General features: G+C 68.4%; 174 protein-coding genes and 3 pseudogenes (1 of these 177 running past the window's edge). 99 read left to right on the forward strand and 78 right to left on the reverse strand.

Translation table 11 applies throughout. The annotated features are described in order from the left end of the window. From PV766_RS10120 to PV766_RS10190, 15 genes are all read right to left on the reverse strand, one after another. On the reverse strand, positions 1-254 hold the 5' portion of the coding sequence (locus tag PV766_RS10120; protein ID WP_202968355.1) for a 2-keto-4-pentenoate hydratase. It extends 517 nt beyond the left edge of the window; 254 of the gene's 771 nt are visible here — the first part of the coding sequence; its start codon is at positions 252-254; the stop codon falls past the left edge of the window. A 28-nt stretch (positions 255-282) separates the two neighbouring features. Further along, positions 283-1,758: a 2-hydroxymuconic semialdehyde dehydrogenase gene (locus tag PV766_RS10125; RefSeq protein WP_064062266.1), complete on the reverse strand. Its 1,476-nt coding sequence runs from the start codon at positions 1,756-1,758 to the stop codon at positions 283-285. Positions 1,759-2,084: 326 nt separating this feature from the next. Further along, complete coding sequence (locus PV766_RS10130) at positions 2,085-3,029, reverse strand: quinone oxidoreductase family protein (protein WP_064062294.1); 945 nt, start codon at positions 3,027-3,029, stop codon at positions 2,085-2,087. Positions 3,030-3,037: 8 nt separating this feature from the next. Beyond that, on the reverse strand, positions 3,038-3,445 hold the full coding sequence (locus PV766_RS10135; protein ID WP_060651746.1) for an organic hydroperoxide resistance protein: 408 nt from the start codon (positions 3,443-3,445) through the stop codon (positions 3,038-3,040). A gap of 10 nt (positions 3,446-3,455) precedes the next feature. Continuing rightward, positions 3,456-4,250: an aspartate/glutamate racemase family protein gene (locus tag PV766_RS10140; RefSeq protein WP_064062267.1), complete on the reverse strand. Its 795-nt coding sequence runs from the start codon at positions 4,248-4,250 to the stop codon at positions 3,456-3,458. Between the two features lie 62 nt (positions 4,251-4,312). Then, entirely contained in the window at positions 4,313-5,716 is a 1,404-nt protein-coding gene (locus PV766_RS10145) for an aldehyde dehydrogenase family protein (RefSeq protein WP_413767782.1), read from the reverse strand. Between the two features lie 59 nt (positions 5,717-5,775). After that, positions 5,776-7,374 (reverse strand): ATP-dependent acyl-CoA ligase, encoded by a 1,599-nt coding sequence (locus PV766_RS10150; protein ID WP_421096962.1) that lies wholly within the window; start codon positions 7,372-7,374, stop codon positions 5,776-5,778. A gap of 17 nt (positions 7,375-7,391) precedes the next feature. Then, positions 7,392-7,700: a zinc ribbon domain-containing protein gene (locus PV766_RS10155; RefSeq protein ID WP_060651742.1), complete on the reverse strand. Its 309-nt coding sequence runs from the start codon at positions 7,698-7,700 to the stop codon at positions 7,392-7,394. Then, positions 7,697-8,845, reverse strand: a complete 1,149-nt coding sequence (locus PV766_RS10160) for a thiolase family protein (protein ID WP_060651741.1) — start codon at positions 8,843-8,845, stop codon at positions 7,697-7,699. Before PV766_RS10160 ends, PV766_RS10155 begins: the two co-directional genes overlap by 4 nt. A 65-nt stretch (positions 8,846-8,910) precedes the next feature. After that, positions 8,911-9,870, reverse strand: a complete 960-nt coding sequence (locus tag PV766_RS10165; RefSeq protein ID WP_421096963.1) for an ABC transporter substrate-binding protein — start codon at positions 9,868-9,870, stop codon at positions 8,911-8,913. A 54-nt stretch (positions 9,871-9,924) separates the two neighbouring features. After that, on the reverse strand, positions 9,925-10,719 hold the full coding sequence (locus PV766_RS10170; RefSeq protein ID WP_115311553.1) for an ABC transporter ATP-binding protein: 795 nt from the start codon (positions 10,717-10,719) through the stop codon (positions 9,925-9,927). 13 nt (positions 10,720-10,732) lie between these two features. After that, positions 10,733-11,554 carry an ABC transporter permease gene (locus PV766_RS10175; protein ID WP_060651738.1) on the reverse strand — a complete coding sequence of 274 codons (822 nt, stop codon included), beginning with the start codon at positions 11,552-11,554 and terminating at the stop codon, positions 10,733-10,735. After that, on the reverse strand, positions 11,551-12,396 hold the full coding sequence (locus PV766_RS10180; protein WP_060651737.1) for an ABC transporter permease: 846 nt from the start codon (positions 12,394-12,396) through the stop codon (positions 11,551-11,553). Before PV766_RS10180 ends, PV766_RS10175 begins: the two co-directional genes overlap by 4 nt. An 85-nt stretch (positions 12,397-12,481) precedes the next feature. Continuing rightward, entirely contained in the window at positions 12,482-14,125 is a 1,644-nt protein-coding gene (locus PV766_RS10185; RefSeq protein WP_060651736.1) for a thiamine pyrophosphate-binding protein, read from the reverse strand. 2 nt (positions 14,126-14,127) lie between these two features. Next, positions 14,128-14,940 carry a cyclase family protein gene (locus PV766_RS10190; protein WP_081314485.1) on the reverse strand — a complete coding sequence of 271 codons (813 nt, stop codon included), beginning with the start codon at positions 14,938-14,940 and terminating at the stop codon, positions 14,128-14,130. A gap of 117 nt (positions 14,941-15,057) precedes the next feature. Between PV766_RS10190 and PV766_RS10195 the strand changes: the two genes are divergently transcribed. The 4 genes and pseudogenes from PV766_RS10195 (at position 15,058) to PV766_RS10210 (ending at position 19,560) form a co-directional block, all read left to right on the forward strand. Next, entirely contained in the window at positions 15,058-16,020 is a 963-nt protein-coding gene (locus tag PV766_RS10195; protein WP_413767784.1) for a LysR family transcriptional regulator, read from the forward strand. Between the two features lie 321 nt (positions 16,021-16,341). Continuing rightward, a pseudogene (locus PV766_RS10200) lies at positions 16,342-17,760 on the forward strand (uracil-xanthine permease family protein). Beyond that, positions 17,741-18,826, forward strand: a complete 1,086-nt coding sequence (locus PV766_RS10205; protein WP_421096964.1) for an isopenicillin N synthase family dioxygenase — start codon at positions 17,741-17,743, stop codon at positions 18,824-18,826. Before PV766_RS10200 ends, PV766_RS10205 begins: the two are co-directional and overlap by 20 nt. Continuing rightward, positions 18,823-19,560 carry an alpha/beta fold hydrolase gene (locus PV766_RS10210; protein WP_421096965.1) on the forward strand — a complete coding sequence of 246 codons (738 nt, stop codon included), beginning with the start codon at positions 18,823-18,825 and terminating at the stop codon, positions 19,558-19,560. The genes PV766_RS10205 and PV766_RS10210 overlap by 4 nt, the downstream gene beginning before the upstream one ends. 85 nt (positions 19,561-19,645) lie before the next feature. Here the strand turns inward: PV766_RS10210 and PV766_RS10215 are convergent. The 3 genes and pseudogenes from PV766_RS10215 to uraD form a co-directional block, all read right to left on the reverse strand. Next, positions 19,646-21,379 (reverse strand): annotated as a pseudogene (locus tag PV766_RS10215) (molybdopterin cofactor-binding domain-containing protein). 5 nt (positions 21,380-21,384) lie between these two features. After that, positions 21,385-21,657, reverse strand: coding sequence for a hydroxyisourate hydrolase (uraH, locus tag PV766_RS10220; protein ID WP_421096966.1), 273 nt, complete (start codon positions 21,655-21,657; stop codon positions 21,385-21,387). Between the two features lie 36 nt (positions 21,658-21,693). Next, positions 21,694-22,200, reverse strand: a complete 507-nt coding sequence (gene uraD / locus PV766_RS10225; RefSeq protein WP_084421303.1) for a 2-oxo-4-hydroxy-4-carboxy-5-ureidoimidazoline decarboxylase — start codon at positions 22,198-22,200, stop codon at positions 21,694-21,696. A 221-nt stretch (positions 22,201-22,421) separates the two neighbouring features. Here uraD and PV766_RS10230 point away from each other — a divergent pair, with 221 nt between their 5' ends. Then, positions 22,422-22,814: a hypothetical protein gene (locus PV766_RS10230; protein WP_060651732.1), complete on the forward strand. Its 393-nt coding sequence runs from the start codon at positions 22,422-22,424 to the stop codon at positions 22,812-22,814. 68 nt (positions 22,815-22,882) lie between these two features. On the opposite strand, the gene PV766_RS10235 is transcribed toward PV766_RS10230, so the two are convergent. Continuing rightward, positions 22,883-23,773, reverse strand: coding sequence for a sigma-70 family RNA polymerase sigma factor (locus PV766_RS10235; protein ID WP_060651731.1), 891 nt, complete (start codon positions 23,771-23,773; stop codon positions 22,883-22,885). 75 nt (positions 23,774-23,848) lie between these two features. Here PV766_RS10235 and PV766_RS10240 point away from each other — a divergent pair, with 75 nt between their 5' ends. Beyond that, positions 23,849-24,310 carry a carboxymuconolactone decarboxylase family protein gene (locus PV766_RS10240; RefSeq protein WP_060651730.1) on the forward strand — a complete coding sequence of 154 codons (462 nt, stop codon included), beginning with the start codon at positions 23,849-23,851 and terminating at the stop codon, positions 24,308-24,310. Between the two features lie 67 nt (positions 24,311-24,377). Here the strand turns inward: PV766_RS10240 and PV766_RS10245 are convergent, their stop codons facing one another. Further along, positions 24,378-26,075 (reverse strand): fumarate hydratase, encoded by a 1,698-nt coding sequence (locus PV766_RS10245; RefSeq protein WP_421096967.1) that lies wholly within the window; start codon positions 26,073-26,075, stop codon positions 24,378-24,380. A 279-nt stretch (positions 26,076-26,354) separates the two neighbouring features. Between PV766_RS10245 and PV766_RS10250 the strand changes: the two genes are divergently transcribed. After that, complete coding sequence (locus tag PV766_RS10250) at positions 26,355-27,104, forward strand: CPBP family intramembrane glutamic endopeptidase (protein ID WP_232284686.1); 750 nt, start codon at positions 26,355-26,357, stop codon at positions 27,102-27,104. Continuing rightward, a complete protein-coding gene (locus PV766_RS10255) occupies positions 27,104-27,628 on the forward strand; it encodes a 2'-5' RNA ligase family protein (RefSeq protein WP_064062275.1) in 525 nt (174 codons plus the stop codon). The genes PV766_RS10250 and PV766_RS10255 overlap by 1 nt, the downstream gene beginning before the upstream one ends. Positions 27,629-27,635: 7 nt before the next feature. Here PV766_RS10255 and PV766_RS10260 read toward each other — a convergent pair whose 3' ends face one another. Then, positions 27,636-27,851, reverse strand: a complete 216-nt coding sequence (locus tag PV766_RS10260) for a hypothetical protein (protein ID WP_016932581.1) — start codon at positions 27,849-27,851, stop codon at positions 27,636-27,638. A gap of 47 nt (positions 27,852-27,898) precedes the next feature. Further along, on the reverse strand, positions 27,899-28,717 hold the full coding sequence (locus PV766_RS10265) for a helix-turn-helix domain-containing protein (RefSeq protein ID WP_064062296.1): 819 nt from the start codon (positions 28,715-28,717) through the stop codon (positions 27,899-27,901). Positions 28,718-28,804: 87 nt separating this feature from the next. Between PV766_RS10265 and PV766_RS10270 the strand changes: the two genes are divergently transcribed. Next, positions 28,805-29,146: a DUF1330 domain-containing protein gene (locus PV766_RS10270; protein WP_421096968.1), complete on the forward strand. Its 342-nt coding sequence runs from the start codon at positions 28,805-28,807 to the stop codon at positions 29,144-29,146. A gap of 20 nt (positions 29,147-29,166) precedes the next feature. Here the strand turns inward: PV766_RS10270 and mug are convergent, their stop codons facing one another. Both mug and PV766_RS10280 read right to left on the reverse strand, forming a co-directional pair. Next, complete coding sequence (gene mug, locus PV766_RS10275; protein ID WP_064062277.1) at positions 29,167-29,733, reverse strand: G/U mismatch-specific DNA glycosylase; 567 nt, start codon at positions 29,731-29,733, stop codon at positions 29,167-29,169. Positions 29,734-29,752: 19 nt separating this feature from the next. Beyond that, a complete protein-coding gene (locus tag PV766_RS10280) occupies positions 29,753-31,144 on the reverse strand; it encodes a carotenoid oxygenase family protein (protein WP_255162415.1) in 1,392 nt (463 codons plus the stop codon). 185 nt (positions 31,145-31,329) lie between these two features. On the opposite strand from PV766_RS10280, the gene PV766_RS10285 reads away from it, so the two are divergent. Continuing rightward, entirely contained in the window at positions 31,330-32,268 is a 939-nt protein-coding gene (locus tag PV766_RS10285) for a winged helix-turn-helix domain-containing protein (protein WP_421096969.1), read from the forward strand. A gap of 130 nt (positions 32,269-32,398) precedes the next feature. Continuing rightward, positions 32,399-33,157, forward strand: coding sequence for a DUF1906 domain-containing protein (locus tag PV766_RS10290; RefSeq protein ID WP_207213579.1), 759 nt, complete (start codon positions 32,399-32,401; stop codon positions 33,155-33,157). Between the two features lie 9 nt (positions 33,158-33,166). Here the strand turns inward: PV766_RS10290 and PV766_RS10295 are convergent, their stop codons facing one another. The 3 genes from PV766_RS10295 to PV766_RS10305 form a co-directional block, all read right to left on the reverse strand. Beyond that, positions 33,167-34,597 (reverse strand): MFS transporter, encoded by a 1,431-nt coding sequence (locus PV766_RS10295; RefSeq protein WP_421096970.1) that lies wholly within the window; start codon positions 34,595-34,597, stop codon positions 33,167-33,169. 144 nt (positions 34,598-34,741) lie between these two features. Further along, a complete protein-coding gene (locus PV766_RS10300; protein ID WP_421096971.1) occupies positions 34,742-35,074 on the reverse strand; it encodes a hypothetical protein in 333 nt (110 codons plus the stop codon). A gap of 119 nt (positions 35,075-35,193) precedes the next feature. After that, positions 35,194-36,036: a hypothetical protein gene (locus tag PV766_RS10305; RefSeq protein ID WP_016932572.1), complete on the reverse strand. Its 843-nt coding sequence runs from the start codon at positions 36,034-36,036 to the stop codon at positions 35,194-35,196. Positions 36,037-36,414: 378 nt separating this feature from the next. On the opposite strand from PV766_RS10305, the gene PV766_RS10310 reads away from it, so the two are divergent. Then, positions 36,415-37,692, forward strand: a complete 1,278-nt coding sequence (locus PV766_RS10310; RefSeq protein ID WP_421096972.1) for a mannosyltransferase — start codon at positions 36,415-36,417, stop codon at positions 37,690-37,692. Here the strand turns inward: PV766_RS10310 and PV766_RS10315 are convergent. Continuing rightward, a complete protein-coding gene (locus PV766_RS10315; protein WP_016934742.1) occupies positions 37,628-37,924 on the reverse strand; it encodes a 4a-hydroxytetrahydrobiopterin dehydratase in 297 nt (98 codons plus the stop codon). The two genes, PV766_RS10310 and PV766_RS10315, sit on opposite strands and share 65 nt — an antisense overlap. A 25-nt stretch (positions 37,925-37,949) precedes the next feature. On the opposite strand from PV766_RS10315, the gene PV766_RS10320 reads away from it, so the two are divergent. Continuing rightward, complete coding sequence (locus PV766_RS10320; RefSeq protein WP_421096973.1) at positions 37,950-38,372, forward strand: (deoxy)nucleoside triphosphate pyrophosphohydrolase; 423 nt, start codon at positions 37,950-37,952, stop codon at positions 38,370-38,372. Between the two features lies 1 nt (position 38,373). Here PV766_RS10320 and PV766_RS10325 read toward each other — a convergent pair whose 3' ends face one another. Then, on the reverse strand, positions 38,374-38,550 hold the full coding sequence (locus tag PV766_RS10325; protein WP_016934740.1) for a hypothetical protein: 177 nt from the start codon (positions 38,548-38,550) through the stop codon (positions 38,374-38,376). Between the two features lie 361 nt (positions 38,551-38,911). Between PV766_RS10325 and typA the strand changes: the two genes are divergently transcribed. The 5 genes from typA (at position 38,912) to PV766_RS10350 (ending at position 44,516) form a co-directional block, all read left to right on the forward strand. Beyond that, a complete protein-coding gene (gene typA, locus PV766_RS10330; protein ID WP_421096974.1) occupies positions 38,912-40,798 on the forward strand; it encodes a translational GTPase TypA in 1,887 nt (628 codons plus the stop codon). Between the two features lie 78 nt (positions 40,799-40,876). Then, positions 40,877-42,832: an ABC transporter family substrate-binding protein gene (locus tag PV766_RS10335; RefSeq protein WP_421096975.1), complete on the forward strand. Its 1,956-nt coding sequence runs from the start codon at positions 40,877-40,879 to the stop codon at positions 42,830-42,832. After that, entirely contained in the window at positions 42,811-43,734 is a 924-nt protein-coding gene (gene mshB, locus PV766_RS10340) for an N-acetyl-1-D-myo-inositol-2-amino-2-deoxy-alpha-D-glucopyranoside deacetylase (RefSeq protein ID WP_421096976.1), read from the forward strand. The genes PV766_RS10335 and mshB overlap by 22 nt, the downstream gene beginning before the upstream one ends. Positions 43,735-43,821: 87 nt before the next feature. Further along, a complete protein-coding gene (locus tag PV766_RS10345; protein ID WP_016933234.1) occupies positions 43,822-43,980 on the forward strand; it encodes a hypothetical protein in 159 nt (52 codons plus the stop codon). Positions 43,981-44,057: 77 nt separating this feature from the next. Then, the gene (locus PV766_RS10350; RefSeq protein ID WP_064062285.1) at positions 44,058-44,516 is read left to right on the forward strand and encodes a hypothetical protein; all 459 of its coding nucleotides are present in this window, start codon (positions 44,058-44,060) and stop codon (positions 44,514-44,516) included. Here PV766_RS10350 and PV766_RS10355 read toward each other — a convergent pair. Genes PV766_RS10355 through PV766_RS10365 form a run of 3 tightly spaced genes read right to left on the reverse strand, consistent with a single transcriptional unit; the run spans position 44,455 to position 47,287 of the window. Then, a complete protein-coding gene (locus PV766_RS10355; RefSeq protein ID WP_064062286.1) occupies positions 44,455-45,231 on the reverse strand; it encodes a uracil-DNA glycosylase in 777 nt (258 codons plus the stop codon). The genes PV766_RS10350 and PV766_RS10355 overlap by 62 nt on opposite strands. Continuing rightward, a complete protein-coding gene (locus PV766_RS10360) occupies positions 45,228-46,742 on the reverse strand; it encodes a PH domain-containing protein (protein WP_421096977.1) in 1,515 nt (504 codons plus the stop codon). The genes PV766_RS10355 and PV766_RS10360 overlap by 4 nt, the downstream gene beginning before the upstream one ends. Beyond that, positions 46,739-47,287, reverse strand: coding sequence for a PH domain-containing protein (locus tag PV766_RS10365; protein ID WP_421096978.1), 549 nt, complete (start codon positions 47,285-47,287; stop codon positions 46,739-46,741). Before PV766_RS10365 ends, PV766_RS10360 begins: the two co-directional genes overlap by 4 nt. 102 nt (positions 47,288-47,389) lie before the next feature. On the opposite strand from PV766_RS10365, the gene PV766_RS10370 reads away from it, so the two are divergent. The 8 genes from PV766_RS10370 to PV766_RS10405 all read left to right on the forward strand — a co-directional run bounded on the left by PV766_RS10370 (position 47,390) and on the right by PV766_RS10405 (position 57,233). Beyond that, entirely contained in the window at positions 47,390-47,587 is a 198-nt protein-coding gene (locus PV766_RS10370; protein ID WP_026003084.1) for a hypothetical protein, read from the forward strand. Between the two features lie 45 nt (positions 47,588-47,632). Beyond that, positions 47,633-50,230: a bifunctional FO biosynthesis protein CofGH gene (locus tag PV766_RS10375; protein WP_421096979.1), complete on the forward strand. Its 2,598-nt coding sequence runs from the start codon at positions 47,633-47,635 to the stop codon at positions 50,228-50,230. Between the two features lie 151 nt (positions 50,231-50,381). Continuing rightward, a complete protein-coding gene (gene fdxA, locus PV766_RS10380) occupies positions 50,382-50,705 on the forward strand; it encodes a ferredoxin (RefSeq protein WP_064062289.1) in 324 nt (107 codons plus the stop codon). Positions 50,706-50,727: 22 nt separating this feature from the next. Then, positions 50,728-51,837: a succinyldiaminopimelate transaminase gene (dapC, locus tag PV766_RS10385; RefSeq protein WP_421096980.1), complete on the forward strand. Its 1,110-nt coding sequence runs from the start codon at positions 50,728-50,730 to the stop codon at positions 51,835-51,837. 62 nt (positions 51,838-51,899) lie between these two features. Next, positions 51,900-52,604: a rhomboid family intramembrane serine protease gene (locus PV766_RS10390; protein WP_129977664.1), complete on the forward strand. Its 705-nt coding sequence runs from the start codon at positions 51,900-51,902 to the stop codon at positions 52,602-52,604. A 43-nt stretch (positions 52,605-52,647) separates the two neighbouring features. Further along, a complete protein-coding gene (locus PV766_RS10395) occupies positions 52,648-54,078 on the forward strand; it encodes an acyl-CoA synthetase (protein WP_129977663.1) in 1,431 nt (476 codons plus the stop codon). A gap of 172 nt (positions 54,079-54,250) precedes the next feature. Beyond that, positions 54,251-55,504 (forward strand): PucR family transcriptional regulator, encoded by a 1,254-nt coding sequence (locus tag PV766_RS10400; RefSeq protein ID WP_016932053.1) that lies wholly within the window; start codon positions 54,251-54,253, stop codon positions 55,502-55,504. 100 nt (positions 55,505-55,604) lie between these two features. Beyond that, the gene (locus PV766_RS10405) at positions 55,605-57,233 is read left to right on the forward strand and encodes a substrate-binding and VWA domain-containing protein (RefSeq protein ID WP_421096981.1); all 1,629 of its coding nucleotides are present in this window, start codon (positions 55,605-55,607) and stop codon (positions 57,231-57,233) included. Here the strand turns inward: PV766_RS10405 and PV766_RS10410 are convergent. Together PV766_RS10410 and dapD are read right to left on the reverse strand one after the other, a co-directional pair. Beyond that, positions 57,187-58,539: an amino acid permease gene (locus tag PV766_RS10410; protein WP_421097028.1), complete on the reverse strand. Its 1,353-nt coding sequence runs from the start codon at positions 58,537-58,539 to the stop codon at positions 57,187-57,189. The two genes, PV766_RS10405 and PV766_RS10410, sit on opposite strands and share 47 nt — an antisense overlap. Positions 58,540-58,669: 130 nt before the next feature. After that, a complete protein-coding gene (gene dapD, locus PV766_RS10415) occupies positions 58,670-59,623 on the reverse strand; it encodes a 2,3,4,5-tetrahydropyridine-2,6-dicarboxylate N-succinyltransferase (RefSeq protein WP_016932057.1) in 954 nt (317 codons plus the stop codon). Between the two features lie 98 nt (positions 59,624-59,721). Between dapD and dapE the strand changes: the two genes are divergently transcribed. The 10 genes from dapE to PV766_RS10465 all read left to right on the forward strand — a co-directional run bounded on the left by dapE (position 59,722) and on the right by PV766_RS10465 (position 68,268). Further along, entirely contained in the window at positions 59,722-60,798 is a 1,077-nt protein-coding gene (gene dapE, locus PV766_RS10420) for a succinyl-diaminopimelate desuccinylase (RefSeq protein WP_064064433.1), read from the forward strand. A gap of 10 nt (positions 60,799-60,808) precedes the next feature. Then, complete coding sequence (locus PV766_RS10425; RefSeq protein ID WP_026002823.1) at positions 60,809-61,609, forward strand: TIGR00730 family Rossman fold protein; 801 nt, start codon at positions 60,809-60,811, stop codon at positions 61,607-61,609. Continuing rightward, positions 61,603-62,163 carry a TIGR00730 family Rossman fold protein gene (locus PV766_RS10430; protein WP_129977660.1) on the forward strand — a complete coding sequence of 187 codons (561 nt, stop codon included), beginning with the start codon at positions 61,603-61,605 and terminating at the stop codon, positions 62,161-62,163. Before PV766_RS10425 ends, PV766_RS10430 begins: the two co-directional genes overlap by 7 nt. A 111-nt stretch (positions 62,164-62,274) precedes the next feature. Continuing rightward, on the forward strand, positions 62,275-64,062 hold the full coding sequence (locus PV766_RS10435) for a long-chain-acyl-CoA synthetase (protein WP_421096982.1): 1,788 nt from the start codon (positions 62,275-62,277) through the stop codon (positions 64,060-64,062). Positions 64,063-64,080: 18 nt separating this feature from the next. Continuing rightward, positions 64,081-65,001, forward strand: a complete 921-nt coding sequence (folP, locus tag PV766_RS10440) for a dihydropteroate synthase (RefSeq protein WP_064064430.1) — start codon at positions 64,081-64,083, stop codon at positions 64,999-65,001. Continuing rightward, positions 64,998-65,915, forward strand: a complete 918-nt coding sequence (locus tag PV766_RS10445; protein ID WP_421096983.1) for a glucosyl-3-phosphoglycerate synthase — start codon at positions 64,998-65,000, stop codon at positions 65,913-65,915. Before folP ends, PV766_RS10445 begins: the two co-directional genes overlap by 4 nt. 52 nt (positions 65,916-65,967) lie before the next feature. Continuing rightward, positions 65,968-66,405, forward strand: coding sequence for a DivIVA domain-containing protein (locus PV766_RS10450; protein ID WP_064064428.1), 438 nt, complete (start codon positions 65,968-65,970; stop codon positions 66,403-66,405). Continuing rightward, on the forward strand, positions 66,402-67,052 hold the full coding sequence (locus tag PV766_RS10455) for a DNA-3-methyladenine glycosylase I (RefSeq protein ID WP_421096984.1): 651 nt from the start codon (positions 66,402-66,404) through the stop codon (positions 67,050-67,052). The genes PV766_RS10450 and PV766_RS10455 overlap by 4 nt, the downstream gene beginning before the upstream one ends. A gap of 97 nt (positions 67,053-67,149) precedes the next feature. Next, positions 67,150-67,317: a DUF3117 domain-containing protein gene (locus PV766_RS10460; protein WP_006554284.1), complete on the forward strand. Its 168-nt coding sequence runs from the start codon at positions 67,150-67,152 to the stop codon at positions 67,315-67,317. 84 nt (positions 67,318-67,401) lie between these two features. Then, on the forward strand, positions 67,402-68,268 hold the full coding sequence (locus PV766_RS10465) for a putative RNA methyltransferase (protein WP_421096985.1): 867 nt from the start codon (positions 67,402-67,404) through the stop codon (positions 68,266-68,268). Here PV766_RS10465 and glgA read toward each other — a convergent pair. Further along, complete coding sequence (glgA, locus tag PV766_RS10470; RefSeq protein WP_064064426.1) at positions 68,255-69,427, reverse strand: glycogen synthase; 1,173 nt, start codon at positions 69,425-69,427, stop codon at positions 68,255-68,257. The two genes, PV766_RS10465 and glgA, sit on opposite strands and share 14 nt — an antisense overlap. Positions 69,428-69,541: 114 nt before the next feature. Here glgA and glgC point away from each other — a divergent pair, with 114 nt between their 5' ends. Further along, the gene (glgC, locus tag PV766_RS10475) at positions 69,542-70,756 is read left to right on the forward strand and encodes a glucose-1-phosphate adenylyltransferase (RefSeq protein ID WP_037190186.1); all 1,215 of its coding nucleotides are present in this window, start codon (positions 69,542-69,544) and stop codon (positions 70,754-70,756) included. A 47-nt stretch (positions 70,757-70,803) separates the two neighbouring features. Here glgC and PV766_RS10480 read toward each other — a convergent pair whose 3' ends face one another. Then, positions 70,804-71,439, reverse strand: a complete 636-nt coding sequence (locus PV766_RS10480) for an O-methyltransferase (protein ID WP_026002828.1) — start codon at positions 71,437-71,439, stop codon at positions 70,804-70,806. A 316-nt stretch (positions 71,440-71,755) separates the two neighbouring features. Between PV766_RS10480 and sigE the strand changes: the two genes are divergently transcribed. The 4 genes from sigE (at position 71,756) to tatB (ending at position 74,894) form a co-directional block, all read left to right on the forward strand. Next, positions 71,756-72,391, forward strand: a complete 636-nt coding sequence (gene sigE / locus PV766_RS10485) for an RNA polymerase sigma factor SigE (protein ID WP_026002829.1) — start codon at positions 71,756-71,758, stop codon at positions 72,389-72,391. Positions 72,392-72,407: 16 nt separating this feature from the next. Further along, positions 72,408-72,740, forward strand: a complete 333-nt coding sequence (locus PV766_RS10490; protein WP_016932070.1) for an anti-sigma factor family protein — start codon at positions 72,408-72,410, stop codon at positions 72,738-72,740. A gap of 82 nt (positions 72,741-72,822) precedes the next feature. Continuing rightward, positions 72,823-74,418, forward strand: coding sequence for a S1C family serine protease (locus PV766_RS10495; protein ID WP_371053560.1), 1,596 nt, complete (start codon positions 72,823-72,825; stop codon positions 74,416-74,418). A 71-nt stretch (positions 74,419-74,489) separates the two neighbouring features. Beyond that, positions 74,490-74,894: a Sec-independent protein translocase protein TatB gene (gene tatB / locus PV766_RS10500; RefSeq protein WP_016932072.1), complete on the forward strand. Its 405-nt coding sequence runs from the start codon at positions 74,490-74,492 to the stop codon at positions 74,892-74,894. Positions 74,895-74,978: 84 nt separating this feature from the next. On the opposite strand, the gene PV766_RS10505 is transcribed toward tatB, so the two are convergent. The 5 genes from PV766_RS10505 to PV766_RS10525 form a co-directional block, all read right to left on the reverse strand. Continuing rightward, on the reverse strand, positions 74,979-76,112 hold the full coding sequence (locus PV766_RS10505) for an Mrp/NBP35 family ATP-binding protein (RefSeq protein ID WP_255162431.1): 1,134 nt from the start codon (positions 76,110-76,112) through the stop codon (positions 74,979-74,981). Between the two features lie 51 nt (positions 76,113-76,163). Further along, positions 76,164-77,030, reverse strand: coding sequence for a lytic transglycosylase domain-containing protein (locus PV766_RS10510; protein ID WP_207213578.1), 867 nt, complete (start codon positions 77,028-77,030; stop codon positions 76,164-76,166). Positions 77,031-77,269: 239 nt separating this feature from the next. Further along, positions 77,270-78,172 carry a hypothetical protein gene (locus tag PV766_RS10515; protein WP_421096986.1) on the reverse strand — a complete coding sequence of 301 codons (903 nt, stop codon included), beginning with the start codon at positions 78,170-78,172 and terminating at the stop codon, positions 77,270-77,272. 107 nt (positions 78,173-78,279) lie between these two features. Then, on the reverse strand, positions 78,280-78,801 hold the full coding sequence (locus PV766_RS10520) for a DUF1003 domain-containing protein (RefSeq protein ID WP_016933728.1): 522 nt from the start codon (positions 78,799-78,801) through the stop codon (positions 78,280-78,282). After that, a complete protein-coding gene (locus tag PV766_RS10525) occupies positions 78,794-80,068 on the reverse strand; it encodes a magnesium transporter MgtE N-terminal domain-containing protein (RefSeq protein WP_129977653.1) in 1,275 nt (424 codons plus the stop codon). Before PV766_RS10525 ends, PV766_RS10520 begins: the two co-directional genes overlap by 8 nt. Before the next feature lie 58 nt (positions 80,069-80,126). On the opposite strand from PV766_RS10525, the gene PV766_RS10530 reads away from it, so the two are divergent. The 3 genes from PV766_RS10530 to PV766_RS10540 all read left to right on the forward strand — a co-directional run bounded on the left by PV766_RS10530 (position 80,127) and on the right by PV766_RS10540 (position 82,624). Then, a complete protein-coding gene (locus PV766_RS10530; protein ID WP_026003197.1) occupies positions 80,127-81,086 on the forward strand; it encodes an HpcH/HpaI aldolase/citrate lyase family protein in 960 nt (319 codons plus the stop codon). A gap of 125 nt (positions 81,087-81,211) precedes the next feature. Further along, positions 81,212-81,697, forward strand: coding sequence for a general stress protein (locus tag PV766_RS10535; protein WP_129977652.1), 486 nt, complete (start codon positions 81,212-81,214; stop codon positions 81,695-81,697). 72 nt (positions 81,698-81,769) lie between these two features. After that, the gene (locus PV766_RS10540) at positions 81,770-82,624 is read left to right on the forward strand and encodes a hypothetical protein (RefSeq protein ID WP_129977651.1); all 855 of its coding nucleotides are present in this window, start codon (positions 81,770-81,772) and stop codon (positions 82,622-82,624) included. A 4-nt stretch (positions 82,625-82,628) separates the two neighbouring features. Here PV766_RS10540 and PV766_RS10545 read toward each other — a convergent pair whose 3' ends face one another. Further along, entirely contained in the window at positions 82,629-83,060 is a 432-nt protein-coding gene (locus tag PV766_RS10545) for a protein-tyrosine phosphatase family protein (protein WP_129977650.1), read from the reverse strand. 86 nt (positions 83,061-83,146) lie between these two features. On the opposite strand from PV766_RS10545, the gene PV766_RS10550 reads away from it, so the two are divergent. The 5 genes from PV766_RS10550 (at position 83,147) to PV766_RS10570 (ending at position 88,798) form a co-directional block, all read left to right on the forward strand. Further along, on the forward strand, positions 83,147-84,376 hold the full coding sequence (locus PV766_RS10550) for a GNAT family N-acetyltransferase (RefSeq protein WP_421096987.1): 1,230 nt from the start codon (positions 83,147-83,149) through the stop codon (positions 84,374-84,376). Positions 84,377-84,490: 114 nt separating this feature from the next. Continuing rightward, entirely contained in the window at positions 84,491-85,849 is a 1,359-nt protein-coding gene (locus PV766_RS10555) for an ABC transporter substrate-binding protein (protein ID WP_255162433.1), read from the forward strand. A 59-nt stretch (positions 85,850-85,908) separates the two neighbouring features. Next, positions 85,909-86,796 (forward strand): carbohydrate ABC transporter permease, encoded by an 888-nt coding sequence (locus PV766_RS10560; protein ID WP_172506148.1) that lies wholly within the window; start codon positions 85,909-85,911, stop codon positions 86,794-86,796. Further along, positions 86,796-87,626, forward strand: coding sequence for a carbohydrate ABC transporter permease (locus PV766_RS10565; protein ID WP_064064417.1), 831 nt, complete (start codon positions 86,796-86,798; stop codon positions 87,624-87,626). Before PV766_RS10560 ends, PV766_RS10565 begins: the two co-directional genes overlap by 1 nt. Before the next feature lie 5 nt (positions 87,627-87,631). Continuing rightward, complete coding sequence (locus PV766_RS10570; RefSeq protein WP_421096988.1) at positions 87,632-88,798, forward strand: ABC transporter ATP-binding protein; 1,167 nt, start codon at positions 87,632-87,634, stop codon at positions 88,796-88,798. Between the two features lie 61 nt (positions 88,799-88,859). On the opposite strand, the gene PV766_RS10575 is transcribed toward PV766_RS10570, so the two are convergent. Then, a complete protein-coding gene (locus PV766_RS10575) occupies positions 88,860-89,705 on the reverse strand; it encodes a hypothetical protein (RefSeq protein WP_016933704.1) in 846 nt (281 codons plus the stop codon). A 73-nt stretch (positions 89,706-89,778) separates the two neighbouring features. Between PV766_RS10575 and PV766_RS10580 the strand changes: the two genes are divergently transcribed. Then, positions 89,779-90,369 (forward strand): suppressor of fused domain protein, encoded by a 591-nt coding sequence (locus PV766_RS10580; RefSeq protein ID WP_016933703.1) that lies wholly within the window; start codon positions 89,779-89,781, stop codon positions 90,367-90,369. After that, a complete protein-coding gene (locus PV766_RS10585; protein WP_064064414.1) occupies positions 90,366-91,475 on the forward strand; it encodes a winged helix DNA-binding domain-containing protein in 1,110 nt (369 codons plus the stop codon). The genes PV766_RS10580 and PV766_RS10585 overlap by 4 nt, the downstream gene beginning before the upstream one ends. A 12-nt stretch (positions 91,476-91,487) precedes the next feature. Here PV766_RS10585 and PV766_RS10590 read toward each other — a convergent pair whose 3' ends face one another. Together PV766_RS10590 and PV766_RS10595 are read right to left on the reverse strand one after the other, a co-directional pair. Continuing rightward, positions 91,488-93,296: a hypothetical protein gene (locus PV766_RS10590; protein WP_421096989.1), complete on the reverse strand. Its 1,809-nt coding sequence runs from the start codon at positions 93,294-93,296 to the stop codon at positions 91,488-91,490. Next, on the reverse strand, positions 93,293-94,348 hold the full coding sequence (locus PV766_RS10595; protein ID WP_064064444.1) for a magnesium and cobalt transport protein CorA: 1,056 nt from the start codon (positions 94,346-94,348) through the stop codon (positions 93,293-93,295). The genes PV766_RS10590 and PV766_RS10595 overlap by 4 nt, the downstream gene beginning before the upstream one ends. 81 nt (positions 94,349-94,429) lie before the next feature. Here PV766_RS10595 and PV766_RS10600 point away from each other — a divergent pair, with 81 nt between their 5' ends. From PV766_RS10600 to PV766_RS10615, 4 genes are all read left to right on the forward strand, one after another. After that, the gene (locus PV766_RS10600; RefSeq protein ID WP_064064412.1) at positions 94,430-95,284 is read left to right on the forward strand and encodes a PHP domain-containing protein; all 855 of its coding nucleotides are present in this window, start codon (positions 94,430-94,432) and stop codon (positions 95,282-95,284) included. Continuing rightward, entirely contained in the window at positions 95,281-95,703 is a 423-nt protein-coding gene (locus PV766_RS10605) for a hypothetical protein (RefSeq protein ID WP_064064411.1), read from the forward strand. Before PV766_RS10600 ends, PV766_RS10605 begins: the two co-directional genes overlap by 4 nt. A 469-nt stretch (positions 95,704-96,172) precedes the next feature. Beyond that, positions 96,173-97,366, forward strand: a complete 1,194-nt coding sequence (locus PV766_RS10610; RefSeq protein WP_026003143.1) for an NAD(P)-dependent malic enzyme — start codon at positions 96,173-96,175, stop codon at positions 97,364-97,366. 146 nt (positions 97,367-97,512) lie between these two features. Continuing rightward, positions 97,513-98,463 carry a glycine betaine ABC transporter substrate-binding protein gene (locus PV766_RS10615; RefSeq protein WP_129977643.1) on the forward strand — a complete coding sequence of 317 codons (951 nt, stop codon included), beginning with the start codon at positions 97,513-97,515 and terminating at the stop codon, positions 98,461-98,463. Between the two features lie 17 nt (positions 98,464-98,480). Here PV766_RS10615 and PV766_RS10620 read toward each other — a convergent pair whose 3' ends face one another. From PV766_RS10620 to PV766_RS10630, 3 genes are read right to left on the reverse strand one after another with little or no spacing between them, the layout of a single operon-like run. Then, on the reverse strand, positions 98,481-99,392 hold the full coding sequence (locus PV766_RS10620; protein WP_421096990.1) for an alpha/beta hydrolase fold domain-containing protein: 912 nt from the start codon (positions 99,390-99,392) through the stop codon (positions 98,481-98,483). Between the two features lie 8 nt (positions 99,393-99,400). Beyond that, a complete protein-coding gene (locus PV766_RS10625; protein ID WP_064064408.1) occupies positions 99,401-100,228 on the reverse strand; it encodes an SDR family NAD(P)-dependent oxidoreductase in 828 nt (275 codons plus the stop codon). Beyond that, positions 100,225-101,787, reverse strand: a complete 1,563-nt coding sequence (locus PV766_RS10630) for a flavin-containing monooxygenase (RefSeq protein ID WP_421096991.1) — start codon at positions 101,785-101,787, stop codon at positions 100,225-100,227. The genes PV766_RS10625 and PV766_RS10630 overlap by 4 nt, the downstream gene beginning before the upstream one ends. A 70-nt stretch (positions 101,788-101,857) precedes the next feature. Between PV766_RS10630 and PV766_RS10635 the strand changes: the two genes are divergently transcribed. Continuing rightward, positions 101,858-102,535, forward strand: a complete 678-nt coding sequence (locus PV766_RS10635) for a TetR/AcrR family transcriptional regulator (protein ID WP_421096992.1) — start codon at positions 101,858-101,860, stop codon at positions 102,533-102,535. Here the strand turns inward: PV766_RS10635 and PV766_RS10640 are convergent. The 7 genes from PV766_RS10640 to PV766_RS10670 form a co-directional block, all read right to left on the reverse strand. Then, the gene (locus PV766_RS10640) at positions 102,492-104,285 is read right to left on the reverse strand and encodes a thiamine pyrophosphate-requiring protein (RefSeq protein WP_421096993.1); all 1,794 of its coding nucleotides are present in this window, start codon (positions 104,283-104,285) and stop codon (positions 102,492-102,494) included. The two genes, PV766_RS10635 and PV766_RS10640, sit on opposite strands and share 44 nt — an antisense overlap. 170 nt (positions 104,286-104,455) lie before the next feature. Further along, positions 104,456-108,223, reverse strand: a complete 3,768-nt coding sequence (locus tag PV766_RS10645) for a multifunctional oxoglutarate decarboxylase/oxoglutarate dehydrogenase thiamine pyrophosphate-binding subunit/dihydrolipoyllysine-residue succinyltransferase subunit (RefSeq protein WP_421096994.1) — start codon at positions 108,221-108,223, stop codon at positions 104,456-104,458. 203 nt (positions 108,224-108,426) lie between these two features. Further along, a complete protein-coding gene (locus PV766_RS10650) occupies positions 108,427-112,266 on the reverse strand; it encodes an ABC transporter ATP-binding protein (protein ID WP_421096995.1) in 3,840 nt (1,279 codons plus the stop codon). 76 nt (positions 112,267-112,342) lie between these two features. Next, positions 112,343-113,122: an ABC transporter permease gene (locus PV766_RS10655; RefSeq protein WP_421096996.1), complete on the reverse strand. Its 780-nt coding sequence runs from the start codon at positions 113,120-113,122 to the stop codon at positions 112,343-112,345. Then, positions 113,119-114,219, reverse strand: coding sequence for an ABC transporter ATP-binding protein (locus PV766_RS10660; RefSeq protein WP_421096997.1), 1,101 nt, complete (start codon positions 114,217-114,219; stop codon positions 113,119-113,121). Before PV766_RS10660 ends, PV766_RS10655 begins: the two co-directional genes overlap by 4 nt. Before the next feature lie 67 nt (positions 114,220-114,286). Beyond that, entirely contained in the window at positions 114,287-115,093 is an 807-nt protein-coding gene (locus tag PV766_RS10665; RefSeq protein WP_421096998.1) for an alpha/beta fold hydrolase, read from the reverse strand. A gap of 2 nt (positions 115,094-115,095) precedes the next feature. After that, positions 115,096-115,830, reverse strand: a complete 735-nt coding sequence (locus tag PV766_RS10670; RefSeq protein WP_255162443.1) for a hypothetical protein — start codon at positions 115,828-115,830, stop codon at positions 115,096-115,098. A 57-nt stretch (positions 115,831-115,887) separates the two neighbouring features. On the opposite strand from PV766_RS10670, the gene PV766_RS10675 reads away from it, so the two are divergent. Both PV766_RS10675 and PV766_RS10680 read left to right on the forward strand, forming a co-directional pair. After that, complete coding sequence (locus tag PV766_RS10675; protein ID WP_207213576.1) at positions 115,888-116,718, forward strand: AraC family transcriptional regulator; 831 nt, start codon at positions 115,888-115,890, stop codon at positions 116,716-116,718. A 25-nt stretch (positions 116,719-116,743) separates the two neighbouring features. Then, on the forward strand, positions 116,744-117,208 hold the full coding sequence (locus tag PV766_RS10680) for a VOC family protein (protein WP_064064443.1): 465 nt from the start codon (positions 116,744-116,746) through the stop codon (positions 117,206-117,208). Positions 117,209-117,223: 15 nt separating this feature from the next. Here PV766_RS10680 and PV766_RS10685 read toward each other — a convergent pair whose 3' ends face one another. Beyond that, complete coding sequence (locus PV766_RS10685; protein ID WP_255162446.1) at positions 117,224-118,270, reverse strand: glutathione S-transferase family protein; 1,047 nt, start codon at positions 118,268-118,270, stop codon at positions 117,224-117,226. Beyond that, the gene (locus tag PV766_RS10690) at positions 118,267-118,962 is read right to left on the reverse strand and encodes a GNAT family N-acetyltransferase (protein ID WP_064064441.1); all 696 of its coding nucleotides are present in this window, start codon (positions 118,960-118,962) and stop codon (positions 118,267-118,269) included. Before PV766_RS10690 ends, PV766_RS10685 begins: the two co-directional genes overlap by 4 nt. Positions 118,963-119,056: 94 nt before the next feature. On the opposite strand from PV766_RS10690, the gene PV766_RS10695 reads away from it, so the two are divergent. The 4 genes from PV766_RS10695 (at position 119,057) to PV766_RS10710 (ending at position 123,511) form a co-directional block, all read left to right on the forward strand. Next, entirely contained in the window at positions 119,057-120,526 is a 1,470-nt protein-coding gene (locus tag PV766_RS10695; RefSeq protein WP_064064442.1) for a DHA2 family efflux MFS transporter permease subunit, read from the forward strand. A gap of 120 nt (positions 120,527-120,646) precedes the next feature. Then, complete coding sequence (locus PV766_RS10700; protein ID WP_084421807.1) at positions 120,647-121,690, forward strand: class I adenylate-forming enzyme family protein; 1,044 nt, start codon at positions 120,647-120,649, stop codon at positions 121,688-121,690. A 79-nt stretch (positions 121,691-121,769) separates the two neighbouring features. Further along, positions 121,770-122,531: a crotonase/enoyl-CoA hydratase family protein gene (locus tag PV766_RS10705; RefSeq protein ID WP_064064440.1), complete on the forward strand. Its 762-nt coding sequence runs from the start codon at positions 121,770-121,772 to the stop codon at positions 122,529-122,531. A 47-nt stretch (positions 122,532-122,578) separates the two neighbouring features. After that, positions 122,579-123,511 (forward strand): adenosine deaminase, encoded by a 933-nt coding sequence (locus tag PV766_RS10710; protein ID WP_064064396.1) that lies wholly within the window; start codon positions 122,579-122,581, stop codon positions 123,509-123,511. Positions 123,512-123,523: 12 nt separating this feature from the next. Here the strand turns inward: PV766_RS10710 and PV766_RS10715 are convergent, their stop codons facing one another. Further along, on the reverse strand, positions 123,524-124,831 hold the full coding sequence (locus tag PV766_RS10715; protein ID WP_064064395.1) for a D-arabinono-1,4-lactone oxidase: 1,308 nt from the start codon (positions 124,829-124,831) through the stop codon (positions 123,524-123,526). Positions 124,832-124,907: 76 nt separating this feature from the next. On the opposite strand from PV766_RS10715, the gene PV766_RS10720 reads away from it, so the two are divergent. The 3 genes from PV766_RS10720 to PV766_RS10730 are packed head-to-tail and all read left to right on the forward strand — an operon-like array spanning position 124,908 to position 127,486. Further along, entirely contained in the window at positions 124,908-125,552 is a 645-nt protein-coding gene (locus tag PV766_RS10720; RefSeq protein WP_016932700.1) for a TetR/AcrR family transcriptional regulator, read from the forward strand. Between the two features lie 38 nt (positions 125,553-125,590). Then, complete coding sequence (locus tag PV766_RS10725) at positions 125,591-126,784, forward strand: alanine racemase (protein WP_421096999.1); 1,194 nt, start codon at positions 125,591-125,593, stop codon at positions 126,782-126,784. A 27-nt stretch (positions 126,785-126,811) separates the two neighbouring features. After that, complete coding sequence (locus PV766_RS10730; protein WP_064064393.1) at positions 126,812-127,486, forward strand: alpha/beta hydrolase; 675 nt, start codon at positions 126,812-126,814, stop codon at positions 127,484-127,486. 28 nt (positions 127,487-127,514) lie between these two features. Here PV766_RS10730 and PV766_RS10735 read toward each other — a convergent pair whose 3' ends face one another. The 3 genes from PV766_RS10735 to PV766_RS10745 all read right to left on the reverse strand — a co-directional run bounded on the left by PV766_RS10735 (position 127,515) and on the right by PV766_RS10745 (position 131,562). Next, positions 127,515-129,317 (reverse strand): AMP-dependent synthetase/ligase, encoded by a 1,803-nt coding sequence (locus PV766_RS10735; protein WP_421097000.1) that lies wholly within the window; start codon positions 129,315-129,317, stop codon positions 127,515-127,517. A 151-nt stretch (positions 129,318-129,468) separates the two neighbouring features. After that, on the reverse strand, positions 129,469-130,179 hold the full coding sequence (locus PV766_RS10740) for a phosphoribosyltransferase (protein ID WP_421097001.1): 711 nt from the start codon (positions 130,177-130,179) through the stop codon (positions 129,469-129,471). 39 nt (positions 130,180-130,218) lie between these two features. Then, entirely contained in the window at positions 130,219-131,562 is a 1,344-nt protein-coding gene (locus PV766_RS10745) for a TrpB-like pyridoxal phosphate-dependent enzyme (RefSeq protein ID WP_421097002.1), read from the reverse strand. A 159-nt stretch (positions 131,563-131,721) separates the two neighbouring features. Between PV766_RS10745 and PV766_RS10750 the strand changes: the two genes are divergently transcribed. Next, complete coding sequence (locus tag PV766_RS10750) at positions 131,722-133,620, forward strand: DEAD/DEAH box helicase (RefSeq protein WP_064064389.1); 1,899 nt, start codon at positions 131,722-131,724, stop codon at positions 133,618-133,620. A gap of 60 nt (positions 133,621-133,680) precedes the next feature. Here PV766_RS10750 and PV766_RS10755 read toward each other — a convergent pair whose 3' ends face one another. Beyond that, positions 133,681-135,582, reverse strand: a complete 1,902-nt coding sequence (locus tag PV766_RS10755; protein ID WP_421097003.1) for an ABC transporter ATP-binding protein — start codon at positions 135,580-135,582, stop codon at positions 133,681-133,683. 163 nt (positions 135,583-135,745) lie between these two features. Between PV766_RS10755 and PV766_RS10760 the strand changes: the two genes are divergently transcribed. Beyond that, entirely contained in the window at positions 135,746-136,180 is a 435-nt protein-coding gene (locus PV766_RS10760; protein WP_064064439.1) for a nuclear transport factor 2 family protein, read from the forward strand. Between the two features lie 61 nt (positions 136,181-136,241). Here PV766_RS10760 and PV766_RS10765 read toward each other — a convergent pair whose 3' ends face one another. Next, positions 136,242-137,156 (reverse strand): NAD-dependent epimerase/dehydratase family protein, encoded by a 915-nt coding sequence (locus PV766_RS10765; RefSeq protein ID WP_064064387.1) that lies wholly within the window; start codon positions 137,154-137,156, stop codon positions 136,242-136,244. 30 nt (positions 137,157-137,186) lie between these two features. After that, a pseudogene (locus PV766_RS10770) lies at positions 137,187-137,642 on the reverse strand (SDR family oxidoreductase); the annotation flags it as partial. Between the two features lie 148 nt (positions 137,643-137,790). Between PV766_RS10770 and PV766_RS10775 the strand changes: the two are divergent. Next, a complete protein-coding gene (locus PV766_RS10775; RefSeq protein ID WP_051017539.1) occupies positions 137,791-138,534 on the forward strand; it encodes an IclR family transcriptional regulator in 744 nt (247 codons plus the stop codon). Positions 138,535-138,591: 57 nt separating this feature from the next. Here the strand turns inward: PV766_RS10775 and PV766_RS10780 are convergent, their stop codons facing one another. Then, positions 138,592-139,182 (reverse strand): AMIN-like domain-containing (lipo)protein, encoded by a 591-nt coding sequence (locus PV766_RS10780; RefSeq protein ID WP_064064386.1) that lies wholly within the window; start codon positions 139,180-139,182, stop codon positions 138,592-138,594. A 124-nt stretch (positions 139,183-139,306) separates the two neighbouring features. Between PV766_RS10780 and PV766_RS10785 the strand changes: the two genes are divergently transcribed. The 3 genes from PV766_RS10785 to PV766_RS10795 are packed head-to-tail and all read left to right on the forward strand — an operon-like array spanning position 139,307 to position 141,404. Beyond that, on the forward strand, positions 139,307-140,044 hold the full coding sequence (locus PV766_RS10785; protein WP_421097004.1) for an ABC transporter ATP-binding protein: 738 nt from the start codon (positions 139,307-139,309) through the stop codon (positions 140,042-140,044). Further along, the gene (locus tag PV766_RS10790) at positions 140,041-140,796 is read left to right on the forward strand and encodes an ABC transporter permease (protein WP_129977622.1); all 756 of its coding nucleotides are present in this window, start codon (positions 140,041-140,043) and stop codon (positions 140,794-140,796) included. Before PV766_RS10785 ends, PV766_RS10790 begins: the two co-directional genes overlap by 4 nt. Then, positions 140,793-141,404 (forward strand): TetR family transcriptional regulator, encoded by a 612-nt coding sequence (locus PV766_RS10795; protein WP_064064383.1) that lies wholly within the window; start codon positions 140,793-140,795, stop codon positions 141,402-141,404. The genes PV766_RS10790 and PV766_RS10795 overlap by 4 nt, the downstream gene beginning before the upstream one ends. 102 nt (positions 141,405-141,506) lie before the next feature. Here the strand turns inward: PV766_RS10795 and PV766_RS10800 are convergent, their stop codons facing one another. Beyond that, the gene (locus tag PV766_RS10800; RefSeq protein WP_421097005.1) at positions 141,507-142,274 is read right to left on the reverse strand and encodes a deoxyribonuclease IV; all 768 of its coding nucleotides are present in this window, start codon (positions 142,272-142,274) and stop codon (positions 141,507-141,509) included. Positions 142,275-142,389: 115 nt separating this feature from the next. Between PV766_RS10800 and PV766_RS10805 the strand changes: the two genes are divergently transcribed. From PV766_RS10805 to PV766_RS10830, 6 genes are all read left to right on the forward strand, one after another. Further along, the gene (locus PV766_RS10805; RefSeq protein WP_421097006.1) at positions 142,390-143,151 is read left to right on the forward strand and encodes an SDR family NAD(P)-dependent oxidoreductase; all 762 of its coding nucleotides are present in this window, start codon (positions 142,390-142,392) and stop codon (positions 143,149-143,151) included. A gap of 91 nt (positions 143,152-143,242) precedes the next feature. Continuing rightward, positions 143,243-144,004, forward strand: a complete 762-nt coding sequence (locus tag PV766_RS10810; RefSeq protein WP_064064380.1) for an ABC transporter ATP-binding protein — start codon at positions 143,243-143,245, stop codon at positions 144,002-144,004. Between the two features lie 11 nt (positions 144,005-144,015). Next, entirely contained in the window at positions 144,016-146,535 is a 2,520-nt protein-coding gene (locus PV766_RS10815; RefSeq protein WP_421097007.1) for an ABC transporter permease, read from the forward strand. 138 nt (positions 146,536-146,673) lie between these two features. Next, positions 146,674-148,251, forward strand: coding sequence for an alpha/beta hydrolase (locus tag PV766_RS10820; RefSeq protein ID WP_421097008.1), 1,578 nt, complete (start codon positions 146,674-146,676; stop codon positions 148,249-148,251). Next, positions 148,248-148,742, forward strand: coding sequence for an LppA family lipoprotein (locus PV766_RS10825; RefSeq protein WP_421097009.1), 495 nt, complete (start codon positions 148,248-148,250; stop codon positions 148,740-148,742). Before PV766_RS10820 ends, PV766_RS10825 begins: the two co-directional genes overlap by 4 nt. 83 nt (positions 148,743-148,825) lie before the next feature. Continuing rightward, entirely contained in the window at positions 148,826-149,833 is a 1,008-nt protein-coding gene (locus tag PV766_RS10830) for a hypothetical protein (protein WP_421097010.1), read from the forward strand. A 58-nt stretch (positions 149,834-149,891) separates the two neighbouring features. Here PV766_RS10830 and PV766_RS10835 read toward each other — a convergent pair whose 3' ends face one another. Together PV766_RS10835 and PV766_RS10840 are read right to left on the reverse strand one after the other, a co-directional pair. Next, positions 149,892-150,851, reverse strand: a complete 960-nt coding sequence (locus PV766_RS10835) for a glycerate kinase (RefSeq protein WP_172506090.1) — start codon at positions 150,849-150,851, stop codon at positions 149,892-149,894. Then, positions 150,848-151,753, reverse strand: a complete 906-nt coding sequence (locus tag PV766_RS10840; protein ID WP_255162463.1) for a hydroxymethylglutaryl-CoA lyase — start codon at positions 151,751-151,753, stop codon at positions 150,848-150,850. The genes PV766_RS10835 and PV766_RS10840 overlap by 4 nt, the downstream gene beginning before the upstream one ends. Positions 151,754-151,962: 209 nt before the next feature. On the opposite strand from PV766_RS10840, the gene PV766_RS10845 reads away from it, so the two are divergent. From PV766_RS10845 to PV766_RS10880, 8 genes are all read left to right on the forward strand, one after another. Beyond that, positions 151,963-152,160, forward strand: coding sequence for a hypothetical protein (locus PV766_RS10845; protein WP_016934832.1), 198 nt, complete (start codon positions 151,963-151,965; stop codon positions 152,158-152,160). 169 nt (positions 152,161-152,329) lie between these two features. Then, positions 152,330-154,405, forward strand: a complete 2,076-nt coding sequence (locus PV766_RS10850; RefSeq protein ID WP_129977617.1) for a hypothetical protein — start codon at positions 152,330-152,332, stop codon at positions 154,403-154,405. Between the two features lie 47 nt (positions 154,406-154,452). Continuing rightward, entirely contained in the window at positions 154,453-155,346 is an 894-nt protein-coding gene (locus PV766_RS10855; RefSeq protein WP_421097011.1) for a hypothetical protein, read from the forward strand. Positions 155,347-155,444: 98 nt separating this feature from the next. Further along, positions 155,445-155,807, forward strand: coding sequence for a PadR family transcriptional regulator (locus PV766_RS10860; protein WP_247848720.1), 363 nt, complete (start codon positions 155,445-155,447; stop codon positions 155,805-155,807). Continuing rightward, positions 155,807-157,159 carry a permease prefix domain 1-containing protein gene (locus PV766_RS10865; protein WP_421097012.1) on the forward strand — a complete coding sequence of 451 codons (1,353 nt, stop codon included), beginning with the start codon at positions 155,807-155,809 and terminating at the stop codon, positions 157,157-157,159. Before PV766_RS10860 ends, PV766_RS10865 begins: the two co-directional genes overlap by 1 nt. A 49-nt stretch (positions 157,160-157,208) precedes the next feature. Further along, the gene (locus tag PV766_RS10870; protein WP_060651644.1) at positions 157,209-158,141 is read left to right on the forward strand and encodes a LysR family transcriptional regulator; all 933 of its coding nucleotides are present in this window, start codon (positions 157,209-157,211) and stop codon (positions 158,139-158,141) included. Between the two features lie 153 nt (positions 158,142-158,294). After that, entirely contained in the window at positions 158,295-159,632 is a 1,338-nt protein-coding gene (locus PV766_RS10875; RefSeq protein WP_421097013.1) for an MFS transporter, read from the forward strand. Positions 159,633-159,634: 2 nt separating this feature from the next. Continuing rightward, positions 159,635-161,533, forward strand: a complete 1,899-nt coding sequence (locus PV766_RS10880) for an FAD-dependent monooxygenase (protein ID WP_060651642.1) — start codon at positions 159,635-159,637, stop codon at positions 161,531-161,533. 70 nt (positions 161,534-161,603) lie between these two features. Here the strand turns inward: PV766_RS10880 and PV766_RS10885 are convergent, their stop codons facing one another. Together PV766_RS10885 and lhgO are read right to left on the reverse strand one after the other, a co-directional pair. Continuing rightward, entirely contained in the window at positions 161,604-162,263 is a 660-nt protein-coding gene (locus PV766_RS10885; protein WP_421097014.1) for an SDR family oxidoreductase, read from the reverse strand. An 88-nt stretch (positions 162,264-162,351) separates the two neighbouring features. After that, the gene (lhgO, locus tag PV766_RS10890) at positions 162,352-163,548 is read right to left on the reverse strand and encodes an L-2-hydroxyglutarate oxidase (protein ID WP_421097015.1); all 1,197 of its coding nucleotides are present in this window, start codon (positions 163,546-163,548) and stop codon (positions 162,352-162,354) included. 246 nt (positions 163,549-163,794) lie between these two features. On the opposite strand from lhgO, the gene PV766_RS10895 reads away from it, so the two are divergent. Then, the gene (locus tag PV766_RS10895; protein WP_129977610.1) at positions 163,795-164,595 is read left to right on the forward strand and encodes a DUF5602 domain-containing protein; all 801 of its coding nucleotides are present in this window, start codon (positions 163,795-163,797) and stop codon (positions 164,593-164,595) included. A 72-nt stretch (positions 164,596-164,667) separates the two neighbouring features. Then, entirely contained in the window at positions 164,668-165,123 is a 456-nt protein-coding gene (locus PV766_RS10900) for an SRPBCC family protein (RefSeq protein ID WP_421097016.1), read from the forward strand. Positions 165,124-165,193: 70 nt separating this feature from the next. On the opposite strand, the gene PV766_RS10905 is transcribed toward PV766_RS10900, so the two are convergent. The 4 genes from PV766_RS10905 to PV766_RS10920 form a co-directional block, all read right to left on the reverse strand. Continuing rightward, positions 165,194-166,297 carry a glycosyltransferase gene (locus PV766_RS10905; protein ID WP_064065114.1) on the reverse strand — a complete coding sequence of 368 codons (1,104 nt, stop codon included), beginning with the start codon at positions 166,295-166,297 and terminating at the stop codon, positions 165,194-165,196. Positions 166,298-166,300: 3 nt separating this feature from the next. Further along, on the reverse strand, positions 166,301-167,458 hold the full coding sequence (locus PV766_RS10910) for a LuxR C-terminal-related transcriptional regulator (RefSeq protein WP_421097017.1): 1,158 nt from the start codon (positions 167,456-167,458) through the stop codon (positions 166,301-166,303). 171 nt (positions 167,459-167,629) lie between these two features. Further along, positions 167,630-168,826, reverse strand: coding sequence for an FAD-dependent monooxygenase (locus PV766_RS10915; RefSeq protein WP_421097018.1), 1,197 nt, complete (start codon positions 168,824-168,826; stop codon positions 167,630-167,632). Positions 168,827-168,871: 45 nt separating this feature from the next. Further along, a complete protein-coding gene (locus PV766_RS10920; protein ID WP_421097019.1) occupies positions 168,872-170,128 on the reverse strand; it encodes an MFS transporter in 1,257 nt (418 codons plus the stop codon). Positions 170,129-170,176: 48 nt separating this feature from the next. Between PV766_RS10920 and PV766_RS10925 the strand changes: the two genes are divergently transcribed. Genes PV766_RS10925 through PV766_RS10940 form a run of 4 tightly spaced genes read left to right on the forward strand, consistent with a single transcriptional unit; the run spans position 170,177 to position 173,716 of the window. Further along, the gene (locus tag PV766_RS10925) at positions 170,177-171,034 is read left to right on the forward strand and encodes an IclR family transcriptional regulator (protein ID WP_421097020.1); all 858 of its coding nucleotides are present in this window, start codon (positions 170,177-170,179) and stop codon (positions 171,032-171,034) included. A gap of 58 nt (positions 171,035-171,092) precedes the next feature. Beyond that, on the forward strand, positions 171,093-172,163 hold the full coding sequence (locus PV766_RS10930; protein ID WP_064065118.1) for a cupin domain-containing protein: 1,071 nt from the start codon (positions 171,093-171,095) through the stop codon (positions 172,161-172,163). 5 nt (positions 172,164-172,168) lie between these two features. Next, positions 172,169-172,990: a fumarylacetoacetate hydrolase family protein gene (locus tag PV766_RS10935; protein ID WP_421097021.1), complete on the forward strand. Its 822-nt coding sequence runs from the start codon at positions 172,169-172,171 to the stop codon at positions 172,988-172,990. A 12-nt stretch (positions 172,991-173,002) separates the two neighbouring features. Next, complete coding sequence (locus PV766_RS10940; protein ID WP_064065120.1) at positions 173,003-173,716, forward strand: maleylpyruvate isomerase family mycothiol-dependent enzyme; 714 nt, start codon at positions 173,003-173,005, stop codon at positions 173,714-173,716. Between the two features lie 80 nt (positions 173,717-173,796). Here PV766_RS10940 and PV766_RS10945 read toward each other — a convergent pair whose 3' ends face one another. The 3 genes from PV766_RS10945 to PV766_RS10955 form a co-directional block, all read right to left on the reverse strand. Next, positions 173,797-174,180, reverse strand: coding sequence for an excalibur calcium-binding domain-containing protein (locus PV766_RS10945; RefSeq protein WP_115311422.1), 384 nt, complete (start codon positions 174,178-174,180; stop codon positions 173,797-173,799). Positions 174,181-174,370: 190 nt separating this feature from the next. Beyond that, positions 174,371-176,254, reverse strand: coding sequence for a ketoacyl-ACP synthase III (locus PV766_RS10950; RefSeq protein WP_255162475.1), 1,884 nt, complete (start codon positions 176,252-176,254; stop codon positions 174,371-174,373). A 46-nt stretch (positions 176,255-176,300) separates the two neighbouring features. Beyond that, complete coding sequence (locus PV766_RS10955) at positions 176,301-177,134, reverse strand: 3-oxoacyl-ACP reductase family protein (protein WP_129977602.1); 834 nt, start codon at positions 177,132-177,134, stop codon at positions 176,301-176,303. Positions 177,135-177,809: 675 nt separating this feature from the next. On the opposite strand from PV766_RS10955, the gene PV766_RS10960 reads away from it, so the two are divergent. Then, entirely contained in the window at positions 177,810-178,589 is a 780-nt protein-coding gene (locus PV766_RS10960) for an alpha/beta fold hydrolase (protein WP_421097022.1), read from the forward strand. 84 nt (positions 178,590-178,673) lie between these two features. Here PV766_RS10960 and PV766_RS10965 read toward each other — a convergent pair whose 3' ends face one another. Next, positions 178,674-184,151 (reverse strand): carboxyl transferase domain-containing protein, encoded by a 5,478-nt coding sequence (locus PV766_RS10965; protein WP_421097029.1) that lies wholly within the window; start codon positions 184,149-184,151, stop codon positions 178,674-178,676. An 836-nt stretch (positions 184,152-184,987) separates the two neighbouring features. Between PV766_RS10965 and PV766_RS10970 the strand changes: the two genes are divergently transcribed. The 7 genes from PV766_RS10970 to PV766_RS11000 all read left to right on the forward strand — a co-directional run. Next, a complete protein-coding gene (locus tag PV766_RS10970) occupies positions 184,988-186,166 on the forward strand; it encodes a hypothetical protein (protein WP_064063239.1) in 1,179 nt (392 codons plus the stop codon). 185 nt (positions 186,167-186,351) lie between these two features. Then, positions 186,352-186,777, forward strand: coding sequence for a hypothetical protein (locus PV766_RS10975; RefSeq protein ID WP_255162478.1), 426 nt, complete (start codon positions 186,352-186,354; stop codon positions 186,775-186,777). 96 nt (positions 186,778-186,873) lie between these two features. Continuing rightward, positions 186,874-187,731, forward strand: a complete 858-nt coding sequence (locus PV766_RS10980; protein ID WP_064063152.1) for a ParA family protein — start codon at positions 186,874-186,876, stop codon at positions 187,729-187,731. Continuing rightward, positions 187,728-188,240: a hypothetical protein gene (locus tag PV766_RS10985; protein ID WP_064063153.1), complete on the forward strand. Its 513-nt coding sequence runs from the start codon at positions 187,728-187,730 to the stop codon at positions 188,238-188,240. The genes PV766_RS10980 and PV766_RS10985 overlap by 4 nt, the downstream gene beginning before the upstream one ends. Before the next feature lie 145 nt (positions 188,241-188,385). Beyond that, entirely contained in the window at positions 188,386-189,111 is a 726-nt protein-coding gene (locus tag PV766_RS10990; RefSeq protein ID WP_421097023.1) for a hypothetical protein, read from the forward strand. Positions 189,112-189,247: 136 nt separating this feature from the next. Further along, complete coding sequence (locus PV766_RS10995; protein ID WP_421097024.1) at positions 189,248-190,231, forward strand: TauD/TfdA dioxygenase family protein; 984 nt, start codon at positions 189,248-189,250, stop codon at positions 190,229-190,231. Positions 190,232-190,653: 422 nt separating this feature from the next. Next, positions 190,654-191,729, forward strand: a 1,076-nt coding sequence (locus PV766_RS11000; RefSeq protein ID WP_421097025.1) for a cbb3-type cytochrome c oxidase subunit I, incomplete at its 3' end; no start/stop codon positions are given.

Raw genomic sequence — 191,729 nt, forward strand, 5'->3', positions numbered from 1 at the left:
TCCGTGAGTCGCCCGACGATGATTTCCGATACGCCCATCTGGGCCATTTTCGCTCGGCTGGTGAAGCCGAGTTTGACGCCGACCAGATTCTCTCCCCGTGCACATCGACGGGCGACGAGTTCTTCCTGGATTGCGTAGGCGGCGTCGACGTCGATGTCGATGTCGTCTGCCAAGCTGTTCGTTTCGATGCGGTCCTGCTCAGCCGAGTCCAGGCGGGCGGCCAGCTCTGTGACAGTGTCCGTGGCCATGTTCATGTGGTTGTCCTTCATCGGTGATTCTCGGTCACAGTTGCACGCAAACGTTGGTCGGTTCGGAATAGAAGTGGAGTGAGGACTCCCCCCCTTCTCGTCCGATCCCCGAGAGTCCCATCCCGCCGAACGGAGATCGAAGTTCGCGGGTGAACCAGGTGTTGACCCACGAGATGCCCACGTGCATCTTCTGGGCGACGCGGTGGCCTCGACGGAGGTCGTTCGTCCACACGGCTGATGCGAGCCCGTATTCCGTGTCGTTCGCGAGTGCGATCGCTTCGTCTTCGGTGTCGAACGGTACGAGTGCTGCCACGGGACCGAAAACCTCTTCTCGGAGTATGCGGTCGGTGTTCGTCAGCCCGGTCCACAGTGTCGGTTCGATCCAGGATCCGCCGTCGAGGTCCGGTCCGAGCTCGGGAATGCTGCCCCCGGTCAGTACCTTCGCTCCGGATTCCTCGGCGAGCCGGAGATACCCGAGGACCTTGTCCCGGTGCCCCTGGGAGATCAGCGGACCGGTCGTCGTGTTCGGATCGTTGGGGTCGCCGAGTCGAAGGCTCTCGGCGCGCTCGGCGAGTCCGGCCGCGATGTCGTCGAAGATCGCCCGGTGGACGTACACCCTCTCGGTGCACAGACACACCTGACCGGTATTGGTGAAGATCGACTTTGCCAGCCCGGTCACTGCTTCGTCGATGTTCACATCGTCGAATACGATTGCGGCGTTCTTTCCGCCGAGTTCGAACGAGACCGGACGAACTCGGGGTGCGACCGTTTTCATCACGTGGGCACCGGTCGCTGACGATCCGGTGAAGGTGACACCGTCGATACCCGGATGGGTGGTCAGATATTCACCCGCCGAGTCGGCGCCGAAGCCGTGCACGACGTTGTAGGCACCGGCGGGCAGGCCGGCTTCGGCAAGTACCTCGGCGAGAAGCGTTGCTGTCGAGGGGGTCTCCTCGCTCGGTTTGACCACGATCGCATTGCCGCATGCGAGTGCGGGTGCGACCTTCCACGTCAGCAGGAGCAGTGGGAGATTCCACGGCACGATTACGGCCACGACGCCGAGCGGCTTGCGGACAGCGTAATTGAGGGCTTGTCTTCCGCCTGCAAGATCGGTGAGGAAGGACTCCTGTCCGGCGGCTGCGACGATGTCGGCGAAGGTGCGGAAATTCACGATCGCCCGAGTGACGTCCAGTTCTCGGGCCTGGGTGAGAGGCTTTCCGGTATCGGTCATTTCGGCGGCGACGAACTCGTCGAACCGTTCTTCGATCCGATCGGCGACTCGACGTAGCAGCGCGGTGCGCTCTCGTACGGGAGTGTCGGCCCAGCCGCTGTCCAGTGCGTGGCGCGCCGCGGTGACCGCACGGTCGACGAGAGGGCGGTCTGCTTCGTGGACTCGGGCGACGATCCGGCCCGTCGAGGGGTCGATCTGATCGAACCCGCGTCGGGAATCGGGTTCGACGAATTCGCCGTCGACGAAATTGCGAATCCAACCGTCCTGGATGGGTTTCATGTTTCAATCCTCAGTTCTCGAACGATTACGGGCAAATGCCAATCACGTGATTGCTATGCCCATCTTGTAATAGCAATGGAGAGGGGCCGCAGCCTTTGCTCTTGTCGACGACTCGGCCGATCCGTTCTCCGAACACAGAAGGCGCCCCGAACGAGGGCATCTCGGGTCCGACCGATGTCATCGACCGGGCACTCCGACACGGTGAGGAGGCGTCGTCACTGCAAATCGGTCCCGAGGACTCGGATGCGCTTGTGTCGGCGGCCCGGTTCATCTCGAAATCGGTTCCGGGACAGGGTGAACCTGTCACCGGAAGAAAGTTGCGTGCTTCAGAGGACTACGGCAGCGCGGCCGTTGACGTGCCCGCTCCTCAGGGCATCGAGAGCAGAGGGTAGTTCGTGCAGAGCGAACTCGTGCACGGGAAGCGCCAGTCGGCCCGAGGTGATCAGGTCACACATCATCGGGACGAGCGACGCTTGTTCCTCTCGTCGGCGCATCATGTTCAAGGGTAGTAGCGCCACGTCGTGCAGGAGGAAGTTGGGCAGGTCGAGGCTGACGGCTTCACCGCGTGTGTAGCCGATCAGGACTGCCCGACCTCCCGGCACGACGCCCCCGAGCAGGCTCGCCAGTTGTTGTCCGCCCACAGTATCGATGAGTACGTCGAACATCGGTTTCGATGCAAGACGATCCAGGACATCCGGAGACGACACGAGCGGCTCGACTCCCTGGGGGAGAGTTGCGGCCTTGGCGTGCGTCGAGACGAGTCCGGTGACACTCGCCGCGCCGGCATGGAGGGCGAACTGGCCGGATGCGGCGCCCACGGCACCCGACGCTCCGGTGACGAGCACCCGTTCGCCGGGTGTTATCCGAGCGACACCCGTGACCGCGAGGTAGCCGGAGGTGGAGGGGGAGAGGAAAGTGGCTGCTGCGGCTGGAGGTAGAGACCGGGGCAACTCCATGAGTGCGGTATCAGGGGCTGCCACGTACTCGGCCCAGCATCCGGGCCGGTCGACGCCCACCCCCCCGCCACGGACCAACACGCGTACTCCCGGTTCGAATCGATCGGATTCGACGATGGTCCCGACTGCGTCGGTCCCCCCGATGTGGGGGAGGCGGGGCGGAACCGAGAATCGGCCCGACGCGATGGTCACGTCCAGGTGGCCGACCGCGGCGGCCGCCACTTCGACCAGAGATTCGTTCGCTCCAGGGTGAGGGACTTCGGTCTGCTCGATCCGTGGGGACTGCCCGTAGCGGTGGAGTAGGGCGGCTCGCATGGAGTGCACTATTTCAGCGTCAGTGCGACATCGACGTTGTTCCGGACTGCCTTGGAATACGGGCACTTCTGATGTGCGCCCTCGACCACGGTGCGTGCAACGTCCTCGTCGACTCCGGGCATGTTCACCACGAGCTCGACCGAGAGACCGAACCCCTCACCGTGATCCGCGATCGTGACTCGCGCGGTCACCGTGGGGTCGGTGAGCCGCACCTTGTGCACGCGCGCAACGGACGACAATGCCGACAGGAAACAACCGGCGTATCCGGCAGCGAAGAGTTGTTCCGGATTGGATCCGCCGCCGGCGCCCCCCAGTTCGACAGGGATGCCGAGAGCGACGTCGACCAGTCCGTCGTTCGAAGCGACACGGCCGTTTCGGCCGTTGCCGTCTGCGGTTGCCTCTGCGGTGTATTCCATCACAGTCACTTCAGTTCCTTCCGATCAGAGTGAGAAGTTCTTCCACTGCACGTGGAGTGGCTCGGGCGAATGTGCCTCCGCGCGAGACGGGTGTGCCGGTTGCCCGCGCAACGCTGACCGCGAGCTCTGCCTGTCGCACGGCGAGGTAGGTGGGATTGGCAACCATGGCGCCGTCCAACTGCAGGTCGGTGTCGGTGGCGCTCAGCAATGCGAACAATCCTCCTGCGGACATCACTACTTCGACGCCGCTCTCACGGACCATGGCCTGTGCCGCGTCGAGGAACATCTTTTTGATTGCGTCGTATCCGGCCGGATCATCGTATGCAGCTACTGCCTCGTCGGGGGTGATCTGCATGCATCGGACGTCGACAACTCTCGATTCGAGTCCGTACCGACGAATCTGTTCGTGATGCCACGGGAGGTAGACGGGGTCGATGGAGACGATCCCGACCCGTCCACCGAGCATGCATGCTTGATGCATGCTGGCTTCGCCGTGTCCGATGACCGGGATGTCGACGGCGGTCCGTGCCTCGAACAGGCCCGCGTCCTGGAAGTGCCCGACGAGTACCGCGTCGAACCCCTCCCGTTCCGCTTCGACGATGCCGGCGATGGACTGGACACTGCACCGTAGCTCACTCAGACGTCCCAGCTGAGTGTCTGCGGGGCTGATTCCGCGGACCTCGAACGAGACACCCGGTGCGGCGATCCCGGCAAGGTAGTCGGCCAGCCGAGAGAGATACGGCTGGTGGAGGGCCGGGTCCGTGTAGCTCTGATACAGAATACGTACGGGGGCGTGTGCTGACATGGTGACTTCCTTTCTCTTTTGCCGAATCGGGAAGAGACCCTGGTGTTCCGGCGATCGGACGGTCAGTCCGGTGGTAAGGAGAAGATTCTGGTGAGGTGGGTGTGCGAGTTCATTCGCGTCGCCGGATCTCCGGCGTCATACATGTCGTGTGTCTTTCCCGGAGGTTCTGCAAGATAGGGGTGGTCGACGAACCACGAGTCGACCCAGACGGTGTCGGCGTCGATCGTTCGAGCGAGGTCGTGACCCCGCTCGGGAGCCCTTGTCCATATCGAGGTCCAGAGACGGCCCTCTCCGCAGAAGGCGCGCCGATTCAATTCACGCTCGTCGTCGAACGGTACGAGGATCGCGGTAGGCCCGTCGATGCGCTGGAACGCTCGGGCTCGGGGCAGATCGTCCGCCGCCCAGAGAGTCGGCCGAATCCAGAAGCCGTCACGCAGGTCGCGGGGTACGTCGGTCGGGTCGTGTTCCGTGATGCGTTTCGATCCGGATGTTGCTGCGCGATCGAAAGCGTGGACTACCGCTTCGTAGTGTGGTCGCGAGATGAGCGGTCCGAAGTCCGCGCCGGCATGTTGGCTGTCGAGGATCTCCGTCAGGCGACTGCACATCTCGTCGTACACGGACCGGTCGATATACACACGATCGACGCTTGCATCGGACTGGCCGGACTTGAACGCAATCGATCTCGCGATGCTCCCGGCCGCGGCAGCGATGTCGGCATCCGCGCATACGATCGCGACGCAGGTGACCCGCTCCGGTGTCCCTGACGCCGACCGGTGTCGCAGCCGTCGTCCTTCCTCCTGCAGGATGCTGCGTACTCTGTGATGTTTGGACAACCGTTCCGATGCCGCCCCTGTATCGAACCCGTGCACGACGTTGTAGACGCCGGCCGGCAGACCGGCTTCGGTGGCAATTCCGGCCAGCAACGTCGCGGTCCCCGGTGTATCGACCGCCGGTTTCACGACAGCGGTGTTTCCCGCGGCGAGAACGGGAGCGAGGCCGGAGGCCAGGGACAGGAGTGGTAGACGCCACGAGGGAAACACCCCGACCACACCCAGCGGTTTGCGGATCTGGTAGGTCGCAGGACGGCGGCCGGGCGTAACGTGCGAAATCGCAGTGGCGAGTGCGTCGGCACAGGCACGAAACTGTGCGGCGGCGTGGACGATGTCGAACTCGGCTACATGGCTCGACGGTTGTCCGGTATCCGTGACCTCCGCAGCGACCAGGGCATCGGAATGATCTTCGATAGCTGCGGCGACAGCGTAGAGGATTCCGCACCTCTCGACGCTGTCGATTCGACCCCATGCTCGGTCGAATATGTCGTGCGCCTCGTCCACAGCACGGTCGGCGAGGCGTACATCGGCCTCGTGTACCCAGGCTGCGGGTTGTCCGGTGGCCGGGTCGATAGCAGCGAATGCCCCTGTCCCATCCACGAATCGACCGCCGATGTAGTTCTTGTACTCGAGCACTCGATTACCTCCTGCGAATGATGTGGACCTGGTGAGTCGCTGATGTGGACGAGTGACCGTCAGGGTGCGCTGACACGAATACGGGCGGATTCTCGGTCCCAGACGGCGGCGTCGGATCCGAGTTTGCGAAGAACGTTCTTGTTCACCTTCCCGTTCTCCGTGAGGGGGAGCGCCTGGTGCACCGAGAAGAATCGAGGGATGGCAAAGTAGGCCAGGCGGGGCTCGCAGAATGCAGTGACTTCCTCGAAGTCGAGTCTCACGCCCGGTTCGACCACCACGGCGGCCATCACCTCGTCCTCGCCGAGTTCCGACTCGACGGCGAAGACGGCAGCGTCGTCGATGTTCGGATGTAGGCGCAGTACCTGCTCCACCTCGACCGACGAAATATTCTCGCCTCGTCGACGAATGACGTCCTTGATCCGATCGACGAAGCGAACCCAGCCGTCGGCGTCGATCGCCACGCGATCACCGGTGTGGAACCACAGGTCTTGCCAGGCTTCCACCGTAGCTTCGGGCATTCGGAAGTACCCCGATGCGAAGGCGAACGGTTGTTCGCTGCGAAGAAGCAGTTCCCCGGGAGTTCCGGGTTCGACTTCCAGACCGTGCTCGTCGACGACTCGGGCGACGAAGCCGGGCTGGATCCGTCCCATGTATCCGGCCCTCTGCTCGGTGCGGGACGAGGAGATGATCGCGTTGGTTTCAGTAGAGCCGTATCCGTCGATCAGGGTCACTCCGAAACGCTCTCGGAAAGGGGTGAGCAGCTTTGCCGGTGTGGCGGGAGAGAGGGCAGCGCGGACATTGTGTGCTCGATCGGCGGAGCTTTCGGGCTTGCTGCAGAGAATGCTCACCATCGCACCCAACAGGTAGGTGAACGTGGCGTTGTTCTGCGCTGCATCGACCCAGAACCGGGAGGCCGAGAAGCGGGGGCCCACGGCGTAGCATGCGCCTGCCACCAGCGCCTGGCTGAACGCATTGAGTGCGTTGGTGTGGAAGAGGGGGAGACAGGTGTAGAGAGTGTCCTCGGATGTGATGCCGAGCTGAGCGGTGACATTGCAGCCCCACCAGTAGAACTGGGCATGAGGGCAGACGACGCCCTTGGAAACGCCCGTGGTGCCGGAGGTGTACAGAATCACCGCCGGATCGCCGAGTTCGGGGCGAATCGGATCAATCTGTTCCGTAGCTGTGGGCAACGATACGGTCCGCCACGGGAGATCGTCGTGACCTGGGCGGGAGTCGATCAGCCAGACGTCGGTCACATCCTCCAGCGGCGCGATGGCCTGCACATGCTCGATGAGCGCGGATTCGATGACCAGCAGACGTGCCTGGGAGTTGCTGAGGACCTGATGGAGTTGGGTGCCGCGCGCCGCCGTATTGATGGGGACGGCCACGGCCCCGATCCATGCGCAGCCGAGAATGAGGTCGAGCAACTCGATTCGGTTCGAGGACATCAGCGCCACTCGATCCCCTCGGTGCACGCCGTGACTGTGCAGCATGTGCCCGGTTCGGGCCACTGCTTCGCGCATCTCCGCTGCAGTACGGCGGGTCTCACCGAAGATGAGGGTGGGAGCGTGTGGGGTCAATCGTGCTCGAAGGCTCAACATGCCCGGCAACGTCATGTCGGTCGGGCTCAGATCGTCGGGAAATCGATTGCTGTTCACTGGATGTAGGTTTCCTTTCACTGCAGACCGGGGGTACGGGCCGGCACGAAACCGGCCGGATCGGCACCGTCGGTGATCGTGTGGTTCAGTGCCACCACCGCGCCGGGACGCAGGTCGGTCGGCGTCAATCGGGCGATGACGCACAGGCGCGGCCCGCACCGTACGGTGCCGATGGCCACGTCGGCGGCGGTCCGGACCACATCCTCGACGGTGCCGGAATCGATCTCGACGTCGGCGAAACTCGCTTCCCCGCATGCGGGACAGACGAGGCGATACGGGAAATAGTGTTCGCCGCAGTTCCGGCAGGACTGAACGATGATGCTCATGCCGCCTCCAGAATCGCCACATTGGCACAGGATCCGTGCCTGTAGAGCACCATGCCGTAGCCGCTGACGACACCGATTCGGGCGTCGACCTGCCGACCCGGTGCCCGCCCGTGAAGTTGGCGCGCGACTTCGACGAGCCCGTGCATGCCTCCGGCGGACCCGGCCTGGCCGGCGGAGAGCTGACCGCCGGAGGTGTTCACGGGAAGATCGCGGGTCGCAATTCGCTCGGCGATGAACTTGCTCGTGTCCTCGTCCGGGGTCAGGAACCCCAGATCTGCGAGTTGGGCGACGACCATGGAGGGATAGTCGTCATAGACGCTCACCACATCCGCATCGTTCGGCTCCACGCCGGCGAGGTCCCACGCTCGTGGTCCGACAGCGGCGAGACCTGTAACCAGTCCGTCGCCGAGCTGGTCATCGCTGTTGTACGACGTGGTGACGGCCAGGACACGAGCGCGGGGCCCACCCTTCGCGGCGCGATGTTCGGCAACGACCACGACCGCATCTGCGCCCGTCACCGGAGGTACGCAGTCGTATCGTCCGAGGGGGCCGGCGACCATCGGGGCGTTCAGGTACTCGTCGAGAGTCAACGGGTCACGATATACAGCACCAGGATTGGCGCTCGCCCAGGTCCGTTGTGTTGTGGCGATCCTTCCGTAGTCCACTCGCTCGAGACCCAAGGTCTGCATCTGACGTGTCGTCTGCAGCGCGAACAGTGCGTTGGGTCCCGACATCGGCAGCGGTGCCAGATGTTCTTCGGTCGCCCGGTTGTACGTGGCAACGAGCCGTTCGTGCGCTGCTTTGTCCATCACGTCACCGGCAGCAAGAACGACGACGGAGGCGTCACCCGCTTCGATCGCACGTACGGCGTGTTGGAGCATTCCGCCTGCGCTCGCACCCCCATTGGTGTCCTGCATCAACCACGTCAGGCGAAGACCCATTCGCCAAGCGAGGTCGACAGCATGATCGGGCCCGAGGGTGAAGCTCGAGACTCCGAAACCGTCTACGTCACGGATGGACAGACCTGCGTCCGCGAGTGCGCGCAGGACAGCGTCGGCGATGACCGATCCGGTGGTGGTCCCTGGCGGGGCGTGCCGTGTGTAGGGGGACTCTCCAGTTCCCACTACGAGTGCTGTGCCGCTCAAAATGATGTCCTTGCTTGTGGATCGACGTGATGCGGTGACGTGATGAAGTGAGGAAGCCGGCGCAGTTACAGCGATCGATACATTTTGTCGGCGCTGAACGATTCCTTGACGATGCCCACTTCCACCATGAGGTCGATCACGGATTGGACGTCCTCGGCGTCGTACTCGGTGACGTACTCCGGCAGATTCATGTTTCGCGCGGTGTCCTCGTCCATGTCCGAGAACCGAGGCAGCGTTTCTGCAGCTACTGCGTGAGGATCGAGCTCGATGTCTTCGACGGCCCTTGCAAGCGCCGCGCGGAAGGCACGAATGGCGTCGGGATTGGTTTCGATCACTTTCTCCGACGTGGCGAAGAGACCCTGCGGGCCGTTCTGGTATGCGATGGAGCGCAGATCGACGGTCTCGAGGGCGGAACTCAGTGTCGGCTCGGTGATGAATGCCGCGTCGACGTCGCCGGCTGCAAGGGCGGTAGCCATGTTCGCCTGAGGAAGCTCGACGAAGTCGACCTGGTTGTAATCCAAACCTTCGGAGAGGAGAACGCCTCGGAGGAAGATGTCGCCCACGGATCCGAGGGAGGGGGTAGCGACCTTCTTGCCCAGCAGGTCTGCTGCCGTGGCGGCGGAGGAATCACTCCGTACGTAGATGCCGCCCTTGTAATCGTCTGTTCCATCGATGCCTGTTGCAGCGATCGTGACGGGCAGACCGGAGTCGACTGCTTTGATGATCGACGGGTAGGACACCAGCGCGAGGTCGGTGCTGCCGGAGATCAACGCATTGATCGTAGTCGCCCCGTTGGCTGCCGGGGTCAGTTCGATCTCGAGATCGTTGTCTGCAAAGTAGCCCTTCATCTGGGCGACGTACACCGGCAGAGAATCTCCGACGGGAGGGATGGACACCGTCATGCGGGTGATGCCGTCTTCGGAGGGGGCCCCGGAGGAGGAGGTCTCGCCCCCGCAGGCGGCGACGGTGCCGGCCAGTGCGAGGGTGGCCACGGCCGCGCACACTCGTGCGAATCGTGTCTTCATGTGTTCTCCAGGTTCCGGTCGAGGGGGGAACTTCGGGGGGGTGGTGTGACGGGCTCAGACTTCGACGTGCAGGCCGCCGGGACACGCTTGCCGGATGAGGCGGGCGACTTCGCCGCGGGTGGTGACGAACAGTTCCTCTTCGCGAGTGCGGATCTGGTCGCGGGGGAAATCGAGCGGGATACGCAGGTCCGCGGTCTTGACTGTCGGTGCTTTGCTCAGCGAGACGACCCGAGTGCTCAGGTAGACGCTCTCGTCGACGTCATGCGTGACGAACAGGATCGTCATGTCGTATCGATCGCGTACCCGTAGGAGAAGGTCTTCGAGGTCCGATCGTGTCTGGGCGTCGACGGATGCGAACGGTTCGTCCATCAGTAGCAGTTTCGGCTGCATCGCAAGAGCCCGGGCGATTGCGACACGTTGCTGCATACCGCCGGACAGTTGCCACGGGTAGCGTTCCTCCATTCCCTCGAGTCCGACGGCGGCGAGGGATTCGGCTGTGCGGGCGCGTCGTTCGGATTTTCCGACGATTCCGAGCAGGGGGAATTCGACGTTGGCTCCAACTCTTCGCCAGGGAAACAGTGAAGCGCGGTAGTCCTGGAAGACCATCGCGAGTCCTTCGGGAACGCCGTCGATCACCCGTCCTCCGAGTGAGATGGTGCCGCCTGTCGGTTTGAGGAGGCCGGAGAGGGTGCGCAGGAGAGTGGTCTTGCCGCAGCCCGACGGTCCGACGATCGAGACGAACTCGCCGTCGTCGACCGAGAACGACAGCCCGTTCAGGACACGCTGTTCACCGCGGTCGGTGTGGTAGGTGTGGCTGAGGTTATCGACCTCGAGCAATGCGTTAGCCATGTTTGTGTTCCGATCAGTTGTCGATGGCCATGCGAAGGCGGTGCCAGTCCAGGAGGGAATGCTCGATACGTACGAGCAGGAGGTTGGACAGATAGCCGAGGAGCGAGAGGGCGACGATGTAGGACCACATCGTCAAGAACTCGAACGAGCGCTGTGCTTGGGACAGACCGAAACCGATGCCGTCCGACGCAGCGTAGAGTTCCGATGCGATCAGCAGGATGATACCGAGTGATGTCGACACTTTGATGCCGGCGAAGATGCCCGTGCTCGCCGAGGGCAGGATCACCCGGAACAGCATTCCTGTCCGGCTGATGCGGGTCGATCGTGCGGCGTCCTCGAATCCTTCGGGTACCTGGCGTACGGCGCTGTACGTGTTGAACAGGACGGGCCAGATCGCGCCGAAGGTGATCAGGCCGATCCTCATCGCGGAACCGGTTCCTATCAGCACCAGGGCCAGGGGTAGGAGAACCGGGCCGGGCAGGCCGCGCATGAAATGTAGAAGGGGTTCGATGGTCATCGCCAGCACGGGAATCCGGCCGAGAAGTACTCCCAAGGTGATGCCCACTACCCATGCGATCGCCAATCCGACCAGGAGCCGTCCGATGCTGGGAAGGATGTCGGAGTAGAACGAGTCGGTGAGGATGCCGTGTGACAATCCCGCGGAGAACCAACGGTCGTAGACGTTGCCGAAGATGTCGATCGGCGTGGGGAAGTACGGGGATCGGGCACTGGCAGCCCCCAGTTGCCAGACGAGAAGAAGTACGGCGGCCGCAGTCCATCCGAGTGCCGCATTCGACCATCGGGAGACAGTGGTCGAACTCAGTGTGGTCGTCATCCTTCATCCCTTCGTGCCCAGGACGCGTACTTCGTTTCGAGGACGCTCACGATTGCATTGATGACCAGGCCCAAGAGGCCGGCGATGATGACACCGGCGCAGACGGAGTCGATGCCCTGAGGCAGCATGCTCTGTAGTAGGAGCCACGAGCCCAGACCGGTGGTGCTTCCGCCGATGAACTCGGCGCCGATGCAGAGGATCAGGGCGATGGATACTGTTACGCGCACACCCGTGAGTACGGACGGGACGGCCGATGGCCATACCACTCGATATGCCACGAGCGCGGGGGACCACCCGAAGGATCGGGCGGTGGCTCGTGCGACACCATTGGTCGAGTGAACACCGTGGATGGTATTCACTAGCAACGGAAATACGCAGCCGAGAGCCACGACTGCGGACTTCATCTCCAAGCCTTGTCCCGCCACCAGGACGAGGAGAGGTACCAGACCGATAGGGGGCAAAGGTCGTACCAGCTCGACGATGGTCGAGGTAGCAGCGTAGACGCGATTTGAAAGGCCGAGGAGCAGTCCGAGAGGCACCGCGATGAACAGTGCGATGGCGTATCCGACGAGCGCCGCCCAGAGGGTGTAACCGATCTGCGTCAGAAAGGCGGGGTCGGTGAGCAGTTCGGCGGCCCGCGCCAAGGTCGTCGATGCGGGGGGGAGTGCGTCACGGGGGAGCAGGTGCAGGCGGGCGACGAGTTCCCAGAGTGTGAGGAAACCGAGCACTCCGATCGTGCCCCAGAACAGATGGGTGAGGTTCGTCCTGCGGAGGAAGCGGTCCTGCGAGGACGTACTGAGTGTCACCGGCAGAGTAGGGGTGATCTCCGTCGTGCTGGTCACTGGGTGCCCCCTGAATATCGTGGTGAAATGGGTGGGAGGGCGTGCTGTCCCTCCTCGATGACGCGTCTCATCGCATCGGTTCCGCTCAGTGACCGAATGCTTCTTGGAGCCACCATGAGCCCTCCCGAGAGACGATCTTGGCGTCGATTACGAGCGGGCGGTCGGGATCTGCTGCAAGCCAGGATTCGACGGGGTGCAGGTCGGTCACATTCCGGACGGTGGCCGCCTCGCAGCCGTAGCCGCGTGCGATCGCAGCGATGTCGGTGTCGGGGAATGTCACCGAGTCGAGAGGCGGTCCGTCCGTTCCGAAGTGGTGAACCTCAGCGCCGTACATGGAGTCGTTGTATACGACGACGAGCAGCGGAAGCTTCAGTCGAACTGCAGTTTCCAACTCGGAGATGCCCATGAGGAATCCGCCGTCTCCGCACGCCACGACGGGCAGACGATGAGGTTGTGCCAGTGCCGCACCCAACCCGGTTGCAAGGCCGAGTCCGACCGACTGGAATGCCTGGGTGAAGCAGAATCCGTACTCGTCGGGCACATCGAGGTACATGCTCGGGTAGCCGAGGAAGTTCCCGGAGTCCACGGACACGATCCGCTCGGTCGGGAGCATGGTGTTCAACGTGGCCGACAGGGTTCGAGGATCGATGAGTCCATCACCGGATTCGTCGTCGAACGCAACCTGGTTCCACCGCAGCCCTGTTTCGATGCGGCTCTTGACCTCGGCGGTGCGGTAGCCCTCACGATGAGTCATACCCTTCGCCTCGAGCCATGCCGACGTGGCCTCGGCGGTTTCGGCAACCCCGCCGAACAATCCGAGCGTGACGTCGCGGTGCCGGCCGATCGCGGTGGGGTTCGTGTCGACCTGTACGACGGAAGCGTCTTCTGCGATCAGCTTGCCGTGTCGCATCGTCCACATGTTGAGGGCGCAACCGAACCCGACAATGAGGTCGGCACCTGCGATCAGCTCGGCGGTGAGGGGGGAGCTGAAGCCACCCGAGACGTCGATGCTCCACGGGTCGTCATTGAACATCCCTCGGGCGACTGCTGAAGTGGCTACCAGGGCGCCGGCCTGCTCGGCCAGCACCTGGACGGCTTCCTTGGACCCGCGAGATCGGCTGCCGCGACCGGCCACGAAGACCGGCCTTTCGGCAGAGAGGATGAGCTCAGCGAACCGTGCAACCTCGTCCGATGCGGGCTGGGGCGCGGCGGCACGAACGTAGGTGCGCTTTGCGGTGTTGCCCTGAAAGAGCATGTCCTGCACGTCCAGCGGAACGTTGAGCACGACGGTGCGCTGACCGTCCCGGCACAGATTGAAAGCGCGTGTGACGTCGTCCAATGCGGTCAACGGGGACCGGACACGCATCGACACTGCGCCGACACCGTTGCCGATTCCTTCCTGATCGATGAAGAAGTTCGAGGTCGGTTCGGTGGCCTCGGCCGTCAGGACCAGCAGGGGAGTGTTGCTCTTCGCCGCCTCTGCGATCCCGGTGATCGCGTTGGTGTAACCGCAGCCCTGGTGCAGGGACAGCACTCCGACCTCACCCGACATGCGCGCGTACGCATCGGCCATCGTGGCGGCACCGCCTTCGTGGCGGGCTGCGACGAAGCGGGCGCCCCGTTCGATCATGGCATTGGTGAAGTGGAAGTTTCCGCTACCCACGACTCCGAAGACCGTGGACACGCCCATGTCTGCGAGGGCGTACCCGATTGCGTCTCTTACCAGCATTGTTATTCGGTCTCCTTCGATGTTTCGCCTTCGATCAGTGCGAGGATGCGCGCTGGGCTCCCAGAGCCTCCGACGATGCGCAGCGGGGCGACAACGAGGAGGGTGCCGACCGGTGGCAGTCGGTCGAGGTTCTGCAACTGGGTGATTCCGTACTTACCGGCTCCCAACAGGAACGAATGCACGGGGAACTCCGGCTCGAACCGGAAGGCCTGACCCGCATCGGTGCCGACCGTCTCGACCCCCAGTCCGATGATCGGGGCTTCGTTGGCAAGCCATTCCGCGCAAGCGGGCGTCACGCCCGGTGTGTGGGGGCCGTTGTCATCGGCATTGATGAAGCGTTCCTGGTGTTGGGATCGAGCAGACCAGCCGGTTCGGAAAAGTAGCCAGCCTGCGGGCAGGGGGCCGAACTCTTCCTGCCACTGCATCACATCATCGATATCGAGAAGGAAGTCCGGATTCTCGGCAACTTCGGCAGTCTTGTCTATCACCACCGCCGGCGCAACAAGCCTGTCGACCGGTACGGAGGCGACGTCACCGTGGGCCACACCCGTGATCCAGTGGCAGGGCGCGTCGAAATGGGTCCCTACGTGCTCACCGGTGTGAATACCGTTCTGATAGGAAGTCGGACCCCTGTCGTCGTATCTGGCCAACTCCTCCAGTTCGAAACGGGGGATCGGAGCCATGCCCTCGGGCAGTGGGAGAACCGGCGTCGACGACGACAACGGTGCGGTCAAGTCGAGTACCCGAATGTCGGAGCGAGCCAACGAAAGCGCTACAGCGGCCAGTGCGCTCGGGGAAGTGGACGAGAAGCTCATGGACTGATCATGCGAGAGGAGCCAGAGCAAAACCAATGCTAAAGTGCGTTCCGGTATATCCAGGGTGTAATACCGATCACATAATGTTTCGTCAATGTTTCAGAGGAATGACAAGGGATGAATCCACAACGCATGTTCGACGGGCGCCTCAAGATTCGGCACTTGATTCTCCTGACGACGCTGGCCGACGAGGGCAGTATGGTTCGTGCGGCGGAGGTCCTCCGCGTCACTCAACCCGCCATCACCCGTGCCGTACGTGAGGCCGAAGATGTACTGTCGGCGACGCTCTTCGAACGAAAGCCGCGAGGGGTGGCGCCGACAGAACTCGGCGAGATATTCCTCGAGAGCGCGCGGACGGCTTTGAACTCGCTGCGCGCCGCCGCCGAGAGCATCGACGAGATGCAACGGGTCGGTGTGCGCCCGGTACGGGTGGGCACCAATCTGGCCGGTGCGTACTCGTTGTTGCCGCAGGCCCTTGTGGCACTCAAACGTGATCACCCCAAGTTGTCGGTTTCGGTCATCGAAGAATTGCCGGAAGATCTGGCTACCTGTCTCGCGCGGGACGAGATCGACCTGGTCGTGGGTCGGCTCGACCCGCAGGGGTACAGCACTGCCACCCACAGCATTCGCCTGTACGACGAACCCGTTCGCGCAGTGGTGAGGCGAGGGCACCCCGCCGCCGATCTCGAGAACCCCGATATTCGCGACTTGCTGGATTATCCGTGGATCCTGCCGGCTCGGCCGACCCAACTACGGCATGAACTGGACGAACTGTTCGCACGCGAAGGGCTGGGCTTGCCTCAGAACATCATCGAGTGCTCGACGATTCTCACCCTCCGGCCGATTCTGATCAGCACCGATGCGATCGCACCGCTACCGATGTTGATCGGGGCGCGCGACGAGCACCTCACGCTACTGCCGACCTCTCTCGCGACTGTTCCGCGCTCGATCGGTATCACGATGCCTTCGGATCGCTCATTGAGTGCCAGCGCGCGGAGCTTGATCGATGTATTGATCAGCACAGCAAGGACTATCGCCCGGGACAACGTTCTCGATGTCAACCGAGTGCTCTCGGCCTGAGGGCATGATCGAGGGTCTCTGCTTGTACCGACCCTGTCGTGACTTCCGGTGGTGCAACTCGCGGAGGCCTCTGGATGCCCGCGATACCGGATCGGTGAGGTGCTGGTGCGTGGCGCTCACCGAACACGGTGATCCGATTCATGACGAGGTCGGAACCATCACCCGCACGGTAGAGGGACGTGACCGCAAGGATGACGTCGGCTTCAGGCGTTCGTAGCGACGGCATGCCGGTGTGATGAGCGGTTCCTTACCCGCACGAAACACGATGACTCGAGCCCGAAAACTTCGGCCCCCAAGCTGTATCCGGCACCGTATACAGCACTGCATCCGAAATGGGAGCGATCACATGACCTCACCGCACCCGTCGACGCGCGACTGCCGTTCCTCCGGCAGTTCGGGTTCGGCCTCCAGCATGTCCTGATCATGTACACCGGATGCATCACCGTCCCGTTGGTCTTCGGCGCAGCCGTCGGACTCGACCGCGACACCATCGCGATGCTCATCAGCACCGACCTGCTGATCGCCGTCTGATCACCATCGTCCAGAGCCTTGGCGTCGGCAAACTCGTCGGCGTCCGCCTGCCCATCGTCTGCGGTGCGACCTTCGCCGGCCTGACGCCGATGATCCTCATCGCGAAGGAATACGGTCTGCAGGCCGTCTACGGTTCCATGCTGATCGGCGGCATCGTCGGTCTCGCCCTGGCCTGGCCGTTGGCCAGGATCATCCGGTTCTTCCCGCCGCTCGTCACCGGTGCCGTTCTCACCGTCGTCGGTATCTCGCTCATCGGCGTGGCAGGAGGACTGATCGTCGGCACCGACCCGTCGTCGCCCACCTTCGCCTCGCCCACCAACATCGCCCTGGCCGTGCTGGTGATCGTCGTCGCCGTCGCCTTCCTGTGCCTCGGGCGTGGCATCTGGGCGCAGCTCGGGGTGTTGATCGCCCTTGCCGTCGGCACGGTCGTCGCGGTCCCGCTCGGCTTGATCGATCTCGGCGGCGTGACCGGCTCCTCGTGGGTGGGGCCTGCCCGCGCCCTTCCACTTCGGCGCACCGGAATTCCCGATCACCGCGGTCGTCGACATGAGCATCGTCATGGCCGTAGTCTTCGCCGAATCCACCGCGAGCATGCTCGCCGTCGCCGAGATCACCGGCAAGCGCGTCAGCAAAGGCGACATCGCCCGCGGACTCGCCGGTGACGGGGCGTCCGCTGTGCTCGCCGGTGTCTTCAACGCCTTCGTCGACACCGTCTTCACCCAGAACGTCGGTGCGGTGATCACCACCCGCGTCTACAGCCGCTACGTCACCGCCACGTCGGGTGCGATCCTTGTGGTCCTCGGCGCGCTGCCGAAGGTGAGCTCGGTGGTCGCGGCGTTGCCGAAGCCGGTGGTCGGCGGTGTCGGCCTGATCCTGTTCGCCACCGTCGCCCTGGTGGGCATCAACACGCTGCGCTCGGTGGACCTCTCCGACCGCATTAACTCCACGATCGCCGCCGTCGCGGTGGGTGTGGGTCTGCTGCCCGAACTCGCCGAGGGCATGTTCGAGCGCTTCCCGTCCGCCGCGCAGATCCTGCTCGGCAGCAGCATCACGCTCGCCGCGATCGCGGCGTTCTCGTTGAATCTGCTGTTCAACCACACTCGTCTCGGGACACTGGCTCGCGCGTCCCGGTCCGGCACACCGGCCCCCGTCACCTCGGCCGGCACCCCTTCTCCCCACGGAGTTGCCCATGAACCAGTCGCCGTCTGACGCCTTCGTCGTTTCCGCCGTCGACATCGGCCCGTACCTGCGGGCCGGCGGCGACATCGGCCCGGACGTCCGGGCCGGCGAGGACGCCGAACGCGCTCGTGTCGCCCGTGAGATCGACGAAGCCTGCAGCCGCGTGGGATTCGTCCAGATCCTCGGACACGGCATACCCGATCCGGTGGTCGACGGCCTCGCCGACGCCCTCGACGACTTCTTCGGCCTGCCGATGGACGACAAGCAGCAGTACCGGGTGGTCGGCGCGAACCGCGGATACAGCCCGCCGAAGAGCGAGTCGCTGAGCCTGAGCCTCGGCGTCGAATCCGCCAGCCGCATGAACGACTTCTTCGAGGCGTACAACGTCGGTGTGGAGGCCCGGTCGTTCCCCCACCTGGATCTGTCGGAGGACGACTACGGACTCAATGTCTGGCCCGAGGTCCCCGGCTTCGAGGACCGCGTGCAGACCTATTTCACCGAGGCCTCGCGGGTCGCGCGGACCCTCACCCGGATCTTCGTCGACGCGCTCGGGCAGGCCCCCGACTACTTCGAGCGGCTCACCGACCACTCGATCGACGTGCTGCGCATGAACAACTACGCGCTGCCCGAGGGCACCGTCGACCTCGACGGCGATCTCACCGGCATGGGTGAGCACACCGACTTCGGGATCGTCACCGTGTTGTGGGCCGACCGGGTCGCGGGCCTGCAGGTGCTCGGCTCCGACGGCATCTGGCACGACGTCGAACCGCTGCCCGGTGCCCTGCTGGTCAACCTCGGCGATCTCACTGCCCGCATCACCGACGACCGGTGGATGTCGACGCTGCACCGCGTCAAGCCGCCGATCGTCGACGGCAGGATCCGGCGCCGTCGTTCGGCGGCGTTCTTCCACGACGGCAACGTCGACGCGGTGGTCTCCACCCTGCCCGAGTATGCGGGCCCGGAGCCCTACGAACCCATCCTGATCCGCGATCACGTCAAGGCGAAGCTCGCCGGGTCGCGGCACGGCAAGGCCAACACCGCTGCAGTGCGCGAAGCCGCCCGTGTGCTGGCGGCGACGGGGGAGAACCGCGCGTGAGTCATGTCGTGCTCGTGCACGGCGCGTGGGCCGGAAGCTGGGTGTGGGACACGCTGCTCGAACCGCTCCGTCGGGCCGGGTACGTCCCGCACCCGCTCGCGCTTCCCGGTGTCGGATCGTGGGGCGCCGACGACGTGACGCTCGACGACGTCGCCACGGTCGTGGCCGACCGCGTTGCCGGACTCGACGGCCCGGTGATCCTCGTCGGCCATTCCGGTGGCGGCATCGTCGTCACGCAGGTCGCGGAGATGCTGCCCGAGCGTATCGCCGGGGTCGCCTACGTGGCGGGGATGATGCTCCCGTCCGGGGTCGATTTCGGGATGCTCTGCGACGGAATCGGTCTCGAACCGCCGGTGGGTATCTCACGCTGGCTCGAACCCACCGGCGACGGCCGCGGCACGATCGTGCCCCCGGAGGCCGGCGCGGCGGTGTTCTTCCACGAGGCGCATGCGGCCGACGCGATCGGTGCCGCACGCCGACTCGTGCCGCAACTCGAAACCGCCCGGCTCATGGCGCCCACCTGGACACCGGAACGGTTCGGGCGTCTGCCGCGCCTGTACATCGAAGCGACACTAGATCATTCGGTCCCCGTCGTCACCCAACGGGAGATGCAACACCTCACGCCGGGTGCGCAGGTCGTGTCGCTCGAGTCCGACCATGCACCACCGCTGTCCGCCCGCGACGACCTCGCGGTGGCGCTGGTGGATTGGTGCACCGAGCGCGTCCGAACATAGTCCGGATCTACGCAACGAGACCGATGTTGTGTGCGAAATCCGGCCGCCGGAAATCGCACACAACACCGGTCTCGACGGGTAGGGGTCACTGCATGAGGCGCCAGATGCGGTCGCGGGAGAGCGGCAGCTCGTGCGGTCGTACTCCGATGGCGTTGCGCACGGCGTTCGCCAATGCCGGGGCGATCGGGTTGAACGGGGCCTCGGTCATCGACTTGGCGCCCATCGGCCCGAGTTCGTAGGTGTCAGCGAAGTAGACCTCGGTACGCGGGACGTCCGCGAATTACGGAATGTGGTAGTTGCGCAACACATCCGTCGTCACGCGACCCGCGTCGTCGGTGATGATCTCCTCGTACATCGACGCACCGAGTGCCTGCGCCGCGCCACCTTCGATCTGCCCACGGCACTGCTCGGGGTTGAGGACGGTGCCGGCATCGGCGGCCTGGACCGAGCGGAGGATCCGCACCTCACCGGTGCGGATGTCGACGGCGACGCGGAAAGCCTGCACGTTGAACGAGAGCGACCGCGGCAGACCGCCGTGCCTGCCCTCGGCGCGCAACCGGCCACCCGCGACCTCCAGTAACCCTCCCGGTGTGACGAGACGATCGCCGCACCGCACGCCGTCGGCCTGCAGTTCGGCCTGCTCCGGGTCGGTGACGGTCAGCTCCGCGGCGGCCTTGGCCATCCGGCGTCGCAGTTCGTGGGAGGCTGCCAGCAGGGCCTTCGACGCGACGACCGTGCCCGACGATCCGAACGCACCGGTATCGTGGGTGGTGACGTCGGTGTCGGACTGGTGGACGACGATCCGGTCGGGGGTGGTGCCGAGCGCGGTGGCCGCGATCTGGGTGTGGACGGTGGTGGTGCCGTTGCCGAACTCCGCCGTGCCCACCCGGGCGAGATACCTGCCGTCGGGCAGAAGTTCGATCGAGGCTTCGGAGATGTGCCCGTTGGGCGGGTTGGTCGCGATCATGGCCAGCGCCATACCCTCGCCGATCCGCCAGTGATCACCGGTCGGCGCGGGCCGGCCGCCGGTGCGCGCCATCGCCCGTTCGGCAAGATCGAGACACTGGTCGAGTCCGTAGCTGCCGTACGTCAGGTCGGCGCCCTCGGGATGCGCCGCGGCCAGCGGATCTCCCGGCACGATGATGTTGCGGCGCCGGAACTCGTACGGATCGATGCCGAGCTTGCCGGCGAGTTCGTCCATGGCCGACTCCACGGCGAAGATCACCTGACCGAGTCCGTAACCGCGGAAGGCGCCCGACGGCCGGTTGTTCGTGTACACGGATTCGGCGTCGACCCGCTTGTTCGGGCACCAGTACACCGCGATCGACTCCGTGCAGCCGTGGAACATCACCCCGGGGCTGTGGTTGCCGTAGGCGCCCGCGTCGGCGAGCACGTCGATCGCGAGAGCGGTGAGGACACCGTCGGCGTCGGCGGCGAGGGTGACGTCGACCCGCATGGGATGCCGGCACGGAGCGACGGTGAGCTGATCGGAGCGGGTGAACTCCCACTGCACCGGGCGTCCCGTCCTCAGGACCGCCGCCGCGACGACGTCCTCGACCAGCATCTCCTGCTTGGCGCCGAAACCGCCGCCCTTCTCCTTGGCGTAGGAGTAGATGGTCTGCTTCTGGCTGTCGGTGGGCAACACCGTGCCCTGATCTCCCTCGAGATGTGCGGCGTCGAAATCGCCGTGCAGGCAGGACGAGACGTTCAGGTCGCGGATCTCGTGGCGGTCGGTGTCGCGCACGATGCGCACCACCCGGTTCTCTGCCTTGCCGTAGCGGTGCGGTCCGAGGACGATCCTGCCGGTCAATTCGGTCATGGTGGTCAGCTCCCGCGGTAGGTGGAATACGAATAGGGCGACAGGAGGAGCGGCACGTGGAAGTGGCTGCTGCCTTTCGGGATACGGAAGGTGACGGTCACCTCCGGATAGAAGGACGCGACTTCGCGGCGCGAGAACCAGTCGCCGGTGGCGAAGGTCAGGTGGTAGGTGCCTTCGGGCAGCGCGCCGGTGAAACCGGTGAGGCGACCGTCGTCGTCGGTGACGCCGGCGCCCAACGAGGTTCCGTGCGTATCGGTGAGGGTGACATGCAGTCCCACCGCGGGTGCACCGGCCGTCGTGGGTACTCAGGGTGTTCATGCGCGGCTCCGTGCGGTCTCGGTGACGATCCGTTCGAGGCGAAGTCGGGTGATCTCGGCGAGCGCCGCTCGCATCTCGGCCTTCTCGGTCTCCGGGTCGTTGTCGAGGCGACGTTCGAGGATCTCCAGCAGTTCCGGCGCCGTGCGGCCTGCCGCGCGGACGAGATAGACGTGCCCGAACCGTTCCTCGTACTCGCGGTTGCCGGCGGCGAGCCGGTCGAGGATGTCGGCGTCGGCCGTGGCGACGGCGGACTGCTCGCGACGGGAAGCAGCGTGTTCACTGCGTTCGCCGATGCGCGGGTGGCCGGCGAGAGCGTCGGCGAGGTCGTCACCGTCGAGGTTCTCGGCCGCGGCAGCTGCGGTGGTGAGCAGCACGGTGCGCGAACCGAACGGGCGCGCTGCGACGACGGAGTGTGCCCATGTCCGGCTCGAACAGCAGTCGAGCAACAGAGCGACGGCCTCGTCCTCGGGCATCGCATCGAACCGGGCCGTTGTGAGCTGCACGGACCCTCCTTCCGTCGGTGCATTCGATACTGTCCGGTGGGCGTGCGGCGGGGGAGGTACAAGCGCTACAGAGTTCGGTCCGCCGCGGGTGCGCCGGTTGGATGATCGGCCAACGAGGTGGTTGCGCCGTGAACGTTTTTCTGGAATAGTTCCATTTATTGGATTTATTCCAGAAAAAAGTGGGCGACCCGGATGGGTCGCAGGGTTGAAGGAGTGATCACATGTTCACCGCCGACCGTCCTCGAGCAGTGACGCTTCCGCCGGTCGTGCTCGGCGGACTGCGGCCTCTCTACCGGCAGATGGTCCGCAACAACGTTCCGGCCGCATCGTTCGAGCACACCGCAGGACGGGCCGTCTTCGAGATCTGCCTGATCGCGGGGGAGCACGGTCCGCAACTGCAGGTCCGCGCCCGCGACTTCGGGATCGACTTCACGCTCGCGATGACCACGCATTTCCGTATCGCGCCGGTGATGAGCGACGACCAGTACCGGGTGCTGTGCTCGGTACTCGCACCCGGCGCCGATCCGGCACCGGGCATCGTCCTCGACTTCCTGCAGCAGGTGGTCGTGCAGTCGCCCGCGGTGCTCGCGCGGACGCACACCTGCGCCGCCTGACGGGCAACCGAGGATTCGAGCCCGGTGGGATCATTCCCGCCGGGCTCGACCTGTATCGGGGCGGGGCGTCAGAGCAGGGTCGTGTCGAGCGCGGCGATCGCCGCGGGATCCGCGATCACCTCGAGCGCCACGATGCGACCGTCCTCGACGGTGAAACGGAACACCGACCGCACGATCCCGCCCGGCGCCCATGCCGCCCCGGGCAGGCCGTCGATCGTCGCGGGCACCGCGCCGCGTGCGCGGCCGTGGAAGGCGTGTGCCACCGTGTCGGCGCCGCGCAGTTCCGGCTCGAGTGCGGGGCCACCGTGCAACCGGCCCGTCTCGGCATTCGCTGCCGCCACGGTGTCGGCGCGGAGCACCACGTCGGGATCGAGCACCGCGAGCAGGTCCTCGAAACGGCCCTCGCGGGCCGCGACGAGGAAGGCGTCGAGCACCCGACGCGGATCCCCGGCACCCGGTGACGCCGTGCGAGCGCCGCGCACCCGCCGCCGGGCACGGCTGGCGAGCTGACGCGTCGCGGCGGGGGATCGGCCGACGACGGGCGCGATCTCGTCGAACGGCATGCCGAACATGTCGTGCAGCACGAAGGCGAGACGTTCGGCGGGACCGAGTGCGTCGAGGACCACCATCATCGCGATACCGATCGAATCCGCAAGCACTGCTTCGTCTTCCGGATCCTCGGAGCTGTCGTTCCGTCGAGGCGATTCGACGGGTTCGCCGACGACTACCTCGTGACGCGCCGAACGCGCACGCAGCATGTCGAGGCACACGCGGCTCATCACGGTGGTGAGCCAGCCGCCGAGATTGTCCACGGACTCGGTGTCGGCGCGAGCGACCTTCAACCAGGTCTCCTGCACCGCATCGTCCGCCTCCGCCGCCGACCCCAGCATCCTGAAGCCGACCGCGCGCAAGCGCTCACGGTGTGCGTCGAACTCCCTCGCCAGAAATTCCTCGTCCATCGTCGTCACATTCTTCCGTCGGGATCCGTCAAGGAAGTGACGGATCCCGAAGAACCGATGTGACAGGAGCGGACGATGGAAGCACGAATGAACAATCCCGTGATGGTGCTGCCCGGCACCCTCGACGCATTGCAGGCTGCGGGCCGGACCTACGAGAACACCGGACTCCCGGCCCGCACGGTCCACCTGGTGCACCTGCGGGCCAGCCAGATCAACGGCTGCAGCTTCTGCGTGGAGATGCACACGCGTGAAGCACTGGACGACGGGGAAAGCGTCGAGCGGCTCACGGCGGTCGCGGCCTGGCGCGAATCGCGACGATTCACCGAGGCCGAGCGCGCCGCACTCGCGCTCACCGAGGCCGTCACGCGGATCGCCGACCGACCCGAGTCCGTCTCCGACGAGGTGTGGGACGCCGCAGCCGACATCTACGACGAGAAGCAACTGGCCGCGCTGGTCATGCAGATCGCGACGATCAACATGTGGAACCGGGTCAACGCCACGATCCGGCAACCGGCCGGAGACCCGCCCCGGAGCTGAGACGACGAACGGTCCGGCAGGAATCCTGCCGGACCGTTCGGGGTGGTGCGTCTACAGCGAGCCGGGTCTACAGACCAGGGCGCTTGCCGACCGTGAGCGTGACCTCTCCGGTGTGCGCGAAGAAGTCGTTGCCCTTGTCGTCGACGACGATGAAGGCGGGGAAGTCCTCGACCTCGATCTTCCAGACCGCTTCCATGCCGAGCTCTTCATACTCGACGACCTCGACGTTCTTGATGCAGTCGAGCGCCAGACGCGCGGCCGGGCCGCCGATGGAGCCGAGGTAGAAACCGCCGTACTTGTGGCAGGCGTCGGTGACCTGCTTGGAGCGGTTGCCCTTCGCGAGCATCACCATCGAGCCGCCGGCGGCCTGGAACTGGTCGACGTAGGAGTCCATGCGACCGGCCGTCGTCGGACCGAACGAACCCGACGCGAGGCCTTCGGGGGTCTTCGCCGGACCGGCGTAGTAGACGGGGTGATCCTTCAGGTACTGCGGCATCTCCTCACCACGGTCGAGGCGCTCCTTGATCTTCGCGTGCGCGATGTCGCGGGCGACGACCAGCGGGCCGGTGAGCGACAGGCGGGTCTTGACGGGATGCTTGGACAGCTCCGCGAGGATCTCCGGCATCGGCCGGGTGAGGTCGATCTTGACGGCTGCGCCCTTACCGGTGCCGGAGATGCCGTCGGTCTCGGCGTCGAGCCGGCTGTCGGTGACCTCGGGCAGGAAACGACCGGGCTCGAACTCGAGCTGCTCGAGGAAGACGCCCTCGGGGGTGATCTTGGCCTTGGCCTGCCGGTCGGCCGAGCACGAGACGGCGATCGCGACGGGCAGCGAGGCGCCGTGGCGAGGCAGCCGGATCACGCGGACGTCGTGGCAGAAGTACTTGCCGCCGAACTGCGCGCCGATACCGATCTTCTGGGTCAGCTCGAAGACCTTCTTCTCGAGCTCGTGATCACGGAAGCCGCGGCCGGTCATCGCACCCTCGGTGGGCAGCTCGTCGAGGTAGTGCGCCGATGCGTACTTGGCCGTCTTGAGCGCGAACTCGGCGGAGGTGCCGCCGACGACGATCGCGAGGTGGTAGGGCGGGCACGCCGCGGTGCCGAGCGACCGGATCTTGGCCTCGAGGAACTGCATCATCGAGTCCGGGTTCAGGATGGCCTTCGTCTCCTGGTACAGGTACGACTTGTTGGCCGATCCGCCGCCCTTGGCCATGAACAGGAACTTGTAGGCGTTCTCGTGGCCCTTCGCGGTGTCCGCGTACAGCTCGATCTGCGCCGGCAGGTTGTTGCCCGTGTTCTTCTCGTCCCACATCGTCAGCGGGGCGTTCTGCGAGTACCGCAGGTTCAGCTTCGTGTACGCGTCGTACACGCCGCGCGCGATGGACTCCTCGTCGTCGCCCGGGGTGAGCACGTGCTGGCCACGCTTGCCCATGACGATGGCGGTGCCGGTGTCCTGGCACATCGGCAGTACTCCACCGGCCGCGATGTTCGCGTTCTTCAGGAGATCGAGTGCGACGAACTTGTCGTTGTTCGACGCCTCGGGATCCTCGAGGATGCTCGCCAGCTGCTTCAGATGATCCGTGCGCAGATAGTGGGAGATGTCGTGCAGCGCGGTCTCGGTGAGCAGGCGCATGGCCTCGGGCTCGACCTTCAGGAAGGTGCGGCCGTCGGGTCCTTCGACGGTGGACACCCCCTCGGTGGTCAGGAGCCGATACTCGGTGGGGTCTTCCCCGATCGGCAGCAGGTCCTCGTAGAGGAAGTCGGCCATTGTTTCTCCTGGAAGAGGGCTGGTGATCGCCATACACGTTAGCGGCGCGGACGCAAGGGGTTGACAACGGGGCATGTGACGGACTCGGCCTGCACTCCGAATGTGACCCGGATCTCGCGGTGTTCGGGGGTGTGTCCATGACGTCGAGAGTGGGAATCCTGAAAGGAATCGAGGCCGGAGTGGTCTGCGTCACGGCGCCCGGCCGGCCCCGAACCGTACACTTGACCGGATGTTCGAGAATTGCCGGAGGGATTGCACGTGACCGTAGAAATCGAACGGTTGCCCTCGCCCGAGGCCGGACGCCTGCCGTCGCTGGCATGGCTGCCCCGTTTCCACGCGTGGATCGATCTCGCCGTGGTGATCACGGTGCTCGTCACCACCAATCTCATCGCCCACTTCACGACGACGTGGGCGTCGATCGCGACCGTGCCGATCGCAGCCTGCGTGCTGGTCGCGATGATGCGTCGACGCGGCATGCGCTGGTCCGAACTCGGCCTGTCGCCCCGGCACTGGAAGCGGGGGACGCTGTACTCCGTCGCGGCCGTGGTTCTCGTCCTGACGGTAGTCGCCATCGGTATCGCTCTGCCCTTCACCAGGCAGTTCTTCCTCTCCGAGCGCTACGCCACGATCTCCGGCGCCCTGGTCGCCTCGATGATCATCATCCCGCTCCAGACCGTCATCCCCGAGGAACTCGCCTTCCGCGGAGTGCTCCACGGAACCCTCGAGCGGGTGTGGGGCGCGCGTGGGGTCTTCGCCGCGGGATCCCTGTTGTTCGGCCTGTGGCACGTCGCGTCGTCGTTCGGGCTCACCGCGGGCAACGCGGGCCTCAGCGCGTTCCTCGGCGCCGGCCTGCTCGCGCAGGTCGCCGGCATCGTCGGCGCGGTGATCGCGACTGCCGCGGCGGGCTTCGTCTTCACGTGGCTGCGCCGGCGCAGCGGCAGCATCCTCGCGCCCATCGCCCTGCACTGGTCGCTCAACGGGGCGGGCGCGCTCGCCGCCGCACTCGTCTGGCACGCGACCCTCAACTGATGGCGCTGGCGGTCTGCCTCCTGTTCGACACCGAGACCGATCGCGCGATACGGCGATTGTGGGGCCGGCTCGAGGACGACGGCATCCCCACCCTGCTCACCCACACACACCGCAGACACGTCCCGCATCTCTCCTATGCGGTGCTGCGAAGCTACGACCTGCTCGACGTCGTCGCGGCTCTCGGGGACGTGCCCGACGGGGGACCGGTCCGGGTCTACATCGATGCGCTCGGATTGTTCCGGCGCGGTCGCGCGTCGCTCGTGCCGGCCCCCTCGGCCGAACTCGTGCAGCGGCAGGCCCGCGTCGTGCAGGTCGTGACGGCGACGGGAGCGGACCTGCACCGCTACTACATACCCGGACGTTGGACCCCGCACTGTTCGCTGAGTCCTCGAACCAGACGCGAGGAACTCGACCGTCTCGGTGCCGTCGTATACGACGTGCTCCCGATGGAGGCGACGCTGAACCGCGCGGTGCTGATCGACACCGCCAGCGGCGAGCACACACCGTTACGGGTGATCCCGTGACAGGAATTCAATCCTCGGGATTCTCCACCCACGGCCCGTACGGCGGCGGTCCCTCGCTCTGGATCTGCAGGCCGAAGTGCGGACAGTGCTTCCACACGTAGCCGTGCAGGACGTGTTCCTCCGAGGTCGCGGTGTTCATCAGTACGACGTCGCCGGAAGGGCGATGTTCGAGGGCGAAGCCGGAACCCCGCTCGTCGAGAACCCACCATTTCGCAGTACTCATGTCGGTGTCCTCCGCATGATCCGCTCGGCAGCAGCGCACCTCCCACGTTAGCGCGGAACCTCCACGTACGAGGCGGGATCGAGATGCGAACCCCGCACGAGTGCCTGCGACGTCGCGGCGTCGGCCGGGTAGAACGCCTCGATCGCGAGCTCGGATACCGTCACGTCGAGGGGAGTGCCGAACAGGGTCGTCGTACTCAGGAACGACAACTCGCCGCGCTCGGTGCGCAGACGGAACGGCACGACGAGAGAGTGCGGGACGTCCTCGGGGGCCGGGTCGTCGCAGGGATAACCGACGAGTTCGCCGTGCAGCCGCTTCAGTTCCGGATCGCCGGTCGCCCCGATCTGGTGCTGCAGGCGGGCGAGGAGGTGGGCGCGCCACTGTCCCGCATCGGCGATGCGCGGGGCGAGGCCGCGCGGATGCAGGGTCAGTCGCAGGACGTTCACCGGTGGCTCGAGCAGTTCCGGAGCGCACCCCTCGACGAGTGCGACGACCGCGTCGTTCGCGTCGACCATCGTCCAGTGCCGGTCGACGACGAGCGCAGGAAACGGGTTGTGCAGGGTGAGAATCCGGGTGATCGCATCGGAGACCGCGGACATCGGTACATCGCCGAGGTGATGCTCGGGATAGGCCGGTGCCAGACCCGCCGCCAGGAGGATCGAATTGCGTTCGCGCAACGGAACCTCCAGATGCTCGCACAACGTGAGCACCGTCCTGCGCGACGGACGCGACCTGCCGGTCTCGACGAAACTGAGATGTCGCGGCGAGATGCCGGCGGTGTGCGCCAGGGCGAGCTGGCTCAGCCCGCGTCGTTCCCGCCACGTCCGCAGCAGCGCGCCGGCATGGGGAGCGTCGACCGTGGTCATGCCCCGAACGTAGACGGCAGGGGGAGCGGTCACCATTACTTTTCGGGTAATCGACTCCGTGCACCGAGGGGGAGCACGGTGGTCCCCATGAACGCATACGCAGTGGCTCATCTCCGCAAGGTCGACTTCGGCGACGACATCGTCCGGTACCTCGAGAGGATCGACGATACGCTCGTTCCGTACGGCGGTCGCTTCCTCGTGCACGGCACCGATCCCGAGGTGATGGAGGGGCCGTTCCCCGGCAATCTCGTCGTGATCGAGTTCCCCGATACGGAACGAGCGCGCGGCTGGTACCACTCGGCGGAGTACCAGGAGATCCTTCCCCTCCGCACCGAGAACTCCGATGGATCGGCGATCCTGGTGCAGGGCACCCCACCCGGCTACCGCGCGACACACTTCCTCGACAAGGTGCTCGGCGCCGAGCGGTGACCGGTACGGGCGGCGGGAGTTCAGGGCACGATGCCGGCGGCCCGTGCGGGTTCGGCGTAGGCCCGCGCCAACGAGTCGACGGTGTCGTGGGCGTTCAGTCCACTCGGATTGGGCACCACCCACAGCGGGACGTCGCCGATCGTGTCGTCCTGCCGCCCGGCCTTCGCCTTGCGCCGCCCGAAGGCCGCGCGGTAGGCGGTGATGCCCGCGACCGCCACGGCGCGGGGCCGGAACTCCGCTACCACCTTCGCCAGATGACGTCCGCCCTCGCGGAGTTCCTCGTCGGTGAGTTCGTCGGCGCGGGCCGTCGCGCGCGGCGCCAGATTCGTGATTCCCACACCCCGCTCGAGCAGGTGGTCGCGGTCGGCGTCGCTCATGCCGGACGACGCGTCGATGAGCCGGTCGACGATGCCGGCGCGGAACAGGGCGGGATAGAAGCGATTTCCCGGCCGCGCGAAGTGGGCTCCCGTCGCCGCGGTCCACAGACCCGGATTGATCCCGACGAACAGCAGGCGGCAGCCGGGTGCGACGAGATCGGGGATCACCGCGTCGCGGAAGGACTCGAGTTCGGCTCGTGTGAAACCCATCCTCCCAAACTAGCCGGAGTCACACTCCGTCCGACGGGAGCCAGGCCCCGTGCAGGCCGGCCGGAACGCGGATCGGCAGACGCACCCGCGCGATCGGACCCGCCGCCGGGTCGGTCTCGGGGAAGACGAGGAACCAGCTCGTCATATCCGCCCGGTCGGTCGCGATCGCGCCCCAGTAGCCGCCCGATCCGCCGCTCAGACAGGCGGGTTCGCCGGGGGAGAGCGTCTCGTGCGCCCAGACCGATTCCGTGCCGGACGCGACGTCGAACCAGAAGAGTGAATCTGCTGCTCCTGCAGGGAGTTTCTGTGATCCGCTGCGTCCGATGGTCGCGACGACGGAGTGTTCGAGGGTGGTCGACCGGTCGTCGATGCGGGGGAACTCGATGTCGCGTTCGTACAGGGTCGTGCGGGTCACGCCGTTGCGGCCGATCACGGCGCGACGCAGCACGGAGCGGTTCGGGCCCGACTTCTCGGTCAGCGCGCCCGGATAACTCCACTCCACGTAGTCGAGCGCGACATCCCCGTCGGGCAGGTCGAACGCGTTGGCGGTGTGCCACATCCAGAAGGTGTCGGTCGAGAACCAGCGCACCGTGCTGCCGTCGCGGGGCACGAGCGCGACCCGCACCCCCAGGTCGGGCTTCCAGTCGAGCGGCGACCCGCCGGAGAAGATCTGCGAGAGATCGAACACGAGCGGAGCCAGGATCAGGACGATATAGGTCGGCGTGAGCGCCATGTCGTGGATCATCAACGGCCGGTCGGCACCGTCGACCGGGGTCGCCGCCCGCGTCACCGTCCCATCCGGTGCGACGGCCGACCAGGTCAGATACGGCGGGTCGAGCATGTAGCAGAATGCGATCATCTCCCCGGTGCGCGGATCGATCTTGGGGTGCGCCGTCAGCCCGACCGGCAGGGTTCCGTCGAAGGTCTCGCGTCCGAGCGTCTCGAGTTCGGATCCCAGGGCGTAGGGGGGCGCGGCCTCGGCCATCGCCATGAGCCGTCCGCCGTGCCGGACGATGTTGATGTCGGGCAGTTCACGCATGGTGTTCGCCAGATCCGGGCCGACTTCCTCCGCCGGAGGAAAATAGGGATCGGTGATACCGGCCCACAGGGCACGGCCCGCCTTCTCCTCCGCGACGACCTGCGGGGTTCGCACGAACCGGTTCGTGTAGCGGGCGGTGCCGTCGGAGATCTGCACGCGGTGGACCATGCCGTCGCCGTCGATCGGGTGGACGTAGTGACCGATCGGGTCGAAGCGCGGATTGGGACCGTTGCGGAGATAGCTTCCGTGCAGGTCGGCGGGAAGTTCCCCGCGAACCTCCAGATCGCGGACGTCCACTTCCTCGCGTTGAGGTGCGAACAGACCACTGAGATGCGGATGGTGTGCCAGGTCGACAGGCGCCGGACGATGCATGGCGGCTCGCTTCGGTGGAGGCGAAAGGTTCCGTGGGGAAATCCTAGAACCGTGGGTGGGGGTTCGGTTCGTGATTCGACTCGCCAGGTCCTTCACCCGCGGGTGGGGGCCGTGCATCGGATAAGGTTGTTGCCTACGTGCAGGACCGATAGTGCGGCCGCACGGCCGCGACGTTAGGGGAAGGTGTGCAGCGCCGGAACGCGATCGGACACTCCGTCCGGAACACCGGGGGTGGCGAGGCCACGGTGCCGCCGTACACGGATCTTCTCTGGCCGACCGTGCAGGCGGTGATCGAGCTCGGCGGGTCCGGTGTCATCGAGGAGATCGATTCCGCCGTGATCACCCGGACGGGACTGTCCGAGGCCGCGCAGGCGGTGCTCCACGGCGACGGCCCCGGGACCGAGATCGAATACCGGCTGGCCTGGGCCCGGACCTACCTCAAGGGCATGGGCCTGCTGTCGAACACGCGCCGCGGCGTGTGGAGCGTGACCGAGCGCGGTCGCGCCGTGCGCGAGTCGGAGATCAAGCCCATGCAGGTCGCGTACACCGCCGAGAAGCGGCGCAAGCGGCTGGTACGCAACGTCTCGCAGGGCGCGCAGGTCGTGCCGCTCGCGGCTGCCCCCGAGGATCCCGAACTGTGGCGTGAACCGGTCCTCGCTGCCGTCGCCGACCTCTCGGAGGACGGTTTCGAACGACTCGCCACCGCGGTTCTGCGCGCGGCGGGATTCACGACGCTGACGATTCCGGCACCGGGTGGATCCCCCGCCCCGGAGAGCGCCGGCCACGTCGAGGGCACGGGTGTCCTGCGCATCTCGCTGCTGAGCTTCTCCGTCTTCTTCCGTTTCCTGCGCGCACCGGAGAAGGCGGGTGCCGACGTGGTCCGCGAGTTCCGTGCCGCGATGGTCGGGCGCGGAGAGAAGGGCCTGCTCGTCTCCACCGGATCGTTCACCGAGGACGCGCGCGCCGAAGCGCACCGGCACGGTGCTCCGCCCATCGATCTCGTCGACGGCGACGGCTTGTGCGATCTGCTCGAGGAACACGGCCTCGGTGTCCGTTCCACCGTGCGGACGGTGGAGGACGTCGCCCTGATGCCGGCTTTCTTCGCCGAACTGTCCGGTCGCTGAGCACGCCCGCTTCCCCGGGACCGGCGCCGGAGCGGCGACCGGTCGAATTCCCCGGTGTGGCCGGTGGGACGCCCGTGATTGTGATGCAATACGGCGGACGTACACACGGCGATACGAAGGACAGGTTTCGATGACCCTTTCGCGGCGGGACATGTTGCGGTACGCGACGCTCGGATCGGGCGTCGCGTTGATCTCTGCGCTCGGCGCACCGGGACTCGCCCAGGGACGCCAGGTGCTCGGAACCATCGTCGACTATTCGGCTGCCGTGCCGTCGCCTTCCTCAATCCGGGCCGCCGGCCACATCGGCGCCATCCGATACGTGTCCGATGCGCGGCCCGACGCCGCGTGGATGCGGGCCAAGCCGCTCACCGGATCGGAGGCGGACGCGCTGATCGGCAGCGGACTCGAAGTGGTCTCGTGCTACCAGTTCGGCAAGGCCGGGACCGCCGACTGGCTCGGCGGCTACGAGGCGGGTCTGAAGCACGCCCGGCGCGGTCTCGAACTGCACTATGCGGCCGGGGGACCGGCGGGCCGCCCGATCTACGCCTCGATCGACGACAACCCGAACTTGGAGCAGTTCACGACCCGCATCGTGCCGTACCTGCTGGGCTGGCAGGAGGTCGTGGGAGCCGGGAATCTCGGTGTGTACGCCAATTCGCCGACCATCGACCGGGCGTCGGCGGTATCCCTCGGGTCCTTCTACTGGCAGCACGACTGGGGCACGCCCGAGGGCTACATCCATCCGAGGGCGAACCTGCACCAGATCCCTGGCGAGGTCCGGATCGACGGTATCGGCGTCGACATCAACCACGTGCTCACGCCCGACTACGGCCAGTGGTCGCTCGCAGGAAGCGCACCGAGCACCGACCCGGGGCTCCTGGGCAGCTGACGCCCGGAGTCAGATCTCGTCGGCGGCTCGCAGCGTCCGGCCCGCCGACGGAATCAGCGCCGTGAACACGAGTGCCAGCACGGCCGCTGCCACCGCGACGAGGAAGGTGGCGCGGAAAGCGTCGAGGGCGGGGACGACGGCGTCTCCGATCTGCTGGGTCATCGCCGCGAGGATCACGCCGATCACGGCCGCGGCGCTCGTCGTGCCGATCGAGCGCATCAGGGTATTGAGACTGTTGGCCGCGGCGGACTCGCGCAGCGGAACGGCACCCATGATGAGCGCCGGCATCGCGGCGTAGGCGAGGCCCACACCGGCGCCGATGAGCATCGACGCGCCCACGATGTGCCAGACCTCCCGGTACAGCACATACGCCATGAGGTAGCCCAGGCCCACGAACACCGCGCCGCAGCCGAGGGTGACGCGGGCCCCGAACCGCGTCGTGATGCGGGCGGAGACGGGAGACAGCGCCATCATGACGATCCCGGCGGGGGCGAGCGCGATCCCGGCGGTGACCATCGTCTGCCCGAAGCCGTAGCCGGTCTCCACGGGTGCCATCAGGAGCTGTGGGAACGCCAGGATGTTCGAGTACATCGAGAACCCGAGTGCCACCGACGCGAGGTTCGTCATCAGGATCGGCCGGCGTGCGGACAGCCGCAGGTCCACGAGCGGTCGCGGCACCCGCAGTTCGTACAGGCCCCAGCCGAGGAACACCACGAGCGCCCCGGTGAGCATCCCGACGGTGGCCGGGGAGGTCCACCCCCAGTCGTTGCCCTTGGTGACGGGCAGCAGCAACAGCACGAGAGCGACGGAGAGTGCCAGCGCCCCGGCGATGTCGAAGCGTCCCGGATTGCGGCGCGACGACTCGGGTACGACGAGCAGGATCGCGGCGATGCCGACGAGTCCGAGTACCAGGGACGCGACGAACAGCATGTGCCAGTCCGTCGCCTGGGCGACGAAGGCGGCGAGAGGCAACCCGATCGCGCCGCCGACACCCATCGTCGCGCTGATCGTCGCCATCGCGCCGGGCAGGCGGCGCGGGGGCAGTTCGTCGCGGAGGATCGCGATACCGAGCGGGATGGCGCCCACCGCGGCGCCCTGGAGGGTACGGCCCACGACGAGCGGGATCAGCGTGGACGACAGTGCGCACACGGCCGAACCGAGGACCATCGTCGCCAGCGAGGCGAGGAGCATTCGGCGCTTGCCGAACATGTCGCCGAGGCGACCGCTGATCGGAGTGACCACCGCGCCGGCGAGCAGAGTCGCCGTCACGGCCCAGGATGTGTTCTGAGGAGTCGCGCCGACGAGCACCGGAAGCCGGGGGAGGATCGGGACGATCAGGGTCTGCATGAGCGCGACGCTGATACCGACGGTCGCGAGGACCGGCACGATGCCCCGCGGAGCGGGAACCTCCCTGGTGGGGATCGGTGTCTCTACGGCCATGCGGCTCCTCGGTCCGGGGCCGGGTGACGCGGCCGACGACAATTCGTGCGCGATACGAATGATGATCACATCGTGTCTAACACGGCGGAACCGACGATCCCTAGCATCTTCCCGCAGTCCGGTCCGGTGCAGACCCTCCTGTCGTCAGGCCTGACAGTGCCGGTCGGGCTCGGATTCGACGACGGTGACGGAGAACGGCGGATGGTCGTCGGGTACGGAATGGTCGCCGCGCCACGACAGCAGCGACCAGCGCGACAGGCCCGACAGCGCCGAACCGAGGCTCGCGAACGACAGCGAGGACAACACCGAACCGAACGATCCCACGGAACCGACGGACAGGACCGACCCGCAACTACCGATCGACAGGATCGAATACGAGGAACCGATCGACAGGATCGACCGTTCGGACGCGATCGAGAGGACCGAGCGGCGGGAGTTCACGGACTTCGACGGGCTGCGCGACGCGGTGAAGGCCATGCTCCGGTCTATCACGCACGGCGGCCGCGAGGGAAGGGACGGAGGTCGAGGAGAAACGACGAAGACCGCCGGAAAGTGTTTCCGGCGGCCTTCGATGCGTCGAAGTGTTCTTCGTTCGATCAGGGAACCGCGACGAGACCCACGGTGGGCAGGAAGGTGCACGAACGCGGGTCGGCGCCTTCGGCCTGCGTGGTGATTCCACCGGAGATCACGGCGAGGACCTGACCCGAACCGGTGTCGGCGATCGTGCTCAGCGTGGTCGGGCCGTCGGGGTTGATCCGCGCGTCGTTGGTGAGCGGCTGCGTTCCTGTGCGGCCGTTGGAGACATTGACCCAGCTCAGCGTGAGCGGCTGCTCCTGCACGTCGGCCGCGGGAGCGGTGCCCAGAGCCGTGAAGACGAAACCGGTCTGGCCTGCGGCCGGTCCGGGCGGGGGCAGCTGGGACGGACCTGCAACCGCGAGGGCTGTGCCCACGGAGTCCCGGCCGTCGCCGATGCAGCCCTTGCCGATGGTCGGGTACAGGAACTGCGAGATCACCACGGCGCCGGGCTCGGGAAGGTCGGGTCCGCCGCCGCCGCTACCGTCGAGGAACTTGATGACGCGTTGGAGCGTGCTCTTCACCGACTCGGGGAGCTGGGAGTTCTCGAGCAGTTCCTTGGCCTGTGCCAGCAGATCGTTCTTGCCGTCGGCAGCGTCGGCGACATCCGCGGGGCCCGCGGCGGCGCCGATGATCGCGGGTGCGAGGGATGCCAGTGCCTCGACCTCTTCGGGATTCGCCCGGACTCCGGCCAGAAGGTCGGTCAACGACTCGACGGACAGATCGGCGGGAATCTCGAACCGGGGCAGCTCGACGAGCCTTGCCAGATCCGGCAATGCGGGTGGAGCCGGTTGCGCGACGGCCTGCGTAGGCACGGCCAATCCCGCGGTGGCAGCGAGCGCGCACAGCGTGAGCGCCCGTCGCATTCCTCGAGTACGAAGCACTGTTCCCCATCCTTGTCGTTGAAGCATCCGGACGTTCGGTACGAACGGTCGGATGCTGACGGCTCGAGGAGACACTCTATGGACCCCCCGCACACGGGACAAGCCTTCCGTTTCGGAACGGCACGCCCATCGCTGGTTCGGGATTGTAACCACGGGCTGTTCCGTTCCTCGGATCCTGTCGAACATAACCCGCCCGACCTGAGAAGATTGTGACTGTAGATGAAATCGTTACGGGAGTGAAGTCCGGTTCGTTCGCATGCCGATCGGAACGGTAATCTCCTTCGCCGGGTCCGGTTCACCGGACGGACGTTCGACGGGAGAGGCCGCACCGCAGTGCCACGAGGGTTTGCTTCGCACCGGATGCGGTGGTGCGCGGCGTTACTGGCGCTGTCGGTCGTCGTCCGTCTGGCCTGGGCATTCATCACGCCCAACGGGATGAACCTCGTCGACCTGCACGTCTACGTCGACGGATCGGCCGCCTTGCTGCAGGGGAACCTCTACGGATTCACCTATTCGGAGGACACCCCCGACTTCCCGCTGCCGTTCACCTATCCGCCCTTCGCCGCGCTCGTCTTCCTGCCCCTGCACCTGATCCCGTTCGGTGTCCTGGGCGTGGCATGGCAGTTGCTGACGGTCGCTGCGCTCTTCGCCGTCGTGCGGATCGCTCTCGAACTCGTCGTGAGCGACGGTGATGTCGACGAGGACGGCGCTGCCGCGACGGCGCGGAACCGGTCGTGGACCGGTACCGCGATGGTGTGGACGGCCGCGGGGATCTGGACCGAACCGGTTCGCACCACACTCGACTACGGGCAGATCAACGTCTTCCTCGTCCTCGGCGTGATGCTCGCGGTGCGCAGTTCGCGGTGGTGGCTGTCGGGGGGTCTCGTCGGTGTGCTCGCCGGCATCAAGCTCACGCCCGCGATCACCGGGTTGTACTTCCTCGCGCAACGGCGCCGGCGTGAGGCGGTGTTCTCCGCCGTCGTCTTTGCGGGGACGGTCCTGGTGAGCCTGCTCGTGCTCGGCTCCCAGGCCGCCACCTACTTCGGCTCCCTCCTGGGCGACGCGGACCGGATCGGGCCGGTCGTCTCGGTGTGGAACCAGTCGCTGCGCGGAGCCCTGAGCCGCGTCGCCGGTGAGGACGTGGGTCTCGGCCCGGCGTGGCTGCTCGCCGTCGTCGTCTGCGCCGTCCTCGCGTTCGCGGCGTGGCGGTCGCTGCGGCCGTTGCCCGACGGAACCCACGATCGCCTCGGCACGCTGCTGGTCGTGCAGCTGTTCGGTCTGCTCGTCTCACCCATCTCGTGGGTCCACCACTGGGTATGGGTGGTTCCGCTGCTGCTGTGGCTGGTCTACGGACCTGCGGCACGCACGCTCGGCGCCCGCGTCGTCGCCGTGTGCTGGGCGGCGGTCACGCTGATCGGCGTCCCGTGGGTGCTCAGCACGGCGCAGGACTCGATCTGGGACGTCGAACGCCCCGCTCCGCTCGCCTGGCTGGGCGCGGTCAACGTGGTGGGTGTCCTTGCCGTCTACGTCGTCATGATCCTCGCCGGGCGCACGGGACGGGACGAGCAGGCGACTACGGACCCGAGTGTCGGGCCTCCTCGTCGATCCGGCGCGCAAGAGCCGGATCCGACTCCGTGATGCCACCGGCGGAGTGCGTGCTCAACGCGAAGGTCACCTTCCGCCACCTGATGTCGATGTCCGGATGATGGTTCGCCTCCTCGGCGACGACGGCCACCCGGTCGACGAGCGCGATCGCGTCGGGAAAGGTCGGTGCCTCGATGGTGCGGACGAGCGACCGTCCCGCGCGGTGCCAGTGCGGCAGCTCGGCCAGCGCGGCGTCGATCTCTCCGTCCGTCAGCAGCTGGGACATGACTCATTCTGGGACGATGCGGGTCATGTCTGCAAGCACATCGTCTGCGAGTACACCGGCGCCCGAGGGGCACGTAGTGGCCGGCGCCGTCATCCGGGACGGACGCGTGCTGCTCGCCCAGCGTCTCCGGCCCGCCGACCTCGCGGGACTGTGGGAGTTGCCCGGCGGCAAGGCCGAACCGGGGGAGAGTGCGGAAGCGGCGCTCGGGCGGGAGCTGAGGGAAGAACTCGGTGTCGAGGTGCGCGGCGCGGAACGTCTGGGCGTGGCGGTGCCGTTGGCGGGGGGCCGGGAGTTGTGTGCCTACCGTGTCGAACTCGTCTCCGGTGATCCCGAGCCGCTCGACCACGCGGCGTTGCGGTGGGTCGACGCGGACGAACTCGGGCGGATCGATCTCGTTCCGGCCGACCGCGCGTGGATCCCGGACCTGCGGGAGCATCTGCAGCGCTGAGTCAGGCGGCACGGGCCCGGTCGAGATATTTGCGCAGTTCCTTCTTGCTCAGGCCGTCGTTCTCGACCTTCCTCATGCGCATGACGACGACGGGGCATTCGAGGCACCGCGTCTTCTTGCGGCAGCACTTCTTCTTCGGCTTCAGGCCTGCGACCTTGCTCGCCTTCACCTTCCCCATACGTCCCGCCTGCCTTCCACGGACCAGCGCGCGGCGAATCCACCGGCGGGCGAAGGTTAGCATCCCCTTACTCATGGGCCAAGGGGTGGATGAGGTGCCGGATTCGGTCCTCGCGTCTCCCGCGGAAGTGTCGAACGTCACCCCGATCATTGCCGACCTGCGGATATCGGCTGAGGTAGACGCAGCGACCTACGAGCGGCCTGTAAAGTGTATTGACGGCCGCAGTACTTGCACGCCGAGTTTCGGGCGGAGCAGGTAGCTCGCAATCTCGCGTCGCGGCCATCGAGACGAACGCCGTACGGGCGAGGTGCCGACCGGGTCCAGTGCCGTGTGGCCGGACTACAGCCAGGAGAGCTATCGCGTGAGCACCGCTGATTTTCGGAACGTCGCCATCGTGGCGCACGTCGACCATGGAAAGACCACTCTCGTCGACGCCATGTTGCGCCAGTCGGGCGCGTTCGCCGAACGTGCGGAACTCGTCGACCGGGTCATGGACTCGGGCGACCTCGAGCGCGAGAAGGGCATCACCATTCTCGCGAAGAACACCGCTGTGCACCGGCACAACCCCGACGGCACCGTCACGGTCATCAACGTCATCGACACTCCCGGCCACGCCGACTTCGGTGGTGAGGTCGAGCGCGGCCTGTCCATGGTCGACGGTGTCGTCCTGCTCGTGGACTCCTCCGAGGGGCCGCTGCCGCAGACCCGTTTCGTGCTGCGCAAGGCTCTCGCCGCGTCGCTGCCGGTGATCCTCGTGGTCAACAAGACCGACCGGCCCGACGCCCGCATCGCCGAGGTCGTCGAGGAGAGCCAGACCCTGCTGCTCGACCTCGCGTCCGACCTCGACGACGAAGCCGCCGAAGCCGCCGAGCTCGCCCTCGGCCTGCCCGTCCTCTACGCCTCCGGCCGTGAAGGCAAGGCATCGAAGAAGCAGCCCGAGAACGGCCAGGTCCCCGACGCCGAGAACCTCGACGAGCTCTTCGAGGTCCTCATGGAGTGCATCCCCGCACCCAAGGGTGATCCGGCGGCCCCGCTGCAGGCCCACGTCACCAACCTCGACGCCTCCGAGTTCCTCGGTCGTCTCGCGCTGCTGCGCATCCACCACGGCGAGCTGCGCAAGGGCCAGACCGTCGCGTGGATGCACGCCGACGGCGTCAAGAACGTCAAGATCACCGAGCTGCTCAAGACCGTCGGTGTCGAGCGCCAGCCGGGCGAGGTCGCGGTCGCCGGCGACATCGTCGCCGTGGCCGGCATCCCGGAGATCATGATCGGCGACACGCTCGCCGATCCGGAGACCCCGGTGGCACTCCCGCGCATCACCGTCGACGAGCCGGCCATCTCGATGGTCATCGGCACCAACACCTCGCCGCTCGTCGGCCGGGTCAAGGGCCACAAGCTCACCGCGCGCATGGTCAAGACGCGGCTCGATTCCGAACTCGTCGGCAACGTGTCGCTGCGCGTGCTCGACATCGGACGTCCGGACGCATGGGAGGTGCAGGGCCGTGGCGAACTCGCCCTGGCCATCCTCGTCGAGCAGATGCGCCGCGAAGGCTTCGAGCTGACCGTCGGCAAGCCGCAGGTGGTCACCCGGACCATCGACGGCAAACTGCACGAGCCCTACGAAGAGCTGACCATCGACAGCCCCGAGGAGCACCTCGGCGCCATCACCCAGCTCCTCGCCAACCGCAAGGGCAAGATGGTCCAGATGACCAACCAGGGCACCGGCTGGGTCCGCATGGAGTTCATCATCCCGTCGCGCGGCCTGATCGGTTTCCGCACCGACTTCCTCACCGAGACCCGCGGCACCGGCATCTCCAACGCGATCTTCCACGGCTACGCGCCGTGGGCCGGCGAGATCCGGGCACGCCACACCGGTTCGCTCGTCTCCGACCGTGCCGGTGCGGTCACCCCGTTCGCGATGATCCAGCTCGCCGATCGCGGCACCTTCTTCGTCGAACCGGGCAGCGACACCTACGAGGGTCACGTCGTGGGCATCAACCCGCGCGCCGAGGACCTCGACATCAACGTCACCCGCGAGAAGAAGCTCACCAACATGCGCTCTTCGACGGCCGACGTGATGGAGACCCTCGCCAAGCCGATCGAGCTGACCCTCGAGGCCGCGCTCGAATTCTGTGCCGCAGACGAGTGCGTCGAGGTCACCCCGGAGGACGTGCGCGTGCGGAAGCTGCACCTGTCGCAGACCGACCGTGCGCGTGCGCGGTCGCGGGAGAAGGCCCGTAACAAGTAGTCCAGGTGTGGGTGGCCCCGGCGAGCGCATGCTGGCCGGGGCCACCCATGTACCACCTGCCTCACGGAAGGAGCCCGAGTGTCGCGTACGCGCGCTCGTCGCCGACTGATCGGGGCGACGGCCGGCACGGCCGTGGCTGTGCTGGTCCTGACCGCCTGCACCGCCGACCCGCCCCCGCCGATCGAACAGGCGGAGCCGACCACGACTCCCGCTCCCGCGCCGCAGCGCAGCACGGTGGTGGTCGCGATCGACGAGGTCGGCTCGGGCTTCAATCCGCATCTGCTCGCCGATCAGTCGCCGGTCGCCAACGCGGTCGCCGAACTCGTGCTCCCCAGCGCCTTCCGGGCCGTTCCCGACTCGCAGAACCCCGCGGTCACGCTGCTGGTTCCCGACGACTCGCTGCTCCTGTCCGCCGAGGTCACCGACGAGGCCCCGTTCACGATCACCTACCGCCTGCGCGACGAGGCCCAGTGGTCGGACGGTGCACCGATCGCCGCCGAGGACTTCCGGTATCTGTGGCGGCAGATGGTCACCCAGCCCGGCGTGGTCGATCCCGCCGGTTACCGGCTCATCGACGACATCCGGTCGTCGGGTGGAGGCAAGACGGTCACCGTCACGCTGCGCGAGCCGTATCCCGCCTGGCGCGAACTGTTCACCGATCTGCTGCCCGCACACCTGGTGAAGGACACGCCGGGTGGTTTCTCCACGGGGCTGTCCGAGACCATCCCCGTGTCCGGTGGGCGGTTCCACGTCGACAACGTCGATCGCGGGCGCGCCGAGGTCCTGCTCGAACGCAACGACCGGTTCTGGGGCACCCCGGCCGGACCGGACGAGCTGCTGATGCGCCGCGCCGGCACCGATGCCCAGGTGACCGAATCCGTGCGCAGCGACGACGCGCAGGTGGTCCAGAGTGCGGGCGGAGTCGCCCTGGAAGCGCAGCTCGCCGCCGTGCCGGGCGTGCGCACCGGCGTCCAGTTGCAGCCGCGCACACTCGACCTGATCCTCAACACCCGCACCGCCGAACTCGCCGATCCGCGGGTCCGGCGAGGCGTGCTCGGCCTGCTCGATCCGGACCTGCTCGGGCTCGTCGCCACCGGTGACAGCACCGAGATCGTGCGCGCCCGTGCCCAGGTGCTCGCGCCGTCCGATCCGGGATACGCCGACACGATGCCGCCGCGACCGTCCCGGGAGGAGGCCCTCGGCCGTCTCGCCGAGGCCGGATATCTGCCGATCCCACCCGCCGATCCGCCGGCACCCGCAGACCCGGCCGCGCCCGAGACCAGGACGTCCGCATCACCGGCGAGCGGGGCTCCCGAGCCGGGGAGTGCGGGCGCTGCGACGTTGCCCGAGGGCACCCTGGCCCGGGACGGAGAACCGTTGACGCTGGTGCTGGGCGTGCCGGAGGGAGACGAGACCGCGCGGGCCGTCGCACGCACCGCCGTCGACCTGTGGCGCGGTGCCGGGATCGACGCGTCGGTCGACGAACTGTCTCCGGACGAGCTGTACGGCGAGGCCCTCGTCGAGGGCGGCGTGCACGCGATCGTCGGCTGGATGCGTGCCGGAGGCGATCCCGCCACGGCCGCGCTGTCCCGGTTCGGATGCGTACCGGTGGCCGCGGCGCCCACCGCGGCGGGGGAGGATCTCCCGCCCACGCCCGTACCCGCCGCCCAGGAGACGACACGGCCGTCGGACGGAACACCGCCGGACCCCGCGACCACCACACTCGACGAGGACGACGTGGAGGAACGCGAGGACGCCGTCGCAGCGCAGCTCGAGGCGCCGAGCAACCTCTCGGGTGCCTGCGACCCCGGGCTCGAACCGGACCTGCTGGCGGCTCTGAACGGCGCCGCCGATCCGGCGGACGTCGTCGCCGCCGCACAGCCGAGGCTGTGGGATCTCGCGGTGAACCTGCCGATCCTGCAGGACAGGACCGTCGTCGCAGCCGGTCCGGGTGTCGAGAACGTCTCGCTGACAGCCGCTGTCGCCACCGGTATTCTCGGCGACGCCCATCTGTGGGGAAGGACCACACCGTGATCGACACTCCGGGGGCCGTCCCCAATGCTGCGGATCGCCGGCTTCTGCTCGTCCACGCCCATCCCGACGACGAAACGCTCACCACCGGCGGCACCATCGCCCGGTACGTCGCCGAAGGCGCCGAGGTCACCGTCGTGACCTGCACGCTCGGTGAGGAAGGTGAAGTGATCGGCGACGAGTGGGCCCAGCTCACCGCGGATCGTGCCGATCAGCTCGGCGGCTATCGCATCCTCGAACTCACCCGGGCGTTCGACGCGCTCGGCGTCGACCGACCGCGTTTTCTCGGCGGTGCCGGGCACTGGCGCGACTCCGGGATGGCGGGCACCCCCTCCGCCGACAATCCTCGCGCCTGGGTCAATGCCGACCGCGACGAGGCGGTCGAGGCGCTCGTCGCCGTGATCCGGGAAACGCGTCCCCATGTGGTCGTCACCTACGACCCCTACGGCGGCTACGGCCATCCCGACCACATCGCGGTGCACGAGCGGGTGACCGCGGCCGTCGAGGCGGCGGGAACCGAGGACTACCCGTCCGCCGGCGCGGCCTGGACTCCCGCGAAGGTGTACTGGACCGTCACCGAACGGTCCGCACTCGAACGTGGCGTCGCGGCCATGGGATCGCTGCCCGAAGGGTGGCGCAGACCCGAGCCGGGCGAACTGCCGAGCGTGCCCGACGAGGAGGTCACCACCGTCGTCGACGTCCGGTCGGTTCTCGACGCGAAGCGAACCGCGATGGCGGCGCACGCGACCCAGGTGCTGGTCGCGCCGGACGGTGAGCAGTTCGTGCTCTCCAACCTCGTCGCCCAGCCCGTCCTCGACCACGAGCACTTCGTGCTCGTTCGCGGTCGGCTCGGTCTCACCGACCCGACGGGACGAGAAGACGATCTCTTCTCCGGCATCGGCTAGTGTGATCCGAGTCGTCAGTGGGATCGACAGTGGCGCGGGTCACTCGTCCTCGCGTCGCGCAGACACACACCGTGCAGGGGGTTGTCGATGTACAACTGGTCCGTCCAGAACCAGATCGTCGCGTTCGTGGACTCGCTGAGGCCCTACGCCGACGAGATCCGAGCCGACTACTGGCACGCGTTGTACGCCTTCGCCGACCAGCAGAGCGCCCTGCTCACCATGCTCGGATACCCGCCGGTTCCCTGACGTCCCGTGGGTGAGCGGCGGACGGTTCCGCAGACCCCGGTTGCGTCGGCGCCCGTCCGGTAGCGCACCATCGAAGCATGACGGTCGATCCAGCAACCGCTGCCCCCCTCGAGTCACCGGCGGACGTCCGGCCACGCCGGGGCCTCGTCGCGTTGCTCGTGCTCGACGGTGCGCTGTGCGCCCTGTTGTCGGTCTTCTACCTGGGCCTGTACATCGCCGGGATGCCCTTCCCGATCACCATCCTGCTGGCCGGACTCGCGAACCTGCTCCTGGTGGTGGCCGTCCGCGCCGAGACCGGCTCCCTGCGCAGCGCGACCCTGCCGCTGGTCGCGTGGGCCGTCGTCTTCCTCGTCTGTCTGGCGGGAGGGCCGGGCGGCGATCAACTCGCGCTCGGCGATTGGCGGACCCTGCTGCTGCCGGTGGCGGCGCTCGTCCCGGCCGGCGGCTACCTGTTCTCGGCGCGTATCAAGGAGATCACTCGGGCGGTGGGAGCGGCTCGCGCGGTAGGAGCGACGCAGCCCGAGCCGCGTCCCTGAGCACGTCGGTCACCATCTCCTGCGTCAGCCGGCCGGTGAAGGTGTTCTGCTGGCTGACGTGATAGCAGCCGAACAGATGCAACGGGTGCTCGCGCGCCTCGGTCGGAGACAGCAGCGCGTGCGCGCCGTGCCCGAACTTCGGGCGGGGAACGGGAATCGTCCACCCCGCGGCCGACAGGACGGGCAGTAGCGCCTGCCATCCGAAACCGCCGAGGACGACGACCGCGCGCAGCGTGGGGGAGAGCAGGTCGAGCTCCTGTTCCAGCCAGTGCCGGCAGGTGTCGCGTTCGACGACGGTGGGGCGATTCGCCGGCGGTGCGCAGTGCACCGGGGACGTGATGCGCGTGCCGAACAGTTCGAGGCCGTCGCCGATGTGCGTCGCGGTCGGTTGCGACGCCAGACCCGCGTCGTACAGGGCCGCGTACAGCACGTCGCCCGACCGGTCGCCGGTGAACATCCGTCCCGTGCGGTTCCCGCCGTGCGCGGCGGGCGCAAGCCCGACGATCAGCAGGGACGCATCGGCAGGACCGAAACCCGGGACGGGCCGGCCCCAGTACTCCTCGTCGCGGAAGGCTGCTCGTTTCTCCCGCGCGACCTGCTCGCGCCATGCGACCAGCCGCGGACACGCGCGGCAGTCGACGAGCACATCGTCGAGTTCGGCCAGCGTCGCAGGAGGGGCGCCGTGCAGGGGTCCCCGTCCCGAGGGAGGGATCATGTCTTCATCCATGCTTCTCCCATACCCGGTGTGACCTCCTGAACCAGAGCCCACGCCTCGTCCATCGGGATGTCGATCACCTCGTAACGGCCCGCGCCCGCCGGGGTCGCCGCGACGACGGTCGCGAGGCCGGCCCGTCGCTGGAAGAATGTCTGCCTCACCGTCCATCCGATCACACCCTCCGCATCGAGGCAGATGCGTTGCCGGTCGATCGAGCCGCTGCGGGCCACGAGATGTCCGTCGACGACGGTGTGACCGAGACCCCGGTACCGGTCCTGCGCCAGCGCGCACGCCCCCGCGACCAGCAGCACGATCACCGTGACGATCACCGGCAGGGGCACGTGCCGCCCGGTGACGGTGAGGGCGACGAGTCCCGCGACCACCACGACACCCACCGGCCACAACGTCCGCGTGTAGCGGCGACGACGGGCACGGGGACCGTGGCTGCGCAGCGGCGCATCGAGCGGTAACCGCTCGGTGAGCACCTCGGCCGCGACCCGCCGGACCTCCCCGTCGGGCGCCGGCGGCAGGACCAGCGACGAGCCACACTGCTGCGCCGTCCTGCCCGTCATGACGGCGTCGAGCCGCGCGGCGCCGACCAGTCGCAGTGCCAGCGGTTCGTGCAGTGCGACACCGCGCAGCCGCGCCCGGTCGAGAGTGGTGTGACGGGTCGTGAGCAGGCCGTGCGCGATGCGCAGGACCCGGTCGTCGTCGGTCACCCGCAAATCGCCGTAGACCATCAGGTAACGCACGCACGCCGCCGGACTGGCGACGAGCACGACCACCAGGACGAGGATCACCAGTGCGACCAGCAGTCCCAGATCCTCCGCGGCCTCGACCGCGCGGCGGACGACCTGCGACTCTGCGATCCACCGGCCGAGCCCGAACTGGAAGGCGGCACCGGCGATCGCCGCGACGGCGAGCAATCCCGTCGTGGAGAAGGGGGCGTAGCGCACCCAACCCGGATCGAAGCGCGCCAGCTGCCGCTCGGTGGGGGGCGCGGACGTCGGTGCCGGCTCGGACGGTTCGGCGTCCCGCTCCCCGCCGGTCAGGAGAACGGCACGCAGCTCGGGGACGGCGGCGATCGGGAGGCCGTCGAGTTCGAACCGGGTGCGGTCGGCTCCTCCGCCCTGCCCGGTACCGATCTTCACGACGGCCAGGCCGAGGACGCGGTGCAGGAGACGTTGTTCGACGTCCACCGAGCGGATGCGGCTGCGGGGGATCGACAACTCGCGTCGCTGCAGCAGTCCGCGTCGGAGCTCGATGTGAACGGGCCCGACGCGGTAGGTGGTGGTGAACCAGCGCAACAGCCCGACCAGCACCAGCACGCCTGTCGCTACGAGTCCCCACCCGGGATTCCCGCTGGTGGTGCCGATGACGAACGATCCGGCGAGGACGGGCAGCAGGCGCAGGATCTCCTCGATCGGATGGATCAGCAACATCCTGCGGTCCAGGCGCGACCACGGCACCTGCTCGTCCGTCTCGGCCGCGGGCACGGCGGTGTCGTTCATGTCGCGTCCGTCCGGTAGCGGGCCGCGAGCGCGGTCAGGTGGGCGACGGTCTCGTCGGCGACACGGCTGTCCAGCCCGACGATCTCCACCGCACCCGCCGCGGACGCGGTGGTGACGGTGACGGTGGTCAGATCGAGCCAGCGGTCGAGCGGGCCCCGTTCGGTGTCGACGGTCTGGATCCGGGAGATCGGCGCGATGCGGTGTTCCTGCGTCCACCAGCCCGACCGCGTGTAGACCGCCGTGTCGTCCATCTCCCAGCGATGGACACGGAAACGCCACGCCGGCACCACCGCGACGTGCAGTCCGCCGAGGACGATCGTCGCTGCTGCCGCGGCGATGTGCCATCCGGCGCCTCCGGGTGCGACGATCACCCACACGACCTGCGCGACGACGAGCGGAATCCACATCAGTGACGCGCTCACGGCCCAGAGCACACGCGCCTTCGGGCTCGGCCGCCACGAGGGTTCCCGCATGACCACACTCGCCTCCGGCCGCGCCCCGCCGACCGCCACCTCGTCGTCCTCCACCCATGCCTCCTGCTCCACCGGGACCGGTGTCCGGTTCCACGCTAGGCTGGGATCCGTAGAACCGGCCGGACTCGCCCGATCCGACGAGTGCGGATCGCCCGTTCAGAAGAGGAGATCGTCATGACAGAGTCGAATGCGCTCGGCATCGAGATCCAGTCCGACAACGATTCCGAGGCCGACCGGCTCGAGCAGGCCACTCCCGTCTACGACGATCCTGCCGACGATCTGCCCTCGGACGTGCCGCTGGAGGCCGACCCCGCCGACACCTACGAGCAGAACCGCGAAGTCCCCGCGGACGACGACTACCCGCACGAATAGACCCCGAGGTGGCATAGGGGTGCACGCAGGCGCATGATCGGGCGCATGACCGATTCCGCAGACGACATCCCGCAGTCCGCGATGCTCCCGACCCCCACCGTGCGCCCCGGTGCCGCGTCCCGCTCCACGGTGACACCGTCGGGAATGCGTCGTGCGCTGCGCCGGGCACGTGACGGGGTCGCTCTGAACGTCGACGAAGCGGCGGTCCTGCTGCAGGCGCGGGGCGCCGATCTCGAGGATCTCTGCGCGTCGGCGGCGCGGGTGCGCGACGCCGGGCTGCTCGCCCAGGGACGTCCCGGCACGGTCACCTATTCGCGGAAGGTGTTCGTGCCCATCACCCGCTTGTGCCGGGATCGATGCCACTACTGCACCTTCGTCACGGTCCCCGGCAAGCTCCGCGCCGAGGGGCGCGGCATGTACCTCGAACCCGACGAGATCCTCGAGATCGCCCGTCAGGGGGCCGAACTGGGGTGCAAGGAGGCCTTGTTCACGCTCGGCGACCGGCCCGAGGACCGGTGGCCCGAAGCGAAGCAGTGGCTCGACGAGCGTGGATACGACTCCACCCTCGACTACGTCCGGGCGATGGCGATCCGAGTCCTCGAGGAGACCGGCCTGCTGCCGCACCTCAACCCCGGGGTGATGAGCTGGGCCGAGATCTCCCGGTTGAAGCCGGTCGCCCCCTCGATGGGCATGATGCTCGAGACCACCTCCGAACGGTTGTTCGCCGAGAAGGGGCAGTGCCACTACGGCAGCCCCGACAAGGAGCCGGCGGTGCGGCTGCGCGTGCTCACCGATGCGGGACGTCTCGCGGTGCCGTTCACCACGGGGATCCTCGTCGGGATCGGTGAGGACTTCACCGAGCGCGCCGAATCGATCCACGCGATCCGCAAGTCGCACAAAGCTTTCGGTCATATCCAGGAAGTGATCGTCCAGAACTTTCGTGCCAAGGACGACACCGCGATGCGCGAGCACGACGACGCGGAGCTCGACGAGTTCCTCGCCGCGATCGCCGTCGCGCGGCTCGTCCTCGGGCCGGGCATGCGTATCCAGGCACCGCCGAACCTCGTGTCGCCGGACGAGTGCCGCGCGCTGCTCGGGGCGGGCGTCGACGACTGGGGCGGTGTCTCGCCGTTGACCCCCGATCACGTCAACCCCGAGCGGCCCTGGCCCGGTCTCGACACCCTCGCGCGCCTGAGCGCCGAGGCCGGCTTCGAACTCACCGAACGGATCGCCGCCCAGCCGCAGTACGTGCTCGCCGGCCAGCCGTGGATCGATCCACGCATCACCGCCCACGTACACGCCCTCGCCGACCCGGCCACGGGCCTGGCGCGCGAGGTGGTCCCGTCCGGACTGCCCTGGCAGGAACCCGACGTCGACTGGGAGTCGTCGGGGCGGGTCGACCTCAACTCCGAGATCGACGTGACCGGACGCAACACCGAGCACCGGTCGGATCTGGGGAGTGCCTTCGGCGACTGGGAGACCGTCCGTGAACAGGTGCTCGAGCTCGGTGCCTCCGCGCCGGTGCGGCTCGACAGCGACGTGCTCTCGGCGCTGCGCTCGGCGGAGCGCGATCCGGGCGGCTGCTCCGACGCGGAGTACACGGCCCTCGCCGACGCCGACGGGGCCGGTCTCGAAGCGCTCGTGGCACTCGCCGACCAGTTGCGGCGCGATACCGTCGGCGACGACGTCACCTACGTCGTCAACCGGAACATCAACTTCACCAACATCTGCTACACCGGCTGCCGGTTCTGTGCGTTCGCGCAGCGCAAGGGCGACGCCGACGCGTTCACCCTCTCGGCGAGCGAAGTCGCCGACCGGGCGTGGGAGGCCCACGTCGCCGGTGCCACCGAGGTGTGCATGCAGGGCGGTATCGATCCGGAACTTCCGGTGACCGGCTACGCCGATCTGGTCCGCGCAGTCAAGGCGCGGGTGCCGTCGATGCACGTCCACGCGTTCTCGCCGATGGAGATCGTCAACGGTGTCGCGCGCAGCGGCACCTCGATCCGCGAGTGGCTCACCGAACTGCGTGCGGCCGGACTCGACACCATCCCGGGCACCGCCGCCGAGATCCTCGACGACGAGGTTCGGTGGGTGCTCACCAAGGGCAAACTCCCGACGGCCGAGTGGATCGAGGTGGTGACCACCGCACACGAAGTGGGTCTGCGCTCGAGTTCGACGATGATGTACGGGCACGTCGACCGGCCGCACCACTGGGTGGGTCATCTGAACGTGATCCGCGGAATCCAGGACCGCACAGGTGGATTCACCGAGTTCGTGTTGCTGCCCTTCGTCCACCAGTCGTCGCCGCTGTATCTGGCCGGCGCGTCGCGCCCCGGCCCGACCATGCGCGACAACCGTGCCGCGCACGCGCTCGCCCGGGTCATGCTGCACGGCCGGATCGACAACATCCAGACCAGCTGGGTCAAGCTGGGTGTCGCGGGCACGCGGGCCATGCTCGAAGGCGGGGCCAACGACCTCGGTGGCACCCTGATGGAGGAGACCATCTCGCGCATGGCCGGATCGCAGCACGGTTCGGAGAAGACCGTCGCCGAACTCGTCGCGATCGCCGAGGGTATCGGGCGGCCCGCCCGTCAGCGGACCACGGCGTACATGCCCGCGGAGATCCCGTCGACCTCGCGCTGACCTCGGGTCACGACTCCGGGCGTGGTAGGGGACCCTTACTCCGAAGCGTTGCGGAGGGTCGGGGGATACTGGAGGACCGTGGGCGTCGAGAACGCCCCTTCGGCGAGGCCGCGCAGGTCGGCGGGCTGACAGAGAGGCAGGGAGAACAGCAGTGACGTACACGATTGCGGAACCGTGCGTGGACGTGTTGGACAAGGCATGCATCGAGGAATGCCCCGTCGACTGCATCTACGAGGGCGGTCGCATGCTGTACATCCACCCCGACGAGTGCGTCGACTGCGGTGCGTGCGAGCCCGTGTGCCCCGTCGAAGCGATCTTCTACGAGGACGACGTTCCGGACGAGTGGTCCGATTACGTCAAGGCCAACGTCGACTTCTTCGACGATCTCGGCTCGCCCGGTGGCGCCGCGAAGCTCGGCAAGGTCGACTACGACCCGCCGTTCGTCAAGAACCTCCCTCCCATGGGCGAAGAGTGACGAACGGACCGGTGGAACTGTCGTGAGCACGCGTGTCCGCCGTTCGGTGGCGAAGAACCTGCCGGACTTCCCCTGGGATTCCCTGACCGACGCGAAGGCGAAGGCCGCGGCGCATCCCGAGGGCATCGTCAACCTGTCGGTGGGCACACCGGTCGACCCGGTCGCTCCCGTGATCCGGGAGGCGCTCGTCTCCGTCGCCGAGGAGCCCGGCTACCCGACCACGCACGGCACCGCCGAACTGCGGCGAGCGGCCGTGGGTGCGCTCGAGCGCCGCTACGGCATCACCGGTCTGGACGACGCCGCGATCCTGCCGGCGATCGGTACCAAGGAGATGATCGCCTGGCTGCCGTCGCTGTTCGGTCTCGGCGCCGGCGATCTCGTCGTCATCCCCGAACTGGCGTACCCGACCTACGAGGTGGGCGGCCTGCTCGCCGGCACCCGCATCATCCGCGCCGACGGACTGACCCGCCTCGGACCCGAAGTGGCGTCGCTGGTCTTCGTGAACTCGCCGTCGAACCCCACCGGCAAGGTGCTCGGTCCCGACCACCTGCGCAAGGTCGTCGACTGGGCGCGCAGCCGCGACGCGATCGTCGTCTCCGACGAGTGCTATCTCGGTCTCACCTGGGAGGGTGAGGCCCTGTCGATCCTGCACCCGAGCGTGTGCGGGGGCGACCACACCAACCTCCTCGCGGTGCACTCGCTGTCGAAGACCTCGAATCTCGCGAGTTACCGGGCCGGTTTCGTCACCGGCGACGCCGACCTCGTCGCCGACCTGCTCGAGGTCCGCAAGCACGCCGGCATGATGCTGCCGCTGCCGATCCAGGCGGCGATGACCGCGGCACTGAACGACGACGAGCACGAGAACGCGCAGCGTGAGAAGTACCGCACGCGTCGCGAGGTGCTCCTCGCCGCCGTGCGCGGCGCCGGCTTCACCGTCGACCATTCGGAGGCGGGCCTGTACCTGTGGGCGACGCGCGGGGAGGAATGCCGCGCGACCGTCGACTGGTTCGCCGAACGAGGAATCCTCGTGGCGCCCGGCGAGTTCTACGGTCCCGGCGGTGTCCTGCACGTGCGGATCGCGCTGACCGCCACCGACGACGACATCGCCGCGGCCGCTGCCCGGTTGCGCTGATCGAGCGCGGTCACCCCTCTCGACCCGACGCCCGGCGGGCGGGTCGCCGGTAGATTGGCCCCGTGAGTTCGTCCGGTGAGGATCCGCTGCTGTGGGTGCTCTACGTCGCCGTCGTGGCGATCACCGCGGTGAGTGCGTCGCGTTCCTGGTCCGGGAGTGCCGCGCACGCGAGGGCCCGATCGTTCTGGTGGCCGCCGCCGGTCGCGGCCACGATCCTGTGGTCGGTGGTCGCGGTGATGTCGCTGGCCCGGCTGATCTTCCCGGAACTGCTCGACCTCTTCAGGCGGCAACCCGTCCGCACCCGCGATGCGGGGGAGTGGTGGCGCGTCCTCGCCGCCGGTCTGGTCGAGGACGGCGGAGTGCTCCTCACCGTGGTGAACCTCGTGCTGCTCGCGGTGGTCTCCGTCGCGATCGTGCGGGTGTGGGGGTGGTACCGGGCGATCGGGTTGTTCGTGGTCGGTCAGCTGCTGTGGGGATTGTTCACCACCTTCGTCTTCCCGTCCGACGGCGCGGGAACGACCGGCGCGACGCTCGCGTCGGCCGCGACCCTCGCGGGACTCTGGCCGGTCGTCGGGGCGACGCGCCCGCTGCTCGTCGCCTCCGCGGCGACCTTCGTTCTCGGCGTGGTGCTCGTGGTCGCGGGCGACGCGCACGGCGTGGCGATCCTGATCGGGATGCTGCTGGGCGCGGTCCTGGCCACTGTGCTTCCCCCGCCGCGCCTCACGCGGGCATCGGTGTCGGCGACGCGCGGCGACGTCCGCACCTGACCGCCCCGATGGGAGTGCGGCGCGATATGGGATCGTGGCTGCTGTGTCTGCACTGCTTCGTTCGCTGAACCCGCTGGCCGTCGCGCGCGGCGACGATCTCCCGGACGCCGTTCGTATCGACGGTCACACCTTCTCCCGCAGCGATCTGCTCGGCGCGGCGACCGCGGTCGCCGCGCGGGTGGCACGGGCCGATCGGGTGGCCGTGCTCGCCACTCCCGGCGCGGCCACCGTCGTCGCCGTGACGGGCGCTCTGCTCGCCGGGACGACCGTGGTGCCGGTGCCTCCGGATTCGGGGCCGGCCGAACTCGCACACATCCTGACCGATTCGGGCGCACAGGCCTGGCTCGGTCCGGCCCCCGAGGTGCAGCATCCCGACGTCCCGGAACTGCCGGTACTGCCGGTCCGGTTGCACGCCCGCGACTGGCATCATCTGCCGGAGCCGAACCCGTCGCGAATCGCCTTCGTGCTCTACACCTCCGGTACCACCGGTGCCCCGAAGGGCGTGCTCCTGAGCCGGCGTGCGATCGCCGCCGGCATCGACGCGCTCGCCGAGGCGTGGGCCTGGACCGAGCGCGACACGCTCGTGCACGGACTTCCGCTGTTCCACGTGCACGGACTCGTGCTCGGAGTGGTGGGTGCGCTGCGCGTCGGCAGCCGACTGATCCATACCGGCCGGCCGACGCCGAAGGCCTACGCGGAAGCGCGGGGTTCCCTGTACTTCGGGGTGCCGACAGTGTGGACGCGCGTCGTCGAGGACGAGGAATCCGCCCGCGCGCTGAGCGGTGCGCGACTGCTCGTCTCGGGCAGCGCACCGCTGCCGGTGCCGGTCTTCGAACGACTGCGTGAGCTCACGGGCCTCGTCCCGATCGAGCGGTACGGTATGAGCGAGACGATGCTGACCCTCAGCACGCGGGTCGACGGCGAGCGCCGCCCCGGCTGGGTCGGTACGCCCGTGGCCGGTGTGGAGACACGGTTGCGCGACGAGCAGGGCCGCGACGTGCCCCACGACGGGGAGAGCATCGGTGTCCTGCAGGTACGCGGGCCGATGCTGTTCGACGGTTACCTGAACCGACCCGAGGCCACCGCGGCGGCGTGGACCGAGGACGGATGGTTCGTCACCGGTGATGTGGCGGTCGTCGACGAGGACGGATTCCACCGCATCGTGGGCCGGGAGTCGACCGATCTGATCAAGACGGGCGGGTTCCGGGTGGGCGCGGGAGAGATCGAGACGGTCCTGCTCGGGCACCCTGCCGTGCGGGAGGCGGCCGTGGTGGGGCTGCCCGACGAGGATCTCGGTCAGCGGATCGTCGCGTTCGTGGTGCCCGCGGCCGGCGGTCCGGAGGCCGACGAGGAAGAGCTGATAAACCTTGTCGCGCAACAACTGTCCGTCCACAAGCGGCCCCGGGAGGTGCGCCTGGTGAGCGACCTTCCGCGCAATGCGATGGGCAAGGTGCAGAAGAAGAAACTGGGCTGAGAAATCCGGCGGGTGATCGTCGGCAGGTAGGTTCCTGTAACCGGGATGGCGTGGAAAATCGGCCACAGGGGTTGCATGTGTCACACTCCGAGGCGGATTCTCTACTGCACCGTATGTAGATCTACTCACTTCGATGGGGGTTCGAGGGATGTCTGTAACGGATCAGGTCCGGGTGCCCGGGCGCGATCGTCGGGGGGACGGTGATCACGCCCCGCTGTTCCTGGTGGACGGCAAACCCGCGTCCGTTCCGCTGCGCGATCTGCCGGCGGTGGCTCGCAAACTCGTGGCGCATTTCGCCGACAACGTGGCTCCGTGTTCGCTCCGGCCGGGGGAATCGCTGCGCGGCGACGTCACCGAGGTCACCGTGCGCTGCCTGCGCATCGCGATCCATCTCCTCGATTCGGGAGAACTGCCGTCCGACGCCGAACTCGCCGACCTGCGCAGCAGCGCCGCCCAATGGGCCCGCGCAGGATTCCGGCTCGAATACATGCTCCGGATCTATCACGAAGGCATCAGGCTCGGCTGGGAACTGGTCACCGATCGGGCTCGGGAGGGCGATGTCTCCTCCGTTGCCGATGCGTCCCGCCTGTGGATGGCCCTGCTCGAGAAGGTCACCGTCGCCGCCACCACCGGTTTCGTCGCCGAACTCGACGCGATCCGGCGCGAACGCGACGTCGCCGCGCAAGAGCTGGTCACTGCCCTGCTCAGCGGGCAGGACGCCGCGACGGTCGCGCAACGCTCGGGTCTCGTGCTCGCCGACACCTACACCGTGCTGGCGGTCTCGCTCACCCGTCATCCCGACGAGCGCAATCCGCATGTGCGGCCCGAGGTCGTCGCGCGTCGGACCCTGCGCCGGGTCGAGACCGAACTCGAAGCGATCTGCGAGGGCCGCCACCTCGCGATGCTCGGCCCCGAGGGCGGCACCGTCCTGTTGCCCGAGTCGCCCTCGACCGAGGCGATCGAGGAGTTCCGGCAACGCATCGAGACCGTCGCGGGTGTGTCCGTCACGATCGCTCTCGTCCACGCGCCCGTCCGGGAAGTACCCATCGCGGCGAAGCAGGCCCACGAACTGCTCGATCTCGCGCGACGGCTCGGGCGCCCCGTCGGTGCCTACGGCATGCAGGATCTCGCCCTCGAATACCAGCTCACCCGCCCCGGACCGGCGCGCCGGCATCTCGCGCGCGTGCTCGATCCGCTCGACGAATCACCTGAACTCGTCGAGACGCTGGAAACACACATCGCACACGACCTCAGCCGGCAGCTCACGGCCAAGACCCTGCACGTCCATGCGAACACGGTCGACTACCGGCTCAAGCGGGTCGCGCAGCTCACCGGTTTCGATCCCACCCGGCCCTCGGGGCTGCGGCAACTGCAGGCGGCACTGACCGCTCGGCGACTCGAACAGGAGAGCTCCGAACGGGGCTGACATCGCGCCGGATTCGGCTTCCCGCGGCGTCTCGGTCGATATCATCGGTCTCGGGCGACCGAGGGGGCGTCACCCGGAGTGAGCGCGAGGGGGCCGGCGCATGGCGAGGGAGTCCGAACCGTCCGATCCGGATCCGCCGGTCCGTCGTGGCGGGAAGCGCGAAGGTGCACGGCCGGGCAGGCGCCGGATGCGCCGGCTCGTCGTCCCCGCGATCCTCGTCCTCGCAGCAGGCTCGATCGCCTTCCTCGTCGTGGAGGAAGGACGCGACTGCGACGTGGTCGAGCGGTACACGGTGGCGGTGTCCTCCGATCTCGCCCCGGTGATCGGGGAGATCGCGCCCCCGGCGTGTGCCGAGTTCGAGGTCGTGGAACAGGAGCCGGGCGAGGTATCGGCGCGGATCGCGGCGGACGATGCCCCGGACCTGTGGATTCCGGCGGGTGGCTGGTGGGCGTCGTGGGCGGGAACGAACGCCTCGGGGCCGGTGCGCACGGTGTCGACACCCCTCGCCACGACGCCGCTCGTGCTCGCAGGTGAACCGGGCGGCGTCGAACCGGTGCCCGACTGGCAGAGCGCTCTGTCCTCACCCGATCTCGTCTTCGGCAATCCGCTGCGGTCCGGTCCCGCCGCGGGGGCCATCCGCGCCGTGCTGGCCGAAGCCGCCGGTGATCCCGTCGCGATCGGAACGGTCCGTCCGGTCATGGCACCGCTGGCCGAACGTGAGCTGGCCCGCGACGAGGAGGCGCCCGCCGGTTCGGAACTGCTCGAAAACGTCGTCTCGGACGGTGGGAAGGTCGTGAGCACCGAACAGCAGGTGGACACCTATCGCCGTGTCCACGAGCGGGATCTCGGTACCGCGGTACCCGGAACGGGCACCCCACTCGTCGACTATCCATTGGTCGTGACGGCGCGCGGTGAGCGATACGACAGGGTGGCCTACGCCGCGACCGTGCTGATCGACGCGTTGCACACACCCGAAGGGCTCGACAGGCTGGCTCGGTACGGGTTCCGGGACGGGAACGGTCGGGTGCTCCCCGGCGACCGTGGTGTGGGACCCGTTCCCGTGCTGGAGCTCCAGGACGAGAGCGTCGCGGAAGAGGCGATGAACGTGTGGGCCCTGCAGGCGCTTCCCGTACGCACCGTCTTCGCGGTGGACGTGTCCGCATCGATGAACCGGAATCTCGGCGACGAGAGCCGGATCGAACTGGTACGGCGCGCCGCGCTGGCTGCCAACGACGTCCTCCCGGGGAGTGTCTCGGCCGGCCTGTGGTTGTTCGGCGGGGGAACAGGTGGCGCCGACTACGTCGAGGCGGCACCGATACGACGCTTCGATTCGGTCGTCGAGGGCCGGACACACCGCGATCGACTCACCGCACTCGTGGCACAGATGGCCGGAACGGCCGACGAGAGCACAGCGCTCTACGACACGATCCTCGCGGCCTTCCGGTACGTGCAGGACAGTTACGACCTGCGAGCAGCCAACAGTGTCGTCGTGGTGACCGACGGGGCCGACGAGGGGTCGCGGATCTCGAAGGGCGAACTGCTCGCCACCCTCGCCGGTGAGAACGAGCCGCCGGTCCGGGTCGTGACGATCGGACTCGGCGAGGACGTCGATTCCGTGGCGCTCGAACAGATCGCGGAGGCGACCGGAGGAACGAGTTACCGGACGAGCGACCCGCTCGACATCACCGATCTCGTGGTCGCGGCGCTGGCCGATCGGACGGGTGGCTGAGGGCCGCCCGGTCGTGGGTGCGGTGCCAGATCAGTCCGAGCACAGTGATGATCAGGAACAGCACGAAGGTCGAGGCGAGCTGAACCCTCGCTGCACTGTCGGACAACATCAGCGCGATGAAACCGATGAGCATCGCCAGGGTGAACCAGCTGAGATAGGGGAACAGCCACATACGCAGGCGCAGGGTGCCCTCCTGTTCGAACCTGCGACGCAAGCGCAGATGCGAGACGACGATGAACAGCCAGATTGCGATCAGCGCCGATCCGACCGCGTTGAGGAGGATCCCGAGGATCGTGTCGGGCAGCAGCCAGTTGAGCCACACGCTGACGAATCCGAAGAAGACCGAGACCAGCACGGCGTTGCGGGGCACCCCGTGGTGGGTGAGCTTGCTCAGCCATGCCGGGCCGTCGCCTCCGCGCGCCAGCGAGTACGCCATCCGCGAGGTGCCGTAGACGTTGGCGTTGAACGCCGACAGCAACGCGATCACCACGACGAGTTCCATGAGCCCGGACACGTAGGGGATACCGGCGATGTCGAGCACCGACACGAACGGGGACGTCTCGCCGCTCGCCGCGGTCCACGGCAGCACGAGCACCATGATCGAGATCGAGCCGAGGTAGAAGACCGAGATCCGCCAGACCACGCTGCGCACGGCGGTGGCGATGGACCGTTCGGGGTCCTTCGATTCGGCCGCGGCGATCGTGACGATCTCGATGCCGCCGAAGGCGAAGGCCACCGCGAGCAGGCCGGCGGCGACACCGGCGATGCCGTTGGGTGCGAAGCCGTCGCCGTCGCCGAGCAGGTGGGTGGTGCCCACGGGTTCGGTTCCCGGGAGCAGGCCGAAGACGAGCAGGATGCCGATGATCAGGAAGCCGACGATGACCGCGACCTTCAGCGCCGCGAACCAGAACTCGAACTCACCGAAGTTGGCGACCTGCGCCAGGTTCACGACCGCGAAGAAGGTGACGAACCCCAGCGCGACCACCCATTGGGGTACGCCCGGTAGCCATGATTGGACGATCGCCGAGGCGCCGGTGATCTCGACACCCAGCACCATGATCAGCATGAACCAGTAGAGCCAGCCCATGCTGAATCCGGCCCACCGGCCGATGCCGATCCGCGCGTAGTGCGAGAACGATCCGCTCACCGGCAGTGCGGCACCCATCTCGCCGAGCATGCGCATCACGAAGATGATCATCACGCCGGCGAGCAGGTACGACACGATGATCGCCGGACCGGCGGCAGCGATACCCACACCGGAACCGAGGAACAGGCCCGCACCGATGGCGGACCCGAGTCCCATCATGGTCAGATGACGGACCTTCAGGCCGCTCCCGAGATGTTCGACCTCGGAAGCGGGCCGCTGGGTTTCACTCACGGTTTCTCGGTTCCGAATCTGTTGTCGCGTGCAGAGAGCTGGTCGTTGGCGCGCAGAGCTAGTCGTTGGCGTGCAGAGCCGCATTCAGTTCGACGCCGCTGCCCTTGTTCGGCACGACCTCGACCGCGCCGCTCACCGAGTTGCGCCGCAGCAGCAGGTTGGACGCGCCGCTGAGGGTCGCGGCCTTGACCACCGTGCCGTCCGGGCCGGTGACCTTGGTGCCGGCGGTGACGTACAGGCCGGCCTCGACGATGCAGTCGTCGCCGAGCGAGATGCCCACACCCGCGTTCGCGCCGAGCAGGCAGCGCTTGCCGACGGAGATGACCTCCTTGCCGCCACCGGACAGGGTGCCCATGATCGAGGCGCCACCACCGATGTCGGAGCCGTCGTCGACGACGACCCCCGCGGAGATACGGCCCTCGACCATGGAGCTGCCGAGCGTGCCGGCGTTGAAGTTGACGAAACCCTCGTGCATGACGGTGGTGCCGGAGGCGAGATGCGCGCCGAGGCGGACCCGGTCGGCGTCGGCGATGCGGACGCCGGAGGGAACGACGTAGTCGACCAGGCGGGGGAACTTGTCCACGCCGAAGACGGTGACCGGTCCGCGGATGCGGAGGCGCGAACGCACGGTCTCGAAGTTGTCGAGCGCGCACGGGCCGTAGTTGGTCCACACGACATTCGCGAGCAGACCGAAGATGCCGTCGAGAGCGAGACCGTGCGGGCGGACGAGGCGGTGCGACAGCAGGTGCAGGCGCAGGTAGGCGTCGTGGGTGTCGACGGGAGGCTTCGACAGGTCGGCGATGTCGGTGCGCACCACGACCTGCTGGACCTCGCGCGCCTCGTCGTGACCGGCGAGGAGGGCCAGGTCGGACGGGATGTCCGTGCCCTCGAGGCGTGTCGTTCCGGTTTCGCTCGGCTCGCCGAGGGCGGGTGCCGGGTACCACGTGTCGAGGACGGTCCCGTCCTCCGTGATGTTCGCGATGCCTACTGCTGATGCTCCGTGTGCACTCACGGGTGAGAAGCGTACGCGAGCCGGTCCTGGGCCTGTGTCCCCCCTGAGAAAATCGTGTGCGGGGTCTGAGGGGCATACGCGTTTCGTATCGTGCAGGTATGCCCGTACCGCAGCTGGACCTGCACGCCGACCCCGTCGAACTGACCGCCGCGCTCGTCGACATCCCGAGTGTGTCCCGGGACGAGACGCTCATCGCCGACGCCGTGGAGGCGGCCCTGCGGGAGCAGACCGACGGCTTCGAGATCGTGCGCAACGGCAACTGTGTCCTGGCGCGGACGAACCGGGGACTCGGCAGCCGCGTGATGCTCGCCGGGCACCTCGACACCGTCCCGATCGCCGACAACGTGCCGTCGCGACGCGACGGCGACCTGCTGTGGGGATGCGGCACCTCCGACATGAAGGCCGGCGACGCCGTCTTCCTGCACCTCGCCGCGACCGTCACCGATCCCGCCCACGACCTGACGATCGTGATGTACGACTGCGAGGAGATCGCGGCGTCGTTCAACGGGCTCGGGCGGATCGAGACCGAACTGCGCGACTGGCTCGACGCGGACGTCGCGATCCTGGGCGAGCCCACTTCCGGTGAGATCGAGGCCGGTTGCCAGGGCACGCTGCGGGTGCGGATCACCACCGATGGCGTGCGGGCGCATTCGGCGCGCTCCTGGCTCGGCGACAACGCGATCCACAAGCTCGCTCCCGTGCTCGACCGTCTGTCCCGGTACGAGGCGCGGTCGGTCGACATCGACGGCTGTGTGTACCGGGAAGGACTGTCGGCCGTGCGCATCGAGGGCGGTGTCGCGGGGAACGTGGTGCCCGACGCGGCCGCGCTCGACGTGAACTTCCGGTTCGCGCCGGATCGCAGCCCCGACGACGCTCTCGCGCACGTCCGCGAGGTGTTCGACGGTCTCGCGATCTCGATGGAACTCACCGACATGTCGCCGGGCGCGTTGCCCGGACTGTCGAATCCGGCGGCGGCCGCGCTCGTCGAGGCGGCGGGTGGGAAGTTCCGGGCCAAGTACGGCTGGACCGACGTCTCGCGGTTCGCGGCGCTGGGCATTCCGGCCGTCAACTACGGCCCGGGCGATCCCAACCTGGCACACAAGCGCGACGAGCACGTCGAGATCGGACGGATCACCGAGGTGACCTCCGTTCTGCGCTCCTATCTCACGCGATAGCGTGACCGTCATGTCCGGCGACAACTCTTTCGAAGGCGGTTCCCGTCGCGAGATCGTGCAGCGGGGGCCGGTGCAGTTGCGCGGCGAGCGGGCCCGTGAGGCGACCACGATGGATCAGCGGTTGCTCGATCGCCGGGGTCCGTCCGACTGGGTGCACACCGACCCGTGGCGTGTCCTGCGGATCCAGAGCGAGTTCGTCGAGGGTTTCGGCGCCCTCGCCGAGGTGCCCCGTGCCGTGGCCGTCTTCGGTTCCGCGCGTACCCCTGCCGACCATCCGGAATACGAGATGGGCCGCAAGCTGGGAGCCGCGCTCGTCGACGCCGGGTACGCCGTCGTCACCGGTGGCGGACCGGGTGCGATGGAGGCGGCCAACCGGGGCGCGAGCGAAGCCCGGGGATTCTCGATCGGGCTCGGTATCGAGCTGCCGTTCGAGCAGAGCCTCAACGAATGGGTCGATCTCGGGCTCAACTTCCGGTACTTCTTCGCACGTAAGACGATGTTCGTGAAGTACTCGCAGGCGTTCGTGTGTCTGCCCGGGGGCTTCGGCACTCTCGACGAACTGTTCGAGGCGCTCACCCTCGTGCAGACCCACAAGATCACCCGGTTCCCGATCGTGCTGGTCGGCTCGGAGTACTGGAGCGGCCTGGTGGACTGGCTGCGCGAGACCCTGGTCCGCGACGGCAAGATCGCAGCGGGTGATCTGGATCTGCTGTTCGTCACCGACAGCGTCGAGGAGACCGTGAGCATCATCCGCGAAGCGCATCGCGGCGAGGACGAGGGCGAACTGCACGGACAGGAGAGTGGATGGTGACCGAGCCGTTGTCGGTCTGCGTGTACTGCGCGTCGGGGCCTGTCGACCCGCAGTTCCTCGAACTCGCGGCCGCGGTGGGGACCGAGATCGGCCGACGGGGCTGGCAGCTGGTCTCCGGCGGCGGCAACGTGTCGATGATGGGCGCGGTCGCCGAGGCGGCCCGCGCGGCCGGGGGGCGCACGATCGGCGTGATCCCCAAGGCGCTCGTGCACCGCGAGGTCGCGGACGTCGAGGCCGACGAGCTGATCGTCACCGAGACGATGCGCGAGCGTAAACGCATCATGGAGGACCGCGCCGATGCCTTCCTGACCCTGCCCGGCGGCATCGGAACCCTCGAGGAACTGTTCGAGACGTGGACCGCGGGGTATCTCGGTATGCACGACAAGCCGGTCGTGCTGTTCGATCCGGTGGGGCACTTCGACGGTCTGCTCACCTGGCTCGGTTCGATGGTCGACACCGGCTTCGTCGCGCGACGCGCACTCGACGGTCTCGGGGTCGCCACCGACCTCGCCGATGCGCTCGACCGATGCGCAGCGCCGTACGCAGCGGTCTGAGTTGTTCCACTTCGCCGCGCGCCTATCTACTCTTCGGTAAGTTCGGGGGACGCCGTGGGTGTCGCCCGAGCGAACCCACCCGCCCCCGACGCCGCCGTGAGGAAACCTGTCGTGACCACTCGATCCGATCGAGACAACGCCCCCGTCGTATCCCTGCCCGGACTCGTCTCGAAACTGCCCCGGATGGCTACCGATCTCCCCATCGTGCTGCGCGGAGCGGCCGGGATGACCCGGAAGCCGAGCGCCCGCGAGACGATCGGCTCGGTCTTCCAGAAACTCGCCGAGCGCCACCCCGAGCGGCCCTTCCTGCGGTTCGAGGGCGGTTCGATCGGCTACGGCGAGGCCAACGCGCAGGTCAATCGGTATGCCTCGGTGCTCGCCGATCGTGGTGTCGGCAAGGGCGACGTCGTCGGCATCCTCATGGGAAACCGGCCCGAGACACTGCTGGTCGCGCTGGCCGCGGTCAAACTCGGCGCCGCCGCCGGGATGCTCAACATCAACCAGCGCGGCGAGGTGCTCGAGCACAGCCTGTCGCTGCTCGACAGCGCCGTCCTGGTGATCGGGGAGGAGTGCGAGGAGGCCGTCGACTCCCTCGGGGACGAACCGCAGGCCCGCACCGCGCTGCGCTTCGGTGAACTGGACACCGCCGCCCGCGACGCCGACGCGTCGAATCCTGCCGTCACCGAGAGTCTCCGGGCTTCCGAGACCGCTTACTACATCTTCACCTCCGGCACGACAGGCCTGCCGAAGGCCAGCCGCATGACGCACTTCCGGTGGTTGAAGTCGATGTCGGGACTCGGCAGCCTCGGGGTGCGCCTGCGCAGCACCGACGTCCTGTACTCGTGCCTGCCGCTCTACCACAACAACGCGCTCACCGTCGCGTTGTCCTCGGTGCTCGCCGCCGGCGCCGGTTTCGCGCTCGGCCGGAAGTTCTCGGCCTCCAACTTCTGGGACGACGCGGAGCGCAACGGCGCCACCGCCTTCATCTACATCGGCGAGATCTGCCGCTACCTGCTCAACCAGCCGCAGCGGGAGGACGACGCGGACCACGGGATCCGTCTGGCCGTCGGCAACGGTCTGCGCGCCGAACTGTGGGACGAGTTCACCGAACGCTTCGGCATCGACCGCATCGCGGAGTTCTACGGGGCCAGCGAGTGCAACATCGCCTTCATCAATGCGCTCGACCAGAAGCGCACCGCCGGAATCTGCCCGCTGCCGTACGCCGTCGTCGAGTTCGACCCGGACTCCGGGCAGGCGCGGCGCGGTGACGACGGCCGGTTGACGAAGGTCGGCAAGGGCGAGGTCGGGCTGCTGCTCGCGAAGGTCACCTCCCGCGCACCCTTCGACGGATACACCGATCCGGAAGCCACCGAGAAGAAGCTGCTGCGCGACGCGTTCTCCGACGGTGACGTGTGGTTCGACACCGGCGACCTCGTCCGTAACCAGGGCTGGATGCACGTCGCCTTCGTGGACCGGCTCGGCGACACCTTCCGCTGGAAGGGCGAGAACGTCGCGACGACGCAGGTCGAGGCCGCGGTGTCGTCGCACGAGACGGTCGCCGAGGCCGTCGTCTACGGCGTGGAGGTCGAGGGAGCCGACGGTCGCGCCGGGATGGCCGCGATCACCTTGAAGGAGGGTGTCGAGCTCGATGGGGCGGCACTTGCGAAGTCACTGCACGACGCGCTGCCGGACTACGCGGTTCCGCTCTTCGTCCGCGTCGTCGACGAGCTCGAGTACACGACGACCTTCAAGAGCCGGAAGGTCGATCTGCGCAAACAGGGCCACACCGAGACCGGCGAGGACGCCGTGTACGTGCTCGCGAGTCGCAGCGAGGGGTACCGGCCGATCTTCGACGGCTTCGTCGACGGCGTCGCGAAGGGTGAATTGCCCGGTCGCTGAGCATGTCAGGATGGGATCATGAGCGGCCCCGCGACCGATGTCGACGAGCAGACCCCCGTGACCCGCCCCGGTCCGGCACCGTCCACCCTGTGCGGGCGCCCGGTCGCCACCGACCGTGCGCTCGTCATGGCGATCGTCAACCGCACGCCCGACTCGTTCTACGACCGGGGAGCGACCTTCGAGGACGACGCGGCGCTCGCAGCCGTCGACCGCGCGGTAACCGAGGGTGCCGATCTCGTGGACATCGGTGGGGTGAAGGCCGGGCCGGGCGAGGTCGTCGACAGCGACGAGGAGATCCGGCGCGTCGTGCCGTTCGTCGCCGCGATCCGTGAGCGGTACCCGGATGTGCTCATCAGCGTCGACACCTGGCGCAGCGAGGTCGCGCGTCGCGCCCTGGGTGAGGGTGCCGATCTGATCAACGACACGTGGGCGGGCGCCGATCCGGAGCTCGTCGCGGTCGCCGCCGAACTCGGGGCCGGCATCGTCTGCTCCCATACCGGTGGTGCCGTGCCGCGCACCCGGCCGCACCGCGTGAGGTACGCCGACGTCGTGGACGAGGTGGCGGCGGAGGTCGCCGCGGCCGCGGATGCCGCCGCCCGCGCCGGCGTGGCGAGCGACTCGATCCTCATCGATCCGACCCACGACTTCGGAAAGAACACCCATCACGGACTCGCTCTGTTGCGGCACGTGGACGTTCTTGTAAAAACCGGGTGGCCTGTGCTTATGGCGCTGAGCAACAAGGACTTCGTGGGGGAGACTCTGGGAGTCGAACTCGCAGACCGGTTGGAGGGCACATTGGCAGCGACAGCTTTGGCCGCAGCGGCCGGCGCACGGATGTTCCGGGTACACGAGGTGGCAGCCACACGTCGGGTGGTCGACATGGTCGCGGCAATCGCGGGCACGCGTCCGCCGGTGCGCACGGTGAGGGGGCTGGCATGAGTGCACCTGCACGCACGTGGGGCGAGGCCAACAGCTGGGACCGGCCCACCTGGGCGATCGATGAACTGCTCGAGGCCAAGGCGGGCCGCACGGTGACCGTGGTGCTGCCCGCCCTCGACGAGGAGGACACCGTCGCGGGAGTGATCGACACGATCCACCCGCTGCTCGGTGGTCTCGTGGACGAACTGGTGGTTCTCGATTCGGGTTCCACCGACGAGACCGCGTCGCGGGCACGGGCGGCGGGCGCCTGCGTCCTGTCCCGGGAGGAGGCGGTACCGGGCATCGAGCCCGTCCCGGGCAAGGGCGAGGTGCTGTGGCGGTCGCTTGCCGCGACCTCCGGCGACATCATTGCCTTCGTCGACTCCGATCTGATCGATCCCGACCCGGCTTTCGTGCCGAAACTGCTCGGGCCGCTGTTGCTCGGCGACGGCGTCCACCTCGTCAAGGGTTACTACCGGCGGCCGTTGCGCACAGGGGGAGGCGAGGACGCACACGGCGGTGGCCGGGTCACCGAACTCGTCGCACGGCCGTTGCTCGCGGCGCTGCGGCCGGAGCTGACCTGTGTGCTGCAACCGCTCGGCGGTGAGTACGCCGGCACGCGGGAACTGCTCGAGTCGGTCCCGTTCGCACCCGGTTACGGAGTGGAGATCGGGTTGCTGCTCGACACCTACGACCGGTTCGGTCTCCACGCGATCGCACAGGTCAATCTCGGAGTCCGCAAGCACCGCAACCGCCCGCTGTCCGAGCTCGGGGCGATGAGCCGGCAGATCGTGGGCACGATGCTCGCGCGGTGCGGAATCGCCGACTCGGGTGCGCCGCTCACCCAGTTCCTGGTGGAGGGCGACGCGTTCGTGCCGTTCGAGACCATCGTCGATCTCACCGACCGGCCCCCGATGGTGACGGTCACCGGCTGAACCGACGGCCGGTACCCCGGCCGGTGTCGGCCGCTCGTGCCAAGATCGGAGCATGCTCACGGTTCTGCTGTACGTGCTCGTGATGGCGGGCGTCGCCGCGGTGCTGTTCTTCGTCGCGAGCGCCGTCTTCGGCCGGGGCGAGACGCTGGCACCGCTGCCTCCGGGCACCACCGTCACGGTGCTGCCCGCCACCGACGTCACCGGCACCGACATCCGCGACCTGCGGTTCCAGCAGACCGTGCGGGGTTACAAGATGAGCGAGGTCGACTGGGCGCTCGATCGTCTCGCCCGCGAGGTCGACGATCTGCGGGTCCGGCTCGCCGATGCGGAGGCGCGTGCGGCGGGAGAGTCGTCGGTCGACGGCGCCGAGGAGGACGTCGAGGCAGAGGATGTCGAGACAGAGGATGTCGCCGGGGCCGGGGCCGGAGACGTCGATGGGGAGAGCGTCACCGAACGCGCGTCGTCGGAGTCGCCGGGGGAGTCACGGTGAGGCCCGACGAGCAGGGGGCCGTGATCGACACCGACGACCGCGTGCGGTGCCCGTGGGCCGTCGACGGTCCCGGTTCGTCGCTCTACCGCGACTACCACGATTGCGAGTGGGGCCGGCCGCTGCACGGGCGCGACGAGATGTTCGAGCGGCTCTCGCTCGAGGCGTTCCAGTCGGGCCTGTCGTGGCTGACGATCCTGCGCAAGCGCGAGGCCTTCCGCGCGGCGTTCCGGGGGTTCGACGTCGATGCGGTCGCCTGTTTCACGGAGGCCGACGTCGAACGACTGCTCGCCGACGCGGGCATCGTGCGCAACCGCCGCAAGATCGAGGCGGTGATCGCCAACGCGCGGGCCGTGCTCGAATTACCCACCGCCCTCGACGACCTGTTGTGGTCGTTCGCACCGCCGCGACGCGCGCGACGGTTGCGCACGATCGAGTCGGTTCCGGCGGTGACACCGGAGTCCACGGCGATGGCCCGTGAGCTGAAGCGTCGCGGCTTTCGATTTGTGGGCCCTACCACTGCATATGCGCTGATGCAGGCCACCGGGATGGTCGACGATCACCTGGAATCGTGCTGGGTGTCACTCGGTCCGCAGAACCCGGAAGGGTCTCTTACCCAGGAGTCAGCTACGCGCACGTATTCCCGATAGGGAAGAATGAGAGGGTGCGCGTCGCCGCGATCGGCGATGCAACCACACGGTAACCCACGCGCCCGGCGGTCGGGTGCAGATTTGGAGGGAGCAGAGGATGGCGGCCATGAAGCCCCGGACCGGGGACGGTCCCCTCGAAGCAACCAAAGAGGGACGAGGAATCGTCATGAGGGTTCCACTCGAGGGCGGCGGACGTCTGGTCGTCGAGCTCACGCCGGAAGAGGCTGCGGCACTCGGCGACGAACTCAAGAGTGTCACCAGCTGATCGGCCCCTCTCAGGGCACTCCGGGCCCCGCGCTCCTCGGCGCGCGGGGCCCGGTGTCGTCCTGAGAAGACGATCGGAGGCGCGATGCTCGCCGATGTGATCGACCTTCTCGCGTGCCCACACTGCGAGTCCGCGCTCGACCTCGACGACAACGTCGTGGTGTGCGATCGCGGGCACAGCTTCGACGTCGCGCGCCAGGGTTACGTGTCGCTGCTCGCCGGGGGTTCGACACCCTTCACCGGCGACACCGCCGAGATGATCGCCGCCCGCGCCGATTTCCTCGGGGCCGGGCACTACGACCCGATCCGGGATGCGGTGGCCGACGTGTGCGCCGAATCGACGGACGACACGGTTGCGGCAATCCTCGAGGTGGGTGCCGGAACAGGTCGGTACCTCGCGAGCGTGCTCGACGCGATACCGGCGGCGCGCGGCATCGGACTCGACGTCTCCAAGCCCGCGGTGCGACGCATCGCCCGCAGTCATCCGCGGGCCGGTGCGATCCTGGCCGACGCGTGGCAGCGGCTGCCCGTACGGTCGGCCTCGCTCACACACGTGCTGTCGATCTTCGCGCCCCGCAACGCGGCCGAGAGCCACCGCGTGCTCGAGCCCGGAGGGACGCTCGTCGTCGCCACGCCCACCTCGGAGCATCTGCGTGAGCTGGTCGCGCTGCCCGGCATGGTGAGCGTGGACGACAAGAAGACCGAACGGCTGTCCTCCGCGCTGTCGGGACACTTCGAGCGGGTGGGACGAACGGACGTGCGCTTCACGGCCGCCCTCCCGCGCGACGTACTCGGTCTCGTCGCGGGGATGGGCCCGTCGGCGCACCACGTCACGTCCGAGCGGCGCGAGCAGCTGCTGGCCTCGCTGCCCGACCCGTTCGGGGTGACGGTGTCGGTCACCGTCACCGCGTGGCGACGGATCGGCACGGCCGGCGAACTCAGCGCGCCGTGAGCACCTGCTGGTAGACGGCAACGGTCTGGCGGGCGATCTGTGCCCACGAGAATTCGCTGACGGCGCGGTTGCGACCGGCCCGGCCCCATTCCGCGGCGCGATGGCGGTCGCTCGCCACCTCGTCGACGGCCGCGGCGAGTGCGCGCTCGTAGGTCTCGGTGTCGAAGGCGTCGTAGTGCACCAGGCGTCCGGTGACTCCGTCCTGCACGACCTCCGGGATACCGCCCACATCGGAGGCGACCACGGCGGTCTCGCAGGCCATGGCCTCGAGGTTGACGATTCCCAGCGGTTCGTACACCGAGGGGCAGACGAAAACGGTCGCCGCCGAGAGCAGTTCGCGGACCGACTCGGTGGGCAGCATCTCGCGTACCCAGTGCACCCCGTTGCGGGCGTCCTGCAGGGCCGCCACCGCGCGTTCGGTCTCCGCAGCGATCTCGGGGGTGTCGGGGGCGCCGGCGCACAGGACGAGCTGGATGTCCGGATCGAGGTGGTGTGCCGCGGCGATCAGATGCCCGACGCCCTTCTGCCGGGTGATGCGGCCGACGAACACGGCGATCGGGCGGTCCGGGTCGAGACCGAGCCGGGCGACCGCGGATTCGTGACCGGGGGCGGCCGGACCCGGATGCCAGACGGTGGTGTCGATCCCGTTACGCACCACGTGGACCCGTGCGGGGTCGACGAAGGGGTACGCGTCGAGCACGTCGAGGCGCATCCCGTCGCTGACGGCGATGACGGCGTCGGCGTACCGGACGGCGTTGCGTTCGGACCAGGAGGAGATGCGGTAGCCGCCTCCGAGCTGCTCGGCCTTCCACGGCCGTCGCGGCTCGAGGGAGTGCGCGGTGAGGATGTGCGGAACGTCGTGGAGTTCGGCGGCGAGATGTCCGGCCAGGCCCGTGTACCAGGTGTGGGAGTGCACCACGTCGACGCCGGAGGCAGCATGCGCCATGCGCAACCCGGCGGACAGGGTCGTCAGAGCGGGATTGGCGTCGCGGAGCGCCGGGTCGGGGGAATGCACGAACGCGGTGTCGCGCGGTGCGCCCGTGCAGTGCACGTCGACCTCGACCAGTCGGCGCAGTCGGTCGACGAGTTCGGTGACGTGGACCCCGGCCCCGCCGTACACCTCAGGCGGATATTCCCGCGTCATCATTGCCACCCTCACCGCCTCAAACTAGCGGGCGGCGCGGGTTCCGGCCACCCGGCCCGGACTGTGTGATCCGACGCCGAGATCCCGCTTCGCTGGCGGCGGCCTGGGTCGGGGGATAGGTTGAAGCGTGTGAGGAGCCAGCCCCATGTGCTTGGAATCGTTCTCGCCGGCGGCGAGGGCAAACGTCTGTATCCGCTGACCGCGGACAGAGCCAAGCCAGCAGTGCCGTTCGGGGGCGCGTACCGCCTCATCGACTTCGTGCTCAGCAATCTCGTGAACGCCGGCTATCTGCGCATCTGCGTTCTCACGCAGTACAAGTCGCACTCCCTGGACCGGCACATCTCGCAGACCTGGCGCCTGTCGGGCTTCACGGGTGAGTACATCACCCCGGTGCCGGCCCAGCAGCGTCTCGGTCCACGCTGGTACACCGGCAGCGCCGACGCGATCCTGCAGTCGCTCAACCTGGTCTACGACGAGGATCCCGAGTACATCGTGGTCTTCGGTGCCGACCACGTCTACCGGATGGATCCCGAGCAGATGGTGCGTCAGCACATCGAGTCGGGAGCCGGCGTCACCGTCGCCGGTATCCGCGTGCCGCGCAGCGAGGCGTTCGCGTTCGGATGCATCGACAGCGACGAGAGCGGCAGGATCACCCAGTTCCTCGAGAAGCCCGCGCACCCGCCCGGGACGCCCGACGACCCCAACGTCACGTTCGCGTCGATGGGCAACTACGTCTTCACCACGAAGGTCCTCGTCGAGGCGCTGCGCGCCGACTCGGAGAATCCCGACTCCGACCACGACATGGGCGGCGACATCATTCCCGCGCTCGTCGAGCAGGGTGAGGCCCACGTCTACGATTTCAACGACAACGTGGTCCCCGGCGCGACCGAACGCGACCGTGCCTACTGGCGCGACGTCGGCACGCTCGACGCCTTCTACGACGCCCACATGGACCTCGTGTCGGTCCACCCGATCTTCAACCTCTACAACCGGAGGTGGCCGATCCGTGGGGCGGCCGAGAACCTTCCGCCCGCGAAGTTCGTGCAGGGCGGTCTGGCGCAGGAATCGATCGTCGGTGCCGGCAGCATCCTGTCGGCCGCCACGGTCCGCAACTCGGTGCTCAGCTCGAACGTCATGGTCGACGACGGAGCGACCGTCGAGGGCAGCGTGCTCATGCCCGGTGTGCGCATCGGCAAGGGCGCGGTGGTGCGCCGAGCGATCCTCGACAAGAACGTCGTCGTCGGCGACGGTGAGATCATCGGCGTGGACCTCGAGCGCGACCGGCAGCGGTTCGCGGTCAGCAACGGTGGTGTCGTCGCCATCGGCAAGGGCATCTGGATCTGAGCGCCCGCTCGCCGGGGACGTTCTCGGCCCGGGCGCACCCGCGCAGATCAGCTGAGGCGCACCGCGCAGAGGAGCCCGTCGCCGAGCGGCAGGACCACCGGTGCGAGACGCTCGTCGTCGGACACCGCACGGGTGGCCTCCCGCACCGCGAGCACCGTCGCGTCGCGCGCGGCCGGGTCGGCGACCCGCCCGTCGAGCAGGGCGTTGTGCAGCACGATCACCCCGCCCGGCCGGAGCAGGCGCACCCCTTCGCGCACGAAGTGCGGATGGTCGGCGGGGGTCGCGTCGACGAAGACCATGTCGTAGCCGGAGTCGGCGAGTCGCGGCAGCACGTCCAGCGCCCGGCCGTTGATGAGCCGGGTGCGCGACGCCACGATGCCGGCTTCACGGAAGGCGATCTTCGCCGCGCGTTGATGTTCCGGTTCGCTGTCGATCGTGGTGAGCACGCCGTCCTCGCGGAGACCGTGCAGCAACCACAGCCCGCTCACACCCGCACCGGTGCCGATCTCCACTACAGTCCTGGCGTCGAGCATGCGGGCGAACATCGCAAGGGCGGCTCCGACGGAGGGGGAGACCGGGTCGGCACCCAGATCTTCGGCACGGTCACGCGCCGCGGCGAGTTCCTCGTCCTCGACGACGATGTTCTCGGCGTGGGTCAGAATGCGATCGGCGTTGGTCTGCACCTCACCGAGGCTATCCTCGGCGATTCGCTCGCGCAGGCAGGCGCGCACGGAATGGTGCCGTGAGTTGTGTGATTCCGAGGGGGGATCACGCCCGGGGCGGTTTTCTCAGGGACGTTTCAGGCTACTCATACGGCGACCACATCGCCGCGAGGAAGACTGACGATCGACGAACCAGACGATCGCTCCGGTTCACGACTTCGAGGACACACCGCCGCGGGGGACGTTCCCACGAGGAATATCCCGCGCAGATCGAGTGTTGCAGGCCCTGAAGCCCGTGTCCGTCCGCGGTCCCGACGAGGAGGATCCAGCGATCCACATGACCCGATCCCACACCGTTCCCGAGTACGACGCCTCGGCGCTCGACGCTGCCTTCGAGGCGGACCTGAGCGGCACCGCGGCGTTCGATGCCACCGGGGATCGCACGGCCATGCCGTCGTGGGACGAGCTCGTTCGTGAGCACGGCGACCGTGTCTACCGCCTCGCCTACCGTCTTTCCGGTAATGCCCAGGACGCCGAGGATCTCACGCAGGAGACCTTCATCCGCGTCTTCCGATCGTTGCAGAACTACCAGCCCGGCACGTTCGAGGGCTGGTTGCACCGCATCACCACGAATCTCTTCCTGGACATGGTGCGCCGCCGGAACCGCATCCGGATGGAAGCGCTCCCGGACGACTACGATCGGGTACCGGCCGCAGGGCCGAACCCCGAGGAGATCTATCACGACGCGCGTCTCGGCGCCGATCTGCAGTCCGCACTGGACTCGCTCGGACCCGAGTACCGTGCCGCGGTGGTGCTCTGTGACATCGAAGGTCTGTCCTACGAGGAGATCGGTGCCACACTGGGGGTGAAACTCGGTACGGTACGAAGTCGTATCCACCGAGGCCGCCAGGCACTCCGCGAGTACCTGCGCGAGCACGGAAAGGCCGAAAACGGTCGCGTCGATGCGGGGTAGCCGCCGGGAGGTAGTGATGACGATGGTGCAACCACCTCGCAGGTTCGGCTCCACGGAACATCTCGCCAGCGAGGCAGTTGCCGCATTCGTCGACGGCGAACTGCGCATGGCGGCCTACATGCGGGCCGCCCAGCACCTGTCGATGTGTCCCGAGTGCGCCGCCGAGGTCGAAGCCCAGCAGCAGGCCCGTCACGCACTCCGGTCCGCCGCCGATCACGTACCCCGTATGCCGAGTTCGCTGCTGGGAACGCTGAGCAGCATTCCTTCACACCTGTGCGATCCGTCCCCGCATCCGCAGGCGGACGACCGGTTCGCCGCGCGCCGGTGGTCGATTCTCCGGCGCCGGTGACCGGACGGTCGGTAACAGGTGATCCGATGCCATCGGTGATACTGGGCTGCGTGACGGACCTATACGGGGGAGACGGGCACGCGTGACGGCCGAATCTGCGCAGCACACCGAACGACCGGCCGGCGACGGCCCTCGTCGTGGCGACGAGCTGCCCCATGCCTCGTCGGGGAGAGGCTCGTCCGGCAACGCCTCGTCGGCCGGGTCCGACCTGCCGGACGGCGCGATCCCCCGTCCTGCCGACGCGCCTCGCCTCGACCCCCGGCCCGTCTACCGCCCGGCCGTCGATCCCGCTTCGGCACGTGTCTTCGGACGCCCGGCCGGCGCCGACGGATCGTTCGACTCCTCGGCTCATCCCCGCGTCGCCGACCCGCGTGTCCGTCAGGCGCCTCCGCCCGACGCGATCTTCGCCGAGGCCTACGGACGGCCGTCCGATGCCGACGAGACACTTCAGCGTCCCCCCTCGGAACCGGCGGGCGAGGCCGAGGACGAGGCAGAGACCGATCCCTGGCGCGACCCCGACTCGGCGGTGCGGCTGGGTCCGCCCATGGCCGGTGAGACCGAGGCGCGGGAGCTTCCTCCGGCACCCGGACTCACCCTGCGCGAGGTGTTGTTCGACCGTCGTGTCCACCCCCGCGCTCTCGCGACACTGGCCGCGGTGGCCGTCGTCATCGGCATGGTCGGCGGGCTCGTCGTCGCGCTGGCGACCGCCGACAACGGTTCGCTGACCAGTCGTGGAGTGACACTGAGCCAGTCGGGCTCCGACGAGGAACGGCCGACCGGCGCGGTCGCGCGGGTCGCCGACACCGTGCTGCCCGCGGTCGTCTCCATCCAGACCACCGTCGGCGGCGACGCCGGCACCGGATCGGGCGTGGTGATCGACGGTGCCGGCTATATCGTCACCAACAACCACGTGATCTCGATGGCCGCCGGCAATCCCGACGCGAAGGTGCAGGTCACCTTCGACGACGGCACCAAGATTCCCGCCTCGATCGTCGGACGCGACATCAAGACCGACCTCGCGGTGCTCGCCGTCGAGAACGTCGACAACCTGGTCGTCGCCGAACTGGGCCGCTCCGACGACGTCCAGGTGGGCGAGGACGTCGTCGCGGTCGGGTCACCGCTCGGCCTGAGCAAGACCGTCACCCGCGGCATCGTCAGCGCGCTGCACCGGCCCATGCGGCTCAGCGGGCAGGGCACCGACACCGATGCGGTGATCGACGCCGTGCAGACCGACGCCTCGATCAACCCCGGCAATTCCGGTGGCCCCCTCATCGACATGGAGGGTCGCGTGATCGGGATCAACTCCGCGATCAAGTCGGAGACCGGTGGCTCGGTGGGGCTGGGCTTCGCGATCCCCATCGACGACGTCACCGAGGTGGCGCAGGAGCTGATCCGCAACGGGGAGATGCGGCATCCGGACATCGGCGTGAACGCGCGCTCCGTCGTCAACGACGTCGCGAGCGGTGCGGAGGTCGCCAACGTACGGCAGGGCAGCCCGGCCCAGCGCGCCGGGATCGTCGAGGGCGATGTGATCGTCAAGGTGGGTGACCGCGAGGTCACCAGCGCCGATGAGCTCGTCGTGGCGGTCCAGCAGCAGGAGATCGACGAGCCGGTCACCGTCCAGCTCGTGCGCAACGGCCGCCTCGTGGACGTCGAGGTCACCCCCGTCTCGGACTGAGCGGTCCCGTCGCGTGATGTGACCTTCCTCGTAGGTGATGCGATTCGGACGCGACCACGTACCCTGGATGCGTGTTCGGCAACATCGGTTGGGGCGAGTTCCTGGTACTCATCGTGGCGGCCCTCGTGGTGCTCGGCCCGGAGCGGCTGCCCGGTGCCGTCTCGTGGGTGGCCAGGTCGCTGCGCCAGGTGCGTGATTACGCTTCGGGTGCGCGCGACCAGCTCCAGCAGGAGCTCGGGCCGGAGTTCGACGACCTGCGGCAACCGCTGTCGGAACTGAACCAGCTGCGCGGCATGACTCCCCGGGCCGTGATCACGAAGCATCTGCTCGACGGCGACGACTCGATCCTCACCGGCAATGTCGACACGCCGTCCGCGACGTCACCGGGAACCCCGACCAACGGTGCGGCCCGGCCGAATCTGTCGAAGCCGCTCGCACGCGACGAGAAGCCACCCATCGACCCCGACGCCACCTGATCGCCGTCGGCCGAGACCGGATCGGCGCTCTACCTACATCGAGCCCCTGCCGTGACAACGGCAGGGGCTCGATCGGTTCTCGTCCTAGAGGTGGCGCGTGGTGTCGATTCCCAGCGACATGCCGGCCAGGCCGCGCTTGCGCACCGCGAGCTTGTCGGAGACCTCTTTCAATGCCACCGCGGGTGCCGAGTCGGGCGCCGCGAGGACGATCGGAGTGCCGGAGTCGCCTGCTTCGCGCACGGCCGGATCGAGCGGGACCTGGCCGAGCAGCGGCACCGTCGCACCCACGGCCCGGGTGAGTCGCTCGGCGACGGCCTGACCGCCACCGCTGCCGAAGACGTCCATGCGGGTGCCGTCGGGCAGTTCGAGCCACGACATGTTCTCCACCACGCCGGCGATGCGCTGGCGGGTCTGCAACGCGATCGAACCCGCACGCTCGGCGACCTCGGCGGCGGCCTGCTGCGGCGTGGTCACGACGAGGATCTCGGCGTTGGGGATCAACTGCGCCACGGAGATCGCGACGTCGCCCGTGCCGGGCGGCAGGTCGAGCAGCAGGACGTCGAGGTCGCCCCAGAAGACGTCGGCGAGGAACTGCTGCAGCGCGCGGTGCAGCATCGGGCCACGCCACACCACGGGGGTGTTGCCCTCGGTGAACTGGGCGATGGAGATCATCTTCACGTCGTGCGCGACCGGCGGGATGATCATCCGCTCGACCTGCGTCGGCTTGGCCGACGTGCCGAGCATCCGGGGGATCGAATGACCGTAGATGTCGGCATCGAGGACACCGACCGACAGACCGCGCGCGGCCATCGCCGCCGCGAGGTTGACCGTGACCGACGACTTGCCGACTCCGCCCTTGCCGGAGGCGACAGCGTAGACGCGGGTCAGCGACCCGGGCTGGGCGAACGGGATGACGGGCTCGGTGGAGTCGCCGCGCAGCGACTTGCGGAGTTCGGTGCGCTGCTCGTCGCTCATGACGTCGAGGGTCACGCGCACCTCGCCCACTCCGGCGACGTCGGCGACGGCCTTGGTGACGCGCTCGGAGATCTCGGTGCGCATCGGGCACCCGGAGGTGGTCAGGTAGATGGCGACATCGACGCTGCTGTCGGCGCCGATCTCGATGCTCTTGACCATCCCGAGATCGGTGATGGGCTTGCGGATCTCCGGGTCCTGGACCCGTGCGAGCGCACTGCGGACGTCGGACTCACTGACTGCCATGACGCCCATGGTAGGCGGCAGAGAGGTCGCGTCCGGACACGGGTGCGGTCGTCAGTGGATGCGGGGGAGATCCGCCGGGCTCGGGTCGATGCCGGTGGAGTAGGCGGTCGACCAGGCGAGCACGTTCGCCACGTACGCCATCGAATTGTTGTAGCGGTGGATCGCCTTCGTCGAGTGCGCGAGGTTGCGCATGTCGAGGCCACCGTCGCACAGGTACTTCGCGGTGGTGAGCGTCGAGTCGTAGAGGTTCTGGGGATCGGCGACACCGTCGCCGTTGCCGTCGCCCGCGTACTGGTTCCACGTGGTGGGGATGAACTGCATCGGCCCGACCGCACGGTCGTAGACCGTGTCGCCGTCGAGTGCCCCGCCGTCGGTGTCGGGGATCGTGGCCTGGCCGGGCAGGCTGCCGTCGAGCGGCAGTCCGATCACGGGTTCGAACAGGTTGCCCTTGGCGTCGGCCTTGCCGCCGTTCGCGTGGCCGGACTCGACGCGGCCGATGCCGGCGAGAAGCGTCCAGTGCATGCCGCACGTGGGATTCTCCTCGGAGAGGATGCGCTCGGCGTTGCGGTAGGCGGCGTAGTTGATGCCGGGGATGCCGAGGGGGCCCTCGCGGAGGACCTCGGGCTCGGGTTCCGGTTCGGGAGCCGCCTTGAAGGTGCGCACGGGTGCCGGTTCGGGCTCGAGCATGATGGTCTGTACCGCTGCCACCGCTTCCGGAACCGCACTCGCGAGGTCGGCGGTGCCGGCGGACGATGCGGTGGGCTCGGTCTCGTGCTGCGCCACTCCCATCAATGCTCGCGGCGACGCACCCGCCGTGGTCGCCGCCGCGGCGACCAGGCCGACCGGAACGAGTCCGGTCATCGCGATCACGGAATTTCGCCGAAGCTTCGAATCCGACGGTTTAACGTGGCGGCCCAATGGATAACCCTCCCTCGGGTGCCTCGGAACGAGACACCTCCGTTACGTGCCGGGCCGAGGCTACAGCATTCGATGCTCTTCTGTTACGCAACTGTGATGTAACGGGAGTGCACGCGTGGGGACGTAGCCGATCCGTGCTGGTCGAACGCACCGCGCGTCGGGAGAGAAAATGATGACGACACGCGCGTCGCGCGTGTCGTCATCACGGGGTGTGCCCGGGAGTCACCCGCAGAAGGCAGTTACTCGCAGAAGGCGGGGACCAGGCAGGGGAGCTCGGGTAACCCGGGCATCGGTGGCGGGGCCGGGGCGGTCTGCCCGGCGGGCGCCTCCTCGGCCGGAGGATCGGACGGCAGGGGCGGTGCGGCCGGAGCAGGTGCGGGTGCTGGTGCCGCTACATCCGCTGCATTCGGAACCGGACGCGCCGGAATCGGCGCGAGGTCGGCAGGTGCCACCTCGGCGGCCTTCGCGTACGCACTCGACCAGGTCCGGACGTTCGCGAGGAAGTCGGGAGACGGATCGAACGACGCCACCGCACGCGCTTCGCCGTCGGGCTCACGCAGGTTTCCGCCCGCCGCGCACATCCGGGCACCCGCGGCCAGGGTCGCGTCGAAGATGTTCTGCGGATCGGCGGTGCCGTCCGCGTTGCCGTCGGCGGAGTACTGCTCCCACACCGAGGGAGCGAGACGCATCGGTCCGAGCAGGCCCTCGGGGGTGACGACCGGCGTGGTCACGGTGCCCAGGATGTCGATGCGACCTCCGTCCGCGTGCCCGGAGTTCAGGCGTCCGACGGCGGCGAGCAGGTTCCACGGCAGGCCGCACTCGGGGGAATCGATGGCCAGCTGCATCTCGGCCGCACGATAGGCGTAGAAGACGAGTTCGGGGATCGCGAGCGGCCCCTCGCCGAGAACCGCCCCTCCTGCGGTCGGTGTCACGGCCTCGGGGGGAAGCTGGGCGAGCGGGTCGCTCGGGCTGCGCAGCGGCTGCGCCTCGCGCGCCTCGCCCGGGACCAGGCCGACCGCGGGAGCCGCGCTGGGCTCCGCCTCGGCGGACGTCGTCTCCGCGACCACAGTCGCCGACGACGCCGTCGCCGCCAGTCCGGCAGCGACGATCACCGGCATCGCCAGCGCGAACTTCCACCGCACGCGATCACCCTCCTCCGGTCGTCCCTCCGAGTGTTGTGACGAAGGTTACAGAAGGATGTCGGGTTGTGTGCAACCGGTCGTGCCGGACAACCGGCGCGACGCGCGTTTCAGCGCCGGGGCGCGCGCATACGCGGGCCGCCGGTGTCGTCCTCGTTCTCGTCGTCGACCAGCAGGGCGCGAAGATCGTCGAGCTCGCGACGCAGGTAGTCGCGGGTCGCGACCTCGCCTACCGCGAGTCGCAGGGCCGCGAGTTCCCGTGCCAGGAACTCGGTGTCGGCTTTGGTCTGCTCGGCGCGGGCGCGGTCCTCCTCCAGCGACACGCGGTCGCGGTTCTCCTGCCGGTTCTGCGCCAGCAGGATCAACGGGGCCGCGTACGCGGCCTGCGTCGAGAAGGCCAGGTTGAGAAGAATGAAGGGATAGGGATCCCACTGGAGTCCGACCGCGGTGATGTTCAGGGCGATCCACACGATGACGACGATCGTCTGGATGGCGAGATAACGGCCGGTTCCGAGGAACCGCGCGATCGACTCGCTGACCCGGCCGACCGCCTCGGCGTCGAAGTTGAACCGGAACCTCGACGACTGGGGGGTCTCGAGGCGCGAGCGGCCCTGCGTGCTGCGGTCACTCATCCTCGATGTCCTCCTCGCGCCAGTCCTCGGGCAGCAGATGGTCGAGCACGTCGTCGACGCTCACCGCGCCGAGCAGATGCCCCTCGTCGTCCACCACCGGACCGCACACCAGGTTGTAGGTCGCGAAATACCGGGTGACGGTGGTCAGAGCGTCGTCGGGGGCCAAGCGCGGCAGGTCGTCGTCGACGACCCCTCCCACGAGGCTCGCAGGCGGTTCCCGCAGCAATCGTTGCAGATGGACGCAGCCGAGGTATTTCCCGGTGGGAGTCGCCGTGGGTGGGCGCACCACGAAGACCATCGACGCCAGGGCCGGACTCAGGTCCGGATTGCGAGCGCGCGCCAGGGCTTCCGCCACCGTGGTCGCCGGGGTCAGGACCACCGGCTCGGGCGTCATCAGACCACCGGCGGTGTCGGGCGAGTGCTCGAGCAGGCGGCGCACCGACTCGGAATCCTCGGGGTCCATGCGCTGCAGGAACGACTCGGCGTCCGTGGCGGGCAGCTCACCGAGGAGGTCGGCGACGTCGTCGGGATCCATCGCCTCGAGCACCGCGACCGCCCGGTCGAGGCCGAGCTGGGTGAGCAGGTCGGTCTGGTCGTCGGCGGGCAGCTCCTGCACGATGTCGGCGAGGCGCTCGTCGTCGAGCGCTGCGGCCACCTCGGTGCGTCTCTTGATCGGCAGGTCGCGCAAGGCATTCGCGACGTCCGCCGGGCGCATGTCCTCGAACTGCAGGAGCAACTGCGCGACACCCTGTCCGGGCATCGACAACGCCTGCTGGGTGAGTCCGTGCACGTGCGGCCATTCCACGATGTGGATGGGGGAGCGGCGCGCGAGCCGGCCGCGATGCCGACGCACCGCGACCCGGGCGACGACCCAGTCGCGGGTGCGCATGAGCTCGAGTCCCAGATCCACCACGACGGCGTCGACACCCATCAGGTCCGGCAATTCCGGGTCGTCGACCCGCACACGGGAATCGAGGACCTGTCCGAGGGCGAGCACCTCCGAGGGGCGCTGGGTGAACCGGCGCAGACTCACGTTGCCGGTGACGAGGGTGACCGCCCCCGGCTCGATCGCGGTCACGCGCAACATCGGTACGAAGATCCGTTTGCGGGTGGGCAGTTCGACGACGAGCCCCAGCGCACGCGGGGGCTGACGTCCGACGCGGATGGTCAGCACGACATCGCGGACGCGGCCGATGGACTCGCCGTCGGGGCCGAGTACGACCAGTCCGGCCAGCCGTGCGACGAAGACCTTGCTCACTGCTGCCATGATTGTCAGGCTAGAGCGTGCCCACGCTGTTCCCGGAACTCGGAGGTCTGGTCAGGTCATGTCGTTTTCGTTCAGGCCCCGGAGGTCGGTGCTCGCGGTTCCGGGCAGCAGCCGGAAGATGATCGACAAGGCCAAGGGCCTTCCCGCCGACGAGATCTTCCTCGATCTCGAGGACGCCGTCTCACCGCTGGCGAAGGAGCAGGCGCGCACGACGATCGTCGAAGCGCTGAACGAGGACGGCTGGGGCGACCAGATCAAGGTCGTGCGGGTCAACGACTGGACCACGGACGCGACCTATCTCGACGTCGCGACGGTCGTCGGTGGTGCCGGGGCGAACCTCGACGCGATCCTGCTGCCGAAGGTGCCCGACGCGAGTCACGTGAAGGCGCTCGACCTGCTGCTCACGCAGGTCGAGAAGGCCCACGGTCTCGAGGTGGGGCGGATCGGCATCGAACCGCAGATCGAAAACGCCCTCGGGCTGACGAACATCGACGAGATCGCGACGGCGAGCCCTCGTGTGCAGACGCTCGTGTTCGGCCCGGCCGACTTCATGGCGAGCATCAACATGCGCACTCTCGTCGTCGGTGAGCAGCCCGAGGGTTACGACGTCGGCGACGCCTATCACCACATCCTCATGACGATCCTCATGGCGGCGCGTGCCCACGGGCTGCAGGCCATCGACGGTCCCTACCTCCAGATCCGCGACGTCGACGCCTTCCGCCGGTCGGCGCAGCGCACCGCCGCGCTGGGCTTCGACGGCAAGTGGGTGCTGCATCCGAGCCAGATCGATGCGGCCAACGAGGTCTTCAGTCCTCGCCAGGAGGACTACGACAAGGCCGAGATGATCCTCGACGCCTACGAATGGCACACCTCCGCCGAGGGCGGCGCCCGCGGTGCCGCGATGCTCGGCGACGAGATGATCGACGAGGCGAGCCGGAAGATGGCTCTCGTGATCTCCGCGAAGGGCCGTGCCGCCGGGCTGCAGCGCACGCAGAAGTTCGAGCCGCCGGCCTCCTGATCGGGACGACCGGTAAAAAGAACATATCGGGCGAACCAGTGCGGCGAGCCGGTCCTCGTCGAGGCAGAATGGGGACCGGCGCCGCGCCGCGACGGTCGGCGCGTATCGCGAAGGAGCCGAACGACATGACGAATCCCCTCGGACCCGGTCGCCAGGTACCCGGTCTGCCGACCCCTCCCACGGGCTGGCCCGTCGGTTCGTACCCGACCTACGTCGAGGCGCAGCGCGCGGTCGACCATCTCGCCGACCAGAACTTCTCGGTCGAGGACGTCACGATCGTCGGTGTCGATCTCATGCAGGTCGAGCGGGTCACCGGGCGGCTCACGTGGCCGAAGGTGATCGGCGGCGGCATCGTCTCGGGCGCGTGGCTCGGCGTCTTCTTCGGTCTGCTGCTCGGCATCTTCTCCACCGACTTCCTCGGCCCGCTGCTCGTCGGTCTGGTCGGCGGCATCGTCTTCGGGCTCATCTCGGCGACCATCCCGTACGCCGCGACCCGCGGCCAGCGCGACTTCTCGTCCACCATGCAGCTCGTCGCCGGCCGTTACGACGTGCTGTGCCAGCCGCCCACCGCCGAGAAGGCGCGCGACATCCTCGCCAAGCTCGCGATCTGATCGTCCGGTGGTCACGAGTCCGCCGAGGACGAGACTCGTCGCGGCCTGCCCCGCGCCACTACTGTCGATTCCATGCCCGATCTCGATTCGGTGGCCGACGCCCTCTACGGCCTCGACCCAGGCGACTTCGTGGCGGCCCGCTCCGAATTCGCGGCGCAGGCACGTGAAGCGGGCGACCGCGAACTGACGGTGGCCATCGGCCGGCTGCGCAAACCGACGGTCGCGGCCTGGATGGTCAACCTGCTCGCGCGCGAACGGGCCGACGAACTCGCCGCGCTGCTCGACATCGGAGCGGCTCTGCGCACCGCGCAGCGCCGACTGTCCGGCAGCGAGATGCGGACACTCTCCGAGCAGCGGCGCCGGGTGGTCGCCGCGCTCGAACGCGATGCCGGACGGCTCGCCGCCGACCGTGGCCGCAGCGCATCGGAGAGCGCCCTGCGGGAGGTCGGACGCACCCTCAACGCGGCGCTCTCGGATCCCGATATCGGTGATCAGGTCCGCCAGGGCCGTCTCGACGCGATCGTCGAGTCGGACGGTTTCGGCGACCTGTCCGCGATGCCGCTCACGGTCGTCCGCGGCGGGTCCGACCGGAAGGACGAGGAAGACCGGACGGCGTCGTCGCGCGAGAAGGCGGGAAAGCACGAGGATGCCGAGCGGGCCGCTCGGGAGGCACAGATCGACGAGGCCGCCGCCGCGCTCGACTCGGCGCGCAGCGCAGCCGAGGAGGCGCGCGAAGGGGCGGCGACAGCGGAGCGGGAACTGGCCCGCCACGAAGACGAGGTCGCCGATCTGCGGGCGAAGCTCGAACACGCCGAGCAGCAGCGCACCTTCGCGCGTCGTGCCGCGGCCGAGGCGAAGAAACGGGTGGTGGCCGCCGAACGCGCCGTCTCGGCCGCGGAAGCGCATCTGGCGCGGACGAAGAACTGAGCGGTCAGGTCTTCGTCCGCGCGACGAACCGGCGCTGCCAGGGCGTCTCGACCGCGCGCGGATGGTAGTGGCGGCGCACGAAGTCGACGGCTTCGTCGGGGGAGAGGCCGTCGAACACGGCGAGGCATGCCAGTGCGGTGCCGGTCCGGCCGCGCCCACGCCCGCACGCGATCTCCACCCGTTGCCGTCCCGCCCGGATCCACGCCTCGTACAGGACGGCGTGGGCGTCCTCCGGGTCGCGCGGCGTGCGGAAGTCGGGCCAGTGGATCCACCGCGACTCCCAGTCGAACGGCGCCGGTGGACGCGCGAGGAGATACACCCCGAAGTCGGGAAACGGCTCGTCGAGCTCCGGACGACGTATCCCGCGTCCGCGCACGAGTCGGCCCGAGGGCAGCTGCAGCACCCCGGTGTCTGCTGGATCCCACTCGCGTCGCACGGTGGAAACCTACCCGCCCGCGCCGGTGTACCGAACGTCACGGCCTTTCGCCCGCGTCCCGGGTTCGCTGTCGATAGTGTCGTTCCATGGGTGAACGAACGGAACCGGAGATCAGAGTTCTGGAGTCGGAAGCCGAACTGCGGGAGGCGTCGGCGCTGTTCCGGACAGCGATGGTGGGACTGCCGTCGTGGCCGGAGGTTCCCGACGGGACGGTGAACGACTATCTCGAGGCCGGTCGCACCTGGGGTGCCTTCCTCGACGGCATGCTCGTCGGCACCGTCGACGCCACGAGTGGGAAGTTGACCCTGCCCGGTGGCGCCCGGGTTCCGCACGCGGCGGTCACCCACATCGGTGTGCTGCCCACGCACACGCGTCGCGGCGTGATCTCCGGACTCGTGCACCGGCAGCTGAGCGACGCGCGGGACCGCGGTGAGGTCCTCGCGACGCTGCGTGCCTCGGAAGCGACCATCTACGGCCGGTTCGGCTACGGGGTCGCGTCGACCTCGGTGTCCGTCGACGTCGACGTGCATCGCGCCACGCTGCGTCCCGGCGTGCCCGACTCCGGGCCGGTGCGCCTGCTCGCCTATCCGGATGCATGGGATGTCTTGGCGCAGATACATTCCCGTCACCTGCCCTCGCGTCCGGGCGCGATCGACCGGTCGGAGTACTGGTGGAACTCGCGCCGGTGGCGCGCCGACTCGCTCACCGATCCGATGTACGTGGCGGTACACGGTGAGCCGGGGCAGGAGGACGGCTTCGTCCGGTACCACCCCGTCGACACGCAGGCGTGGTTCACCAGCCGCAACCGCACCGTCGTGGTCGACGACTTCTTCGCCCCGTCACCCGAGGCGTATGCCGGTCTGCTCCGTTTCCTGCTCGGCCTCGATCTGGTCGACACGCTGCGGTTCACGGCTCTTCCGCAGGACGATCCGATGCCGCTCGTCCTCGGCGACGCGCGTGCGGTGCAGTTCCGTTCGGTCTCGGACGAGACGTGGTTGCGCATCCTCGACCTCGATCGGGCGCTGTCGGCGCGGCGCTACCGGGGCTCGGGGTCGGTGACCGTCGAGGTGTCCGATCCCGTGCTCACCGACAATGCCGGCGTCGTCGAGATCTCCGCCGGCGGCGCGGTGCGTACCACCGGACCGGCCGATCTCGCGGTGGACATCGCCGACCTCGGTGCGCTCCTCCTCGGCCGGCCCGGCTGGAGTCGGATGGCCGCCGCAGGGCGTGTCCGGGTGCGGCGGCCCGAGGCCGTCGACACCGCCGACCTGCTGTTCTCCTGGCCGAACGCGCCCTTCGCGGGCACGTCCTTCTGATCGCTCCGGCGCGCCGAAATCGCTCCGCCAGTACGCCCCGCTCGTTTTGCTACGGCTGGCCGGTACGGGCGTTATCGTCGGATCACGAGGGTCCCCGATGGAGCGGAGTCGCGCATGAGACGAACGCGCACGAGACGGCGGGTGAGCCGGGCGGTCACGGCTTCTGCGGCCGCGGTGCTCCTGGCATCGGGTCTGGCCGCGTGCGGCAGCGACGAGGAGGGCGTGGTCCTGTCCTTCTACACGGCCGCCGACGGTGCCGAGCAGTACGCGCAGGCCGCCGAAGCGTGTACCGCCGCGGCCGGGGGCCGGTATCGGGTGGAGCAGAGGACACTTCCGAAGAACGCCGACGACCAGCGACTGCAGTTGGCGAGGCGGCTGACCGGCAACGATCCGGGTCTGGACCTGATGACCCTCGACGTCGTGTGGACGGCCGAGTTCGCCGAGGCCGGATGGGCGCTGCCGCTGCCCGACGACGTGGCCGCCGCGGTCTCCGAGGGCACCCTCGAGGGCCCGCTCGAATCGGCGACCTGGAAGGACCGGCTGTACGCCGCCCCGCTCAACACCAACACCCAGTTGCTCTGGTACCGAAAGGATCTCATGCCGGACGGGAAACCTCCGGAGACGTGGGACGAGATGATCGGCATCGCGAGCGGACTCGCCGAGGAGGGCCGCCCGTCGTGGATCGGTGTGCAGGGCCGGCAGTACGAGGGACTCATGGTGTGGTTCAACACCCTGCTCTCGAGTGCCGGAGGCTCGGTGGTCGGTGAGGACGGGGTCACCGTCACGCTCACCGACAACGACGCGGCGGTGACCGCGCTCGACATCATGAAGCGCGTCGCGACGGCGCCCGGCGCCGATCCTTCCCTGAACCAGGCCGACGAGGCGGCCGTCCGCCTCGGCATGGAGAGCGGGCGCACGGCGTTCCAGGTGAACTGGCCGTTCGTGCTCCCGGGCATCATCGAGAACAAGGATGCTCTCCCGTTCGTCGACGACAACGGCAACGTCACCTCGCAGGACACCGGGAACACGGTCCTGACCGTCGACGGGGAACAGAATTTCCTTCCCGCACCGTATCCTTCGGTGATCCCCGGTGAGCCCGCCCAGGTCACCATCGGCGGTTTCAACATCGGCGTCGCCCGTACGAGCACCCACCCGGATCTCGCGTTCGAAGCGATGCAGTGCCTGCGCAACGAGGAGAACCAGCGCAACAACGCCATCGGTGGCGGTGTCCCGCCGACACTCGCGGCGCTCTACGACGATCCGGCCTTCCAGGAGGCCTATCCGGCCTGGCGCGAGGTCCGCGCCGGTCTCGAGAACGCCGCGGTGCGTCCCGCTTCACCTGCCTACCAGAGCATTTCGACACTGGTGACCGCCACCCTCAACCCGGTCGACCAGATCGATCCGCCCCGCACCGTCGAGGAACTCGCCGAGCAGGTGCGCAAGGCGGTCAACTCGGAAGGACTGATCCCGTGACCGCCGTCGAATCGAAGCCGACCGACGAGACCCCAGAGGAATCGTCGCCCAGGACGAAAGTGGCGCTGTCCGAGGGGAAGAAAGCCGAACGCCGCCTCGGCCTCATGCTCGTCGCACCCGCGGCGATCGTGATGCTCGCCGTGACGGCCTACCCGGTGGGCTACGCCGTCTGGCTCAGCCTGCAACGCTACGATCTGCGTTTCCCCGACGAACGCCGCTTCGTCGGACTGTCCAACTACGTCGCGGTGCTGAGCGACGGATTCTGGTGGCAGGCCTTCATCGTCACCTCGCTCGTCACCCTCGTCTCCGTCGCGATCGAGTTCGTGCTCGGCCTGGCGATCGCACTGGTCATGCACCGCACCATCGTCGGGAAGGGCGTCGTGCGCACGGTGGTGCTGATCCCGTACGGCATCGTCACCGTCGCCGCCGCGTACAGCTGGTACTACGCGTGGACCCCGGGCACGGGCTATCTCGCGAATCTGCTCCCCGACGGCAGTGCCCCACTCACCGACCAGATCCCGTCCCTGGCGATCATCGTGCTCGCCGAGGTGTGGAAGACCACGCCGTTCATGGCGTTGCTGCTCCTCGCCGGTCTCGCGCTCGTCCCCGACGATCTGCTCAAGGCCGCGCAGGTCGACGGCGCCGGGGCGTGGACGCGCCTGGTGCGCATCATCGTGCCGTTGATGAAACCGGCGATCCTGGTGGCCCTGCTCTTCCGCACACTCGACGCCTTCCGCATCTTCGACAACATCTACGTCCTCACCCGCGGTTCCAACGGCACCGGGTCGGTGTCGATCCTCGGTTACGACAACCTGTTCCGGGCCTTCAACCTCGGGATCGGATCGGCGATCAGCGTCCTGATCTTCCTGTGCGTCGCGATCATCGCGTTCGTGTTCATCACGTTGTTCGGTGCGTCCGCACCCGGCTCGGACGAAGGGGGCCGATGATGGCCGAGACCAGGAAACGGACCCTGTCGTGGTCGGCGGTGAACCTCGTCGTCCTGCTCTACGCACTCGTTCCGGTGCTGTGGATCGCGAGCCTGTCGTTCAAACCGCCCGGCACCATCCAGGACGGTCGCTTCATCCCGCAGCAGTGGACACTCGACAACTACCGCGGGATCTTCCGCACCGACGCGTTCACCAGCGCCCTGATCAACTCCATCGGTATCGGCCTGATCGCCACCGTCATCGCCGTGCTCCTCGGGACGATGGCGGCCTACGCGATCGCCCGGCTCGATTTCCCCGGTAAGAAGCTCCTGGTGGGAGTGGCACTGCTCATCGCGATGTTCCCCCAGATCTCCCTCGTCAGCCCGCTGTTCGAGATCATGCGCGGACTCGGACTGTTCGACACGTGGGCGGCGCTGATCCTGCCGTACATCACCTTCTCGCTGCCGCTCGCGATCTACACCCTGTCGGCCTTCTTCAAGGAGATCCCGTGGGAGCTCGAGAAGGCCGCCAAGATGGACGGCGCGACACCGGGCCAGGCGTTCCGCAAGGTGGTGGCTCCGCTCGCGGCTCCGGGCATCATCACGGCGGCGATCCTGGTGTTCATCTTCTGCTGGAACGACCTGCTGTTCGCGATCTCGCTGACCTCCACCGAGCGGTCCATCACCGCGCCGGCCGCGATCGCGAACTTCACGGGCGCATCGCAGTTCGAGGAACCGACCGGATCGATCGCGGCGGCCGCCGTGGTCATCACGATTCCGATCATCGTGTTCGTCCTGATCTTCCAACGTCGAATCGTGGCCGGACTGACCTCCGGCGCAGTGAAGGGGTGACTACCGTGGCCGAGATCGTGCTCGACAAGGTGACGAAGGAATATCCGGACGGCGCGAAAGCCGTCAGCGACGTGGATCTCGAGATCTCCGACGGCGAGTTCATCATTCTCGTCGGCCCGTCGGGCTGCGGAAAGTCCACCACGCTCAACATGATCGCCGGTCTCGAGGACATCTCCGACGGCGAACTGCGCATCGCGGGGGAGCGGGTGAACGAGCGGGCGCCGAAGGACCGCGACATCGCGATGGTCTTCCAGTCCTACGCGCTGTATCCGCACATGTCGGTGCGCGACAACATCGCGTTCCCGCTCACCCTCGCGAAGGTGCCCAAGGACGAGATCACCAGAAAAGTCGACGAAGCGGCCCGGATCCTCGACCTCACACAGCATCTCGACCGGAAGCCCGCCAACCTGTCGGGCGGTCAGCGGCAACGCGTGGCCATGGGACGTGCGATCGTGCGCAGCCCCAAGGCCTTCCTCATGGACGAACCGCTGTCGAACCTCGACGCCAAACTGCGCGTGCAGATGCGCACCGAGATCGCGCGCCTGCAGAAACGTCTCGGCACCACGACGGTGTACGTCACCCACGACCAGACCGAGGCGATGACGCTCGGCGACCGCGTCGTCGTGATGCGCGGCGGGCTCGTGCAGCAGGTCGGCGCGCCGCAGGACCTGTACGACCACCCGAAGAACCTGTTCGTCGCCGGCTTCATCGGGTCGCCGTCGATGAACTTCGTTCCGGGACAGATCGAGAACGGTTCGGTCCGTACCTCGTTCGGGGAGTTCCGGCTTCCCGACGAGCGGTGGGAGGTCGTGCGCCGCAACAATCCGTCGCGCGAGGTAATCGTCGGTATCCGTCCGGAGCACTTCGAAGATGCCGACCTGCTCGACCCGACCCAGCGGGAAGCGGGCGTGACCTTCTCCGCGGAGGTCGACGTGCTCGAGTCCATGGGATCCGACAAGTTCGCGTACTTCACGGCCGAGGGTCCGGGCGTGCAGTCGAAGGATCTCGACGAACTCGCCGCCGACGCGGGCGCCGACATGTCGGCGGAATCGCTGGTCGCGCGGTTGTCCGTGGAGTCGCAGGCCGCGAAGGGCAGGACCGTGCAGTTGTGGTTCGACCCGGCGAAGATCGCGCTGTTCGATCAGGACACCGGAGCGAACGTCACCCTCTGACAAGACGGACTTCGGTGGCTCCGCCCCCGCGATACGGGGTCGGATCCACCGAACTCGTCGGTCAGCGGGGCGCGCGGGTCCGGAGTTCGTCGACGATCTCCTCGCTCCACACGTGCCGCCGCACCAGGCGGTAGCGTTCGCTCGCGATCCACAGGTACACCTCGGCGTCGGTGCGTGAGCGCAACATCCCCGCTTCCCGGGCCATCGCGACGACGGGGACGAATTCCTCCTCGTACCAGCGCCGCGCGACCTCCTCGCGGGTGAGGTACTCGCCGAGATCCTGCATCAAGCGGAAACCCCACGCCTCGACGGCCTCGGCCAGTTCGGCGTATCCCCACGGGTCGGACACGCGGATCGTGTCCTGGGCCGCGCCGTGCAGGGGAACGCGGCCGAGAAACATCCTGAAGTGGTCCTTGCGCACGAGATCGGGACGGGCGGTGATGCCCTCCGCGGGCACCTTCGTGGTGATCTCGGTGACGTAGGCGTCGATGGTGCGGTCGCCCTGCGCGTAGGCGATGGACACACGGTGGTGCCCGTCCTGCACGAAATGCATCGGTCCCACCCGGTACACGGAGATCGGGGGCATGGCCTCGCCGCGCCGCCGCGCGGCCGCGATGCGTTCCCACCGGGCGCGCAGGCGTGCCGAGGTGGGGCGGAAACGGCGGTCGAAATCGTCTGCGCGGTCGACGCTGCCCACGATCGAGGCGACCTCGATGATCTGCAGCCCGAGTCGTCGTTCGCCGAGGCGTCCGAGTGCGGCGACGACGTCGTCGAAGGGCAGCACGGTGTTGATGTCGGCCGGTTCGCGGCGCAGCCATGCGATCAGCCGGGCGTACTCGGCGCGCCGGCGTTGCCGGGCGAAATCGTCACCGGCGTCGGAGACCGGAAAACCGGTGTCGCGAGCCACGCTTCGACGGTACCGGGCAGTGCGGAGGTGCGGGTGGGAACCGCATGTGCGGGGCGGGGGTTACATTGCAGGAGTGACCGACGCAGTACTCCCCGCAGTTCGCAGCCACCTCGCCGAGCATCTGACCGTGCCGGGGGATCCGGAGCCGGAATCGGCGTCGGTGACCTTCCTCGGTCTCGAACCGATCGAGGTCCTCCGCTTCCGTGGTGCAGAGCTCCTGCGGTACGCCACTCTGGGGTGCTCGCGGCATCCGATGGGCGATCCGACCGACATGGTGGCCGACCCGACGCGCGGACCACGCGCCGAACTGCTGCTGAGCCTGCGCGACAACGAGGGCATCACCGCCGGGGCCCATCGCACGCTCGCGGTGCTCGCTGCGCTGCCCGCCGTGGAGGGCGTGGTCCTCACCGACGACGCGCTGCTCGATCTCGGTGAGCCGCTGTGGCCGGGCGCTCCGTTCACCGCGGTGTTGCTCGAGACGGCCGACGTGCCGTCGCTGGAACTGCCCGAGCCCTCCGACCCGGTCCACTTCTTCGAGGCCCGCCCGATCACCGGTACCGAAGCGGCATGGAAGCGGCTGAAGGGAACCGAGGCGCTGCGCGAGGCGTGGGAGGAAGCAGGCATCGACCTGAGCGACCCGCGCCGGGCGCAAGCACGTCTGTGACCGCCCCGGTTCTCACCGACCGCGCGCTCGGACGCGCCACGCTCGCCCGCCAGCACCTGCTGCGACGGAGCAGCACGGATGCCCTGACGATGATCGAGCACCTGCTGGGACTGCAGGCCCAGGCACCGCTCGCACCGTATTTCGCCCTGTGGACCCGCATACGGAATTTCCGGCCCGAGGCGTTGTCGGACCTGCTGGAGTCGCGTGCGGTGGTCCGGATCGCGTTGATGCGCGGCACGGTGTTCGCGGTCTCCGGCGCCGACGCGCACGCGCTGCGTCCGTGGGTGCAACCGGTGCTCGACCGGGGTGTCGACGCGAACAGGGCCCACCGGGCCGGGCTCGACGGTCTCGACAGGACCGCGCTCGTGTCGGTTGCCCGGGAGCTGCTGGCGGGCACTCCGAGGAGTCAGGCCGAACTGCGCCCGCTGCTCGCCGAACGGTTCCCGGATCAGGATCCGGCCGCGTTGTCCCATGCGGTGCGGTGCCTGCTCCCGCTCGTGCAGGTGCCGCCGCGCGGGCTGTGGGGGCGATCCGGACAGCCGCGCCTGGCGCACCTCGACGAGTACGTGGGCCCGCCGCCCGTGCTTCCCGGTCCCGATCGGCTGATCCTGCGGTATCTGGCCGCCTTCGGTCCCGCGAGTGTCCAGGACGCACAGGCCTGGTGCGGCCTGACCCGGCTCGGCGAGATCGTCGATCGGCTCCGCCCACAGCTCGTGGTGTTCCGGGACGAGCGCGGGGCGGAACTGTTCGACCTTCCCGACGCGCCGCGACCCGACCCGTCGATCCCTGCCCCGGTGCGCATCCTCGCGCCGTTCGACAACGTGCTGCTCTCGCATTCCGATCGCACCCGATTCGTCTCGGATGAGGACCGCACGCGGATCATGACGCGGAACGGGATCATCGCGCCGTTGCTTCTCGTCGGTGGCACGGTCGCGGGCAGTGCCCGCGTGATGAACGGCCGGACCACCGCCACCGTGGAGATGACGCCGTGGCGGACGATCACCGCGTCCGGCCGGTCGGCGCTCGAGGCCGAAGGCATGCGCCTGCTGAACTTCGCGGCTCCGGGGGCCGACACGCACGACGTGCGGATCCTGGACACGGCCTGAGCCGCTCGGCTGTCAGCCCTGCGGGACGACGACCCCGAGCGATCCGCCACCGAGACACACGGTGGTGCCGGGTGTGGACGAGCGCGCCTGCAACGCCGACCCGTCTCCGGAGACGCGGACGTACACCGTGCCGAGCCCTTCGGTGACGGGAACCGTGACGGAGTCGTGGCCGGGGAAACCGAGATCGATCGTGCCGTCGGCGGACGCCCGGTAGTTCACCTGCACCGTCCATTCCCAGTCGCCCGCGGGGGAGTCGAGCGGAAGGGCCGTGACGGCGTCGGCGGTGACGAGACGGCCGCAGTCCGGCTCGGGACCGGGCGGGACGGACCGCAGCGGCAGCAGCTCGGCGGGTGCGCGGTGTCCGCGATCGTCGAGGACCCACAGGTCGGTCGTGTAATCGCGGACGTCGGACCGGTCCGGCAGCGCGGAGAAGACGGATCCCACCAGGTTGTGCGGATAGGTGACCGGCAGCAGGATCCACACCGACACCGGATGGTCGAGCACGGTGTCGTCGGGCCGGGCGGTCAGCGCAGCCTTCGCCGCCCCGAGATAGTCGCCGGTCGGGTTGTCCGACCAGCTGCGCGCGAACGTGACGGTCGACCACAGCGAGCCGGCGGTGAACACGGCCGCGCAGGTCCAGGCGGTCGCACGCACGGCGCGAGGGTGGCTCGTCGTGCCCCGCCGCGGGGCGCGCAGGATCAGCGCCGCGGCGATCGCGACGACCACGGCCGAGTCGGCGAAGTAGCGCAGTGTGCGCGCGAGTTCGTAGGTGGTCTCCGGGCCGAAGCGGGTACTGATCATCGCCGCGAGCGACGCCAGCATGTAGGCGATCACCGCGATCCACACCGGGCCCGTCCGCCGGCGCCGGCGCACACTCCACCCCGCCGCGAGTGCGACGGCGAACCACCCGACGACGACGAGCACGACCGGGGGATCGGCCCACGGCGGGCTCGGGTTCCACCGCTCCCACCCCCACGGACCACCCAGCAGCGACGGCAGCAGCCCGTAGGACAGCCCGTGATGGGTCAACCCGGCCACCATCGACCACGGCGGAACTCCGAACCGGGATTCGACCACCGCCGTGTAACAGAGCGCCCAGCCGACCAGCACGGCCGCCGACGCGAGCCACAGCGGGCGCGCCCGCGCCCAGGTGCGGCGGACCGGTCGCGCGAGTCCGTCGACGTGGGACGCGAGCGCGACCGTCGCGAAGGCGGCGAACGGAACGAGGACGGACTTCTCGAAGAACAGCAGGGCAACCACGGTGACGACGAGTGCGCTCACGAGATGGCGTCGTCGCCCGGTCCTGCTGTACTGCAGCGCATCTCCCGCGACCCAGGCCAGCGCTGCCTGCAGTGGCAGCGCGTTGAGCGCGGCGGCCCACCAGGCGAAGGCCGGCAGGGTCAGCGGGGTGAGGAGGTAGAACAGCAGCGGTCCCCACAGGGCGCGTCGCGGACCGAGCAGCAACCAGAGCACCCGTAGCACCGCCAGCGATGCGAGCAACTGCCCGATCACGAGCGAGGCCGCCGCCGGCCACCATGCCAACGGCGCGACGGCCGTGGCGATCCCCGCTACGAGGAAGGCGGCGGGCATCAGGTGACCGTCGTGGTCGTACCGCAGGAATGCGTCGGACAGCAGCGGATACGACCCCGCCCGGCCGACGAGGATCAGGTCGTCCCAGTAGAACTCGCCGGTCGCGGCCACCACGGTCCGGAGGATCGTCTGCAACAGGATCAGCACGAGGGCGACGACGAGCACGTGGCGCCGCGGCGATCGCGCCGGCCGTGTGGTGGGCGTCGCAGAGCTGTCGAGTTCGGTCGTCACAACCAGTTGTTGCGCCTGAAGGTGACGAACAGTCCCACGGTGATCGTGACGATCGCGGCGAGCACGACGTAGTAGCCGTACTCCCAGTGCAGTTCCGGCATGCGATCGAAGTTCATGCCGTAGATCCCGGCGATCATCGTCGGAACGGCGGCGATCGCGACCCACGCGGAGATCTTGCGCATGTCGGTGTTCTGCTGCACGGTGACCTTCGCGATCGCCGCGTCGAGCAGCGTGCCGAGCGTTTCGTCGAAGGCGGCGATGCGGTCGGACACCGTCGTGTGGTGGTCGGCGACGTCGCGGAAGTATCGTCGGACGTCCTTCGGGATCGGGTTGCCCGGCGCCCGGATGAGCTGTTGCAGCGGTTCGGCGAGCGGAACGACGGCCCGGCGCAACTGCACGATCTCGCGCTTGAGCATGTAGATCTGGTCGACCGCGATCCGCGTGTCGGGGGTGAACACGAGCTCTTCGATGTCGTCGACGTCGGGCTGTACGGCCGTCGTGACGGCGAGATAGGAGTCGACCACGTGGTCGGCGATCGCGTGGAGCACGGCCGCCGGACCGCGGGCCAGACGGTCGGGATCCCGCTCGAGGCGCTTGCGCACCTGCGACAGTTCCGAATGGTCGCCGTGCCGCACGCTCACGATGAAGTCGGGGCCCGTGAACAACATGATCTCGCCGGTCTCGACGATGTCCTTGGTGGTCGCCACCGACTCGTGCTCGATGTAGCTGACGGTGCGCAGCACCAGGAACAGCACGTTGTCGTAACGCTCGAGTTTCGGTCTCTGATGGGCGTGGACGGCGTCCTCGACCATCAGTTCGTGGAGTCCGAAGGTATGTGCGACGCTCGCCATCTGCCGTTCGTCGGGATGGTGCAGCCCGAGCCACACGAATCCGGTGCCGCGCCGGTGCACCTCTGCGACCGCCTCGGTGTGGGTGTAGCGGCCGGGCAGCCGGTGCCCGTCGACATAGACCGCGCAGTCGATCACCGCTCGTTCGGTGAGTGCCGGGGGAGTGGGGCCGCGACGAGGGGCACGAGAAGGCTGGTGCGGCATGTTGTCCTTCCTCACGGCATGCCGCTGCGGCGCGGCCGGTCGCGTCGTCATGCTAGCCCGCCGACCTGACAGACTGGGGGCGTGCGTATCGATCTCCACACCCATTCGACCGCATCGGACGGTACCGACGCTCCCGCCGACCTGGTCCGCGCCGCGGCCCGGGCGGGTCTGGACGTGGTGGCCCTGACCGATCACGACACGACCGCGGGGTGGGACGAGGCCGCGACGGCTCTGCCGGCGGGGTTGCGTCTCGTCCGGGGGATGGAGATGTCCTGCACGGGTCGCGGAGAGGACGGCGCCCCGGTCGCCGTGCACCTGCTGGCCTATCTGTTCGACCCGCACGACCCGGTGTTCGTGGCCGAACTCGAGCGGCTCCGGGGCGAACGGGTGTCGCGGATCCGGGCCATGGGTGTGCGGATGGCTGCCGACGGTCTGCCGATCGACGTCGACGCGGTGCTCGCCGAGGCGGGTCCGGCCGCGGGCCGGCCACATCTGGCGCGGGCGCTCGTCGCCGCCGGTGTGGTGCCCACGGTCGCCGATGCCTTCACCGAGCTGTTGTCCCCGCGCGGTCGCTACTACGTACCGAAGGCCGACACCCCGCTCGTCGACGCGGTGAAGATGGTGACGGCCGCGGGCGGTGTGCCGGTGGTGGCGCACGCCCGGGCGCGTTCTCGCGGGCGGCTCCTCGCGCTCGATCACATCGAGGAACTCGCCGAACTCGGACTCGGCGGTGTCGAGGCCGATCATCCCGACCACAGTGAGCAGGACGTGCGGACGATGCACGATCTCGCACGGTCGCTCGGGGTGGTCGTCACGGGATCGTCCGACTATCACGGCGACAACAAGGACGTGAGGCTCGGCAGTTTCACCACCGCTCCGGCGGCCTACGAGGCGCTGCTCGACCGCGCGACCGGCGTGGAGGTGATCGCGGGATGAGGCGGCGGGGTGCGCGATACCCGGACGAGGGGCACGGGTCGTGGAACGACGAAAACTACTACGCCAGTGAGTACGACGAGCCGTACTACGTGGACGACGGGTACCACTCCTATCCCTACGACGTCGCATCGCCGCGCCGGTCGAGCCTGCCGGTCCGCGCCGCGCGCGCGATCTCGGGTGTGGTGTGTGGTGCGGTGCTGGTCCTGACCGCCGTGGTGTGCGGGGCCCAGTACCTGGCCGGCGACCGCGGTTTTCCCGGTCCGGGGACCACCGCGGTGGCCGCGCACGTCGTTGCCTCGCTCGTGGCCCTGATCGCGCAGGTGACGGCGGATCGCCGGTCCGGTGGCGCGGCTCTCCTGTCGAGTGCTGTGGTGATCTTCACTGCATCGATTCTGTTGCTCACCCAGTGGTGGGGATGACGGCTCCGAGTGCCATCACCGCTACCCGCCGGTAGCCGTCGTGTAACTGCGGAAATTCGTGTCGATGTGCCGTCGGGGCCGTGGTCCCGGCACGTAAACTCACAGGTGAGACGACAAAACCGTGAGACCTTCGCAATCGATGCCGATTTGATTGTTCCTCTGCGAAGGTGGCAAACTTACGGCAATCCGAAAGCCGGAATACCCCGGACTCGGACGAAGGATGGCAGACCCACCCGGGGCTCGATCACCCAGGGCTCGATGCCAGGGCCACCCGCCCCGGCTCCATCACGTTCCGGAAGCCGTACAACCTTGTACAGCGGCAGTCGTGATCGCGCCCGGAAGCTTCAACCAATGTCCTTGGCGAAGCGCTGCAGACTCGATGCATGGATCGATGTGAAATGCATGGGACTGCGGTGTTTTCGCAGCCACCGAGTCCAGAGGTCGACTCGGCACACGCAGGAGTGTCATCGTGTCAATTGTGTCTGATGCACCTACCCCTCAGAAGCTCGAGTTGACGGACGAGGAGATCTTCTCGGGTCACGTCGACGGCAAGCTCTCGGTCGAGTTGACCGCGCCGCTCGAGAACCAGCGCGATCTGTCCATCGCGTACACCCCCGGTGTCGCCCGGGTCTGCCGCGCCATCGCTGCCGACGAGACCCTGGTCGACCGGTACACCTGGACGAACCGCCTGGTCGTCGTCGTGTCCGACGGCACCGCGGTCCTCGGTCTCGGCAACATCGGCGCCCGCGCCTCGCTGCCCGTGATGGAGGGCAAGTCGGCGCTGTTCAAGAAGTTCGCCGGCCTGAACTCCATTCCGCTGGTGCTCGACACCACCGATCCCGACGAGATCGTCGAGACCCTCGTCCGGCTGCGTCCGTCCTTCGGTGCCGTCAACCTCGAGGACATCTCCGCCCCGCGCTGCTTCGAGATCGAGAAGCGCGTCATCGAGGCGCTCGACTGCCCCGTCATGCACGACGACCAGCACGGAACCGCGATCGTCGCCCTGGCCGCACTCAAGGGCGCGCTGAAGGTGCAGGGACGCGACATCGCCGACCTGCGCATCGTGATCTCCGGCGCCGGCGCTGCCGGCGTGGCGTGCACCAACATCCTGCTCGCCGCCGGTGCGCGTGACGTGGTGGTGCTCGATTCGAAGGGCATCATCTCCGCCGACCGCACCGATCTCGGCGAGATCAAGACCGACCTGGCCGCCCGCACCAACCCCGAGGGCCGCAAGGGCGGCATCACCGAGGCGCTCGACGGCGCCGACGTCTACCTCGGCGTGTCGTCGGGCACCGTGCCCGAGGAGATCGTCGCGACGATGGCCGACGACTCCATCATCTTCGCGATGTCGAACCCGGATCCGGAGATCCACCCCGACATCGCCCACAAGCACGCCGCGATCGTCGCGACGGGTCGCAGCGACTTCCCGAACCAGATCAACAACGTGCTGGCTTTCCCCGGTGTGTTCAAGGGGGCGCTCGACGCCGGTGCCCGCCGCATCACCGAGGGCATGAAACTCGCCGCCGCCGAGGCCATCCTCTCGGTCGTCGGTGACGAACTGGCCGCGGACAAGATCGTCCCGAGCCCGCTCGATCCGCGTGTGGCACCCGCCGTCGCCGAGGCCGTCGCGGCCGCGGCGAAGGCCGAAGGTGTCGCCGACTAGGGATTCGCTCCCGGCGAGATCGCACCGAACGCCCCGATCCGAACCGCACAAGGGTTCCGGACCGGGGCGTTCGGCGTCCTGTCGGTTGGGAGTCCGGGGAGGCCGGGGGTGGGCAGGCGCGGGTGGCAGGAGCCCGGTGGGCGACAATGGCCGCCGTGGCGAACGAATCGAGACCGACCCGGCCGGTCGCGGCGACAGTGCTCACCGCATGCGCGGTGGCGGCCGTGCTCCAGGGATGCGCGTCGCCCGTCCTCGACGGGGCGGCGCCGTCGGCGACGGTGATCGTCGGCGCGGGGGAGCGACCCGACGAGGAGCTGCTCGCGCACCTGTACACAGGAGCCCTGCGCGGCAGCGGGATCGACGTACAGGTGCGCTCCGGCGTCGCCGATCCGCCCGCAGCACTCGACGCCGCCGAGCTCACACTGATCCCCGGTTACACGGGACGTCTGCTCGCGTCCTACGACCCGGGTTCCGACTCCACCGACGCAGAGGACGTCTTCGAGGCGCTCGCGCGGGCGCTGCCCGACGAGCTGACCATCTCCGATTACGCGTCGGCGCAGGACCGCGCGGTTCTGCTCGCCGACCGCGAACGGCTCGCGCAGTGGTCGGTGAGCCGGGTGGCCGACCTCGTCGACCGGTGCCCCGAGCTGACGTTCGCGCTGACCGAGGACTTCGGCTCCGCGGGTGGACTCGACGCGCTCGAACGCGCCGGCTGCCGTCCGCGCGAGGTACGGCGGATCGAGGATGCGCAGTCGGTCGCCGTCGCATCCGAACCCGGTACCGTCGTCGGAACCACCACGACGTCACCCGCTCTCGCGGAGATCGATGCGGATTCGCCTGTGAGCACCGTGCCCGACGCACCCGACCGCGCCCCGCAGGACGACACGAAGGCAGACGACGCCCCGGCACCGGTACTGCCCGCCCAGAACGTCGTCCCGGTCTTCCGCAAGGGCACCCTCGACGAGGCGCAGCTCGACGCGTTGCGGACCATCGCCGGAGAGCTGACGACGAGCGATCTCACCGAACTGCGCGCGCGACTCGACGCCGGCGAGGATCCCCGGTCCGTCGCCGAGGAATGGCTCGCCGAACACAGCTGATCGCGGACGCCCGGTGCTCAGCCCGTGCGGGTGCCCATCCGCTGCCGGAGGAACACACCGAAGTCGCTGATCGCCGCGGCGGCCTCGGGAACGAGCGACGCCTGCAACGGCGCGACGTGCCACAATTCGGGCTGCGCGACGAACGTGACGTCGACGCCCGCCGTCCGGAGTTTCTCGGCGTACCGCCGGACCTGCGGGTAGAACATCTCCGCGGTGCCCACCTGGATGAGCGTCGGCGGCAGCCCCGTGGGATCGGCGTGCATGGGCGCGTAATCGGGATCGGTGGGATCGCCCCCGGCCAGATACGCCTCGGCCGAGGAGTACACCCAACCCTTGTTGAGGACGACGTCGTTCACGTCGGGCAGGTCGCGGGCGGCCGGATCGGTCCACGGCGACAGCAACCCGAGCGCGGGCGGGGTGATCGCGTGCCGGTCGATGAGCCGGCGCGCGGTGGCCGCCGCGAGGCCACCGCCGGCGGAGTCGCCGGCGATCGCGGTGCCCGACACCTCGAAGCCGTGCTCGCCGACGAGTTCGAGATAGGCCGCTTCGGCGTCGTTCGGCGCCGCCGGATAGGGATGCTCGGGAGCGAGCCGGTAGTCGAGGACGTACACGGCCGACTCCGCCGCCGCGGCGAGATGCGCCGCGAGTGAGCGGTGCGTGGCGAGCGATCCACCGGTGTACGCGCCGCCGTGCAGGTACAGGATCGCGGTGGTTCGCTCGGTGGCGCCCACGGTGATCCGCTCGGCGGGGCGTCCCGCCAGACGGATCGGGCGCACCACGGTGTCCTTCGGGAGGAACTGCAACGGCGCGGCGAGGTCGAGCAGCCGGCGTTGCGTGGCGAACGACCAGCGCGGTGACAGCAGGGCACGGAAGAGAGGCCGCAGCGCGGTACGCGCCACCCGCGGTGACAACTGGGGTGTCGGAGGCATGCCGCAGCCTATCCCTTCGGCACGACCCGGGAGGTCACGGTGGCGACGACACGCTGATAGGCCGGTCCGGCCACACGGACGAAGGCGTCGAGCAGCTTCGCGTCGGCGCCGACGAGTACGCGGGCCTTGTTCTTCCGCACACCGGCGAGGATGGTCTTCGCCGCGTCCTCGGGGGTCGTGCGCGCGAGCTTGCGGTCGAAGAACTCCGCGAAGGTCGCCTGGTCGTCGCCGTCCGGGACGGCGGCGTTGCGCGCGATCGCGGTCTTGATGCCACCGGGATGCACGCACGTGACCTGCACGGGATGCCGGGCGACGAGCATCTCCTGCCGCACCGCCTCCGTGAAGCCGCGCACCGCGAACTTCGCCGAGTTGTATGCCGCCTGGCCCGGGATGCTCAGCAGGCCGAACAGGCTCGAGACGTTGATCAGGTGGCCGTCACCGGACGCGATGAGGTACGGCAGGAAAGCCTTGGTGCCGTTGACGACTCCCCAGAAGTCGACGTCCATCACGCGCTCGATGTCCTTGAACTCGGTGCGCTCGAGGTCGCCGTGATAGGCGATGCCCGCGTTGTTGTACACCTGGTGGACCGCACCGAAGTGGGCGGCGACCTGCTCGGCGTACTCGAGGACCTTCTCCCGCTGGGTGACGTCGAGATGGTCGGCCTTCACCTCGGCGCCGAGATCCCGTGCGCGACGGGCGGTCTCCTCGAGTCCGGCGGTGTCGACGTCCGAGATCGCCAGTCGGGCGCCCTCGGCGGCGAGGGCGAGCACGAGGGCCCGCCCGATCCCGGAACCCGCTCCCGTGACGACCACGACCCGGCCTGCGACATCACTCATCGAACTGCTGCCTCTCGGGACGTGCGCTCCTGCGCGGGACGGTCGGTGACGACGGGGAGATCCGACCCGGCCACGCTGCGGTACGCGTCGAGGTCGAATCGCCTTGTGATGCGACGGAATTCGAAGGTGAATCCCGGCCACAGCGTGGTGTTGTTGCCGTGCTTGTCGAGATACCAGCTCGCACACCCGCCGTTGTTCCACACACTCGAGCGCATCGCGCGCTGCAGCTCGCGGTTGTACTCGTACTGCACGTCCTCGCGGACCTCGACCGTGCCGATGCGATTGCGGTCGATCGTGCGGATCGCGTCGACGACATAGCCGAGCTGCGACTCGATCATGTACACCATCGAGGTGTGGCCGAGTCCGGTGTTCGGGCCGACGAGGAAGAACAGGTTGGGGAAACCGGCGACCGAGCTGCCCTTGTACCCCTGCATGCCGGTCTCGTCGAAGACCTCGGCCAGTGAACGGCCGTCCTTGCCGAAGATACCGGCGAAGGTCGGGGAATCGGTGACGTGGAAGCCGGTCGCGACGACGATCGCATCGACCTCGCGTTCGGTGCCGTCTTTCGTGACGATGCCGCGCGGGGTGACGCGGGCGATGCCGTCGGTGACGAGGTCGACGTTCGGCCGGTCGAGCGCGGGATAGTAGTTGTTCGAGATCAGCATGCGCTTGCAGCCGATGCCGTAGTTCGGCGTGACCTTCCGTCGCAGTTCCTTGTCGCGGATCTGCCGGCGGACCTGGAGGCGCGCGGCGAGTTCGAGCGGCTTCATGAAGGCCTGTGCCTTGGCCAGGCCCACGACCTGGGTCTCACGGGCGGTGTACTGCAAGGCACGCGAGAGGCGCTGGAAGCCGGGGATGTACCGGAAGGCGAATCGCTCGGGCGCGGTGTACTCGCGGTCGAAGCGGGGAAGGATCCACGGTGCCGTGCGCTGGTAGACGTCGAGGTGTCCGACGGTGCCCGCGATGGCCGGCACGATCTGGATGGCGGAGGCTCCGGTGCCGATGACAGCGACCCGCTTGCCGGCGAGATCGGCGTCGTGGTTCCACCGGGCCGAATGGAAGATCTCGCCTTCGAAGCCGGCGATGCCCTCGATGTCGGGCAGCGACGGCTCGCACAGTGCGCCCACCGCGGAGATCATGACCTTGGCGCTGTACCGCCCGCGTGTGGTGGACACGTCCCAGCGGTGCGTCGCGGTGTTCCAGCGGGCCGACTGCACGTCGCATCCGAAGACGGTGCGGCGCCGGACATCGTACCGGTCGGCGACGGAGCGGATGTACTCCTGGATCTCCGGTTGCGGCGAGAACGAGCGCGTCCAGCCCGGGTTGAGGGCGAAGGAGTAGGAGTAGAGATTCGACGGCACGTCGCACGCGGCGCCGGGGTAGGTGTTGTCGCGCCAGGTGCCGCCGACCTCGGACGCGCGTTCGAGTACGAGGAAGTCCTTGCCTGCCTGCGACAGTCGGATGGCCGCACCGAGCCCGGCGAACCCGCTGCCGATGATCAGCGTGTCGACCTGACGGATCTTCGCGTCGGCGACGGTATCTGTAACCGGAAGACTCATGTACTTGAGGCTAGAGCGTTCCAGTGACCTGGTCAACACTTGTTGACCATAATTCAATAACGGTGTTTGCATGGGGGGCGTGGCAGAAGACAGTCCCCAACCCCGCCGGACCCGCCTCGGTCCCGCGCAACGCCGGGCCCAGCTGATCGGACAGGGGCTCGAGTTGCTCGCCGAGCGGCCGCTCGAGCAGATCTCCGTGGAGGAGGTCGCCGACCGGGCCGGGGTCTCGAAGGGCCTGCTGTTCCACTACTTCGCCTCGAAGCACGACTTTCACGTCGAACTCGTGCGGTGTGTCGGCCGGGACCTCGTCGAGTACACCGCGCCGGACGAGGACCTCGAACCCGTCGAGATGCTGCGGGGCACGCTCGTCGCGTACGTCGACTACGTCACCCGGCGCCGCGACATGTACGTGTCGATCCTGCGCGGCGCCACCAGCGGCGATCCCGACATGCGCGCGGCGTTCGAGGACACCCGCACGGCGATGGTCGAGCGGACCGTCGCGCACCTGCCCGCCATCGGGATCGAACCGGCCCCTGCCGTGCGACTCGCGGTCCGTGGGTGGGTGGCCTTCGTCGAGGACACGACCATCGCGTGGCTGCGCGACCCCGAACTCACCCGCGACGAGTTCGTCGAGCTGGCCATCGCTGCGCTGTCCGGCGTGGCCCTGGCGGCACATTCGCTCCAGGATCACGCCGGGGGCGATCTCAGCGGTCGTGCCCGGGAAGGTACTCCTGCAGCTTCGTCTTGACGCCCTGTTTCACGAATCCCCAACGGTTCTCGTCACCGGACAGGACGGCCTTGGCGACGTCGGTGAACTGTTCCCACGTCGCGTGCGGCGGGATCGGCGGCATGTCCGGATCGGTGTACACGTCGAGCACCGTCGGACGATCCGCAGCCAGGGCGCGATCCCAGGCCGGGCCCATCTCGTCCGAGGACTTCACGGTTTCGCCGCCCAGCCCGAGGCTGCGCGCGAAGGCGGCGTAGTCGACGTCCGGAAGCGACTGGGACTCCGCGAATTTCGGTGCCCCGCCCATCGCGCGCATTTCCCAGGTCACCTGGTTGAGATCATTGTTGTGGATGATCGCGACGACGAGCCGCGGATCCGCCCACTGCTGCCGGTACCGCTGGATGGTGATCAGTTCGGCCATGCCGTTCATCTGCATCGCGCCGTCGCCGGCGAAGGCGATCACCGGACGGTCGGGGTGCCCGAACTTCGCGCCGATTCCGTACGGCACGGCCGGTCCCATCGTCGCGAGGGTGCCCGACAGCGAACCGCGCATGTCGCCGCGGAACCGCAGTTGGCGCGCATACCAGTTGGCAGCCGAACCCGAATCGGCGGTGACGATCGCGTTGTCGGGCAGCCGCGGTGAGGCCTCGGCGAACATCCGCAGCGGGTTGACGAACTCCGTCTCCACCTCGGCCTGCTGCCCCATGATCTGCCACCAGCGCTGCACGTTCTGCTCGATGCGCTCGCGCCACGAACGGTCCTGTTTGCGCTGCAGCAGGGGGATGAGCGCGTCGAGCGCCGCCGCGGCATCGGCAACGAGGTTGACCTCGTTCGGATAGCGCATCCCGATCATGCGCGCGTCGATGTCGATCTGCACGCTGCGTGCCTGCTCGTATTCCGGAAGGAACTGGCTGTAGGGGAGACTCGAGCCGACGATGAGCAGGGTGTCGCACTCCGTCATCATCTCGTGGGTGGGGCGGGTTCCCAGCAGCCCGATCGATCCGGTGGCCCACGGCAGGTCGTCGGGCAGCACGTCCTTGCCCAGCAGGGCCTTCGCCACCCCCGCGCCGAGCAGATCCGCGACCTGCTCGAGTTGCGCCCGGGCGCCGCGAGCACCGCTGCCGACGAGCATCGCGACCTTGTTCCCCGCGTTGAGTACGTCGGCGGCACGTGCGATCGCGTCGTCGTCCGGCGCGACGCGGGGCCGGTCGAAACCGACGCTCGACGGCACCATCTTGAACTCGTGGCCGGGCGGGGCGTAGTCGAGTTCCTGCACGTCGCCGTGGATGATCACCGCCGTCGGCGTGCGGTACGCGATGGCGGTGCGCATCGCCCGGTCGAGGACGTTGGGCAACTGCTCGGGCACCGTCACGGTCTCCACGAAGGCCGACGCCACATCCTTGTACAGCGTGTGCAGGTCCACTTCCTGCTGGTACGACCCGCCCATCGCCGAGCGGTCGGTCTGGCCCACGATCGCCACCACCGGCACGTGGTCGAGTTTCGCGTCGTAGAGGCCGTTGAGCAGATGGATCGCACCGGGGCCGGAGGTCGCCATGCACACCCCGGGCCTGCCCGTGAACTTCGCGTAGCCGACCGCCTCGAAGGCACTCATCTCCTCGTGCCGCGACTGCACGAAGACCGGATCGTTGCCGGTGCGGGTCCAGGCGGCGAGAATCCCGTTGATGCCGTCCCCGGGATAGCCGAAGACGTGGTCCACCCCCCATTCGCGCAGGCGGTGCAACAGGTAGTCGGCCACGGTCCGGTTCGCCATCGGTAGCTCCTCACAGGACGCGATCGGGGGTCTCCGGAAGGGTGCCCGTCACGTCCGGGCCGAAACACCCCGGAAAAGGCGTGAGCCGGGTCGATCGCCCCTGAAGGGGGACGAATCGACCCGGCTCACATGAGAACCGTCACGGTCCCGAAGGGTCCGAAACGGGGCTTCTAGCGACCGAAGGCCTTCTCGAGGATCTCCTGCTGCTCGACAGCGTGGACCTTGCTCGAACCGGACGACGGTGCCGACATCGCACGACGCGACACGCGCTTGATCCCGCTGAGCTTCTCGGGCAGCAGTTCCGGCAGGGCGAGGCCGAGGAACGGCCACGCACCCTGGTTCGCCGGCTCCTCCTGCACCCAGAAGAACTCGGACGCGTTCGGGTACTGCTCGAGGGTCTCGGCGATGCGACGACGCGGCACCGGGTACAGCTGCTCGATGCGCACGATCGCGACGTCGTCACGACCTTCCTTCTGCTTCTTCGCCAGCAGTTCCCAGTAGATCTTGCCGGAGGTCAGCAGCACGCGGGTGGCCTTCGACCGGTCGGCCGTGCCCTCCTCGTAGGGAACCTCTTCGAGCAGCGAACGGAACTTGCCCTGCGTGAAGTCCTCGACGTTGCTGACCGCGGCCTTGTTGCGCAGCATCGACTTCGGCGTGAACACCACCAGCGGGCGCCGGATGCCGTCGAGGTGGTGACGACGCAGCAGGTGGAAGTAGCTCGCCGGGGTCGACGGAACCGCGACCGTCATCGAGCCCTCGGCGCACAGCTGCAACCAGCGCTCGATGCGACCCGAGGTGTGGTCGGGACCCTGGCCCTCGTGGCCGTGCGGCAGCAGCAGCACGACGTCGGAGAGCTGCCCCCACTTGGCCTCACCGGACGAGATGAACTCGTCGATGATGGACTGCGCACCGTTGACGAAGTCGCCGAACTGCGCCTCCCACAGCACGAGCGCGTCGGGGTTGCCCACCGAGTAGCCGTACTCGAAGCCCAGACCCGCGAACTCGGTCAGCGCCGAGTCGTAGACCATGAAGCGACCGCCGTTGCCGGCCTGGGTGGCCAGCGAAGCCAGCGGGCTGTACTCGTCGCCGGTCTTGCGGTCGATGATGACCGAGTGGCGCTGCGTGAACGTGCCGCGACGCGAGTCCTGACCGGCCAGACGCACCAGGGCGCCTTCCTCGGCCAGCGAACCGAACGCGAGCAACTCGGCGAACGCCCAGTCGATCTTGCCGTTGCGCGACATCTCGCGACGCTTCTCGAGCACCGGCTTGACGCGCGGGTGGACGGTGAAGCCCTCGGGTGCCTCGGCGAAGGCGTCGCCGATCCGCTCGAGCACCGAACGGTCGACGGAGGTGTCGAGACGCTTGGGCGGGGTCTGGTCGAGCTCGACCGACTCCGACGGCTCCGGCTGGTACTTCTCGAGTTCGCGGACTTCGTTGAAGACGCGTTCGAGCTGTCCCTGGTAGTCGCGCAGGGCGTCTTCCGCTTCCTTGAGCGAGATGTCGCCGCGGCCGATCAGTGCCTCGGTGTAGCTCTTGCGGACGCTGCGCTTGGTGTCGATCACGTCGTACATCGCGGGCTGGGTCATCGACGGGTCGTCGCCCTCGTTGTGACCGCGACGGCGGTAGCAGATCATGTCGATGACGACGTCCTTGTGGAACTTCTCGCGGAAGTCCACGGCGAGCTTCGCGACCCACACGCAGGCCTCGGGATCGTCGCCGTTGACGTGGAAGATCGGCGCACCGATCATCTTCGCCACGTCGGTGCAGTACTCGGACGAACGCGAGTGCTCCGGCGCGGTGGTGAAGCCGACCTGGTTGTTGACGACGATGTGCACGGTGCCGCCGGTGCGGTAGCCGCGCAGCAGTGCGAGGTTGAGGGTCTCCGCCACGACACCCTGACCGGCGAACGCAGCGTCGCCGTGCAGCAGCAGCGGCAGGACGGTGAAGCCGTCCTCGCCCTTGTCGAGGATGTCCTGCTTGGCGCGGACGAGGCCCTCGAGCACCGGGTTGACCGCCTCGAGGTGCGAGGGGTTCGCGGTGAGCGAGACCTTGATGTCGTTGTCGCCGAACATCTGGATGTAGGTGCCCTCGGCGCCGAGGTGGTACTTCACGTCGCCGGAACCGTGAGCTGCGGCCGGGTTCAGGTTGCCCTCGAACTCGGAGAAGATCTGCGAGTACGGCTTGCCGACGATGTTGGCGAGCACGTTCAGGCGGCCACGGTGCGGCATCGCGATGGCGACCTCGTCGAGCGTGTGCTCGGCGGCCTGGTCGATGATCGCGTCCATCATCGGGATGACCGACTCGGCTCCCTCGAGCGAGAAGCGCTTCTGACCGACGTACTTGGTCTGCAGGAACGTCTCGAACGCCTCGGCGGCGTTGAGGCGGCTCAGGATGTACTTCTGCTGGGCGACCGTCGGCTTGACGTGGTGCGCTTCGACGCGCTCCTGCAGCCACTGCTGCTGCTCGGGCTCGAGGATGTGGGTGTACTCGACACCGACGTGGCGGCAGTACGCGTCGCGCAGCACCGACAGCACGTCGCGCAGCTTCATCTTCTGGCGGCCGTGGAAGCCGCCGACGTTGAACTCGCGATCGAGATCCCACAGTGTCAGGTCGTGGGTCGTGACATCGAGGTCGGGATGCGAGCGGAACTTGTCGCGCACGAACTGCAACGGATCGGTGTCGGCCATGAGGTGGCCGCGGCTGCGGTAGGCGGCGATGAGCTCGAGCACACGGGTGTGCTTGTCGACGAGGCCTTCCGGCACGTCCTTGCGCCAGCGGACCGGCTCGTAGGGGATGTGCAGGGTGTGGAAGACGCCGTCGTAGAAGTCGTCGCTGATGAGCAGCTCGTGGATCTTCTTCAGGAACTCACCCGACTCCGCGCCCTGGATCACGCGGTGGTCGTAGGTGGAGGTGAGCGTCAGCAGCTTGCCGATCCCCATCTCGGCGATCCGCTCGTCGGACGCGCCCTGGAACTCGGCGGGGTACTCCATCGCACCGGCGCCGATGATCGCGCCCTGGCCCTGCATCAGACGCGGAACCGAGTGCACGGTGCCGATGCCGCCCGGGTTGGTCAGCGAGATCGTGACACCCGAGAAGTCGTCGCCGGTGAGCTTGCCGTCGCGGGCGCGGCGCACGATGTCCTCGTAGGCCGAATAGAACTGCGCGAAGTTCATCGTCTCGCAGTTCTTGATGGCGGCCACCACGAGCGAACGCTGGCCGTTCTTGCCCGGCAGGTCGATGGCGAGACCGAGGTTGGTGTGCTGCGGCACGACCAGGTTCGGCTTGCCGTCGATCTCGGCGAAGTGGTTGTTCATGTTCGGGAACGCCTTGACCGCCTGGACGATCGCGTAACCGAGGATGTGGGTGAACGAGACCTTGCCGCCCCGGGTGCGGGCGAGATGGTTGTTGATGACGATGCGGTTGTCGAACATCAACTTCGCGGGGACCGCGCGAACACTGGTGGCCGTCGGGATCGACAGCGAGGCGTTCATGTTCTTCGCAACGGCAGCAGCGGCGCCGCGCAGAACCTTCTTCTCCTCGGCGGCCGGGGCCGACGGGGCGGCTGCCGGCTTCGGGGCCGGCTTCGCCGGCGCGGCCTGGGCCTTCGGCTGGGTTGCAGGCTTGGTCTCGGCCTTCGGTGCGGGCTTCGCCGGCGCGGCGGGGGCCTTCGTTGCCGGCGCGGCAGGGGCCTTCGGTGCGGGCTCGGTGGGGGCCGAAGCGGAGGAACTCGGCGCAGATGCGGTGCTCGGCGCGGGCTTCTCGGTCGTGGCGGTGTCGGAGCCGTTGGTACCTCCGGCCACCGCAGCTTCCGGCGAATAGTCGGTCAGAAATTCGTGCCAACTCGCGTCCACGGACGAAGGGTCGTCCTGGAAGCGCTGGTACATCTCGTCAACCAACCACTGGTTCTGTCCGAACTGTGATGTAGAGCTGCTGCTCACGGCAGTTGTTCGCCTCGTTTCTTTCTTCGGTACCCGATCGGAGCGCCTGTGAATATGAGGCTAGCCCGTGGCATGTGACGATCCGAACTGACCGCTCATGTCGGTGGGCTAGCTCACAATCTGGTGCGATGGGGTCTCCATCGATGACGGTTCTCGAGAGCCGATTATTCCCTCAAAGGTGCATCGGCGCAGCGCGCACCCCGTTACAAACGTGAGGACGATCTCATGTTCGATCCTTCCGTCGCAGATGTGAGCAAGGCCTCGGGCTCCTCCGGAACGAGACCACCGGTAGCGAGTTGCCACAAAGTGGTGTACAGACCTCCCGCTCGGCGCAGTTCGTCGTGGGGCCCGCACTCGACGATACGGCCGTCGTCGATGACGACCACGAGATCGGCGCGAGCGGCGGTCGCGAGACGGTGCGCCACCACTACGGCCGTTCGCGAACGCGCCACCCGCGCACCCGCCTCGAGCACCGCCTTCTCGGTGGCGGGATCGAGGGTCGCGGTGGCCTCGTCGAGCAGCAGCAGGTCGGGGTCCACCAGTTCTGCGCGCGCGAGCGCGATGAGTTGCCGCTGGCCCGCCGACAGACCCTGCCCGCGCTCACCCACCGGATGATTCATGCCGCCGGAGAGCCCCGCGACCATGTCGAGCGCCCCGACGGCCCGCGCGGCAGCCTCGATCTCCTCGCGTGATGCGTCGGGCCGGCCGTACGCGATGTTGGTCGCCACCGTGCCCGTGAACAGGTGCGCCTCCTGCGGAACGACGCCGAGCCGGCCGCGATAGTCGCGCAGGCGGTACCGGCGCAGATCGGTCTCGTCCACCTGCACCGAGCCCGAAGTGGGGTCGTAGAACCGCGCGAGCAACTTGACGACCGTCGACTTCCCGGCGCCGGTCCGGCCCACCAGAGCGACCGTCGACCCGGCCGGGATCCTCAGGTCCACCCCGCTCAGGGCTTCGCGTTCGGCCTCGCGGTACCGGAAACCGACCTCCCTCAGGTGGACGTCGCCGCGGAGGTGCCCGGTGACGGCCACCGTGCCCTCCTGCGCCGACTCGAGCGAACTCTCGGTCCGCAGGAGGTCGCCGATCCGGTGCAGACCCACCCTCGCCTGCTGGTAGCCGTCGAAGACCTGCGACAACTGCTGGATGGGTGCGAACAGCAGGTTCAGGTACAGCACGAACGCGATCAGCACACCCGGGCCGACCGCACCCGACGCCACCTCGCGCGCCCCGACGAAGACGACCGCGGCGAGCGCGAGGTCGGACAGGAAGGTGATGAACGGGAAGTACAGCGAGATCGCCCGTTGCGAGCGCAGGCGGCTGCGCCGATAGGCCTCCGCGCGCTCGGCGAAACGACGGGCGGCGGTCTCCTCCCGGCGGTAGGCCTGCGCGGCGCGCAGACCCGTGACGTTCTCCTGGAAATCCGCGTTCACCACGGATATGCGTTCGCGGGACTGCGCGTATGCCGTCCCGGAGATCTTCCGGAACCACAAGGTCGCGACCACCAGGACGGGCAGCACCGCCAGCACCACCAGGGCCAGGGACAGATCGGTCGCGATCAACGCGACCGAGATGCCGGTGAGCGTCAGCACCGCCACCACCGCGGTGGACAGGCCGGTCTGGATGAACTGCGACAACGCGTCCACATCGGTCGTCATCCGGGTCATGATCCGGCCCGACAGTTCGCGTTCGTAATAGTCGAGTCCGAGTCGCTGCAGGTGTGCATACGAGCGCACGCGCAGCCCGAACAGCACCCGCTCGCCCGCGCGCGCGGTGAGCACGGTGAGGATCGCGACCGCGATCCAGCCGAGCAGCGCGAGGACCACACCCGCGGCGGTCGCCTGCCACAACCGCGACGGCTCGCCCGGGGTCACCCCGCGGTCGACGGCGAACCGCACGAGCGACGGGAACGCGATGCTCGTCAGCGACTCCACCGCCAGGCACAGCACGACGAGCGCGAGCAGGGCACGCACCGGGCGCAGCGTCGTCCACAACCGGAACTGCGGGTCGGGCAGGCGCAGGGAGTCGGACTGCAGGGCCGGATCACTCCCGGGGGTCTCGGTGGCGGGGGGGAGAGCCGCGACCGCGGCGCGCAGTTCCGGTGTCGGGGCCACCGCGCCGAGCGCCCCCGGCATCGGTCCGCCGCGACCACCGCCGCCCCCCGGTCCGCCGCGACCACCACCGGGGGCCGCCGTGTCGACGACGGCGCCGGACGGCTCGTCCTCGTGGCCCTCCGGCCACAACTCGCCGGCCGCCACCGGACGCTCCGCATCCGGCACGACGTCCTCGTCGGTCGAGAGCAGACGCCGGAAGGCGGGACTGCGTTCGTCGAGTTCGTCGACCGTCCCGATGTCGACGATGCGCCCGTCGTCGAGCACGGCGACCCGGTCTGCGAGCGCGAGCGTCGATCGCCGATGGGCGAGCACGAGCGTCGTGCGTCGCCGGCCGGCCCGCAGCGCGCCGTAGATCGCGGCCTCCGTCTCGGCGTCGACCGCGGAGGTGGCGTCGTCGAGGATCAGCACCCGCGGATCGACGAGCAGGGCCCGTGCCAGCGCGACGCGCTGTCGCTGCCCACCGGAGAGCGTCAGGCCGCGTTCGCCGACGAGGGTGTCGTAGCCCTCGGGCAGCGCGTCGACGAAGTCGTCGGCGCGCGCCGCTGCCGCAGCGGCCCGGATCTCGTCGTCCGACGCGTCGGGCCGGCCGAGCGCGATGTTGGACGCGACCGAGTCGGAGAACAGGAACGGCTCGTCGAAGACGAGACCGACCGCACCGCGCAGGTCGTCGGCGCGGAGCGTGGCGACGTCGATGTCGTGCCCGTCGGCGGTCAGGCACACCGACCCGTGGCGTGGCGCGTAGAAACGGGGGAGCAGCAGCGAGAGAACGGTCTTGCCCGAGCCCGCCGGACCGACGATCGCGACGGTCTCGCCGGGTGCGATCTCCAGGTCGAGCCCGCGCAGCACGTCCCGGTCGTCGTCGAAACCGAACGTCACATCCTTCAGGTGCACCCCGAGCGGACCGTCGGGCAGCGCGACGGGATGCGGGGGATCGGCGACGTCGGGTTCGGTGTCGATCACCTCGTACACCCGCTCCACGGCGGCGCGGGACAACTGCGCCATGATCACGACCTGCGACAGCGTGCGGGTCGTCGCCGTCATCGTCGCCACATAGGCGGTGAACGCCACGAAGGTACCCACGGTGATCCCACCGTCGAGGGCGAGCCAGCCGCCGAGCGCGATCGTGGCGACGAGCCCGAACTGCGGGATGGCACCCAGCGGTGCCGAGAACCACGCATTGATCCGGGCCGCGCGCAGACGCTCCGCGTACAACCGGCGACCGTGCTCCTCGAGCTGGTCGACGGCGCGGGACTCCTGGCCGAATCCCTTCACGACCCGCACCCCGGTGACGGTCTCCTCGACGTGCTGGGCGAGATCGGCCGCGCGCTGCTGCGCCGACCACGTCGCGGCGAACAGCTTCGGGCGCACCACCCGGACGAGGCCGCCGATGATCGGGACCGTGACCACCGCGACCAGCGTGAGCAGGGGCGAGAGCGACATCATGATCACCAGCGCGAGCACGAACTGCAGCAGCGCTCCCGCCGACATCGGCACCATCGCGAGCAGACCCTGGACGAGCTGCAGGTCGGTGATGGACCGCGAAACCACCTGACCGGTGCGGATGCGGTCCTGACCGTGGCCGTCGAGACGTTGGAGCGAGCCGAGCAGACGCAACCGCAGGTCGTGCTGCACGTCGAGCGACAGGCGTCCGGCGAGCATGCGCCGCCCGTACTGGCAGCCGAACCGGATCACCGCGCCGGCCGCGATCGCCCCCGCGGCGAGACCGATCAGACGCAGGTCGTCGGCGGGCACCTCGCCCTGTCCGGTCGCGCTGTCGACCGCGACTTTCGTCAGCAGCGGAAAGGTGATGTCGATCAGGGCGGCGACCACGGTGACGGCCAGCGCCCCCACGGCTGTTCTGCGGTGTTTCAGGCATTCGGCGACGAGCCGGGAAATCCATCCCGGTGTGCGCGGAATCGGGTCGTGTGCCATCGAACCGACATTAGCGCCGCGCGACGACAGACCGGGTCGGAGCCGGTCGCAGACGGTCGCTGCGTAGGGAGGTGCGTCAGACGATGTCGGCGGTTCGGGTCCGCCACCAGCCGAGACCGCCCAGCATCACGGTCCAGAAGACCAGGACCAGCGGTGCCAGCGGCCACGTCATCTCCAGCGTCACGTCCTCGGGCATCGACACCGCCGAGAACAGCACGTACCAGGTGGCCTGTGCCGGCAGGTACGACGCGAGTGCCCCGAGACCGAGACCGTGCAGGACGAGCGAGACGATCAGTTCACCGAACGGCACCCATGCGCAGATCGCGAGCACACTGCCCGTCGTGGACCGTGTGAGCAGGCCGAGCCCGGCTCCGATGAGCGACCACATCAGCGCGCAGAACAGGCCGATGCCCAGCACCTGGACGACCGATCCGAGGTCGGCGCCCTCGAAGCCGCCTCCGAACAGCACGAGCGTCGCGGCCGCCGCGAGTTCCGTGACGATGCAGTACAGCAATCCGATCACGGCAACGGTCGCGAGCTTCACACCGACGACCCGATCGCGGCCCCTCGTGGTGAGGAAGGTCGTCATGATCGTGCGGTGCGCGAACTCGCTGCCGGTCGCCACCGCGCCGAAGATCGCGGCGAACAGGAAGACCAGCGACAGGGCGAGGGAGATGCCGACCGCGGCGGCGACGGCTTCGGCGACACCGTCGCCGAAGCCGTATTCGAGTTGCCGCGCGACCGGCAGTGTCAGCGCGCCGCAGAACAGGCCCACCATCAGCGGTGCGATGCCGAGGATCCACCAGTAGCGCAGGCTCAGGACCTTGCGGAACTCGGCGGTGAGAAGCGCGGTCATGCGGTGGGGCCTCCTTGTCCGGTCGGCGGTCGGTTCGGCTGTCCCCACTGCGACTGCGGGTACTGCTGGGCCTGCGGGTACTGCTGGGCCTGGGGTCGGTGGGGTCTGTGCCCCGGGTACTGCGCAACCGGAGCAGCCGCGTAGCGACCCGCCGTCATCGCCAGGTACACCTGCTCGAGATCCACGTGCTCGACACTCGTGCCGAACAATGTCACCTCCGCGGTTCCGGCGATCTCGGCGATGCGGTCGGGAGCAGCACCGACCACCGCGAGCCGTCCGTCCTGCTGCACCTGGGCATCGGTGTGCCCCGCTGCGGCGAGCGCCGTCGCGAGGCGGGCCGGGTCGGAGGACGCGACGAACACCCGCGAGCGGTAGGTGTCGCGCAGGTCCGTCATCGAGGTCTCCGCGACCAGGTGCCCGTTCGCGATGACCACGAGACGATCGGCCATCTGCTCGACCTCCCGCAGGATGTGACTCGAGATCAGCACGGTCCCACCGTTGCCGGCGAAGACGCGGAGGAAGTCACGCAGCCAGGCCATGCCCTCCGGGTCGAGTCCGTTCGCCGGTTCGTCGAGCACCAGATAACGCGGTTGCCCGAGCAGCGCCGTCGCCAGGGCGAGTCGCTGCCGCATGCCGAGGGAGAACTCGCCGATGCGGCGTCGCGCGACCGATCCGAGGCCGACGAGGTCGAGCATCTGCTGCGCCCGCTCGTCGGGCACACCGATCGCGGCGCAGTAGATCTGCAGGTGCGTCAGCGCCCGGTGCTTGGGGTGGGCGCTGCGCGCGTCCAGCACGGCACCGACGACCTGCGCCGGCTGCTGCAGGGCCGTGAACGGCACGCCGTCGACGACGGCGTTGCCGGCACTCGGCCGGATGAGACCGAGCATCATGCCGAGTGTGGTGGTCTTACCCGATCCGTTGGGACCGAGGAAACCTGTGATCGACCCGGGCGGAACCGTGAACCACAGATTCGACACGGCCGCGTGGTCGCCGAACGCCTTGCTCAGGCCGTGGACGGCGATCCCCGCGCCGGGCGCCCCCGAGGGCACCCGGGGATCAGGTGTGCCGTACGGCGGTTGCGCTGACGGTGCTGTCACGGATACGGACCCCCGCGTCGTCGAGATGTGGGTGCGGCTCGTGCCGCGGTCGCCGTGAGCTTACGGGTCATCCGAGGAAGGGCAGGACGGCGTCGAGGAATTCGCGCGGGGCGTCGAGCTGGGGGCAGTGCCCGGCATCGGGGATGATCACGACTCGTCTCCTGCCGCCGGCCTGCACGCGCCGCGCGGCATGAGCGGGTGTCAGCCGGTCGCGCGCACCCCACACCAACAGGGCCGGCATGTCGAGGGCGTGCACCATCTCCGGGATCGGCAGCCGGCCGAGTTCGCCGATGGCGTGCCGGCCGACCGTCAGCAGGGTGTCGACCTGCTCGCGCGTCGCGTAGTTCGCCGCGAACGCCGTGCGCACGGCCCGGTCGAAGGTGCCGCGTCGATGCACCGCCGCACGCCCGTACAAGGCGCCCATGACCTGCTGCATCACCGCGACGGGCAGCGGACGCAGCAACGCGCGCGACAGCTCGACCGGCATGCGTGCGCCGCGTGTCCACCACCGGGGGATCCCGGCGAGCCCCGGCATGTCGGCGAGCACCACACGATCGACGCGGGACGGGTGGACGGAGGCGAACACCAGCGCCGTCACCGCACCGAGCGAGTTCCCGACCAGCGACACCGGCTCGGGCACGTCGTCGACGAGTTCGGCCACGATGTCGACGTAGTGGTCGAGCACCGGTGTCTCCCAGTGCTGCGCGCTGCGCCCGAAACCGGGCAGGTCGACCGTGAGCACCCGGTGACGCTCGGCGATCGCCGGTGCGACCTTGCACCACGTACCACCGTGGTCGGAGAAGCCGTGCAGCAGTACGACGGTGCGCGCTCCCGCACCGGACTCCCGGACGTACACCTTCCCGTCGGCGGACACCGTCAGTCCTTCGATACCGGAACCCCGGCGTCGAGGACCGGTGCCTCTCCGTTCAGGGGGAGGACGGGACGGGCGATGGGCCACGCGGGCGGGGGAGGGCCGAAGGCGTCGCGCGCGTGCTGGATCGTGCGCTTGCCCAGCGCGCGGTTACCCACACCACCGATGGCGGCACCGATACCCGCGGGCACGAGCTTGCCGATCAGCAACGGACTCCGCTTCGCGACGTACCGGCGGATGAACTTCTTGACCAACGAATTGTTCAGCGTCTTCAGCTGGGTGCCACCCGTGCCGGTGGTCAGTGCCTTGGGCCAGTTGCGCAGCGACGCGCCGGTCGCGGTCGCGACGATCTCCCGGCCGGCATCACCGAGGGAGACGGCGAGCACCAGCGCACGGCGCTGTTCGTGGTTGTGGGGTTCGATCCCGTGCACCGATGCGATGGCCAGGGTGAGCAGCGCGGACGCCTCGAAGAAGAAGGCCGTCTCGGCGCCCACCGCGCCGATGGCCGCGAGTGTCCCGACGCCGGGGAAGGCCGCGGTCGCGCCTGCCGCCGACCCGCTGCCCGTGACGCTGAGCAGGAACTGCTTCTCGAGCCGCTCGATGATCTGCGCCGGGGACTCGTCGGGATGTGCGCGACGCATGAGATCGACGTACTTCGCCACCGCGGGTCCCTGCAGCTTCGCGCCGTTGTCCAGCATCTTGACGATGAAGGCCTCTGCGATGCCTGGTTTGCTGCTCATCGTGCCCCTGTTCTCCGGTGCTCTTGTCTTCCGGACTGCTCTCATTACGCTGGTGCCATGACCGGGTCCGCAGTCGGGGTGTCGGACGGCGCCAGGCGGCGTCCGGCGCCCGTGCTGACACCCTACGTACGGTCGTACGAGGGGTATCGGCTCGACGGTTTCCCGCCGGGGACCCACCTGGGTATGCCCTCTCCGGAGGTCACCGTAATCCTCACGATCTCCGAGCCGGTCGAACTCTCCCGGGGCGACGGGCGGTCCCCGGAGCGTTTCGATGCTCTCGCCGGAGGTCTGTCGACGCGCCCCGTGCCCATCGTCCACGACGGGCGCCAGCACGGAATGCAACTGTCCCTCACCCCGGCGGGTGCCCGCGCGCTGCTGGGTGTGCCCGCTGCCGCACTCGGCTCGTGGGCTGTCGACCTCGAGGACGTCATCGGTGCCGACGGGCGAGAGTTGTTCGACCGGATCTCCGCGTGCGTGTCCTGGGACGAGCGGTTCGCCGTCCTCGACCGGGTGCTCACGCGGCGCCTGATCTCTGCCCGGTCGACGGGTCCGGACGGGCACCTCGCGCACGCCTGGCACGTGCTGGTGTCCGATCCTGCCCGTCCGGTCCGTGCCGTCGCGGACGAACTCGGATGGAGCAGACGCCACCTCACGAATCGGTGCACCGCCGAGTTCGGGCTGTCCCCGAAAGAGGTGGCCCGGGTAGCGCGGTTCGACCGGTCCCGGAAGATGCTGCGTGCCGATCCGACCCGGCGTCTGGCGGACATCGCCGTCGTCTGCGGCTTCTACGATCAAGCACACCTCGCCCGCGACTGGCGCGACCTGGCCGGCGTGCCGCCGTCGCGGTGGCTCGAGGACGAAGTGTTCCCATTCGTCCAAGACGACTGAGGTGGCGGCGCCGACACTGGACGGCATGACGAACACAACGAATTCCCCGCAGCAGTCGGCCACCGTCACACCCACCGTCGACTCGGTGTGGCCGTGCTTCGCCTACACCGACGCCCGGGGCGCGATCCGCTTCCTCGTGGACACCCTCGGGTTCGTCGGGACGGAGGTCTACGGGGAGGGCGAGCGCGTCGACCACGCAGCCCTGCTCTGGCCGTACGGCGGAGGCGTCATGCTCGGATCGACCGGTCGCGGGTCTCCGCTCGACCAGCACGCCGATACGGGTACCGCCTATCTCGTGCTTCCCGACGACGCCACCGTCGACGCCCTGTACGAGAGGGTGCTCGCCTCGGCACAGGCCGACGACCCGGCCGTTCGCGCGACCGTGACCGTCGAACTCCGCGACGAGGACTACGGCTCGCACGGGTTCACCTGCCGCGACCCTCACGGGGTGTACTGGAGCCTCGGCACCTATCGGCCGCGCCGGCCGTAGGAACCGTCGCAGGGATCAGCGGGCGATGGCGCCGTGCCCGTCGGGGACCACCTCGCTCGGGCGCGGCGGAGGCGGCGGCGTGCCGTCACCGAACGGCCGCCCGCCGAGAGCCTCACGACCGTGCGGGTCGAGCCAGTTCGACAGGTCCGGCCCCTTCGGCACGATGCCGGTCGGATTCACGTCGGTGTGCACGAGGTAGTAGTGCTGCTTGATCTGCACGAAGTCGACGGTGTCGCCGAAACCGGGGGTCTGGAACAGGTCGCGCGCGTATGCCCACAGTGCCGGGAAGTCCACCAGCCGGTTCCGGTTGCACTTGAAGTGCCCGTAGTAGACGGGGTCGAACCGGACGAGCGTGGTGAACAGGCGCACGTCGGCCTCGGTGATGCTCTCGCCCACGAGATAGCGCCGTGCTCCGAGGCGTTCCTCGAGCCAGTCGAGTCGGGCGAACAGGCGGTCGAAGGCTCTGTCGTAGGACTCCTGCGAGCCGGCGAAACCGCACCGGTACACGCCGTTGTTGACGTCCCGGTAGACGAGTTCGGCCACTTCGTCGATCTCGTCCCGCAGATTCTCCGGATACAGATCCGGGGCGCCCTCACGGTGGAATTGCGTCCACTCGGTGGAGAAGTCGAGGGTGATCTGCGGATAGTCGTTCGTCACGACCTGCCCGGTGGGGACGTCGACGACTGCCGGGACGGTGATCCCGCGGTCGTATCCCGGGTAGCGGGCGAAATAGGCGTCCTGCAGTCGCGGGATCCGGAGGACGGGATCGACCCCGCCCGGGTCGAGATCGAACGTCCAGCTGCGCTCGTCGTGAGTCGGGCCGCACAATCCCAGCGACAGGGCGTCCTCGAGACCGAGCAGTCGCCGCACGATCAGGGTGCGGTTGGCCCACGGGCAGGCGCGGGCGGCGACGAGCCGGTACCGCCCGGCCTCGACGGGATAGCCGTCGTGCCCGTCGGCGGTGATGCGGGTGGGGATGTAGTTGGTGTCGCGGGTGAACTCCGCACCCGGCTCGACGTACTTGTTCTCGGTCACCTGCGCATCCTTCCGCACTGTCCTCATCGTCCGGGTGGTACCCGAACCGTCACGAGGGTTCCCCAGATGTCGTATCCCGACACCGCCGCGACGGTCCGGGCACCGCGGTTGTCGCGGCGCATGCGGGCGAGCGGCACGAGTCCCGCGTCGAGCGCATCGTGGGTCGCCAGCGTTGCGACGGTCGAGGCGAGACCCCGGCGACGCGCGGCGGGTGTCGTCAGCACCCGCACGTCGGCCAGCAGCGATCCGAGTTCGCTGTAGGCGGCAGCGGCCAGGGGACGGTGGTCGTCGTCGAGCAGTACGAACACACGCGACGGTCCGCCGGGCGACAGTTCGGCCTCGGTGACGTCGTCGGGCGGGCAGCACCGCAGCAGTTCCGCGAGGTCCCCGGGATCGTCCGAGACGAGCGGGTTGTCGACGCGTGTCGCGTCGATCCAGTCGGTACACAGACCGAGGATCTCCGTGCGACCCGCGTGACCGGCGACGACGACTTCGGCGTTCGGTGCGTCGAGTTCGGCGGGGTCGGGTTCGGCTGCGAGACGGGAGACCGCGGTATCGGGACCCACGATCGCCGTGGCGCGCCCCACGGCCAGCACCCGGACGTCGCGGACCGAGTCGTCGACCCGTGTGACGCAGGCGGGTTCGGCGAGGGCACCGTCGGGCAGGCCCAGCGCACGACACCACGCGAGGGCGGCGATGCTCGAGATGTGTGGGTCCACCCCGCTACCGTAGACCGCCGACGAGGGGAGAGGTCCGGTGAGCGAGAACAGCGAGGTCGACACGCGCCGACGCGGGTCCGAGGTGGCGGTGGAGATGTCGGACGGTGCCCGCTGGGCGGCGTTGGGGGCACTGTGCCTGGGTTTCTTCATGATCCTGGTGGACAGCACCATCGTCGCCGTCGCCAACCCGGCGATCATGCGGACCTTCGGGGCCGACATCGCCGCCGTCGTGTGGGTCACGAGCGCGTATCTGCTCGCGTACGCGGTGCCGCTCCTCGTGACGGGCCGCCTCGGCGACCGCGTGGGGCAGCGACGGGTCTATCTCGCCGGGCTGGTGCTGTTCACGATCGCGTCCCTGTGGTGCGGTTTCTCGTCGACGATCGAGATGCTCATCGTCGCGAGGGTCTTCCAGGGTTTCGGCGCGGCGCTCATGTCGCCGCAGACCATGGCCGTGGTGACGCGGATCTTTCCGCGTGAGCGGCGCGGGACCGCGATGGGGCTGTGGGGCGCAGTGGCCGGTGTCGCGACGCTGGTCGGCCCCTTGGTCGGCGGTGTCCTGATCGACGGCCTCGGCTGGGAGTGGATCTTCTTCGTGAACGTGCCCGTGGGAATCGTCGGGTTCGCGCTGGCCGTGCGGTACGTGCCCGTGCTGCCGACGAGTCCGCACCGGTTCGACGTGCTCGGGATGTTGCTCAGCGGCGCCGGTCTGTTCTGTCTCGTGTTCGGCATCCAGGAGGGAAACTCGTTCGAGTGGACCGCCCGGGTGTGGGTGCTGATCGTCGCGGGCATCGCGTTGCTCACCGTGTTCGTCGCGCAGCAGTCACGCAACCGGGGGGAACCGCTCGTGCCGCTGTCCCTGTTCCACGACCGCAACTTCGGTCTCGCGAACATCGGCATCGCGACGATGGGTTTCGCCATCACCGGCGTCATGCTGCCCATCATGTTCTACGCCCAGTCGGTGCGTGGACTGAGTCCCACCGGTGCGGCGCTGCTCATGGTGCCGATGGCGGTGTTCAGCGGCGTGCTCGCGCCGCTCGTGGGCAGACTCGTCGACCGCCTCCACCCGCGATCGATCGCAGGCACCGGATTCTCGCTGCTCGTCGTCGGGCTGGGATGGCTCGCCTCGGTGATGACCCCCGACGCGGAGATCTGGCAGTTGCTGCTGCCGATCGCTCTGATCGGTATCGCGAACGCGGGGATCTGGTCTCCGCTGTCGGCCACCGCGACGAACGGGCTCGCGCCGAGTCGAGCGGGCGCGGGCTCCGGTGTGTACAACACGACGCGTCAGGTGGGTGCGGTGATAGGCAGTGCCGCTCTGGGCGCGATGATGGCGGCCCGGCTGTCGGCGAACGGCGTCGGCGGGGGCGGGGGTGCGTCGGAGATGCAGACGTCCGTCCTGCCGGAGCCGCTGCGTGCGCCGTTCGCCGCCGCGATGGCGGAATCGCTGTGGCTCCCCGCCGGTGTCCTGATCGTCGGACTCGTGGCCGTGCTGGCCTTCGACCGCCCCGCGAGTCAGAAGGAACAGCGTGCCCCGGAGGGCAGTTCGGCGCCGGCAACGGCCTGACGACAGTCCGCGGTACGGCTGACAGGTGTCCGTGACCCGCGGTTTCCTCACACGGCTGTGATCCGCGCCATATAGTGCAGGCACGCACGCCGGGTGGGAGGTGGCATGTCGGTGGCCGTAGTGGAGATTCCTGCAGGCAGTCGTTGGCTCCGGGACGATCGGATCACTCGCTGCGCGAGCGGCATCCTGCAGTACGACGGCCTCGAGCCGTGCCTTGCGGAGTTGCTCGACCGGAGTGCGCTGCGTTTCGCCAACCGGGTCGCCGTGGTCGACCGCTGCGGCCGCGCGCTCACCTACCGCGAACTGTGGGCCGCCGCCGCCCGCGTCGCCGGTGGCCTCCTCGACCAGGGTGTCGGTCCCGCCGACCGCGTGGTGGTGAACCAGGCGAACAGCATCCGCTGGCTCGTCGGTTTCCTCGGAGTGGTCCTCGCCGGCGGCGTCCCTGTGCTCCCCGCCCCGAGTTGCAGCGCGGAGGAGGCGGCGGAGATCGAAGTCCACAGCGGTGCAGTGCTGACCCTGGATTCGGACCTTCCCGACGGCGTCGCCTTCCTCGACGGCGGGGCCTCGCCGGACGAACTCGCGGTGCTCTACTACGTGCGCGCCGCCGGTGGTGCCCTGCGTGGCGTCGAATTGACCAACACCAACGTGCTGTCGACGATCGAAGCCGTCGCACACGCGATGGACCTCGTCGGCGACGGCGTCCGGACCGTGCTGACGGCTCCGCTGTCCACGGCAGTCGGATGCAGCGTCCAGTTGCTGCCCACGCTCGCGTTCGGAGGCACCGTGATGGTCTCGGGGTCCCGGGTGATCCGCGCACCGTGGCGGCACCTGCGCGCGGCCTTCCCCACTTCGCGGTGCGTGCGGGGTTGGGGGGTCGCCGAGACGGGCGGGATCGGTCTGCTGCTGCCCTCGGAGCATCGCTCCCGTCATCCTCGCAGCATCGGAGTGCCGTTCGGCGGGATCGAGGTCGCGCTGCTCGGACCCGACGCCGAGAACGGCGTCGGCGAACTGCTCTGTCGCGGGCCGAGCGTGGCCCGGCGGTACTGGCGCGAACCGTGCGCGACGGCCGACGCGTTCAGGGAGGACGGCTGGTTCCGCACGGGAGATCAGGTGCGCATCGACGACGAGGGCTTCGTCGATCAGCTCGCCGTCCGGGTGTCGTGATTACTGGAACACGTTCTCGTCCGGTATACAGCCTGTAACCGGGATGATCCGGCATTTTCCGTAGTGGAGAGGTATGTCCATGTCCGATGTAGTCCTGCTCGAACGACGCGATCGTGTTCTCGTCATCACTATCGACCGGCCTGACGCACGCAATGCGGTCAACGCCGCGGTGAGTCACGCCCTCGCCGAGGCGGTCGACGAACTCGACGGCGACGACTCCCTGTCGGTGGGGATACTCACCGGTGCCGGTGGCACCTTCTGTGCGGGTATGGACCTCAAGGCGTTCGTCGCGGGCGAGAACGTGGTCGTACCGGGCAAGGGCCTCGGGTTCACGGAAGCGCCTCCGCGCAAGCCGCTGATCTCGGCGGTCGAGGGGTTCGCGCTCGCCGGTGGAACCGAACTCGTCCTGGCCACCGACCTCGTCGTCGCGGCGAAGGACGCGAAGTTCGGCATCCCGGAGGTCAAGCGCGGCCTGGTCGCCGGTGGTGGTGGCCTGCTGCGCCTGCCGTCGCGCATCCCCTACCAGAAGGCACTCGAGCTCGCGCTCACCGGGGATGCGTTCACCGCCGAGGAAGGCTACGGCTACGGTTTCGTCAATCGCCTCACCGAACCCGGCGGGGCACTCGAGGGCGCACTCGAGCTGGCCGAGCGCATCACGGCGAACGGACCGCTCGCCGTGGCGGCGACCAAGGAGATCATCGTCCGCTCGGCCGACTGGTCGCGCGAAGAGGCGTTCGCGAAGCAGATGGAGATCATGGCGCCCGTGTTCTCCTCGGAGGACGCGCGTGAAGGTGCCACGGCCTTCGCCGAGAAGCGGCCTCCCGTGTGGAAGGGTCGCTGAGCGGTCGCACTCGCGAGGGCGACGGAACGAGAGATGGTGAGGATCAGGTGACCGACGGTTTCGCCGAATTGCACGTGCACATCGAGGGCACGCTCGAACCCGAGCTGATCCTCGCCCTCGCCGAGCGGAACCGCGTCGCTCTGCCGTATCGGGATCTCGACGACCTCCGCAGTCGGTACGAGTTCACCGATCTGCAGTCGTTCCTCGACCTCTACTACGCGAACATGGAGGTCCTGCTTACCGCGCAGGACTTCGCCGACCTCGCCCGCGCCTATTTCGCACGTGCGGCGCGGGCGGGTGTCACCCGCGCGGAGTTCTTCTTCGATCCCCAGGCCCACACCTCGCGCGGTGTCGCGTTGCCCGAGGTCGTGGCCGGGCTCGCCGACGCGGTCGCCGGTGCTCGCCGGGAATTCGGGATCGATGCGGCGATGATCGCGTCGATCGTGCGCGATCGTCCGGTGCCCGAAGCGCACGAGGTGTTCGGTGAACTGCTGCGTCTCGGCGCGCCGATCATCGGGCTCGGCCTGGACTCGGCAGAGGTCGGCCACCCACCCTCGCTGTTCGAGGACGTCTTCGCGCGGGCGCGGGCCGAAGGGCTGCACATCACGGCGCATGCGGGGGAGGAGGGACCCCCGGAATACGTCCGGCAGGCACTCGACCTGCTCGGTGCCGAACGCATCGACCACGGCATCCGCTCCCTCGAGGATCCCGAACTCGTCGCGCGCCTGGTCGACGAGAGCATCCCGATCACGGTCTGCCCCTTCTCGAATGTCCGCCTCCGCGTGGTGGACACTCTCGCCGAGCATCCGCTGCGCCGGATGCTCGAGGCCGGTCTGTCGGTGAGCGTGCACTCGGACGATCCCGCCTATTTCGGCGGTTACGTCGACGACAACCTCGCGGGTCTGAAGGACCAGCTCGGTCTCAGCGATGCCGAACGGGATGTGCTGCAGCGCAATTCGTGGGATGCCGCCTTCCTCTGAGTCCGCCGGAGGTCATTCGCCCAGGACCCGGTGCAGATACGGGTTGGTGAAGGTGCGGTGCGGATCGACGCGGTCGCGCACGGCGAGGAAGTCGTCGAACCGGGGGTAGAGTGCGCGCAGATCGCCGGCGGTCAGGGAATGAAGCTTGCCCCAGTGCGGACGTCCCTGTGCGGCGCGCAGGATCGGCTCGACACCGTCGAAATAGGGTCCGTGATCGCGCCGGTGGTACTGGTGCACGGCCACGTACGCGGTGTCGCGGCCGTGCGCGGTGGACAACCACACGTCGTCGGCCCGCGAGAACCGCACCTCCACCGGGAAGCCGATGCGAACATCGTTGCGCTGCAACCATGCATCGATCTCGCGCAGAACCTCCGGGAGGAGATCGACGGGTATCGCGTACTCCATCTCCCGGAACCGCACCCGCCGTTCGGAGGCGAACACCCGGTAGCTGCGGTCGACGAACGTGCGCGGCGAGAGCACCCGCGACGCCACCCGGTTCAGGGCCGGGATGGTGGCGGGAGCACGCGTTCCGATCTGCTGGAAGAGCGCGAACGCCCCGTTGGAGAGCAGTTCGTCGTCGAGGAGGGTGCGCACCCGCCCGACCGGCTGTACCGGTTCCGCACCGGGGAGACGGGTGTTGCGTTTGACGAGCACGCCGTCCGTATGCGGAAACCAGTAGAACTCGAAATGGTCTACGCCGTCACGTAGTTCGTCCAGGGCGTCGAGCGTCGCCCGGAGCGACGAGGGTGCTTCCTCTGCCCGGAGGCGGAAGGCGGGAACGCAGTCGAGCGTGACGGTCGCGAGGACGCCGAGTGCGCCGAGTCCGAGACGCGCGGCCTCGAACAGGCCGGCTTCGTGTTCGGGGGAGCAGTCGACGATCCGGCCGTCGGCCAGCACGATCGTCGCACGGCACACGGCTGCCGCGAGTCCTCGGAAGGCCGTACCGGTGCCGTGGGTGCCGGTGGAGATCGCGCCGGCGACGGACTGGACGTCGATGTCGCCGAGGTTGGGGACGGCGAGGTCCTGTGCCCACAGCAGGTCGCTCAGATCGCGCAGTCGCGTCCCCGCCCGCACCGTCGCACGTGCGCCGGCCGGCGACCGCTCCACCGAGACGAGGCCCGACATCCGGTCGAGTGAGATCAGCGTGCCGTCGGTGACGGCCGCACCGGTGAACGAGTGCCCGGCACCCACGGCCTTGATGTGTTCGCCCTGGTCGGAGGCGCGGCCGACGATGCGCGCGAGGTCGTCGACGGTGTCGGGGGTCTCGAAACGACGGGGCGTCGCACTCGCGGTGCGAGCCCAGTTGTGCCAGGTGGACATGCCCCATCTTCGACCTGGACAACCGTCCAAGTCAACACCTGGTCGGAAACAGTTCCCGCCCTCTACGATCGGGGGCATGTCGAATCGGTTGCCTGCCGACGAGCGCCGCACCCAACTCGTGGCCGCGGCACTGGAACTGGCAGAGGGCGGGGGAGTCGGAGCCGTCACGGTCCGTGCCGTCGCCGAGAAGGCCGGAGTGTCACTGGGCGTCGTCCATTACTGTTTCGACAGCAAGGAAGCCCTCGTCGTGGCGATGGCGAACGCCGTCATCGGCGAACTCGCCGGGGCCATGCAGGCCGCGTTCGGCGTACCGGCGGGCGGGCAGCAGACCGGCGGTGTCGACTGTCTGCGTTCGATGCTCCACACCGGTCTCCGGGCGATGTGGTCGGCGATCGAGTCCACGCCGGGATTGCAGACCCTCACCTACGAGATCACGACCTACTCCCTCCGGCACCGCACCGACGGAAGTCCCGTCAGCGGGGACATCGCCGTGCAGCAGTACCGGCTGATGGACGAGCAGGCCCACCTGTTCCTCGACAGTTGCGCCGAGCAGTGCGGCGTCGAATGGTCGCTGCCCACCGCGACGGTCGCGCGGCTGTCACTGGCGCTGCTCGACGGAGTCGTGCTCCGCTGGCTCGTGGATCGCGACGGCGACTCGACGGCAGCCGAACTGGGAATCATCGCCGACATCATCGCGAGCCGTGCCGTAGAACGTTCCTGACCCCGACCCCCGACCCGATCGCACCGAAGGGACCGCCCGTGCTCCGTGCTGCTTCCGCCCCCGACGACGTTCTCGACCGGGTGCAGGCTGCCACGGCCGACCTCGACCCGCCGTTCGCCGCCGTCGACCTGCCCACCCTGCGGCGCAACGCCGACGACCTGATCCGCCGCGCGAACGGTGTGCCCGTGCGGGTCGCGAGCAAGTCGGTGCGCTGTCGTGCCGTCCTCGCCGAGGTCCTCGGCCCGGAACTGACCACCCGCGGCGGTTTTCGCGGCATCATGGCGTACTCGCTCCGGGAGGCGCTGTGGCTCGTCGAGCACGGAGCGCGCGACATCCTGATGGGCTACCCCACGGTCGACCGGGCGGCGCTCGGGAAGTTCGCGGTGTCGCCGGACGCGGTGCAGGCGATCACGCTCATGGTCGATTCGGTCGAGCACCTCGACATCATCCGTACCGCCTTGGGGAAGAACACTTTCCGGGCGAAGGTCTGCCTGGACGTCGATGCGTCGTTGCGGGTGGGTCCGCTCCATCTCGGTGTGCGCCGTTCTCCGCTGCGCGACCCGGAGGCAGTCGCCGGCCTGGCTCGTCGCGCCGACGCCGCCGGATTCGACGTCGTCGGAGTGATGTTCTACGAGGCCCAGATCGCGGGCCTGCCCGACTCGTCGCTGCCGGTACGGCTCGTCAAGGGACTGTCGGCGCGGGAACTCTCCTCGCGCCGCGGTGCTGTGGTGGAGGCCGTGCGTGCGGTCGTAGGAGACCTCGAACTGGTCAACGGTGGCGGAACCGGTTCGCTCGAGGTGACCACCGCCGATGGTGTCGTCACCGAAGCCACCGCGGGATCGGGCCTGTACGTGCCCACCCTGTTCGACGGCTACCGGGCGTTCACCCCGAACCCGTCGATGTTCTTCGCGCTACCTGCCGTGCGCAAACCGTCACCGTCGATCACGACGTTGTTCGGCGGCGGGTACATCGCGTCCGGCCCGACCGGCGCCTCGCGGGTGCCGCGCCCGGTCCGTCCTGCGGGACTGAAGCTGCTGGGGACGGAAGGTGCCGGCGAGGTGCAGACCCCGGTGCGCGGTCGCGTTGCCGCCTCGATCCCCGTCGGGGGACGGGTGTGGTTCCGCCACGCGAAGGCGGGGGAACTGTGCGAGAGGTTCGACCGGGTGTACCTCGTCGACGAGAACGGACGCACCGAGGTTCCCACCTATCGCGGTGAGGGCGGCTGCTGGTGACCTTCCGTCTCCGGCCACAATGAGTTCATGCCGTTGACGTTCTTCCCCGGGTCTGTCGGCCGGGTCCACTGGCGGTGCCGGACCGTCGACGACGCGAGAGCCGGTGTGGTGTTCGCGCACGGCTTCGGGCAGCACACCGGGCACTACCACCGTTTCGCCTCCGGCCTCGCCGCCCACGGCATCGCGTGGTGGGGACTCGACCTCGCCGGACACGGGCTCTCCGAAGGAGAACCCGGTTCACCGGGCAACGTCGAGTTCCACGCCGAGGACTTCGGCGTGCTCACCGGCCTCGCCGCCGAGTCCGGTCTGCCGCTGGTGGCGATGGGCCATTCGCTCGGGGCGGCGACGGTCCTGACGGCGCTGGATGCCGATCCCTCCGGTGGTACCCGCCTCGCGGGCGTCGTGCTGTGCGGTACGCCGCGCACCGCGGCCCTGCCGGAGACGGCCGAAGCGCTCCGCGCGAGCGGCCTGCCGGTCCTGCTGGTCCACGGCGTCGACGACCGGCTGGCCCCCATCGACCCGGTACGCGAGTGGGCGTCGTCGGTGCCCCGGGCACAGTGGTGCGAATATCCCGATGCCGGGCACGACCTGTTGCACGAACCCGTACATCGCAGGGTGGCCTCGGATGTTGCCGCGTTCGTGGGCGACCTGGCCGGCCGGATTCCCCGATTCCCCGAGAAACGACCGGGCCCCTCGCGGTGACGAGGGGCCCGGTCGACGGTGTGGAACCTCAGTTGTAGATCGCTGCGATCTCGGCGCCGTGCTTGTCGTGGATGATGTTCCTCTTGAGCTTGAGCGTCGGGGTCAGCTCGCCGCTCTCGATGCTGAAATCGGTCTCGAGGATGCGGTACTTGCGGATCGCCTCGGCCTTCGAGACCTTCTTGTTGGTCTCGGCAACCGCCTCGTCGATCTCGGCGATCAGGTCGGGGTTCTTGATCAGATCGGCGACCGTGGTCTCCGCCGGCAGACCGTGTCGCTCGAGCCAGCCCGGCAGCGCCTCCGGATCGAGGGTGATCAGCGCGCCGATGAACGGCTTGGAGTCGCCGACCACGATGACCTGGCTGATCAGTGGGTGGGCACGCAACGAATCCTCGAGGACGGCCGGAGCGACGTTCTTGCCGCCCGCGGTGACGATGAGTTCCTTCTTGCGGCCGGTGATCGAGATGAAACCGTCCTGGTCGATCGCGCCGATGTCGCCGGTGTGGAACCAGCCGTCGCGGATGGCCTCCTCGGTGGCCTTGTCGTTCTGCCAGTAGCCGTCGAACACCTGGGGGCCTTTGAGCAGCAACTCGCCGTCCTCGGCGATCTTCGCCGCGCACCCGTTGAACGGCGTGCCGACGGTGCCGATCTTCTGGGTGGCCGGGGTGTTCATGATGATGCCGCCGGTGGTCTCCGTCAGGCCGTAACCCTCGTAGATGGTGACGCCGACACCGCGGAAGAAGTGGCCGAGACGTGCACCGAGCGCAGCGCCGCCCGACACGGCCTTGGTGACGTTGCCGCCGAGCGCTGCCTTGAGCTTGCCGTAGACGAGCTTGTCGAACACGGAGTGCTTGATCTTCAGGCCCAGCCCGGGGCCGCCGTTCTCGAGGGCCTTGCTGTATTCGATCGCGACGTCGGAGGCCTTCTCGAAGATCTTGCCCTTGCCGCCGTCGTAGGCCTTCTGCTTGGCCGAGTTGTAGACCTTCTCGAACACGCGGGGCACCGAGAGGATGAAGTTCGGCTTGAAGACCGCGAACTGGTCGAGCAGCGTCGTCAGGTCGGAGGTATGACCGACGGTGACCTTGCTGTCGAATGCCGCGAACGAGATCAGGCGCGCGAAGACGTGTGCCATCGGGATGAACAGCAGGGTGCGCTGGCCCTCGTGCATCGAGTCGGGCAGGGCCAGGCCGCAGGCCGCGGACTCCGAGGCGAAGTGGCGGTGCTTGAGCTGGACGCCCTTCGGCCGGCCCGTGGTACCGGAGGTGTAGATGAGGGTCGCAGCGGATTCGGCCGTGACCTGGTTACGTCGTTCCTCGACCTGCTCGTCGGTGACCGCCGCACCGCGTGCGACGAGCTCGTCGACCGCGCCCTTGCCGCCCGGAGCGGGCTCGATCTGCAGTACCTCGCGCACGGTCGGAGCGTTCTCGGCGACCTCGCGCACGGTGTCGACGTGAGCCGAGTTCTCGACGATGAGCAGCTTGGTCCCGGAGTCCTCGAGGATCCACTGGGCCTGGTCCGCCGACGACGTCTCGTAGATCGCCACGGTGGCACCGCCCGCAGTCCAGATGGCGTAGTCGAGCAGGACCCATTCGTAGCGGGTCGCCGACAGGACCGCGACGCGGTCGCCGAGCTCGATACCCGACGCGATCAGGCCCTTCGCCACGGCGCGCACCTCGGATGCGAACTGGCGGGCGGTGACGGGAACCCACTTGCCGTCGACCAGTCGCTCGAACGGCACGAACTCCGGCGACTCCTTCTCGTGCCGGAAGACGCTGTCGGCCATCGACGTGTTCTCGGGGATCGAGAACGACTGTGGCACGGCAATCTCACTCACTGTGACCCCTCCATCGTTAGGTACTGTCGGTGTGCATTGCATCACACGCTGTTGGGAAATGCATTACCCTCGGACCGCTTTGCCCCCTTTTTACAGTCCGATAAGCAGTGATCCAGGTAACAATGCTACCCGCCGGTAACGAGGATTACCACTATCGGATCGTCTCGTCGGATTTCCCGGTACCGGAAGTACCGGTGTTTCGGAGAAGAAGGGCCGCTTCGTCGTCGCCGAGCTGATGGAAGTCGTCGTAGGCGGCGCCGACGCTGTCGGTGTCCACCGGCGTCCACGGGCAGATCACCTCGTCGGCCGCCCGGCCGGCCCGGCGCAGTGCGTCGGGGGAGGCCACCGGCACCGCGAGGACGACCCGGGCCGCTCCGGAGGCGCGCGCGGCGAGGCATGCCACCGCGGCCGTCGCACCTGTGGCGATGCCGTCGTCGACGACGATCGCCGTGCGGCCCTCCAGCGGCACCCGGGTGCGACCGGCACGCAGAAAATCGGCACGTCGAGCCAGTTCGGCCAGCTCGCGCCGCTCGACGGCGGCCACGGACTCGGGGGCGATCCGCCCGCGCCGGATCACGTCGTCGTTGAGGACGCGGAAGACGGCGTCCTGCGCGGTCGATTCCCCGGCGGTTCCGCGACCCGGTCCTTCGGCGATCGCGCCCATCGCGAGTTCGGGATGCCAGGGCACGCCCAGTTTGCGCACCACGAGGACGTCCAGGGGCGCATCGAGGGCTGCGGCGAGTTCACGGGCGACGGGAATGCCGCCGCGAGGTAGTGCGAGGACCACCGGGTCGGCGTCGCGCAGGTGCCCGGCCGACCGGGCGAGTCGCCGGCCCGCCGCCTCACGCGTGGCGTACCCCACACCTCCAGTATGGGACGGTCCGCCCGGGCGGGCGAGCATTCACCGCCCGGACGGACCGAGGGGATCTCGGTCGAGCTCGCCCGACAGGTACGAGTGGTAGGCGGGCAGATCGAGCTGGCCGTGGCCGGACAGGCCGATCACGATCACCTCGGGTTCGGTGAGGCCGCGCGCGTACTCCGCGGCCGCCGCGATCGCGTGCGACGACTCCGGCGCCGGCACGATGCCCTCGTTCCGGGCGAAGAGCACCGCCGCCGAGAAGGCATCGGTCTGTGCCACGGACTGTCCCTGCACATAGCCCAGTTCGACGGTGTGGCTGAGCAGCGGCGCCATGCCGTGGTACCGCAGCCCACCGGCGTGGATCGGGTCCGGGATGAAGTCCTGGCCGAGGGTGTGCATCTTCAGCAGCGGCGTCAGGCCCGCGATGTCGCCGTGGTCGTAGCGGTACTCGCCGCGGGTGATCGACGGGCACGCCGCGGGCTCGACGGCGACGACACGCGTCGTCGCACGCTCGTGGATGACCTCGCGCAGGAACGGGAACGACAGGCCGGCGAGGTTCGAACCGCCGCCCGCACAACCGAAGACCACATCGGCCTGGTCCTCGCCCGCCGCCCGCAGTTGTTCCACGGCCTCGAGGCCGATGACGGTCTGGTGCAACACCACGTGGTTGAGCACGCTGCCGAGTGTGTAGCGGGCGTCGGCGTCCTTCACCGCGACCTCCACGGCCTCCGACACCGCGATGCCGAGCGAGCCGGGGGTGTCCGGGTGCTCGGCGAGGACGGCGCGACCGGCCTCCGTGAGGTCGGACGGGCTGGGATGCACTGTGCCGCCGTAGGTCTCGATGAGGAATCGGCGGTAGGGCTTCGAATCGTAGGAGGCGCGGACCTGCCACACCTCGAGATCGATGCCGAACTTCGCGCATGCGAACGACAGGGCCGAACCCCATTGCCCGGCACCGGTTTCCGTCGTCAGACGGGTGACGCCGTCGAGCGAGTTGTAGTACGCCTGGGCGACCGCCGAATTCACCTTGTGGCTGCCCACCGGGCTCACACCCTCGTACTTGACGTAGATGCGGGCCGGGGTGCCGAGGGCCTTCTCGAACGAGCGGGCGCGGAACAGGGGAGTGGTGCGGTAGCCGGCGTAGACCTCGCGCACGGCCTCCGGGATCCCGATGTCGGTCTCGGTCGACAGTTCCTGCTCGATCAGGCCCGAGGCGAACAGCGGCGCGAGATCGTCGGCGGTGATCGGTTCGCGGGTCCCGGGGTGCAGATGCGGCGGCGGAGGCACCTCGAGATCGCCGACGATGTTGTACCAGTGCGTCGGAATGCCGGAATCGGAGACGGACGGAGGTGTCGTCGACGCGTGCGCGGAGGGGGATGCCGTCACTGTGGAATCCTTCGGGTCGGGGATCGATGACATGCCCAGTGTGACGTGCCCCGGGGACCCGGGGCGGCGTGGGGCGTGTCATCATTCGCACGCTCGCGCCCAGGTCGTAGCAGGGTCCGGGCGCGAAGTGGTGGGTCCATCCGATAAACTGCTGGTCAAATGAGTGAAATTCAAGACGCCCCCGACCAGGAGACCGCAGCTCTCACGTTTGCCGATCTCGACATCGATGCCCGTGTGCTGCAAGCTCTTTCAGATGTGGGTTACGAGTCCCCGTCGCCGATCCAGGCGGCGACCATCCCACCGCTGCTGGAGGGACGGGACGTCGTCGGTCTCGCTCAGACCGGCACCGGCAAGACCGCCGCCTTCGCGGTGCCGATCCTCTCGCGTATCGACACCTCCGTGAAGCGGCCCCAGGCGCTGGTGCTGGCGCCCACCCGAGAGCTCGCGCTGCAGGTCGCGGAGGCTTTCGGTAAGTACTCCGTCCACATTCCGGGCCTGTCCGTCCTGCCCATCTACGGTGGCCAGGCATACGGTGTACAGCTGTCCGGCCTCCGCCGCGGCGCCCAGGTCATCGTCGGTACTCCCGGACGTGTGATCGATCACCTCGCCAAGGGCACCCTCGACATCTCCGAGCTCGAGTTCCTCGTCCTCGACGAGGCCGACGAGATGCTCACCATGGGCTTCCAGGAGGACGTCGAGCGCATCCTCGCCGACACCCCCGACACCAAGCAGGTCGCGCTGTTCTCCGCGACCATGCCGGGCGCGATCCGCCGGCTGTCGAAGCAGTACCTCAAGGATCCGCAGGAGATCACCGTCAAGTCGAAGACGACGACGTCGGCGAACATCTCCCAGCGGTGGGTGCTCGTCTCCCACCAGCGCAAGCTCGACGCGCTGACCCGCGTCCTCGAGGTCGAGACCTTCGAGGCGATGATCATCTTCGTGCGCACGAAGCAGGCCACCGAGGATCTGGCCGAGCGGTTGAGGGCACGCGGTTTCTCCGCGGCCGCGATCAACGGCGACATCGTGCAGGCCCAGCGTGAGCGCACGATCAACCAGCTCAAGAACGGCACGCTCGACATCCTCGTCGCCACCGACGTCGCCGCCCGTGGTCTCGACGTCGAGCGCATCAGCCACGTCGTCAACTACGACATCCCGCACGACACCGAGTCGTACGTGCACCGTATCGGCCGCACGGGCCGCGCCGGCCGTTCCGGCGACGCGCTGCTGTTCGTCGCTCCGCGCGAGCGGCACCTGCTCAAGGCGATCGAGCGGGCCACCCGTCAGCCGCTCGCCGAGATGCAACTGCCCACGGTCGAGGACGTCAACGCCCAGCGCGTGTCGAAGTTCAACGACTCGATCACCGAGGCGCTCGCCTCCGATCACCTGCAGCTGTTCCGCACGTTCGTCGAGGACTACGAGCGTGAGCACGACGTGCCGCTCGCCGACATCGCGGCCGCCCTGGCGGTCCTGTCGCGCGACGGCGAGTCGTTCCTCATGGAGGCCGAGCCCGAGCCGGTCGCTCCGCCGCGCCGCGATCGCGAACCGCGCGAGCGTCCGCCGCGTCGCTTCGACGACGGGCCGAAGGTCGGTCGCGACGGCCAGGAGATGACCACCTACCGCATCGCCGTGGGCAAGCGTCACCGCGTGCAGCCCGGTGCGATCGTCGGTGCCATCGCCAACGAGGGCGGACTGCGCCGCGGCGATTTCGGGCACATCAGCATCCGTGCCGATCACAGCCTCGTCGAGCTGCCGAAGGATCTGTCGCCGCAGACCCTCGATGCGCTGCGCTCCACCCGCATCTCGGGCGTTCTCATCCAGCTGCAGCCCGACTCCGGTGCGCCGTCCGGACGTCCGAGCTCGTATCGCGGACGCGACGACCGGCGCGGTGACGACCGGCGCGGGGGAGACCGCCGCGATCACGGTAAACGTGATCGCGGGGGCAAGCGCGAGTACGGCGAGGGCCGGCGTGAATACGGCGAGGGCCGCAGCCGCTCCGGCGACTTCACGCACCGCAGCGATCGCAACGACCGTGGTGGTCGCGGCGGCTACCGCGACTGAGACCGCCGGCCGATCCACTCGGCCGGGACGTCGGCGGTGGCACCGTCGACGTCCCGGCGCTCAGGCATCGGGTATCGGTGCCGCGGCCGACATCGTCGGTCGCGAATCGGCGAACTGCGTGCGATACAGCTCCGCGTAGCGGCCACCGGCCGACAGCAGATCGTCGTGGCTCCCGCGCTCGACGATGCGTCCGTCCTCGACGACCAGGATCTCGTCGGCGGCGCGGATGGTCGACAGTCGGTGCGCGATGACCACCGATGTGCGGCCTGCGAGCGCCTCGGTCAGTGCCTCCTGCACAGCGGCCTCCGAGGTCGAATCGAGATGGGCGGTGGCCTCGTCCAGGATCACCACGCGCGGATGGGCGAGCAGCAACCGGGCGATGGTGAGCCGCTGACGCTCGCCTCCGGAAAGACGGTAGCCGCGTTCTCCGACCACGGTGTCGAGTCCGTTCGGCAGCGACTCGATCAGTCTGTCGAGGCGGGCACGCCGCAGGGCGTGCCACAGTTCGTCCTCGCCGGACTCCGGGCGGGCGAGCAGCAGATTGGCGCGGACCGTGTCGTGGAAGAGGTGTCCGTCCTGGGTGACGAGACCGACCGTCGCGCGGATCGAATCGGTGGTCAGTTCGCGTACGTCTGCTCCGCCGAGCAGCACGGTGCCCGAATCGACATCGTACAGTCGCGGGATGAGTTGGGCGATGGTCGATTTCCCCGCCCCGGACGAGCCGACCAGGGCGACCATCCGGCCCGGCTCCACGCGGAACGACACGTCGTGCAGCACCTCTTCGCCGCCCCGCGAATCGAGGACCGCCACCTCCTCGAGGGAGGCGAGCGAGACCTTGTCGGCGGACGGATACGCGAAGCCGACCTCCCGGAGCTCCACCGAGACCGGACCGTCGGGAACCGGCCGGGCGTCGGGCGACTGCTCGATCAGCGGTTTCAGATCGAGGATCTCGAAGACCCGCTCGAAACTCACCATCGCACTCATGACGTCCATGCGGGCGCTGGCCAGCGCGGTCAGCGGCGAGTACAGGCGCGTGAGGAGCATCGCCATCGCGACCACCGAACCGGGATCGAGTTGATCGCGCAGGGCATAGAAACCGCCGAGGCCGTAGACGAGTGCGAGCGCGAGCGCGGACACGAGTGTCAGAGCGGTGACGAACACGCTCTGCAGCATCGCGGTGCGCACCCCGATGTCACGGACCCGTTTCGCCCGGACCGCGAACTCCCTCGACTCCTGCGCCGGACGGCCGAACAACTTGACCAGCGTGGCGCCCGGAGCCGAGAACCGCTCGGTCATCTGCGTGTTCATCATCGAATTGTGGTTGGCCGCTTCCCGGCTGAGCTGTGCGAGCCGAGCGCCCATGTGCCGGGCGGGAACCACGAAGATCGGGAGCAGCAGCAGGGCGAGAAGGGTGATCTGCCAGGAGATCCCGATCATCACCACCAGGGTGATCGCGAGGGTGACGATGTTGCCGACCACGCCGGACAGGGTGTCGCTGAAGGCGCGCTGCGCACCGATGACGTCGTTGTTGAGCCGCGAGACGAGTGCACCCGTGCGGGTTCTCGTGAAGAAGGCGACCGGCATGCGCTGGACATGGTCGAAGACCGTGGTGCGCAGATCGAGGATGAGATCCTCACCGATGCTCGCCGACAGCCAGCGGTTGGCAATGGCGAGACCGGCCTCGATCAGCGCGATCGCGGCGATGATCACCGCGAGCAGAATCACCACCGACACCGCCGCGTCGTCGACGATCGCATCGATCACGCGGCCGGCGAGCACCGGGGTGGCGACACCGAGCGCCGCGATGATCACACTCAGGACGAGGTAGTAGGTGATGTTGCGTCGGTGCGGGTGTGCGAAGGCGGCGATCCGCCGCAGGCTCGCACGGGAGAACGGTCTGCGATCGCTCTCGGCGTGCATCGCGTTGTACATCGCGTTCCACGCGGTGACTTCCATACTCATGGGGGCGGGCCTCCTCGGGTCGCAGCCGAGGTTAGGACCTCGAGTGCGCTCGAGGTCAAGCCTAGGTGTGATGTCCAGGGACGGGTCGCCGACGATCGGATGGCGATTCCGTTCAGTGGACTCCGGCACCGGCCACACGGTCCGAGACCGGATACTGCAGCGAATGAACGACCTTTCGGATCTGGCCGGCCGATACTCGGTGGCGGTCGACACCCGTGACCGGCCCGCGCTGGCTGCCCTGTTCACCGTCGACGCCGAATTCGTCCGGCCTCCCGCCGTGACCCGTGGTCGCGGCGCGGCGATCACGGTCGGCAGGGATGCGATCGTCGCAATGGTGCTGGACGGCACCGCGCACCTGCACGCCACCCACCACGCGGTGCATCAGCGGGTGATCGACGTGGACGGCGACAGCGCCACCGGATGGGTGTACTGCCTCGCCCACCATCTGTACCGGAGCGGGGACGGGATGCGGGACAGCGCGATCACCCTCCGCTATCGGGATGCCTACCGGCGTGAGGACGATCGTTGGCGGATCGCCCGCCGGGAACTGATCGTCGACATCGTCGACGATCGTCCCGTCACCGTGCCCACGGCCTGAACTGCCCCGTCCCGGCAGTCGGTTCGGTCGGGTCCCGTCCGAACCGACTGCCCGGGATCGGTCAGCGACCGGCAGCGAGAACGACCTCGACGAGCTCTTCGACGGCCCGGGCGCAATCGTTGCGATCGTATCCGAGGAGCTGCACTTCTTCGGGCGCCGGCTCGTAGGACAGGCGGTTGCCTCTGCCCTGCACGATCGCAGCGTCGGGCAGGAAGGGATGCGATTCGTCCCGCTCGGGGATGGTGCGATCGCCACCGGCGGCATCGACCATGAGCTGGAAGAACTCCTTGTACAGCAGGTTCTGGTCGCCGACGAGATAGGCCTTGCCGGATTCTCCCCGATGCAGCGCGCCGTGGATCGCCTGGGCGAGGGAGTACGCCGACATGTAGTTGGTGCCTCCCGTGGGAGCGAAGTCCGGGAAGGCCGGTTCCTTACCGGCCGCCCAGGACACCATGCGCCGGTAGCGCCGGGCCGAAGCACCCGGTACCGCCCCGATGATCGAGGGCGGGTTCAGAGTGCACACGGTGAACGAGTCGTCGGCCAGCGCCCGTGCGCCCTCGTCGGCGTCCCGGCGCGCCGCGACGTAGGGGTTGCTGTCTGCGAAGGCCGGTTGCAGATGGTGGTAGTAACTGCCGATCTGCACGAAGCGACCCACCCCGGCCTGTTTGGCGAGGGCGGCGAAGCGGGGCACACCGACGCTCTGCGTGGTCTCCCAGAACGCTTCGTCGTCGCCCCCGTCCGTGCGATGCCGCGGATCCTGTCCGGCCGCGAAGACGACACCGTCGAACCCCCGGAGTTGTTCCGCGGTGAAGGTGGGAACGGTGTAATCGCCGACCAGGAGCGGAAACCCGGCGACCGGAGAATCGTCGGACAACGCTCCCCGAGCGGCGACCGTGACGTCGTCACCGTGCTCGCGGAGGAGCAGTGCCGCGTGTGCGCCGATCATGCCGGTACCACCGACGAGAAGAATCTTCATGTGCTGCATCTTTCGTTGTCGTGGAACAGGTCAGGGATGCCGGGGGCGGTTGGTCCACCCGCCGGAGTGTCTCGGGACCCAGCCTCCGCTCGAATGGGTACCACCGTCGACGTGGATCGTGCCGCCGGTGACGAAGCGCGCCAGGTCCGACGCCAGGAACACGGCCACCCCGGCGACGTCCTCGGGGCGTCCGGGGCCACCGAGAGGCGACCAGGTGGGCCACAGTGCCCGATCACGTTCCGGTACGAGTCGGTCGTACGGAACCTGTACGGAATCGATGAGGTCGGGGGCGATCGCGTTGACCCGGATGCCGTCCGGTCCGACCTCGGCGGCGAGCGACCGGGTGAACTGCGTCAGGGCCGCCTTGTACGCGGAGTAGACGGCGTGGCCGGGAATCGCCCGGTGCGCCTCGACCGTGGTGAGGTTGACGATCGATCCCCCTCCACCCTCGGTCATCCCGGGGAGAAGGGCCCTGCAGCAGAGGTCCGGGGCGCGAGCAGACGGGGTGGGCCATGGGTCGAGTACACAGGAACCGTGGTCGTCCTCGACAGGTCTGTTCCCGGTGTCCGGAAGTTTGCCCGACGGTGCTCTGCCGTGGTGCTACGAAGACCGTGAGGACGACACAGGAGACCGGATGCACATCGACGACCCGCAGACTGTTCCGAAGGGAACGATCCAGCGCACCGCGTTGATCCTTTCCGCGTTGGAGAACGCGGAACGCCTCACCCTGTCCCGGATCGTGGCTGCTACCGGACTGTCGCGTACCTCCGTCCATCGCGCACTGGAACAACTCGTCGAGCTGCGGTGGGTCCATCGGGACGGAATGGACTACCAGCTGGGGTTGCGCATGATCGAACTCGGCTCTGCGGCCGCACAACACAACATGGTGCGACGAGCCGCTCTGCCCACTCTGCACCGGCTCCACCGCATCAGTGGGTGCGTCGTACACCTGGGTGTGCTCGACGGGGACGACGCGGTGTATCTCGAGGCGATCGGTGACGAGGGTTCGGCTGTCTCGAATTCACGGGCAGGCAAACGACTCCCGGCTGCGTCGTCGACCATCGGCAGGGCGCTTCTGGCTGCGCTGGGCAGCGATTCTCCCGAAGCCGAACGTGTCCGGCAGACCCGTCTGGCCTACGACCAGGAACAGTGCAGGAAAGGATTCGGTTGCGCTGCGGTGCCTATCGGCCGGATCGACACCGGACAGGCGGCCGCACTCTCGGTCTTCGGGCCGTCCGCCCGGATCGGTGACAGACGCCTGCTGGCGTCGGCGCAGAGTGCGGCGGCGGAGATCTGGCGACGTATCCAGGCGTCGCCACCGACGGGACGGGTGGCGAGGACGTGGCAGCACGGGAACGGTGCCGCAGTCCGGTCGTGAGGGTGGCCCATGTCGGCCCCGAACGTCACCTCCGGGCCGGTGCCGGGACAGCAGCAGTCACCGTGCCACGTCGATCACCACTCGGGTCGGTCCGGTGAGGGAGAAGACCGAGAACGGGGTGCCGTGCGCGGCGACGCCGATGAACGACTGGGTGACACCTTCGAAGACACCGGACCCGCTGACCTCGACCACCGATCCGCCGGGTTCGGCAAGCACGGGATCCGGGCCGTCGTACTGCTCGACCCCACTGTCGAACGGGTAGGCGGAGCCGTCGATGAGCACCTGCAGCACGGCGTCGCCGGTGACGGGGACCTCCTTGCCGCTGCCGTCCTGGATCGCCTCGTCGACATAACCGACCCGCCATCCCGGCGCGCCCTCGCCGCCGAGTTCGTAGACCACGCGGTCGAAGCCCTCGTGCCGTCCGGTGCGGATGTCCACGACGGTGAGCTTCGCGTCCTCTCCGGCGGGGGAGACCTTGTCGCGCGCATCGCGCGGGACCTCGGCGGAGGTGGTGGGCTCGGGAGCCGAGGACGTCGGGGTGTCGACCGAGACGGCGGGGGAGGGTGCGGGCTCGTCGCCGCCGGCGGAGCATCCCGCCAGGACCAGTGCTGTTGCGGTGACGGCCAGTACGAGACGCGTGTGCTTCATGGGGCTCATGGTACGTCGGAGCGTCCGGCGGGCCCGGCGACGCTCGCGGGGGTTGACCGGATCGAGACATGAGGCGCACAATTCGTCCGAGGATGAATTCGACACTCGATGAATCGAGTGGATCATGAACATCAACCACACCTCCACTACCGTCGACATCCGCGACCTGAACGTCCGGCGCGGCAGCCACCGAGCCCTCGAGGATGTGAGCGTGCGCGTCCCGCGCGGCTCGATCACCGGCCTTCTCGGGCCCTCGGGCTGCGGGAAGACCACCCTGATGCGCACGATCGTCGGCACCCAGATCGTCGAATCCGGCACGGTCACCGTGCTGGGCCTGCCTGCGGGCAGCGCCGCACTGCGCCGCCGCATCGGCTACGTCACCCAGTCGCCGAGCGTCTACCCCGACCTGACCGTCGCCGAGAACGTGTCCTATTTCGCGTCGCTCTACGGACGGAAGGGAACTGCGGTCGCCGACACCGTCGCGGCGGTCGGGCTCACCGACCATGCTCACGACCGGACGTCGGCCCTGTCCGGCGGCCAACTCGGGCGGGTCTCGCTCGCGTGCGCGCTGGTGGGCGATCCCGAACTCCTCGTCCTCGACGAACCCACCGTCGGACTCGACCCGCTCCTGCGGGCCGAGCTGTGGGAGCACTTCCGATCGCTCGCCGATCGCGGCACCACACTGCTCGTGTCGAGTCACGTCATGGACGAGGCCGATCACTGCGACACACTCGTACTGCTGCGCGAGGGCCGGCTGGTCGCCCGGCTGACCCCGGCCGAACTGCGCGAGCAGACAGGGGAGACGGGCCTCGAGAACGCTTTTCTCCGACTCATCCGGAACCGGACGGGAGCACGACCGTGAGCACCGTCGTCTATGCCACCACGACCACACGCATCCTGCGTCAGCTGCGGGCGGACCGTCGCACCGTCGCGATGATCGTGCTCGTCCCGAGTCTGCTGATGACGTTGCTGTACTTCATGTACCAGAACGCCCCTACAGGACCGGGAGGAGTCTCGCTGTTCGACCGGATCGCCGTCACGATGCTCGGGATCCTCCCGTTCGTCGTGATGTTCCTGGTCACCTCCATCGCGATGCAGCGCGAACGCAGTTCGGGCACTCTCGAACGGCTGCTCACCACGCCGCTGACGAAACTCGACCTGCTCGCCGGCTACGGCAGCGCCTTCTCGCTCGCGGCGGCCGTCCAGGCCGGCCTCGCGTGCGCGGTGGCGTTCTGGTTGCTCGACGTCACCAGTGCCGGGTCGGTGCTGTGGGTGCTGGTCGTCGCGGTGCTCGTCGCGGTGCTGGGTGTCTCCCTGGGGTTGTTGTGCAGTGCCTTCGCCCGTACCGAGTTCCAGGCCGTGCAGTTCATGCCGGTGATCGTCATCCCGCAGTTCCTGCTGTGCGGATTGCTCGTCGCTCGGGAAGATCTGCCCGACTGGCTGCGCTGGATCAGCAACGCGCTGCCGTTGAGCTACGCCGTGGAGGCCCTGCAGGAGATCACCGTGAACCCCGGTGTCACCGGGGTCATGGTGCGGGACCTGGTCGTCGTCGCGACGTTCGCTGCCGCGGCACTCGCGCTCGGGGCGGCGACCCTGCGCCGCCGCACCCCGTGACGGACCCGGCCGGGCCCCGGCGTCCCGGACGCCGTCCCGGACACTCGGGCGCTCGCGACGAGATCCTTGCGAGTGCACGGGAACTGTTCGCCGTCGAGGGTTACGACAAGGCGACGGTACGTGCGATCGCGGCCCGCGCCGAAGTGGACCCGGCGCTCGTGCACCACTACTTCGGCACCAAACTGCAGTTGTTCACCGCGTCCGTCGCGCTGCCCGTCGATCCGCGGGACGTCCTCGCCCCCGTCTACGCGGCCCCTTGCGCGGAACTCGGCCGGGCTCTCGCGACCGCCCTTCTCGGCGTGTGGGATTCCCCGCACCGCGACGCCGCCGTCGCGATGTTCCGTGCGCAGATCACCGGCGGCGACAGCGGACTGATCCGGTCGTTCCTACTGGAGGTCGCGCTCGCGCCCCTGCTCGAGCGCATCGATCGTCCCGTGGGCACCGGCAGATTGCGCGCCGAGCTCGTGGCCACCCAGATGACCGGAATCATGCTGGTGCGCTACATCCTCGGACTCGAACCGCTCGCGTCGATGCAGTCCGAGCAGCTCGTCGAGATCGTCGCCCCCACGATCCAGCGGTATCTCACGGGCGAGCTGCCCGGGGCATGACCTCCGCCTCCGCGGAACGTGTGCTCCGTCCGGAGACAGAGGCGCGCTGTCGACAAGATGCATCCGTCCGCGCAGGGTGCACCCGTGGAACGGAGTGCGTCGTCAGGAGTGCTCGCGGAGAAAGGCGATGTCGTCGGCGAGTCCCTCAGCCGGGGTCTCGAGCACGATCGGTGCGTCGGCCTGCACCGCGATCTCCGCGAGCAACTGCGGATCGATCTGCCCATCGGTGAGATTGGCATGCCGGTCGCGGGCCGAATCGAACTCGTCGCGGGAATTGTTCAGGTGCACCAGATCGATCCGGCCGGTGACCGCACGCACGCGTTCGACGACACCGACGAGATCCTCCCCGGCCGCCCAGGCATGACAGGTGTCGAGGCAGAAACCGGGGCCGTAATCGCCGATGGCGTCCCACAGGCGGCCGATCGCGTCGAAATAGCGAGCCATCGCGAAATCGCCACCAGCCGTGTTCTCCACGAGGATCGGCACCCCGAACCCGCCCTTGTCCTCCTGCCGTTCGAACAATTTGCGCCAGTTCTCGACTCCCGCGGCGACGTCCTCACCCGCGCGCACGTGCCCACCGTGGACGACCAACCCGAGAGCACCGATCCGCGCGGCCGCCTCGGCATGATCGGCGACGGCCTTGCGCGACGGCATCCGCACCCTGTTGTTCAGGCTCGCCACGTTGACGACGTACGGCGAGTGCACCACCACGTCGACATCCGACGCGAGGATCTGCTCGGTGCGCGGATGCACACCGGGCTTCGTCCACTTCTGCGGGTCCGACAGGAACACCTGCACGAGATCGGCGCCGAGATGTTCGCCCTGACCGATGGGATCGTCGTCCTGCCGGACGTGCGCACCTATCCGCATGTCCCACAGGGTAGGGGGATGTCCCGGCGACCGGGACCACAACACCCGGACCTGCCCGGAATCTGGTCGACTCGTCGCACTCGACGACACGACGAACGACGGGAAACGACGACGCATGGGCACACTCGACGGCAAGGTCGCGCTGATCACCGGAGCGGGGCAGGGGATCGGCCAGGGCGTGGCGTTCGCGCTGGCCCGCGAAGGCGCGGCGATCGCGGTCACCGGCCGGACCGAATCGAAGCTGGTGGACACCGTCGAGCAAGTCCGCACTCTCGGCGGCACCGCGGAGCCGGTGGTGTGCGACATTGCAGATCCGGACGAGATCACGGCCGCGGTGGATCGAACGGTCGAGCTGTTCGGCGGCGTCGACATCCTCGTCAACAACGCCAGCTTCAATCCGCTCGGCCCGCTGCTCGACCTGAAGCCGGCCGTGCTGGAGAAGGCGTACCGCTCGGGTCCGCTCGCGGCGCTGCAGGCCATGCAACTCGTCCACCCGATCATGAAGGCCCGCGGAGGTGGGTCCATCGTCAACATGGTGACCTCCGCCGCCGTGCGGTGGGACACCAGCGGGTACGGCGGCTACGCCTCGACCAAGGAGGCACTGCGGTCGCTGACGCGCACCGCGGCATCCGAATGGGGAATCGACGGTATCCGCGTCAATGCCGTCGCCCCCCACGCCCTCTCCCCGGGCCTGAAGAAGTGGACGGAGACGTACCCGGAGGAGGCCGCCGCGTTCGTGAAGTCCATCCCGCTCCGCCGCATCGGCGACCCCGAACAGGACATCGGCCGCGCCGTGGCCTGGATCGTGAGCGACGACGCACGGTACCTCACCGGCGCGACGCTCCCGCTGGACGGAGGGCAGGCCCGCTGGGCCTGAGCCCCCCGCCCGGCATACGCCCGCATCCCCGAGTCGAAGATCGGGGTCCTCCCCGATGGTGCGAGGGTCCCCGCACCGGGAAGATGGGTGCATGCCACTGCACTCGGCCCCAGCAGCCCGCGCCCAGGACCTGAAGAAGATCTACGGCAGCGGGGAAACCTCGGTACACGCCCTCGACGGCGTGACCGCCGACTTCGCCGCCGGTGAGTTCACCGCGATCATGGGTCCCTCCGGATCGGGCAAGTCGACCCTCATGCACTGCCTCGCAGGTCTCGACAGCGCCACCTCCGGAGCGGTCTTCATCGGCGACACCGACCTGACGACCCTGTCCGACAAGGGGATGACCCAGCTGCGGCGCGACCGCATCGGGTTCGTCTTCCAGGCCTTCAACCTCGTCCCCACTCTCACCGCGCTCGAGAACATCACCCTGCCGGTGGACATCGCGGGCCGCAAGGTCGATCGCGAATGGCTCGACACCGTGGTCGGCCGTCTGGGCCTCACCGACCGCCTCGGACACCGCCCCGGCGAGCTGTCCGGCGGACAGCAGCAGCGCGTCGCGTGCGCGCGTGCCCTCGCCGGCCGACCGGAGATCATCTTCGGCGACGAGCCGACCGGCAATCTCGATTCCCGCTCGTCCGGTGAGGTGCTCTCCATCCTCCGGGCCGCCGTCGACGAGTTCGACCAGACCGTCGTGATCGTCACCCACGACCCGCGTGCCGCCGGCTACGCCGACCGCGTGGTGTTCCTCGCCGACGGACGCATCGTCGACGAGATGCGCGAACCCACGGCCGACCGTGTGCTCGACCGGATGAAGCAGTTCGATCCCGCCTCCGCGGCACCCGTGGCGGAATAGGAGACACCGCGATGAGTGGGAATCCCATCCGCAGAGTTGCCCTGCGCAACCTCGCCGCCCACAAGGTGCGGCTCGCCCTGACCGTGCTCTCCGTGGTGCTCGGCACGGCCTTCATCACCGGCTCGTTCGTCTTCACCGACACGCTGCAGCGCACCTTCGACAACATCTTCGGCGACGTCGCCCAGGGCGTCGACGTCCGGGTCGGCACCGAGGAGAACGGCACCAGCGGCGTACCGATCGCGGCCGTCGACGAGGTCGCAGCCCTCCCCGGCGTCGACCGCGTCTCTCCGACGATCGGTGGCGGCATCATCGTCCTCGACTCCGAGGGCGCCGCGATCCAGACCGGAGGCGCGCCCGCCGAGGGTTACGCCTACATCCCGCCCGACCGTCTCGTCGGCGAACCGGAGATCTTCGTCGCCGGTGCACCGCCCGCGCAGAACGGGCAGATCGCGCTCAACGAGAGCGCCGCGGAACGCGGCAGACTCTCGGTCGGCGACAGCACGACGGTGCTCACCATCTCCCAGGGCATGGTGCCGGTGACCGTCAGCGGCGTCTACCAGCTCGACACCGATACGGGCGGCTATATCGGCGCGTTGTTCACCGAGCAGCAGGCGTCCCAGCTGTTCACCGACGGCCGGCACGTCGGCTTCCTCGACGTCGCGGGCGACGGGTCGCTCTCGCCCGACGAGTTGCGCGACGAGATCGCGGCGGCGCTGCCCGATCTGAAGGTCCAGACCGGCGCCGAGGTCACCGAGGAGACCAAGTCGCAGGTCGCCGAGGCACTGAACTTCCTCAACTACTTCCTGCTCGCGTTCGGCGCGATCGCACTGCTCGTCGGCACGTTCATCATCTACAACACCTTCTCGATGATCGTCGCTCAGCGACTGCGCGAACTCGCTCTGCTCCGCGCGATCGGCGCGAGCCGCAAGCAGGTCGGGCGGTCCGTCACCCTCGAAGCCTTCGTCGTCGGCCTGATCGGCAGCGTCATCGGCATCGCCGCCGGTGTCGCCCTCGCCTACGGCCTGCGCGCGGCGCTGAACGCCGCGGATCTCGGACTGCCGTCCGGCCCGCTGCAGCTGTCCCCGCGCACCGTGATCGTCGCGCTGCTCGTCGGCGTGGTCGTGACGATGATCAGTGCCTACGCCCCGGCCCGGCGGGCGACCCACGTTCCGCCCGTGGCCGCGATGCGCGAGGAATCCACTGCGACGGTCGAATCGCTGCGGCTGCGCACGATCATCGGTGTGCTCTGCGCGATCGTCGGTGCGGCCCTGGTCGTGGTGGGCGCCCAGCAGGTCGGCGGTGGCGCGGCCGCGACCGTCGGCATCGGCGCGTTCCTGCTGATCCTGGCGGTCCTGTTCGCGGCGCCGGCGCTGTCCCGACCCGTCGTGAACGCGCTCGGTGCCGTCTTCGCCCGACCTTTCGGATCCATCGGCCGGCTCGCGCGCACCAACGCGACCCGCAATCCCCGGCGCACCGCCGCGACGGCCTTCGCCCTCACCCTGGGCCTGATGCTCGTCTCCGTCATCGGCGTGTTCGGTTCGTCGGCGAAGGCGAGTGTCGACTCGCTCGTCGACAACGGCGTCGAGGCGGACTTCATGCTCACCGGGCCGCAGATGTTCGGCGTTCCGACGCCCGCCGCGGATGCCGTGCGCACCGTCGACGGCGTCGAGGAGGTCGTGCCCGTCTACGGAGTCCAGGCGAAGATCGACCAGGACTTCGAGTTCGGAGCCGCCGCAGGAGGGCCGCTCGAGGACGTCCTCGACCTGCAGATCACCGCGGGTACCGGCGATGTGTCCGCCGACGAGATCCTGGTCTCGCAGACCGCGGCGAACGATCGTGGCTGGCAGGTGGGTTCCGCCGTCCCGCTCACCAGCCGTGACGGCGACACCGTCGACACCACCGTCGCCGGCATTTTCACCGACAACCAGCTCATCGGCCCGTGGGTGATCTCGCAGCAACTGTTCGAGCAGTTCACGCCTCCGAACAACCGCTCGGCGCTCGTGGTTCTCATGAACACCGTCGACGAGTCGGAGCAGGTACGCACGGCGATCGAGGGCGCCGTCAAGGACTACGTGATCGTGCAGGTCCTCGACCGCGAACAGTTCAAGGGACAGCAGGCACAGCAGATCGACACGATCCTCGCGATCCTCTACGGTCTGCTCGCCCTCGCCGTGGTGATCGCGATCCTCGGCATCGTCAACACCCTGGCACTGTCGGTGGTGGAGCGACGGCGGGAGATCGGCATGCTCCGCGCGGTCGGTATGCAACGCGCCCAGGTGCGCCGCACGATCTATCTCGAATCGCTGCTCATCGCGGTGTTCGGTGCGGTCGTGGGTGTCGTGCTCGGTCTCGCGTTCGGCTGGGCCTTCGTGCGTACGCTCGCCGATCAGGGGCTCGACATCATCTCGGTACCGTGGTCGCAGGTCGTGGGCATGCTCGTCGCGTCCGGCATCATCGGTGTGCTCGCGGCGCTGTGGCCCGGGCAGCGGGCGGCGAAGACACCGCCACTCGAGGCGATCAGCGACATGTAGACAGCGAGAAGTGCCGTGTGGACGTGAGTTGTCCACAGGCAGTGGAGTTGTCCACAGCGACCGGCCCGCGGAGCATTCCGCGGGCCGGTCGTCGTCGGTGCCCCCTATGCTTCCGCGGCAGGGGGTGGTGGTGTGCGGGTGGACGATCTGGCCGGGTGGGACCCGGATGCGCTCGAACGATTGGGGGCCGAACTCGCGTTGTGCGCCGACGCGGTCGACGCAGTGTCCGGCGACGTCCTGCGGTGGGCATCCTTCGAAGATGCCTGGCGCGGTGCGGCGCACGACAGTGCACGGTCCGTATCGTTCTCGCACAGCCGGGATCTCGGGGTGCAAGCCGAGTCGTATCGACAGGCGGCCGAGTGCGCGCGGTTCGTCGTACCGCGACTGCTGGAGCTGCGCGCGGAACTGGGCCACCTGCAGTCCCGGGCCGCGGCACGGGGTCGCGTCGTCGACGACGACGAACTGCTCGCGGCGCCGTTGCGCGCCCTGCTCGTGCGCGCCGATGCTCTCGACCGGGAGGCCGCCGCCCGGTTGCGCGACGGATCCGCCTCGACGGACACCGTTTCGGGAGAGAGCGACGGTATCCATACCGCGTTCCCACGATCCGGACCGCTGCCGCTGCCGCTGCCGCTGCCGGCCCTGCCGGATCCGGCCACCGACCCCGTCGAGGTCGCGCGATGGTGGCACGGGCTCGACGAGACGGTACGCACCGTGCTGGCCGCCGAACATCCCGAGAAGATCGGCGCGCTCGACGGAATCCCGGCTACCGCTCGCGATCTCGCCAATCGCGCTCTGCTCGACGACGAACGCCGCCGGCTCGGATCGGTCGCGACGCAGTTGCAGGCCGAACTCGACACGATGTTCCCCGGCGTCACGGGATTGTTCACCGACGCCGACGCGGGGTTGGAGCAGACGCTGCGGAAGATCGAAGCCCTCGACGCGATCGACGCGACCCTCGCCCACGGCGACCGGCAACTGCTCGCCCTCGACCTGTCCGGACGTGAGGCGATGGCGGCCGTCGCAGTCGGGGACGTCGACACCGCCGAGCACGTGGCCGTCTTCGTCCCCGGCGCGGGTTCTACCGTGCAGGGCAATCTCGAGGGTTACGACACCCAGGTCGCGGCCCTGCGCGACTCCGCTCGGCTCCTCCTCACCGACGACCCGGGCGACGAACCCGCGGTCGCTGCCGTCACCTGGCTGAACTACCAGGCCCCTCAATGGGGCTGGGGTCTCGCCTTCACCGAACGCAGTCCCGTCTCCGATCTCGCCGCCCGGATCGCCGCACCCCGGCTGGCCGGTTTCCTCGACGGCATCACTGCGTCGCGTCCCGACGACCCGCGCATCACCACGGTCGGGCATTCCTATGGGGCCGTGGTCTCCGGACTGGCGCTGAGGGAGACCGGCGCGGTCGACGCCGCAGTGTTCGCCGGGGCTCCCGGAATCGGGACCGCCGACGTGACCGACCTGCGGATCCCGGCCGGCTCCGCCTATCTCGTCGAAGCCGACCGCGACATCGTCGCCGACGCGGGCACCTTCGGCGGCGACCCGAGCTTCCTCGACGGCCTGACGCATCTTCCTGCCGGTCCCGGCACCACCACCACCGGTGCCCCGCTGGCGGGCATCACCGGCCACAGCTCGTATCTCGTCCCCGGAACGTCGAGTTCCCACCACATCGCCGGTGTCGTCGCGGGCACCGCAGAACGGAGCACACCGTGACCGCCACACCGAGAATCCGCGCCGGGCTGTGCATCGCGCTGCTGACGCCGCTCGTGGCGGCGTGCACCACCACGGTGTCACCGGTCGCGATGCCCGAGCCGATCGCCGCGACCAGCGCGGGCGCGGTCGAGTACTACACCGCTGTGCAGCGCGACGTCCTCACCGCACTGTCCGCCGAGTTCCCCGGGGTCCGATTCGAACAGAAGTACTCGAGCACCACCGCGGGATGCACGCTGCCCGACGGCACCTCGGGTCTGACGGTGCACCTTCCGATCCACGGCTCGGCGCGGCCGGTGCCGGTGGACGAACTCGATCGTGCCGCCGGCATCTTCGAGGACACAGCGGCGCGGGCCGGCTTCCATGGCCGGCACGTACTTCCGCCCGATACGGGCCTCGTCCTCCGGATGTTCGCGGCCGACGGCTCGTACATCACCTTCGGAAGTTACCTCGCTGCGACCGTGGGACTCACCGTCGGTTGTTACCGGAAGTAGGCACCGGCGTCGGTTAGGCTCGTCCGAGCGACGGCCGCTCGGGTCGTCGTGATTCGTGTCGGCAGCCGTGGAGGGACGAACAGATGCGCCCGATGCTCGGCATCTCCGTCGACGACGGTGAAGTATGCGCGGTCCTCGTCGACGCCGACGTGCCCAGTCTCGGTCCGTTCGACTCCCAGCGGGGTTTCGGTGCACCCGGGGACACACCGGCCGAAGCCGCCGCCGCTGCGGCCTCCGCCATGGCCGAACGCGCGTCGGCAGCATCACTGACCCTGGTCGCCGCCGCGGTGGTGACGGGTCCCGAGAACGACGAGGACGCCGACCCGGTCACCGAGGCCGTCCGGGCCGTGCTCGGCGTCGACGTCGACACGGTCCTGCTCGACGACGCACGATTGGCGTTCCTCGCCGGTGCGCCCGAGCTGGCGGATCTGCCCGTCCTGGCCCTGCACACCCGCACCTACGGCGTCGAATCGGCATCGATGGTCGATGTCCCCTCGCGCGCGGTGCTGTCCACGGTCAGCCCCGACGGCGACGAGTTCGGTCCTTACACACAGTCCCTGCCCGAGGCCATGGACGAAGCGGTCGCCCGCGCCGGAATCTCTCCCCACGCCGTGGTCTTTCTCGATCTGCGTCCCGGCGACGCCCGTCCGGCCCGGGAACTCGCCACGGTTCTCGGTGTCCCCTTCGTGACTCCCCACGGGGTGCCCTGGCATCGCGCAACCGGCGCGGCGCTGGTCGCAGGGGCCCGGCGTGCCCCGACGGTCGTCGCCACGCCCCCGAGTCGTCGTCGCGGCACCGTCCTGCTGGCCACGCTCGTCGCGCTCGTCGCCCTGCTGGGTGGGGGATTGGCGGTCGCGGTGAGCAGCGGTGTGCAAGCGGAGCGCTCCGCCCCCGGACTGCAGACCGCGGTCGCACCACCGCCGTCGCCGGTGCCGTCGCCCGATCGGGCACCCGTCGCCGACCCGTGTTTCGAGGCACGACCGGCCTCGTGGCCGGCCCGCGCCTCCGATCCGGCCGTCGACCCGGCGCCGTCGCCCGAGGCGACGCCCACCGAAAACCCGTGCGGCAGCGCACAGCCCACTGCGCCGTAATCCCTCGCAGGTCGCTCGTGTACGCCGCTCAGGGGCGCACTGTGCTCCGATGCGCCGCTCAGGGGCGCAGTGCGCGACCAGCGCGTGTGAGCGCCGCGGCATCGGACGCCACGACGACATTCTCGAACCGGGCACGGTAGTCGCCGAGATCGTCGCCGACGGAACCGACCACCGCGACCGCCGGTACCTCGCCGCAGCGCGCGAGGATCGCCGAGACGATCTTGCCCGCCCGCGACTGACCGTCGAGCCGTCCCTCGCCGACGACCACGAGATCGGCGGTGCGCACGGCGTCGTCGAAACCCACTGCGTCGAGCACGAAGTCGGCGCCGGAGCGTAGTTCGGCACCGAACCGCGACCACATGCCGCCGGAGAAGCCACCGGCCGCACCCGTGCCGTCCACTTCCCGCGGGTCGCGCGGGAGAGTCGACGCCGTCTCCTCGAGGCGGCGTGTGAGCAGCGCGACGGCGGCCGGATCGGCGCCCTTCTGCGGCCCGAATATCCGTGCCGCATCGGTGTAGCGGGTCGTGACGTCGGAGAGCACGGTCACGCGTGCGTCGCCGAGTCCACCCCGCTCGTCGATGGCGGCGATCGCGCCCACACCGCCGTCGGTCGTCGCCGATCCACCGGCGGCGACGACGAGATGCCGTGCTCCACGCCGGACGGCGTCCGCCATGACCATGCCGGTGCCGTAGGTATCGGCGGTGACGGCGTCGCGCGGACCGTCGTGCGGGGTGGTGATGCCGCTCGCCGTGGCGAGCTCGACGACCGCTGTCCCGTCCGGCGACATCCCCAGCAGCCCGCGGCACGGTGCGCGCCACGGGTTCACGGTCTCGACCTCGATCCGGGCGAGGCCGAGTGGTTCTGCGAGCGCGTCGAGTGTGCCCTCACCGCCGTCCGCGACGGGCATCCGGATCGCGGTGTGCCCGGCGCTCTCGACGCCGGACGCGATCGCATCGGCGACCTCGACGGCGGTGTAGGTGCCCTTGAAACTGTCGGGGACGATCAGGATGCGGGTCACCGCAGCACCCAGGCGAAGGCCTCGGCCTCGGAGCGGGCGCCCTGCCGCGCACGCGACCGGTTCGGTTCGTCCAGTTCGGCGACGATGTCCTCACCGAGGCGGACCAGGGCGCCGAAGATCTCCGGGTCCAGCCACGACGGTCGCGTCGCGAACAGCAGGTCCTCGCTCGCGGTGTTGCCGCTCGCACCCGGCGCGAACGGGCATCCTCCGAGGCCGGCGAGCGCACCGTCGACGACGGTCGCGCCCGCCTCGATCGCGGCGAGGCTGTCGGCGACACCCAGACCCCAGGTGTCGTGACCGTGGTAGACGATCCGCCGGTCGGGGGATTCGGCGGCCAGTCGCGCGACCAGCGACGACACCTGTCCGGGCACGGCCTGCCCCAGGGTGTCGGCGACGACGATGTCGACGGCCCCGTCGGTGCGCGGGTCGCACGCGATCTCGACGACCCGGTCGGGATCGACCGGACCGTCGAACGGGCACGTGAACGAGGTGGCCAGGCACAATTGGATGCTCCCGCCGGCGGCGTGGGCACGCTCGATCGCCGCGGGCATCGCGGCGAGGCTGTCCTCGGTGTCGCGGCCGATGTTGGCGCGGTTGTGGGCGTCGGATACCGAGAAGCAGTACTGGAACCGGCGGGCCCCGGCCGCGATCGCCTTCTCGACGTGGCGCGGTGTGGCAACCCAGATCCAGCAGCGGTCGAGTTCCTCCTCGGTCAGCGCCGCGACGAGGTCGAGGGTGTTCGCCATCGGGGGCACGAGGTCGGCACGGGCCAGGGATCCGATCTCGAGTTCGGGGACTCCGGCCGCGAGCAGCGCCCGCACGATCTCCACCTTGCGTTCGGTGGGCAGCAGCTTGCCGGTCAGCTGGAGTCCGTCGCGCAGGGTCACGTCGCGCAGGATCACGTCCGTGCGTGCTCGGTCACTCGTCGGTCCCGCCACTGATCCGCCTCCCGTCGTGTTCCTGCCCGGCCCCGCCGTCGCGAACCGCCCCAGTATGCCCCGGTCACCGTGCGGGCACGATTCGTCGACACACCGGAGGGCTTTCGCGAAGTCTGTGACAGATGACACTATCCTCACCGTTCTGATCGTGATTTGCCGGAAGGTGCGCGGACATGGCTTCGGTCCTGGGAAAAGTGTTGCTCTGGATCGCTCTGGTGGGGGGACTGGCCGGGGCGGTGATCGCCGTCTGGGCGCTCCACGTCAACGGACTGGTGGCCTCCCTCATCGTGGCTTCGGTGACGGGACTCGTCCTGCTGCGCCTCCGCCCGGAGGCACGCGACGACTCGGCCTCCGATATCGCTGTCACCTGACGGCCTCCGACACTGCTGTCACCTGACGGGGAACGGTGCGGTCGGACGGTAGGGTGAGAACGGCGTCCGGGTCGAGGGCGCCTCGCGCAGACGCGCTGCACGAGCGCGGCGTCGACGCCGGACAGGGGGCCCGCGGCCTCCGCCGGGCGTGGAAGAGGAGCAACGGTCAGTGTCGCTGTGGTCTCGTGCGATGTCGGTGGACGAACTCGACAGCCGTCGCTGGGTGGATCTGATGCCGTGGCTCGATCGCTACGGTTCGGCCCGCACCGCCGCCCTCGGCGCGCTGGTGTCGTCCCCGCGATGGTGGGAGAACGAGTCGCCTGCCGAGACTTCCGGCCACACCGAGATCCCCGAGCTGTGTGCCGAACTCGCCCACATCTACGTCACCGATCACCCTGATCTGCGGTTCGCGGACGGTCTGCTGCGTGAGGACGAAGTGCCCGTGGCCGCACTCGATCTCGGTCCGGCCGCCGCGACCCTCGTCGCACGCCTTCCCCACGCACCCACCACCGCCGAGTTGTTCAGCCGCAGTCCGGCCGACCTGCTCGGGGTCCGCGGCGCCGACCGCGAGGCGGTGGAGGAGATCGTCTGTGCCGCGCTCGTCACGACGGTCCTCCGCGAGCCGTCCACTCTCGGGGCCGATCCGCGTGCCGCGCGGGTGCCCGCCGTGGCGCTGCTCCTCGACGACCTGGCCGCGCTGGCGCGGTGGCGCAGAGTGTGCGGTCAGGACGACGCACCCCTTCTGCAGGCCGTGATCGACGACGGCGCGCCGGAGGAGATCCAGGACGCCGCGGCCCGGTTGCGGGCGCTCACCGCCCGCGACCTCCCGGTGGTGGCGCCGTCCGATCCGATCACCGAACTCACCGAGTACCTGCAGGGACTGCCCGACGCGGAGCGCGCGGCGTTGCGGCGCCGCGTCCACGACGACGTCGACGACCCGGCCGGGCCCTCCACCTTCCCGTTCGGCACGGCGGTGGGAGACCTGCTGGCGGCGTTGCGCGTCGACGTGCAGCCGGTGGCGTCGTTCGACCGGGTGGTGCGCGCCCATCCGGTGCTGAACCGGACCGTGCCGGGTTTCGACGTGCCCCTGTGGCGAGTGCTGCACCGGCTCGACGATCGCTTCGAGGTCGCGGACGGGTGGGTCGCCGTGCCGGATCTGCCCGACGCCGAGAAGCAGACGCGGGGATTGCTCTCGGAGTTCGAGTCGCCGAACGGTGTGGTGGAGCCGGCCGCGGTGAAGGCGGTGTGGTCGCTTCCCGACGGTGAGTTCGAGGCGTGGACGCAGTACTGCGGCACGACGACCTTCGAACGCCGATTGTTGTCCCCGCCGGACGGTCTCGCGGGTCGTGCCGCACAGGTCCTCGAGGTGCTCGGCGATCCGCTGACCGCCGACACGCTCGTCGCACGGATGGGTGTCAATGCGGACGTCCATACGCTCGTCTCCGAGCTCGCCGACGACGAGCGCTTCACGTCCGACGGCGAGCGGTGGGCGCTGGCCGAGTGGGACGTCGACGTGGTCATCGCGATCCGCAACCGCATTGCGCGGTTGGTCGATGCCCGCGGAGGAAGCGCCGATCGCGACATGGTGGTCGCCGCGCTCGTCGACCGCTTCGGTATCTCCGAGGACTCCGCTCGAACATTCACGGGTGGAGGGGATTTCGAGGTCGTCGACGGTCGCGTCCGGCGGCGTCACCGCTCGCACGTCCCCATCGCCGTGCCCGAGCGCACGCGTCGGCTGTACCGGCTGGGCGACTCCTGGCGGCTGCGGATCCCTGCGACGCGCGACCACCTTCGGGGAGCCGAGTTCACGGTTCCGTCCGCTGTCGCGACGATCGCGAACTGCGCGCCGGGCGGCCATGTGGTGCTGCCGTCCCGGCTGGGAGGGCAGACGTTGCGCTGGACGGGGCCGGCGCCGCGCCTGTCCTCGATCCGCCGTTTCCTCGAGGATGTCGGGGTGGAGGAGGACAACGAGCTGCTGCTCGAGATCCGCACCGACGGCCGGTTCGACGTCCTGCCGCTGCGCACTGTCGCCGACAACGCCGAACCGTTGCGCAAGGCGCTCTCGCTCATCGGCCACACCGAACCGGAGACCGTCCCCGAGGAACGGATCGCGGCGGCACTCGCCTCCGCCCTCGGCCTCGACGGGGAGTCGCGTCCGCGTCGGATCCTGTCGGCCTATCGCGCCCGTCGGGAGACCGAGGTGGTCGCGCTGCTCGAGCAGGCATGGGTGCGCGTCTCGAACTGACCGGGAGACGTGATGCATCCGGACCTCGGACGTAGCACGATTGAGGAATGGCCGACACGTCGAAACCCACCGTCGCAGTCCCCGCCGCCCTCGACGCGGTTCTCGAGGCGTTGCGGGGAGCCATCTCGTCGGTGGAGGCCGCCGTCGTGCGGCTCGAAGGTGAGGATGCGGCGCCCGGGACCGTCGACCGTGTGCTCGACCTGTCCGGGGCGCCCCCGGCCGGCGACATCGTCGCCACGCACAACATCCTGACCAGGGCGGCATCGATCGTCGACCACACCGGCGGTCTGCCCGACGGGGAGTGGTCGGTCGTCGCCGAGGTGGGCCCGGTCTTCGCCGAGACGGTGATGCGTCTGCGCAGTCACGTCTCGTCGTCGCTGGACGATCTCGGGCTCGACGCGGCGGTGGGTGAGCACATCGAACTGCTGCAGACGGTTGCGGCGGAAGGAGCGCTGGGGGAGACGCTGCAGTTGCTCGTGATCGTCGAGGACTGCCTGTTCCTGTGGCATCGCGTGCACCTGGCGCGCACGCGCGACGAGGATCTGACCGACGCGCTGACGTCCGCGCGGCAGGTTCTGTCCGACCACTTCACGCAGGACGCGGCGTTGCTCCGTCGTGCCCGCGCCGCACTGGCGCGGTTCGCGGAGGATCCTCCGATCGAGGTCGTCCGACGCCTGTCGTCGGGACGGACCACGAAGGTGCTGGCCGGTCTGCGCCGGGACATCGACGACTTCCGGTGGGCGTGCCGTGCCGACGAGGCCGGCTGGCTCGACGACGAGGACTCTGTGGTGGCCGAGGCGCTGGACTCGATGAGCAGTCCACTCAAGGCGGTCGGGGGAGTCCTCGGCGACGTGTTCGAACGCGGCCGGGCCCGGGTGACGGAGACGTGGAGTCGCTCCGACGAGTCCGCGCCCGCTGCCGAGTCCCGCGGCGAGCAGTAGAAGAAGTCCCGGCACCGGTGATGGGCGACCGCGCGGTTCGCATACCTAGGTCTGCTAGGGTCACCGTTATCCATAGAACTTCTAGGTATGAGGGCGACATGTTCATCGAGAAGGATCTGGTGGCCGCCTCCGCCACCCCGCTCGTGCTCGGCATCCTCGCCGAGGGCGAGTCGTACGGGTACGCGATCATCAAGCGCGTCAACGAGCTGTCGCAGGGCCGGATGCAATGGACCGACGGGATGCTCTATCCCCTCCTGCACCGCCTCGAGCGGGCGGGGCACGTGTCCGCCACCTGGCGGGTCGCCGACAACGGGCGCCGCCGCAAGCACTACGCCATCACCGATGCGGGTCGCGAGGTCCTCGCCGAACGGGCGGCGCAGTGGACGGTCGTCGCCGAGGCCCTGCACCAGGTCTGGCAGTCGGCCCAGTTGCCTCCCGCCGTCGCGCCGGGGTGGTCGTGATGACACTCGACGCACATCTCGAGGACCGGATCGCCGGCTGGCGCAACTACGTCGCCGACCATCGGGTCATCTCGTCCTCGGACATCGACGAGATGGAAGATCATCTGCGGGAACAGATCTCGGACCTCGTGTCGGTCGGACTGACGGCCGACGAGGCATTCCTCGTCGCGGTCGGCCGGATGGGTGGTCTCGACGAGGTCTCCCGCGAGTTCGCCCAGGAACACTCCGACCGGCTGTGGAAGCAGCTCGTCCTCACCGGTGGCGGTCGCGGTGAGGAATCCAGAACCCCGCGTCGCCGTAGGGAACTCGCGGTCGTCCTCGCTTGCGCGCTCGGTGCCGGTCTGGCCGTCCGGGCCGGATTCGAGTGGCTCTCCGAAAACGCACTGGTGCGCAACGCCGCCGTGCTCGTGCTGCCCTTCCTCACGCTGTATTTCGCGTGGAAGCGGGAGATGAGCCCGAAGAGCAGTGCGCTCCTTGCCGTTCCGTTCGTCCTCGTGGCGATCGTGCTCAACGTCTTCCCGTTCGAACCGGGCGGCGCCACCGAGATCATCGCGGCGATCCACGCCCCGGTGGTCCTGTGGTTCGTCGTCGGTGCGGCCTATGTCGCAGGGCAGTGGCGATCCCATCGCCGTCGCATGGACTTCGTGCGCTTCACCGGGGAGTTCGCCGTGTACCTGGCGCTGCTCGCGCTCGGCGGCGGCGTGCTCATGGGGCTGACCGCGGGTGCCTTCAGCGCCCTGGGGATCGATATCGAACCGTTCTTCGAACAGTGGATCGTCCCGTTCGGGCCTGCCGGAGCGATCGTCGTCGCGGCCTGGCTCGTCGAGGCGAAGCAGCAGGTCGTGGAGAACATCGCTCCCGTTCTCACTCGGGTCTTCACGCCCGTCACGATCCTCATGCTGGTCGCGCTGTTTGTCGCGGTGATCGCGTCCCACAGCGTCGTCGACGTCGACCGGGGCCTGCTGATCCTCATGGACCTGATCCTCGTGCTCGTCCTGGGGCTCCTGCTCTACTCGATCTCCGCCCGCGACCCGCACGCCGCACCGGACGTCTTCGATCTGCTGCAGGTCGTGCTGATCGCCGCGGCGCTCGCCGTCGACCTGCTGATGCTCACTGCGATGGCCACCCGCATCGCCGAGTTCGGCTTCACCGCCAACAAGGTCACCGCCCTCGGTCTGAACCTCGTCCTCCTGGTGAACCTGGTGTGGGCGGCGTGGCTCGGCATCTCGTTCCTGCGGGGCCGTTCCGGTTTCGCGGCGGTCGAGCGGTGGCAGATGCGGTACCTGCCCGTCTACTGCGGGTGGGCGGCACTGGCGGTCGTCGCGATCCCACCGCTCTTCCGGTTCGTGTGAGCGCTTCTGCCCGGGACGACGGTCGGAGGCCCGGGACTACGGTAGGACCATGGCCAGGACGGACGCGGTGCCCACGTACACGATGAGGCAACTCGCGGCGTTCGTCGCCGTCGCCGAGTGGGGCACCATCACCGCGGCCGCCGACGCGATGCACATGTCCCACTCGGCGCTGTCGTCCGCGATCACCGATCTGGAGAAGGCTCTCGCGGTCAAGCTCCTCGTCCGGCAACGCGCACGGGGCGTCAAGCTCACACCGACCGGTCACGCGGTGCTCGAGCGGGCGAAGATGCTGCTGCACCACGCGAGCGAACTCGAGAGCGACGCGCGGTCGGAGGCGGGCGACATCGTCGGTCCGGTGGCGGTGGGGTGTTATCTCTCCCTCGCACCGACGCTGTTGCCCGCCCTCATCGCCGAGTTCACCCGCGCCCACCCGCGTGCCGACGTCGACTTCCGCGAGGACACCCAGAACCGTCTGCGGTTGCTGCTCGACTCGCACGAGCTCGACGTGGCCTTCCTGTACGACCTCGATCTCGAACCGGGACTCGAGACGGTGACCCTCGACGTGCGTGAGCCGATGGTGCTCGTCTCGGCCGATCATCCGCTCGCCGGGGCCTCGCAGGTACGCCTGCGCGACCTCGCCGACGAGCCGATGGTGCTCCTCGACGCGCCGCCGAGTTCGGGGCACGCCCTGCGGGTGTGCGCGGAGGCCGGCTTCACCCCGTCCATCGCGTACCGGACGCAGACCTTCGAGACGGCGCGGTCGTTCGTGGGGCGCGGACTGGGCTGGACCCTGCTCGTGCAGCGACCTGCCGTCGACGTCACCTACGAGGGCCGAAAACTCGTCCTGCTGCCCATCGTCGATCCGACCCCGGAGCCCGTGCCGATCGTGCTCGCGTGGCGCAAGGACGCCCTTCCGAGCCGTGTTGCCCAAACTTTCACGGACTTCGTCGTCGACGTCGCGAGGACCTCACAGGCCCTCTGACGTGGTCGAACGTCCCCATTCACGGAATTTCCGCGGATATTCACCGACTTTGTGCGCTTTGCAAACGATGTGACCGCTCTCATGATTGTCCCACTGCGTCCGAACGCTCGTTAATCGGATGCCTCGGATCGACCGCCGGAGAGGGCACTGAACATGACCGTCCTTGACTCGACGCCGCAGACGTCGGCAAGAGCCGCACGCAAAGCCGCGCTCGGCAGCTTCGTCGGTACCGCCATCGAGTGGTACGACTTCTTCATCTACGGCACCGCTGCGGCGCTCGTGCTCGGCCCGCAGTTCTTCCCCGGTTCGTCCGAGGTGGCGGGGACCCTGGCCGCCTTCGCCACGCTCGCCGTCGGCTTCATCGCCCGCCCCATCGGCGGCGTCGTGATGGGCCACTTCGGCGATCGCATCGGCCGCAAGTCGATGCTCGTCGTCTCGCTGCTGCTGATGGGCTTCGCGACCGTGGCGATCGGCGTGCTCCCGAACTACGCGGCCATCGGCGTCGCGGCCCCCATCCTGCTCGTTGCCCTGCGGTTCATCCAGGGTCTCGGCGTCGGCGGTGAGTGGGGCGGAGCGGTGCTCGTCGCCACCGAGAACGCCCCGGCCGGCAAGCGCGGCCTCTACGGCGCGGCACCGCAGATCGGTGTGCCGGCCGGTGTGCTGCTCGCGAACCTCGTCTACCTGCCGCTGACCGCCTTCCTCAGCGAGGAGACGTTCAACGCGTGGGGCTGGCGCATCCCGTTCCTCGCCTCGGCGGTGCTCGTCTTCGTCGCCATGTGGATCCGCCTGGGTCTCGAGGAGAGCGCGGAGTTCAAGGCCGCCAAGGACGCCCCCGCGGCCGAGGAGAAGCTGCCGATCCTCGAGGTGCTCACCCAGCACTGGAAGACCGTGCTCCTCGCCGGCGGCACCTTCATCGCCACCAACGGCATCGCCTACGCCTACATGGTCTACGTCCTCAAGTACGGCGAGGCCACGCTCGGATTCAGCAAGACCACGATGCTCGCGCTCCTGATCGCCTCGTGCCCGTTCTGGATGGCCGGTATGGCCTTCGCGGCCTGGCGCTCCGATCTCGTCGGACGCCGCACCGTCTACATCCGGTCCTCGGCTGCCCTGGTCGTCGCCGCCGCCCTGTTCTTCCCCCTGATGGACACGGCGCTCCTGCCGGTCATGCTCCTCGCCATGGTCGGCCTCGGCTTCACCCTCGGCTGCTGCGCCGGCCCGCAGTCGGCGCTGTTCGCCGAACTGTTCCCCGCCAAGATCCGCTACAGCGGTGCGTCTCTCGGCTACCAGGTCGGCGCGATCCTCGGCGGCGGTCTCGCACCGATGGTGGCGACCTCCCTGTTCGCCGCGACAGGCACCTCGATGTCCATCACCGGCTACTTCGTGCTGATCGCGCTGATCAGCCTCGTGAGCATCCTGCTTCTGCGCGTGCCGTCCGCCGGGCACGCGAACCTCACCGACTCCCGCCGTTCTCCCGAGGAAGGTGCCTGACCATGTCGACCTACTACCAGCCGCCCAAGTACCCCGCGTCGGAGTTCGAGTCGATGACTCCCGCCGACGAGACGCTTCCTGTCGTCGTGGTCGGTGCCGGACCGGTCGGCATGGCCGTCGCCCTCGGACTGGCCCAGCGCGGTGTGCCCGTCACCATCCTCGAGGCCGCCGATCAGGTGTCCTTCGGCTCGCGCGCCATCTGCATCTCGCGCCACAGCCTCGAGGCCGCCGCCCGCCTCGGCTTCGGCGAGGAACTCGAGAAGATCGTGCTGCCGTGGGTCGGCGGTCGCAGCTTCTACCGCGACCAGCAGGTCCTGCACTTCCAGATGCCGCAGCGTGACTTCGACGTCCGCCCGCCCATGATCAACGTCTCCCAGTCGGAGTTCGAGCAGATCATGGTCGACACCATCGAGCAGAACCCGCTCATCACCCTGCACTGGCAGGCACCGATCGCCGGGATCCTGCGCGGCGAGGACGAGGTCACCCTCGAGGTCGACACCGCCGCCGGCAAGCGGCACCTGCGCGCACGCTGGGTCGTCGCCGCCGACGGTGGCCGCAGCCGCATGCGCGAACTCGCGGGCCTGCGTCTGCAGGGCACCAGCTACGAGGGCCGCTACGTCATCGCCGACATCCACTGGGAGTCCGATCTCCCCGCGGAGCGCATGGTCTGGTTCGACCCGCCGAGCAATCCCGGCTCGACGATCATCATGCACAAGCAGCCCGGCAACATCTGGCGCATCGACTACCAGCTCGACCCGTCCGAGGACGCCGAGATCGAGACGCAGGAGGAGGCGATCCGCGCCCGCATCGCCAAGCACCTCGACTGGCTGCAGAACGACCTGCCGTGGACCCTCGAGTGGAAGGGCTTCTACAGCGCCCGCGCGCTCGCCCTCGACGAGTTCACCCACGACCGTCTCCTCTTCGCCGGTGACGCGGCCCATCTCGTGCCGATCTTCGGTGTGCGCGGGCTCAACTCGGGCATGGAGGACGCCGAGACCCTCGCGTGGCAACTCGCCGCGGTCGTGAACGGCAACGCCGAACCCGCCCTGCTGAAGGCGTACTCGTTCGAACGCCACAACGCGTGGGAGCAGAACGTCGCCAACGCCGGCAAGTCCACGCTCATCATGAGCCCCGGCAGCCACGGCTACCGCACCACGCGTGACGCGATCCTCGCGCTCGCCGTGGGACGCCCCGAGTTCGGGCACCTGATCAACCCGCGTCAGTCCAGCGCCACGCACGCCCGCCTGTCGCCGCTGACCTGGTCGGTCGCCCCCGGCACCGAAGGTGTGCTCCCGGGCGATCCCGTCGAGGACCGCCGGATCCGCATCGCCGGTCGCGAGACGTCGCTGAACGACGCGCGCGGAACCGGATTCGCCGTGCTCGGTGTCGGCCTCGACGCAGCGGGCTCGGCCGCCCTCGCGAACGCCGCGAACGGCCTGGCGCAGGCGCTCGCACCCGAGAGGGTCGCAACCCTCGCCGTCGACAGCGCAGAGGTGGACGGTGTGACACTCCTCGACGCGCCCGACCTCGTCGAGGCACTCGGCGCGACGGCCGGTGAGGCCTTCGTAGTCCGCCCCGACGGTCTGCTGCTGTGCCGTGTGCCGGTCGCCGACCTGGACGGTGTCGCGGCGTCCCTGCGCTCCGGTGCCGCTCCGGCGGGCGCGGAACTCCCGGCCCGGCCTGCCGAGCAGGTCACCGAGGACGACCAGCGTCGCGAGAACGTCTGGCTCGGCCTGTCGACTGCCCTGGATCAGGCCGCCGAGGACGACCGCGAGGGCTTTCTGACACGACTCGCGCTGGTGCTCGGCTCGCAGGTCGACCGCCGGCAGTTCGAGGAGGCCATCGCGGCCGCCGCGGACACCTCGCCGCTGCGCGTGGAGGAACTCGCCCCGCAGGCCTGAGTGATCGGATCGCTCGTATGTCCGCCCCCGGTTGCCCCCTGCTACCGGGGGCGGACTGCTGGACGGGGAACTACCTCAGCGCGTCGAGTGCCTCGTCGATCGGGACGTCACCGTTGTCGAACTCGATGGTGCGACCCACCGTCTCCGGGCGCTCGAGTACCGCTGCGGCGACGGCCGCGACGTCGGCGCGCGAGACCTGCCCCTTGTCTCTCGCCCCGTGCCCTTCGATCTGGATGCGGCCCGTGGGCGGATCGAGGGTCAGCGCGCTCGGACCGAGGATCGTCCAGTCGAGGTCGGTGCCCCGCAGATGGGTGTCCGCGGCCGACTTGGCCTCGGCATAGGCGTAGAAGCTGTTGTCCTCGGGGACGCCGTGGTCGGGGCGGGCTCCGAAGTACGACACCATCACGTACCGGCGGACCCCGGCCTCCTGCGCGGCGGTCATCGAGGCGATCGCCGCGTCGCGATCCACCGCGTAGGTGCGTTCGGGATTCCCTCCGCCCGCGCCTGCAGACCAGACCACCGCGTCGTGGCCGCGCAGCAGCTCGGTGATCTCGGCGATGTCCATCTTCTCGACGTCGGCGACGACGGGCGTGCCACCGGCAGCGCGGACATCGTCGGCGTGATCGGGATTGCGGATGAATGCACTGGTCTCGTGACCGGCATCGGCCAGCAGCCGCTCGAGATGCAACGCGACCTTGCCGTGTCCTCCGAAGAGTGCGATTCGTGCCATGGAGACCTCCTTACGATGAAGTGGTTCCCGTGCAGCATGCCCGGAACCGGTCACCGCGAACCGTGACGTCCGCCGCCGGGTGACCCGATCAGGCGATGCGTTCGAGTGCGCAGTCGACGAGATACTCCGCGATCGCCATCGACGAGGTGGCCCCGGGCGACGGGGCGTTGCGCAGGTGCACGACCCGTCCGTGCCCGGTGACGACGAAGTCGTCCTCGAGACCTCCGTCGGAGTTCATCGCCTGGGCGCGGATGCCGCGCGGACCCGGCCGCACGTCGTCGACGGTCAGCCCGGGCATGTACGCGGCCGCATCGGCGACGAACCGCCGAGTGCTGCTCGCGGTGCGCAGTTCCCGGCCCGCTGCGGGCAGGTTGTGGGCGGCGAACCGCCAGAAACCGGGCCAGGCGACGGCATCGAGCAGATCCCGCCACGATCCGCGCCCGCCGCTATAGGCCTCGCGGCCGGGGGAGAGGAAGGCGTTGGGTCCCACCATCACCTCACCGTCGATCCGGCGGGTGAGATGCACACCGAGGAACGGATAGCGGGGGTCGGGCACCGGATAGATCAACCCGCGCACCTTCGCCGCCGCGTCGGGTTCGAGCAGCAGGTAGTCGCCGAGGAACGGGACGATCCGCGGATCGCGGGTGTCGCCCGAGGTGTGGGCGAGGCGGTCGGACTGCAGCCCCGCGCACGTGATCACCAGGTCGAAGGCCAACTGATCGCCCGTGACATCGACAACGATCTGCTCGCCCGCCTCGCGGATCGCCGTCACGGCGGTACCGGTCCGCACCGTGCCACCCGCGGCGACGACGTCGTCTGCGAGCGCGCGGGTGACGGCGACGAAATCGATGATCGCCGTGTGCGGGGAGTGCAGGGCTGCGATCCCGACGGCGTGCGGTTCGATCGCGGTGATCTCGTCGGCACCGATGCGCCTGATGCCGGGGACCCCGTTCGCCGTGGCCCGCGAGAAGATCGCGTCGAGCCGGCCGAGTTCCGATTCGTCGAGGGCGACGACGACCTTGCCGCATTCGTCGTAGGGCAGACCCTTGTCCGTGGTGAACGTCTGCAACAACTCCACCCCGCGCCTGCACAACCGCGCCTTGAGGCTGCCGGGCGTGTAGTAGAGGCCGGCGTGGACGACGCCGCTGTTGTGCCCCGTCTGATGCGCGGCGAGCCGGTCCTCCTTCTCGAACAGTGTGACGTCGGCGTCCGAGAGGGCGAGTTGCCGGGCGGTCGCGGCACCGATGATGCCCCCACCGACCACCGCGACGCGAAGATTGCGCATACTCGAGGACCGCTCCCTGTTCTCCGCGGATCGTGACGTCCGCCTGCAGTTCGGCGAGTATATGCCGCGACGCCTCGCCGACGAGCACGATCCGGGTAGGGGAAACGGCACTGTTCGAAGCAGTTCTGACCGGAACACTCGGCGAAATCCCCCGAGTGAGGGATGGTCGAGGCACCCGACCCCGGCCGACACTGAATTCACGGAAGAGAGGGGTTCATCGAGAACCCTCGTCGATCGGATATCACCATGAAGAAATATCGATCACGTCGTTCCATTGCTCTGCTCGTGGCGACCTGCCTCGCCGTGGCGATGGCAGGCGTGGCCTCGGCGGTGCCCGCTCCTGCCCACCTGCATTTCGGTCAGGCCGTGAGCGTCGGCGACGGAACTGCGCGTGCGTATGCCACCCTCGACGCGAACGGCGCTCCGACCGCTGTCGGCATCCGTCTCTCGCCGACTGTCCTCGACGGACTGCCCGATGCCGACGGGATGTACATGCTGCACCTGCCCGTTCAGGCGTCCGACACGGTGTTCGACCACGTCATGTTGAACTGGAATCCGCGTGGACACGACCCGACCGTGCTGTTCGGCAAGCCGCATTTCGACGTGCACTTCTACATGACCGACATGGCGTCGATCGAACGGATCGACCCTGCCACACCCGATTACGCCGACCGCGCGGCACGGCTTCCGGACCCGAAGTACATGCCCGTCGATTACGTGACCCCGCCGGGCATGCTCGCCTCCCAGTTGGCGGTGCCGCTCATGGGTGTGCACTGGCTCGACGTCACGGAGGGAATGGTCCCCGGCGTCTACAACTTCACCGAGACCTTCATCAACGGATCGTGGGACGGCGACTACACATTCATGGAACCGATGATGACACGGGAGTGGCTGCTCACACGTCCGGCGATCCGCGAACAGATCAAGTTGCCGGCCGCCTATCAGCACTCGGCCTACTATCCCACCGTCTACAGCGTCGGATTCGACGAGCAGGCACAGGAATACGACATCGCCCTCGAAGGGATGGTTCCGCGTCAGGCGTCCTGATCGCGATGTCCGTGAGAACCCTGCGGAGACACAGGAATCGTTCAGCGAAATCAATCCGAACGGAGGAATGTCATGCCCGTAACCGAGGAATCCGTCGTCATCGACAAACCTGTCGACGAGGTCTTCGCGTTCTTCGCCGACCCGGAGAGCGCTCCGGTGTACATGACGAATGTGATGGACTACGAACTGGTCTCGGGTGAAGGCGGCAAGGAGGGATCGCTCGCGCGTGCCATCGTCAAGGTCGCCGGACGGAAAATCGAACTCACCGAGGAACTGGCTCGGGTCGAGCCCGGCAGAGCCCAGCACCGCCGCAGCGTGAAGAGCCCGATCCGGTACGAGACCGTCTATCGCTTCGCGCCGGTGGAGACGGGAACCCGCGTCACCTTCCACCAGGACACCGAGGACGTCGGAAGCTTCTTCGGCAGATTCACTCAGCCCGTGGTGGAGAAACCCTACGCACGCGATGTGCGGAACAACCTCGAACACGCGAAACAGCTCCTGGAGGAGGGGGATGCGGACGAAGGGTGACGTGAAGTCCCGACCGGCACCTGTCAGGGGGTGCCGGTCGCTTCGCGTGCACTCGTCAGTGGTCTGTTCGTCAGTGGTCGACGAGCGTCAGAACTCGATCGGCCGCTGCCGATGCCCCGTCGACACGCCGGAGCCGAGCGCCGAGTTCCCCTGCCGCCGTGCGATACCCGTCCTCGGTCAGCAGACTGTTCAGGGCAGCGCGCACCTGCTCGGGCGACGCGGTCTTCCGGAGGCGGATGCCCGCACCGGCCTTCGCCACCTCGCGACCGATCATCGCCTGATCCGTCACTGCGGACATGGGCATGATCAGCATCGGAAGACCGTGGGCCAGTGCCCGGAAGGCCGTCGCATGCCCGCCGTGCCCCACGACCACCGAGCAGGTCGGCATCAGCTCGTGGTGCGGAACGTACCGGTGGACGGCCGCATTGGGCGGTACGCGCAATCCGGTGGGATCGATCGCAGGTCCGGTGGTGACGACGAACTCGGCGTCCATCTCCGCCGCCGCATCGAAGATGCTCTGGTAGGTACGGCGCTGGCCCGGGAAACCCGCCGTGCTCAGGCTGACGAGTACTCGCGGCGGTGTTCGTCCGACCGCGGCGGCCTTCGCGTCGTGGATAGCACCCGTCCAGATCAGCGAACCGTTCGTGTGCCGCCGCCCGGCCGGGTCGAGCACCCGATCCGAGCACACCAACCGCATGTCGGCCTGCTCCCACAGCCGCTTCGGACCCAGGCCGCGCAGACGCGCGCCGATCCCGAACGGCCCGTGACGGAACGAACCGTCGAATGCGGAGAAGAAGGTGTGGAACAGCACTACGTGCGGCACTCCGGTGCGCGCCGCCGCGTCCTGGGCGTTGAACAACATGCAGTCGACGATCACCAGATCGGTCGGTTCCCTGGTGATCTCGTCGTGAACGTCCCGGGCGACCGCGGCGTCCGTCGTCATGGCGAGGGCCATGGTCAGCACCTTCGCAGTGCTCAGCTCGACGTGCGGGGTCCAGGTCGGTGAGTGACGATAGCTGCAGAAGACGAGACCGGCGTCCTCCGCGACCTTCCGTTGCGATTCGTGTCCGAGCACCCGCACGTGGTGTCCGCGGCGATGCAACTCGCGTCCGAGCGCTGCTTCGGGTGGGTAGTTCCCGCCACCCTCCAACGTGACGATCAGGATGCGTGCCACGTTTCACCTCTTCCGCTGCGCATCGACCGGGACGTGTTTCGGGTCCGGCTTCTCGACGAACCACCCGTCCGGTCCGACCGTCGTACCGATCCGGGGGAGACAGTGGGTGAAGAACAACCGTGCGACGAGTTCCTGACGGCTGCCCACACCGGTCTTCGCATAGATGCTCTTCAGATGGTCCTGCACGGTGTACGGACTGATGAACAGTCCACGTGCGACCTCGGTGCGTGATTCTCCCGCGAGAACGTGCGCGAGGACATCGGTCTCTCGCTCGGTGAGGCCGTGGAGCGCGGCCGTGAGGGCCACGAGCTGAGCAGGTTGTGCGGGTTCGATGGCGACGACGATCCGGGCCGATTCTCCTCGGCCGTCCAGCGACCCGGCCCTGAGGACGAGCCACTGACCGTCCTGCGTGCGGGCACGTACGGCACGCGCTGCCGTGCCCTCGTATCGGAATCGAACAGCGATCACCACGGCGGGGAGCATGAAGGAACCTTCGTAGCCGAGACGCTCGAGATACTCCGTCGCCTGGGGAGTGGCCGATTCGATCTCGTTGTCCGCTCCCACGACCACGACCGCCGGTCCGGAACCGGCAAGCGATTCGTCGGATGCGAGTAGAGGGGATCCGCGCAACAGCGACAACCGGAGTCCGTCACCGATCTCGCTCACGCATCCCGCGAGCGTCGCCACCTCCTCGGCGTCGAAGCGACGGCCGGGACCGCGCATGAGAGTGCCTCCGCCCCAGACGCGGCAGTCGCGACCCCGAAAGACGAGTCGCACTTCGTCGTCCATCCCCTGAGGTTCGAGGATTTCGTTGTAGGGCAGGGCATCGCGGATGTCGCAGTCGAGGGCCTCGCGGATCGTCTGGACACCGGTTCGTGTCCGGGCGAGCCTGCCGTAGGTGTTCGCGAAACACGACGTGCCGTACTCGATGTGCGCCACCGTCTCAGCAGCGCGACCGGAGGGGTCGTCGGCATCGAGCATGGTTACGCCCGTGAACATCATGCTCGCCGGATCGACGAGGGCGACGCATCCGATGTCGTAGCGGATGCGCCGCCGGATCGTGTCGAGGACGGCGTGCCGGAACTCGGCGGGATCGGCGGTTCCGAGAGCGATGTCCCGAACCTCCCTGCGGAGCATCGACGTCTGCCGTGCCGCGGTCATATTTTCATTATGTGCTGGTCACGGACGTTCGGACACCCTTGGGCGCGGGACGAACGCCGCATATACGGCGAATGCCGTCCCCGATCCGCGGATTGGGGACGGCATTGTCCGGAAAGTGACGAATTACTCTGCGCCGCTGTGTGATCAGCGCTCGCCTAGCGTGATCGCCGCTCAGCGGTTGCGGTCGGAGCTGTAGCCCCAGAGCCAGTCGGTGTACTTGTAGCTCGACGTGTCGCGGATGCGGAACAGCTCGTTGCGGGCCTCGCGACCGGCACCGTCGAGATGCCACAGATCGCCCCACATACGGCCGGTGGTGAGGATGCGGTTGCAGCGCGGTGCGCGTTCGGCATTGACGTCCTGGAGGATCTTCGGCCAGTTCTTCGTATCGCCCTGCAGATCCTCGGCCGCGTAGTCGGCGAGGCGCCGGGCGTCCTCGAGCGCCATGACGGCACCGGATGCGAGGTACTGCAGCGGCGGATGCGCGGCGTCGCCGAGCAGGATCATCCGGCCGTCGACCCAGTTGTCGATGGGGTTGCGGTCGAACATCGGCCACCAGCGATCGGTCCACAGGTACTTCAGTGCGGCCTGCACGCTCTCGTGGCAGTGGTCGTAAGCGTGGGCGAGTTCCTCGGGGCTGCCCCACATCTCCTCACCGCGGAGGAAGGCCGGGGACTGGAACACCGCGACCTGGTTGAGCATCTCGCCCTGACGCAGCGGGTACTGGATGAAGTGGCAGCGCGGGCCGATGTAACCGACGACGTCCTCGATCTCTTCCTCGAGCGGAACCTCGTTCATCGGGAAGGTGCCGCGGAAGGCGACGTAACCCGAGCCGACGGGCTTGTCGTCGGAGAGCTTCGGGCGCAGACGCGAGTGCAGCCCGTCCATCCCGAGCGCGACGTCGCCGACGTGCTCCTCGCCGTTCTCGAGCACGACCCGCACGGTGTCGCCCTCGGTGACCACGTCGGTGACCGTGGAGTTCGTCCGCAGATCGGCGCCGGCCTTGCGGGCCGCTTCGACGAGCACGGAGTGCAGATCGGAGCGGTGCACTACGAAGTACACGCCGCCGTAGTGCTGCTGGTAGTCGTGTCCGAGGTCGATCTTGGTGAGGATCTCCGCGGTCACGGCATCACGGAAGACGAGGTTTTTGGGCAGCACGCCCTTCGCGATGACCTCGTCGTACACACCGAGTGACTGCAGGATCCGCGAACCGTGCGGGCCGATCTGAAGGCCCGCGCCCACCTCGCCGAACTCGGGAGCGCGCTCGAACAGCGTGACCTGGGCGCCCTTCTGCGCGAGAGCGAGGGCGTTGGCGACGCCGCCGATGCCGCCGCCGGCAATGAGAACTCGTGCGTCCTTCAGGTCGGACATGACACTCCTTCGGGTCGTGTGAAGCAGGGGAGACGGGGTCCGCGATCAGTGCATGGAGATCGGGCGAAGCGAATCGTGACGTGCGGGGAACTTCTTCCAGATCACCGTCAGCAGCAGCGACGAGATCAGGGCGCTGACACCGAAGAGCACGAAGTTGGAGTTGGCACCGAGGCCGGCGGCGAGCAACCAGCCACCGATCTGCGGTGCCGCGACGGCGCCGATACGTCCGACGCCGAGTGTCAAGCCGAGGGCGGTGCCGCGCAGGTGGTCGGGATAGTAGGACGCGACCGCGGCGATGATCAGTGCCTGCGTGCCGTGGGTGCCCACACCGGCGAGGACGAAGATCAGGTAGACCGCGGCGACCGGCGGGTCGAGCAGGAGGGTCAGCAGGGCGACGCCGGCGATGAGCGCGGCGACGATGCTGGTGGGGACCGAACCCCAGCGGACGCCGCCCCAGGCGGTGATGAACGAACCGGCGACCGCGCCGAGGTTCAGGGCCAGGGAGAACGTGAGGGCGTTGCCGAGATCGGTGCCCTCGCCCTGCATGAGCTTGGGCAGCCAGGTGCCGAGGCCGTACCAGGCGAGCAGCGTCACGACAGTGACTGCCGCGAACATGATGCTGATGGTGCGGAAACGGGAACCGAGCAGTTCCTTGAAACCACCTGCGGAGTTGTCCGGATGGCTGTTCGAGACAGCGTGCTTCGGCAGCACCTTGATCGCCAGCGGGACGAGGACGAGCAGCGGGATCAGTGCGAACGCGAACATCGGGCGCCAGCCCCAGTTGGGGATCACCGGGATGCCCACGAGAGCGGCGATCGAGCCGCCGATCGGGACGCCCGACATCATCATCGTCGCGACCGCGGCGCGCCACTTGTCCGGCACCAGTTCGGCGGCGAGGGCGTTCGAGGTCGGTACGAGTCCGCCGAGTCCGATGCCGGCGACGAGGCGCAGGAGACCGAAGATCACGGGCCCGGGCGCCACCGCGCACAGGGCGGTGAAGACGGAGAGGACGACGACGCAACCGATGACGGCGTTCTTGCGTCCGATCGCGTCGGAGAGTCGGCCGGCGAGGACCGCGCCGATCATCATGCCCACGAACGCGAGGCTTCCGAGGGTGCCGGCGGTGGAGGCGCTGATGCCCCACTCGCCTTGGAGGCTGGATATGACGTTGCCGTAGACGATGAGGTCGTAGCCGTCGAAAACGACGAACAGCCAGCAGACGATCACCGCCATGACGTGAGCACGGGGGAGCGTGATGTTGCCTCCGGCCCGTGTCGGTGAAGCCCCGTTCGGGAGATGCATTCTTCAACGGTGGGCGTGTGCCGCCCGGCGATGCAATAAAGTTCTGCTATGCAGAACAAGCCGATGGGCACGATCCGCAAGCCGACGTACATGCTCGGGTCCGTCGACAACGCGTTGCGGCTGCTGCAGTTGCTCCGCGATGCGGGTGCGATCCGGCTCAAGGATGCGGCCGCGGAACTCGGCACGGCGCCGTCCACCGCGCACCGTCTGCTGGCGATGCTCGTCTACCGGGGCTTCGCAGTGCAGGACGAGAAACGGATGTACCACCCGGGGCCGGCGCTCGGCGTCGGTCCGGCGAGTCAGGGGTGGACACGGGACTTCACCGACCTCTGCCGCCCGCACATGGAGGCCCTCGCCACGCTCGCCGACGAGACCGTCAACCTCGTGATCCGGGTGGGATCGCAGGCGCGCTTCCTGTGGACGGCGGAGGCAGCGTCGATCCTGCGTGTGGGCGATCGCCGAGGTCAGGTGCTTCCCGCCGAGCTCACCGCGGGCGGACGCATCCTGCTGGCCGAGCTTCCCCGCACGGTCCTCGAGCAGCTCTACCTGCGACCCGCGGACGAGCCCCACATCAGCAAGGGGCAGAGCCCCGCCTACGAGACCGACCGCCGGATGGCCATCGGGGAGTTCGAGGAGTTCGCGCACGAACTCGAGGCGGCACGCAACCTGGGTTTCGCGGTCAACGTCGAGCAGACGGAGGAGGGTATCGCTGCGATCGGAGTGGCGATCCGCAACGGTCGGGGTGCTGCGCTCGGTGCCCTCACGGTGGCCGTACCGGTCACCCGCTACCGGCAGCATCTGCGCGGAAGGCTGGTCGCGCAGATGCAGGCGGCGGTGCGGGGCATCGAGGTCGACGTCGCAGATATCGCCGGGCCGGACGTCTCGAATTCCACTCTGCAGAAATAGATGGATTCCTCGGTTCCGGCGCCCCTACTTTGGAGACAAAGCCGGACAAGGAGATTTCATGACTGCCACCGAGCCTGTCGATCCCGAGCTCCAGAAGCTGTACGACGACTTCGAGACCGAACACCTCAACCCGTTGTGGACGCAGATCGGCGACCTGATGCCGATGGTCCCGACGTCCAAGGCCGTCCCCTTCGTCTGGCAGTGGTCGACGCTGTACCCGCTGGCCCAGCGCGCCGGAGATCTCGTGCCGGTCGGCCGCGGCGGTGAGCGTCGCGCCATCGCGCTCGCGAACCCGGGCCTCGGCGGTGTCCCGTACGTCACCCCCACGCTGTGGGCGGCGATCCAGTATCTCGGCCCGAAGGAAACCGCTCCCGAGCACCGGCACTCCCAGAACGCCTTCCGCTTCGTCGTCGAGGGCGAGGGCGTGTGGACCGTGGTCAACGGCGACCCGGTCGCCATGCGCCGCGGCGACTTCCTGCTCACCCCGGGCTGGAACTTCCACGGCCACCACAACGAGACCGATCGGCCGATGGCGTGGATCGACGGCCTCGACATCCCCTTCGTGCACTACACCGACACCGGCTTCTTCGAGTTCGGCTCCGACGGTCTCACCGACGAGGGCACCCCGGACATCTCCCGGTCCGAGCGACTGTGGGTCCACCCCGGTCTGCGCCCGCTCGTGGGCCTCGACCGCAAGACCAGCTCGCCGATCGCGTGCTACCGCTGGGAGCACACCGACCGCGCGCTGAACGAGCAGCTCGCCCTCGAGGACGAGGGTTACGCCGCCACCCCGGAACCCGGCCACGCCGCCGTCCGCTACACCAACCCCACCACCGGTGGCGACGTCATGCCGACGATCCGCGCCGAGTTCCACCGACTGCGCGCCGGCGCGCACACCCGCGCCCGCCGCGACGTCGGATCCGTGGTCTTCCAGGTCTTCGACGGTGAGGGCCGCTTCCATCTCGCAGACAAGAGCCACGACGTCACCAAGGGCGACATGATCGTCGTCCCATCCTGGGTCGAGTGGTCGCTCGAGACCGACAAGGGTGTCGATCTCTTCGCCTTCTCCGACGCGCCGATCGTCGAACGTCTGCACTTCAACCGCACCATCATCTCCGAAGGAGCCTGAACCCCATGCGTCTCGCCACCCTCCGCCTCGACGGCGGCACCGCCGCCGTCCGTGTCGACAGCGACTCCAGCGCCACCGTCATCGACGGCTACGCCGACCTGTCCGCGCTGCTCGCCGATGCGAACTGGAAGTCGGTCGCCGAGCAGGCATCCGGAAAGACCGTCGACCTCGGCTCCGCCGACTACGCCCCGGTCGTCCCCGCCCCGGGCAAGATCGTGTGCGTCGGCCTGAACTACGCGACCCACATCAAGGAGATGGGCCGTGACCTGCCGGAGTACCCGACCCTGTTCTCGAAGTTCAAGGAAGCCCTCACCGGCCCCTACGACGACGTGGTCGTTCCCGCCTACGCGAGCTCGCAGCTCGACTGGGAAGCCGAGCTCGCCGTGGTCATCGGCAAGCAGGCCTACCAGGTCTCCGAGGCCGACGCCGCCGAGTACCTCGCCGGCTACTCCGTGATCAACGACTACACGATGCGCGACTACCAGTACCGCACGCTGCAATGGGATCAGGGCAAGACCTTCGAGAAGACCAGCGGCTTCGGTCCCTTCCTCGACACCGACTACCAGCTCGGCACCGCCATCGAGACCCGCCTCGAGGGCGAGGTCATGCAGTCGTCGAACACCAACGACCTGGTGTTCACCCCGGCCAAGCTCGTCGACTACATCTCGCACATCGTCACCCTGCAGCCCGGCGACGTCATCATCACCGGCACGACCGGCGGTGTCGGCCACGCCCGAAAGCCCGCGCGCTACATCGGCAACGGCGAGGTCTGCGAGGTCACCATCGAGGGCCTCGGCACCGTCCGGAACAAGACGATCATCAAGTAGGAGAAGCCGACCGTGGGATTCAACGATCTTGACCTGTCCGAGCGACTCCTTATCGCCCGGCGGGGCACGGCCTACCTGTCTCAGCGCCTGGCCGAGCTGACCGACGACGAACTCGACGGTCCCACCCTGCTCGAAGGGTGGGCGCGCCGGCATCTCGTCGCGCACATCGGCTACAACGCCGCAGCGCTGTGCCGGCTCATGGACTGGGCGGCGACCGGTGTCGAGACACCGATGTACTCCTCCACCGAGCAACGGGCGCAGGAGATCGCCGAGGGCGCGACGCTGAATCCCCCTGCTCTGCGGAACCTGTTCTCACACACAGTTGCCCGTCTCGACGAGAAGTGGCGGCAGCTGCCGGAGACTGCGTGGCAGGCGCAGGTGCGCACTGCGCAGGGCCGGCTCGTGCCGGCCGAGGAGACCGCCTGGATGCGCACGCGCGAAGTGTGGATCCACGCGGTCGATCTCGACAACGGTGGTCGCTTCGGCGACTTCCCGCCCATCATCCTCGACTCGCTGCTCGACGACATCGTCGGAATGTGGCGCAAGAAGGATCTCGGCGCGGGCATCGCGCTCGAGGTCGAGGGACGCGAGGCGGTCCGCGTGAACGGCGACGCCGAGACCACCCACACCGTCCGAGGCGATCTCGCCGGTGTCGTCCGCTGGGCGGCCGGTCGCGGCGCCGTCGGCGTCACCGGCGGAGAACTCAGGCCGCCGCGCTGGCTCTGAGATTCCTGCACGTACGAACCACGAAGGCTCTTCCATCCCCGGGGATGGAAGAGCCTTCGCCCGTCTACTGCACGGACCGGTCAGCGCGGATCCCGCTCGCACCCGATCCCGTCGTTGTCGCGGTCGAGTCGAGGCGCGTAGCCGGGGTCGTTGCGGTGGACCGGAGCCGCGCCGGCGTTCCACGCCTCGGTGCAGTTCTGGAATCCGCCACTCGGTGCGGCCGGAGCCGGACGGGGAGCCGGAGCCGCCTGGGGAGGCGGGGCGGCCTGGGGCGCGGGCGCGGCGGGGGGAGCCGGGGCAGGTGCCGGCGGAGGCGCGAACGGGTTGAACGACCCGCTCGGGACGAGATCGGCGATGCCCTTCGGGAGCAGGTCCACGAGAGGGAAGGCACCTGCGGTCGAGGGCGCGGTGACCGTCAGGGCCACACACCCCAGCGTCGCAGCGACAATGCGGCGGAACTTCATGCGCGAGGCCTTTCTGTACTTCGTCAGGATCCGATGTGCCGGATTCGAACGGAATGTCGGATTGAGCGCCGCGCGTGTTACGTCGCCGGGTGACAGACGACGATCGGTCCGCCCGCGACCGGATGTCGCGAGCGGACCGATGTTCTCCGGACCTGCCGGGGGACGGCCCGGATGTCTTGTCGTACGCCGGTCAGCCGGCGTCCGTCGTCTCGAACGGCACGACCACCTTCGGGTCGATCCGCATGACGGTGTAACCCGCCACCGCTCCCGCACCGAAGCCGGGGGCGAATATGCGCACCGGTTCGGTGATCACCCCGTCGCGGACGGCGTCGTGGATCGCGAGCGGGATGCTCGCCGACGATGTGTTGCCGACCTTCTCGATGTTGAAGTACAACCGGTCGGCCGAGAGTCCCGCGTTCGCGGCGAGCTCGATGACCATCGTCTTGTTCGCCTGGTGGGGAACGATGAGATCGATGTCGTCGAGCAGCGACCGCTCGGCGTCGTCGGGGGAGGGGATGGCCTTGATCTCGTCGAGCATCTGCGCCAGGTAACGACCGGCAAGCGTCTTCACCTCCGGTCCGTAGACCGTGATGAAGTTGTCGAAGTCCGGGTTCGGCCAGATGATCGAGTTGACCTCGCTCGTCGGACCGCTCGCGTAGCTGTTGAAGAACTCGAGATCGGGGGCATCGCCCTCGGCGGCGGGCGAGACGACGATCGCCGCGGCACCGTCACCGAAGATCATGCGGGACGGCCGGACGTTGCCGATCTTGTCCGAGAACTTCTCGACGCACACCACGAGGACGGGACGTTTCACCTGCTGCAGGATGCGGGTCGCCTCGGCCAGGCCGTAGGGCATGCCCGCGCACGCCGCGATGAGGTCGAACGAGGCATGGGTCTGGCCGATACCGAGTTCACCCGAGATCCACGTGGCGAGCGACGGGATCAGCCGTCCGCTCGTGCACGTGCAGGTGATGACCGCGCCGATGTCCTGCGGACCGATACCGGCGTGGGCGACCGCCTGCTTCGCCGCGATCAGGGCCAGTTCCTCGAAGGTCCCCGAGGTGTACCGGCGCTGTTCGATCCCGGTCTTCGCCGTGATCTCGTCGGCCGACATCGGCGACCAGTTGTAGGCGGTGTTCCGGATCAGGTCCTCGTTGGTGCACACCTGATCGCCGTGGGCCACCGCGATCGCATCGATGCGCGGTGCGACCGGGAACTCCGAGCGCACGTCGACGGCCGGGTAGGGCGTCGACGGGGCAACCGGTTCGTGCCGCGTGAACGAGGTGGCCTTGCGGGTCTTCCCGGAGGCGACCCGGTTGATGAACCGCTGCACCTCACGATTGCGTGGGTGCGAAACCACGACGTAGTCGTCGTCCTTCAGATCCGCCACCCGGGCGAGTTCGATTTCGTTTCCGTCCCAGGGCTGCTGGTTGTGCAGCACCATCGACCACCGGCTCAGGGCCTCGAGTTCGGCGACGTCCTCGTGGCAGTCGAGGATCTCGTCGTATCCGAACACGGGGTGGTTCGGATCGTAGTGGCGGATACGCAGGGTGATGTTCTCCGGATCGGAGAGCAGCTGCGCAACAGTGGGTTTGACGCTCGGCAGGTCGCCGGCGAAATGACGTCGCGAGCCGAAGACCGCGAAGAGCCGGTCGAAGATGTGATCCTCCGCGGCGCTGTCCCAGGCACGGGGGAGCGAGCGGTAGGCCTCCTCGACGGCCCCCAACCGCTCCTCGGCCTCGGGCCAGGGAGTCAGGCGGGGCATGTAGACGTCGTCACGGTTACGGGGCACGTCGCCCCAGCGGGTGACCCGCCGCTCGAACATCATCAGGGCGAAGCGGTCGGCCCAGAACACGTTGAGGGCCATGTCCCGCATGATCTCGAACTTCGAACCGTAATTACCCAGTTCGTGCCGGGCGAGGATCTCCGAGACCGTGGGTGCCTTGGTGTCGAAGTCGCGGCGGATGACGGCGTCGAGATGTTCGACGCTGCTCAGCGTGGAGAAGTCGAGTTCGGGAACGAAATTGGAGGGAAAGACGATTCGGCCGTGCCGGTTGAGCTCGAAGGGCTGCATGTGCGAGAGGGACCGTTCGATTCGAAGTTGTGGTGGGAAAGCCGGATCACATGTCCAGCCCGCCGTTGACACCCCACACCTGACCGGTGATGTACGAGGAGGCGTCTGCGGCGAGGAAGTGCACGACCCGGGCGATCTCCTGGGGGTCGGCGAGTCGCTTCACGGGGATGGTGTCCGTGATGCGCGCGAGCACCTTCTCGGGGATGGCTTCGACCATCTCGGTGGCGACGAAGCCCGGGGTGACGGTGTTGACGGTGACGCCGATGCCGTTCGGGTCCAGCTTGTCGTTCTTGGCCAGGTAGAAGGCCGCTTCCTTGGCGAGGGTCTTGGTGAGGCCGAACAGACCGGCCTTCGACGCCGCGTAGTTGGCCTGACCGATGTTTCCGGTCTCACCGATGACGGAGGAGACGTTGACGATGCGTCCGGTGCCGCGCTCGAGCATGTGCCGCAGTGCTGCCTGTGCCAGGTAGAACGCGCCCGAGAGGTTCACCCCGAGGACGGTGTCCCAGTCCTCGTCCTGCATCTTCAGCACCGTGCGGTCGATGGTGATGCCCGCGTTGTTGACCAGGATGTCCAGGCGGCCGTGTGTGGCGATGACCTCGTCGATCGTGCGCCGGCAGTCGTCGGCGTCGGCGACGTCGCCGCGATGCACCGAGTAGCGGACGTCCTTGCGGCCGTTGTCGTTCAGGTCTGCGAGGAACTGGTCCGCCTGAGCGGTGTTACGTCCGTAACCTGCGGCGACGGTGGCGCCCTGGCTCGCCAGGCTGCGGCTGATCGCCGCTCCGATGCCGCGCGTGCCGCCGGTGACGAAGGCGACGCGTCCGCGGAGCTTGTTTCCGCCGGCAGCGATCTGTGAGGTGGGTTCGATGGTGCTGGTCATGCTGATCTCCTCGCTGTGCGAGGGGGCGACGGGCGCGGCTGGTCGCCGACGTCGCACAAACGCCCCCTGCGCATTGATTTCCCTGTGGAGGAGCACGTTTCGAATCCCCCTGACTCGAACGCGTGTCCCCGTGAAACGAGCCCTCGTTGGCTCGTATCTCCCTGCGGAAACAATCATGCATCACGTCGAACATGTTGTCACCAGGAACAATTCGAGCTTCGAATTTCGGCAATTTGTCCGAATGTCTTGAAAAATGTTGTGCGACAACGGGATATGTAGTTCATGCGGGGTTACCTCACAGTACGAACATGCTGAATGTCCGTAGCCGACCTGGACGTACAGCCTGCACGAATCGGGCCGTTCCGGAATGGCACACCGTGTTACCGGGGAGTCGGCCACAACTGTGTGCACATGGCGTGAACGTGATCGGTCTTCACGAGATGTTCCGAAATGTGTTTCGGCACAATCGATTCGGAGGCGATGCTCGGCCGGGGGGATTGCCGCCGGCCATTGCTCGGGGAGGGCGCACTGCGTGCCGCTCGAGTCCGGCCGGCCGTGCGCCTCTCGGCATTCCCCGTTCGAGAACGAGCCACACCCCGTGCCGGTGTGATCCTCGACACTACCGTGGGTGATTGTGTCGAAGCACAGCTCGTCCGGCGGTGAGAGGATGGCCCCGTGAGCAGCACTCGTCTTGTCGAAACACCCGTGGCGGAGCTCGAGGTGCGTGTCGACGGGGAAGGGCCGGCGGTCGTCCTGCTTCCTTCCCTGGGACGCGACTCCTACGAATTCGATCCCATTGCCGGCGATCTCGCGGCAGCCGGATTCGCCGCTCTGCGACCGCAACCCCGAGGTATCGGAAGCAGCCGCGGGCCCATGGCCGGCCTCGACCTCCACGACCTCGCCGGCGACGTCGCCGGCGTCATCGAGAACTTCGACGCCGCACCCGCCGTGGTGGCCGGCCACGCATTCGGGCATTACGTGGCCCGGGTACTCGCCGCCGACCGGCCCGACCTCGTCCGGGGGGTCGCCGTGCTCGCCGCCGGTGCCCGCCGATTCCCGGCTTCGCTGACCGAGCGTGTCGCCAAGTGCTCCGACCTGTCGCTTCCCGACGGCGAACGGCTCGTGCACCTGCGCGACGTCTTCTTCGCCGAAGGGCACGATCCGGCGGTGTGGCTCGACGGGTGGTGGCCCGAGGCGATCGTGTCGCAGCGGGCCGCGATGGCCGCGACGGACAAGGAATCGTGGTGGACCGTGGCGTCGTCACCTCTGCTCGACGTACAGGCGGAAGAGGACGTCTTCCGGCCCGCGGAGACCCGAGGTGAGCTCGTCGACGAGTTCGGGAGCGAACTCGTCTCCACGGCCGTCGTGCCGGGTTGTGGGCACGCCCTCGTGCCGGAGGCGCCGCACGAGGTGGCCCGGATCCTGGTCGAGTGGATCCGTACGCGTCTCGAATGACGACCTCGTAGCATCGCTCCGGCCCCCACGACGACGAGACCCCACCGGAAGTGTCCCGGTGGGGTCTCGATCCGTCTGCGTGGGTTACGCGAGCGTGCGTGCCATGCCGCGCTCGACGGCCGCGATGATCTGCGGCCGCAGCTCGACCGCCGGCACGATCGCGTCCACGGACCCGACCTGCTGCGCGCGCTGGATGTTGTGGATCGCCTCGAACTCGGCCGCCACCTCACCGAGCTTCTCCGACCGGACCGCGGTACGCAGCGCGGTGAGTTCGACACCCAGACGCGCCTTGTCGCCGTCCTCCGCGGCCCGTAGCTGGGCTTCGAGTTCCACGACCCGCGGATCGCTCGCGGTGCGCTTGTTGACGTCGCGGGTGAAGACGACCGCTGCCGCGGGAGCGCCACCGAGCACGGAGGCGAACGAACCCTCCACGGCGAGGACTTCCATGTTCTCGTTCAGTGCGCCCGAGAACACCACGAAAGCACCACCGTGGTAGCGGGAGACCACGACGAACACGATCGGACCGTCGAAGTTGACGATGGCCCGGCCGATCTCGGCGCCGTACTCGAGCTGCAGGTTGCGCAGCGACTCGGGGGAGCCGTCGAAGCCCGACAGGTTGGCGAGCACCACGAGCGGACGATTGCCGCTCGCCGCGTTGATCGCCCGCGCCGTCTTCTTCGACGACTTCGGGAACAGCGTGCCCGACGTCCACTGATCCGGTCCGTCGGCGGGGAACCAGCCCTTGCGCGGGATCGCGCGGGACTCGATACCGATGACGCTGACGGGGATACCGCCGAGATGCGCGTCGAACACGACCGAGGTGTCGGCGTCGGCCATGTCGGCCCACCGTTCGAGCACCGCGTGGTCCTGGTCGACCACGGAGCGCATCACCGTGCGGATGTCGAACGGCTTCTTGCGATCCGGGTTGGTCTCGGACGAGAAGATGTCGCCGACGGTGGTGAAATCGCTGGACGGATGCACGTGCGGGTACACGCACACGTTCCGGTCCACCGGGTCGGCGGACACGGCCTTGCGCGGGAAGCGCTCGCCCGGTGCGACGTAGGCGTGGGCGTAGTGCGCGAACAGCGTCTCGATGGCAGCGCTGAGGTTGGGGGCCCAGTACTGCGCCTGGCCGTTGGGGCCCATGACGCGGTCGTATCCGCCGATACCGAAGTTGTCCTCGGCGGAGACGCCACCCGAGTAGTCGAGCGACTGCTTGCCGGTGAGCACCATGGCACTGTCCGGAGTCATGACGAGGATGCCCTTGGTGTGCATGAGCATCGTCGCCTCGGCGTTCCAGTACGGCTGCGCGCCGACGTTGATGCCGGTGACCACGACGTTGATCTCGCCGCCGTCCTGCGTGAACGTGATGATGCGACGCAGACCGCGCGACACCCAGTCCATGTTCTCGGTGCCCGAACCCATCGAGATCGTCGCGCCGGACGACAGGGCGAACCACTCGACGGGGGCGCCGAGGCTTTCGGCGAGATCGATCGCGGCGACCACGCGGGAACATTCCGCTTCCGCGACGGTGCCCAGCGCCTTGGTGGGATCACCGAACAACGCGACGCGCTTCATGCCCTCGGGATAGCGCGGGGTGGGGGTGTCGACGACGCCGACGATCAGACCGGCGGTGTTACGGCCGTAGGGGCGGTCCACCGGCACGAGTGCGCCCTGCTCGTCGAAATCGTATTCGACGAAGCTGCCGTCGCCGCCGGTGAGCAGCGGGATCAGCTCGTACGGGTAGACGGTGCCGCGGGCGCGCGAGCGCTGCACCTTCTGGGTGTACTCGTCGAGCGGCTGCAGCGGCTCCTTCGGAGGCTCGGTGACCCGCACGATGACGCCGGCGCCGGACCGGTACGAGAAGCGCAGAGCGACCTCACGTACCGGCTCGTCGTGGCGCTCGCGCCACGAACCGATGACGGTGATCTCCTCCAGGCCGGCACCCACGGTCAGCGGCGCGGCGTTGTTGCCGATGCGGCGCAGGTCCTCCATGTCGAGATCGACGACGGGCCACACGTAGAGCACCACGCGGTTCGCGTCGAGACGTCGCCCACCGCGGTTCGCCTGGGCGCGGCGCATGCCGTCGAGCGAACCGGCCAGTGCGCGTTCGAAGGCCGGAAGTCCGACGATCCTGCCGGTCTCGTCGCGCTGCGGCGTCAGGTCGCGCACCTCGGCCAGCGCGATGAATCGCTCGTCGGACGGATTGTCCTGCGACACCAGGTGATACAGGTAGGTGTCCGGATTGGCGGGCAGGCGGGTGCCGTCGAAGTTCTTCAGACGCCACAGATCCAGACGCTGACCCGTGAGCGGGTGGATGTCGCGGATGTTGGTCTCCTCCGCGTATCCGGTCTCGTAGGGGCGGAAGGTGAACACGTGCTCTTCGGCGGTGTCGGTGTGGCAGACTGTCACGGTCACGCGTCGGGCCGCACCCGTCACCGTGCGGGCGGCGAGTGCGGTGCGCAGCGCGTCCGCCTGGGCGTCGGCATCGGCCGGAGCGTCGTCCCACGCGAGATACAGGTCGATCACCAGGTTCTTCGTGTCGGGAACCGATGCCGCCGACTCCTCGACGGCGGCGAGCAGCGAGGCGAACTCGGCGTGCGGTGCCTCCGCGGAGATCAGGTACAGACGGGTGCCGCGCAGATCGAAGTTGCCGGTGACGAACTGGTGCCCGGCGACCGTGCACGAGCAGACGTCCTCGAGGGTGCGGATCTTGTACGCCCGTCGGGTGATGACCTCGAGCAACGGACCCGGAACGGTCTCGGGACGCGTGATCTGCTGTGCGAGAAGGTCGATCAGCGGCTCGGGGGTAGCGACCAGCGACTCGATGCGCTGCGCGTAGTCCGCCGCCTGCGCATGCTCGGCGAGGTACGCGAGCGAACCGCGGACCCCGTCGTAGACCTGCTCGCGGGCCTTGCGGATCACGGGTTCCTCGAAGTAGCGGTATCGCAGGTTGCGGGCGGTGTCACCGATGACGGGGAACCGGACCTGGGTCGCGACGATCAGACGGTCGAGGACCTCGTTGAGTTCGTGGGAGATGCCCACCTCGGTGTCGTCGCGTTCGATCCAGCGGTCGAGCAGCGCAGTGACCACGGGAACATGGGCTTCGATGCGCTCGAGTGCGAGGAACAGCCGGTAGACGGCCTCCTCGAGATCCGGGGTGCGATCGAGTTCGAGGACGTCGTAGTGCCGCAGGGCCCGTGCGAGGCGAGCACGGAAGCTGTCGGGCAGCCCTCCGACCTCGACGTCGAGCGACTGCAGGTAACCGTGGAAGAACTCGCGGGGGCTGTGCACCCGATCGTCGCTGTTCTTCTCGTCCTCGGTCGGGCGGTTGCGCGACAGTTCGCACACGTCGGCGAACGTCGTGAGCAGCGCCAGTTCGGCGCGGACGATATCGCACGAGTCGACGGCGCCGGAGAGCTGCTCGTAGTCGGCGATCAGGGCCGCGGTGCGCTTGGCGGACACGTCGTATCCGGTGACCAGCGCGGCCAGCGAGTCGAGGCGGGCAAGGGCGTCGGCGGCGACGTCGTCGCTCAGCGAGGGCGCCGGTGCGGCGAACTCCACCCGCTCGACGGCTTCGGTGACGACCTCCTCGACGATCTGGTCGACCCGCAGGAGCGGGGCACCCGCGTCGACCTGGGCGTTGACGACGGCCAGGATTTCGCGGACCTTCCCGGCGAAGGGGGCGCGGACCGCGGTCTCCATCTTCATCGACTCGAGCACGACGAGGGTCTGACCGGCCTCGACCTCGTCACCGACGGCGACGGGGACCGCGACCACCACGGCGGGGGCGGGTGTGCGCACCACACCGGCCTCGTCCTGGCTGATCTGGTGGCTGATGCCGTCGACCTCGACGAGGAAGTGGGCGGGACCGGCGATCGACACCACGTTGTGGCGGTGGCCGCCGACGGTCAGACGCGACTCGTAGGCGCCGAGCCGCTCGACGTCGACGTCGAACTCGGAGGTGCCGGTGTCGACCCGGTAGCGGTGCGGACCGACCTGTCCGACGACGAGTTCGTAGGCCTGTCCCTGGTAGCTCAGTTCGACCTTGCGTCCGACGGTGTGGCCGGCGCGCGGGCGGCCACCGCGGGCGGAGGCGAGGAAGGCGGCGCGTTCGCGGGCCTCGTCGGTGTCGTAGACGTCGACAGCGGTCGCGATGAGTGCGACGTCGGCGACCTTGGACGGTCCGGTCTCGGTGCCGGCGCCGGTGCGGTCGAGCCAGCCGGTGTCGGCGGAGGCGTCGATCACCTCGGGGCGATCGAGCAGATCGAGCAGGAACGACTTGGTCGTCGTGCCGCCGTCGAGGACGACGGTGGTCTCGCGCAGAGCGGTGCGCAGGCGGGCGAGCGCCTCGTCACGGTCGCGGCCCCACGCGATGATCTTGGCGACCATCGAGTCGTAGTCGGGCGGGATGACGTCGCCCTGGGCGATGCCGGTATCGACGCGCAGGCCGGACCCGAGCGGGAACTTGAGCAACTGCACGGTGCCGGGAGCGGGTGCGAAGCCGTTGGCAGCGTCCTCGGCGTTCAGACGGGCTTCGACGGCGTGCCCGAACTCGCCGGGGCACTCGCCGGGCAGCTTCTCGCCGGAGGCGACGAGGATCTGCAGCTTGACGAGGTCGATGCCGGTCGTGGCCTCGGTGATGGGGTGCTCGACCTGGAGGCGGGTGTTGACCTCGAGGAAGGTGAAGATCTTCAGGTCGGGCTGGTAGAGGTACTCGACGGTGCCGGCACCGGCGTATCCGGCCGCGCGGACGAGATCCGCGGAGACCGCGCGCAGGTGGTCCGACTGCTCCTTGGTGAGCAGGGGAGAGGCCGACTCCTCGATGACCTTCTGGTTCTTGCGCTGGATCGAGCAGTCGCGCACCCCCGGGGCCCACACGTTGCCATGCTTGTCGGCGATGATCTGGACCTCGACGTGGCGCGCGTCGGTGACGAGACGCTCGATGAACACGACGGGGTCACCGAAGGAACGCTCGGCCTCACCCTGGGTGCGTTCGAGGGCGAGTTCGAGCTCGTCCTCCGCATAGACCTTGCGGATGCCGCGGCCGCCGCCGCCGGAGCGGGCCTTGATGATCAGCGGATAGCCGATGGCCTGCGCGTGGCGGCGGGCGTCGGCGCGGGACTCGACCGGTCCCCCGGACCACGGTGCGACGGGAACGCCGACCTTCTCGGCGAGGATCTTCGCCTCGACCTTGTCGCCGAGCAGACGCATGGCGTCGGCCGAGGGACCGATGAAGGTGATGCCGAGGCGGGCGCAGAGCTCGGCGAAGGCAGGGTCCTCGGCGACGAAACCCCAGCCGACCCAGACGGCGTCGGCTTTCGCCTCGAGCAGAGCGCGCTCGAGTTCGGCGTGATCGAGGTAGGGGGTCGCCGCCGTGGTCGACGGGCGGAGGGTCACTCCTTCGTCGGCCTGACGGACGAACATCGCCCGTCGTTCGGCGTCGGTGTGCAGAGCGATCGTCCTGATGTCGTAGCCGTGCTCGGAGTTGAGCTCCCGGACTGCCCGGATGAGGCGTACGGCCGCCTCACCGCGATTGACCACTGCGATCCGCTTGAACATACTCGTTGCCACCGTTCTCCATGGTTTGTGCACGCATCGGGCGCGCGTCTCGAAGCTCCACCCCAATGAGGAGGACAAACTAACCGGTCCTACGTTCCACGTCTCGTGTTGGCGGCGCGAGCGGGAACATGTAGCGGTCGGCTCCTCGTGGTTGGCATGGGCATGCGTGTTCGTCGTCGATCCACCGGGCAGCATCCGCGGTGTCCGAAGGACCGTTTCGAACAGATCTTCGCAGCTACGGCCACCGGTTGCGGCGGTCACGTCCCCCAGGGTGAAGGCTCCGTTCGGATAACAGCATGGAGGAAACATGAGGGTTTGTCACGTTTCGCCTCCCGGTGGAAGGTCTCGCTGCGCCTCCTCGGCCGCAGTCTCCCACTGCCTCTCGGGCGCAGGGACTTTCGGTCGGGAGCGGGGCGCGGGAGGGGGCATCGCGCGTGAGGGCGCGGCCGGTACTGTGCAGTAACACCCATCGGTAACTTGCGGGACCGTTCGTGGCCCGCCTCGAACGACTCCTCGTTTGCGCTGGTACGCAGAGGTTTTCGGGTGCTCTGAACCGGTCCGCGATCCGGGACCGGGCACATCGTGCCGCACTCGGCCGGAAGTCCTGTGACATCCGTCACGAGATGCGAAAACGTGCAGCTTTCAACCGAACCGGGACGCGCGTGGCGATGCCCCGAATCGGGAGCGTCGGCGGTCCGGGTTCCGGGCCGGTTCCGGGCATTCCTCCGAGTCCTTGCGGAATCTGGAACAGTGGAAGTGTGCGCCTGCGACCCGAGTCGCAGGAGCGTGTACGGCGGACGAGCCCGCGAGGAGGATCCGTGCCCGATCGACCCCACATCCCCGACCGCGACGACGCGCCGGACCACGACGGCACGCCGGTGGACCGGCGCGCCCGGATCGCCGGGCAGGTCCGCCGATGGTGCGAGAGCGGCAGCATCGAGGGCCGGCACGCGCCGCTGTCGGATGCCGCAGCCGTCGCGCTGGCCGCCGGCCACCTCGACGAATCTGCACGCGCGATAGTGGCGAACCGCCGGCGGGCCGGACGCCGCCTGCCCGCGCTCGACGGCTTCGGGGAACTGCGCCGTCTCTCCGACGACCACGCTCGTATCCGCGCGCGCATCGCCGGTCAGCGGCCCGGCGCCGCGCGACTCGCGCTCGAGTACCGGGCCAACGAACTCGGCAAGCGCATCCGGATGGCGCGGCAGACCGTCGTGCACTCGCCGTTGCACTACGCCCAGGGGGTCCGCGCCGTGCGCCGCGACCGGCGCGACGGACTGCACCTCGAGATCGAGCAACGCGAAGCGCTGTTCGCCGCCCTGCAGCGCACCCCCGCACCCCTGCCGGTCGCTCCGGTGGAGCAGGCGCGCGAAATGGTGCTCGGTGTCGCCGTCGATCGTGTGAGCCGCTGGTCCGAGCACACCCCGCTGGCCGAGGCCGGACGCCGCGTGGCCGAACGGCTCGGGCAGGAGAGACCCGCCGGCGACGATCGCTTCGTCGACCGCTACGACACTCTGCTGTTCCTCGCCGGGTCGCTGTACGACCGTATCGAGGCCTCGGCGGCGTGGCGTTCGGATTATTTCGAGGTTCAACGAGCCCAGCTCGATCTCGCCGAGGAACTCACCCAGATCGCGGTGGACACCGTCGCTCTGCGCGATCTGCTCGACGAGCTGCGGGCCGCCGTCCGATCGGCGCCGGAAGCGCGTTCCGGGCTCGAATCGCGGGTGGCCGCGCTCGCGCCGGTATGGGATCAGATTCTCGCGCGCGTCACAGCCCTTGCGCGTATCGGAGACCTCCTCACGCGGGCCGAGGACCACCTGCACCTCGCGCACATCGCGCAGCGCACCGCGAATCTCGACGAGCGGATCGACGATCTGATCGGAAGGTCGGGTGTGCGCGAGTTATCTGCGGAGAACACCGATTTCGTGGTCGACCAGCTCGGGGCGGCGGCCGGGTCGATGGTCGCCCTCCGCAGTGCCCTGCGAACGGACATCGCGGAGCTCACCGGGAAGGAGTGACCCGGAGTCACTGTCACCGCTCACACCGATTCGGCTGCAGGTCGGGGCGGATACCCGAAGTCGCGGGACGTGACCCGCCTCACTGGTGTATTTGTCCGAACCGGTGGTAGCTTCCTCGGGTCCGGTCGGGGGTCGATCCACAAGGGGGCGCGGTGGCGTCGCGGTTCGTGCGTACAGGTTCTGCGTTGGCTGTCGCTGTGGCGCTGGGTGTCTCGGGATGTTCGGGGTCGACGAGTGTGTCGGTCGTCGACGACCCGAGGCTCGAGGCCGAGTTCGAATCCGTCCTCGTCTCGGGGCAGACCCGCACGCTCGGGGAGATCACGGCCGCCGCGGGCATCGAGTCGTGGGACCGGATGTACTACTTCCGGGTGCCGGTGCTCATGAGCGAGCTCAACCGGATGATGCACACGCCGGGCGTGACCTGGCGCAACCTGCCGGGGGCCGATGCCGAAGGGTTGATCGTCTTCGTCTCGCAGGAGCAGGTCGTGCGCGCGGTCGTCGACCGCGAGCCGTCGCTGTACCTGAGCGGCTTCGGGACCTCCGATTCGAGCGTCACGCCCGATGCGCTCGCCGGAATTCCTCGTCTCGCCGTCGAGTCCAGGGGGCGCTGATCCGGTAGGCGGCACCCGGCTGCCCTGTATGTCCGCTCTCGGGTAGTTTTTCTCGCAACAACGAGTGAAGACTTTACTTTCCCGAAGAGGTGTGGGGTGGCACGGGTAATCGCGACGATCAACCTGAAAGGTGGCGTCGGCAAGACCACGACGACAGCAGCGCTCGGCGAGTTCATGGCGGCGGAGTTCGGGCAGCGAGTGCTCCTGATCGACCTCGACCCGCAGACCAACCTCACCACGATGATGGTGGGGGAGGAGCGTTGGCAGGAACTGAACGAACTCGGGCGGACCCTCGCGACGCTCTTCCGGAAGGCGATCGATCCCGATGCCGACGAGTTCGACATCGAGAAGGCCGTCCAGCGTGGTGTCTCGCCCGTGCGTACGGTGCGTGATCTCGACCTGCTCGCGTCGTCCCTGGACCTCATGGACATCCAGGAAGGTCTCACCCATCAGCAGTACGCCGATCCCGGCTCGCATCGTCCCGTCGAGATCCTGCTGTCGGCAGTGCGGCCCATCGCCGATCGATACGACTACATCCTCGTCGACTGTCCGCCGAATCTCGGCATCCTCACGCTCAACGGGTTGCGTCTCGCCGACGGGTATCTGATCCCCACGATCCCCGACATCCTGTCCACCTATGGAATTCCACAGTTGCAGAACAAGATTCGGGAGCTTGCGAAGCGGACCGGGCACTCGGTGCGGGAGATCGGTCTCGTCATCACGAAATATCGCAGTGCGTCGAATCTGCACCGCACCATCATCGAACAACTCCAGCGCGACGATCGCATCGCGAACGTCGTTCCCGCCTGGGTGCCCGAAGCCAACCAGATCGCGGCGTCCGCCGAGTACGTGCCCTACGGCACGCTCAAGCGCAAGTACGGCAACACCGGCCAGTACGACGCACTCCGTATCCTCACCGAGACCATCATGATGAATGCGCAGGTGTACCTGTGACGAATCCCGGCACCGATACCGACATGGCACAGGCGCGTCTGCGGGTGCGCATCGGCGAGGCGAGTTCGGCGCTGCTCCGCCTCGACGAGACGGCCCCCGGAACAGCGGGCGCGCTGGTCGCCCTCGTGCAGGTGATCGCCGACGAGGCGGCGCGCACGCCGCGCTTCGCGAAGGCGCTGGCAACGGCGCTCTCGGTCACCACCGACGCGGCGGTCCCGGTGTCTGTTCCCGCCCTTGCTGCTCCTGCCGCTGCAGCCAGGACGCCCGCACGCCGCAGTCGGCGTGCACCCGGAGCATTCGATCCGTTCGCGGTGTACCGCGAGAACGGAGAGGCGATTCTGCGGGAGAGGCTGTCGTCCCTCGGCGTCGAGCAGCTCAAGGACATCATCGCCGAACACGCCATGGACTACGACAAGCTCGCGATGCGTTGGCGCACGCCGTCCAAACTCCAGGACCGCGTCGTCGAACGGGTCAAGGCGCTCACCACGAAGGGTGATGTGTTCCGGTGACAGGTCACAGACGGTTCTTGTTCTGTTCATAGCCACGTATGGTCGGTCGAGACCTCCGGTCTCGACAGAGACCGCAGGACGTGGGTGCATCGAGTCGCGGATCTCGCTCGACCGCTCGATGTGCGCACCGAGAAGAGGAGCCTACATGGGGGACATCGTCCGACAGGGAGTCACGGCCTTCGTCGCCGAGGTATCGGCGCGCGGCGGCCGGGCCGAGCCGATTTCCGGGCAACGGGACGTCCGCGTACGCGGGACGGACGGCTCCGAACGAGTGGTGCGGGTGTGCTCGACAGCGAGCGATCCGTGGCTCGCGCGACGCCGGGACGGAGTTCCCGCCGCCGACGGCTCCGGGGTGTCGCACTGGGTGTTCGTCGACCTCGCGCCTCCCGCACCCGAGTTCTTCGTGGTGGACGCGGACGATATCGAAGCGGGAATCGAGGAGGAGGTCGCTCTCTGGCTCGCCGACCGTCCCGGCCGGACACCCACCGGTAGCCATCCGATCCAGCGCAGCAACGTCCTTCACGGTCGCGATCACTGGGATCTGCTCGGTCTCGCGAAGACCAGGGATCCCGGGCACGACCCGGCGCCCGCGCCCGAAACAGGCGCCCGCGTGGAACGCCCGGCCGCACCGGCGGTCGCGGAACCCGAGGCCGACGACGGGCGGCTCGCGGTGGTGGCCGACATCGGGGGTTACCGCGTCCAGGGGCGCGTCGATCCGGCGTCGGGGACGCTCGAGATCACCCGGGGGCCGATGGAGGGGCGCCGCTTCCCCGACACCACGGCCGCGGCACGGGCGCTCGTCGCCTTCTTCGACGACCACGAGACGCTGCCCGACGGAGACACCTTCTGGCGCAGCGAGGTCCTCAAGTGAGAGTGCGCGCTCCCGGCAACGGGGGCGATTCGTTTCGATCTCGGTGACCACAACCGTCGACTCGGACGACGGATGGCGGTGAACTGGTCCGGCGCAGTACACGACGCCCGGTTCAGCTCACCGAAGGGGAGATCGCATGACCATCACCGAACTCGATCGCGACACGACCACCGCCGAATCCGTCTATGCGGCCGGGGGTATCGCGGTCACCCGGCTGGGGCAGCACATCGGTGCTCGCATCGACGGAGTGCGCTTGTCCGGGTCGTTGTCGCCCGAGACGGTCGAGGCCGTCCGCTACGCGCTCGCCGTGCACAAGGCGATCGTCTTCCGCGGTCAGCATCATCTCGACGACGAGGAGCAGTGGGCCTTCGCGGGTCTGCTCGGAACACAGACCCAATCGCACCCCACGGTCCATTCGAAGGGCACGCGGTTGTTGCCCATCGAGGGTGCCGCCAACAGCTGGCACACCGATGTCAGCTTCGTCGACCGCATTCCGAAGGCGTCGATCCTGCGTGCGGTGACGCTGCCGCCGTACGGTGGTGCGACGACGTGGGCGTCCACGACCGCCGCCTACGAGCAGTTGCCGGGCGCATTGAGAGCGCTCGTCGACAACCTGTGGGCCCTGCACACCAATCTCTACGACTACGCCGAGAAGCTCGACGTGGGCAGTTCGGATCCGGCACTGACCGAGGAACGCCGTCTCTATCAGGACGAGTTCCGCCGCACCACCTACGAGACGATCCACCCGGTCGTGCGGATTCATCCGGAAACCGGTGAGCGCACCCTGCTGCTCGGTCACTTCGTGAAGGAGTTCGTCGGCCTGAAGCCGTCGGAGACCGCGGCGCTGTTCCAGCTCCTCCAGAGCCGGATCACGAAGTTGGAGAACACCTTCCGGTGGTCGTGGGAGAGTGGCGATGTCGCGATCTGGGACAACCGTGCCACACAGCACTACGGCATCGCGGATTTCGGCGACCACACCCGGCGGCTGCAGCGCATCACTCTCGCCGGCGACATCCCCGTCGGCGTCGACGGCACACAGGCCCGGGTCGTGCAGGGCGACGCGCGCGAGTACTCCGTGGTGGAGGAGCCGTCGCGGTTGCCCGGTTTCGGCGAGCGCTGAGCCACCGGAACGCGACACGGTCGTCGGAGCGCGAAGCATCCCGCGTCCACGACCGTGTCGCGCTCCTCGCGCCGGCTGTGTCGCGTCGTCGAGGTGAAGATCGGCATGAACGGATCGGTCGGCCCCTTTTCCCGGTACGGCTCGAGCGGGCCGGCGCCGTCGATGAGTGCCCGCCACTCGGGACTCGCGACGTCGACGACGGTCACGTGGTAGAACACGTTCTCGTCCGGGCACGGGAGGAGTTCCGGCGGCCCGTTCCCGTGCGGATATCCGAGTCGCACTTCCGTCCGCGAACCCGGTGCGTATGTGTGACGGAACGCATACTCTGGGTGCACCTGCAGCATCGCGGGTGGTGATCGTCGCGCGCGCCGATCCCGTCCGCGCCGCACCGTTGCCGCCGCACGGCGGCTCGAGGAGGCCCGATGAACGCGGTTGTCGCTCCCGTCAAGCCCACGCGGCCGTATCCGCCGCGAGCGCACTCCAAGGGGGCGGTCCTTCACGACCTGATCACCACGACGGACCCGAAGAAGCTCGGACTGATGTACATCTTCACATCGTTCGCGTTCTTCCTGTTCGGTGGTCTGCTCGCCCTGTTGATGCGCGCGGAGCTCGCGGTCCCCGGCCTGCAGTTCCTGTCGAACGAGCAGTACAATCAGCTGTTCACGATGCACGGCGGCATCATGCTGCTGATGTACGCGACGCCGGTCGTCTTCGGTTTCGCGAACTACATCCTGCCGCTGCAGATCGGCGCCCCCGACGTCGCCTTCCCGCGCCTGAACGCCTTCAGCTACTGGCTGTACCTGTTCGGCGCGCTCACCGTGGCATTCGGGTTCATCACTCCCGGTGGTGCCGCGGACTTCGGCTGGACGTCCTACATGCCGCTCGCCGACGAGATCCACTCACCCGGTATCGGCGGCAACCTGTGGTTCCTGGGTCTGGCGGTGATGGGTCTGGGCACCATCCTCGGCGGCGTCAACATGATCACCACCGTGGTCTGTATGCGTGCACCGGGGATGACCATGTTCCGCATGCCCATCTTCACGTGGAACATCTTCATCACGATGATCCTCGTGCTCCTCGTCTTCCCCCTCCTCGCCGCGGCGTTCATGGGGGCTTTCGTCGACCGCGTGATCGGTGGCAACATCTACGACCCCGCCACCGGCGGCGTGCTCCTCTACCAACACTTGTTCTGGTTCTTCGGTCACCCCGAGGTGTACATCATCGCACTGCCGTTCTTCGGCATCGTCTCGGAGATCTTCCCGGTCTTCTCCCGCAAGCCGATCTTCGGATACAGCGGCCTGGTCTACGCGACCATCGCGATCGCGGCGCTGTCCATCGCCGTGTGGGCGCACCACATGTACGCCACCGGCGCGGTGCTGCTGCCGTTCTTCTCGTTCATGACCTTCCTGATCGCCGTCCCGACCGGTGTGAAGTTCTTCAACTGGATCGGCACGATGTGGAAGGGCCAGATCACCTTCGAATCGCCGATGCTGTTCTC

The sequence above is a fragment of the Rhodococcus sp. As11 genome, from assembly GCF_048957735.1.
Lineage (GTDB): Bacteria > Actinomycetota > Actinomycetes > Mycobacteriales > Mycobacteriaceae > Rhodococcus > Rhodococcus gordoniae.

Excerpts from the sequence above, each read along its gene's own strand:
- PV766_RS10125 (WP_064062266.1), bottom strand. The coding sequence starts at position 1,758 with ATGAAACCCATCCAGGACGGTTGGATTCGCAATTTCGTCGACGGCGAA.
- PV766_RS10130 (WP_064062294.1), bottom strand. The coding sequence starts at position 3,029 with ATGCGAGCCGCCCTACTCCACCGCTACGGGCAGTCCCCACGGATCGAG.
- PV766_RS10135 (WP_060651746.1), bottom strand. The coding sequence starts at position 3,445 with ATGGAATACACCGCAGAGGCAACCGCAGACGGCAACGGCCGAAACGGC.
- PV766_RS10140 (WP_064062267.1), bottom strand. The coding sequence starts at position 4,250 with ATGTCAGCACACGCCCCCGTACGTATTCTGTATCAGAGCTACACGGAC.
- PV766_RS10155 (WP_060651742.1), bottom strand. The coding sequence starts at position 7,700 with ATGAGCATCATCGTTCAGTCCTGCCGGAACTGCGGCGAACACTATTTC.
- PV766_RS10165 (WP_421096963.1), bottom strand. The coding sequence starts at position 9,870 with ATGAAGACACGATTCGCACGAGTGTGCGCGGCCGTGGCCACCCTCGCA.
- PV766_RS10170 (WP_115311553.1), bottom strand. The coding sequence starts at position 10,719 with ATGGCTAACGCATTGCTCGAGGTCGATAACCTCAGCCACACCTACCAC.
- PV766_RS10175 (WP_060651738.1), bottom strand. The coding sequence starts at position 11,554 with ATGACGACCACACTGAGTTCGACCACTGTCTCCCGATGGTCGAATGCG.
- PV766_RS10185 (WP_060651736.1), bottom strand. The coding sequence starts at position 14,125 with ATGCTGGTAAGAGACGCAATCGGGTACGCCCTCGCAGACATGGGCGTG.
- PV766_RS10190 (WP_081314485.1), bottom strand. The coding sequence starts at position 14,940 with ATGAGCTTCTCGTCCACTTCCCCGAGCGCACTGGCCGCTGTAGCGCTT.
- PV766_RS10195 (WP_413767784.1), top strand. The coding sequence starts at position 15,058 with ATGAATCCACAACGCATGTTCGACGGGCGCCTCAAGATTCGGCACTTG.
- PV766_RS10205 (WP_421096964.1), top strand. The coding sequence starts at position 17,741 with ATGAACCAGTCGCCGTCTGACGCCTTCGTCGTTTCCGCCGTCGACATC.
- PV766_RS10230 (WP_060651732.1), top strand. The coding sequence starts at position 22,422 with ATGTTCACCGCCGACCGTCCTCGAGCAGTGACGCTTCCGCCGGTCGTG.
- PV766_RS10235 (WP_060651731.1), bottom strand. The coding sequence starts at position 23,773 with ATGGACGAGGAATTTCTGGCGAGGGAGTTCGACGCACACCGTGAGCGC.
- PV766_RS10240 (WP_060651730.1), top strand. The coding sequence starts at position 23,849 with ATGGAAGCACGAATGAACAATCCCGTGATGGTGCTGCCCGGCACCCTC.
- PV766_RS10245 (WP_421096967.1), bottom strand. The coding sequence starts at position 26,075 with ATGGCCGACTTCCTCTACGAGGACCTGCTGCCGATCGGGGAAGACCCC.
- PV766_RS10255 (WP_064062275.1), top strand. The coding sequence starts at position 27,104 with ATGGCGCTGGCGGTCTGCCTCCTGTTCGACACCGAGACCGATCGCGCG.
- PV766_RS10260 (WP_016932581.1), bottom strand. The coding sequence starts at position 27,851 with ATGAGTACTGCGAAATGGTGGGTTCTCGACGAGCGGGGTTCCGGCTTC.
- PV766_RS10265 (WP_064062296.1), bottom strand. The coding sequence starts at position 28,717 with ATGACCACGGTCGACGCTCCCCATGCCGGCGCGCTGCTGCGGACGTGG.
- PV766_RS10270 (WP_421096968.1), top strand. The coding sequence starts at position 28,805 with ATGAACGCATACGCAGTGGCTCATCTCCGCAAGGTCGACTTCGGCGAC.
- mug (WP_064062277.1), bottom strand. The coding sequence starts at position 29,733 with ATGGGTTTCACACGAGCCGAACTCGAGTCCTTCCGCGACGCGGTGATC.
- PV766_RS10280 (WP_255162415.1), bottom strand. The coding sequence starts at position 31,144 with ATGCATCGTCCGGCGCCTGTCGACCTGGCACACCATCCGCATCTCAGT.
- PV766_RS10290 (WP_207213579.1), top strand. The coding sequence starts at position 32,399 with ATGACCCTTTCGCGGCGGGACATGTTGCGGTACGCGACGCTCGGATCG.
- PV766_RS10295 (WP_421096970.1), bottom strand. The coding sequence starts at position 34,597 with ATGGCCGTAGAGACACCGATCCCCACCAGGGAGGTTCCCGCTCCGCGG.
- PV766_RS10300 (WP_421096971.1), bottom strand. The coding sequence starts at position 35,074 with ATGGCCTTCACCGCGTCGCGCAGCCCGTCGAAGTCCGTGAACTCCCGC.
- PV766_RS10305 (WP_016932572.1), bottom strand. The coding sequence starts at position 36,036 with ATGCGACGGGCGCTCACGCTGTGCGCGCTCGCTGCCACCGCGGGATTG.
- PV766_RS10310 (WP_421096972.1), top strand. The coding sequence starts at position 36,415 with ATGCGGTGGTGCGCGGCGTTACTGGCGCTGTCGGTCGTCGTCCGTCTG.
- PV766_RS10315 (WP_016934742.1), bottom strand. The coding sequence starts at position 37,924 with ATGTCCCAGCTGCTGACGGACGGAGAGATCGACGCCGCGCTGGCCGAG.
- PV766_RS10320 (WP_421096973.1), top strand. The coding sequence starts at position 37,950 with ATGTCTGCAAGCACATCGTCTGCGAGTACACCGGCGCCCGAGGGGCAC.
- PV766_RS10325 (WP_016934740.1), bottom strand. The coding sequence starts at position 38,550 with ATGGGGAAGGTGAAGGCGAGCAAGGTCGCAGGCCTGAAGCCGAAGAAG.
- PV766_RS10345 (WP_016933234.1), top strand. The coding sequence starts at position 43,822 with ATGTACAACTGGTCCGTCCAGAACCAGATCGTCGCGTTCGTGGACTCG.
- PV766_RS10350 (WP_064062285.1), top strand. The coding sequence starts at position 44,058 with ATGACGGTCGATCCAGCAACCGCTGCCCCCCTCGAGTCACCGGCGGAC.
- PV766_RS10355 (WP_064062286.1), bottom strand. The coding sequence starts at position 45,231 with ATGATCCCTCCCTCGGGACGGGGACCCCTGCACGGCGCCCCTCCTGCG.
- PV766_RS10360 (WP_421096977.1), bottom strand. The coding sequence starts at position 46,742 with ATGAACGACACCGCCGTGCCCGCGGCCGAGACGGACGAGCAGGTGCCG.
- PV766_RS10370 (WP_026003084.1), top strand. The coding sequence starts at position 47,390 with ATGACAGAGTCGAATGCGCTCGGCATCGAGATCCAGTCCGACAACGAT.
- PV766_RS10375 (WP_421096979.1), top strand. The coding sequence starts at position 47,633 with ATGACCGATTCCGCAGACGACATCCCGCAGTCCGCGATGCTCCCGACC.
- PV766_RS10405 (WP_421096981.1), top strand. The coding sequence starts at position 55,605 with ATGGCGAGGGAGTCCGAACCGTCCGATCCGGATCCGCCGGTCCGTCGT.
- PV766_RS10410 (WP_421097028.1), bottom strand. The coding sequence starts at position 58,539 with ATGATGGGACTCGGGTCCGCCATCGGTGCGGGCCTGTTCCTCGGTTCC.
- dapE (WP_064064433.1), top strand. The coding sequence starts at position 59,722 with ATGCCCGTACCGCAGCTGGACCTGCACGCCGACCCCGTCGAACTGACC.
- PV766_RS10425 (WP_026002823.1), top strand. The coding sequence starts at position 60,809 with ATGTCCGGCGACAACTCTTTCGAAGGCGGTTCCCGTCGCGAGATCGTG.
- PV766_RS10430 (WP_129977660.1), top strand. The coding sequence starts at position 61,603 with ATGGTGACCGAGCCGTTGTCGGTCTGCGTGTACTGCGCGTCGGGGCCT.
- folP (WP_064064430.1), top strand. The coding sequence starts at position 64,081 with ATGAGCGGCCCCGCGACCGATGTCGACGAGCAGACCCCCGTGACCCGC.
- PV766_RS10445 (WP_421096983.1), top strand. The coding sequence starts at position 64,998 with ATGAGTGCACCTGCACGCACGTGGGGCGAGGCCAACAGCTGGGACCGG.
- PV766_RS10450 (WP_064064428.1), top strand. The coding sequence starts at position 65,968 with ATGCTCACGGTTCTGCTGTACGTGCTCGTGATGGCGGGCGTCGCCGCG.
- PV766_RS10460 (WP_006554284.1), top strand. The coding sequence starts at position 67,150 with ATGGCGGCCATGAAGCCCCGGACCGGGGACGGTCCCCTCGAAGCAACC.
- PV766_RS10465 (WP_421096985.1), top strand. The coding sequence starts at position 67,402 with ATGCTCGCCGATGTGATCGACCTTCTCGCGTGCCCACACTGCGAGTCC.
- sigE (WP_026002829.1), top strand. The coding sequence starts at position 71,756 with ATGACCCGATCCCACACCGTTCCCGAGTACGACGCCTCGGCGCTCGAC.
- PV766_RS10490 (WP_016932070.1), top strand. The coding sequence starts at position 72,408 with ATGACGATGGTGCAACCACCTCGCAGGTTCGGCTCCACGGAACATCTC.
- PV766_RS10505 (WP_255162431.1), bottom strand. The coding sequence starts at position 76,112 with ATGGCAGTCAGTGAGTCCGACGTCCGCAGTGCGCTCGCACGGGTCCAG.
- PV766_RS10520 (WP_016933728.1), bottom strand. The coding sequence starts at position 78,801 with ATGAGTGACCGCAGCACGCAGGGCCGCTCGCGCCTCGAGACCCCCCAG.
- PV766_RS10525 (WP_129977653.1), bottom strand. The coding sequence starts at position 80,068 with ATGGCAGCAGTGAGCAAGGTCTTCGTCGCACGGCTGGCCGGACTGGTC.
- PV766_RS10530 (WP_026003197.1), top strand. The coding sequence starts at position 80,127 with ATGTCGTTTTCGTTCAGGCCCCGGAGGTCGGTGCTCGCGGTTCCGGGC.
- PV766_RS10535 (WP_129977652.1), top strand. The coding sequence starts at position 81,212 with ATGACGAATCCCCTCGGACCCGGTCGCCAGGTACCCGGTCTGCCGACC.
- PV766_RS10540 (WP_129977651.1), top strand. The coding sequence starts at position 81,770 with ATGCCCGATCTCGATTCGGTGGCCGACGCCCTCTACGGCCTCGACCCA.
- PV766_RS10550 (WP_421096987.1), top strand. The coding sequence starts at position 83,147 with ATGGGTGAACGAACGGAACCGGAGATCAGAGTTCTGGAGTCGGAAGCC.
- PV766_RS10555 (WP_255162433.1), top strand. The coding sequence starts at position 84,491 with ATGAGACGAACGCGCACGAGACGGCGGGTGAGCCGGGCGGTCACGGCT.
- PV766_RS10565 (WP_064064417.1), top strand. The coding sequence starts at position 86,796 with ATGGCCGAGACCAGGAAACGGACCCTGTCGTGGTCGGCGGTGAACCTC.
- PV766_RS10595 (WP_064064444.1), bottom strand. The coding sequence starts at position 94,348 with ATGCCGCACCAGCCTTCTCGTGCCCCTCGTCGCGGCCCCACTCCCCCG.
- PV766_RS10605 (WP_064064411.1), top strand. The coding sequence starts at position 95,281 with ATGAGGCGGCGGGGTGCGCGATACCCGGACGAGGGGCACGGGTCGTGG.
- PV766_RS10615 (WP_129977643.1), top strand. The coding sequence starts at position 97,513 with ATGGCCGCCGTGGCGAACGAATCGAGACCGACCCGGCCGGTCGCGGCG.
- PV766_RS10620 (WP_421096990.1), bottom strand. The coding sequence starts at position 99,392 with ATGCCTCCGACACCCCAGTTGTCACCGCGGGTGGCGCGTACCGCGCTG.
- PV766_RS10625 (WP_064064408.1), bottom strand. The coding sequence starts at position 100,228 with ATGAGTGATGTCGCAGGCCGGGTCGTGGTCGTCACGGGAGCGGGTTCC.
- PV766_RS10630 (WP_421096991.1), bottom strand. The coding sequence starts at position 101,787 with ATGAGTCTTCCGGTTACAGATACCGTCGCCGACGCGAAGATCCGTCAG.
- PV766_RS10635 (WP_421096992.1), top strand. The coding sequence starts at position 101,858 with ATGGGGGGCGTGGCAGAAGACAGTCCCCAACCCCGCCGGACCCGCCTC.
- PV766_RS10640 (WP_421096993.1), bottom strand. The coding sequence starts at position 104,285 with ATGGCGAACCGGACCGTGGCCGACTACCTGTTGCACCGCCTGCGCGAA.
- PV766_RS10650 (WP_421096995.1), bottom strand. The coding sequence starts at position 112,266 with ATGGCACACGACCCGATTCCGCGCACACCGGGATGGATTTCCCGGCTC.
- PV766_RS10655 (WP_421096996.1), bottom strand. The coding sequence starts at position 113,122 with ATGACCGCGCTTCTCACCGCCGAGTTCCGCAAGGTCCTGAGCCTGCGC.
- PV766_RS10670 (WP_255162443.1), bottom strand. The coding sequence starts at position 115,830 with ATGAGCAGCAAACCAGGCATCGCAGAGGCCTTCATCGTCAAGATGCTG.
- PV766_RS10675 (WP_207213576.1), top strand. The coding sequence starts at position 115,888 with ATGACCGGGTCCGCAGTCGGGGTGTCGGACGGCGCCAGGCGGCGTCCG.
- PV766_RS10680 (WP_064064443.1), top strand. The coding sequence starts at position 116,744 with ATGACGAACACAACGAATTCCCCGCAGCAGTCGGCCACCGTCACACCC.
- PV766_RS10685 (WP_255162446.1), bottom strand. The coding sequence starts at position 118,270 with ATGAGGACAGTGCGGAAGGATGCGCAGGTGACCGAGAACAAGTACGTC.
- PV766_RS10695 (WP_064064442.1), top strand. The coding sequence starts at position 119,057 with ATGTCGGACGGTGCCCGCTGGGCGGCGTTGGGGGCACTGTGCCTGGGT.
- PV766_RS10705 (WP_064064440.1), top strand. The coding sequence starts at position 121,770 with ATGTCCGATGTAGTCCTGCTCGAACGACGCGATCGTGTTCTCGTCATC.
- PV766_RS10715 (WP_064064395.1), bottom strand. The coding sequence starts at position 124,831 with ATGTCCACCTGGCACAACTGGGCTCGCACCGCGAGTGCGACGCCCCGT.
- PV766_RS10720 (WP_016932700.1), top strand. The coding sequence starts at position 124,908 with ATGTCGAATCGGTTGCCTGCCGACGAGCGCCGCACCCAACTCGTGGCC.
- PV766_RS10730 (WP_064064393.1), top strand. The coding sequence starts at position 126,812 with ATGCCGTTGACGTTCTTCCCCGGGTCTGTCGGCCGGGTCCACTGGCGG.
- PV766_RS10750 (WP_064064389.1), top strand. The coding sequence starts at position 131,722 with ATGAGTGAAATTCAAGACGCCCCCGACCAGGAGACCGCAGCTCTCACG.
- PV766_RS10755 (WP_421097003.1), bottom strand. The coding sequence starts at position 135,582 with ATGAGTATGGAAGTCACCGCGTGGAACGCGATGTACAACGCGATGCAC.
- PV766_RS10760 (WP_064064439.1), top strand. The coding sequence starts at position 135,746 with ATGAACGACCTTTCGGATCTGGCCGGCCGATACTCGGTGGCGGTCGAC.
- PV766_RS10765 (WP_064064387.1), bottom strand. The coding sequence starts at position 137,156 with ATGAAGATTCTTCTCGTCGGTGGTACCGGCATGATCGGCGCACACGCG.
- PV766_RS10775 (WP_051017539.1), top strand. The coding sequence starts at position 137,791 with ATGCACATCGACGACCCGCAGACTGTTCCGAAGGGAACGATCCAGCGC.
- PV766_RS10780 (WP_064064386.1), bottom strand. The coding sequence starts at position 139,182 with ATGAAGCACACGCGTCTCGTACTGGCCGTCACCGCAACAGCACTGGTC.
- PV766_RS10785 (WP_421097004.1), top strand. The coding sequence starts at position 139,307 with ATGAACATCAACCACACCTCCACTACCGTCGACATCCGCGACCTGAAC.
- PV766_RS10800 (WP_421097005.1), bottom strand. The coding sequence starts at position 142,274 with ATGCGGATAGGTGCGCACGTCCGGCAGGACGACGATCCCATCGGTCAG.
- PV766_RS10805 (WP_421097006.1), top strand. The coding sequence starts at position 142,390 with ATGGGCACACTCGACGGCAAGGTCGCGCTGATCACCGGAGCGGGGCAG.
- PV766_RS10810 (WP_064064380.1), top strand. The coding sequence starts at position 143,243 with ATGCCACTGCACTCGGCCCCAGCAGCCCGCGCCCAGGACCTGAAGAAG.
- PV766_RS10815 (WP_421097007.1), top strand. The coding sequence starts at position 144,016 with ATGAGTGGGAATCCCATCCGCAGAGTTGCCCTGCGCAACCTCGCCGCC.
- PV766_RS10830 (WP_421097010.1), top strand. The coding sequence starts at position 148,826 with ATGCGCCCGATGCTCGGCATCTCCGTCGACGACGGTGAAGTATGCGCG.
- PV766_RS10845 (WP_016934832.1), top strand. The coding sequence starts at position 151,963 with ATGGCTTCGGTCCTGGGAAAAGTGTTGCTCTGGATCGCTCTGGTGGGG.
- PV766_RS10855 (WP_421097011.1), top strand. The coding sequence starts at position 154,453 with ATGGCCGACACGTCGAAACCCACCGTCGCAGTCCCCGCCGCCCTCGAC.
- PV766_RS10860 (WP_247848720.1), top strand. The coding sequence starts at position 155,445 with ATGTTCATCGAGAAGGATCTGGTGGCCGCCTCCGCCACCCCGCTCGTG.
- PV766_RS10865 (WP_421097012.1), top strand. The coding sequence starts at position 155,807 with ATGACACTCGACGCACATCTCGAGGACCGGATCGCCGGCTGGCGCAAC.
- PV766_RS10870 (WP_060651644.1), top strand. The coding sequence starts at position 157,209 with ATGGCCAGGACGGACGCGGTGCCCACGTACACGATGAGGCAACTCGCG.
- PV766_RS10875 (WP_421097013.1), top strand. The coding sequence starts at position 158,295 with ATGACCGTCCTTGACTCGACGCCGCAGACGTCGGCAAGAGCCGCACGC.
- PV766_RS10880 (WP_060651642.1), top strand. The coding sequence starts at position 159,635 with ATGTCGACCTACTACCAGCCGCCCAAGTACCCCGCGTCGGAGTTCGAG.
- PV766_RS10885 (WP_421097014.1), bottom strand. The coding sequence starts at position 162,263 with ATGGCACGAATCGCACTCTTCGGAGGACACGGCAAGGTCGCGTTGCAT.
- lhgO (WP_421097015.1), bottom strand. The coding sequence starts at position 163,548 with ATGCGCAATCTTCGCGTCGCGGTGGTCGGTGGGGGCATCATCGGTGCC.
- PV766_RS10895 (WP_129977610.1), top strand. The coding sequence starts at position 163,795 with ATGAAGAAATATCGATCACGTCGTTCCATTGCTCTGCTCGTGGCGACC.
- PV766_RS10900 (WP_421097016.1), top strand. The coding sequence starts at position 164,668 with ATGCCCGTAACCGAGGAATCCGTCGTCATCGACAAACCTGTCGACGAG.
- PV766_RS10910 (WP_421097017.1), bottom strand. The coding sequence starts at position 167,458 with ATGACCGCGGCACGGCAGACGTCGATGCTCCGCAGGGAGGTTCGGGAC.
- PV766_RS10915 (WP_421097018.1), bottom strand. The coding sequence starts at position 168,826 with ATGTCCGACCTGAAGGACGCACGAGTTCTCATTGCCGGCGGCGGCATC.
- PV766_RS10920 (WP_421097019.1), bottom strand. The coding sequence starts at position 170,128 with ATGCATCTCCCGAACGGGGCTTCACCGACACGGGCCGGAGGCAACATC.
- PV766_RS10925 (WP_421097020.1), top strand. The coding sequence starts at position 170,177 with ATGCAGAACAAGCCGATGGGCACGATCCGCAAGCCGACGTACATGCTC.
- PV766_RS10930 (WP_064065118.1), top strand. The coding sequence starts at position 171,093 with ATGACTGCCACCGAGCCTGTCGATCCCGAGCTCCAGAAGCTGTACGAC.
- PV766_RS10935 (WP_421097021.1), top strand. The coding sequence starts at position 172,169 with ATGCGTCTCGCCACCCTCCGCCTCGACGGCGGCACCGCCGCCGTCCGT.
- PV766_RS10945 (WP_115311422.1), bottom strand. The coding sequence starts at position 174,180 with ATGAAGTTCCGCCGCATTGTCGCTGCGACGCTGGGGTGTGTGGCCCTG.
- PV766_RS10950 (WP_255162475.1), bottom strand. The coding sequence starts at position 176,254 with ATGCAGCCCTTCGAGCTCAACCGGCACGGCCGAATCGTCTTTCCCTCC.
- PV766_RS10955 (WP_129977602.1), bottom strand. The coding sequence starts at position 177,134 with ATGACCAGCACCATCGAACCCACCTCACAGATCGCTGCCGGCGGAAAC.
- PV766_RS10965 (WP_421097029.1), bottom strand. The coding sequence starts at position 184,151 with ATGTTCAAGCGGATCGCAGTGGTCAATCGCGGTGAGGCGGCCGTACGC.
- PV766_RS10990 (WP_421097023.1), top strand. The coding sequence starts at position 188,386 with ATGGGGGACATCGTCCGACAGGGAGTCACGGCCTTCGTCGCCGAGGTA.
- PV766_RS10995 (WP_421097024.1), top strand. The coding sequence starts at position 189,248 with ATGACCATCACCGAACTCGATCGCGACACGACCACCGCCGAATCCGTC.